Origin of the sequence: Chryseobacterium sp. FH1 (genome assembly GCF_000735135.1) — a bacterium.
Classification (GTDB): domain Bacteria; phylum Bacteroidota; class Bacteroidia; order Flavobacteriales; family Weeksellaceae; genus Epilithonimonas.
In genome coordinates this window covers 1-230,686 of sequence record NZ_JPLZ01000007.1, presented here as the reverse complement: position 1 = coordinate 230,686, position 230,686 = coordinate 1, and the positions used below count along the sequence as shown (strand labels likewise).

Below are 230,686 nucleotides of genomic sequence, written 5' to 3'. Positions count from 1 at the left end.
GTTCTCGAAGATAAATAAATACTATTCCTTAAATTCGAATTCTACCATTACAGGACAATGATCGGAATGTTTGACTTCTGGGAGGATCACCGCTCTGGTCATTTTATCTTTCAAAGGTTCGGAGACGAAGTTGTAATCCAAACGCCAGCCTTTGTTTCTAGCGCGCGAACCAGCTCTGTAACTCCACCAGGAATATTGGTCTGGCTGGTCATTGAAATGTCGGAAACTGTCTGTCAAATTATTTTCGTTCATAAACTTCGTCATCCATTCTCGTTCCATCGGAAGAAATCCGGAAGTGTTTGCCAACCCAATTGGATTGTGAATATCAATTGCCTGATGGCAGATGTTGAAATCGCCACTAATGATGAGATTCGGGATGGTTTTTCTAAGTTCCTTAATATATTGTAAAAAGTCAAAGCAGAATTGCATTTTGAATTCCAATCTTTCGATGTTTGAAGCTGACGGAACGTAAACGGAAATCACGGAAAAACCGTCAAAATCTGCGCGGATGATCCTGCCTTCGTTATCATAACTTTCAATGCCACAACCGGATTCTACGTGGTTTGGTTTTACCTTAGAAGCGATTCCTACGCCACTGTAACCTTTCTTCACTGCGGAATGCCAATAACTGTGATAACCTGCTTTTTCGAGACTTTCGATATCAATCTGGTCATTTCCTGCCTTGCTTTCCTGAACGCAGATGACATCCGGACTTGCGACATTAAGCCAACCGAGGAAATCTTTTGTAAAAGCGGCGCGGATTCCGTTGACGTTGTAGGAAATGATTTTCATTTTATTTTTAATTTGAGTAAATGAAGTAGATAATAGCGAGTGCTAAAACCGACGCCAAAAGTACAAATTTCCATTTGTTTGAATTGTCTTCCTCTATAAAAAGTGTGCTTTTTTGCTTTTGAAATGGAATAGGATTTTCCAGATATTCTTTTTCGTAAGCAATAAGCTCAGGTTTGTCTCCCATCACTCTTTTGACCTCAACCCAATCTGGGTCGGAAGGGAAAACCACTTTTTCCGGTTGATTGTTCAACTTCAATTTGACGGTGAGTTGTCCATTTTTGTTGAACGTCTTCACAGAGACATTGCTGTTGCTGGAGGAATTATCTTCCGTGAAGTGTGTTTCTTTCCGCTGGACAGCTTCTACGAGGTCTTTAGAATTTTTCAGTCCTATTCCTGTTTTATCAAATACGAGTTTGATGGCTTGCATCTTTTCATTTTGTTGGAGCAACTCTTCTATTTCATGCCTGTCAAGATGGTGTTCTTGGAGTAATGCGTCAATGTCTTTCATAATTTCAATTTTGTTTTTAAGATTGGGTGATTCAGAATAAACTTTGTTGATTACTGGGAAATGAGTTTCGCTGAAAATCAAAGTTCGGAATTCTGAATGGAATCGTCAAAAGAAATACCAAGCTCGAATAGTTTCGTTATAATGAAACTTTTTACTAACTTTGGACAAAACATAGATGAATGAAAAAACTTTTTGAAATTATATTTCTTGAAGAAGCTTTTGAATTTCTAAGCGGTCTTGATAAAAAGCATTACGAAAAGATTCTTTATAATATTCGTAAATCTCAAATACAACACGACCCAGAACTTTTTAAAAAACTGAATGATGAAATTTGGGAATTCCGAACGCTGTATCAAGGGTTTCAGTACGGGTTTCTGGCTTTTTGGGATAAAACCTCATCTTCAGAAACTTTGGTAATTTCCACACACGGATTTGTAAAAAAGCGAAGCAAAGTTCCCGATAATGAAATTCAAAAAGCTGTAAAATCTAGAACAGAATATTTTGCAAACCAACAATCAAAAAATAAGAAAAAATGAAAACATTCACATTGGACGAAATCCAAGATAAACTCATCGGAAAAGTTGGAACGCCAGAGCGTGATATTTTCGAATATGAACTTCAAATGGATTTAATTGGCAAAGCGATAAAGGAAACGAGAAAAGAAAGAAATCTGACTCAGGAACAATTGGGAAAACTGATTGGCGTACAAAAAGCTCAAATCTCAAGACTTGAAAGCAATGCAAGTAATGCCACAATGGATACTTTGATGAAAGTTTTTTCTGCTTTGAAAGCTAATGTTAAACTACAAGTAGAATTGCCGAATTTGAATATTAGCATTGGAAAATAAGTTCGGAATTCTGAATGGAATCGTCAAAAGAAATACCAAACCTCAACATAGCCCCGATAGGAACGGCATCCTTTTTTGCTTTTTGGGGAAATTTTGTTTGGATGACAAAACGTTCTGAAAGCAAAAAAGATATAGTGGATAGCGGGTTGGAAGCGTTATAAGAAGTACCAATCGTCTTGCTCCTAAAAAGAAAAAGGCGGAAAAAGCATTCGCTTCTTCCGCCCCGGTAAACCCAAATCAAATAAACTATGAAAAAACTATTTGGGTTCTAATATGCTTATCGGGATGATGACCTCCTCGAGGGAAATCCCACCGTGCTGATAAGTTTCTTTGTAATAATTCACAAAGTGATTATAATTTTTTGGGTATGCTAGGAATATATTATTCTTCGCAAAAATATATTTTGAACTTAGATTTCCCTTTGGTAGAAAGAGTTTACCTGGGTCGTTCACCGCCCAAACATCTTTGTCCTCGTAGGTTAAACTTCGTCCGGTTTTGTATCTGATGTTGGTGGAGGTTTCTCTGTCGCCAACTACCTTACTAGGTTTTTTAACATAAATTGTGCCGTGATCAGTCGTGATCACCAATTTGAATCCACTTTCTGCGGCCAACTTGATGATTTTCAGTAATGATGAGTTCTCGAACCAGTTGTAGGTGAGCGATCTGAAGGTTTTATCGTCTCTAATTAATTGATTTACAATATTGTTATCGGTTTTTGCGTGGGACAAAATATCGATGAAGTTGTAAACAATCACTAACAGATCATTGTTCTTGTGCTGGTTGAAATCCTCTAAAATCTTTCTTTCGAAGTCTGAGTTTAGGATTTTCAGGTATTTCATCGATTTGCTGGATAGTCCCAAACGTTTCATTTGGTCTTCCAGGAAGTCTCTTTCGAATTCGTTTTTGTTGCCTTCCTCGTTGTCATTGAACCAATTGTTTGGGAATCTTTTCTCGATTTCTGATGGCATCAATCCTGCGAAGAATGAGTTACGAGCGTATTGCGTTGCTGTTGGCAATATGCTGAAATAATAATCTTCGGAAGTTTTGTTGTAGAACTTGGTGAATAATGGTTCTATCACTTTCCACTGGTCATATCTCAAGTTATCGACCATCAAGAGAAGGACTTTGTCGTTCTCTACTTCTGGTTTCACTTTGTCTTTGAAAAGTGTGTGGCTCATCATCGGTTTATCGTTGCCGTGAAGCCAATCTTCGTAGTTATTTTCTATGAATTTTGAGAACTGGATGTTGGCTTCTTCTTTTTGATTTTGAAGCAAATCACCGAACTCGTTATCGGAAACTCTATCGAATTTTACTTCCCAATTCAAAATCTTTTTATAATATTCTGCCCAATCTTGATAGGTTCTCAAGTAAGACAATTCCATACTCAAGTTTCGGAATTCCTGCTGATAATCAACGATTGTTTTTTGCTCAACCAATGATTCACTTTGAAGGATTTTTTTGAGTGACAAAAGCACTTGATTAGGATTCACCGGTTTCAAGATATAATCCTCTATCTGTGACCCGATCGCTTGCTCCATTATATGCTCTTCCTCACTTTTGGTGACCATTACGATCTTGATCGCATTATCTTTTTCCTTGATCATCGGGATTGCTTCCAATCCGGAAATTCCTGGCATATTTTCATCAAGAAGTGTCAAAACGAATCTTTCTTTTTCTATCAAATCCAAAGCCTCATTCACGTTATTCACGGGTGTTACGTTGTAACCTTTGTTTTCCAAAAAGACGATATGAGGTTTGAGAAGATCTACTTCATCATCGATCCATAAAATTTTTCCTGACATATATTTTTATTTAAGTTTAAAGCATCAAAATTATGACCAAAATATCACAATTATATTTAAATAACAGAGGACTGGCGTTAAATATTAGTTAAAGGGAATTTTAATTTTAAAAAGTATAAATTTTTCACTTGGGTTTGTTCGTCCTTTCTATATCCTATGTTCGTTCTTCGTTCGTCCAAAGATTATCAGATATATTAAAACTAAAGTAGTTTATTTCAAGAAAAATGTTCATTAAAAATCACAATAAACTTTAAAACATCTTAATTAAATATTATATTATCAACATGGTGGAATGATTAAAAAAAATATATTATTTTAGGAACATAAAAACAAAAATTCAAATGACAGCACAATCTCCAATCATTAATTATTTCCGAAAACGAAAAACACTTTGTGAGGATGAAATTATTTTCCTTAATCAAGTCTTTGAAGAGAAAACATATAATGAAAATGATATAGTTCTTAAAAAAGGTGAAATATGCAATCACATTTTTTTCATTGAAAAAGGAATTCTGAAAACGTATTTCATAAATGAGCTGGGAAAAGAAGCCATCAATGGAATTGCAATAGAAAACAACTTCTGCTCTTCCATCTCAAGCTTTATTAATCAAACACCATCTTCCGAAAACATCAAAGCTCTGGAAGAAACCAAATTGATTTACATCAATTTTCGGAACTTTAAATTGCTAATAGAAAAGTTTCCTGTCTATAAAGAAATTTACATCAAGATTCTAGAAGACTATCTAACTTTCACAACATGGCGACTGGAATCTGTAATGCTGATGGACTCCAGAGAACGCTATAATACACTGACGAAAGTTTTCCCAAAGCTATTTTTCAAAATTTCCAACAAAGATATGGCAGAGTATATGGGAATGAGTCCCGAAACGCTCAGCCGAATCAAGTCTAAAAAATAATGTCGGGCGCAAAAATCTATTGGTTTTTGCGCTTTTTGATTTGTATCAATTTTTATTTCAGATGGTGTCGTTAGTTTTATCCAAAAATAATTAAGATGCAACGATACTTTTTATTAGTCGTGTTAATAGGATTGACAAACATTAGTTGTTATTCCTACACAAACACCAGAAACACTACTTCTTTTGAAGGAGGAAAGAAATACAAGATCACCAATAGAAATGGCATAAAAACTAAAATGAATGCTATTGAAGTGAAGAATGACACATTAATTGGCTTATATAAAAATCAAAAAATAGCATTTCCAATAAATGAAATAACCAAGTCTGAAAAAAGAAGATTCTCGTGAGGCAAAACCATTGGATTATCGGTTGGAGGTTCACTCGCTGGATTGACTATAGCGGTTATTGTTGCAATTTCTGATATGCGAATGGGAGGTTTTGGCGTAATGCAGTCACCCCCTTAAATCTCATAACAATAAATCCTTTTTTGATTCATATCAATGCATAGCTCATTCATACAATATACCTTTAACAAAAATCAAACATTATGAAAAAAATAATTCTTTTACTTTTTTCTCTGCTTATTATGATAAGTTGCAACAGAGATAATGAAACAGAAGACAATACACCTAAACTGCCTCCCGAAACACAAAACGGAGCCAATACTTTAGGTTGTATGGTAAATGGAAAATTGTTTTATCCGAGAGACGGCATAGGTGACGTGATGGGTAATGCTAAAGCTTTGAGTTGGTGGGGAAGTTCATCAAGCACATATGAATATCGAGAAATGCGAGTTGCAAATCTACGTGATGGTAAACCATTAAATTATATGTATTTCCATTTGCAAGACCTGCCTACAAAAGGTGTAGGAGAGTATTTCTGGAAAGAGTCTAATTTTAATAATGATATTGATGGACTGATGCAGAATTATCTTTATGTAAGAGCTTTTGATTATAATACCAATACTTGGAAATGGTACACATCTTATGAAAACTCTGGGAACACAACTATTACAAAATACGGAGGACAAGCAATTGTCTCCGGAACATTTTCGGGAAAACTTCGAACAGCTGATGGAAAAGAGGAAATTGAAATAACAAATGGTAGATTTGACATCAATACATCTACAATTAGTAGCCATAATTTCCCTTAAGAAAAAGAGGAGAACTGCAATTCTCCTCTCAAAATAAACAATTAACGTAAAACATTTTCATTAACCATTTAAACACCTCAAAATTATGAAAAAAATCATGATTTTCTGTATGAGTTTACTTTTTGTATGCTCATATACACAAACACTGCCAACAAGTGAAACATCCACGCTCGATGATAAGCTTGTCAATATTGATAAATCCTCCGTAACAAGTGGTATATTATATCAGCGATCAAGTATTTTTACGAGGCTTTATGATTTTAATAAATCTTCAGATTTTAATACTGCAGATGCCCCTTTCTTTGAACAGTCTTTGACCGATCTGAATTACGGTAGTAATCAAACAAAATTCATTGATTATCTTGGTTTAAGACAATTAACAATTGCCAATAAATACAAAGATAATGTTGTTGACATAGGAATTATAAACACGCCTTTCCATATGCTATACTATGACGAAGAGAGTCAGAGCAATGGCGGACTTTCCTTTAATACATCAACAAATCTTTTTGTTAAAAACAACAATGGAAAGCCTGCTTTTTTAGAACTGTTTACAACCATAATTTCTCCACTCAAAAAAGAAGCAAAAGGAACATCAGTTACTTTTAAGTTTAAAAGTAATTTGAATTTTTTCAATGGATCAAAGACAATCAAATCATTGCATGCAGATTTTGGAGATGGTATCTCGAGAATGATTACTGGAGACGGATTGTTTAAACCGGCAAGTTTTATTATTAATTATTCTGAATCTGGCACAAAAAGAATAAAATTCGATATTGTCTATTGGGATGAAACAACACTTACAACATATGGAAGTTTTTATTTTACGTATTCCCCACCTAATTTCCAAATCAGTGATGTTTTGGCACTAAAATCAAGCGCAAAAACAAATTTATGCAATGGAGAATCACTAGCCAATGATTTCTCCATCGTTTCCGATACAGAATTCAAAGGTTATGATGAACCTTTTTCTTTCAAAGGAAAGTTTGATTATCGTATATTATACAGAACCGGCGGTACAGATAGAAAGATCAGAAAACCTATTATCATACTGGATGGTTTCGACCCCGGGGATAAACGCAAAATTTTTGGTTGTGAAATGCCCGGATATAAACCTGGAGAAACTTTTTCAATCCAAGATATGATGACTTATATCAAAAACATTAATGGTGAAACTATTAGGCAAGATCTTATTAAAGAGCTTAGAGATAAAGGCTACGATGTAACAATTGTCAACCATCCAACATATTGCGTGAGTAATATAGCTCCTTATAATATCGTTCCCTGTGGCACTGCAAACTCCCGCGAGGTGGATGGTGGAGCAGATTACATAGAAAGAAATGCACTGACATTAGCAACGCTTATCAAAAATTTCAATTCAGAACTACGAAGTAATGGTAGCACAGAAAAATTGGCTATTGTAGGACCAAGTATGGGTGGACAAACATCAAGATATGCTTTATCTTATTTAGAAAAGCAAGGTATTGATCATAATACACGTCTTTGGATTAGTGTAGATAGCCCTCATCTAGGAGCCAACATACCATTAGGCGACCAAGCATTAATTAATTTGCTAGCAACAACAGGGAAAAGTGTGGAAGCTGCTGATTTTTATGATAAACAGCTTGGATCCCCTGCAGCAAGACAACAATTAATAGAATTTCATAGAGATAATCCTAATCATCATCAAGTTAACAATGATAATTTAAATGGGAGAACAATATACCAAGGTTTTAACAGCAATTCTGGAAATTCTTTTTACCAACAGTTTTATGATAATCAATTTGCAAACGGATTACCTAACTCCAAAGGCTATCCTATTAATCTGAGGAAAATAGCATTGGCGAATGGTTCATTGACAGGAAAAACAATTGGAACTGATAGTGAAAAAGTTCTTAACATAAGAGGCTTTCAGAGAGTTAATATAAATTTACCGATTGGATCAATTACATTCACCATCCATATTGCGAGTTTAGAGAGCCACTTTATGCCCTCATATAACGTTGGTTCTCAAAGAGTATCAAGATTTAAAAAAGGATTTGATGACAGAACAACCATAGCACCTAACATAAATTCGAGAGGAAATATGGATACAGTTCCTGGCGGTTGGTTTCCAGCACAAAAGGATATAGCAAATTCAGTATTAGGAACATCACCAATACCAACAGGAGGGAGCTTCTGGGGTAATCCATTAGGCAATATTTCTGATTTTATAGGAGGTAGCTATTTTGAATTACGAGATTTTAGATTTAATCATTCTTTTATTTCTACTTTTTCGGCACTTGGACATTTACAACCAAACCAAAATTGGGGAAATCCCCTTAACTTTAATCTAGCATGTTCAAGTAATAAATTAACTCCCTTTGATAGCTATTATGGTTCATCCGAAAACACACAACACACCTCTTTCACAGAAGAAAGTGTAAAATGGCTTATGAAAGAATTAGACGCGCAACCTCAATCTCCTTGGTTCCCTATAAAAACCGATGCTTTCCAAGGTGCAGATAAACTATGTCTTAACCAAACTGCAACCTATAGCTTACCTAATGATTGTACAATGCCAAGCAAAGCAACTTGGACAGTTTCTTCTAATCTTCAAATTATAAGTTTTACAGATTATACCGTCAATGTAAAAGCAATATATAATGGCTCTGCAACAATAACTGCTACTTTTCAAAATGGACAAACAATTACCAAAACAATTTATCTTGGAACTCCATTTGTAAAAATTCCAAATGCCGCTTGTGGTAATCCTTATGATACCGTTTGTTTCAATTATGGTTATTATCCTTATAATCAAACTTTTCAACAAGTAGTAGAAGGTATCGGTATGGAAGCGAATCAAAATATTTACACAGATTATGAATGGGAAATGGTAACAGGTAATTCTACTTTTGTAAACAGTACACCAGGTAGCAACGGAAGAAAATTCACAGGAAACTTGGTAACTATTTTTGCACAAGACACATCAATACAAGTACGTGCACGCGGAAAAAATAATTGTGGCTGGGGTGCTTGGAAATATATTTTCTTTAATAATTATGGAGGAAAAACGGATATTGTAAACACCGAATTTTTCACAGTTTCTCCAAATCCTGCCAATGATTTTATTAATATCGCTTTGGTTAATCAATACAATACGCCTGCAAGTAAAAACGATATTCAGGTAGAATTGTATAACAGTTTGGGTAGTAAACAGAAAACGGTAAAATTAAATAACAACAAAGCAACAATGTCTGTTAACGGTCTGTTACAAGGTGTTTATACCTTAAAAATAATCTATGATGATAAAGTAGAAAGCCATCAGGTTATTATAAAATAAAAATCAATCTCATAATCCATAAAAAATGTCGCTGTTTTTACAGCGACATTTGTTTTTTAATTGGAAAAGCTGATCAATTCCTTTTTCTGAGCGTTGTAGAGATGGAACTCCAACATTTTGAAAGAATCTCTAGGAATGATAGTTACCCATTTTTTGTATTTGATGAACCATTTGTTTTGGATGCTCGCCAGACCTTTGGTCAGATAAGCTTCCACAAACGGATGCACGTGCAGATAAAGCTTGCCTTTCTCTGTCGCCATTATGGTTCTGATGGAATCTTCCATCTTTTCGATGATCACGATCGGGGCGATGATTTCGCCGTCCTTGTTCGGATTTTCTTCGTTAGTCTCGATGCTTTTTTCTGCGCGGACACGCTGTCTTGTCATCTGGATCAGACCAAACTTGGAAGGTGGTAAAATCTTGTGTCTTGCCTTGTCACGCTTCATTTCGTCTCGGAAATGTTCGTACAATTCTTTCCTGTGTTCCGCATCCACCATATCAATAAAATCCACTACAATGATCCCGCCCATATCACGAAGACGAAGTTGTCTTGCGATCTCTGTGGCCGCCATTTTATTGACTGTCAAAGCATGCATTTTGTTGGTTGATGAGGATGAAATATTGTTTCCAGAATTCACATCCACCACGTGAAGTGCCTCTGTGTGCTCGATTACGAGATAAGCACCTTTGGAAGCAGGAATATTCACGTGTTTTCCGAAACTCTGTTTCAACTGTTTTTCAACATTGTAATATTCCAAAAGCGGAATATGAGAATCATAGAACTGAACAATATTCTTACGTTCGGGAGCAATGACCTCGATGTAAGCTTTCATATCTTCCACCATTTTTTCGTCATCACAAATAATGCTTACGAAATCCTGGTTGAAGTTGTCTCTTAGAATCGAAGATGCTTTGTCCTCTTCACTCAAGATCTTACTAGGAACTTTATTTTTCTGAATATTCTTAAAAGTCGTTTCCCACTTTTTCACCAGCTGATTCATATCGTTATGAAGTTCAGCCACTTTCTTTCCTTCAGCCACAGTTCTGATGATGACACCAAAACCTTCTGGACGAATACTTTCAATCAAAGTTTTAAGACGTTCTTTTTCAGCGCCGTCGCTTACTTTTTTGGAGATGGAAATTTTATTATCAAAAGGAATCAAGACCAAAAATCTTCCCGTAAGCGAGATTTGTGTAGAGATACGCGGTCCTTTGGTAGAAATTGGTTCTTTGGTGATTTGAAGGAGTACAACATCGCCTGCGGCCAACACTTTGTCCACCGTTCCCATCTTGTCGATGTCTTTGGCGTGCTCGGCATTTTTGAGACTTGGCGTTTGTTGTTTTTTGGAAATCGTGTTTTTCAGGAATTTCTGATAGGATAGAAATTGAGGTCCCAGATCTTGGTAATGCAGAAACGCATCTTTGTCTGTCCCAATGCTCACGAAGGCGGCATTCAGGTTTGGGGCAAGTTTTTTTATTTTCCCTAAAAATAGGTCACCAACCACAAAATCGGATTTGGTTTTCTGCTCGTGAAGTTCAAAAAGGCGTCCATCTTCCAACAATGCGATCTTTGAAGCGTCTTCCTCATTGGAAATTATCAGTTCTTTCTTCATAACTCCATAAACGGGTTTTTTACTAAATTAGGTTGTAAATATAAAACAAAAATATAGTTGGCAAAAGACCAACTATATTTATATGTATAAGACGTTGAAAAATTACTATTTTTTCTTCTTGTGTCTGTTTGCTCTTCTTCTTTTCTTTCTTTTGTGAGTTGCAACCTTATGTCTCTTTCTTTTTTTTCCGCTTGGCATAATTTATATTTTTATACGTTAGTTATATTATTCTATTCTTATTTAACTGCAACTTTAGTTTTTACTTTTTCCACAAAAGTTTTTGAAGGTTTGAAAGCCGGAATGTTGTGGGCAGGAATTTCAATTGCTGTGTTCTTAGAAATGTTTCTTCCTGTCTTAGCCGCTCTTGTTTTGATGATAAAAGAACCAAAGCCTCTTAAGTAAACATTATCTCCATTATACATAGAGGTTCTGATTTCTTGCATGAATGCTTCTATAACTTTCTGTGTATCATTCTTTTCTACTCCCAGCTTGTTCGAGATGGTATTTACCAATTCTGCCTTTGTCATTTTATAATTTTCTTTATATTTTTGGTGTGCAAATATAAGATATATTTTTGAAAACAAACAAACAAAATGCTGATTTTCTTCACATTGGGAAAAAGCTAATAAAGTGGTATGATACTAATGCCAGACAACTTCCTTGGAGAGAAAATCAGCATCCTTATAATATATGGATATGCGAAATTCTTTTGCAGCAAACTCAGGTAAAACAAGGTCTCGGACATTACCTCAGATTCATAGAAAGATTCCCGAATGTTGAGGAACTTCACAAGGCTCCGGAAGATGAAGTTTTGTTGTATTGGAAAGGCCTGGGCTATTATTCCCGCGCCATCAATCTCCACAAAGCAGCACATCAAATCATCGAGGAATTTGATGGTAAATTCCCGACGCATTATCACGACATTCTGAAACTGAAAGGTGTTGGAAAATATACGGCTGCAGCAGTTGCAAGTATTTGTTTTGATGAAAAGATTCCGGCAATCGATGGGAATTTCTACCGGGTTTTGTCACGGATTTTTGCGGATGATTTTGATATGTCGAGTTCCAAAGCGTTTCAATATTTCACGGATTTGGCTTTATTAATAATGCCGGAAGACAAACCTGGAGATTTTAACCAAGCAATTATGGACATTGGTTCGGAAATCTGTAAACCAAAAAATCCACTTTGTGGTCAATGTCCTGTGAATGATGATTGCATCGCGTATCAAACGGGAAGAATCTCAGAATTTCCTGTGAAAACCAAGAAAGCAAAAGTCACAGATTTGAGTCTGAAATATTACTTCATCAAATTTCAAAACCAGTTTCTCATCAAACAAAGAGGAAATGACTTCATCTGGAAGAAATTGTATGAATTTCCGACCTCAGTTCCTAAAGAATGGGAAGAATTAATTATCAACTCCAAGATTATCAATCATAAACTGACGCATAAAAATATGACAATCGAGATCAATACGATTGAATTGGAATCGAAAAAAGAATTGGAGAAATTCGCTTCGGATAATGATTTCATAATCGTGGATGAAAAATTGGCGGATGAAAAATCTTTCCCGAAACCACTGGAAACTTTTTACAAAAAACGAGATATTGCAGAAATTGGAAAATTGCCGTTTTAAGGAATATTGATATTATTGCTTGAACTTCATTATATTTGCCGAGAATTTGGTTCCCTAAGATTTGGGATTAAATGGGAATGAAGCGTAAATCTTCAACTGTCCCCGCAACTGTAAATCGCAAAAAGAGATTTTGTAATCTATGCCATTGTCTGTGATTAAGGATGAGAAGGCGCAAAATCAGCGAAAGTCAGGAGACCTGCCAGAGAAAATTAAAAAAATAATGCTTTCGGAGGAAAGGCAGATTGTAATGAAACGGCTATTTACACTTTTTTCTCTGTTAATCTTGCATCAAATTTCCGCTCAGGAATCTTTGATCGACACGGTATTTATTGATAATCAATTCAATAAAATTGGGAAAACGGCGAAAATATCTCGAATCAATTCTGAACAGATTTTAGAAAACTCGACATCGCTTTCGGATCTTCTGAGATTTCAATCTAATATCTACATCAAAGAAAATGGCCGAGGCGCAACTTCATCACCTTCATTTCGTGGAACTGGCGCGCAGAGAACAGCTTTTGTGTGGAATGGAATCAATGTAAATTCTATATTTTTAGGGCAAGGCGACATCAATAATTTGAATCTTCTGAGCTATGAAAATGTCGGAATTAAATTTGGTGGCGGAAGTGTGATTTACGGCAGTGGCGCGATTGGAGGTTCTGTTCATCTTAATAACACTTTGGATTTCAACAAAGGTTTTCACGGAAGCTTGTTTTCGGAATATGGTTCTTTTGGAACGTTTAATTCTGTCATCAAAACCAAATTCAGCAACGAGAAATTGAGTTTGAGCTTTTCAGCAAATCATTCGGAAAGTGACAATGATTATGAAGTTCCCGAGAAGAAATTCATCAGTAGAAACGGGCAATATCAAAACACGGGATTCAATCTTGGTTTGGCTTATAAGACCAATGAAAACAATGAATTCTATTGGCAAACTCAGCATTACGACAGCGATCAGCACTACCCTATTTTTGATGAAAATCAAACCAAAACCAAATATTTAGTTCAGACTTTCCGAAGTTTGGCTGGCTGGAAATTACATTCAACCAAATTAAAAAATGATTTGAAATTGGTTTATTTGGAAGACAATTTCCAATATTTTGGTGACATCAACAAAGCAAAATCCAGCAGTGGAACAGGGAAACAATATATCGTTCGAAATGACCTCGATTATTTTGTTTCAAACAAATCTTCACTCAATTTAATTTCAGAATATCAACACAACCAAGGCGAAGGTTATCAATCTGGCATCATCAATCCGAAGAGAAATCAAGTCAATCTTTCTTTGCTTTACAGAAATGAAAAACTGGCAAAATTCTACTGGGAATTGGGCGCAAAATATGATTTTGTAGAAGGTTACGAAAGTCCGTTTTTGTTCTCGGCAAGCGGGAAATATAAGATGACTGATTGGTATCAAACCTCAATCAATATTTCCAGAAATTTCAAAGCGCCAACTTTCAACGATTTGTTTTGGACGCCTGGTGGAAATCCAGATTTGAGAGCGGAAACGTCGTATCAGGCGGAGATGTCGCATTATTTCATTTATCAAAATTTCAAATTGGGAATCACGCCTTATTATATCAAAATGAAAGATATGATCCAATGGGTGCCGATGACTTCCGCGATCTGGTCGCCCATCAATGTGGACAAAGTCGATTTTTATGGCTTGGAAACGGAATTGGCTTTCAATAAAAACTGGAAAAATCAGAAATTAAATTCTCAAATTAGCTATTCTTACACGAAAGCAATCGACCAAGAAACTAAGAATCAGCTGAGCTATGTTCCGATTCATCAGATTAATTTTAACACCAATTATCAATACAAAATCGTTGGATTGCTTTTCCAAGCTTTGTACAACAGCAAGCGATTTACTAACAATACGGAAAGTAATTTCCTCGAAGATTTCTTAGTTTTGAATGCTGGAATTAATATTAACCTAATCAAAAATATTCAAGTTGGTTTTAAAGTAAATAATGTTGCCAATCAAATCTACGAAACTGTGAATTATTACTTTATGCCGAAGAGGAACTATGCCGTCAACCTAACTTTAAAAGTTTAAAATAAATATATATGAAATTCAACAAATTTTTAACCGCAGTTTTTGCCTCGACACTTTTGGTTGTAGCATCTTGTAACGACGATGACTTTGATTTGGATAATCAGGAAGTTTCTTACAGCGGAATTCTAATTTCGAACGAAGGATCTTTTAACAAACCAGACGCCACTGTAGATTTTGTAACAGCAGATCTGTCTGCCGGAAAACAAGACATCTACACTCCTGCAAACAATGAAAATCTTGGAGACGTTCTCCAAACTATTGGTTTCAAAGGTACAAATGCGTATTTGGTTCTTAACAACAGTAACAAAATTGTGATTGCAAACCGTTTCAATTTTCAGAAAAACGCAACTGTTACTTCCAATATCGTCAATCCAAGATATATTGCGTTTACAGAAAGCCAATATTACGTAACTAACAATAACTTTTTTGATGTAAAAAAACTAAACATCTATAACAATGCTGACAACGCCTTCATCAAAAGCATCGACTTTGACCGTTACGCAGAAAAAGTAGTTGAAGCCAGCGGAAACATCATTGTACAAACGGATGGTTCTACTTATGATTCCAACTGGAACGAGTTGCCAACAGGTCACACAATCACAATCGTAAAACCAACGACGAATGCTGTTGACAAAGTAGTTACGTTGCCTGATTCAGGAATTATCAAAGATCTCGTTGCTTACGAAGGTTTTGCCTACGCACTTGTCTCAGGAACTGCAGATTCTTACATTTATAAGATTAATGCTACAGATGGAACGTTTACTACTACCACACTTACCGGCCTTCCAAGCGTTCAAAAATTAAGAATAGCATCTGGTAATTTCTACTTCTTGGATATGGGAAACAAAGTTTATTCTAAAAATATGGCTATCGCCACATCGACTCCTACAACACTTTTCACAGCTACAGGAACACCTTATGGTTTTGATGTGATCGAAGGTAAAATCTTCCTTTCCAATGCAAGTTTCACAGAATCAAGTACTGTGAATGTTTATAATTTGTCAGGCTCACAAATTAAGACTTTCCGTTCTGGAATTGGAACAAACGGTTTCTATAAAAATTAATTTCATTATTTGAAATTCCAAGCCTTGTCAAGATTTTTGACAAGGCTTTTTTATTTTGATCAAATTATACTTTTCATAAATTTTAAGCACAATTTTTGCATTTCTTCAATCTCAAAAAAAATTAAATCTTAAATTTGTAAAAAATCAGCAATGAGGGAAAAAATTGTGATAATCGGCGGTGGATTTGCAGGTTTACAACTTGCCAGACATCTTAACAACCAAGGAAAATATAAAGTAATGGTCATTGACAAGATGAACCATCACATGTTCCAACCTTTGTTCTATCAAGTAGCAACTGGCCGAATCGAGCCTTCAAATATCTCTTTTCCTTTCAGAAAGATTTTTCAAAGGTCAAAAAATATTCAGTTCCGAATGACGGAGGTGAAGAAAATCATTCCCTCCGAAAATAAAGTGATCGGCGACGATGGCGTTTTTACTTATGACAAACTCGTGATTGCGACAGGTTGCAAAACCAATTTCTTCGGCAATCAGAAGATGCAGGATTTGGCGCTAGGAATGAAAAACACGCAGGAAGCTATCACAATCCGAAATCACATTTTGATGACGTTCGAAAAGATGATCATCGAAAGAAAATCCAGTGACGATGGGAATTGGAATCTCGTGATCGTAGGAAGCGGACCAACAGGCGTAGAACTCGCAGGTGCATTTTCTGAGATGAAATCGCACATTCTTCCAAGAGATTATCCGAGAATGAATTTTGATGATCTTAATATTATTCTCATCAGTGCAGGCGACAAACCGTTGGAAGCTATGAGTCAGGAATCACAGGATTCTGCAGAAGTTTACCTGAATCAACTCGGCGTGAAATTCCTAAAAAACGAACGTGTAACAGATTACGACGGCGAAATCATTCATATGGCAAGTGGAAATGCCATCCCGACCAACAATGTGATTTGGGCCGCCGGAGTTACAGGAAATATCATCGATGATTTCAACAAAGAAAATCTTATAAGAAACCGATATATTGTCGACCGATACAACAAAGTCAAAGGTTTTGACAATATTTTCGCAATTGGCGACATCGCTTATATGGAAACGCCAAAATATCCGCTTGGACATCCACAAGTGGCGAATGTTGCTATTAACCAAGGAAAAAATTTAGCTAATAATCTAAAGAAAGACTCAGAGAAAAACTGGCAGGAATATGAATACATCGACCGCGGATCTATGGCGACGATTGGAAAACACAGAGCCGTTGTGGATCTTCCAAACTTCAAATTTCAAGGTTTTCTTGCGTGGTATCTGTGGATGTTCTTACATTTGATGCTGATTCTGAGCGTCAGAAACAAGCTGGCAATTTTCTTCAACTGGATGTGGAGTTACATCAACAAAGATTCTTCATTAAGGTTGATCATCGCGCCATCAAGAAAAAATCCGACAGAACAGTAATATAATCGATAGTTGATAAATGATAATTGATTGCAATTCATCACTTATCATTCATCATTCATCATTTATAATTATGCGAATAGACATCATAAGTGTACTTCCAGAACTGATGGAAAGCCCGTTCCAAACCTCGATTTTGAAAAGAGCGATGGAAAAAGGATTGGCAGAAGTGCATTTTCACAACGTTAGAGATTGGAGCACCAACAAACACCGCAAAGTGGATGACGAACCTTATGGCGGTGGCGCAGGAATGATAATGACAGTCGAACCTTTGGACAACTGCATCTCCGACCTAAAATCGCAAAGAGAGTACGACGAAATCATCTATCTAACACCCGAAGGCGAAACTTTGAACCAAAGAATTGCGAATACACTTTCAATTAAAAAAAATCTGATTTTCCTTTGTGGACATTACAAAGGCGTTGACCAACGTGTTCGTGACCTTCACATCACGAAAGAAATTTCCATCGGCGATTACGTTTTGACAGGTGGAGAATTGGCAGCGTGCGTTTTGGCAGATTCCGTCATCCGACTTTTGCCTGGCGTTTTGAATGACGAGCAAAGTGCATTGACAGACAGTTTCCAGGACAATCTTCTTTCGCCACCAATCTACACAAGACCGGAAACTTACAAAGGATTATCTGTCCCAAAAATTTTGTTAAGCGGTAATACTTCAGCCATTGAAGATTGGTTGCACGATGAAGCAGTGAGAGTAACGAAGGAAAGGCGACCGGATTTATTGGAGTAATTTCAAGAATAAAAACAAAAACTTTTAACCAATTTCAAAAACACAAATGAGACACTTTTTCAAACTGGCTGGCTTTGTTGTCGCTATTTTATTGATTCCTATTAATTTTTCTGCGCAACAAAAAGACGAGTCAGTTATCTCTCAAAATAGAGTAGAAATATATTCTAAAGCCTATGGAAACAGGAAAAACCTACCAATTATTTTTATCCACGGCGGACCGAGAGGAAACTCCACACTTTTTGAGGAAACGACTGCGCAAAAATTAGCCGATAACGGTTTTTACGTTATTATTTATGACAGACGTGGCGAAGGACGTTCCATTGACACAACTGCAACTTTCACCTATCAGGAAGCAAATAATGATTTGAAAGAACTGTATAAAACCTACAATATCAGCAAAGCAAATATTCTTGCTCACAGTTTTGGAGGCTTGGTTGCAACGCTTTTTGCGGAAGAGAATCCTGAAAAAGTATCATCATTAATTTTAGCCGGTGCATTGTTTTCTCAGCAAGAAACGTACAACCATATTTTAAATTCAACTAAAAAAAATTATCTGGATAAGAATGATATTTTGATGCTTTCTAAAATTTCGGAAATAGAAAAGCTTTCTAAAAACTCAGCTGAATATAGAAAACTATGTTATGAAATTGCAAGCCAAAATAATTATTTTAAAATGCCGTTTCCCACTACAGAAGCCAATCAACTACGGAAAGAATATGAATCCAGCGAATTTGGGAAAAACAATATCCGAAATGATAATGCGCCTATTGTATTTTATCAAAATGAAAGCAAAAATAATATCGATACAAAACCAATCCTGAAAAAACTAAAAAAGAAGGTAAATCTATTTGCAATCTATGGTCAACAGGACAATGTATTTTCCCCAAGACAACTTGATGATATGGAGAAGATTGTAACAAAAAATAATTTCAGAATCATCGAAAATTGTTCCCATTATTTATTTGTAGACCAACAACAAATATTCCTTGAAACAATTGAAAAATGGTTAAATTAAAACCTTCGAAATACATTAATATTAATTCAAAAACACCAATGAAACACCTTTTCAAACTGGCTTCCTGTGCCTTAGCTATTTTACTGATTTCCTGTAATGCTGAAGCACAGCAACAAGACGATTATTCAGCAAAAATTGACAGCTTAATCAAAAGCACAACGCCACGTACTTTCAACGGTGTGGTTTTCATTAAACAAAACGGGAAGGAAAAATACGCGAAAGCTTTTGGCTATGTTGACTTCAACAAGAAAACGCCTTTGAAAATCAATGATAGATTTTCGACTATGTCTATCGCCAAGCAGATTACAGCAACCTTGATTTTGCAGGAAGTTGAAAAAGGAACGATTGATTTGCACGTCCCAATCAGGAAATATTTGCCCGATTTCAAATATTCTTGGGCAGATAGCATTACTGTTCATCATTTGCTGAATCACACTTCGGGACTTTACAGCGATGATTTGAAACCAACTTTGAAATTGAAAACGGGAACGGAATTCAGTTATTCCAATGTCGGATATTCTGTCGCGGGATTGGTCTTGGAAAAGCAAAGTGGGAAAAGTTACGAGGAATTGGTGACGGCATTATTCAAAAAATGCAAAATGAATGATAGCGCTTATCCTAGCGAAAACAATAGTAAACTTTTGACAAAAGGCCACACCATTAGAAAAGACGGAAGTTTTAAATTGAATGAAAAATCAGGTTTTGATGATTCCTATTATTTTGGAAGTCATCTGATGGTGACCGCACCGGATTTGGCCAAATGGAATGAGTGTTTGCACAACGGAAAACTTTTGAAACCGAAAACTTATCAATTGATGACCAATTATTCCACCACCGCAACGCATCAACTTTTCAGTGAAAATCCGATTGGTTATGGCTACGGTTTGAGAATCAATGACAAGGCTGATATCTACGAAATCGGGCACACAGGATTTCATCCGAGCGAAGGTTTTACGGCGGTCAATTTATATTATCCTAAGACCAAAACCAGCGTTATCGTAATGGAAAATGTGGCGAACGAAAACTTTGACATTGCCTATTATTTTGAGCAGGAAATCAGAAAGATTGTGATGGATTCTAAACTTTTGAAATAATATTATCCAATGAAAAAACTAATATTAATTTTCAGCCTGTTTCTTTTCTCTATTCAGACATTTGCTCAAAACTTGGTTGAACTTCGGAAAAAACTCAATCAAATTATCTCAACAAAAAATGCAACAGTCGGGATTTCATTAAAAGGAATGGAAAACAAAGACACTTTGAGCATCAATGGAAATATAAATATGCCGATGATGAGCGTCTTCAAATTCCACATTGCGCTGGCGGTTCTGAATGAAGTGGACAAAGGAAAACTGGCTTTGAATCAGAAAGTTTTCATTAAAAAAGAAGATTTGAAGGAAGATACTTGGAGTCCAATCCGTGAAGAATTTCCCAATGGCAATATGGATTTGACCATTGACCAATTGTTGCGCTACACGGTTTCTCACAGCGATAATAACGGTTGCGATATCCTTTTGAAATTGATTGGCGGAACGAAAACAGTTCAGAAATTCATTAATAAAATTGGTATCAAAGATTTTACCATCAAAATGAATGAAGACCAAATGCGGACTTGGGAAAATCTCTACATCAACACCACAACACCGATTGCTACGACCAAATTATTAGACAAATTCTACAACGGAAAAGTCTTGAAAAAAGCCACAACAAAATACCTTTACCAAATAATGGTTGAATGTTCGAGAGGAACAACTTGGATGAAAGCTGGACTCCCCGACGGAACAGAATTGGCGCACAGAACTGGAATTTCCGGAACGAATGATAAAAATTTGCGTGTCGCAATGAACGATATTGGAATAGTGAAACTTCCGAATGGTAAACATTTTTTCATTTCCATTTATCTGAAAAACATCACCGAACCGAGAGAAGACACTGAGAAAATCATTGCAGATATTACAAAAGCCACTTGGAATTATTTTATCAAGAAATAAACAGTTTTGGTTTTGGAATAATTTATGATTTTCATAGTTGAAATATACCTTTCTAAATATTTTAGAGAGGTTTTTTATTTATTTTATTAATTATTATCTTTATTCAAAATTGGATTTATGCAGAAGACGGTTTACGATAAAAGTGAGTTGCGCAATTTTGTGAATGATAGCATTTCGGGGAAAGTGAAGACGCTTGAGTTTTACCTCAATTTCTCTCTGGAAGCCAGCCGGGACATCAAGAAAACTTCAAAATACGATTCGATAAGAGAAGAAATCCAGGAGGAAATTTATCTTTTGGACAAACAAATGGTTTCGCTGAAAAATATGCAACGCGAAATGCGAAGAGTCCTGAACTCCGTTTCCGACAAGGTGAAACTAGGTTCGCTGGTCATCACAAACAAAGCTCGTTTTTACATTTCGGTTTCTTTGGGGGAATTTTTCTTCCAAGGTGACCGCTTCTACGCCATCTCGCCAGAAAGTCCAATGGCGCAAACGATGATGGGAATGCAAGCCGGCGATTCTTTTGTCCTCAATAAAATCGGGCAGGAAATTGTGGAGGTGTTTTAGAGTGAGGGAAGTTGGAAGATGGATGATGGAAGCTTTTTAGCGTGAGTCTTATCACTTTGTCCCTTTGCCTCGATTCTTGTATCTTTGAATATGGAAAACGCTAAAATTTTAAAAAACATCATAGAAGAGCGCAGAAGCATCTTCCCAAAAGATTACACCGACAAAGAAATCCCTCAACATATTCTTGACGAAATCCTAAGCAACGCCGTTCTGGCGCCCAATCACAAGCGCACAAAACCTTGGCGCTTCAAGACCTTCAAAGGTGAGGAAAAACAAAAATTGGGATTGGAACTTCAAAACATATATAAAAATTCCACAGCGGAAGCTCAGTTTCTTCAGAAGAAATATGATGATATTGGATTCAAGATTTCAAAAGCGAATGTTGTGGTTTCAATCGTGGTCAATTTCAGTGGATTGGTTCCGGATTGGGAGGAGATTTCGGCTGTTTCTATGGCGGTTCAGAATATGTATTTGACTTGCACGGCAAACAATATCGGTTGCTACTGGAGTTCTCCAAAAATCGTTGAGCAATTGAAAGATGCTTTGACCATCGAAGAAAACCAGCAATGTTTGGGATTGTTTTATATGGGAAGTTTGGAATAATTTTTATTTGATAAATTTTTGACTCTCGCAGATTTAGCAAATCCAGCAAATCTTCATTATCAGTTAATCTGCAAAATCTGCCCGATCAGCGAGAAATATTTATGATATTTAAATTCTTAATTCATTTTAAACTTCATCAATGCAAAAAGTTTCAATATTCTGGTTTCGACGCGACCTTCGTTTGGAAGACAACAACGGTTTGTCCGAAGCTTTGAAGTCCGGCGAGAAAGTGATTCCGATTTTTATTTTCGATAAGGAAATTCTGGGTCAGCTTGAAGATAAATATGACCGACGCGTTGATTACATTCATCAGGCTTTAGAAAAAATCAATCTTGAACTGACAGAATCCGGAAGCAATCTTCTGACTTTTCACGGCAAACCATTGGAGATTTTCAAACAATTGCAGAAGGACTATGATTTGCAATCGGTCTATTGCAATCGGGATTATGAACCGTCAGCTATTAAAAGAGATGAGGAAATAAGGAAATTTCTCAATTCAAAAAATATTGATTTTCTTGATTTTAAAGACCAAGTTATTTTTGAAAAGAATGAAGTGGCAAAAGACAACGGCGAACCTTACACGGTTTACACGCCTTTCTCAAACAAATGGAAAAAACTTCTGACCGAAGACGATTACAAATCGGTTAAGATTGATAAAACCCAATTTCTGAATTTACCTTCGAAGAAAATATTGAGCTTAAAAGAAATCGGATTTGAGAAAACAGATTTTGATTTTGAAGAACCAACCCTGGAATCGAAAATCATTGATGACTACGATAAAAAACGGGATTTCCCAGCTTTGGATGCGACAACGCATTTGGGAATTGCACTCAGGTTTGGAACCATCTCCGTCCGGAAATGTGTGAAATTCGCCCTAAGTCACAACGAAACTTGGCTGAATGAATTGATTTGGCGGGAATTCTTTATGCAAATCTTATTTCACTTTCCGAAGGTTGTCAATTATTGTTTCAAAGAGAAATACGAAAATATCCCGTGGCGAAACAAGGAATCCGAATTTGAAAAATGGTGCAACGGCGAAACGGGTTATCCAATTGTAGATGCAGGAATGCGCCAACTGAACCAAACCGGCAGAATGCACAACAGAATCCGAATGGTCACTGCAAGTTTTCTCACAAAACATCTTTTGATTGACTGGCGTTGGGGCGAAGCATATTTTGCGAAGAAATTGCTGGATTACGACCTTTCAGCCAACAACGGAAACTGGCAATGGGCGGCAGGTTGTGGTTGCGATGCGGCGCCGTATTTCCGGGTTTTCAATCCGGATGAGCAGATGAAGAAGTTTGACAAGGATTTGAAATACATCCGAAAATGGAATCCTGATTTTGAAAAAGACATTGTGGAGAACCGAATCGTGGAGCATAAATTTGCGAGAGAACGAGCTTTGGAGACTTATAAGAAAGCTTTAAACTAATCTTTTTAACCACAAAAGTCACAAAAGTTTAACACTTAAGTTGATGACAAGATTTGTGATAGTACAATTGAGAACACATAAGTTTTGGAAATCTCGATTTTTTGACTTAATTATTTGATTAGAAATTTTGATAACTATCTAAGAGCCTTTTTTAAAATGATTCAAAAATAAAATTTTCAAAACGTTTTCTTTCCCATAAAGGGTGGAAAAACGTCTTGAAAATTTCATCAAAATTACACCCTTTAGGGTTGGGGAAATAATTTTGATGAAATTTAAATAGGCTCTACGCTTTGACAAAACATTGATTGGAGAACAAATCCCATAGCCCTGATTGAAGAGAAAATCCCACAGCAAGCCCTTCGACAGGCTCAGGACAGGCTGGCTTGCGAGGAATTGCAACGGAAAGCAGGTTCCCGGCTCCGAAGATTCAAAGTTTTTTTATTCAATATTCCAGGTTTGAAAAAACTTCTGACATCTGACTACCAACTTCTAACTAAAATTTTTCGTAATCGAAAATTTTGTATATCTTTGCACACTTAATATTTAACCGGGACGTGTTCCCACAATTTTAAAATTATATGTCAGTAAAAATCAGATTACAAAGACACGGTTCGAAAGGAAAACCTTTCTTCCACATCGTAGTTGCGGATGCAAGAGCTAGAAGAGATGGTAGATTCATCGAAAAATTAGGTACTTACAACCCAATTACAAACCCAGCAACTATCGATTTGAATGTTGATTCTGCTGTTAAATGGTTGAACAACGGTGCACAGCCAACTGACACTGCAAGAGCGATCCTTTCTTACAAAGGTGCTTTGTACAAAAAACACCTTCAAGGTGGTGTGGCTAAAGGTGCTTTTGACGAGGCTGAAGCTGAGAAGAGATTCGCTGCTTGGGTTGACGCTAAAGATGCTAAAGTACAAGGTAAAGTAGAAGGTTTATCTACAGCAAAATCTGACGCTAAGAAAGCGGCTTTGGAAGCTGAAGCTAAAGTAAACCAAGCAAGAATTGACGCTGCTGCGAAAGCTGAAGCTGATGCAAAAGCTGCTGAAGAGGCCGCAAACGCACCTGCTGAAGAAGTTGCAACTGAAGAAACTGCGACTGAAGAACCAACTGCTGAGGCAGAAGGAACTGAAGAAACTCAGGCTTAATTCTTTACAAAAAGATACAATCTCAAAGACACGATAATCTCGTGTCTTTGTTGTTTAATAAAAATCAATTTGTTTCCACAACCCTTCCTTCGACTCCGCTCAGGATGACAGGCGCAAATTGATTTTCATTCCACCCTTTAGGGCAGGGGAAAGAAGAAAATTAATTTTTGAAATAATGAGAAAAGAAGACTGCTATTTTTTAGGAACCATTACCAGAACGCACGGACTGCAAGGCAACGTCATCCTAAAACTGGATACAGACCAACCAGAAATGTACGATAAACTGACATCGATTTTTTTGGAAATCAATGGATTGCTGGTTCCGTTTTTTGTTGAGAAACAGCAGTGGCAGAGAGGTGACACGAAAATCCTTTCTTTCAAAAATTCTTCCGAAGCTTTGGTAAATCAGACCATTGGGAAAGGTGTTTACCTTCCGCTTTCTACCCTTCCGCCTTTGACGGGGAAAAAATTCTACTACCACGAGGTTGTCGGTTTCGAAATCCGTGAAGAGGATGGAAAATCTTGTGGAACGATTGTTTCCATCAACGATATGACGGCTCAGAATTATTTCATTCTTAATCTTGCCGGAAAAGAAATCATCATTCCACTTATCAGAGATTGGATTCTGGAAGTGAATCGGGAAGAGAAATTCATCAAAATGTTTTTGCCAGAAGGTTTGATGGATGTTTTCCTGGTGCCTTCGAAAAAGGATGAGTAATTCTTAAATCGAGTTCTTCAAAGTTTCTATTCTCTCCAACATACTATTGAAAAATTTTTTGCGGTCGCGTTGTCCGGAGAAACTCAGCGATGTCGAGTTTTTGATTTGATGCTGAAAGAAATTGAGCGCATCATCACACGTACTTTGGTCATCCGTCATCATATAACCGAACATATTGTATGGCACGAAAAGCGAAGATTTTTCTTCGTTTTTAAATAAAATACTGTTGTTCAAAATCAGAATATCGTGGGCATAAATATGGAAATTCTTGTTTTCATTTTCTGCTTTCTTCTCGATGCTTTTGATTAATATTTTCAGTTCTTCGAGAATTAATTTCGCAGTTTCCTTAGATAGAATTTCGATTTCTGAATAAAATAAGACCTGATTCAGAATGCTAGAAATGGTCGTGTTATTCCATATTTCTGTGACATTCAGATTCTCATAAAGGCTTTTCAAATCCTCACTTTTGTCGGAATATCGTTCTAATTTGAAATCGTCGAACGGTTGCATAAAGTCTTTTTCATTCAAAAGATTCATCCAGACAAACAACTTAAATCTCGACAAAACCGAATCCGAAATCGTATAAAAAAACGGAATATCCTTTGCGGAATAATAAACCTCAGTTTCTTTATTGATTTTGAAATCATTCAGAAGATGCAACGCGTCATCAAAATAATTGAGCAAATCCGTAACGGTTCTGATGGGTTTGGTTTTCTTCGCAATGATTTGGTTGTCACTTTCCATAAAACTGTCTAGCGAAATATTGTAAAATTTCGCCAAAACCAGACTTTCTTCCAGAGAAAATTTAGATTTCATCGAGGTTCTTCGGTGCGATGCGTCGTAGCTGATGTTGAGGACATTGGCAATCTCATCGTTCAGAGATTTGTCTCCAATCTTGCTTCGAATCTGTTTCAATAAAAGTTCCTGATACATCTTTTGCGATTTTCACAAATTTAGAAAAAATATTAATTCTTTTCCGCATTGAGAAAGTTGAGTTTCGAATATAATTTTACATCATCATTAAAAGATAAAATTATGAAAACGAAAATATTAGGACTCGCCATTCTTCTGACCACGCTAACTTCTTGCGTCAGTTTTGACAGAAAATTAATCAAAGATGATTTGACAAAGATTTCTGAAAACAACGGGAAATCAATCGAAGGAAAGTATGAATTCAAAGGTTATGACAACTCGAGTTCATTAATTTCAAAACCAAGCGAATCCATAGGAATTGCCAGAATGTTGGATTTGAAAAATCAAGGTTTGGAAGATTGCGACTTTTTGGAAATCAAATCTAAAAAATTGGATAATAAACTCTACGAACTGGAATTGACATTATTCAAAAATGATTCGGTCAAACATTCTTACAAGTTGAACGCCACTTTAAAAAACGGAATCTTGACCTTGAAAAACAGAACGACAAAATGCACCGGAATTCCCTACTTCCTTGGCGGATGCGAAGTTTCCCAATCCAGAATCGGTTTGACGGCAGACAACAATCTTGTGATTCATAGCTACAACGACAACAACGGTTCTTTCCTTTTTCTAATGTGGGCAGGCCGAACGATTAATTACGCAGAAAAATTCAAACGTATCCCATAATTTTTAAAAACCTTAATTATGAAAAAGTTACCATATATTCTCATCGCAACAAGATTTCTTATTGCGCCAATTATCTTCCTGCTTGCTTATTTTGAAATTGAAAATTCCCGAAATTTGATTTTAATATTAATGTATTTCGGATTGTTCACCGATATTTTTGATGGAATCATCGCCCGAAAAGTTGGCGTTTCATCAGAAAAATTGCGACGACTGGACAGCCAAACTGATTTGGTTTTTTGGTTATCGATTGGTTTCGCCACTTATTTTCTGAATCCCGAAATCATCCAAGAACATTGGAAAAGCATCGCCTTGATTTTCATAATGGAAGCCTTGTGCTATATCATCAGCCTTTGGAAATTCGGGAAAGAAACTTGCACACACGCTTGGCTGGCCAAACTTTGGGGACTGAGTTTGCTCATCGCTTTCACTTCTCTCATTGGATTTTCGGAGGCTGGCTGGGCATTTTATCTTTGTGTGATTTTGGGTTTCATATCGCATTTGGATGTTATTTTGATTATTTTAATCTTACCAAAATGGCAGTTTGATGTTCCAAGTTCCTATCACGCCTGGAAAATCAGAAATGGAAAAATGTTGAAAAAATCTGTTTTGTTGAATTAAAATATTTGCTCTCGCTGATTTGGCAGATTGAGCAGATAAAAGCCTCGAAAAAAAATCTGCTTGATTGGCAAAATCTGCGAGAAAAATCGATTCAAATTAAAATGGAATAGTTCTGTTGATAATCTCACAATAAATTACAACGTTTTTTCGTAAATTTGCGCACATTAATTTTGTACAATGAAACGACAGACAATTAAAGACCTATTAGCAGATTACAAAAAAGTATTACATCACGACATTACCGTTCAGGGTTGGGTTCGGGCTTTCCGTTCCAATCGTTTTATCGCGCTAAATGATGGTTCTACGATTAGTAATTTGCAAATCGTGGTTGATTTTGAAAGTTTTGATGAGGAAACCATCAAGAAAATCAACACAGCTTCGTCTTTGAAAATTGTAGGTGAAGTGGTGGAAAGCCAAGGCGCTGGACAAACCGTGGAAATCATTGCGAAAAAAATCACGATTCTGGGCGACAATTTCTTTGAGGAATTGCAATCGACAATTCTTCAGCCGAAGAAACACAGTTTGGAAAAATTGCGTGAGCAGGCACATTTGAGATTCAGAACCAATGTTTTTGGAGCAGTTTTCAGAATCCGTCACTCAGTGAGTTTTGCGATTCACTCGTTCTTTAATCAGAATCAATTTTTCTACATCAACACGCCAATCATCACTGGCGCTGATGCAGAAGGCGCTGGCGAAATGTTCGGTGTTACGAATTTCGACCTTGACAACATGCCGAAAACTGAAGAAGGAGACATCGATTTTTCTCAAGACTTTTTCGGAAAGAAAACCAACTTGACCGTTTCAGGTCAGCTTGAAGGCGAAACTGCAGCGATGGGATTGGGAAGAATTTACACGTTCGGACCTACTTTCCGTGCAGAAAATTCTAATACAACGCGTCACCTTGCTGAGTTTTGGATGATTGAGCCGGAAGTTGCTTTCAACAATCTTGAGAATAACATTGACCTTGCCGAAGATTTCTTGAAATATGTGATTCAATATGTTTTGGACAACTGCAAAGATGATTTGGAGTTCCTTGACAAACGTTTCGAAGAAGAGCAGAAATCAAAACCGGAGAAAGACAGAGCAAAAGAAGGCTTGATTGAAAAACTTCAAAACGTGGTTGCCAAGCGTTTCAAAAGAGTTTCTTACACGGAAGCAATTGAGATTTTATTAAACTCAAAAGAGAATAAAAAAGGTAAATTCCAATATCCGATTGAGAAATGGGGAACCGATTTGCAGTCTGAGCACGAAAGATATTTGGTGGAGAAACATTTCGAAACGCCGGTTGTTCTTTTCGATTATCCGAAAGAAATAAAAGCGTTCTATATGAAACTGAATGATGACGGAAAAACGGTTGCTGCGATGGACGTTCTTTTCCCAGGAATCGGTGAAATCATCGGCGGTTCTGAGAGAGAAGCCAGACACGATGTTCTTCTTGAAAAAATGAAAGACTTTGGTGTTGATGAGCACGAACTTTGGTGGTATCTTGATACTAGAAAATTCGGTTCTGTGCCGCACGCTGGATTTGGTTTAGGTCTTGAAAGATTGGTACTTTTCGTAACTGGAATGACAAATATTAGAGACGTGATTCCTTTCCCGAGAACGCCTAAAAATGCAGAGTTTTAAGCATTAATCAAATATTAAAAAGCAAATTCCTTCAGTTTTAATTGAAGGAATTTGCTTTTTAACTTTACTTAAATTTTTAAAATGAGTACAATTACTTTACATAACGAATCTGAAAATCAATTAAAATTAATTGAAGCACTTTTGAAGGAATTGAATATAAAATTTGAGGTTTCAAAAAAAAAGAAAAGATTGTCAAACTAACTGATTTTGAAAAGAAATTAATTCAGGAAGGTTTGGATGATGTGAAAAACGGAAATGTTATCTCTAGCGATGAAGCCCGAAAAAGAGCGGAAGAATGTTTCAAGTAGAATGGACAAAAAAGGCTTCAAAGCAACGAGTTGACATTTTGAAATTTTGGATTAAAAATAATCAATCTGAAACCGATTCTAAAAAAGTATTTGCAGAAACGTTAGTTGCGTAACAATTATTAAAAGAAAATCCTTTACTAGGAACCGTCACAGATTTAGATGAAGTTAGAAGAATATTGATTTTAAGAAATTTTTCAATGTTCTATAATATTGAAAATAGAATTATAAAGATTTTAGCTATTTATGACAATAGAAAAAATCCCGACGAATTAGAATTATAACATAAGCTTATTTTAATTTAAAAAAAATATCAAAATCCCATTCATATCGATTGGGATTTTTCATTTCAGATTACCTCTAAAAAATTAAAATTCCATACTTTTGAAAGTATTAAAATAAATCTAAATGAAAAAGATCAGTATTTACATGATGACAATCGGTGCCACGTTTTATTTTGGCAGCACCGTCAATGCCCAGAGCAAAACCGCGGTCCAAAAATCTGTACAAACTAACACTTCAAAAGATGAAGGCCTTAATCTTTCTTATATGGACAAATCCGTAAGACCTCAGGATGATTTCTATAATTATGTCAATGGTGGCTGGATGAAAACGGCAGTTATTCCATCGGACAAACCAAGTTGGGGCTCATTCAATGCTTTGAGGGAAGATGTAGATGTTGCATCGCTGGATATTTTGAAAAAAGTACTTTCAGAAAAATTTGCATCTAATTCCGAAGGCGAAAAAATCCAAGCGCTATATGGAACTTTCATCGATTGGAACAAGAGAAATGCAGAAGGAATCAATCCTATAAAATCTCAATTGACAAAAATCGATGCGATTAAAAATGTCAAAGATTTACAGAAATATCTGATCGAAGTTACACCTTCCGGCGACAATCCTTTCTACGGATGGAGAGTTGGTGCTGATATGAAAAACTCTGTAATGAACGCGGTTTATCTTGGTGGACCAAGTTTAGGTTTGGGTAAAGATTATTATCAAAAAGCCAACGAGGCCAATACCAAAACACTAGCCGAATATAAAAATTATGTTGCTAAACTGGAGACCGTTCTTGGAAGCAAAAATCCAGATGTCACCGCTCAGCAAATTGTTGATTTTGAAAAGAAACTGGCTCAGGATCTTTTGACTTTGGAACAAGGCCGTGATGCGAATTTGCGTTACAATCCTAAAACTGTTGCTGAATTAAAACCATTGGTGAAAAATATCAATCTTCCTGATTACCTGAAAACCGTTGGCGTTAATACAGACAAAGTCATCCTTGGTGAATTAAAATATTATCAAAATATGGATTCGTGGATGACTGATAAAAATATCGGACTCATCAAAGAATATATAAAATATGATCTATTAAATAAGAACGCAAGCAATCTTGATCAAAATCTGGACAACATCCGTTTTGATTTCTACTCCAAATATCTGCAAGGTCAGCAGGAGCAACGTTCTATGGAAAAACGTGGACTTGGCTTGGTGAATGGTGTTCTAGGTGAAGCTTTCGGAAAACTTTATGTTGAAAAACACTTCCCTGCAGAAGCCAAACAAAAGATGGAAACTTATGTCGATTACATCAAAAAATCCTTCAAACTACATATAGAAAATTTGGAATGGATGTCGCCTGTGACGAGAGAAAAAGCTTTGGAAAAACTATCAAAATTCAAAGTGAAGATTGCTTATCCAGACCAATGGAAAGATTATTCTAAATTAAATCTGCAATTAGCTTCGAATGGTGGCACTTACTACAAGAACTTGGAGAAAATCTCAGAATGGAGTTATGCCAAAAACCTAGACAAAGTAGGAAAACCAGTTGATAAAACAGAATGGGGAATGTCACCACAAACTGTAAACGCCTACTACAGCTCTTCGAATAATGAGATTGTTTTTCCAGCTGCGATTTTACAACCTCCATTTTTCCACTTCAATGCAGATCCTGCGGTTAACTTTGGAGGAATCGGTGGCGTAATCGGTCACGAAATCTCACACGGATTCGATGACAGCGGGTCAAGATTTGACGGAGACGGAAACTTAAATAACTGGTGGTCGGAAAGTGACAGAAAAAACTTTGACGAAAAAGTGGGACAATTGGCAGCGCAATATGATAAATATGAACCTGTGACAGGAAGTTTTGTGAATGGAAAATTCACGAGCGGCGAAAATATTGGAGATTTGGGCGGAATTAATGTCGCTTACACCGCTCTACAAATGTATTTGAAAGACCACGGAAATCCCGGAAAAATTAGCGATTTGACTCAAGATCAAAGATTCTTTATGAGTTGGGCAACCGTTTGGAGAACCAAATCTACAGATAAATATATGACCAATCAGGTGAAAACAGATCCACACTCGCCTGGCTACTACAGAAGTTTTGGACCATTGGTCAATATGGATTCTTTCCAAAAAGCCTTCGATATCAAACCTGGAGACAAATTGTATGTTGCTCCGGAGAATAGAATCAAAATTTGGTAAATACAAAAAAACCTTCAGATTATTCTGAAGGTTTTTTTGTTAACTTTTATTAACTCATCAAATATCGTGCTAAACTTGTTGTTTTTTGAAAATTATTTTTTAACTTCGTAAAAGTTAATCATAACTGATAAACGTTACCAATATGCTAAAGCAAAATCTACAAATGCGACTCGGGCAAAAGCTCGCTCCTCAACAGATTCAATTGATGAAATTGATACAACTTCATACCTTGGAATTTGAAGAAGAACTTGAAAGAGAACTTGAGGAAAATCCTGCTTTGGAAAAAGTAAACGAAGAAGAAAGCAAAGAAGACGACTACACAGCCGCCGAAGAAGCTTATGAAAACGAAGGCACGGAAAGCATAGAAACGGATTTCGATGTCAATGATTATCTGTATGATGACGAGCCGGCTTACAAAACAGCATCCAGCAATTATTCTGCGGACGACGAGGAATTTGATAATCAATCACTTTTAACGGAAGGACAAACACTTTACGATTACCTTTTGGAGCAAATTCGTCTCTCCACTGTGGAAGAAGAAGATTTGAAAATCTGTGAGTACGTGATCGGAAATCTTGATACAGACGGCTATTTGAGAAGAGACATCAAATCGATTGTTGATGATTTGGCTTTTTCCCAAGGCATCTATACAACAATTGAAAAAGTGACCGATATTCTTGAAAATTATGTTCAGAAATTGGATCCGCCTGGCGTTGGCGCAAGAGATTTGAGAGAATGTCTTTTACTTCAAATTGAGAAAAAAGTAAGTTCTGATCAAACTGTTATTTTGGCTGGAAATATTTTGAGAAATCAATTTGATGCGCTTGCCAACAAACATTACAACAAAATTCTTCAGAAATATGACATCGAAGAAGAAGATTTGAAAGAAGCTTTGGACGAGATCGCTCGACTTTCACCGAAAGTTGGCGGTAACTTTGACACGCAAACGATTACAATTAACCAAGAGATTATTCCAGATTTTGTACTTCAAGTAAAAGACAATCAGGTAATTCCGACATTAAATAATAAAAATGCGCCTTCATTAAGAGTTTCTGACGAGTACAAAGAAATCTTAACCACTTATTCTCACGACAAAAAGTCCGCAGAACATAAGCAAGCCGCGCTTTTCATCAAACAAAAACTGGATGCCGCAAAATGGTACATCGATGCAATCAATCAAAGACAGAACACTTTGCTGCAAACGATTACAGCGATTGTAAAACTTCAGAAAGATTATTTCATCTCTGGCGACGAGAAAAACATCAGACCAATGATTCTGAAAGATGTTGCCGATATCACAGGATTTGACATTTCTACAATCTCGAGAGTTGTGAAAAGTAAATATGCTGACACACCAAATGGAATTGTTTATTTGAAAAACTTATTCTCAGACTCATTGACCAATGATGACGGCGAGGAAGTTTCTACAAAAGAAATCAAGCAACATTTGCAAGAAGCCATTGACAAAGAAAACAAAAGAAAACCTTGCACAGACGATGCTCTTGTAGGAATCCTGAAAGAAAAAGGCTACAACATTGCCAGAAGGACAATTGCTAAGTACCGTGAGCAACTGAACATTCCAGTAGCAAGACTTAGAAAAGAATTATAAATGATAATCCCGAACTATTTCGGGATTATTTTTTTGCACTTAACAATAATTTTGACAATTTACCTAAAATGCTATTTAGAAAGATTACAAACTGTATTTTTCTGACATTTCTCAATGTTAGTTGAGTCAACATTTTTCTAAATTTGTGGAAATTCAAATAACAAACAGAATTATGGCAGGGACTACGTCTTCTATAGGCAGAAAATATGCTATGGCAATCTCAGCAATGTTTTTGCTGATTTTCTTGGTGATGCATTTATCCACCAATATGATCTCAATCTTCAGTGAAGATGCGTTCAACACGGCTTCACATTTTATGGGATACAATCCGGCAGTTCAGTTTCTGATGCAACCGATTTTGATTTTCGCAGTCGTCTTCCATTTTGTTATGGGATTTGTGTTGGAAATTAGAAACAACAGCGCAAGACCAGTGAAATATGCGATGAACCAAGGTTCTGCAAATTCTACTTGGATGTCTAGAAATATGATCATTTCCGGAGCTGTGATTTTAGCATTCATCGCATTGCACTTTTACGATTTTTGGTTTCCAGAGATCAGCTACAAGTATATTCAGGGAAACAATCCTGATGATGCTAGATATTGGGAAGAGTTGCACCACAAATTCCACGATGCTTGGAGAGTTGTTCTTTACATTGTTGCATTTGTATTGCTAGGTCTGCACTTGGCACACGGCTTCCAGTCTTCTTTCCAGTCCATCGGAGCAAGACATCCGAAGTACACGCCTGCGATCAAAGCATTTGGAAATTGGTATTCTATCATTATTCCATTAGGGTTTATCATCATTGCATTGTTTCATTTTTTGCGTGATGCTCCAATTTTTTAATCAATCAAATCTATCCTCAAAGAAATAATTTATGAGCACATTAGATTCTAAAATTCCTCATGGTCCACTAAAGGACAAATGGAAAAATCATAAAGATCACATGAACTTGGTTGCACCAAACAACCGAGACAAAATAGATATCATCATCATCGGAACAGGATTAGCGGGTGGTTCTGCTGCTGCGACTCTTGCCGAGCAAGGTTATAATGTAAAGGCATTCTGCTATCAGGATTCTCCAAGAAGAGCGCACTCTATTGCGGCGCAAGGTGGTATCAATGCTGCTAAGAATTACCAAGGTGACGGAGATTCAACTTACAGATTGTTCTACGATACGATCAAAGGTGGAGATTACCGCGCGCGAGAAGGTAATGTTTACAGATTGGCGGAAGTTTCTGCTAATATCATCGACCAATGTGTTGCACAAGGTGTTCCATTCGGAAGAGAATATGGCGGACAATTGGACAACCGTTCGTTTGGAGGTGTTCAGGTAAAAAGAACGTTCTACGCAAAAGGACAAACTGGACAACAGTTATTATTAGGAGCATATTCTGCAATGAGCCGTCAAATCGGTAAAGGTAGAATCAAAATGCACAATCGTCATGAGATGCTAGATCTTGTAATTATTGATGGAAAAGCGAGAGGAATCATCGCAAGAAACCTTGTAACAGGAGAGATTGAAAAGCATTCTGCCCACGCAGTTGTAATTGCTTCTGGAGGTTATGGAAATGTTTATTTCCTTTCTACCAACGCAATGGGATCTAACGTTTCTGCCGCTTGGAAGATTCACAAAAAAGGAGCTTATTTCGCAAATCCTTGTTATGTTCAGATCCACCCAACTTGTATTCCTGTTCACGGAACGCAACAGTCTAAATTGACCTTGATGTCAGAATCCCTTAGAAACTCCGGAAGAATCTGGGTTCCTAAAAACATTGAAGATTCTGTTGCCATCAGAGAAGGAAAATTGAGACCAGAAAATATCGCAGAAGAAAACAGAGATTATTATCTAGAAAGAAGATATCCTGCATTTGGGAACTTGGTTCCTAGAGACGTTGCTTCCAGAGCTGGAAAAGAGCGTTGCGATGCTGGATACGGAATCGAGAATAATGATACTCAAGAAGGCGTTTACCTGGATTTCTCTACAGAAATCATGAAAAAAGGTAAAGAGGCCGCTATAGAAAAACATATTCATAATCCTACAGATCAACAGATCTATGATCTTGGGAAAGCTTGGATCGAGGAAAAATACGGTAACTTGTTCGTAATGTATGAGAAAATCACTGCGGATGATCCTTACAAAACACCAATGAAGATTTATCCAGCGGTTCACTACACAATGGGGGGTGTTTGGGTTGATTACAATCTTCAATCTACAATTCCTGGATGTTTCGTAATTGGTGAAGCCAACTTCTCCGATCACGGTGCCAACAGACTTGGAGCTTCTGCTTTGATGCAAGGTTTGGCAGACGGATATTTCGTTTTACCTTACACGATTGCAGATTATCTTTCTGCAGACATCAGAACTGGAGCGATTTCTACAGATACACCGGAATTCAACGAAGCTGAAAAAGAGATCAAGGAAAAAATCAATTTCTTCTTGACCAATAAAGGAACGCACACGGTAGATCACTTCCACAAACAATTGGGGCACATTATGTGGAACAAAGTTGGGATGGGAAGAACGCCTGAAGGCTTGAGAGAAGCGATCAAAGAAATCGAGGAAGTGAGAAACAACTTCTGGAAAGATGTAAGAGTTCCTGGTGATTCTGACAATATGAATCCAGAATTAGAGAAAGCTTTCAGAGTTGCAGATTTCTTGGAATTAGGACAATTGATGGCTATCGATGCGCTAAACAGAAATGAATCTTGTGGAGGGCATTTCCGTGAAGACCACGCAACGCCAGAAGGTGAAGCAGAACGTGACGACGTAAACTATAAATACGTTGCCGCTTGGGAATATAAAGGTATGGACATCAATCAATCTGTTGTACACAAAGAAGATTTGGTGTACGAGAATATTGAAGTTAAAGCTAGAAGTTACAAATAATCTCCATTCAAAATATATATAAAAATGAGTGCAAAAAAAGGCTTAAATCTTACGCTGAAAATTTGGAGACAAAAAAATAATAAAACGAAAGGTCAATTCGAAAGTTACAAATTGTCTGACGTTTCCACGGATTCTTCATTCTTGGAAATGCTGGATATCCTAAACGAACAGTTGATCAACAACGGACAAGATCCAGTAGCATTTGACCACGATTGTCGCGAGGGAATCTGCGGGATGTGTTCACTTTACATCAACGGTAGAGCGCACGGACCAGACACCGGGATCACAACTTGTCAGTTGCACATGCGTCATTTCAAAGATGGCGAAACCATCCACATCGAACCTTGGAGAAGTGCTGCTTTTCCGGTGATCAAGGATTTGGTGGTTGACAGAAGTGCTTTCGACAGAGTAATGGCTGCCGGCGGATTCGTATCCGTGAACACTTCCGGAAACACTTTGGATGCCAACGCAATCCTGGTTCCGAAAGAAGACGCTGACAAAGCGATGGATGCTGCGGCGTGTATCGGTTGCGGTGCTTGTGTGGCTTCTTGTAAAAACGGTTCTGCAATGTTGTTCGTTGGTGCAAAAGTATCTCAGTTCGCATTGTTACCACAAGGTCGCGTAGAAGCTAAGAGAAGAGTTCTGAACATGGTGAAAGCGATGGACGAAGAAGGCTTCGGAAACTGTTCCAACACTGGCGCTTGTGAAGTAGAATGTCCGAAAGGAATCTCTCTAGAAAACATCGCAAGAATGAACAGAGAATATGCATCTGCAAACCTTAAAACTGCAAATCCATAATCTAGATTTTAGAAGTTAGATATTAGAATTTAGACTAATATTTCAAAATACAAATCCGGTTGAGTTTTTCAATCGGATTTTTTTGTGGATTTTTATTTGGGCAGCTTTTCCGTCTGTAGTTTATCCTGAGCAGAGTCGAAGGGTTTCCAATCTTTTTTGCGGATGAATTTCCATCTAAATTAAAGCAGATAAAGATTTCTACACAGTATGGGCTACGGGATTCTGCACAAAACAGCATTAGTCAATAAATATTAATGTTTGTCATTCCATAGAAATCTAGCTGTCAATTTAAAACCCCTTCAGCATTTAAAACGCTGAAGGGGCTAATATCTAGAAATTAATCTGCAAAATTTGCCAAATCTGCGAGAAATAAAATATCTACAAATCAAAAACACTCGGTCTCTTCGTCACAATACAATCCTTAATCCAGAGCATAAAAGCCAATCCAAGATAAAACAAAAAGAAAATCCCAGCCGTCGCAAACGTGGAATAAATAAAGAAAACACGCAGTTTCGAAACAGGAATTCCGAGTTTGGTTCCGTATCTTGTGAGTACGCCAAACCATTCTCGTTCCATTTTGTGGCGCATTCCGTTGATTACAATTGGCTCTTTCATTTTGGATTTATTACTTTAATCGTGGCTCTTCAACAACTGAAAACCGATACTGCAATTTAAGCATTTTTTCTGAGTACAAAATGTTTTGAAATGGTAAAGAAAAGCCTGTGTCTGCAAAGCATTTTCAAATTTCACACCCAAGTTTTTCCATTCATCAAGAACAGAATTCTTCTCCGACTTCAGCTGTTTGTAGAATTCAAAAATATCATCTACAATTTCCGGATTGTGATTCTTCTGATAAAAATATTTGATGGGAAGAATCGCATTAATGATAATCAAATCAATGAAATCTTTGCTCAACAATTTTGGACTTTCAACCGGTGAAATCTTTCCAAAATTAAAATGATTGTCCCAATATTCCGAAGCCGAAACATTTTCGAAAATCAAATATAAATCATCAATCGTTTTAGCCTCAATAATCTTCGAAAAAAGATTGGGCTGAGAATGATAAAGATTCGCCAATTGTGAAAGCCGAATCGTCGGGAAATTTGGTGGACGGAGTTTTGAGAATTTTGGATTGATTCTAACTTCCGATAAATTAAATTTCACTTTCAGAAAATCAAATTCCCGTTTCCAGACTTTCATCATTTCATCTTTTGGCTCGTCCAGAAAATTACAAATCCCTAATAGCAAAGCTTCCAACTGAACTTTATTCTGTTTGATTTTTTGAAAAATGGAAAAGTCAAGACTTTCAGCTAACTGTAGGAAAATCTCCGCGTTGACTTTCAATCCAAAAGTATAAGCTAATTGTTGGAAAAGAACGGCTTCATAATTATTTTGACTTTTCTTTAATGATAATTCCAACGAGTCAGATTTGAAATCCAATTTTTTGAGCAAAACCTCTTCTTCAAAAAACAACGGAATTTTATCTTTATCAAACAAATTTTCGCACGGAATAAAAGAATGTTCTTCCCTCAAATTCTGATGTTTCTGAATCAAAGTTTCATCAATATAATCCTTGAGTTCTAAAGTCGGAATCTGTTGGTTTTCCAATTCAGGAATTTCGCAATCATTGATATAAACGGCGTGAAGAATCAGATTCCCAAACTCGGGATTTCCGGAATGGTTGTGGAAAAACCAATCGGAAGCTTTGGTGTGAATTTCGATGTTTCCGGCAAAAATGATGTTGTCAATTTTAATCTTTGCAAACAAAAAATCCGGTCCCGAATTCTTATTCCATTCGCCGAATTCTAAGATTTCGATATTCTTTCCATCTACGGAAACAAAATCGAAACGCCGGAATTTCTTAAAATTCCAGAGATATTGTAATATTTCTTCATTCATTTGTGTGCTTGATTTTCGTTAAACAAAAACCCTTTCAAAGTGCGTGACTTCGAAAGGGTTAAGTTATAAAAATATTTTTAATTTTGAATTAATATTGGACACTTCGACTCCGCTCAGTGTGACATTTCAATAATAATCATTTGAGCATTGTCAGTCTGAGCGGAGTCGAAGACCTTCTATCTAACATCAATCAACTTTGCTTCTTCAAACTTCGCAATCGTCGTTTCGTACATCTCGATGTAGATTGGAAGGATATTTTTGAGGTCAAATTTCAGTGCTTGTGCTTTCGCATTCTTTTTCATTTCGGCAAGAAGCTCTTCGTTGCTCAAAAGTTTGATGCAGTAATTGGACATCGCTTCCACATTTCCGATTTCAGCCAAAAATCCGGTTTCGCCTTGAATATTAACTTCGGGAATTCCACCAGCATTACTGCTGATTACCGGCGTTTTTGCTGCCATCGCTTCCAAAGCCGCCAATCCGAAACTTTCCTGCTCGGAAGGTAAAAGAAAGACGTCTGAAAGTTGTAGAATCCTATAAAGGTCGTTGACTTTTCCAAGTAATTTTATTTTACCAATCAATTCTGGATTTTCTTCCAAAAACTGGTTGATTTTCTCCATTTCAGGACCTTCGCCGATGATGATGAGCTTTGATTGCACCTTTCTGTTCACATTCCTGAAAATCTCCAAAACATCCTGAATTCTCTTTACTGGACGGAGATTGGAAACGTGAATCAGGATTTTTTCGTCGTCGCTGGCAAACTGTTCTCTTTGGCAAGTTTTGCAATCATCGAAAACAGAATTATCGATAAAATTGGTAATCACCTGAATATCTTTGTGAATATTGAAAAACTGAAGGGTGTCTTTTTTCAGACTTTCGGAAACCGAAGTTATTGTATCACTTTGATTGATAGAGAATTCGACAGCGTGTTTGTAGCTTGGATGTTGGCCAACCAAGGTAATATCTGTCCCGTGAAGCGTCGTCACCAAAGGCACATCCTTGTGTTCTGCCTTCAACATTTGCTTTGCCGTGAACGCGGCGTAAGCGTAAGGAATCGCATAATGCGCGTGCAAAATATCCAATTTGTAAAGGTTGACAACGCGGTAAATCATCGATGACAAGGCGATATCGTAAGGTTGATATTGGAACAGCGGATAAGTCTGAACATTCACTTTGTGGAAGAAAATGTTCGGATTGGTAACGTCCAAACGCGCTGGCAATGCAGAACTTATGAAATGAACCTCATAGCCTTTGTCGGCCAGACTCATTCCTAATTCTGTCGCCACAATTCCGCTTCCGCCGTAAGTTGGATAGCAAAGTATTCCTATTTTCATTAATTACTTATTTTATTTTCTGTGATTGTTTCCTTTTATTTCATCAATGAATAATAATTTCCCATCAACGATATTGTACAGTCTAACAGGATAAATAATGTCTATTATTGGTGAATTTTTTAAAACATATGTTTCAATATTTTCCTTCTTTTTTACAGTGACAAATTTCTCAATGAAATTTGCTTCATCATAAATTACTGTTTTTTGTAAAAATTCATTTTGATAGACACCATAGCAAAGTTTTTTTAAATCGTCTCTTATTCCGAATACAGACATTGTAATAAATACAGAATAATTTTTATCTTCTGGATTGGAATATTTTGGAGGTAAGATTACTACTTCATAAATAAAATGTTCATCACTTAAAAATTGAGAGTCAGATTTATCAATAGGATTTTCCTTCTGATATTTAATTATTTCTTTATATAAATCATTGTTAATGCCTGATGTATTTTCTTGTTTTGCACAAGATAATAGAAAAAACAGAAAAATAATGCTTACTGAAAATTTCATTTTTCGTCTTCCAAATTTACTCAATTACCACCTTAGAATTCTTTGTTTCCAAACTATTTTTTCTATCGGTTTGATTGGCTGGCATTTTAGCGTCAATATCCATTCCCATTCCGAATTTTAAATTGTCATTAACCAAAACAGGAAGTCTTCCCCATATTCTTGTTTGACCTAAAAGTCCGTTGGCTGTGGCTTTCATCGCATCGTCATTATTTTCGTAAGAAACTAAGACTGTGGAAACTTTGGAAATATCAATATCTTTCAAAGCGTAAGGACTTCCGAAAACGTCCAGAATCACAGTTTGGTTTTTGCTTAAATCTGAAAGAATCTTTTTGCTGGAATCCGAAATTTTATAAGGTTTGTAAGCTGTCGAATTATCTTTATGAAAACCGACAATCACTTTGGAGTTTGCTGGAATTGAATTGATTTCCGAAGCTTTTTTTAGAATTACTGTTGTTTCTGTATTCAATTGATTGAGGAAAGTTTCGTAAGGCGCTTCTTCCAATGGAACATAATAATAAGTTTCTTTGCAATCGAGAGGCAACAATTTCTTATCATCTTTGATTAAAGTCAAAGCGTTGGAATACATTTTCTGGACGATTTCGGAATGTGAAGCGTTGTTCAAATCTTCGTTGATGTTTTCAGGATTTACGTTGGAATATTTATCCAAGCCTAAAAAATATTTGGTCAAGAGAATTTTTTTCACGCTCTCCTCTACTCTACTCTGAGAAATTTCTTTATTATCAATCGCTTTTTGAATCAATCTTTTTCCGGTCGCAACATCTTGCGAAAACAACATAATATCATTCCCCGCCTTGAAAGCCAACGCATCCAATTCTCCCGCTTTGAATTTGTTTGCAACCGCGCCCATATTGAGCGCATCGGTGATAATCAAACCTTTGTAGCCGTATTTTTCTTTCAACAATCCAGTGATGATTTTTTTGGAAATCGAAGCTGGAATTCCTTTCTCGCTTTCAAGACTTGGAACGTAAAGATGCGCAACCATTACGCCACCAATTCCTTTGTCCATCAATGTTTTGAAAGGTGCAAGTTCAGTTTTTTCCAATCGTTCCATATTGTGGGAAACGACTGGCAAATCCAAGTGGGAATCTTTGTCCGTGTCGCCGTGACCAGGAAAATGCTTGATTGCTCCAAGAACTTTGTTGTCCTGCAAACCGTTGGAATAAGCAAAAGCGGAATTCACCACATTACTGACATCAGAACCGAAACTTCTGTTGCCGATGATTGGATTGTTTGGATTCGTATTCACATCTACAACGGGCGCGAAATCCCAATTGATGCCCATTCGCTTGCAATCTTCGGCAATTTTGGATGCCATATCGTGAATCAGATTTTTATCCTGAATCGCTCCCAACGTAATCGCCCACGGATATTTGTGTGCTTTTGCAATCCTCTGGAAAACGCCCCATTCTGCATCCATCCCAATCATCAAAGGGACTTTTGACTTGGACTGGAATTCATTGACCAAATTAATTTCTCTCGTCGCATCGTCTTGCATCAGAATCAATCCACCGATTTTATCATTCAAAACGATATTTCGGATTTGATTGATGTGCGCTTCGTCCTTATTCGTATAAAGTGCAACGATGAAAAGCTGACCAAGTTTTTCCTCCTGTGAAAGCGCATTGTAGGTTTTATCAACCCAATCGTTTGCTTTTTTGATATCGGATTTGGAGAGATTTTTCGGTTGATATTGTGTAAAATAAAACTGCGAAAAAAAAGTTATTATAAGTAGGCTTAACCTTTTCATTTTTTTGATATCTAAATTTTAGAAAACTTTCCATAAAGATATTAAATCCGATGAAAATAGCTATTTTTATGGTCTGTAATTTGTAATTAAAATCTTAACGTAAATAATTAAACTTATGAAAAAATTCATTCCCCTCGTATTGCTACTGATTTCCAGTATATTTATCTTCAGTTGCAAAGATGACGACACGATTGTTGAAGTAGATTACCCTACTGTCTATGATTTAAATGTAAATTTTGTCTATAATGCTGATGACGGCTGGAATTTTTATCAAAGATTCAACCGTTCTTTATTAGACCAAGACTATGTTGTAATTTTCCGACAAGCTGGAACTGAAAATGGCGCTGCAGTGTGGCAACAAATTCCTAGAACATTATATTTAACTCAAGGAGAGTTAGATTATGACTTTGATTTTACAAAAAATGATTTTTTGATTTATGCAGGCGGAACATATGACATCAGCACAACTCCACAATACTTAAACAATCAAAGATTTAGAGTCGTTCTTGTGCCAGCAGTTTTTGGTGGTAAAAATACTAATAGTCAAGACATTTCCAAGATGTCCTACGATGAAATTATTGCCAGGTATAATATCGACGATAGCAAAATTGGAACATTTTAATTTCAAAATCTCAAAAATAAATTTAAAACCACATTCACTTGTGGTTTTTTTGTTTCGAAAATTAAATTATACTAATTAAGTATGAATTGGTTTTTTATTATTAAATTTGTTATTCATTAATCAAAAAATATAAATAATATGTCTATAAAACTTGGTGACACAGCTCCAAACTTTGATGCAGAAAGTAGTCTAGGGAATATTAATTTCTACGATTACCTTGGAGATTCTTGGGCAATTTTATTTTCTCATCCTGCTGATTACACGCCGGTTTGCACCACCGAATTGGGAAGAACTTCACAGCTAAAACCTGAATTTGATAAAAGAAATACGAAAGTTTTCGCTCTAAGTGTTGATGGAATCGACAATCACAAAGGTTGGATCTCGGACATCAACGAAACTCAAAACACAGAAGTAGAATTCCCGATTATTGCCGACCAAGATAAAAAAGTGTCGGAATTGTATGATTTCATCCATCCAAATGCGAGCGCAACATTGACTGTAAGGTCTTTACTGATTATTGATCCGAATAAAAAAGTAAGATTAATTATCACTTATCCTGCTTCGACTGGAAGAAATTTTACTGAGATTTTGAGAGTTTTGGATTCTTTGCAGCTGGTTGACGGCTATGGCGTTGCAACTCCGGTGGATTGGAAAGATGGTGAAGATGTGATAATTCCTCCAGCTGTTTCGCAGGAAGATGCTGAGAAAAAATTTACGAAAGGTGTAACGATTGTGAAACCTTATTTACGATATACACCTCAGCCGAATAAGTAGCGATTGGCTGATAGCAATTGGCTTTTTGCTTTTTACAGAAATAGAAAATGGTCGGAATTGCTTCTGACCATTTTTGTTTTTATAAAACTGGACTAATTTTAAAATTAATTGGCTTTGTAGATTTCTTTGGAATATTCTCCGTTGGTTTTTGGAAGTTCGATGACGATATTTCCATTTTCGTAATAACCGATGGTAGATTCGCCGGAACTTAACTTAACTCTGAATACATCGGCTTTTGTCGTTGATTTGAAAGTCGCAAACGGCACAGAACTATTTCCATCTACCAAAATAAACTGCGAATTGTCAATCTGGATTTTTTGAAAATTCATTTTTCCGTTGCTGAATTTTTGTGCAGATGTCGTTCCAGTTTTCGACTCAACGGTTTTGATTTCTTCTTGAGGTTTTGTTTCCACAGGTTTAGTTTCCGCGAGTTTTTGCAGATTGGGATTTGAAGCTGAAACAAAAACAAGCGCATTTTTCACCGCTTCCTGATATCCTGGTTCGAAATCTTTGATTGAGCTATTTGCTTTTTGTGACAGGACAACCTTATTATCGCAATCTTTGAATTGAAGAATCACTCTATTTTTGAACATATTGCTGTCATCAGAAAGGTCTGTATTCAAAATACCGCAAGGATTCTGAAGCGCTTCCGAAGGCCAATCGCTTTTCGATTCTGAGAGAACTACATATTTCTTATTTTTCAAAGACTTTTCTATTATCGCAGTCAATCCAAAAGATTTTGAACCTTTGAAATCTGCAAACTCCGATGGAATCACAATGTATTTATAATCTGAAACCGATTGAGATTTTATTAATACAATTAAAAATATCGAAAACAGGATTGATAATTTTTTCATAAAAAATGATTTTAGTTTCTGAAACCTTGCATATCCAACTTCAAAGAAAAGAAATTGGAGTAAAAATTAGAACCGCCAATCCCGGAATTAGTAATAGCGTAATCCAAAGTCAGACCTTTATATTTGATTCCGATTCCCGCGCTTGGCTGGAAAGACACTTTTCTTTTTAAATCTTCAATATCAGAAATGGTTTGGAATCTGTTGAGACCCAATCGTACGAAGATCATATCCTGAAAAATCAATTCACCACCAGCATAAGGCGTGATACTCGCGAAATCGGTAGAAACCAAAGCGGCGGTTTTTGCAAAATCGACATTAAGACCAACTTCTGGCAACAATTTCAAATCTCTGTTGAACTCGTAAGTTCGGCTGACCCCAAAATTAAGTTTTGGCATCGTGATCTCCATCTTGTCTGCTGGCGCTGGATTGAACTCTTCACCATTCACAACGGTTGATAATTCCTTTTGATTGATGGTCCAAAAGTTAACAGTCGTTGTCGCATCTCTCAGCATAAATCCGTAATTCCAATCAGTATCTGTGCGATAAACGGCGCCAATATCAAACCCAAAACCGTAACCGCTGGCAAATTTTCCGATGTTTCTATAAACAACTTTTGCAGTTGCACCAACGTCTAATTTTTGATTTCCGTTTGGATGAAAAGCGTAAGAAAACAAAGCGGCGTAATCTGACGTGGAGAAAGAACTTATTTTATCATAATCGATATTTCCTTCAGAATCAATTAATTGTGTTGTATTAAGGATATTATCAACGCCTAATCTTACGAGAGAAATGGCGAAAACACCATTGCCATAATCCAAAGGTTTTGCATAAGATATATAATCGTACTTGGCGATGGATTCAAAATATTCTGCGTGCATCGCGGCAACCTGCCAATCATTTTCAATTTTCATCAAACCTGCTGGATTCCACATCGGTGAATACACATCGTCTTGATTGGAAACGACTGCGCCACCCATTGCGAGACCTCTTGCGCCTGCACCAATATTCAAAAATTCATTGGAGTATTTTCTGATGATTTGCGCATCAGAAAATTGAGTGAAAATAATCAGTAAAAAAAATAAAAATCTTTTCATTAATAAGTATTTACAGAGATTTCGAATCTGTAATTGCGTCTTCTTTTTTCCTTCTGGATTTTATGACTCCGTTTACCACAATCGAAGCTATCATCACGAATGATGCACCATAAAAAACAGGGCTCATATGCTCTGATGCTCCAAAGATAAAAAAAGCTAAGATAATCCCATAAACAGGCTCGAGATTTACAGTTAGGATCAACGTAAAAGGCGAAATGAACTTCATCAGTTTCACACTTTCAAACATTGGGTAAGCCGTAAAGACAGAAGCCAGCAATAGTATTAACGCAATATCGATGTAACTTATTTCGCTGAAGGAAGAAAATTGTCCTGTAAAAAGAAAAAATAAACTGATAACCAACCATCCGCCAGCAATTTCGTAAAAAATAATATTTCCCGAACTGGTTTTTCCAAAAATCTTACCATTGAAAACCGAAAATATGGTTCCGAAAAGCGCACATAGAATTCCGTAAATAATTCCTTCCTTATACTTAAGCTCTGCGTTGAATATCAATGAAATACAAATCACAATAATGATCCCAATGATCACTTCTGCCCAATCTGGTTTTCGGCGGAAGACCAAAGGTTCTATCAAGGCCGCGAATAATGTGGATAACGAAAGACAAGATAAAGCGATTGAAACATTGGAAACCTTGATGGATTGAAAGAAAAACAACCAATGAAACGCCATCACACTTCCGATTCCTATGAGTTTGAATAATAGTTTCTTTGAAACTTTGATGCTTTCCTTTTTGACAAATCTCAAATAAACATATAGAAAAACCGCTGCAAACAACATTCTGTAAAAAACCAAGATGTTGGCTTCTGCTAAAATCAACTTTCCAAGAATTGCTGTAAATCCCCATAAAAAGACGATAAAATGCAACCTCAGCAAATAAGAATTCTTCATTGGAAATAATTGATTTTCAGTTGGCGAAATTATGATAAAAATTGTAGAATAAATTCAAAATAGTGAACAATTTTGATCACTAGACATAAAAATCCGTTCCGAGATTTCGGAACGGATCTTTTAATAAGAACTTATTAAAATAACATAAACTAACTAAAAATTTATATCCATTTGTATCTAAAAAACGCAGAATAGAAAGGATTATTGTATACGTTCTAAAATTAAGAGCTTGATAAATACTTTGTAACACCAAAGATCAAATTAACTGCACTAATTTTCTAAAAAAGTTTATCTTTAGCACCAAAGAAAAAAGCAATGGATTTAGAATTCAATAAGAGAGAGGACCTCAACAAACTGAAACTTTCTGAAATAAAAAAAACCTTATCAAAAATCAAGTTGGGAGGTGGCGAAAAATCACTTCAAAAACAACGCGACCAAGGTAAAATGACAGTGAGAGAAAGATTGGAATATCTCTTTGATAAAAATTCTGATTCTATAGAAATTGGTGCTTTTGCTGGCTACGAGATGTACGAAGAGCAAGGCGGCTGCCCTGCAGGAGGTGTTGTTGTTATGATGGGATATGTTTCCGGAAGACAGTGTATCGTGGTAGCAAATGACGCTACAGTGAAAGCTGGCGCTTGGTTTCCAATCACAGGAAAGAAGAATCTTCGTGCGCAGGAAATCGCGATGGAAAACCGTTTGCCAATAATTTATTTGGTAGATTCTGCAGGCGTATTTTTGCCAATGCAAGATGAGATTTTCCCAGATAAAGAAATGTTTGGAAGAATTTTCCGAAACAATGCCAAGATGAGTTCAGCAGGGATTGTTCAGATTTCCGCCATCATGGGAAGTTGTGTTGCTGGTGGTGCTTATTTACCAATTATGAGTGACGAAGCTATGATTGTGGACAAAACGGGAAGTATTTTTCTCGCAGGAAGTTATCTCGTAAAAGCGGCAATCGGCGAATCAATTGACAATGAGGCTTTGGGTGGCGCAACAATGCACAGCTCAATCTCCGGCGTTGTAGATTACAAAGCCAAGGATGACAAAGATGCTTTGGACAGAATCAAAAACATCATGAAATCTCTAGGCGACTTTGACAAAGCGGGCTTTGATAGAATTGAAAGTGCTCCACCAAAAGAAAGTCCAGACAATATTTTCGGAATAATGCCTGCCATCAGGTCTGAACAATATGACACATTAGAAATCATCAAATGCCTTGTCGACAATTCCGAATTGGAAGAATACAAACCCGATTACGGAAAAACCATCATCTGTTGTACTGCAAGAGTCGATGGCTGGAGCGTTGGAATTGTTGCCAATCAAAGAAAATTGGTAAAAAGCGGAAAAGGCGAAATGCAATTTGGAGGCGTAATCTATTCCGACTCTGCAGACAAAGCAACCAGATTTATCGCGAATTGCAACCAAAGAAAAATTCCGTTGGTTTTCCTTCAGGATGTGACAGGCTTTATGGTAGGTTCCAAATCCGAACAAGGTGGCATCATAAAAGATGGTGCAAAAATGGTAAATGCAGTTTCCAACTCAGTGGTTCCGAAGTTCACGATCGTAACAGGAAACTCTTACGGAGCAGGAAATTACGCGATGTGTGGAAAGGCTTACGACCCAAGATTGATTGTAGCTTGGCCGTGGGCAGAACTTGCCGTGATGGGCGGTTCACAAGCTGGGAAAGTACTCCTTCAAATCCAAGAATCTGCGCTTAAAAAGCAAGGAAAAGAAATTAGTGAAGAAGACAGAAAAGAACTTCTCGACAAAATTCTAAAAGATTACACGCGCCAAACGCAACCGACTTATGCTGCTGCAAGACTTTGGACGGATGCAATCATCAATCCAGTGGATACAAGAAAATGGATAAGTATGGGAATTGAGGCCGCAAATCATTCGCCGATCACAGAAAAATTCAACCTTGGTGTGATTCAGGTATAGAGTTTGCAAATGATGTAAAATAGAAAATAAAAAACACAAATAGAATGAAAAACTTGATGATATTGGTTGTCAGTTTTGTGGCTTCCAATGCTTACGGGCAATGTACTATTGCTGGAACAAACACCTTAAATCCAAATGAAATTGCATCTTTCACAGTAGATACCAAAGCGCAATGCGATGAATGTTACTCGTGGAAATCTTCGCCTGAAACTAATTTGACAATTGAAGGCAACAATAAAACCAACAAAATCGATGTGAAAAGCGCACAAATCGGAAAAGGAAAAATTTCCGTTTCGGTTTTAACGACACAAGGTTTGGTTCAATGTGACAAAATCGTGGAAGTGGTTGCTCCGGTAACAGTTGCAACTTCTAATTCAAACGAAAAGAAACAATCAACTTTAGAAAACAGTTGCGGCATTCTTATCGATGATTTCAAAGATGTGAAAGTGAGTGATGCTGTGATATCTTTCTTTCCAAATGGTGATAATCCTAGTGATTATCTTTACAGATGGTCCATAACTTATGCGAATGGTGAAGTGAAGGAATCTACTGAGAAGATTCCACAGTTTTTCTATTCTGATATTAATTTTATAACCTTGGTAAAATTGAGAATTACAAGAAATAATCCCTTGTGCGCCATCACGATTTCTAAGAAATTTGATGAGAATTTTTGGAAAGCTAAAAAGATGAGCAAAATTGAACAAAAAGTTTATTCACCAGTAAGCTATAGTGAATATGCAAAACCTATTGAGAAAATCAATCCTAACCACAATAATACAGGTGGCAAACAATCTTCAGAATATAAATAAATTCGTCGCATTGAAATCATAACTCCCAATTTTTGGGAGTTTTTTTTACCTTATCTTTAAATAAATTTTAATAAAATTAAAATATTTTTTAACTTTATTAAAATAATTATTACATTTGTAAAATAATATTAAAAGAAATGAAACTTCCAATCGTTTGTCCAAGCTGTGACCACACGTTGAATGTAAGCCAGATGAAATGTCCGTCTTGCGAAACGAACGTGAATGGAAATTATGAACTTCCTGTTCTTTTGAAACTGAGCAGAGATGACCAAGATTTCATTCTCAACTTTTTTCTCTCCAGCGGAAGCATCAAAGAAATGGCGAAGCAGGCAGAACTTTCTTATCCAACAATGAGAAACAAAATGGACGACCTCATCGAGAAAGTAAAAAAACTTCAAAACGAAAAACATTGATCATGAAAAGTATTCCTGTAAAAATTGGTTGGAAAATATTGCTATTTGTTTTAGCAGTTTTGATCCTTACAAACTATCAAGAATTAATCAACAAAAATTGGAAAGCTATTGCAATTGTAACTAGCATTTTTGGGCTAATCTTAGGTCTTTGCTTTTCTATAAAATATTATTTGGATGAAGAATTTCTTTACATCAAAAATTCAGTGTTTGGGACAACTAAAATTGATGTAAGAGACATTTACAAAATTGAAAAAACATGGAATCTACTTTCATCTCCTGCCCCAAGCATCATTGGAAGAGTTGAAATTTATTATCAAAACGAAAGCGTAGTCATCTCTCCAAAAAGCTTTGAAAACTTCAAAAATGAAGTTCTTAAAATAAATCCAAATATTACTGTAAAAGCATAAACTATGAAGTGGAAAACTATCTTTAATCCGTTTGAGAAATTTGATGACAAACATATTCTGGCTGTTGGAATTCTCTTTTTCGTGCTTAATATTTTTGGTTGTTTTTATGCAGGAATGATCAATGATGCTATCTTCCATTTATCAATACTTGAGGAAGGTCAAACGATTTGGGACATTATGAAAATCAATTCATTGAGTTATATTTTCGCCATTGTTGTTTTACTAATCCTTGCAAAATTCATTAATAAAAGAACCAGAATTATTGACATCATCAACACTGCCTTGATTTCTCAGATTCCGCTCATCATTACAATGCCAATGATGGCACTTCCCTTTATCAAAGAAGCTAATGTCAATATTGCGAAAAGTGCGGGAAACATAGCTAAAATAGAAATGACAGATTTAATTATCGTTACGGTTGCAGGATGTATTACTTTGCCTTTTCTTGTTTACAGTTTTGTACTCTTTTTCAATGGTTTCAAGACAGCGACCAATATCAAAAAATGGCAACACATCGTTGCATTCGTAGTGGTTTCACTCATCGTTACAATCATTAGTCAGACAATACTTTAATCCAAAAATAATATGAAAACCAAACTATTACTGGTGCTGATTTTATTAGCACAGACTTTTTACGCCCAAGATCTAACAGGCTCTTGGAAAGGCGAACTAGATTTTGGCGGAATGCAACTTCCTCTAATCCTTGACATTAAAAAAGAAAACGGTACTTACACTTCAACCGCAAGAAGTCCTAAACAAGGTGACAAAATCATCTCTGTTGACAAAACTGAATTCAACAACAACGAATTGATTTTCGAGATGAAGGAAATTGACGCTTCTTACAAAGGTCAATATATAGAAGATCATTTCGAAGGAACATTTACACAAAAAGGCCGTTCACTTCCTTTAAATTTTTTCAAAAATAATGGTGATGAAAAACCGAATCCTAAGGATGAAAGAGTGAAAGATATTGGCAATCGAGAAATTGACAATGCGAAACTTGATGATTTTCTGGATTATATTAGCAAAAACAAACAAGGCATTGGTAGTATTTCCATTTTCCGAAAAGGCAAAGAGGTTTACAAAAAAGACTTCGGGCAAGATCAATTACCGAATGTCAAATGGAACTCAGAAACTGGCTATCAAATTGGTTCCGTAAGCAAACTCATCACCGCAACAATGCTGATGCAACTGGCGGAAAAAGGAAAACTGAACATCAATGACAAACTATCCAGATATTATCCAGAAGTTCCAAATGCTGACAAGATAACAATAGAATCTTTACTGAATCACACCAGCGGATTGGGTGATTATGTGGGCGAGAATTACCAATGGATCTTCAAAAAACCGGTTAGCGACAAAGCAATTTTGGATACCATCAAAGCACAAGGCGTGGAATTTCAGCCGGGTGAAAAAAGTAGATACTCCAATTCTGGCTACTACTTGCTGAGCAGAATTTTGGAAAGGATTTACAAGAAACCCTACAATGTCATTCTAAAGGAAAACATCTTGGGCAAAGCCAATCTGAAAAACACTTTCTCCGTATTGGACAATCCGAAAAATGTCTTCAAATCCTACAAAAACGAAGATGGAAAATGGATAGAAGTGGAAGATTTTGATTTCCATAACTGCATTGGATTGGGCGATATCGTTTCAACACCGAGTGATATGAATCTTTTCATCAATGCTTTGTTCAATGGAAAATTTGTGAAGAAAGAAACCTTGGAAAAGATGATGCCTAAGTCGGGAAGCAAATCGGATTTCGGATTGGGAATTATGCCAGTTCCTTTTTACAACCAAGTTTCATTTGGTCACGGTGGCGATACGGCTGGAACTCATTCCGTAACTTCATACAGCAGAAAGGAAGATTATTCGATCTCAATCGTCATCAATGGAGAGGAATATCCACATAACGCCTTGTACGTAGGAATTTTGAACATTTTCTTCAATGAGGATTTTGATTATCCGAAATTTGAAAAGAAAAGTGAAACAGCATCTTATGATGGCAAGTTCAAAAAATACCTTGGCGACTATACATCTCCGGACATTCCATTGGATCTAAAGGTTTTTGTGAATGATGACCAACTTTTCGGACAAGGAAAAGGTCAGCCAGAATTTCCTTTGGAACTTGTAGAGAAAGACCAATTCAGATTTGAACAAGCTGGAATCACGTTAAAATTCTTTCCGGAAACGAACAAGATGCAACTTCTGCAAAACGGGAAAACTTATAACTTCACGAAGAAATAAAAATAAAAAAACGAGGCTTTTCAATTAAGATCAGCCTCGTTCCGATTAAAAACACAATTATGATAAAATTTACTTCTTGATAATTTTTGTAGTTTCTGTTTCACCTTCGATCGTCGTTTTCACAAAGTAAACACCTGAGGGAAGCTTAGCAAGGTCAATAATGTTTGAATTCTTTGTTTCCTGCAATAATTGCCCGGTTGTGCTGTAAACCGAGATTTGATTGACTTTTTTGTCAGAAGAAACTGTCAGGATGTCTTTGACCGGATTTGGATAATATTTAATTGAAATCTTATCAACATCCGTAACACCCAAAGTTCCAACATTCAACGTGTAATCTTCCACTTGACCGTAATATGAATTTCCGCAAGGCGTTTCGTTCGGATTTGAAATGGCGCCGTAAAGCCTCACTCTCATTTTTGTTCTTCCTGCGAGAATTGACGTTGGAATCGTAATCGTTCCCCGCCAAGGTGACGTCCCATAACTCGTTGTCAAAACCTTTTCTCCAGCATCATTGAAATCTCCGTCTTGGTTAAGATCCATCCAAACAATAACTTGATCATAATCTGCAGAACCTGTAGTAGATGAAGCTGTAAAATTGTAAATCTGACCAGGCGCTACATTGCCGATCACATTAGAAAAATCTTCGTAACCTGCATTGGAAGTAGAGTTATTATTAATATTGGAAAAAGTCACATTGGCAATTTTCTCTGACATCAAATAAGTAGCTCCAGCGTTGCAATAGTTGTGAGCTCCGGTAAAAAATGTTGTATTTGCATAAGTTCCAATTGTACTGTTGCAAACCGCCGAAACACCCACGTCATACGATTTATTGATCTCCAATTGTGATAACGTGTAACTATTGGTTGTGATATTATTAATTTCCGTCCAATTGCTATCGGTGGATTTCTTGTATCTTAAAGTGTAAGTCGCATTCGCCACCAGATCCCAATCGATTTTCGCTGAGTTTTGCGTAATGTTACTAATCATCAAACTCGTTGGAGCCGTTCCGTCACAAGCCAAAATACTGGAAACGGCAACATTTGCAACGGCATAGAAAACGTTATCAATGGCTGAAACTCTCACGACGATATCTTGATTGGCAGAAACAGATGAGAAGTCTAAAGATTCTGAACCGTCATTCGGTGTTGAAGGAATTATAACATTCCAAGTTGCACCTTGATCTGTGGTGTAATCTATCTTGACGTTCGCAACATTGTAAGGAGCAAGATTCGTCTTTGCAATATCCCAAGCAACCTCGCTCAAAGCATTATTATAAACCTTGTCGGTCAAGACTTTAAATGGTCCATCACTTCCAACAATAATTGTTTGTGAGCCTGCTGCAGTCTGTTGTTGCGTAATATCTGGCTTGTTATCTCTTACCAAAACTTTAAAAGTCAACATTCTTTCCACATTAGAAACGGCTTCCCAATCTGTAGCGCTGTAAAGATTTCCATTGATCACATTACTCAATTTTGGAAAATATCTGGATGGCGAGGTGGATGCCACAAGTGATCTGAATTTTGGACCTGATGTATTATCGCCAGTAACAGTTGTAATTTCTGACTTTGCCAAATCGTATTGTTCCCAGCTGTACGTGAGCACATCATTTTCAGAGTCGGTTGCATTGGCTGTTAGAACAAATGCAGTTCCTTTCGGGATGGTTTTGTCTGGTAAAGACGCAACAACCGGTGGATTATTATCAATACTAATGATAGTCCCACAAGTTTGAGAATTGACGTAAACTTGAGCCTGTTCTACGCTTCTTGTATGAAAATAGGAATCTGAAAAATTTTGTACGTTCGAGTTCGTTATTCCTGCATAACCCATAATCGTAGAACCAGAGCCCGGTTCCATCTGCGCAGATTCGTTAGGTGTTGCTTGCAATGCAAAAGAATAAGTATGATCCGCGCCAAACTGATGTCCCATCTCGTGAGCCACAAGATCGATATCAAAACGTTCACCTTCTGGTCCGCCTGACCTTGGCGTGCTAAAAGCTGAACCTTTAGAAGTTGCATCATTATTGTTGGCTGGATTCTTACATACGTTCCCAACACCGCCAGCATTCCCAGAACCGCCAGCTCTTCCGAAGAGATGCCCAATATCATAAGCACCATTTCCAATAACTGAGGTCAAAGTCCGTTGCAGTTCTAAATTCCAAGCACCACCAATTCCAACATTTGCATTGGAATAAGGATCTGTAGCTGGATTTGTGTAAATCAATTGGGGGAAATCCTGTACATCGAGGTGGATTGCAAAATCCTTTTCGAAAACGCCATTCACCCGAGTGATCGTTGCATTGATTGCAGAAAATGCCTGAGGCAGACCTCCAAAATATTGTGTGTATTCGCCAATCACAGAAATAGCCAATCTGTAAGTTCTGTATTTTTTGTCACTGGCTTTGCCGAAGTCTGTTGCAACATTTGAAAAGTTGGAACCTTCTCCCAATTTCTCGATCTGTTTTTTACTAATGTCAGATTCCAATGTAGAACAAGAGAAAGCGTGATCTCCTTGTTGTTTCTCAGTTTTTGGGAAGACGCCGTAAACTGTTTTTTCTTTGTTTAACGGCTCGATGAACTCGTACCGACCATCTTTAAACATCATCGACTGCAGATCATACGGCGAAACGCTGAATCTCACATAAGTTGTCGGATCTCCAATTTTCAATCCAACGTAAGACCCTAATTGATAACGATCTGCCAAAGATTTCTCTACAACAGGCAAACTAAAAACTTCGAATCTTTCAATTTTTCCGTCCAAAGTTGGAAGTTCGATAATGATTGGCTTGCTATTTTTACCTGTTTTTTCCGCTGTAGAAAGTTGAGACCTGATAGCTTTCAAATCAAGAGAATAGAAATTGGAAGCTTTTGTTTCTTTGGATTGCGTTGCCTTCATCGATCTCGGGCTCCATTGAGCAAAACCTAATATCAGACCGGAACAAACAGAAAGAACAGTGAATATTTTCTTCATATTAAATTTAAAAAATATTAATGATAATCATTTCAAACCCTAAAAAAACGAGGCCTTTCAAAGATCAGCCTCGTCTCGTTTAAATAATTATGATGAATTAAATTTATTTCTTAATAACCTTGGTCATTTCTACTTTTCCTTCAATCGTTGTTTTTACAAAATAAACACCTGAGGAAAGTTTTGTAAGATTGATGACGTTAGAATTTTTTGCTTCTTGAATCAATTGCCCGCCGACATTATAAACCGAAATCTGATTTACTTTTTTGTCAGAAGAAACAGTCAAAACATCATTCACAGGATTTGGATAAACTTGAACTTTTGCTTTGTTTGCCACATCATTCACGGCCATTGTTTCAATCGTAAATTCGTCCGCACCAATATCCGGCGTCGTTGCATTTCTGGCTTCATCATCAATATCAACTGTAACATCTGTTAACGTAACTCCTTTGTTATCAATCGCTAAATTCTCAATATCTTGAGTCAAATGAAGATCTGTATTGGAAACAAATCGTGGAAGCACTTCTATGGAATTGTTGTTTCCACCTAAGATACTTTTCATTCCCGCAATATCCGTGTAAGCAGGCGGACCTCCAGGCGTTTGTCCCAAAGCAGGTCCAGAACTGTAATAGATGTTATTTTCTATGTTTGAATATATTGTACTAACTGGCGTCGTGGACATTGCGAAAGCTGGGACTGCAGCATCTGCAAGGTTTGTCACAAAAATGTTATTTCTAAGATCGATAGCACCTGCAGTAGTAACACCAGAAGTCACGCTGAAAGCGATAGGAAGACCTCTATTGGTTCCATCATTCTGAGTTTCTGTCAAATAAACCGAATTGTTGTAAATCTTATATCCAGATCCTGCATTGACCATAATTCCACCAGTGTAAGTTCCAGAACCTGTATTAGCCGCAAAACTTGATATTTTTGAAATGAAATTATTGCTAACTAATGTATTAGATGCTGTTCCACTACCCAATATGATTGCTTGCGCACCGTAGCCAACTGTAGTTGCTGTCCTGTTTCCTACCAGATTACTGATCTCATTTTGGCTTATCACAGTACCCGCAGTATTTGAGCTAGTCCCGACAGTGATACCAGTAACAGAACTATTGAATCCATTACTGTACAAGTTTGAAATTTTGTTTCGTAGAATTTTGTTTGAAGATGGAACACCACCAAATCCAGCATTCGTGAAAATTTGAATCCCTGTTGCACTTCCACCTCCAGCATTATTGACACCGATGTTATCTATGATATTATCAGAAATCGTTGAGTTCATAGTTCCAATAGCCAGCCACATTCCTCTTTTTGATTCGTTGGTTGTATTTTCAAAATTCCCGATCTTGTTCTCCGAAACAGTCACACCATCTGTTCCGCCTAGGTAAATCCCTAAAAATCTGTTGCAATTTTCTCCGCTTGTTGACAGATCATTTTTTGAGATGATGGAATTCGCACCATTTCCAGTGGCAGAAACAGCAAGGAAATAAATCCCCTGATAAGACCTCTGAACAGAATTATTTTCTATTTTAATGTTATTGAAATATCCAGCTGTTGCAGTTGCAGAACCAGTTCCGTTTGCTACGACGATTCCGTAACCAGCAGATTTGATGCTATTGATGACGTTGGTATTTTTCAAAGTTACATTGGACAACGGATTTGCAACATCGCCAGATCCTAACACCACAACTTGTGCGCCCGTGGTAAAACTATTGACGATACTAAGGTTTTTAGAATCCGAACCATCGTTGCTTCCATCTATCGTAACATTACTTCCAAGAATTCTTAGAACAGCACCAGGCGCAGAAGCATTCGTGATAGAAGCTGTTACGCCCGCAGCTGGTTTCAAAACAACGGATGAGAAATTAGAAGTTCCAGTGCTTCTGTTCAAAATCGCCGTGGCAGTTTCTGAAGTATTTGCAGTGATCGTAATATTAATTGCACCTTGATGCGTCCCAGCATTGATGGCATCGAAAGCACCTTTGACAGTAGTGTAAGTAGCAGTTCCCGTTCCGGAGGTAGCCGCCACATCTACTTGTGCAAAAATTGATGTTCCCACAAAAAGTGGCAAAAACAGTATAGATTTTTTCATATAAGTTAGTTATATTAATAGTTAAAGTTGGGCAATAAAAATCCGGCTACTGATAAAGTAGAACTTGACATTAGCCGGAAAAGTTTTTTAATTTTTTTTGAAGAATTTTGTGTTTAGTATTATTTCTTGATCACTTTGGAAGTCTCGGTTTTTCCATCCACATCCGTTGTAATAACATAAACACCAGCAGAAAGATTACTCATATTGACAGTATTTGCATTCTGTGCAGTTTTTACCAATTGTCCGTTTGCATTGTAGACAGAGATGGAGTTCACTTTTTTATTAGAAGAAACAGTCAAGACATCTTTTACAGGATTTGGATAAAGCTGTACTTTGCTGAATGAAGTTTCATTGGTTGCCAACGCTTCTTTTACATTCAATGTATAATCTTCGACTTGTCCATTATTATAATTTCCGCAAGCGCCAGTCGGCCAGAACATTGCGAAAGTAGAAGGCGAATTAACTTTCAAAAGTCTGAGTCTTGTATTTCCAACCACTGCATTTTCAGGAACTTTGATTGTCAATTCTGCTGAAATGTCATCCATTCCCGTACTTCCTTTTACAAATCCAATTCTGTGGATCTCATTCTCGTTATCCAGGATTCCGTTTTGATTCCAATCGATGAAAGCCGTGAATGTGCTCACTTTCCAAGAACCGGTCGTATTACCTTTCACAGTCATTTTGTACTCTTTACCTCTTTCGATATTTCCAACTTTTGAAAGGAAGTTTTCGTAAGAACTGCTTGCGTTAGGGTCAGAAACATTAGTCAAATCAGCAAATGTAACAGATGTGATCGGCTCAGAAACAGTTGCGCTAACGCCACAATATGATGACGTGCTTGGGTTATTTGGAAGAACTCTGATTTTCGTACTTCCTTTAAGACCTTCTCCAGACCAATCGTTATAACTTATGCTCCAGTTACCTTCCACAGCTTGAAGAGGAACCATCCCAGCGGGAGCAAAAAGTTTAGAATTACTATTGAAGGCTATATCCAGTTCTCCGTTTTCATCAGCAAACATCTCCTCATCTTTGTTGAGTTCCCAAGCACCAGACGCAGGATCACCAACATTAATTTTCACTTGTCCATAAGGAACCAAATTTTTAACTTTTACGGTAGAACCAGATGCAAAATTCATCATTTTGAATTCTACCGGTGTTGCAGTCCCCGTAATAACGTTTTTAGGATCTTTGACAACAATATAATTTCCGGTTACCGTTTTTCCAGAAGCATCTTCAACATTTAGCGTGTAATTTCCCAACGGAGAAGTATTGGTCCAACCATTGAATTGGAAAGTGATATTTCCTGTAGCATCTGTTGTAGAAGTTAAAGACCTCAAACCACCTTGAGGATCTACTGACGTAAATTTGATTGTCGCGTTAGAAGCAAAACCACTTCCAGTAACCTTGATACCGTAAGCCCAATACCAATATTCCAAAATACTGTTTTCAGGTGCAGGATTATTAGGTACGGTTGTATCTATAGCAATAGTTTGTGCAGACAGCATTCCCGATAAAAGCAACGATGCAAGAAAAGCGTTTTTCAATTTCATATTTTCTGATTTTAATTATAAACCAAATGTACCTATGAAATTTCTAAAAATAAAACTATTGATGTTAGGAATTATAGAATTTACACGATTATTGACACCGTTTTTACATTTTTAAAACACTAACAATCAAACAATTAAATCGAAAAAAGATTATTTAATGATAATTTGAGGATTTCAGCTGATTTATCTTTTTTCTGATGTAAAATAAGCTACCGATCGTAAATAAAATTATTAAAATGACAAACAAATAGAATTTATTTTGATTATTATCAAACTCATCATTTTGCGATTCTATATTTTTTTTAAGCAGATCCGAGAAAGATCTTGTCTCGATTTCATCATTTTCTAAGATGTTTTTTTCGAGCTTTCTGTTGTAATTGAAATATTGTTCGGCGTTGTTTTGATCCAAATAATTTTGACTTAAAGCATCATAAACTTCTGTCAGAATTCCAATATTTGGACTTTGTCCAATTTGCTTTTCTGTTTCTAAAAGAATTGCATTTGCGCTTTTGTAATCTTTCTTTTTCTCATATGTAAATGCCAAACCGACTTTTGCGTACGACGTAACTTCCGTCATTTTACTAAGTTCTGAAACACCGATAACTTCTTGAAATATAGCTTCTGCCTCATCCAATTTTCCAATATCAAGCAAAGAATATCCCTTTTGAATCTTGGTAATATTTCGATTTAGAACACTGCTTCTGTCATCAATTTTATTATAGGCATCAATTGCTTTATCAAAATAAGTAATTGCAAATGCCGGATCTAAATTATCTTTGTAAATCAATGCTTTAACAAAATAAATATTAGCAGTCATCTGATTCAGAGATGCATCATTCAGAAAATCAATGATAGTCTCAGCCCTGTTCAGATGATTGATCGCTTTTTTATTAAGTTTCAAGATATAATACTGATTACCAATGAATCCCAACGTATTCACCATCATTACGGAATCTTTGGCTTTTTGAGAAATGTCCAACGCTTCAAAACCGGATTTCAACGCTGTAGAAGATAAATGTTTTACAGAATATGCGCTTCCTTTTGCTAGAAGAAGTTTGCTTTTCAATCGGTCGTCATTGAGTTTCGGTTCTATCTTTTTCGCCACTATCAAAGCAGAATCCGGATCCAAAAAAGCCAATCTATCAACTTCTATGATCTGTTTTTCCAATTTGGATTCAGATTGCGAGAAACCAAGAATGGAAATTAATAAAAACAAGACGTACAAACTTTTCTTCATATCATCTGTTTTTAAGTTCATCGATAAACTGCGACGGGCTTTTCCCAGTCACATTCTTAAAAATAGTCGTGAAAGTTGTACGCGAGGCAAAACCAGCTTCTTCCGCAAGATAACTTGTCTTATATTGCAGATATTCAGGATTTTGAATTAATTTTTCAACGATATAGTTGACTCTCAATTCATTCAAATAATTATTGAAATTCTTTCCTTTATGCTTATTGATGACTTCTGACAAATACTTGGAATTCGTGTTCATCCGCTTGGCCAACACTGATAAAGAAAGATTTGGATCTCTCACATCTTTGCTTTTTTCAAACGATTCTAGATTGGAAAGAATCAGATTCTCAGTCTTTTCTGGAATTGTAAACACGTGACTTGCTTGGAAATCTTTCAGCTGATCGCTCAGTTTTTGCTCATATTCTTTGGAAATATTTTCCTTTTCGAATTCTACCGTTGCAACATTCGCCTTACTCTTAATCACAAAATAATATATCAAACTGACAATCAAAGACAAAGCACCAATTATAATTAAGAATAACAACCATAAACTCTGAACTCTCTTTTGCTCATTAATCTTGGAGTTTTCTTTTTGATCGATGAGATTGATGACATTCACACGCGCTTCTTGCTTATCCGATACAGAAGCTTTTAAAAGTTTTATATACTCTTTTCTGGTCTCGAAACAATCTGCAGAACCGCTTTCACAAACCACATTCGACAATTCTTTGTAAAGGTCGAGATAGAAAATATCGGATTTATAATTGGGAAATTGTGCTTTCAATTTTGAAAAATCAGCAACTCCAAATTCACCTTTTTTTATTTTAGATTTCGAGTCTATCAAAGCTGATAAAAATTGAAAATAAATTTCTGAATTACCAAAATTAAGCTTTGGACTGTTTTCCATACTTGATTTAACAACCTGAATGCGAGATTGGTACGAAGAATCAAGATTACTTTCGGCACTGACATTGGTTTTGATTTTCGCCAGACTTTCCTTATATTTTCCTTGATGATAGAGTTTTAGAATCTCCAATTCTTTTTTCCAAAGTTCAACTGTCTTTTTCTCCTCCTCATTCAGAGATTTCGAAAGTTGATCAAGATCTTTGATAACGTATTGGTATTCATCAAAAAAACCAAGAACTAAATACACCTTTCCGATCAGAGTTTCATTCTTCGCTTTCAGGAAATCATTGTCAACGCTTTGTGAAATTCTATCCGCCGAAATCAATTTTACAACCGCATCGTTGTATCTTCGAAGATCAAAATAAATTTCGGCTTGTAGAAGCCAGGCATTATAAACATCTTCCGTGGTTCCAAAACTTTGATTGGAAACAATATATTGTGATGCTTTGATTGCTTTTTCCGGGTCAGAATACATCAATGATTTCACATCTTTTGTCAGATTCTGAGCATCAGTTATTTGGGCATTCGCACTTACTGCAAACCCCAAGAACAATATCAAAGAAAACAATCTGACCAGCATTTTAAGAAAAAATCAAAGACAAGCATTAAAGATAAAAAATTCTGAGATCAATCCAATTTTAAAAATTAATTTAGATCAAAATTAGATTAATTTTCCAACGCTTTTCCGAGAATCGTCTTCCGATGCTGGACGCCCCAATCCGCAAGATTTTCGATGACTTTTTTCAACGTGTAGCCGTATTCTGTCAGTTCATATTCCACACTTATTGGTTGCGTATTGAGAACTGTTCTTTTCACTAATTGATTCTCTTCCAGATCTTTCAATTCACTGCTCAGCATTTTTGCAGAGACACCCTCAATTTCTTTTTGAATGTCCGAAAACCTCAACTTGCTGTAACACAGCGCGGCAATGATATGGATTTTCCATCTCCCTTTCAAAACATCCATTGTATCCTGAACGGCCAACATATTGGTTTTACAGCATTTTATTTTCATAAATTTTTAATTTCTCAAATTTAGATTTAATATCATATGATAAGAAATCGTATTTTAAAATTACACAATTATCTAATTATCAATCCCGTAACTTTTTATTGATAGTAACTTTTCGTAACCTCATTACAAAAATAAACTTTTCTTGCTTAACTTTGTACTCTCAATTTAAAAAATCATTGAAAATGAGTTTATTAGAAGATTTGAACTGGCGCTACGCAACAAAGAAAATGAACGGCGAACCCGTTCCTCAAGATAAAGTAGATTACATCGTGGAGGCGGCTAGATTGGCGCCTTCATCATCTGGTTTGCAACCTTACAGATTATTCGTCATCACCAACAGAGAATTATTGGAGAAAATTCAGCCAATCGCTTATGGTCAAGCTCAGATTACAGATGGTTCTCACCTTTTGTTCTGGGCAGCTTGGGACGGCTATTCTCACAACAGCATTTCTGAAGTTTTCGAAAAAACGACTGCAGAAAGAGGAATTCCAACAGAAGCGATGGACGATTACAAAGCGAGACTTTGGGGAATGTACGAGCCTCTTGGAAGCGAATGGCACGCAACGCACGCTGCAAAACAAGCATACATCTCTTTCGGATTGGCAATCGCTGCCGCCGCTGAACAAAAAGTGGACGCAACACCAATGGAAGGTTTTGATATGAATGCGCTTGACGAACTTTTAGGTTTAAGAGAAAAAGGTCTTAAAAGCGTTGTGATTCTACCTTTAGGCTACAGAGACACAAGCGGAGACTGGCTGGTAAATCTGAAAAAATACAGAACACCAAACGAAGAATTCATCACAGAAATCAAATAAAAAAAAGCGGAAATTAATTCCGCTTTTTTTGTCTATTATCTCTTATCTAAAAGTCTATTCTCTAGAATTAATAGCCTAATAATTTAAGAACATCTTCGGGCCTTTGCTCCTCACGGAAAAGCTCGTAAGTCAGATTCCCATCCTCATCTTTATCAATCAAAATATGTTTTGGCTGAGGCATCAAACAATGGTGAACACCGCCATAACCGCCAATCGTTTCCTGATAAGCACCTGTATGGAAAAATCCGATGTACAAAGATTTTGTCTCATTGAAAACCGGAAGGTAAATTGCATTCGTATGTTGCTCAGAATTGTAGTAATCATCTGAATCACAAGTCAATCCACCAAGAAAAACCCTTTCGTAGGAATCCTCCCAACGATTCAATGGCAACATTATGAAGTGACGTGAAATCGCCCAAGTGTCCGGCAAAGTTGTCATAAAAGAGGAATCAATCATATTCCATTTTTCTCTGTCATTCTGACGTTTCTGAGAAATAATTTTATATAAATGTCCACCACTTTCTCCAACGGTAAAACTTCCAAATTCTGTATAGATGTTTGGTTCCTCAACACCTTCTTCCTCACAGAATTTCTTGATTTGAGACACAATCTCATTGACCATATATTGATAGTCGTAATCGAAATTAAGTGACGTTTTGATTGGAAAACCACCACCAATATTAAGTGAATCCACTTCTGGCGCAATTTTTTTCAATCTTGCATAAACGCGGAGACATTTGTACAATTCATTCCAATAATAAGCCGTGTCTTTGATTCCAGTGTTGATGAAAAAGTGAAGCATTTTCAGCCTTGCATTCGGATGTTCAGCGATTTTTTGGCTGTAATATGGGATGATATCTTTGTATCCGATTCCTAATCTTGAGGTATAAAATTCGAACTTCGGCTCTTCCTCAGAAGCAATTCTGATTCCGATGTCAAAAGTTCTGTCGATGCTTTCTGTCAGCTTATCGAGCTCTCTGTAATTATCCAGAATTGGTGTGATATTTTCGAAACCGCTGTTGATTAAATCTGAGATTTTAGTCAAATAATCATCAGTTTTGAAACCGTTGCAAATCACTTCGATACTTTTATCTACTTTTCCTTTGTCATAAAGGGATTTCACGATGTCCATATCGTAAGCCGAAGACGTTTCCAAGCTGATATCATTCTTCAATGCTTCTTCTACAACGAATGCAAAATGACTGGACTTCGTGCAGTAGCAATATCTGTAGGTTTTTTGGTAATCGTTCTTTTCAAAAGCTTCTTTGAACCAGAATTTTGCCCTTTCAATATTCTGAGAAATTTTTGGTAAATAATTGAACTTCAAAGGAGTTCCGAATTTTTCCACAACTTCCATCAGGTTGATATCGTGGAATTTCAGATTATTCTCTTCTACATTGAATTCTTCTGTAGGAAAATAAAGCGTTTGGTCAATTAGTTCAGAATATTTTATTTTCATTTCCGGCTAAAAAAAGTTAATTGTTTTACGGTACAAAAATGATTAAAAAAACTGAATTTCTACGTTAATAATTCTATAAAAAAATGATGATGATATTTTAACGCAAAGGCGCAGGAAAATTTAAAATCACAAATCGTAATAAGTCGCAAATCAAGCATCACCAAATATTCCAATTGGCGACTTGTAATTGATGAATGAAAGATGTTAGTCCGCCTTTGCGTTAGATTTTTCCCCAACAAAAATCAGCAAATCACCTTCTTTATATTTAATGGAAACCTCCTGATTCTCTGCAATATTCCTTGTTCCAATTCTTTCACCAAGAATCAAATCTTCTTTGTACAAAGGCCATTTCAAACCTTTAGTTTCAATATTCTTAGCAATTGGAAACGGCATCAACGAAATCATTTTGTCCTTCACATCAGAAATTGAGAATTCTTTTGGAATAAAATAATAGGATGAATAATTATCAAAAAATCTAAGATTCACTTTATTTTTAAAGAAAAAAGCGACGCTCAAGTTCCCAAGAAAATGGTCTTGCTCACCTCCACTTGCACCATAAACATCGATATCTTCAAAACCTTTTTCAAGAATAATTTCTATTGCTTTGTGAAAATCCGTTTTATTTTGGTCAGGCGTTTCGATGATTTCAAAACCGTGAACTTCGGATTGAAGAATTTCCTCGTCATTTGAATGAGAATCAAAATCGCCCGAAATAAAATCCAACTTATCCAAAGGAAAATTCAATTCCTTCAAATAATGAAAAGCGCCGTCTGTACAAGCTATCAACTCATAATCTGACAGATTTGGAAATTCCTTTGGCGGTTCGCCGTTGATGAAAAGTAGGGCTTTTTTCATTTTATAAATCATTGGACTTTTTAGGAAAAACCAAATTATACAAAAGTAATAAACCTCCTGCAATTTCTAAAATTGTTCCTATTAGTAATAATTGACTTGCTGAAATTCCGAAGAAACTCCAATGTGTAATTTTGAAAAATACACCAACCGAACTGATTACAATCCCAATAATTATAATAAAAACATTAATTAAATTTTTATTTCTCATTATTCTTTTTATGTTTCCATTTGAAGAAAAAGCCTTTTGGAGTTTCATTAGTTGGTTTAGAAACCTTACAAGAAGTTAGAAGACTTGCTCCAATTAGTATTAGAATCAGTTTTTTCATCGCGTTTTTTAAAAAAAATTTAATTAAAATTCAATAAGCTTTTGTGGTTAAAATCATTTTCTATCATTAGGATTCCAATATTCCTCCGGCTCATTATTCAACTTCGAAACATATCTCGCCAAAACAAAAAGATAATCCGACAAACGATTCAAATATTTGATTAATTCTGCTCGCACTTCTTCGGATTGATTAAGGAAAACCAAACTACGTTCTGCTCTTCTACAAACCGTTCGCGCCACGTGAAGAAACGTCGATGCTTTTCCACCGCCAGGCAAAATGAAATATTGCAAAGGTTCCACTTTCTCTTCCATCGCATCCATCCAAGTTTCCAATTCTTCGATTTCGTTGTCTGAAATCACCAATGGCAATCTGGCTTTTCCATTCGCCAAAAACAATTTATCAATCGGTGTTGAAGCTTCGGAACCGACCGTGAACAAATCAAATTGAATTTTTTTAAGTTGAGAAATGACAGCTTCGTCATCAATGTGTGATTTTGCAACGCCAATGTTCGCATTCAGCTCATCGATGTTGCCGTAAGATTCCACTCTCGCGCTGGCTTTGGAGATTCTGCTTCCGCCGTAAAGTCCGGTTTCGCCTTTGTCGCCGGTTTTTGTATATATTTTCATTCTGAAATATTATCTGATAAAATTAAACTTTTTATTTTTGAACCACATAGGCACAATAGAATTTTAAAACAATTTTTTCTAAAAGTTCAAATAGCTATTTAAACTTAATTCTGCTAAGCATTTTCTATGTGTCTATGTGGTTTTTAAATTAATTCTTAAATTGCTGTAATGAAAAAGCCATTTCAAAAAACCACCAATCTTATTCATATTTATCAGCAGTTGCGACGCTTCATCAAGCCTTACCGAATGATGATTTTCGTGACTTTGGCTTTGACTTTTATCGGCGCATTATTCGCTCAGGTCAATCCCTTGGTTTTGAAATACACGGTGGATGAAGTGACCAAACTGACGCAACTTCCCAATCCGATGGAACAAGGAATTCACGTTCTGACTTTGATTTCAATTATCCTTTTGGGGAAAGAATTGGCGAATATTTTCATCCAATTTGGACAGAAATTTTATGGTGAAAAGATTAGAATTAATGTCAGTTCAGAACTCGCACAAGAAGCTATCAACAAAATCCTGACTTACCGAATCGCCTATTACAACGACGAAAATCACGAATCCGGAAAACTTCAAATCCGAATCGACAGGGGAATTGAGAGCTTAACAAAACTCGTTCAGAATTTTTTCATCGATATTCTTCCGCTTTTTTCGACGGCGATTATTGCGCTGATTGTGATGTATATGCAGAATGTTTACGTCGGTTTGGTCTCAACTTTTGTGATTCCAATTTATTTTTATGTCACATCAAGACAGGCGAAAAAATTAGGAAACGTCAGACGAACACTCAGAAATCAGCGTGAGCAAAAAACGTCCGGACTTTTGAATCTGATTAATTCCATAATGGTCATAAAAAGTTTTGTCCGAGAAAAATTTGAAGGAAGCAAGCAATACAATCTTCAGATGAAGCTGATGGAAAGCCAGCTTTACACGAGGCGAACCAGTTTTATTTATGACGGTTTGAAGACATTCATCGAGCAATTCGGTGTTGTTTTGATTATCCTTTTGACGGTTTATCTCGTGCTCGACCAGCAGATGACGATTGGTGCGATTATGCTTCACATTATGCTGTTCAACAACGTTTCTGCGCCTATTCGCCAGCTTCACAGGATTTATGATGATATGAATGACGCCTTCATTTACGCCGAAGGTTATTTTGAAATCCTGAACGCCGACGAAGAAACCGAACCAAACGGAACCATAAACAATATCCCCATCAAAGGAAACTTCGAAATCAAGAATGTGGATTTCACTTATCCAAACGGGATGAAAGCACTCCACAATGTTTCCCTCAAAATCGAAAACGGAAAAACGACCGCTTTGGTTGGACTCAGTGGCGCAGGAAAATCGACAATCATCAATTTGCTTTGTAAATTTTACGAACCAGATTCGGGCGAAATCCTTTTAGATGGGAATAATCTGAATGATTTTGACAATGATTATCTGCGAGATGACCTTGGTTTGGTTCTTCAAAAAAATCACATTTTCAAAGGAAGCATTGAGGATAATATCCGTTACGGAAATCTTCACGCCACATTTGACGAAATAAAAGAAGCTTCGACAAAAGCTTATCTCCACGAGCAGATTATGGATTTGCCGGAAGCTTACAACCACGACGCCACGCAACTTTCCGGAGGTCAACAACAGAGAATTGCCATCGCCAGATTATTTTTGAAAAATCCACCAATTATTTTTCTTGATGAACCAACCGCGAGTCTAGACGCCATCGCCACGGAACAAATTAAAAATTCTCTTGATGCAATAAAACAAGGACGAACAGTTGTGATAATTTCGCATTCGTTGTCGCAGATTTTGGATTCAGATATGATTTATGTGATGAAAAAAGGTGCAGTTGTGGAAAACGGAACGCACGAAGAATTGTATGAAAAAGACGGAACTTACCGGGAAATCTTCGACGCATCTGCGAGAAGTTTAAATCTTGATAGATTGGTAAAAACTTATAAAGATGAATGATATTTTAACATTAAGTTTATCAATTGCGTCGGGCTTCAGCCCGATGATAAGATAGACAATCAACTATGGCTTTAGACAAAACTTATTTTTAAATTTCGGCTAAAGCCTTTTTAAACCTATTGTTCAAAATGGGCTGAAGCCCATTTCTATTGATATTTTTAAACAACAAAGATGAATGACATTTGTAGCGAACACACTTCGACTCCGCTCAGTGTGACATCGTTAATAATTACTTTTGTCAGTCTAAGGTTCTTGAAGACTCTCAATCTGTCAGTCTGAGCGGAGTCGAAGACCTTTCAAATTAAAAATAATGAATGAAGACCATTACATAAAAAAAATAGACCGCATCACCTCGATTCTGGTGCAATTGCAAAGCAAACCGATTGTTCGCGCACAGGATTTGGCGGATAAATTTGAGGTGAGTGTCAGAACGATTTACAGAGACATTAAGACTTTGGAAAATGCAGGCATTCCGATTTTTGGGGAAGCTGGTTCGGGTTATTCTTTGGTCGATGGTTACAAACTTCCGCCTGTGATGTTTACGAAAGAGGAAGTTCTCAGTTTCATAACGGCAGAAAAACTGATGCAGAATTTTTCGCACGAAAGTCTCGGTTCTCATTATAATTCGGCGATGGAAAAAGTGAAATCTGTGCTTCGGAATTCAGAGAAAAATCTGGTGACCGATATTGAAAATCAAATCAACATCTATTCTTATCAGCCGGAAAAAACGGATTCGATTAAAAATATTATTCCGACCATTCTGGAAAGTATTTCTGAAAAAACGCAACTGAAAATCAATTATGAAAGTGCAAAAACCGAAGCTTCGGAAAGGATAATTGAAGCGGTTGGGATTTTTTATGAATTCAATTATTGGTATGTGATGGCGTTTTGTACGATGCGAAAAGATTACAGACAATTCCGTGTTGACAGAATTTTAAAAATCATTAAAACAGAAAATCCATTCCATCAAGAATATGGAAAAGTTGCAGATTACAAGCAAAAATCAAATACGGAAAAAGTCCAGGTCAAGCTTTTGGTCGAGAAGAAAATAATGCCTCACATTATGAATTCGATGAAATATTACGGCTGGATTTCCGATGAAGAAACGGAAAACGGAATGCTCATAACCTTCGAAACGAGTTGGATTGATGAGGGTTTTCCGCGCTGGTTGATTACATTTGCAGATTATGCGACGATTATTGAACCAGAATATCTCAAGGATACGATGGCTGATTTAATCCAAAATATTTCTGATAGACTAAAATAAAACCCAGCAATTGCTGGGTTCACGTTTAAACTTGGGTCAAACATTTATTTATTCAATCCCTATTCCTCCTAATATTTCAATTTCTTTGCCCTTTTCTGGTTGCTTCTCCAGAATTGGCATAGCCTTTTTTATTAGATTTCTAACTTCTTCAATATTTAATGAGTCATCGTGGTCACTTTTGCTATCCCAGATTTCTGTGATGTATATTGAATTCAAATCATTTTCTTCCTTGCCCAAAACATAAAGTTGACATCCTTTTGCAGATGAAACCATTTTTGATGCTTCCAACAAAATGGATAAAAGTTCTTCTCTATATCCTAATTTCGCAGTTAATTTACCATAATATAAATATTTACTTTTCATATCTAAGTCTATGTGTTTGATTTAAAATCTTTCCCAGAAAAACGGAGGCTCGATTCCCAAAGCTCTTAGGTAAACGTAACCTTGTCCACGATGATGAATCTCATTATCAACGAAATAAAGTACATTTTCATAAATCGGAAATTTATATTCTCCAAATAAGTTAAAAGTTTCCTGAAAACGTTCTTCTGAAATCTGACTGAAATATTCATTGATGATTTCTGTCTGCTCATCCCATTTTGCAAGGATTTCAGCTTTTGTAGTTGGCTGGAAAGCTTTCTCATCAAATTCATTGATTGTTCCATCTACAATAGATTTCAAAGCTGGTCCGCCGATGGCAATCATTTCCAAAACCAATTTCGAAAATGGTCTCATTCCACCGATTGAAAATTCGAATAAATCTTTTTCAGGAAAAGCTTCTATCACTCTTCTTGTCAGATTTCTGTGGCCTTGCCAATGGATTAAAAGTTGTTGTGAGTTGAGGACTGTAGCTGTTGCATTCATAATAGTTTGTTTTTATTAATACAAATGTAAAGCGAGGTTGTGACAGGAGTTTGTCAGGAGAGAATTGATATTTGAATAAAATTCTAAAGTATCAAAATTGAATTACTCCTCAAAATAATTTCTTTAATGAAAAAGTACAAATCATATTTGAAATCGGATTCTAAATATCCCTCATAAATATTGCTATTTAAAACGTTTATGAAAATATCTATTCCTGATAAATTATAATTTTTAGAATAAATTTCCTTTCTAATCTCCTCCAAAACATCTCTAACAATAAGAAAAGCCATAAAGTTTTCATTTGAACTACCTGAAAGTATTGTGATATATTGAATCCTCCTAAATTCTTCTTTTGCTTGTTGATAATGAGATATCAAAGAAATTTCAATTTGAGCGTTATCTTCAACATCAAAAAAATATTTTTTAATCAACTTTGTTTTTAGGAAAAATAAATTTTGTTTATAATTAATTGGTAAATCAATTCGATTTCTTAATGGAAAATTATTAGTATTATAATAAAATTTAGGAATCTCTTCTTGAACTTCAACATCTACGTTAATAGAATCAATATAATTATTAATAGGTTTTTGAATTGTTTTAGTAGCTAATCTAAAAAATATATGATACAAACGCTTAAATGTAAAAACAATAAACATTTTTGCTTTAAAATCAACAGGATGATTTTTGGTATTTGAAATTGTAAAATCGAGCCCGTTTGCTATACTAATATTCTTTGCTTGGAGAAATGCTAAAAATTTTTCAATTCCTTCCGATATGAACTCAATGGAAACTTTAGAATCTGGACCGTCATCATATAAAATGTTTATTTCAGAATTTTGATTTTGAGTTATATTTAAATCAAAGTTTATATAATAATCAGAACCGCTGATTTTATAGTCTGCAACTTTTTCAAAATAAGTCTCATCAAAACTTAAAGTTTTATGAAATTTATTTTTAAGTTCTATTTTTTTATAGAGATTCATATTTTCCAAATAAACTCTTCCAGTTAAATTTATATCTTCTCAAACCTAAAATTCTCCCCAAGATAAGCCTGTCTCACTTCCGGGTCATTCGCCAAATCCTCAGGAATTCCCTCTTTCAGGATTTTCCCTTCGAACATAATATACGTTTTGTTGGTAATCGCCAAAGTCTGCTGAACGTTGTGGTCGGTAATCAAAATCCCGATATTCTTCTCCACCAGAGACCTCACAATCTTCTGAATATCCTCCACCGCAATCGGGTCAACACCTGCAAAAGGCTCATCCAAAAGAATAAAATTTGGACTGGTCGCCAAGCAACGCGCAATTTCCGTACGGCGTCTTTCACCTCCGGAGAGCAAGTCGCCACGGTTTTTACGCACGTGTTCCAGGTGGAATTCCTCAATCAATTCATCGCATTTTTTCTGCTGTTCCTTTTTGGAAAGCTTCGTCAATTGCAACACGCCCAGAATATTGTCCTCCACAGACAACTTCCGGAAAACCGATGCTTCCTGCGCCAAATAGCCGATTCCCTTTTGCGCACGTTTGTACATCGCGTCCTGCGTAATATTTTGATTATCAAGGAAAACGTTTCCTAAAGTCGGCTTTACCAATCCAACAATCATATAAAACGACGTCGTTTTCCCCGCACCATTTGGTCCCAAAAGTCCGACGATTTCGCCTTGCTGAACTTCCAATGACACGCCTTTCACCACCTTTTTCGGTCCGTATTCCTTGATTAAATTTTCTCCTCGTAAAATCATAAAACAAAGATATATATTTTTTGCTGGAAGTAGGAAGCCGGAAGTTCATCTCAATCTATTTTAATGTGGGTTTAAAATTTACAACCACATAGACACATAGACACATAGAAAAAGTATAATTTTTAATGTTAAAAAAGATAAAATAGAACTAATCTTAAAGCAATACAAAAACTATGTGCCTATGTGGTTTATAAAATTTTACATTATTAACTTAAACAGTCTTTTAATATCTTTGTGAAAAATTTCCAAAAATGCTCATCGAAAGCCTTCAAAACGAAAAGATAAAAAGACTGACCAGACTTCTAACCAAAAATCAGGAAAGAAGAAAAGCCGGCGTTTTCATCGTAGAAGGTCAGCAGGAAAACGAACGCGCCTTGGAATTCGGGAATCTTCCGGAGGAATATTACATCTGCGAAAATATCTTCAAAGGGAAATTACCAACGACAAAAATTCATTACGTCTCAGAAAAACTGTACGAGAAAATCGCTTATCGTGGAACGACAGAAGGAATCATCGGAATCTATAAATTAGAACAAAGAAACTTAGACGAGTTTAATCCGAAAAAAGATTCAGCCATCATTATTTTAGAAAGTGTAGAAAAACCAGGAAATCTTGGCGCCATCCTCAGAAGTTGCGAAGCTTTCGGAATCAATGCCTTAATCGTCACCGACCCAAAAACAGATTTTTACAACCCAAATGTCATCCGTTCCAGTGTTGGCTGTCTTTTTGGTATGAATATTTTCCAAGCGTCAAATGATGAAACTTTAGAATTCCTAAAAGTCAATGACTATCAAATTTTCACTACCTTTATGAGTGACAACGCTAGGAACATTCAGGAAAAGAATTTGAAAACAAAATCGGCAGTTTTATTCGGAACAGAACATTCCGGCTTGAGTGACTTCTGGAAACAGAAGGGAGAAAACGTCCTCATCCCAATGGCAGGCACCATCGACTCTCTGAATCTAAGCAACGCCGCAGCAATCACTTGTTACGAAATCCTAAGACAGAAATTAGAGAAATAAAAAAACCGCTTCTCGAAAGAAACGGTTTATAGATCTTAAAAAGATTTAAGATTATTTTGCAACTTTTGCAGAATCAACTTTAGCAGTTGCAGAGTCAGCAGCAACTTTTACTGAATCAACACCAGCAGTTGTAGCAGAATCAACAACAGCAACAGCAGAATCAGAGTTAAGAGAATCAGCAGAAGTAGTTTCTACGTTTTCAGTTTTTTTACAAGCTACAAGAGCAAAAGCAGCGATAGCAGCTACGAATAATGACTTTTTCATAATAATTAAATTTAAAATTGTTAGTTAATAGATTTGTTCTCATTTGAACGGGACAAAAGTACAGCGATAAATAAATTTTGTATTTGAATATTAATTGTAATATATTTGTAAAATACGGTTTACAAATAAATACATCTGAAAATCAACAAATTAAGCATTTAAAGAATTTTGACAGATATAGAATTTTTATATTTTCAATCCTTGAAAAAAGCAGTTCAAGACAAATATCTTGAAACGCATTCCCCTTCATTTGATGATATTTCGAAATGGAGAGGGATTGATATTATTTATTTTCAAGAAGACCTACGACAAAAGGCGAAAGGAAATATCAGCGAAAAAACATTTTACACGTATTTCAAGAACAATGCTCAGGAAAAGATCCCAAGAATCGATATGCTCAATATCCTTTCTATGTATGTTGGATTCAATTCTTGGTCAGAATTTCGAAAGAAAAACCCAATTGCAGAAGACAAAAAAGTTTTAGAGCCGCCTTCAAACATAGTTGTTGAAAGTGAAACCACAATTCCAGAAGCAAAAACAGCAGAAAATACAAAACCTGAAATATCTATTGACAATCAGGCTTTCGATGAAATCAATCAAAATATTAATTTCAGTAGCGAGAAACAGAATTTCCTAAAGCGATATTTGTGGTTGGGGATTTCGATTTTTCTTTTTGCAACGGTTCTAATTCTTGTATTTTATGATAATCTTTTCTATAAGAAATATACTTACGCCTTTACAGATGCAGATAGAAATTCTTCTATCAGAGGAGAACTAGACGTGAAAATCATTCGGGAAAACGAATCACCTATTCTTATAAAAGTAAAACCTAACTCTCCATTTGTCTACGAAACCAAGAGTAAGAATCTTAAAATGATTATTTCCTCACCATTTTACAGGACAGATACTGTAAAACGGGATTTGACAAGCGCTCCAGATTCAGAAAATATAGAGTTGAAACCGAATGATTATGCCATTCAACTGTATTATTATTCGAAATCAATTATTGATTTTAAGAAAAAAACAAGTGAATTAAATCGACTCATCAGCGACAACGCACTTATCTACCAAGTGGTTGACAGTGACATCTATGGCATTGAGACATTAGACAAACAAAAATACATCTCGCTGGTTACGCTTCCTACAACTTCTTTGGAAAAGCTAGAAGTGATTGATTCTCAGATGAAAAACGGAAAAATAGTAATGATTAGATTCAAAATCACAGACGATGAAAAATCAAAATAAATTTTATTGGTGGACTTTATCACTATCAATGATCATCTTGGGATTTATTTCCTGCAACAAAAAGTACGAGGGCGAAGACAACTCCCTTGAAACCATAAGAAATGCAAATAACAGAGTAACTTACACAAAATCGAGCTTGGACAGTTTACAGGCTATTAATCTGATTACTTCGCAAAAAGTTCAGGATTTGTTGGACCTGTCAACGCTTTACACATCCGGAAACAAGGATACTGAAATTGACTCCGTGATCTATACCCAAATGCAAGCACACTTTTTGAGCAAAGATTCCAACAATCTGAAACCACTTCTGAAAGAAATGGACAGCCTAAAAGTGAGATATGCTACAATCAGCAATTTGAAAACCTCCAAATCTGTGATCGAAAAAGATACTTTGGACTTCGCAGACTTCGACGTAGAATATTACGACAAGAAAAGAACTTACATCACGACGGTCAATCGGAAAGCGCAATATCTCTTGAAGGCTTCACCAGTCAAGTTTCAGAAAGAATTCAAATTTTATTTCACGAGTTTCTACAAAAAAGAAACTGATAGTATAAAAACAACAAAACCCGCTAATTAGCGGGTTTTGTTTTAATTAAATCTGGGATTTAATTATTTTTTGATAGCATCTTTAGTTGCTTTCTCGTCAGCTTTAACTTCAGCTTTAGCAGAATCAGCAGTAGCTTTTACAGAATCAACAGTAGCTGTTTCAGTAGAATCGATGGCAGCAACAGCAGAATCAGCAGTAGCGTCAACAGAGTCAACAGCAGCAGCTTCTACGTTATCAGTTTTTTTACAAGCTACAAGAGCGATAGCAGCAATAGCAGCTACAAATAATGACTTTTTCATGTTCTAAAATTTTAATTAATTATTATTATTATTGAATTGTTTCTTAATTATCGCGTTATAATTACAAGACAAAAGTAGCACCGTCTGACAAAAATCATTAAAAAATAACTTGTAATAGCTCTGTAAAACGAATTTACAATTTAACCACATTGACAATCAGATAATTAATTAAAATATTAAAATTTTATCAGGCGTAATTAAAGTATCTAATTGAACATCTTTTTCATAAACATCGCTGATAATTTCACTAGGAGGAAAGAAATTCAATCCGATTTTTTTTTCAACTTTGGAATATTCGAAAAAGAATTGGTCGTAGAAACCTTTTCCGTATCCTACTCTATTTCCTAATGCATCACAATAAAGCAAAGGTGTTAAAACATAGTCCAGCTCTACGTTTGAAGCGACATTTGAAACAGGTTCCTTGATTCCCCAACTATTAATTTCAAATTCAGAATCAGGGAAAATCTCAACCGAAACGATTTTCTCATCTTGAATTTTCGGAACAAAAACTCTGATTTTATTCTTAAAAAAATAATCGATGAAAATCTGAGTATTGACTTCATTAAACTTTTCAATAGCTAAAAAAATATTAACCTTTTGATTTTCAATAGGATTAAATTGTAAAATAAAATTTTCAAGCAGTTTTTGAGACAAAAAATTGACCTCATCTTTCGACAAGGCCATTCTTTTTGCTTTATAAAGTGCTCTAAGTTCGTTTTTTGTGAGACTTAAATTCATCTTTATTTTTATAAAATTTTATACAATTTGTCAGACAATCTTACTCTGAATGGAAGCTCAAAAGTAATTTGGTCCTCTGCTTTTGCAGTCTCAACAGAATTTCCGTTCACAACCATTTCATTAATGACAATCTCTTGTTCACCAGTTGTGGGTCCGGAAATCAAGACTGTGTCACCAACAGAAAGTTCATTCGACAGTAAAAACTGAGCAATTTGAGACTTGGTATAATAATGTTCTGCCTTTCCAATCAAGTTTTTTTTCACTTTTATCTTCTGGCGAATATCTTTTGCCTTAGCCAAAGGTTTATCGGTCAATTCCCCAGAATTTTTAAACTTCAAAGCTTCAGATTTCCCTTTTCGGAAAACTTTATTGCCAACCTGAAGTTCTTTCCTCAACGCCAATTGCTCTTCCACAGGCAAATGAATGATTTCCAAACATTCCGAAGAACAGGTATTTTCCATCACCGCTTTACAGTCATCACATTGAATAAACAACAAATGACAAGCATCATTAGCACAATTCGTGTGATTATCACAAGGTTTTCCGCACTGGTGACATTGTGCTATAACATCGTCCGTAATCCTTTCGCCTAATCTGTGGTCGAACACGAAATTCTTCCCGACAAACTTACTTTCAACACCTTCTTCCTTTACCTGACGCGCATATTCAATGATTCCGCCTTCCAATTGGTAAACATTTTTGAAACCTTGATGTTTAAAGTACGCACTCGCCTTCTCACAACGGATTCCGCCAGTACAATACATCAAAAGGTTTTTATCTTCTTTGAAATCCTGCAATTGCTCATTGATAATCGGCAAACTTTCTCGGAAATTTTCAACATCAGGCGTAATTGCGCCTTCAAAATGCCCAACTTCACTTTCATAATGATTCCTGAAATCCACCACAATCGTATCCGGATTCGCCAGCAATTCATTAAACTCCTGCGCCTTAAGATGAATTCCTTTATTCGTAACATCAAAAGTCTCGTCATTCAAACCATCCGCAACAATTTTGTTGCGAACTTTAATCGTCAACTTCAAAAACGAGTGATTATCCTGTTCCACAGCCACATTCAGACGAATGCCTTTCATAAAATCGTAAGCTTCCAACGTCTCACGAAAAGCCTCAAATTGGTCAGCAGGAACACTCATCTGAGCATTGATTCCTTCGTGCGCCACATAGATTCGGCCGAGCGCATCGAGGGCATTCCAGGCTATAAATAAATCGTCGCGAAACTTCTTTGGATTTTCAATTTTGGCATACGCATAGAAAGACAATGTAAGGCGTTCCTTACCAGCTTCATCAATAAGTCTGGCTCTTTCTTCTGCGCTTAAGGTGTTATACAGTTGCATGCTATAAACGTTTTAAGTGAGAAAAATAATGGCGCAAAGATAAGAAATTTGGACGATAGTTTTCGATTGACAGTTATCAGTATTTGGGCGTGCCCCTCGCCAATCCTAATGCCACCGCTCGGGTCGGGCTATCCGTTGCAATCTTTTCCCCTCACCAATTCCCCCGCAAAAAAGGATTTCCACTACTATCCCTCACGCATTAGCAATTCTCCGTTTCAAGATTACATTCAAAACGATATATCTTTATTATATTTACGTCATTAAAATCTTAAAAATGAAGAAAGTCCTTTTTGCTGTCGTTACGATGACAGCAGTTTTCTCACAAAACACTTATGCTCAAGAAATTACGCTCGATAAAATCTATTCCGGCTATTACCGCGGAAAAGGAATCGCTGGAATTGCATCCTTGAATGACGGCGAAAACTACGCTACCATCGAGAAAGACGGCATCGCAAAATACAATTACAAAACGTCTCAGAAATCCGGAAACATCGTGGATGGGAAATTCGAATCGTATATTTTCTCTGCCGACGAATCCAAAATCTTGTTGCAAAAAGAAAGTGAGTCGATTTACAGACATTCATTTTTGGGAAAATTTGATGTCAAAGATTTGAAATCAAATAAAGTGATGCCTCTTAACAACGGCAATTACATTCAGGAACCGAAATTCTCTCCAGACGGAAGCAAAGTCGCTTTCGTCGTTGACAATAATTTGTTTTATCAGGATTTAACTTCAGGAAAAATCACTCAAATTACAAATGATGGAAAGAAAAATTCTATCATCAACGGCCTTGGCGATTGGGTTTATGAGGAGGAATTCGGTCACGCAGATTATTATCAGTGGAACAAAGCCGGCGACGCAATTGTTTTCGTGAAATTTGATGAGTCAAAAGTTCCGGAAATCTACATTCCAATCTACGGAAAATCGCTTTATCCAACAGAAATGCGATACAAATATCCAAAAGCAGGAGAAACCAACTCAACGGTTTCCGCTCAATTATATCAGTTAAATTCAGGGAAAACAACATCTTTGAATATCACAGGTTTCGAGAATCATTATATTCCTCAAATCTGGCAAACCAATGATGCCAACGAAATCGTCATCGCAACCAGCAACAGACATCACAGCCAAGTTGATTTGATAAAAGTGGATACAAAATCCGGAAACTTAACCAAACTGTTCTCAGAAACCGACAACGCTTGGATAGAAACCGACAATCTGACTTTGGAATTTTTGGATGACAATTCTTTCCTTTGGGCTTCGGAACGTGATGGATACAGACAATTGTATTGGTACGATAAAGCCGGAAAACTGAAAAAACAAGTCGCAAAAGGCAACTGGGAAATCACGGATTATTACGGCTACAACCCAAAAACGAAAGAAGCTTACATCCAAACCACAGAAAAAGGAAGTTTGAACAAAGTCGTTTCCAAACTGAACATCAATTCTGGTAAAACGACTTTGATTTCTTATCCTGAAGGAAACAACTCGGCAAGTTTCAGCAAGACTTTTAATTATTTCATTAATACAAATTCTACGGCTGGAACACCTTATAGATATGTCTTGAAAGATGCGTCTGGTAAAGAAATCAAAGAACTTCAAAATAACAACGAATTGCTTTCTAAGCTTCAGAAAGACAGCTTTGTAACGAAGGAATTTATCACCATTCCAAATTCTGCAGGCGACCAACTGAACGCTTGGATTATCAAACCAAAAAACTTTGACCCGAACAAAAAATACCCATTATTTATGTTCCAATATTCTGGTCCTGGTTCTCAGCAAGTCTCAAATTCTTGGGATGGTGGAAACGGAATCTGGTTCGAAATGCTGGCTCAGAAAGGTTACGTCGTTGCTTGTGTGGACGGGCGTGGAACTGGTTTCAAAGGTTCGAAATTCAAAAAAGTGATTTACAAGCAATTGGGGAAATATGAAATCGAAGACCAAATTTCGTCCGCACAATGGTTTGGAAATCAATCCTATATAGACAAATCTAGAATCGGAATCTTTGGTTGGAGTTATGGAGGTTATATGAGTTCGTTGGCAATGACAAAAGGTGCAGACGTTTTCAAATTGGGAATCGCGGTTGCGCCAGTGACAAACTGGAGATATTACGACAGCGTTTACACAGAAAAATTCCTGCAAACGCCACAAGAAAATTCGGAAGGCTACGACCAAAACTCACCAACGACTTTTGCGCAATTATTAAAAGGAAAATTCCTATTAATCCACGGAACAGCGGATGACAACGTGCATTTCCAAAACTCAATGGAGTTTTCGGAAGCATTGATTCAAAACAAAAAACAGTTTGAATTTATGGCTTATCCGGACAAGAATCACGGCATCTACGGTGGACAAACCAGACCTCAGCTTTATGAGAAAATGACGAATTTTATTTTGGAGCATTTGTAAAAGGCTGGAAGTCGGAAGACCGAAGCTGGAAGATAAAAAAATCCGCAGAAGATGTTTCTTTTGCGGATTTTTATTTAATATTGATGAGAGCTTCTATTATCAATCAGAGAAATTAAAAATATTTTCCCATTAATTTCTTGATAAACTAAAGAGTTATATTTATCATCAAACATTTTCTAAAGTTCAGAATTTTTGACCTTGGACATATTTCCGAATTGTTCGTTATTCTAACTCGTCAAAACTATTTTCGAAATTTTCAATTTCATTGACTGACCAATTACCAAAAAGATAATCCAGAACCTTGAAATAATTTCTCAAAGCCTCATCCGACCAAACAATTTCCATCATTTTGATTTTTCCAAAAGGTAATTTTTGATTCTTTGTTTTGCTTCTTCATGAGAATAAGTTCTTCCATTTTCTATGTCGGAAATACCTTTTTCAATTGAACTTTTTTGAAACGTTGTCAAATTATCTGACCAATCTTTTGAATCTTTGCTTTCATATTTGAATTTCAAAAAATCCACAAAATCATTAACCTCATCGTACAAATCCTCAGGAAGTGTTTTGATATTATCCTCTAAATGTTTTATTGTGATTGCCATTTGGACTACTTTTTATCCAAGTTATTAAAATTTTTTTATTCACTTTAAAATTCTATTTTTACGACGCAAGAAAATAAACTATATGAAAACTAAACATCCTAAAGGCCTACCCTATCTATTTTTCACAGAAATGTGGGAACGTTTTGGTTATTATTTGATTTTGGGGATTTTTGTCCTCTATCTTATTGAACCACAAGGAATGACTGGAGGATTGGGTTTTCCTGATAAAGATGCAGACGATATTTTCGGAACTTTCATCGCGTTGACGTATCTTACACCATTTCTTGGTGGATTTTTGGCCGACCGTGTTTTTGGTTACATCAAATCGATTTATCTTGGTGGCGTTTTGATGGCTGCAGGGTACATTGGCGTTGGTGTTTTTAAAGAATTGCCTTTATTTTATGGCTCGCTTGCATTAATTATCATCGGAAATGGCTTCTTCAAACCGACGATTTCCACACTTCTGGGAAATCTCTATTCCGAAGAACCGTACAAGGCGAATAAAGATTCTGGCTACAATATTTTCTATATGGGAATCAATATTGGAGCATTTATCTGTAACATCATCGCCGCATTTATGCGCAACAAATTTGGTTGGGGCGAAGCTTTTATCACAGCCGGAGTTGGGATGTTGCTTGGATTGGTGATTTTCACAATTGGTTTGAAACATTACAGGCACGCTGCGATTATGAAACCAAGTCAGGAAGGTGACACCAAACTTTCCGAAATCCTGATGAAGGTATTTGTTCCGGCTATTGGTGCTGGTGTTATCGGTTGGTTTGTTCCAACTATGATTTTGGGAACTAATATTTTTGGAAGTACGAATACTGATGCATTTATTTTCGCTTGCGTTCCTGTGATTTACTTTTATGTATCGCTCTATTTCAAATCCAATCCAATTGAAAAACCTGCGATTGGCGCTTTGCTTTCGATATTTTTGATCAGTATGTTTTTCTGGGCGGTTTTCAAACAAAACGGAACGGCATTGACACGTTGGGCAAATTATTACACAGATAGAAGTGTTTCTGAAAAAGTGGAAAAACCGCTTGCATCGCTATATCTTGTAGAAGAAAAAAGTTTCGCTGATAAGCAAACGCCTGTTTTTGACGAGCAATTTCGCTCTCAGAAAGATGCGGACGGAAAAACCTTGAAGCAAACAGGAAAAGATATCTATTTTAGAAATGTGTCAGCAGAGAAAAAAGCAGAATTAGAAGCCACAGCGGGTAAACCGGTTTTCCTTTACAACACTGAACTCTTCCAATCTATCAATCCATTTTGGGTGATTGCACTCACGCCGGTTGTTGTAGGTTTTTGGGCACTGTTAAGAAGAAAAGGCAAAGAACCTTTGACGCCTACAAAAATTGTTTTGGGATTATTCATTTCCGGATTGTCTTGTTTGGTGATGGTTGGCGCAGTTTACGCTGGGAACAATGGCGCAGAAAAAGTCTCTGCACTTTGGCTGGCCGCATCTTATGGCGTAATTACAATTGGTGAACTTTGTCTCTCGCCAATGGGATTGTCTTTCGTTTCCAAATTATCGCCAGCAAGATTGACCGCCTTGATGATGGGTGGATTTTTCTTAGCCAATTCGGTTGGGAACAAATTGTCCGGAATCCTTGCCAGCACGTGGTACAATTATGAAAACAAAGCCAACTACTTCTTGGTCAATTTTGGTTTGCTGATTTTCGCGACTTTGCTAGGATTATCGATGTTGAAGAGACTTAATAAAATAATGAAAGAAAGCGGAAACTAATTTATAATTGATAGATGATGAATGATAACAGATTGTTAATTAATCGATTACCATTTACCCCTTATCATCTATTTTGTGAAAAGCTAACCTTGGCGTTCCATCAGCAACATAGATGATTCCGCATTTTTCGTAACCGAGTTTTTCCAAGACTTTTTGCATTGCAATGTTGGTTTCGTGCGTATCGATTCTGATGTTTGGGAATTGGGAAAAACACCATTCGAAGCAGAATCTCGCGACGCCTTTTGCTTTTCCGTTGGATGCTAATCTGTGGATGACGCCGTATTTTTCGTCATTAAGCCAAGCGCCGTTTTCGATTATTGCATAATTTGGGTCATCATCAATAATTAAATCGAAAGTCGCAACGATGTCATCATTTTCGATAATCAAAAAATTAAATCCATTCTTAATACTATCCAACATCAATTCTCTGGAAGGATAACCATTGGTCCACTGGATTAGGTTTCCACTTTCGCGCATCAGCTGTCTGGCTGTGTCGATACAACCCATTATTTGGTTAATATTTTCTGGATTTGATTTTCGGATTTCCATAATTTTAGGATTATCAAATTTAATTGTGTTAATCGTCCGCAATTTAAGTTTCCCGTTTATGAAAAAAAACTATATTTGTTACCTTTAAGAAAATTTAACAAATTATATATGGAGACAGCACAGACTAATTCAAAACATCCTAAAGGCTTATGGGTACTTTTCAGTACAGAGATGTGGGAGCGTTTTAATTTTTATGGGATGAGAGCGATTCTCAGTCTATTTATGGTTCACGCTTTGATGCTAGGAGAATCAGATGCTTCTATTATTTATGGAGGATTTTTAGCATTATGCTACCTTACTCCGCTCTTAGGTGGATTTATTTCTGACAGATTTTTGGGTAACAGATATTGTATTATGCTTGGCGGAAGTTTGATGGCCATCGGTCAACTACTTTTATTTTACAGTGCAACTACTTTTGACAGCAATCTGGATTTTTCAAAAAGTTTATTCTGGCTTGGACTTTTAGTCATAATTTTTGGAAACGGATTTTTCAAACCTAATATTTCTTCGATGGTTGGAAGTCTCTATCCACCGAGCGAAAAGACGAAACTGGATTCTGCTTTTACCATTTTCTATATGGGTATTAATATTGGAGCACTTTTGAGTCAATATATCGTTCCAATCGTTGCCGATGTTGTTGTAGATGGAAAACAAGACCCTTTTGTTTTCAAATGGGGCTATCTGCTGGCTGGCGGGGCAATGATTCTGGGAACATTAATTTTCTTTATCCTAAAGGATAAATATGTAGTAAATCCTGAAGGATTACCAATTGGTGGATTACCGAAAAACAATAGCAAAGAAGGTTTTGCAGATGGAGAATCTCAGACTGCAAAATTCGCTGGAAAGAACATTGGGATTGCAGTAGTCTTATTCATTCTACTTTTCTTTGTTTTCAGATATCTATTGGTTAGCGAATTTGGGTTCAGTTCAGTAGGAATGGGTCAATTGGTCAAAGGAATAATTTATCCATTTATCTATTCTGCAGGTGTTGCACTGGCATTCCTGATAATGAGTTCTGCTGAAAATAAAATTGAAAGACAAAGAATCTGGGTAATATACATCGTTTCTTTCTTTATTATCTTCTTTTGGGCAGCATTCGAACAAGCTGGTTCATCTTTAACATTCATTGCATCCAATCAAACCGACAGAACATTCTTGTTTGGATGGCAAATGCCAGCATCAATGGTTCAGATATTCAATGGATTATTTGTTGTAATCCTTGCTGTTCCATTCAGTATTCTTTGGGATAAACTGAGAGCAAAAGGAAAAGAACCGATTTCTCCTTTCAAACAAGCGATTGGTCTTGCTTTAATTGCATTGAGTTATTTCATCATTGCGTATAATGTAAAAGATTTAGGCAACAATGGTCTTTTGGCTATCAAATGGTTGGTGCTTCTATATTTTATTCAAACTTGTGGGGAACTTTGTTTATCTCCAATTGGATTATCATTGGTTGGTAAATTAGCGCCAAGAAGATTTGCATCTTTATTATATGGTGTCTTTTTCATCGCCAATGCAGCGGGCTATGCTTTAGCAGGAACTTTGGGAGCTATCATCCCAGCAACCGGCGACAAGTTTACCAAAGCAAAAGAAATAGGCGTTAATCTTCAGGATGTATTAGACAAAAAAACAACCCTAAACCCTGAACAGGCCAAAGCTTTTTCAACAGCTCAATTACCAACAGAATACACGTCATTTGCTGGAGTTACCATCCACAATTTGTTTGAGTTCTTTATGGTATTCGTAGTATTATGTGGAATTGCTGCTATTTTACTGGCTGTAATCTCTCCAGTACTTAAGAAAATGATGCACGGAATAAGATAAAATAAGAAAACATATCTTTTAAAAACCACCGAATATTCGGTGGTTTTTTGTTAAATTCGTACGATGGAAATCTCCGAAGATTCTTTGTTTTTTTCTGTAAAAGAAATTATAAACCAATCGCGCGAACGTGTTTTTCGACTTGCGAATTCTACGCTATTGCTATCATATTGGCAGATTGGACAACTTATCGTTGAAGATGAACAGCAAGGAAAGGACCGTGCTACTTATGGAAAATTTGTCTTGAAAAATCTTTCGGAAAAGCTGACTTTAGAGTTTGGGAAAGGTTTTGATTATACGAATCTTTCTAATATGAGAAAGTTTTATCAAGCCTTTCCAATTGTTGACACATTGTCTCAACAATTGAGTTGGTCACATTACAGATTGCTGTCAACTCAAGAAAATAAAGAAAAAAGGGAATACTATCTTGAAGAAGCTGTCCAAAATAATTGGAATGTTCGAGACCTAAAGAGACAAATCAATTCCCTTGCATACGAAAGAGTTCTTCAACATAAAAAATCTCCCGTTGAAAATATTCACAGCGTTTTAAAAGACCCGTATATTTTTGAATTTTTGGGTTTGAAAACTGATGAAAAAATATCAGAACAAGAAATCGAAACTGCAATCATCGACCACATTCAGAAATTCTTGTTGGAGTTTGGGAAAGGTTTTGCTTTCGTAGCAAGACAACTACATATTGCCACAGACACATCAGATTTCTACATCGATTTGGTTTTCTACAACTACATTCTAAAGTGCTTCGTCATTATTGATTTAAAAACTGGCGAGCTTTCTCATCAGGATATTGGTCAAATCGATATGTACGTCAGAATGTACGATGATTTGAAACGAAACGAAGGCGATAATCCTACAATCGGAATTTTACTTTGCTCAGAAAAGGACGAAACCATAGTAAAATATTCTGTCCTTAATGATAAAAACAATCTGTTCGCAAGCAAATATCTGCTCTATCTCCCGAAGGAGGAAGAGCTTAAACGAATCATAGACCAAGACAGAATTCGTTTTGAGCTCGAACAAGAAGACAAAAAATCAAAATAACAAATTCGTGACGCACTGAGTCACAAATTAATCTATTACCATTCATTATCTATGAACTTAACTCTCGAACAAATACAAGATTTCAAAGGAAAATATCCAAAACAAATCTGGTCTCTTTTTTTCTCCGAAATGTGGGAACGTTTCTGCTTCTACGGAATGCGTGGAATGTTAGTTTTCTTTATGATTTCACAACTCAAGTTCGATGATGAGCAAGCGAATTTACAATATGGCGCAACACAGGCTTTCGTTTATGCATTCACATTTGTGGGTGGACTTTTTGCGGATAAGATTTTGGGATTTAGGAAGTCTCTATTTTGGGGAGGATTGTTGATGATTGTCGGAAGTTTAATTTTGGCGACTAATCCACACGATTATTTCTTCCTCGGAATTTCATTTACTGTTGTAGGAACAGGTTTCTTCAAACCGAATATTTCCACAATGGTTGGAAAACTTTACAAATCTGGAGACTCCAGAACCGATGCAGGTTTTTCACTTTTCTATGCGGGAATCAATCTGGGCGCACTTTTAGGTGGTTATCTTTGTATTGCGATTGGAAAAGGTGAAATGTTATCTCACTTAATCCCAGAACACAAAAGATGGAATGTGGCTTTCGGTTTGGCAGCCATCGTGATGGTGATTAGTTTGGTTAATTTTATTTTCACTCAAAGACAATTGGGTCCCATCGGACTTCAACCTCAAAGATTAAATGCGGACGGCACTTTCTCAGCCTTAGCAAAATGGAATGAGTACAGCGTTTATATCTTATCCTTAGTTTTCGTTCCATTAATTATGATAATGGTCTCTGTTCCTGAATACACAGATTATTTTATGTGGACAGTCGGCCCTTTGACGCTGATTTATCTATTTTATGAAATGACAAAAGTAAGCTCTTCCGAAAGAAACAAACTTTGGGCAGCCTTGGTTTTCATCATTTTCTCAATCGTTTTTTGGGGAATTTATGAGCAATCTGGAGGTTCATTAAGTATTTTCGCGGCGAACAATCTGAACAAAGATTTACTGGGATTAGACCCGAATGGTGTGAACAATTCCGGAGGTGCATTCTTCATAATTTTTCTGGCGCCAATCGTTGGTTTGCTGTGGATTTGGTTGAGCAAAAGAAAATTGGAACCGAATACATTAATCAAATTTGGGTTAGGATTCATCTTTCTTGGATTGGGATATTACGTGCTTTTTGCAACCAAATTCTTTGCAACTTTACAAGGAATTACTTCACTAAATATTTTTACAATCGCACTGTTGGTCATCACTTTCGGGGAATTGTGCCTCTCTCCAATCGGATTATCGATTATGACAAAACTTTCCACCGAAAAACTGCAGGGAATGATGATGGGAATGTGGTTTTTGGCTTCTGCTTACGGGCAATATGTCGCAGGACAAATCGGAGCGGGAATGGCAAAAGTGAAAACCGGAGCCAACAATTACGACGCCCTCATCACTTACACCGATGGATACAAACAATTGGGTTTATACGCCTTAATTGCGGGCGTTGTGCTAATTTTGATATCTCCACTCGTGAAAAAACTAATGCAAGAAGTGAGATAATGATTTAACTAAAGTCCTTTTCAACAATCCAAACACAGATGAAAAAAATATTAATTTTAATGATTCTCTTCGTGATTCCAACTGCTGGAATGGCGCAAGTCCAATGGATGACGATTTCCCAAGCGTTGGAAGCTCAGAAAAAGGCACCGAAAAAAATCCTTATCGATTTCTACGCAGATTGGTGCGAGCCGTGCAAAGAGATGGACAAAAAAACCTACAATCATCCCGAGATTGCAAAAATCATCAATGAAAATTTCTATGCCGTGAAGTTTGAAAGTGATGGAAATTCCACCGTCACTTTTCTTGGACACAAGTTTACAAATCCTGAATACAAAAGCAAAAAAGGCAAATCCACACTTCATCAGTTTTCCAAATATATGAACATCAATATGATTCCGACAATGGTATTTTTGGATGAAAAAACTGACCCAATCACAAGCCTTTCTGGTTTTTTAAAAGCGAAAGAAGTTGAACCATATTTCTCAATGATTGCCTCTAACGAATATAAAACCATCAAGTCCAGAAGAGAATGGGAAGGTTATCAGAAAAAGTTTAAGTCGAAGATTAAGGATTAATAATCAATGACAGCAAAAAAGCAAAAACTATTCGATTATTTTATCCTTTGTGCAAGAATTCTACTCGCGTGGACATTGTTGAGCTATGGATGGAGCAAGTTAGACGATGGACAATTTGGAATTTCTCTTGAAGAAATGGCAACTCCCGTAAAAGACTTAGGTCTTTTTAAGCTTAGTTGGTATTTGTTTGACCACGAACCTTTCAAATCTTTCATCGGCATTTCTCAAATCATTGCTGGCTTGCTTTTGCTCTACAATCGAACTCTTATATTAGGTGTTTTAATTTCAATTCCAATATTTCTAAACATTCTGATAGTCGATATCACTTATGTGAAAATGTCCGGTTTTTACTGGCGACTTTCCTATTATTTAATTTTAGATGTCTTAATTTTGTGGCATTACAGAGACAGAATGACAATGGCGTTTAAGGCTATTTTTAATGGCTTGACAACTAAATTTAAGTTTCCAATCTGGGCTTATTTAATATTACCAATTATGGCAATTGGTGTTGAAATGTTAGCTTTCATTCCAAAATTGTTATTAGAATTGATTTTGAATCCAGCAGAAACCCTAGAAAGTCTAAGTAAAACCTTAGATTTATTTCTGTCACTGTGGAATTAAAAAATAAATCTAGCTCAAATTCTTCCAGAATGACAAATATTGCGTTTTTCTTTTGTGACTTTTGTGGTTAGATTTTAATTCCCGAAATTCGTCGGAACAAATTTTCCTTTCTTGACATTAGAAACTTCCATAGAATTTCTCAAAGGCATCGGCACCGAACGCGCAAAACTCATCAAAAACGTGTTGGGGATTTCGACTGTGGAAGATTTGCTCACCTTTTACCCAATCCGATACATCGATAAAAGTAAAATCCACAAAATTGGAAATATCGCCAAAGATACAGAGGCAGACATTCAACTGAAAGGAAAAATCACGGACATCCAGGAAGTGGTTTATGAGAAGGGAAAGAGACTGTCTGCGAAATTCCGCGATGAGACCGGAACGATGGATTTGGTTTGGTTTCGATATACGAATTGGATGAAAGATGCGATTCCATTGAATCAAGAGATTTTCATTTTTGGGAAGGTCAATTTCTTTAATGGAAATTTTTCAATGCCACATCCAGAAATCGAGGTTGATGAGAAAAAAGCTTTGCAAGGAACGCTTCTCCCGGTTTATCCAGGAAGCGAAAAACTGACTAAACGAGGCATTACGAATAAATTATTTCAAACCGTCATTTTCAATCTTCTGAAAGATTTACCCAATTTGATTCAGGAAAATCTGCCGGATTATTTGATGAAATCGATGAAGTTGATTGGACGATTGAATTCCTATTATTTCATTCATTTTCCGAAAGATTTAAAACAATTTGATGAAGCCAACAGGCGATTGAAGTTCGAGGAAGCTTTCTTTTTCCAACTTGGTTACGGCTTGAAAAAACTTCATCAAAAAACAAAATCTTTCGGAAATCCGTTTCCAATTGTCGGCGAATATTTCACCAGTTTTTATGAAAATAATCTTCCGTTCGAACTCACGAATGCTCAAAAACGGGTTCTGAAAGAAATCAGAATCGATATGAAACGGTCGACCCAAATGAACCGATTGCTTCAAGGCGACGTTGGTTCCGGGAAAACTATGGTGGCATTATTAACAATGCTGATTGCGATGGACAACGGTTTTCAATCTTGTCTGATGGTGCCGACGGAAATCTTGGCGCAACAACATTTTAATTCCATCAAAGAATTACTTCAAAATACGAATATCAACGTCCGACTTTTGACGGGTTCTTCCAAAACGGCGGAACGAAAAATCATCCACGAAGAATTGGAAAACGGGCAACTTTCTATCCTGATTGGAACGCACGCACTTTTGGAAGACATAGTGAAATTCCAGAATCTCGGTTTGGCAATCATCGATGAACAACACAGATTTGGAGTCGCTCAACGGGCGAAACTTTGGGCGAAGAACAATATTCCGCCCCATATTTTGGTAATGACCGCAACGCCGATTCCACGGACTTTGGCGATGAGTTTTTATTCCGATTTGGATGTTTCTGTGATTGATGAAATGCCAGTTGGAAGAAAACCAATTATCACAGCTCATCGTCGAGAAAAAGATAGACTTTCGGTTTATAATTTCTGCCGAGAAGAGATTGAGAAAGGAAGACAAATCTATTTTGTTTATCCACTTATCGAAGAATCTGAAACGTTGGATTACAAAAACTTGATGGAAGGTTTGGAAAGCGTAATGAACTTCTTTAAAAGCTACAATGTGACGATGGTTCACGGCCGAATGAAACCTGCGGAAAAAGATGCGAATATGCAATATTTCGCTTCCGGACAAGCGCAAATTATGGTGGCGACAACCGTGATAGAAGTTGGCGTAAACGTTCCGAACGCATCTGTGATGGTCATAGAAAGTTCGGAAAGATTCGGATTGTCACAGCTTCATCAGTTGCGCGGACGGGTTGGTAGAGGTGCAGAACAGAGTTATTGCATCCTGATGACCGGCGACAAACTAAGCAAGGAAAGCCGAACCAGAATCAAAACGATGGTGGCGACGACGGACGGTTTCAAAATCTCGGAGGTTGATATGGAATTGCGTGGACCAGGCGATATTCTCGGGACTCAGCAAAGTGGTGTTGTGGATTTCAAAAAGTTGAGTTTGATAGAAGATTCTGCCATCATCAAAGCTTCGAAACTGGCGGTCGAAAAGATATTGGAGCAAGATGCACTTCTCACGCGTCCCGATAATCAGATGATGAAGCAATATTACATCAAGCAGTATAAAGGGAAGAATAAGTGGTCGCAGATTAGTTAGAGTTGGAGGGTTTTAGAGTTGGAGAGTGCGAGCGTTTGAGGATTGGAGTGTATGCCAATAAAAAAAGTCTGCTACGAATAACAGACTTCTTAAATTTAAAAAAATAGTATATGAAGAAAAATTACTCTCAGGCGTTTGCTTGATTTCGTTCTGCGACAAATCTAAAATTATACTTGACATCAAACTTTAATGAATCGTTATCCCTTTGTTAATAATACTTAAGAATCAGTTCAGGTAAGTTTCAACGAGAATTAATACCGCGATAATATTACTTTGATTATCTGATTTCGGAAATTGTTTTTATTTAATTAATGAACTTAAAATCAGGATTTAAACAAAATCAAAATATTCTTAAGTTGACAAATGGAAATTTGAAGTTTCAAACTTGTTCATCATCCATTCATTTTTCAACATTAAATCTAGGCGAAAATCAATCACAAAAAAAAGCATCTGCGAAGGTTGCAAATGCTTTGAATGTTATTTAGCGACAATGAATTCCATTAGATAATCATCCATTATGTAACCATTCCCGATGTCAAAAATCGCTTCGTCATACACTTTGAAACCTTGTGATTCGTAGAAACTTTTGGCGTTGTTGTTTTTATTGACGGTTAATGTCAATCTTTTGTCACCAGATTTTCGAGTTTCAGTTTTAACGAATTCCAAAGCTTTTTTCCCAAGACCTTTTCCCTGCGCTTCTTTCAGGAAATAAATGCGGTGAAGCTTTGTGGTATCTGGCTCTTTATGAAATTCGAAGCCGATAAATCCTAAGAAAACCTCATCTTCTTCAATCAAATAATATTGATAATTTGGATTTTCGAAATGTGTTTGCAAGGTCGATTCAGAATACATTAAACCTAACATATAATCGATTTGCTCTTGCTCCAAAATGTTGGCATAAGCTGAATTCCAGGATTTTTTTGCGAGATTCTGAATTGTAGGAATATCTGTTTCTGTTGCTTTGGAAATTGCCATTTTAAAGTTTTAATATTAATGAAACCAACATATCGGTGCTTCGCACCTTGAATTACTGTATTTTACTTTTTCTACCAGGATGTCGCAACTTCGTTGCTTTATGTCATTAATTTACAAAGATTTAGAAAATCTCTTTGATGATTTCCAAAGACCTTGGTTCGCGGAAATCTGTAAAATGATAATGGAAATAGACCAATATCGAATCCAGGAAATTTTGTTTTTCGGTTCGGCTGAGCTTGATGCTGTATGGGTCTTGCGACGTGATAAGGTCTTTCCAAATGTCGGAAATCGTCTTGTCGAAAAAGTGATGCATCTCTATATCCTCGAAGTTTCCGGTTTCGGGATTGAGGTAAGTTTTATCTGAAAATAAAGGCTGTAAACCTTGCTGTTTCAAAAGTCTGAAAATAAAAATCAAATGCGACTGAAAATTATCAATCTGCAATTGGCTCAGGAAAATCGAAATCTCGGAATAGATTCCAACGTTCTGATTTTCATTCCTCAAAACCTGATTCAACAAATCAGAAACAAAAAACAAGATTGAATTCTTTCTAATATCTGAACTGAAAAAATCCACATTTTTCTGCTCTATCTTCTGAACGTTTTGAATGCTTTTCTTCTTGTCGGACGTGTACAGCAATAATTCGTTCAATGGGAAAAGAAAAGCTTTCTTTTTGTTCTTCGGCGCGTAGATGCCTTTGGCAAAGAAACTTTCGAATCCATTTTCCCTACAAAAACAATGGAGAACAGCATCGTGATCTCCATATTTTGTATAAGACAGTAAAAAAACTTCTTGTGTCATCTATTAATTCACGACCGCAATTTTAGCCGTTGCTGTATCGGTTCCGTCCTCGTTGGTCATCAAGACATAATAGATTCCGGAAGCTACTCTCACGCCTCTTTGGTTGGCAAGATTCCATTCGAAATAACCGCCATTTGCCACTGCAGAATGTACGAGATTCCCCGCAGCATCTGTGATTCTGATATTGGTTTTAGAGGCCAAGCCACGGATTCTCACATTGCCTTTGTATTGGGCATAGACTACAGGATTTGGATAGACAAGAACATTTCCAAAATTAGAAGTAACATCCGTTACATCACCTTGATAAACCATAATCCCGTCAAATGTCGCAAAATAAACTTTTCCAGATTTACTATCTATCTTAATATCCGTTACACTGTCGTTTGGTAAAGGTGAATTTGCTTTTGTAAAATGATAGATTGTTCTGTCTCCATTTGAACTAAGGTAAAAAACACCACCGCCATCTACAGAAATCCATTTCTGATTACCAGTATCATTTGCTATTTGTAAAATTTTCGCATCTCTGAACAATTCTTCAGCCAAACCATTTTCTTCAATTATAATTTCATTAGTCTGTGGATTATCTTCAAGGATTGCAGATTTGGGGTTGGAAAGGGTTCTTAAGCCAAGATTATTCCCTATCCAAACGTCATCATTATTATCAACAATTACAGATGATGTACCATTAATGGGTAAATTGTTCGTTGTTTTTAATACTTTGAATTTATCATCCGATGTCTGGCTAGGCGTATTATTGTAATCGTACATCAGAACTCCCCCATCTCCTGTAAAAGGTGCTGCAAAATATAATATTCCATTTTTCACCACGGGTTTTTGAGCTCCACCAATAGTAAATGTTGTAAAAGGTGTTGATCCGAAGTTGTCATTACTTTTATTAAATAAATAGAAGCTGGAGATCGTACAAAATCCACTTAAACTAGGAATTGTACACTGAACGCTGCAGAAAAGATTGTTGTTCTCATCAAAAGCAAGCCCCATTGGTTGATAATAGTATGCGTTGCCATCATTGAAAGAATATCTTTTTACAAACTCGTTATTCCTCATTTTAAACACTCCTTTATCTGTAAGCGAAAATTCATTTGTAATGATATTTGTAAAATATACCTCTGTAGGATTAGCGGGGTCTGGGACAACATCTAAAATATTGAAGAGAATTGGTGTGTTCAAAAAGTATTGTGGATAGTTCCATTTTGAGCCATCATAGTGATAGAATCCAATTTTCTTATCAGCTGGATCTCCATCTCTACTGCCTGACGCAACCCAAATTTGATTGTTAAGTAGAGATAATTTATAAGATCTGTTATTATATGGTCCATCGGGCTTCAAAGAATTCTTTTGTTCATTGTAAATTCCAGAAGTTTGGGTACCAACAAAAATCGCATTATTATAAAGCAACGTCGTATTTATATTTTCTCCAACATTGAAATTTTTCTGTAGCAAACCACGAGTATTGTAAACATACACTTGAGTTTGATCTGTTACAATAATCTGACTATCTGTAACTTTGAGATCCTGAATATTTGAAAACACGCCTGGTAAATCGGAAAAATTGGCTCCATTCCCATATTTCACTTGTGTACCGTTTGCAAAAGCGACTACACTATTTGCATCTATTTTCTTAAAAGCACCAGCTACAATCGTTGCCCACGTAGTAAAAACTGGAAAAGTCGCATTGATCTCATGTGACTTGATACCAGAATTGGTAGCAACATATATCGTATTATCCTTCAGAACTGCAGAATTAGCAGCCGTATAAACTCCGCCAGTTGCGAAAAAAGCCGTATCACCAAACTCTCTACGAGCAATATTAAAAATAGAAACCCCATATCCGACCGAGATAATCGCCCTATCTCCATTAATAGAAATATGATTGATTTTCTTACTACCGTTGTATCCAGTAGCCAAAGGAATATCCACTATCAAAAAAATACCATTTGGTGTTATAACATCCATAGACCCATTTTGATAGCCTACAATTCCCGTTTTTGTTGCAGGATTGTAATCGAATGCAGAAATCTTAACTTCGTGTAAGCCGTTTGCCTTAGATAGTTTTGTAATTTCTCCGCTGGAAGGATTGTAATAGAAAATACCGTTTTCTGTTGCAGCTATCAATCTGCCATTATCTTCACGGATCGCAAGGACATTGTTGTAAGAGAACAAATCGCTCCATTTGCTCGTCTGAGCTTGGGAAACCAACGCTGTAAAAATTGTTATAATTAATAAAATTTTCTTCATTCTAAACTATTATGTTTTCATCTATTAACTGATTATTCCAAGAAATATTTTTCACACTTTTATTTTTATCAAAATAAAAATCCAATCTGCCCAATAAAATCCCCGCCCAACCTACTTGATTAACAATCACATTCTTGCCGTCCTTGTTTTTAAAACTCAACGGTTCTTTCAAAAATGTGTGGGTGTGACCTCCTAAAATCAAATCGATTCCAGAAGTTTTTGTGGCCAAATGTTTATCCGATATTTTGTTCGGCTCGTCTCTGTAATCGAAACCTATGTGAGAAAGACAAATTACCAAATCACATTTTTTTTCTTTTCTAAGGAAATCTGCGTATTGTTGCGCAATTTCTATCGGATCGTGATAAATGGTTTCGCCGTAGTTTTTCTTTCCTACCAAACCATTCAGCTCTATTCCAACGCCAAAAATCCCTACTTTGATTCCGTCCTTTTTGAAAATCTTGTAGGGTTCCGTTTTCCCGTCTAAAATAGTATTTTTAAAATCATAATTGGAACAGAGAAAGGGAAATTTCGCATTTGGTAAAACTTTTGAAAAGCCTTCCAATCCATTGTCGAAATCGTGGTTTCCCATGGTTGATGCATCGTAACGCATCATGCTCATTAATTTGAATTCCAATTCGCCTCCAAAAAAATTAAAATAAGGCGTTCCCTGAAAAATATCGCCTGAGTCCAAAAGCAAAACATTCTTCTCTTCGTTTCGTATTTTTTGGATTAATGACGCTCTTCTCGCAAATCCGCCTTGGTTCGGGTTTTTGGTGTAAGAAGCATCAAAAGGTTCTATCCTGCTGTGTTGATCGTTGGTGTGGAGAATTGTCAATTTGTTTGTAGATTCTTTGATCAAATCCAATTGTTCCGCCAACAAAAGATTGGGAGCAAGCGTAAGGGCAAGACTTCCGCCACCGACATATTTTAGAAATTCTTTTCTTTTCATCACTCTTCCAATTTTTTGTCTTTGAAGATCAGTCGCACGTCATCCGGTGCAGAAATCTCAGGATTTTGTTTGAATTTCTCCAAGAAAAGATCTCTCATTTTGATTCCGGTGGAGATTGTCTCTCCCTTTCCGAAGAAAAACATATTATCACCACCCAAAGCCAAATAGTCTGACGTAGCAATATAATAAACTTTATCGTAATCTATTGTTTTTCCGTTGATTAACTTTTTAGAAAGACTTCCATTTTCAGTTTCGATCAAGAGATGAGAAACTGGATTATTTTTTTTGGTATTAAGATAATAATCAAACAAACCTTCTACATCCTTTCCATTCATTTTGATAATGACAATCTCATTTTCGAATGGCATCACCTCATAGATCTGTTTTGTGAAGATATCACCTTTTGGGATAATTGTTCTGATTCCGCCAATATTGATGACCGCCGCATCTATTCCTGGAAGATTATTTTTCTTAGCCCAATCATCGGCACCTTGGAATGTGTAATCTGCGAGCAAATTTCCAAGATTGCTGTTGTCTCCGGACTTGTTGAGTTCCACATTGCTGTGAGAGATTTTGGCATTCATTTTACCTTCCAATTCTTGCTTGTAGGGCATGATCAAAGCCTCCATTGCCTTGTCAGCTTGTAACTCATCGGTAATGTAAATGTTCTTTTCGGTATGGATGTTTGCGATGCTGAGAGGCGCTTTGCAACCCATCAATAGCAATCCAATGATTCCGAATCCAAAAAGCTTACTTTTCATTCATAAAAATATGAGTACAAATCTAAGGATTTTTAGCTTTTTAAAACTAACTAATTCACAATTAGACCTATCAAATATGGTGTGATTTCAATTTTATTCAAAATAATTTCGTCGTTAAAACAAAGACCAACATATCCATTGCCTATTTATCAAAATGAATTAAATTTGGGAAAATTAAATTTCATATAAAAATGGGTCAATTAAAAGGCGTGGGTGTAGCTTTGGTAACACCTTTCAATGAGGATCTTTCTGTAGATTTTGAATCACTTACCAAATTAATCGATTACAATATAGACAACGGAACCAATTTCTTGGTTGTCTTGGGAACAACGGCTGAGGCTGCAACGCTTTCCAAGGACGAAAAGGAAAAAGTAATTGCACATATCACGAAAATCAACAACAATAGATTACCATTGGTTTTAGGAATCGGTGGCAACAATACTGTTGAAGTGAAACAACAAATCCTGGACGCTGATCTTTCGGATTTTGATGCCGTGCTGTCCGTTTCTCCATATTACAACAAACCGAATCAAGAAGGACTTTATCAGCATTATAAGGCTTTGGCAGAAACTGGCGCAAAGATTATTATCTACAATGTGCCGGGAAGAACTGGTCAAAACGTGGAAGCTTCTACAACTTTACGATTGGCAAATGAGTTTCCAAATCTTTTTATGGTAAAAGAAGCCACTCCGAATATTCTTCAATATTTTGATATTCTGAGACAAAAACCAGAAAACTTCTCGCTAATGTCCGGCGATGACGAATTCACTTTGCCAGTAACTTTGGCTGGTGGCGACGGCGTAATCTCTGTGATAGGACAAGCTTATCCGAAAGAATTCTCGACAATGGTGAAGTTTGCCCAAAAGAGAGAAGTTGACGAGGCTTACAAGATTCACAATTCTTTGGTAGAAATCACGAGGTTGATTTTTGCAGAGGGAAATCCTTGTGGTGTAAAAACGATTTTGGCAGAAAAAGGCATTATCAAAAATTATCTGAGATTGCCTTTGGTTCCAGCTTCCGAAGGTTTGCAAGAAAAAATCAAAGAAGAGATGCAAAAGCTCAATTCATAAAACAAAAATGGTTCAGAAATTTCTGAACCGTTTTTTTTATATATCTAATTTGATCTTATAGACATCCGAGGAATTCCTCACAATGCCTTCCTCGAAAAAACCGCCATTCTGCGGAATCAATTCTATAAAATCAAAAACTTTGCAACCTTTTGGCAAACCTGCAAAAACCAAAGTGAACCAATATTCTTTCGCAACGGGAACATCTGTCCAAGTGGGGAAAAGACTGATATTTTCAAAATGGATGAGTTTTGAAATATGGTCAGAATTCCTATCAATCAAATAAGTGGAAGACCAAATCCTGATCTTCTCCTCCATTATGAAATCCGATTGGTAACAACAATGCAAGATGACCTGCTTCTCTTCTTCAATTTTTGTTTGAAGTTCCGCAAGAAGTTCCTCTGCAATCTTTGGTTTTGTGATTGTTTCGCTCATTAATAATTCAGTTCCAATTTCTCTTTAGAATAATCGCGGATTTCTTTGATCAATTCCGGATTCTCTGCCAATTTTTGACCGTAGCTCGGAATCATTTCCAGTAGTTTTTCTCTCCAATCTGTTTTTAGTTTTTCATCAAAGCATTTTTCCAAAACCATTATCATTGCAAAGGCTGACGTACTTGCTCCAGGCGATGCGCCCAAAAGTGATGCGATGTTTTTATCCTTGTTTACGACAACCTCTGTCCCAAATTCCAATCGTCCACCTTCGAAGCGGTCTCTTTTGATGATCTGAACTCTTTGGCCTGCATTTTCCAATTGCCAATCTTTCTCCTGGGCATCTTGCACAAAGTCACGAAGATGTTGCATTCTTTGCGATTTGTTCATCGTCACTTGTTGGATGAGATATCTCGTCAAAGGCATATTGTGCCACCAAACGCCAAACAGCGAACGTATATTTTTGAAATTCACACTTTCTGGTAGATCCAAATAACTTCCTTCTCTCAGAAACTTTGTTGAGAATCCTGCGAATGGTCCAAAAAGAAGTGCCTTTTCACCATCGATGATTCTGAGGTCAAGATGTGGAACCGACATTGGAGGTGCGCCAACCGTCGCTTGCGTGTAAACTTTAGCCTGATGTTTTTCCACCAATTCCGGATTTCTGCTGACCAGCCATTGTCCGCTGATCGGGAATCCACCATAACCTTTGCTTTCCTCGATGCCAGAACTATCCAAAAGTGGTAAGGCGTATCCACCAGCACCGATAAATACGAAATCCGCATTCACAGTTTGTTTATGATGGTTTTTTCTGTCATTCACTTTTAAGTTCCAGCTTCCCTTTCCGTCGGCGTCTATTTCTTTGACTTCGTGGTAGGTGAAGACTTCTACGCTTTCGGTTTTATCGAGATGTTCGATTAATTTTACGGTGAGCTTTCCAAAATCCACATCGGTTCCTAAGTCCATTTTGGTGGCACCAAGTTTGTCAGTCACCATTCTTTTCTGCATCATCAGTGGAATCCATTCTTCCAATTGTTGATGATCGTCAGAAAATTCCATTTCTTGGAACAATGGTGAGTTTTGAAGTGCTTCGTGTCTTCTTTTAAGATAATCAACATCTTTTTCACCGAAAACAAAACTCATATGCGGACAAGAATTGATAAACTCTTTTGGATTATCAATGATACCTTTGTTGACGAGATACGACCAGAATTGCTTAGAAACTTCAAATTGCTCCGCGATGTATTCTGCTTTCTTAATGTCGATTTTTCCGTCTTTTTCCGGTGTGTAGTTTAATTCGCAGAAAGCAGAATGTCCTGTTCCAGCGTTGTTCCACGCAGATGAACTTTCTTTGGCCACTTCACCAAGTCTTTCGAAGATGGCGATTTCCAGATTCGGGTCGAACTCGTGAAGCATTGTCGCCAGTGTTGCGCTCATAATTCCACCGCCAATCAGTGCTATATCGTATTTAGGTTTTGGATTCATTTAAAATAGATTTGTAAGAATGATTTAGAAATTCTATTAATATTTGATTTTATGAAATAATTTAATAATTCTAATTATTTTTTTGCAGTCACAAAATTAGTGATAAAAGTAATTTCAGTTTTGTTTTGTCATAGAAAAAGACTTACCATTTGTTAAGAATTTTCAATTATGGCTTTAAAATCTTTTCTGAAATTTTAAATCATTATTTTTGCATCGACTTTGGGAAAATCAAAGCAAAAGAATGAAAGCTTTAAAAACACTTAATCCATATTTCTGGAAACATCGCGTCCTATTATTTTGGGGATTTTTATTCATTATTCTAAGTAACTTTTTTGCGATCTACAAGATTCAATATATTGGACAGACCATTAATATCATTGATAAAAATTATTCCACACTCAATCTTTCCGAGAAAGCTGGATTGATAGAAAACGTGCGAAATAATTGGGCATACTTCAGAATCATCTTTATCAATTCGGGAATCTTGATCGGATGTTCTCTCCTCTCCGGACTTTTCACTTTTATGATGCGCCAGACTATCATCGTCGCGTCCCGAAGAATCGAATATGAACTTAAAAATAAAATCTACACGCACTATCAAGAATTATCGGTTACTGATTACAAGAAGACGACGATTGGAGATTTGATGAACCGATTGAGTGAGGATGTCGTTGCTATCAGAATGTACCTTGGACCAGGCGTGATGTATGTTGTGAATCTCATTATTTTGTTGATTATCACGAGCATCTATATGTTTATGACCGATTTGCAAATGACGCTTTGGACTTTGATCCCGCTTCCGATTTTGTCGTTCGGAATCTATAAAGTCAGCGACATCATCAATAAAAAATCGAAGGTGATGCAGAAGAGTCAATCGGGCATTTCGACGTTTGTACAGGATAGTTTTTCGGGAATTCGCGTTGTGAAATTCTTTAGTAAGGAAAAATATATTGAGAAAAACTACGGTATCAAAGTTAAAGATTATCAAGACAAAGCCTTGGATTTAGCTAAAACTGAAGCTTACTTTTTCACAATTATCCTTTTCGTAGTTGGACTTTTGAATGTTGCGATTCTATACATCGGAGGGCAAAAATATATTGCCGGAGAAATGAGCGTTGGAACGATTGCAGATTTCTTTATGTACATCAATATGTTGATTTTTCCTTTCTCGATGCTCGGGTGGGTAACATCTGTGAATCAACGCGCGGACGCCAGTATGCAACGTGTGAATGAGTTTTTGGACGTAAAATCCGACATCATCAACAACAATTCGGAAACATATCCTATAACAGGCGAAATTGAATTCCGAAATGTGAGTTACACTTACCTGAATACGGGAATCAAAGCGGTTGATAATCTCAGTTTCAAAGTTGATGCTGGGAAATCTCTTGCGATAATGGGAAAAACGGGAAGCGGAAAATCGACGATTGCGCAACTCATTTGCCGATTAATCGATCCTGATGAAGGCGAAATCTTGATCGATGGAAAAAACCTGAAAACCCATAATTTGAAACTTTATCGAGATCAATTGGGCTACACACCGCAGGAAAGTTATCTTTTTTCTGATACGATTGAGAATAATATCGGTTTTGCAATTGACAAACCAAACCGGAGCTTGGTGGTAGAAATGGCGAAAAAAGCGGACGTTCACAAAAACATCGAAGAGTTCAAAGAGCAGTACGAAACGATGGTCGGCGAACGTGGCGTAATGCTGTCTGGTGGGCAGAAACAGAGGATTTGCATCGCCCGAGCAATGATAAAACAACCCAACATTCTCATCTTCGATGATTGCCTTTCTGCATTGGATACAGAGACTGAGGAAAATATTCTGCAAAACATCGATAAAGATTTGAAAACCACCACTTCTATTATCATAACTCACAGAGAATCAAGCGCAAAAAGAGCAGATAAGATTTTATATTTGAATTGATTTCAGTAACGAATTGACTATAATTTTATCAAAAATTTAAGAAAATAACTCATTTTGAAGGTTTTTTTAACAAAACATTTTGAATTTCCGAGAATTCTGTTATATTTGTTAATACACATTTCTAAAAAAAATAATTAACGATGAGTGAATTTAAAGAACGACATGAGAATGAGATTTTCACTAAAGTGTTGAAAGCAGGCAGAAGAACGTATTTCTTTGATGTGCGAGAGACTAAAGCAGGTGACTATTATTTAACCATTACAGAAAGCAAAAAGAACTTCGGGGAAAATGGAGAAGCGACATTTGAGAAACACAAAATCTACCTTTACAAAGAGGATTTCAAAAGTTTCCAGGAACTCTTCGAAGAATCTACAGATTTTATCATCTCACAAAAAGGTGAAGACGTGATCTCTGAAAGACACGACAAAGACTTCAAATCAAAATCGTTTACAATAGAATCTGACGATGAGGTTTAAATTAAAAAGAAAAATCAAGCGTTCCGAAATCTCGGAACGTTTTTTTGTTGGTACCAATTGTATAATTCCACGAAAAGGAAAGCGATCAAAATCAACTGGAACCATTCAAAATCCAGTTTGAATCTGATATTGTTTGCGTGCCCGATCATATAAGGAAAACAAAAATTAGCAAAAAACAAAAGTGAAAACCAAAATATCATTTTTGATTTTCGATAAACAAAGACCAGTGAGATCAAGGTCAAAATATTGAGGACCACAACATAGATCTTTCGCCCAACTAATACGGATAAGCTATTATCATCAAAATATTTAGGCGGAACAAACCAGAGACAAAAGAAGTTACTCATTGCTTTTTTTATAAAAAATTGAGGCTCATTGCGAGTCACTTTTGCGACTTCATCTTTGTATATTTTTTCCATTACCAATTCGCTTTTTTCATCACGTGTTTGGTATAACTCATGATCTCTTTCCTTTGAAATCAGCTTCAAATCATCCATCAATTGCCCATTTTCCGTGAAACCATAATAGATGTTTTGCCAAGTTGGTGTTTTGGATGGCACAAACTTATCGAAGACATAATAATTCCTGATAATCCAAGGCGAATAGAGTAAAATAATGGTGAAAATTAAATAAGAAAAATTCTTAAAATTAGTTTTCTTAACTATTAAAAGTGCCAAAATAATTAAGCCAGACAATGGAACGATCACAACTTGAGTAAGAAATAAAAAAGCGCTCACAATGCCCAAAACGATGAAATCCAAAGTCTTAGTTTCTGACGCAATCCAAATTCTGAAATACAGGTAAAACCAAAGTAAAAGGATAGGTACAAAAACATTGGTAGCCTCCATATTTCCGGAATACAGAAAATATGCCGGCGACAAAAGAAATAGAAATCCTGCAATAATTCCGACTTTATCCAACCCAAACAATTGTAATATTTTGTAGATTAATATTGGAATCGAAAAGCTTAAAACGGCTTGGAAAATTGCCAATCCAAAAAGAGCATTGTCACCAAATAACCATATAAAAATAGCCATGCAAAAAGGATAAACCGGAAGTTTGAAAGCCGTTCCTCCTTGATCTATAAACTCGGAATATTGATGATATTGTACAATATTTTTAGCAATCGTAAAATCCTCCAAACCTCCAAATTCTTTCTGAACAAATACAAGATAAATCACTTTAAAAGCGACGACAGCAAGATTAGCTAAGATGAGATTTCTGTAAGTTAAACAGGATTTGAGTTTTGCAAGCATCGAAAAAATTTGGAATGTAATTTAGAAAATAATTTCTGAATAAAAAAAACGCATTCTAAAAAGAATGCGCTTTTAATCTGTGGGTGAATGAGGGGTCTCGAACCCCCGACCTCCGGAACCACAATCCGGCGCTCTAACCAACTGAGCTACAATCACCGTTTTTGCGTGTGCAAATATAACATTTTATCGTTTAATTACAAACAATTCCTTCGAAATTTTTGATTGCGATTAATTTTTCTGTCGTGAAACCTTCTGCAAACTCTACACCTGAAAGCCTTCCCAAATCCTGAGCTCTGTAAGTCAGGCTTTCCAAAAAGTCTTTTGTTGCAATTGGCGTCACTGGTTCATTTGATTCTGGATTGTAGAATTGTGTCTTGTAAGCCAAGCAAGCTTCAATCTTTTGATTCATAAATCCCGTAATATCCATTACAAAATCCGGCTCAACATTTTTCCACTGAATGTAATGGAAGATATGTTTCGGTCTCCAAACATCTTGTAGTACTCCGTTTTCAAACGTTTCAATTTTTCTTAAACCCGATATAAAACACGCATCCGAAATCAACTTCGCTGCCTTTGCATGATCTGGATGACGATCATCTATTGCATTTGCCAACACAATTTCTGGTTTGTATTTTCTTATTTTTTCAACAATTTTAAGCTGATATTCTTCTGAATTATTGAGGAAACCGTCTTTCAATTTTAGATTTTCCCTTGCGCTGATTCCCATTAGTTTTGCAGCTTCGTTGGCTTCTTGTTCTCGGGTTTCAATGGTTCCTCTGGTTCCTAATTCGCCTTGTGTCAAATCGATGATCCCAATTTTTTTACCTTCAGAAATTAATTTGATAATAGTACCGCCACAGCCTAATTCGACATCATCCGGGTGGGCACCAATAGCAAGAATGTCACATTTCATATAGTAGCTTTTAATTGTTTTTTATGTTAGAAGGTTATCGCAATTATACGATTCTATCGTAAAATAATTTTGTACAAAATTACTAAAAACAAAACTTCCCAATCTTACGAATTGGGAAGTTTTATAGTTATTAATCTGAATTTTTATTTATTCAAAGTATTTTGAAGATTGATTGCATCTTGGTAAGTTGGCTCATACTCAAGAGATTTAGCAACGTCTTGTTTTGCTTTCTCTGGATTAGCCTCTTTCTCCATAAATGCGATAAAGAAATATGCATAACCTAAACTTGGTTTGCTAGCTTCAATCTCTTCAGGTTTTACAAGAGAAATAAATTTCTCATAAGAAGCTTTCGCCATATCATTGTTCTGTGCTTGCTGATAAGCGTAACCTTGGCTGTAATAAGCTGGTGCCCAATCTGGTAATGCTGTTGACATTTTACCCCAAGTCAGGATAGCACCGTTCCAGTTCTGAACATTTTGATATTCTGTAGCCAATTTGTACAGTGAATCTGTGTCAGCAGGATTTTCTGCAACTTTTTTCTTAAGCGCTTCAATAGCTGGAGACGTTGCACCTTGCTCTACAGAAGCAGTGTTAATCCCACCTTTTACTTTTGCCAATTCTTCATCCCACTTCAACGTTTCGTCTTTGGCAGCTTTTGCAATACCAATTTTTTGAGTAGCAAGTGCATCTAATTGTGCTTTTTTAGCGGCATCTTTCTCGTCTTTTGCTAATCCTGCAGCAATTAGACCTTGTAAACCGTCATCAGATGGTTGGATTCTGCTTTTCTCAGCTGTCGACAAGAATGTCTCGATACTTTTTTGAGCTCCTGCAAAATCGCCATCACCGTATTGGATGTATGCTCTCAATCTATACTTGATCGGATCATTTACTTTGTCAAAAACTGAATCTAATGTTGTTTTCGCATTAGCAAAATCTTCATTGGTAAAATATAGTTTTGCGATTTCCAACTGAGTGTATGCATCCTCATCTGCATATTTGGCATAATTGATCAAATTCTGAGTAGCTTCTGCATTTCTCTGATATTTGATATTGTAGCCTGCCAAAGCTTTGTATGCAGGCGCATAAGTAGGATCTACAGCGATAGCTTTGTCAATGTTTGTTTTAGCTTGTTGCCACTGCTGAGCCGCAATCCAAAGTGTTCCTTTTCTAGTAAAAACGGACGCTTTGTTTTTCGCGACAGCCTCTGCTTTGTCATAAGCGGACATTGCGTTACCCGGATCTTTTTTGATTCTATACGCATCACCTAATGAGTAATAATAGTTCGCCGGAACGCCTCCTCTTTGAGCTCTCTCGATCGCTTTGTTCAAGAAAGTAATTGCCAAATCTGGTGAATTGAATTTTTCAAACAATGTCAATGCTTCTCCTGCTCTGAAAAGAACTTCAGCATCTTTCTCTCTCGAATCTTTTACGATTTGTTGAATCTCTGCAATTGCAGATTTGTCACCTTTACCAAGTTTCACAGAAGCTAAACCTAACTTGTTTAAGTAACTTTTAGAATCTGCCGCTAAACCTTTGTTGAAACTTTCTTGAGCCAAATCAAAGTTTGGATCAAACTGTGTTAAATATGTATTTCCCAAATAGAAGTAATTACTTGCTTCTTTGGGATTTTGAGTGATTAAGTCTGTATAATTTTGTTTTGCTTTCGCATATTTTTGGCTATCTACATAATTAATCCCGTCTTGTACAGATTGTGCGAAACTAAAACTTGTAAAAAAACCGACTGCTGCTGTAATAACAACCTTTTTTGATAAATTCATTATATTTTCTGTTTTCATTTATTTATTAAAAAAATATTAATCAATGGTTTGACTGACAATATTCAGACCATTATTTTAATTAAAAAAGTTTTTTCTGTTAAAATAATATTAAAATTTATGTCACTTCATTTGAACTTCTCTATTGAAGATATGGTACGGTTGAAGACCTTCTTTTTCAACTACAATCTGACCAATCTGCTGACAGGAAAATCTAATAAATCCATTTCCTAATCCATAATAAGATTCATTGGTAAGGAAGTACAAAACTCTTGTAAACGGATAAGACATATTCTTCAAATTCTCATTGGTCACCTCATAACTTTTGTTGCCCTTGGTAATCTTTAGGACCTTTAATTCACTTCTCAGCTTTTCAGCTTCTTTTCCATACGGACGGCTGATGGTGTTATAACTTATAACGCCAATTTTACCAGAATAGTTTTTCAACTGCTCTGCAACATTCTCATTTCCGTTGATGATTGAGAATTTCAATTCGGATGGATTTTTCTTAAACTTCTGAGCCACAAAATTCAGATTGCTGGAATTGGTTCCGTCAAATATGATTTTCTTATCATCAGATTGCAGTTCTTTATAAATCTCTTCCATCGATATCGACTCTAATGGTGAATCTTTGGGGACAACAAACAAAACAGCATCAGCCGCAAATTTGGCAGGCAACCAGGGTAAATTAACTTTTTGATCAAATGCTTGTTTCTCTTTTTCGGACAATTCTCTCGACATTACTACGACCCTTGCTTTCTTATCCAACAAGTCCATAAAACCAAGATCTTCTTTCTTTACCACAAGATTGATTTTTGTATTTGGATACAGCGCCATATATCTTTCAACTAAGGCTTCTGTAACACTTTGGAATGACTCATCCGTTGCGATAGTAATTTCACCTTTATTAGGCATATCAACCTCTTGTTTTTGCTTCTTCTCTTTGGAACAAGAGAATGCGATAGCAGAAATTGCTATGAGAAGGAAAAAGAGTTTTTTCATACTAGTCATTATTTTTGATTGACATCACAGCTCTTGCTATTCGGAACACACCGTAAGCTATTAACAATGCTCCCAAGGCATAAGCTACAGTAGGTTCAAGAACTATCACAAAAAACTTATAGATGATAACAACGATTCCTAAAACGATATAGATGAATCCTGCTAATAAAGAAAGCCATTTAAACATAACACAAATCTAATAAAAAAAGAGAAGTTATAAAAACTTCTCTTTTGTATAATAATTTATAACTGCGTTCTTATTGGAACTGCATTGTAATTGGAATAGAGTAATAAGATCTTACATTTTCTCCATTCTTCTTAGCTGGAGTCCATTTCTTAAGTTTCTTTACAACTCTGATCGCCTCTGAATCAAAATCACTGTTTCCAGATTTTGAAGTTGCCTTCACATCAGAAACGGTTCCATCTCTCTCGACAATAAATCTTAGTTTAACTGTCAATTGACCTTCACCTTCCATTCCAGAACTGTCAACATTGTCAGCAATATACTTTCTAACGCCGTTCAAACCTCCAGGATATTCCGCACTTTGATCCACTGAGTCATACACCTCATTGGTATTCACTTTCACCTCAGCGACAACACCTTTACCAGTTGATGGTGGTGGCGGTGGTGGTGTGTAAGTTGGTGTTTTCACACCTTCTTGGTTTTGAAGTCCAGTTTGAGTATCCAATGTTTTTGAGATTGGCGGTGGTGGAGTTTCAATCTTTGGAGCCTTTTTTGGTTCCGGCACTACGTTTTGAATCACTTCCTGCTTCTCCTCCTCTTTTGGTGGTGGAGGTGGTGGAGGTGGTTCTTCTTCCTTCGGTTGTTCAATAATTGGTTGATCTTCTAAAATTTCAACCAAGTTTGCATCAACTTCCACAGTCTCTTCCGCAGTCATCTGTTGAATCTTAAGATAGATCAGCGGTGAAAGCGCTAAAAGTAGGAAGAAAGCTGTACCTAACAAAAAAGACCTAGTAAGAATCTTTGGATACGCAGTCCTAAGATCATACGCCCCATATTCTTTATTTCTGTGTTCAAATACAATCTCGTCAAGACTGGGACTGTAATTTACATTATCTTCTGCCATTTTTATATTATTAAATATGATATTTGTAGCGAGATCTTACTCTCCAACTTTTCTTTTATAAATAGCCAACTCCCAAGGTTTCACATCGGTCACACCGTATCTTTCATTCTTGGTAATAGCCATCTCATCTAGCATATCTACAAAATTCTTATATATAGCATCATCCGTCGGCTTAATAATGACTGTAAACAGATCCTTATTTGCAGCTCTCGCTTTTGCTTGCTCTACTACTTGTCTAATTCCCTCTCTGTCAAAATTGGTCTCAAGAAGTGTCTGATCGTTAAGACCTGCTTGGTCTTGCTGATGATAAAAAATCTTGTTATCCTTTCCTATGATAAGAGAGATAGAATTGCTAAGTTTAATTTCCGTATCAGGTTGTTGTTTAGGGTCTTTTGGTTTAGCTGGTAAACCAAGATCCATAACATTCGGTTTGTTAAAAGTGGTCACTAACATAAAGAATGTGATCAAGAGAAACGCCAAATCCACCATCGGAGTCAAATCTACGTGAGGCACCTGCTTCTTGGAGCGCACCTTCCCGCCTTTCCCGCTACTGTCTTTTACTTGTACTTCTGCCATTTCTTTATTATTGCGCCGTTTCCTGACTTGTTATTAACCAGAATTTAAGATAATCAATATCTCTTAATCCTTCAAACAAAGATTTAACTCTAGGATACTTAGTTTCCACATCACCTTTGATTGCCAATTTGTAATCAGGGTTTACGGCCAAACTTTGTTGTACCCAATCAATTAATTCTTTTTTTGTGCTGTCCATTGGGATTCCCGTTGGACTTTTATACGCTTTACGTTCTGCATCTGGCAAATCTAAAAAGCCTTTCAATTGACTCATAGGAACACCTATTGACTGAGCATTGGAAAAATTAACTTTTTCCTTATCAGTAAATGTCATACCATACTTCTGTCCCATTTTATCCAACAGAGCAATTCTTTCCGTTCCATTTTCAACTGGAGTGAAATAGAATTTCCCGTCAGTTGTGCTCAAAATAGTCATTAAACTTGCATCTGGAAGAAGCTTTTGAGAGATAGAAGATGGCGTAGTTATCGTCTCGACATCAGGTTTTGCAAACTGAGCCGTGAGGATAAAGAACGTAAGGAGTAGAAATGATACATCGGTCATCGCCGTCATATCTACCCTTATATTATGTCTTTTTGGTTTGACTCTCGCCATTATAAATTATTTATTTATTAAACTTCTTGTTTTTCGAAATGATTCCCATCTGAGAAAAATTTCCAGTGATTGCCAAATTCTTAGTGGAATTCTGCAAAAGACTGCTGGATTGACATTGCGATCTCATCGATCTTGAACGTTAATCCGTCAATCTTAGAAGTAAAATAGTTGTAAAGTATAATCGCTACAGCAGATGTACCAATACCTAATGCCGTGTTGATCAATGCTTCAGAGATACCAATTGATAATGCTGCAGAATCTGGAGTTCCTCCTCCTGAACCTAATGCGCTAAATGCCTTGATCATCCCGATTACAGTTCCCAATAGTGCTACCAAAGTTGCAACAGTACCAAGAGTGGAAAGAATCATCATATTTTTCTCTAGCATTGGCATTTCCAATGTAGTAGCTTCTTCGATTGATTTGTTAAGAGCAACCATTTTTTGTTCTTTGTTCAATGTAGTATCGTGAGCCAAAACTTTGTAAGTTGTAAGACCTTCTCTCACTACATTTCCAACAGAACCTTGTTGTCTGTCGCACTCTTCGATTGCTTCATCAATTTTGTTTTGGTTTAGCAAGCTTCTTACTTTCAATACGAAAGAATCAACGTTTCCTTTACCAGCCGCTTTTGATAATGCCAAAGCTCTTTCAATAGAGAATACGATTACAATAATCATAAATGAGATAAGGATTGGTACAATTGGCCCTCCCATGTAGATAATACCCATAAAACCATCACCAGGATGTAATTCTTTGGCTTCTAAATCAGAAAAAGCTACAGATGCAAGACCATTAAGTCTCGGATCAGCTTTAAAGTTACCAGGATTTCCTAATACAAATAAATAAATTGCAACACCCACCAAAATAAGGATAGGAATTATTAGCGCAGGGTTTAATCCACCTACTTTTTTAGCAACTACTTGCTCCTCGTTGTTTGAAACATTCATTTCCATATTAAAACTAAATTATAATTGTTAAATTTATTCTGTAAAATAAAGTCATTTTATTTTAAAATGCAAACTAAATAAATATGACTTTTTATTTTTTTTATCAATGCAATATAGTGCCTATTGATTTATTATTAAAATTAAACTTATATTTTATGAATTTATTATGTGATTGAGTGAAGCAATCAAAATAAATACAAAAAACGCCCGTTATTTTTATTTTAATCGATTCAATAATATCGTTTATAAATAGATAATAAATTTTGTTAAAATTCAAAATCGATGTTTTTAATGCCTATTTATGAGACAATATTAATGATTTTCTTTGGAACGAAGATGAAATTTTTCACCGTTTTCCCATCCAAGTGCCTCCTTGCATCTTCATTTTCCAAAATAATTTTCTCCACTTCTTCTTTGCCAAGATCAGCAGATAATTTGATTTTGAATTTCATCTTTCCGTTAAAACTTACTGGGTAATCTATCTCATCTTCTACAAGATAAGCTTCATCAAGAATTGGAAACTTCTCGAACTCTATAGACGAATTATTTCCTAGCAAATTCCATACCTCTTCGCAGATGTGTGGTGCATATGGTGAGATTATTACGGCCAATGGCTCCAGAATCGCTCTCTTATTGCATTTCAATTTTTGTAACTCGTTGACTGCTATCATAAATGACGACACTGAGGTATTGAAAGAAAAATTCTCAATATCAAAAAGCACTTTCTTAATTAAGGTATGAAGAATCTTAAATTCCGCTTTTGTAGGCTCTTCATCAGAAACTTCAAACGTATCGCCGTTGAAATACAAGTTCCAGAATTTCTTCAAGAAACCATAAACGCCACTTAGACCTTGCGTGTTCCAAGGTTTGGATTGCTCTAATGGACCAAGGAACATTTCGTACAATCTTAAGCCGTCTGCTCCATATTCATTACAAATATCATCTGGATTGACGACATTGTATTTTGACTTGGACATTTTTTCGACTTCACGACCTGTAATGTATTTTCCATCTTCCAGAATAAATTCTGCATCCGCGTAATCTGGTCTCCAAGTTTTGAAAGCTTCAGTATCCAATTCGTCCGTTGTTCCTTTTAATAAAGAAACATCGACGTGAATAGGAGTAAAATGAGTATGAATGAAAATTTCGTTTTGTTTAAATTGATTAAAATATTCATCACTACCAAATTCTTCAATCTCAGTATTAAATAATTTATTCTCTTTAATAAATCTATTCAATTCATTAATGTCAAATTCTTTATTTAAACTTTTTGAAATATAACTTTTATAGTCAGAATGGTCGTACTCAAAATCTTTATCTTTTAAATTTTTTGATATAAAAACTTGGTCTTTTGTTTTATAAATAAATTCATTTAATACATTCGAGACATAAGGATGTTCTGGAATCCCAACTAAGAAATGTTGTACTCTATAAACAAACGCACTCATCCCCAAAATCATCCCTTGATTAATCAACTTTTGGAAAGGTTCATTTTGTTCGATGTAACCTCTGTCCTTCAAAAACATATTCCAAAAACGGGAATATAATAAATGTCCAGTTGCGTGCTCGCTTCCGCCGATGTACAAATCGACTTGTCCCCAATAATCGGTCAGTTCTTTTTTAGCAAAAACTTCGTCATCATTCGGGTCCATATATCTAAGGAAATACCAAGAACTTCCTGCCCAACCCGGCATTGTAGATAATTCTAATGGGAAAACGGTTTTGTCATCAATCAAATCTGTGTCAACCACTTTTTGATTCGCCTCGTCCCACGCAAAAGTTTTCGCATTTCCTAATGGCGGGTCGCCGTCTTCTGTCGGCAGATATTTTTCAACCTCAGGAAGTTCCAAAGGCAAAGCGGAATTTGGTAAAGTGTACGGCATTCCATCCTTATAATAGATAGGAACAGGCTCGCCCCAATATCTTTGTCTGGAGAAAATCGCATCACGTTGTCTGTAATTCGTCGTTCCGTGACCAATTCCATTGTTTTCGATTTCGGCTATTATTTTGGATTTCGCATCCTTATAATTAAGGCCGTTCAAGAAATCAGAATTCACGCAAACGGAATCCTTAGAATCGTACGCTTCTTCCTGAACATCCACATCAGATTCTACAACCTTGATGATTTCCAAATTAAATTTCTTCGCAAATCTGTGGTCGCGCTCGTCGTGTGCAGGAACCGCCATCACAGCTCCGGTTCCGTAACCCATCAACACATAATCCGAAATATAAACCGGAATGTTTTTCCCAGTAAACGGATTGATAGCATAACTTCCCGTGAAAGCACCACTCACGTTTTTCACGTCAGCCATTCTATCACGTTCCGTTTTTTTGGAAGTTTCTTCTATATAATTATCAACCTCAGTTTTCTGTTCCTGAGTTGTTAAATTTTGAACCAAAGGATTTTCCGGTGCTAAAACCATAAAGGTTGCTCCGAAAATGGTGTCAGGCCTTGTGGTAAAAACTTCTATATAGTTGTTGGTTGTTGGTTGTTGGTTGTTGGCTTCTTTCCCATCAACTATCAACTGAGAACCATTAACCAAAAATCTTACCTGAGCTCCCTGAGATTTTCCAATCCAATATTCCTGAGCATCTTTCAAAGGTTGAGGCCAATCAAGCGTTTTCAAACCTTGCAACAATCTTTCCGAGTATGCAGAAATCCTCATACTCCACTGCATCATTTTCTTTTGGAAAACAGGATAACCACCTCTTTCGGATTTTCCGTCTTTGATTTCGTCGTTCGCTAAAACAGTTCCGAGAGCCGGACACCAGTTTACAGTCGTTTCTGCACGGAAAGCCAGACGATAATTCAATAACATTTCTTCTTTCTCAATTTCAGATTTATTTTTCCATTCATTCGAAGTGAAATTTAATTCCTCATTTTGATTGGCATTCAATCCTCCCGTTCCTTTTTCCTCAAAATGTTGGATTAAAGTGTCAATAGATTCTGCCTTGTCCGTATCTTTATTATACCAAGAATGAAACAACTGAATGAAAATCCACTGCGTCCATTTATAATAAGAAGCGTCCGAAGTTCTCACTTCCCTGCTCCAGTCAAATGAAAACCCGATTTTTCTTAATTGCTCCTCGTATCTCGTGATATTTTGCTCCGTCGTAATTGCAGGATGCGTTCCAGTCTGGATTGCATATTGCTCAGCAGGAAGTCCAAAACTGTCATAACCAACCGGATGCAAAACGTTGAAACCCTGATGTCTTTTGAATCTCGCATAGATATCCGACGCGATATATCCCAGCGGATGACCTACGTGAAGTCCCGCTCCGGATGGGTACGGAAACATATCGAGGACGTAGAATTTCGGTTTATCGGTTGAGTCGGAAGTCTTGTAAGTTTGGTTGTCTTCCCAGTATTTCTGCCACTTTTTTTCTATCTGCTGATGGTCGTAAAACATTCTATAAAGTAAGAATTAGTAATGAATAATTTTTTTAAGATTCACAAAGTTAAGATTTTGAAATAAATAGACAATTTTAAATTTTCCGGTTCATTTTGTCTACAGTGACAATTATTTGGGCGCCTTTATCCGTCTGTAGTTTATCCTGAGCGGAGTCGAAGGGTTCCCGCTTTTTAATTTTTCCCTAAGCTTTTCCCAACGCAAAAAAAATAAAAAGAGCTCCACTCAGGCCTGGGCGCGGATTCCAGCTTCGATTCAGCATTTGTCATCCAAAAAGAAGTGAAGCATATAAAAGATAAAGTCTTCGACTCCGCTCAGACTGACACTGTTAGAATTACAAGTTCAGTATTAGAGTTGTCACACTGAGCGGAGTCGAAGTGTCCTACCATCAAAAAGTCTTTCATCTTTCATCTATTATCTTAAAGTCTATATCTTTATCTTTGCAAAAAATCGCAAGTGCCGGAAATCTCAATCATCACACCGAGTTACAATTCTTCAAAATATTTGAATGAAACCATCAGTTCTGTCCTCAATCAAACTTTTCAGGATTGGGAATGGCTGATTACCGATGATTGTTCCACAGATAATTCTGTCGAAATTCTGGAAAAACAAAACGACCCACGAATCAAAGTTTTCAAAGCGAAGAAAAATGGCGGTGCGGGACACGCAAGGAATATTTCTTTGGAAAATGCGACTGGAAGATTTATCACATTTCTGGATGCCGATGATTTCTGGGAACCCAATTTCCTCGAAGAAATGGTCAACTTTATGAAATCCGAAAATACAGAATTGGCCTACTCCACTTATTCCCGTTGTGACGAAAATCTGAATCCTGTTTTAGGCGATTTTGAAGCAGATACGATTGTCAATTTTAATAATCTTTTGAAAACTTGTAGATTGTCTTTGCTTGCATCAATGTACGATTCTAAAAGAGTTGGGAAATTCTATTTTCCAGAAGGCACAAAACGCGAAGACCACGTGATGTGGCTGGAACTTTTGAAGAAAATTCCGCAAGGAAAACCCTTGAAAAAAACTTTATCAAAATACCGAATGCTCGCCAACAGCGTTTCTAGAAACAAATCAAACATTATGAAGGACCAATATTTGGTTTACAAAGATTATATGAAATTCTCCACTGTGAAATCGTTGTATTACACGGCGAATTGGGCGTTTAACGGTTTTATCAAATATTCAAAAATCTTCAATTAATGGAATATTCAAAAGAATTCAAACAGGCTTTGAGCGAGTTTTCTCCAGCCGAAAAAGACAAATTGATTTTCCGATTGTTGAAGAAAGACAAATTGCTTTCCAAGAAACTCTATTTCGAATTGATTGACCTGGAAACGGTTGATGACAAGCGAGATACGATGGAAGAAATCATTCGTGAGAAAGTTTCGTTGGCTTCAAAATATATTGCGAATCAAAAATATTTCCTTGTCCTCATCAGGAAAATAAGTGCGGAAATCACAGAGCACGTGAAAATCACGACGGACAAATTCGGTGATGTTTCGTTGAATTTATTTTTAATCAATGAAATCTTAGAATACAACGAGAAACTTGGAACGCAAAGATTTGACAACGTTTACAAACTTTATATTTATCTCATCAACAAAATCTTCAAAGCATTAACCTTGACAAAAAAACTGGACGAAGATTACTGGATGGAAATCGATGAATTCCTTGAAAATCTGAATGAGAAAATCGATGGCAATATCTATTTCCAAAAACTTTGCACAAACAACGGATTAGATTTCAATTGGCTGAAATGTGAGAATATTCCCGAGCATTTTGAACTGATTGTGAAAGGAATTAAGAGTGATGGATTTTTGAGGTAAGTTTAATCTAAATTAATTTAACATCTATAAGTAGCTCCAGAGGAGCTAAACGTTTGTAGAAATCCGTTAACTGAAACTGGCGAAGCTCCGTAGGTGCGACATATTAATTACTGCTACAAGATTGAACTCCGCTGGAGCTCTAATTACGCTTACTTCATCTTTCCTACAAACATTTTACTCCTTCGGAGCAGTTGAAAATATTTTAAATAATTTAAAAACAAGTTCAATTTTCATTTTGCAGTAAGATTTTCCTCAAAATAATTCCCGTAGAATTTGGCTGAGACTTCACAAAATCACCAGCATTTTTTGACATTTCTTTGAGGTAGGAAATTTCGCCTTCTTCGGCTGACAAATCTTTTTTCATCACTTCCTCGATGAATGCGGCCGCAGTCACAAAATCGTCAAAATGCTTCCCACCTTTTGCTGTAACCAAATCATCTGCCTCCGGATTTTTCTGATACTGATTTCCGAAAATTACGGGAACTGAATAGACCGCCGCTTCCAAAATATTATGCAATCCCGCCGAATGAAATCCGCCGCCAACAACTGCCAAATCTGCATAAGAATACAATTTGGAGAGTTTTCCAATGCTATCGATGATTAGAATTTGATAATTCGAAGTTTGAAACGTTGGAGAATTGGAAAGCGAGCTGTATAGAATTGCATTTGGAAATAATTTCAGCAAATGTGAAACGCGATGCAAATCGTGAGGTGCAATGGCGAACTTGGTTTCGGGCAGTTTTTTCACCAAAAGCTGGGCGATATCTTCCTCAGTTTGCCAACTGCTTCCAAAAACAATCAATTTTTGACTGCCTTTGAAATCGTCTATGAAATCCAAATGATTTTCTCTGTCCAGGAATTGCTTCACGCGGTCAAATCTCGTGTCGCCAGAAACGGAGGAATTGACCAAGCCGATATTTTTTGCCAAAGCGGAAGATTTGATGGTCTGATGAAAAAACCAATCGATGTTGTTTTTCAGTTGTTTTGCAAACCATTTTCCGTAGTTCTCGAAGAAGATTTGGTGCTCGTAAAACAATGCGGAAATGACGTAAAGTTTTGTTCCTCGATTTTTCAAGGCGTTTAGGAGATTGTACCAATAATCGTATTTTACGGTGAAAAAAATCTGACAATCGAAGCTGGAGACAAAGTCCTGAACGTCCTTCTTTTTATCAAATGGTAAATAACAAATCGCGTCCGCCATATGTTTTTTCTTCTTCACATTTTCGTAACCAGATGGCGAAAAGAATGTGATTAAAACTTTATGATCCGTGAATTGTTCTTTTAATTTTTCAAGAACTGGCAGGCCTTGCTCGTACTCGCCTAGGCTGGACGCGTGCATCCAAAGCACTTTATCTTCGGGAGCAAAAGCATTTTTCACGATTTCCACAGATTGTTTCCTGCCTCGGATTCCTTTTTTGGTTTTGGAATTGACGAGCGCAAAGACCTTCATCCCGAAAATCATCAAGCGGACGAAAAGATTGTATAGAGATTTCATCTTTTATTTTTCTACTGCAAATCTATCATTATTTGTGGAAGGATTGGATATCACCAAGAATTCCAAATCATTTTCTGTGTCATTTTCTATCAGATGAATTTGATTTGGCAGAATGTGAAAACCAGAATTTTCCGATACTTCGAAAATATTTTCGTCTCGGTGAAACTTTGCTTTTCCTTTGAGAATAAAGAAAAACTGTTGTGCATTTCTGTGAAAATGAAGTTGTTCTTTTGTTTTTGGAGGCATCATTTCCTGTTTGATAGAAAGGTTTTCTGAGTTTAATAAAACCCAGCTGTCACAATTGTTTCCCCAAATGTAATGTTCGGAATTTTCTTTTGATATCATCATTTTAATTTTTTCTAAAGGCAAATTTAATTATTAAGTAAGGATAACATTAAAATCTAAACGCAAAGCTCGCCAAGATTTTTTGAAATTATTGAAAATACTTAAGATTCGCAAAGACGTAAAACTCACCAAAGAAATACAAATTATTAAAACGTAATTTTGTCATTCCGTAGGAATCTCAACAGGCTAGATTCCTACGGAATGACAAAACAGTGTTTTATGTTGACTGTTGTTTTATACTGAAAGCCGCAGCCCGACTTGAGTGGAAATCCTTTTTTGCTTATACTCAAGTTCTATTTAAACTGAAATCGTCTGGCAAAAAAGATTGGGAACGGAAGGCGGAAATAGCTGCCCAAATCATTATTCCTACTATTTGAAATCTAACAAATTCTAAGTTGTTGAAAATTATTGTAAAAAAGTTTTCAAATACTTGTGGAGCAAAATAAAAGCTGTATATTTGCAATCTGAAAATTTAATAGTAATTACGAACTAAATATATTAGTGATGAGTAAAAGAACATTCCAACCATCTGAGAGAAAAAGAAGAAACAAACACGGTTTCCGTGAAAGAATGTCTACACCAAACGGAAGACGAGTGTTGGCAGCTAGAAGAGCGAAAGGCAGAAAGAGCTTAACTGTTAGTGCATCTCGCGCTAAGAGATAATTTCTTCAAAAATTATCATATACAAAAAGTGTCTGGACATTGTTTCAGACATTTTTTGTTGTTAAAATTTCCCAAAAATAGATTCATTCCGATATGTTTTTGTTATTTTTGAATTGATAATTTGTTTAATCATTTATCAGTTATAACTTATCAATTATTGCAATTATGCCGCACAGAAACGACCCGGGAGTAGATATTATAGATTTGAGCAACGCAAAGATTGTTCAGAAAAACTTCACAGTCCTGAATGATGTTGACCTTCATATCAAGAAAGGGAAATTCTGCTACCTTATCGGAAAAACTGGTTCTGGAAAGAGTTCTCTTTTGAAAGTGCTTTACGGACAATTGCCTTTACAAGGCGGAAGCGGACAGGTTGCCGGATTCGATTTGAAGAAACTAAAGCAATCCGAAGTTCCAAACTTGAGAAGGAAATTGGGAATCGTTTTCCAGGATTTTCAGCTTTTGCCGGACAGAAATATCGAGAAAAATCTTCTATTTGTTTTACAAGCAACTGGCTGGAAAGACAAATTGAAAATGGAAGCGAGAATTGACGAGGTTCTATCCAGCGTGGGAATGAAAACCAAAAAGCACAAAATGCCTCACCAGCTTTCTGGTGGTGAACAACAGCGTGCTGCGATTGCGAGAGCTTTGCTAAACCATCCAGAATTAATCCTCGCGGATGAGCCGACCGGGAATCTTGACCCGGAGACTTCAAACGATATTATGACGCTTCTAAAGAACCTTGCTGAAGAAAACCATTGCGCAGTGGTGATGGCGACGCACGATTATCATATGATTCAGAATTATCCTGGCGAAGCAATCCGTTGCGAAAATGGACAGGTTTCTGTTTTGGATACGGCGGAACTTTTTGAGTAGAAAACAAAATTCGTTTTCCAACCCTAAAGGGAGCCGAATTTCATTCATAAAAACATAACCCTTTCAGAGTTTGAAACTCTGAAAGGGTTTTTTATAACAGTTTTTTGTTGAATTGATGAAAGTCTTTTGTCAGCTCAAGATACTCATCGGAATACACTCGTGGAGATTTTTCTATGACAAAGTTTTCGATTACAGTTTCTGATTTCGTGAACGAATATTCTAAAACTAAACGTTTCGGTTCTGAGGTTTTGATACCTTTTATGCTGACTTTTCTTTGAAGGAATAAGTTGTTATTAAAACAAATCTGATTGAATTCCTTTTCAGAACCAATGGGAATGATAACTGTGAAAAGTCCATTTTCAGAAAGCAACTGACTTGATTTTTTTACTAAATCCGAGAAATTCAATTCTAATCTTTGTCTTGCCAGAATATCTTTTTCGGAAGAATTGATTTCAAAGTAAGGCGGATTTGAAATAATTAAATCAAACTTTTCTTCGGTATCAAAGTTTTTCAAATCCTGAAGTTGGCTTTTGATTCTATCAAAAAAAGGAGAATTTATGAAATTGGTTTGAGAAATATTGACCGCTTCTGAATTAATATCGATTGCTAAAATCTGCGCTTCCGGATTTCTCTGAGCTATCATCAATGAAATAATTCCAGTTCCGGTTCCAACTTCTAAAACTTTCTTCGCTTCAAAAACATTTGCTAAAGAACCAAGCAAAACCGCATCTGTCCCAACTCGGAAAACGTCAGCGTTTTGTTGAATATCAAATTGTTGAAATCGAAAAGGTTTCATTCATTACATATTTGAAGGCATAGAAATCGTGAAGGTTGCGCCTTTGTCAACTTCCGAAACGACGGTGATTGTGCCGTTGTAGTCTTCCACCATTCGTTTTACCATTGTGAGTCCGATTCCCATCCCGCTGTTTTTGGAAGTGAAATTCGGGTCAAAAATCCTATCGAGCTTATCGGTTGGAATTCCTACGCCATTGTCTTGAACGGTGATTCGGATTCGTTTTTCAATCTTTTCCAAATCTACGTTGATGACCGATTTTCTATCATCAGCCTTTGCCTGACTGGCGTTGGTCACAAGATTGGTGATGATTCTCGTGAGATAATCTTTATCGATTCTCATCAAGATATCGTCATGATTGGCGTGGACAAACACATTCTCATCACTGAAAATCAAAAGCGCATTTCTTACTTCTTTATTCAATGACACTTCCTCATCCTTCTTCTCCGGCAACTGTGCAAATTGAGAAAACGCACTCGCTACCCTACTGATAACATCGATTTGACCAATGACAATTTCGCTTAAGTTTTTAACTTTATTAGTAATATTTGGATCATTGGGATCAAATTTTCGCTCGAAGTTTTGCATCATCAGCTTCATTGGCGTCAACGGATTTTTGACTTCGTGCGCCACTTGCTTTGCCATTTCCTGCCAAGCGGATTGTTTTTCGATGTAGCTCAATCGTTCTCGCTGGTCGGCAATCTCGGCAATCATTTTATTGTATGCCTTCACGAGAGCATTCAACTCATCGTTCTTATAATATTTGATCGGATGCAGATTCTTATCAAACAAATTGATCTTGCTGATCATCGACGTAAATCGGATAATCGCCTCCGTAAGATTGTTAGAAATAATCCAACTCAACCAAACGCCAAATAAGATAATAAGAACATTCACCCCGATGATATACACAAAGTAATCCTTGAAAACCTGCATATACGCACTCTCGTTGTGATAATATGGGAAATAAATATAGGCAATATCTTCCAGCATATTATTTTTCAAAACCATATAGGAAGAAACAATGCTCGCGCCCAATTTCTCGTCGTACGACTTATCGTCAAACTGTTTTCCGTTTTTCCGGATCTGTTTCAGAACGTTGGTTGGCATCTTCTTTTCCTCCACAAGATTTGGTTCTTTGTTGGATAGGAGGTAATTGCCTTTTAGATCATAGATAATAAGGTCGTGTTTGTTGATATCCGCGATTTCGTAGATTTTATTTCCCAGAACCTTGGGAATATCGTAGGTCTGAACCTGAGAATGGCTCAGCGCATAATCCAAAGACGACATCAGCGCCTGCGATTTGTTTTGCATATCGGTCTTGCTCTGCATCTTCGCATTGTCCCTTAGAATCACGAACGACAAAACCGCCGAAGTCATTACACTCAAGATACAAATTGTTAGAAAGCCGATAAAAACCCTGTTCCTTAATCGGTAACCTTTATAATCACTTAATGGCATTTTGTTTTTTCAATAGTTTGGCAACGTATTTCCCGATAATATCGAATTCCAGATTTACCACATCGCCTTTCTGCAAGTTTTTCATATTCGTGAACTCCCAAGTATATGGGATTATCGCCACAGAAAACTTTCCGTCTCCGCTCTCAGCAACCGTCAAGCTGATTCCATTCACCGTTATCGAACCTTGCGGAACAGTTGTATACTCTGTAGTTTCGTCGTAATTGATGGTGATGAAATAACTTCCGTCCTGATTTTCGATGCTTTCCACCGTTCCCGTTTTATCCACGTGACCTTGCACGATGTGTCCGTCCAGTCTTCCTTCGAATCGCAAACAACGTTCCAAATTGACTTCCGTGCCTACATTCCAAAAATTAAGATTCGTTTTCTCCAGCGTTTCGTTGATAGCCGTAACCTTATAAGTATTCTCGGTAATCTCCACCACCGTAAGACAACAGCCATTGTGCGCCAGACTTTGGTCGATTTTCAGTTCCTGAGTGAAAGGTCCGCTCAGCGTAAAATCTATATTACTTTCGTTTCTGTCAATTTTCTCTACTTTTCCCGTAGCTTCAATGATTCCTGTAAACATTTTTTCTTAATATTTTAAATTTTTTAGGAGCTAAATCCCGCTTTCCACTATATCTTTTTCGCCCTCGCTTTTTTCAAGCCACCGCAGAAAAAGGATGCCGTTGCAATCGGGGCTATGGGCTTTTGTCTTCCGTAGAAACTTTGCATATTAAAACAATTTTCCTCCCTTTAGGGTTGGGGCAAAGAAAATTGTTTAAAAAATATTAGCATCCGTTTCATAAGAAAAACTACCTAAAAAATTGTAATTTTGTAAATTCTTTATAAATGTCAAAGATAAACAAATGAGCTCCAAACACCATAAAATCAGAGTAGGAATTTCAATCGGCGATTTCAACGGAATCGGTCCGGAAATCATCCTCAAATCTCTGAAAGATAAATCCATCACAGACTTTTTTACGCCCGTCATCTTTGGTTCAGGAAAACTTTTCACTTATCAGAAAAATGTTTTTAAACTTCAGACCAATTTCAATTACATCAACGAAGCGAAAGAAGCGCAGTCCGGCAAAATCAATATGGTGAATCTGACCAAGGAGAACAGCAATATAGAATTTGGTGTCCCAACGGAAGAATCCACAAAAATGGCCATCGACTCTTTGAACTCAGCAACAGAAGCGCTACTTAATAAAGACATCGACGTTCTCGTAACTGCGCCAATCAACAAAGACGAAATGATGAAATATGGTTTCGCCCACGCTGGTCACACCGGTTATTTCGAGGAAAAAGCAGGCAAAAAAGCCGTGATGTTTATGGTAAGCGAAGGCTTGAAAGTCGCTGTTTCCACGCACCACATTCCGGTTTCGGAGATTGTAAATCACATTACTAAAGACAATATTAAAAAACAAGTGAAACAGTTGGTTGCTACATTGAAAGAAGATTTCTGCGTAGAAAAACCAAAGATTGCTGTTCTCGGACTCAATCCTCACGCTGGCGACGGTGGCGTTATAGGAAAAGAAGAAATCGAAATTATTCAGCCAGCGATTCAGGATTTATTTAATGAAGGCATTATGGCTTTTGGTCCTTATCCTGCTGACAGTTTCTTCCAACCAGAGAAATATAAAGCGTTCGACGCCGTTTTGGCAATGTACCACGACCAAGGTTTGGCGCCGTTCAAAACGATTGCTTATGAAGAAGGCGTGAACTACACAGCTGGCTTACCTTTTATCAGAACTTCGCCAGACCACGGCGTTGCCTACGATATTGCGGGGAAAAATATTGCGGACGAGACATCATTCTCCGAAGCTATTTTCACAGCCATCAATATTTTTAAAAGCAGAGACGAATATCAGGAATTGAGAGCGCACCGCCTCCGTCCGAAAGCGACACACGCAAACCACGGAGTAGACGAAGATTTACCAAAAGAAAGCTAGTAATTAGCTGATGGCATTTAGCTTTTTGCTATTGGCTATCAATTCAGTATATTAAGATAAGAGACAATCAGTAATTAACTGTAATTTTTTAACTTTGCTGAGTTTAGAGTTTATACTGAACGTGCCGACGTGCCTTTGCGAACTTTAATATGCGCATTACCTGATAAAAATCTTAGCGGACTTTGCGTTAATTTTTTTTTGGTTAGAACAAGAATAGGGAACATTAAAATAAGTTTTTGGAGGACTAATTTTTTGCAATTCAAGTATTTCCAAAAAATATTTTGTTATTTGAAAAAATTAAATTATTTTTGCAAACCATTTTTATGGACAGATTTAGAAACTACGACATTGCTTTTGTAGGCTTAAAACCAGAAAAGCACGATTTCAATTACGAAATCAATCAGGAGTTCTTTGATTTATTTGAGACTGAACAGGAGTTTTTCAACCCAGAAATCAATGTGAATGTTCTTTTGGACAAGCACACGACATTTTTGGAATTCATATTCGAAGTTTCAGGAACCGTTCAATTGATTTGCGACATTAGCAATGATGAATTTTCCGAAAACATAGAAAATGACTTGAAAGTTCTTGTAAAATTTGGAGAAGAATACGATGACAGCAACGAGGATGTGATTACCATCAACAGAAAAGACAGCGATTTCAACATTGCCAATCTTATCTACGAAACGGTGGTTCTATCAATCCCGATGAAAAAAGTATCACCTTCTGTAAAAGACAATGAGGAATATCAGAATCTTTTAGATAAATACAGTCCAAAAATAATCGAGGAAGAAGAGGAACAAGTGGACCCGCGATGGGAAGCTTTGAAGAGATTAAAAGATAACAATTAAGAAATAACAACAATATAATTCGAAAGAATTTTTTAAAAAGTACTAACAATGGCACATCCTAAAAGAAGACAGTCGTCTACAAGAAGAGATAAAAGAAGAACACACTACAAAGCTGTAGTTCCTCAATTGGCTAAAGACGCAACGTCTGGCGAAATGCACTTATACCACAGAGCGCACTGGCACGAAGGAAAACTATACTACAGAGGAAAAGTTGTAGTAGAGAAAACTGTAGAAACTATAGAAGAAAACTAAGAATTATCTTTGATAATCTTATACTTAGCATAAAAAACCACTCGGATTTTATTAATTTGGGTGGTTTTTTATTATATTTGGCGTTCAAAACATTTAAAATTTTATGGATATAAAAGACATTCAGAATCTTGTAAGATTTGTAGCAAAAGCAGGAGTTTCCGAAGTGAAATATAAAAATAAAGATTTCGAAATCTACATCAAAACACCACTAGGAGGCGAGCCTGTAAGCTATGTAACACCACAAGTTTCTTATCAGACTCCTTTTTCCGCACCGGCTGTAAGTCCAGTTTCTGCTTCTAACGATAATTCTGAAGCAACAAACGTTGCCGATGACAGCAAATATATTACGATCAAATCCCCAATGATTGGGACTTTCTACAGAAAACCATCTCCAGACAAAGAGGTTTTCGCAAACGTAGGCGATTCTGTAACAGAAGGGAAAGTAGTTTGCGTAATCGAAGCGATGAAGCTTTTCAACCAGATAGAATCAGAAGTTAGCGGAAAAATCGTAAAGATCTTGGTAGAAGACGCTTCTCCAGTAGAATACGATCAACCATTATTTTTAGTAGATCCTTCTTAATATAATTGATAGATGATGATTGATAAGTGATCGTTTTCACTTTATCTCAATTTTTAATTCTTAATTTTTAATTATAAAAAGATGTTCAAAAAAATATTGATCGCAAACCGTGGCGAGATCGCAATGCGAATTTTGCGTACGGCCAAGGAAATGGGAATCAAAACAGTAGCGGTCTATTCCACTGCTGACAAAGACAGTCTTCACGTGCGCTTTGCAGACGAAGCTGTTTGTATTGGCCCACCGATGAGTAAAGATTCTTATCTTAAAATTCCAAATATCATAGCGGCCGCAGAAATTACCAATGCAGACGCAATCCATCCAGGTTATGGTTTCCTTTCTGAGAATGCAAACTTCTCTAGAATCTGTGCTAAAAACGGCATCAAATTCATTGGAGCAACTCCGGAACAGATCGAAAAAATGGGAGACAAAGCTACGGCCAAAGCTACCATGAAAGCAGCCGGAATCCCTTGTGTTCCAGGTTCTGAAGGTTTGATCGATTCTTACGAAGATGCTAAAAAAATCGCCAAAGAAACGGGTTATCCTGTGATGATCAAGGCGACTGCTGGTGGCGGTGGAAAAGGAATGAGAGCCGTTTGGAAAGAAGAAGACCTGAAAGAACATTGGGATTCTGCAATCCAGGAAGCTGTTGCAGCTTTTGGAAATGGCGGCATGTACATGGAAAAACTGATTGAAGAGCCAAGACACATTGAGATTCAGGTTGCTGGAGATCAATTTGGTAAAGCTTGTCACCTTTCCGAAAGAGACTGTTCTATCCAAAGAAGAAATCAGAAATTGATCGAAGAAACGCCTTCTCCTTTTATGACAGATGATCTTCGTGAAAGAATGGGTGAAGCAGCTGTAAAAGCGGCAGAATATATTTCTTACGAAGGTGTTGGAACCATCGAATTTTTGGTGGACAAACACAGGAATTTCTATTTCATGGAAATGAATACGAGAATCCAGGTGGAGCATCCAATTACAGAACAAGTTGTAGATTTTGACTTGATCCGTGAGCAAATTCTTTTGGCTGCTGGAACGCCAATCAGCGGAAAAAACTATTATCCGAAAAGACATTCTATCGAGTGTAGAATCAATGCGGAAGATCCTTACGCTGATTTCCGACCATCTCCAGGGAAAATCACGGAACTTAATATTCCTGGTGGAAACGGTGTAAGAGTTGATACTCACGTTTATTCTGGATACACAATTCCATCCAACTATGATTCTATGATTGCAAAACTGATCGTTACAGCTCAGACAAGAGAAGAATCAATTGCGAAAATGAAACGTGCATTGGAAGAATTCTATATCGAAGGTGTGAAAACTACGATTCCTTTCCACAGACAACTATTGGAAAATGAAGATTTCCTTGCCGGAAACTACACGACCAAGTTCATGGAAGACTTCGTGATGGATAGAAGTTTTGATAATCATATCTAAAAAATATCATTAATAAAGATATAAATGCCTGACTTTAAAAGTTGGGCATTTTTCGTAGCTATTATTGGATCCAAATTTATTATTTTTACAAAAAATAAAAGCATATGTCAACAGCAGTTCAGGAAAAGAATTCCCAATATTTCATCGACCTCGAAAATCAATATGGTGCTCATAATTACCATCCGCTTCCGGTAGTTTTGGATCGTGGTGAAGGCGTTTTTGTTTGGGATGTCGAGGGTAAAAAATATTATGATTTTCTTTCTGCTTATTCTGCTGTTAATCAAGGACATTCACATCCAAAAATTGTAGAGGCTATAGTAAATCAAGCTAAGAAATTGGCTTTGACTTCGAGAGCTTTTTATAATTCAAATCTTGGGGAATACGAAAAAAAAATCACGACACTTTTCGGTTTTGACAAAGTTCTCCCTATGAATTCTGGTGCAGAAGCTGTAGAAACGGCTGTGAAATTAGCCAGAAAATGGAGTTATGAAGTCAAAGGAATTTCTGAAAATGGAGCGAAAATAGTAGTTTGCGAAAATAACTTCCACGGAAGAACTACGACTATCGTTTCTTTCTCAAATGATCCGGATGCGAATCAAAATTACGGACCTTTCACGCCAGGATTTGTAAAAATTCCTTATAACGATTTAGTTGCTTTGGAAGAAACGTTTAAAAATGATGCTCAAAATATTGCCGCATTTTTAGTGGAACCGATCCAGGGTGAAGCTGGTGTTTATGTTCCCGATGAAAATTATTTAAAAAATGCTTTAGAGCTTTGTAAAAAATATAATGTTCTTTTCATTGCCGATGAAGTTCAAACCGGAATCGCAAGAACTGGAAAATTGATTGCTTGTCATCACGAAGATGTTCAACCAGATATTTTGATTCTAGGGAAAGCACTTTCTGGTGGGATGTATCCTGTCTCTGCAGTTCTGGCGAATGATGAAATCATGAACGTGATCAAACCTGGACAACACGGTTCAACATTTGGTGGAAATCCGATTGCTTGCGCAGTTGCAGTGGCCGCTTTGGATGTTGTAGAAGAAGAAAAACTTTCTGGGAGAGCTGAAGAATTAGGACAACTATTCCGTTCTGAAATTGAAAAAATAATTGAAAAAACTGATCTCATCACAAAAGTTCGCGGAAAAGGTTTGTTAAATGCTATTTTAATCAATGACACGCCAGACAGCAAGACAGCTTGGAATCTTTGTTTAAAACTGAAAGAGAACGGATTGCTTGCAAAACCAACGCACGGAAACATCATCAGATTGGCACCACCTTTGGTGATTACCGAGGAGCAAATGTTGGATTGTATTAGAATTGTTGAAAAGACGATTTTGGAGTTTGTAGAGTAGTATGAAAATATTAATTATACAAAAAAAACATTTGGGTGACATATTGGTGTCAACAGTAATTTTTCCGTTACTGCAAAAACAATATCCTGATGCCGAAATAACTTTTCTGTTAAATGAAAAACACCATCAAATTTTAATTGGAAATCCATTTGTGAATCATGTCATATTTTGGGATAAAGACAAATTATTATCGTTATTCCTTAATGTGCGAAAACAAAAATATGACATTGTAATCGATTTATATGCCAAAGTAGATTCAGGATTTTTAATGTTTTTTTCTTGTGCAGGAAAAAGAATCACTTATTTCAAAAAATACACTCAGCTTTTTTGCAATTTCCCTATTGAGCGCTCGAAAATCGTGAGATGCAAAAACACGACTTTGAGCATAGAACATCGTTTACAGACACTAGAGCCACTTAAAATCACTTTTGAAGAGACTTTTCCAAAACTGTATGTTTTACCAGAAGAATTACAAAATTCACATCAAATTCTTTCTAACCTGGGATTATCTACAGATAACAAACTCATTATGATAAGTACCTTCGGAAGCAAGGAAGTGAAAACTTATCCTTTGAAGTATATGGCTAAAATACTTGATTACATTTCTGATTTACAAGAAAACATAAAACTTTTATGTAATTATCTCCCTTTCCAAAAAGAACTTTTTTTACAACTCTACGAAATGGTTTCTGTGAAAACTAAAGAAGCAATTGTTAAAAATTTTGACACCCAAAATCTACGAGAATTTATAGCAATAACGAGTGTTTGCGATTGTTTAATTGGAAACGAAGGAGGGGCAACGAATATCAGCAAATCCTTAGACATTCCTACTTTCACAATTTTTGCGCCGGGAGTTAATTTAACTGATTGGGCGTGGACGGATAAACCTAAACTAGATAAATTTCTTCACGTAAATGATTTTGTTGAAAATTCAACAGATTATTTGGATTTTAAACCGGATTTTATGAAAAAATCTTTAGAAGGATTTTTAAATAATGTTTTTGAATTAACAAAATTTAAAACAAATGTCTGAACTTTTGGAAAAAATAAGTGGATTGATAATCACTTTTAATGAAGAAAAAAATATTCGGGAAGTCCTTGAATGTTTCGATTTTTGTGATGAGATTATTATCGTAGATTCTTTCAGCACGGACAAAACTTTGGAGATCGCAAATGAGTTTCCCAATGTAAAAATTCTTCAGAATAAATTTGAGGACTTCACAAAGCAAAGAAATCTGGCTTTGGATATGGCTAAAAATGATTGGGTATTATTTTTGGATGGCGATGAGAGAATAACACCTCAGTTACGAGAAGAAATCATAGCGGAGCTTTATAAAACTGACAAAAAAGATGCGTACTATTTTTATAGAAAATTCTTTTTTGAGGGTAATCCGATTAATTATTCCGGAACTCAGACTGATAAAAACTTTAGGCTTTTCCGAAAGTCTAAAGCAAGCTATATTGCAGAAAAAAAAGTTCACGAAACATTGGAGGTCAATGGCGAAATTGGGGAATTAAAAAATAAGCTTCTCCATTATTCAGTTGCCAATAAGGATTCTTATAGAAAAAAAATGATTCATTACGGAACATTAAAAGGTATGGAACTTGCTCAGAAAGGGAAGAAGTATAGTATTATGGCCCAATATTCAAAAACAGGCTTTAGATTTTTTAAAGGATATATTTTGAGATTAGGGTTTCTGGATGGTAAATTTGGTTATATTTTAAATAAATTGCAGGCTATAAGTGTTTGGGAAACCTACGAAAGCTTAAAGAGAGAAAATAGTAGATGAAAATTTGTTTAATTAGTTTTGATCATTGGCAGTATGATGCGCATATTGTGGATGCCTTATTAAAAAAGGGCATTGATGCTCGACATATAAATATTGGAAAGTATCAGCACTCCAGCAAATTATCACGCTTAAAAAACACGCTGTCTAAAATTTTCTTAGGTAAAAATCCAAAATTAGAACTCCGTCAAAGATTCATCATTAATGAATTAAAAAAAATAGGTTTTCAGGATCAGATTTTGGTTATCAATCCGGAACTAATTGACAGAGAATACCATTTAAAAATCAAAGAATACACAAAAAGATATATTGCATATCTTTATGACAGCCTTGCAAGACATCCTATAAATTGTCTGGTAGAAGGTGTTTTTGATGATATTTATTCCTTTGACAAAGATGATATTAAAACTCAAAACTTTAAAGAAGTCAATAATTATATTTATCTGGATCATATAACACAGCAAAATCAAAGTCCAAAATATGATGTATGTTATCTAGCGTCATTTGATAATAGAATTGCAACAATTCCCAGAATTGCGGATCAATTGGATAAGTTGAAAAAAAAGTATCAATTCGTCATTGTCGGAAAAAAAACTTGGCTAAAGAAACTTATCAAATTCAGTGAAAATAATTCCTCTATCCAGTATCAGATAAAAAGGATAGATCATAAAGATGTCCCTCAGTATTATAATGATTCAAAAGCCATCTTAGATTTGGTGAGAGACAATCAAACAGGACTAAGTTTTCGAATCTTCGAAGCCATGGCACTGGAAAAAAAACTCATTACAGATAACGCAAAGATAAAGGATTATGATTTTTATAATCCCAATAATATTTTGGTGCTGAATAACGATTATGATAATCTTCAGTCGGATTTTTTCCAAAAGCCTTACCATAAAATACCTGAGCACATCTATAACAAATACACTTTGGAGAATTGGATAGTTAATGTGTTCGAACTCCACTGAAAGTCATATGAAAAAGAAATTATTATTTATAGCTCCGGATTACTATGGTTTTCAGCAGGTAATCTATGAAGCGTTAAAGAAATATAGTAATCATGAAGTATCACTGATTATATCTAATCCTATTTACGAATACAAAAACTTCAGTGAAAAGATAGTTAACCTTTTCATGAAACTGTTTTTAAAGAAAAATTTAAAGATTGTTAATAATCAGAAAAATCTTCTTAACCAACTTAATTCCGTCTCTGAGACTGATCTTTTGATAATTAACAGACCTGATGTTTTAACGGAAGAGCAACTGCAAACGGCAATCAATAATTCCGAAAAGTCAGCGGTTATCTATTGGGACAGTTTTGCAAAAATACCGGCACAGGAAATAACACTTGATTTTTTTGATAAGGCATTCAGTTTTGATGAAGCGGACTGCGACAAATTTGGGATGATAAGGAATAATAATTTCTACTTTATTTCAGAAAAAAAAGACTCTACGAAATATGACATTTTCTTCATCGGGACTTACGACAGTAGGTTTCCGGATCTTATGAAATTTTTTACTTTTACAAAAAAAAACTATAATGGTCTGAAAATCAAAGCTCACATCTATTCTTATCATACCAGAGAAATTCCGCATCATTTAAAAGAAAATATTACTTTAACTAATAAAATAATTCCCTTTAATGAAGCCTACATTTATAATCAGGAAGCAAAAATCATTCTGGATCTGGCACATCATCATCAGGATGGTTTATCATTTCGCCCATTTGAAGCGATAGGTTTAGGAAAAAAATTAATAACAAATAATCCAAATATTGTAAATTACGATTTCTACAATCCTAATAACATTTTGGTTATTGACATAAACAATATTATAATACCTGACGAATTTCTGAAAAAACCTTACGAAGATCTTCCTGTCGGAATTTATGAAAAATACAGTGTGAAAAACTGGGTAAATTATATTATTGAAAACGTTTATGAATAATAAATATAAAAAAATTTACGTAGTCTGTCCGGACAACAGAAAACCAAGCGGTGGGGTAAAACAACTTTATCGCATGGTTGATATATTGAATGATAACGGATATAACGCAGTTATTCTTCATAATAAAAAACAATACAAGGCAAATTGGTTTAAAAATAATACGAAAGTAGAATTCAGTAATTATTTTTTCAAGACACTTAAAAACTTATTGAATAATAAAAATCCTAACTTTTTTTCGAAAATCAAACTTTTATGCTACCAAAAAACATCCATCAAGCTTGATCCGCAATCGGTAATCATACTACCAGAAATATATGGTCCTGCAGTAAATAATATCGAAACTGACATAGATAAGATTATTTTTAATCAAAATTGTTATTATACATTTCGCAACAATCCTACAGATCATAATTATAATAACCCTTACGAGGGTGAAAAAACTGTTGCTACTATTGTTGCTTCAGAAGATGCATTTGATTACATAAATTATGTATTTCCTAAGGTTGCCGTTTACAAGATTAGATTAGGCATTGATTCCAGTATTTTCCATTTTTCAGAAAATAAGAAAAAGCAGATTGCCTATATGCCAAGAAAATTGGGAGAAGATGTTGAACAGGTCATAAACATATTAAAAATTAGGAATAATATAAACGGCTGGACATTCGTAGAAATTGACAATCTCGAAGAAACACAAGTTGCTCAAATACTGAAAGAAAGCTTTATCTTTTTAAGTTTCAATCACAGAGAAGGTTTCGGTTTGCCTCCTGTAGAAGCTATGGCTTCCGGTTGTGTTGTAATAGGCTACGAAGGAGGTGCGGGAAAAGAGTATTTTAAAGACGAATTTTCTTTCCCAATCGCTGAAGGAGACATTATTAATTATGTGAAAAAAATCGAAAATATAATTAATAATCTTTCCGAAAAACAACTTTTACAAAAAGGTAAACTAGCTTCTGAATTTGTTTTGAATAATTATAATGTTGAGAATGAGAGGGCTGATATCCTTTCTATTTGGAAATTATTTCTCAATAACTAATAACCTCATGATAGCTGTAGCTGACAATACAACAATCTACTTACTATGTCCTGCAAATCTCTCCACAGGCGGTCCTGAAGAATTGCATCAACTAGGCGCACAGCTTAATTCCATTGGCAGAAAGGTATTTATGTGTTATGATAATTATGATAAAGAAAAAAATACATCCCCAGTACATGACAGTTACAAAAAATACAACGTCCCTTTTTGTTTCGAAGTCGAAAATAACAAAAATAATATCGTAATTTTCCCCGAGACTTATTCCCACAAAGTTTGGGATAAAGAATTTTCTAAAACTCAGAAAGTAATTTGGTGGATGAGTGTTGTTTTTTATTTAAAGACTTTAGAAAACACAAAAAAACGTTTTGAGAAAAAGAAGTTTTATTCTATAAAAAAATATTTTAAAAATTATCCTGTTCCGACGGTTAAGAAACTCCGGGATTCTGCGATAAACCATATTGCTCATTCTTATTTTTCTTTGGATTTTTTGCGAAAGAATAATATTAAAGTTATCGGACAGATTTCTGGATATATGGACGAGATATTTCATGATGATAAAGATTTGAAATCGAGAAAAGAAAATCTCATTATCTACAATGCACTGAAAAATGGTGAATTTTTAAATAAAATAATTAAATTGACGCCTCATTTAAATTGGCTCGGCTTACAAGGCATGACTTTGCAGGAAATTGCAGACTGGATGGCAAGGGCGAAGGTTTATATAGATTTTGGGTTTCATCCCGGTCGCGAAAAAATGCCTAGAGAAGCCTGTCTTTTGGATTGTTGCCTAATTTCAGGTAAACAGGGATCGGCACAGTTTAAAGAGGATATGCCTATTCCGGATGAATATCATTTTGTTGATTCAGAGCAAAACATACCTGCTATTATATCAAAAATTGAAGATTGTCTGGAGCACTTTGAAGATAAAATAAAAGATTTTGAACATTATAAAAATTTAATTTCAAACGAAAAAAAATTGTTTGAAGAATCTGTAAATTCAATTTTTAAAACTAATATTAACTTATGAATTAGGATTACTTAATTGTTGGCTCTGGACTTTTCGGAAGTGTTTTTGCCCATGAAGCTGAGAAAAAAGGAAAAAAATGTCTGGTTATTGACAAAAGAGATCATATTGGAGGCAATGTCTATTGTGAGAACATTTAAGGTATTAATGTTCACAAATATGGCTCGCACATATTTCACACAAACGACAAAGGAATATGGGATTACGTAAATTAGTTTGTGAGTTTTCACCCATTATACTATCTCCAATAGCAAATTATAAAGATGAACTGCACAATCTTCCTTTCAACATGAATACTTTTTATCAAATGTGGAAAGTAAAAACTCCTGAGGAAGCAAAATTGAAAATCCAAGAGCAAATTAAAGACCTGGATATTAAAAACCCAAAAAACCTCGAAGAAGCGGCATTATCCACGGTAGGGGTTGACATCTATGAAAAACTGATAAAACAGTATGTCCAAAAACAATGGGACAGACATCCGAAAGATTTACCAAATTTTATTATCAAAGACTTCCGGTTCGTTTCACTTATGACAACAATTATTTCAACGATAACTACCAAGGGATACCAGTAGGAGGTTATAATAAATTAATTTGAAGGACTTCTTGAAGGAATTGATATTATAACTAAATACGGACTTTTTTGAATTCATCAAGAAAAACAACAATTTCAAAAAGATTACAAATTTGGCAAATTGGAGTACAGAAGTTTATATTTTGAACATGAGACTTTGCCGGTTGAAAATTATCAAGGTGTCTGTGTAATGAGTTTTACGTCAAAAGAAGTTCCATATACAAGAATCATTGAACACAAGCATTTTGAATTTGGAACGCAACCCAAAACAGTAATTACAAAAGAATATTCTCAGGAATGGGACATTAATAAAGAGCCTTATTATCCCATAAATGATGAGAAAAACATGGAGAATCTATCGCAATACAAGAAGTTAGTTTCCGATGAGAAGAATGTTATTTTTGGAGGAAGATTAGCAGAGTACAGATATTATGATATGCATCAGGTAATAGCCTCTGCGCTGACTATGTCAAAAAAAGAGTTTCAAAACGAAGCATAATAATTAGATTTATTTTCAGAAAAACGAGCCATAAGTTTCCTTATGGCTCGTTTTATTATCACATATACTAATTTCGAAAAATGAGTATGACTATAAATCATTCCTATTATACTCATCCTCCAACCTTATAATATCATCTTCACCAAAGTACGTTCCCGTCTGTACTTCTATCAAGACGACTGGTTTGTCGGTAAGATTCATAATTCTATGTTTTGCACCAAGTGGAATAAAAATGCTTTGCCCGTAAGTCAAAGGAATCTCTTCGCCGTCCAAAACAATAGTTGCATTACCTTCGATGATTGTCCTTGTTCCTGTCTTTTGTAATGGAACTGATAAGATAATTTCTGTCCCGGATTTACCTCAATTCCTTTTAATTAATAATGAGCTTCATCTGCCAACACAAAATATGTTCCCCGAAGGTCTTTCGCCAATTTCTAACATAACTCCTATTTTAATGAACAAATGTACTATTTCGGAAAAGATTAACCAAATTCAAAAGGCAAAACGCTCAGAATTTCTTAATTTTGCAACACATTTTAAAAAAAACTAAAAACCGATAAATTCAATTTAAAAACTAATATCTATTATGAAATATGATTATTTAATTGTTGGCTCTGGATTATTCGGAAGTGTATTCGCACATGAGGCCAAGAAAAAAGGAAAAAAATGCTTGGTCATAGACAAAAGAGACCATGTTGGCGGCAATGTTTACTGCGAAAATATCGAAGGCATAAATGTTCATAAATACGGCTCACATATTTTCCATACCAACGACAAAGGCATTTGGGACTATGTCAATCAATTCGTAAGTTTTCACCCTTTTATTCTGTCGCCAATAGCAAACTACAAAGGAGACTTGTACAATCTTCCTTTTAATATGAATACTTTCTACCAAATGTGGAAAGTAAAAACACCAGAAGAAGCAAAGGCTAAAATCCAAGAACAAATCAAAGATCTGGATATTAAAAATCCAAAAAATCTTGAGGAGACAGCATTATCTCTTGTTGGTGTAGATATTTATGAGAAACTCATCAAAGAGTATGTACAAAAACAATGGGACAGACATCCGAGAGATTTGCCGAATTTCATCATCAAAAGACTTCCTGTTCGTTTTACCTATGATAACAATTATTTCAACGACAACTATCAGGGGATTCCTGTCGGAGGCTACAACAAGTTAATCGACGGACTTCTAGAAGGGATTGACGTACAACTAAACACAGATTTTTTTGAATTTATAAAAGAAAATGACAATTTTGAAAAGATAGTTTACACAGGTCCGATAGATGCCTATTTTGATTATCAATATGGTAAATTGGAATACAGAAGTTTATATTTCGAACACGAAACTTTACCCGTTGAAAACTATCAAGGAGTCTGCGTGATGAGCTTCACATCAAAGGAAGTTCCCTATACAAGAATCATCGAGCACAAGCATTTTGAATTTGGAACACAACCAAAAACTGTTATCACGAAAGAATATTCTCAGGAATGGGATGTGGATAAAGAAGCATATTATCCTATCAATGACGATAAAAACATGGAGAAACTTTCCCAATATAAAAAATTGGTAGCTGGCGAAAAGAATGTCATTTTCGGAGGAAGATTAGCAGAGTACAGATATTATGATATGCATCAGGTAATAGCCTCTGCGCTGACTATGTCAAAAAAAGAGTTTCAAAACGAAGCATAATAATTAGATTTATTTTCAGAAAAACGAGCCATAAGTTTCCTTATGGCTCGTTTTATTATCACATATACTAATTTCGAAAAATGAGTATGACTATAAATTATTCCTATTATACTCATCCTCCAACCTTATAATATCATCTTCACCAAAGTACGTTCCCGTCTGTACTTCTATCAAGACGACTGGTTTGTCGGTAAGATTCATAATTCTATGCTTGGCTCCTAGTGGGATAAAAATACTGTTCCCATAAGAAAGATGGATTTCTTTTTCATCCAAAATCACAACCGCATTACCTTCAATGATTGTCCAGAATTCCTGACGGTGGTGATGAAACTGATATGATAATTTTGCTCCTGGATTCACAACGATTCGTTTCAGCTTGTAATGTGGTTCATCTGCCAAAACAAAATAAGTTCCCCAAGGTCTTTCACCAATTTCTAACATAACTTCTATTTTAATGAACAAATGTACTATTTCGGAAAAGATTAACCAAATACAAAAGGCAAAACGCTCAGAATTTCTTAATTTTGCACCACCATTTTTTAGTCATTCCAATGACTTTTAAAAATCAATAATAATTATGGAAAAAGTAAGAGTGCGATTTGCACCCAGCCCGACAGGCGCTTTACATCTCGGAGGCGTAAGAACCGCTTTGTATGATTATCTTTTCGCTAAGAATCAAGGCGGAGAATTTGTTCTCAGAATCGAAGATACAGATACCGCAAGATATGTGGAAGGTGCAGAGGATTACATCATGAATTCTTTGGAATGGTGCGGAATCATCCCTGACGAAAGCCCAAGAGTTGGCGGACCGTATGCACCTTACAGGCAATCTGAAAGAAGAGACATCTACGACAGATATAAAGCGCAAATCCTGAAAACAGATTACGCATACTTGGCTTTTGACACGCCGGAAGAATTGGATGCAATAAGAAAAGACTTCGAAGCTAAAGGTGATGTTTTCGCTTATAATCATCAGACGAGACAGCAATTGAGAAACAGCATTTCTCTTTCTCAGGACGAAGTTCAGAAATTATTGGATGCGAACGTTCCGTATGTGGTTCGTTTCAAAATGCCGGTTGACAGAACTTTGAATCTTCAAGACATCATCAGAGGGAATTTTTCTGTGAACACCAATACTTTGGACGACAAGGTTTTGATCAAAAATGACGGAATGCCAACTTACCATTTCGCTAATGTGGTTGATGATTTCGAGATGAAAATCTCTCACGTGATCCGTGGTGAAGAATGGTTGCCATCTATGCCTTTGCATGTTTTGTTGTATGAAGCGATGAATTGGGAAGCGCCTGAGTTCGCCCACTTATCATTGATTCTAAAACCAGAAGGCAAAGGAAAATTGAGCAAAAGAGACGGTGCAAAATTCGGTTTTCCGGTTTTCCCAATGAATTTCAAAGATCCTGAAAGTGATGAGATTTGGAAAGGCTACAAAGAATCTGGTTATTTCCCGGAAGCTTTCATTAATATGACTGCGCTACTTGGTTGGACACCAGCAAATGACATAGAAATTGTTTCTATGGACGAAATGATCGCGGAATTTGACCTTCATAAAGTTCATAAAGCGGGCGCAAGATTCGATCCGCAGAAAGCAAAATGGTTCAATCAGGAATATTTGAAGACCAAATCAAATGAAGAGGTTTTAGAATTATTAAAAGAGGTTGAAGAAGTAAAAGCTTTTGATCTTTCTGATGACAAATTATTGAAAATCGTTTCATTGATGAAAGAAAGATCGACTTTCGTAGTTGATATTTACAACGATGGAAAATTCTTTTTCGAGGCGCCAACTTCTTACGACGAAAAAGCATTGAAGAAAGCTTGGAATGATACGACTTCTGCCATTCTAAAAGACTTTTCTGCAAAACTCGAGACTGAAAACTTTGAATCCGAAACTCTCAAGGAAGCCATCCATCATTTTGCAGAAGAGCATTCTTTGGGAATGGGAAAAGTGATGATGCCACTTCGATTGGCTCTAGTCGGAGAACTGAAAGGTCCTGATGTTCCAGACATTATGAACATTATTGGCAAAGAAGAAACTTTAAAAAGAATAGAAAAAGCAATTAGCTCAAATTAATTATCAGAATATGTGGCAACTTTAGAAGGACAATTATGATTTTCACTTTGTCAGTCTGAGGTTCTCGAAGACTTTTACTAATATTAAAAACCAATTCAAAAAAAAACATTATTTTTGAGGGTTTAATCCAAACAAAACATGGAATATTTAGAATTTGAACAACCTGTAAAGGAATTGATAGATCAGTACGAAAAATGTGTGCAATTGGGTACAGAAAGCGGCATTGATGTGGATGAATCCTGCAAAAAGATCAAAACCAAAATAGAAGAAACGAAGAAAAAAATATACGAAAATCTGACGCCTTGGCAGAGAGTTCAGCTATCGAGACATCCGGACAGACCTTATACGCTTGATTACATCAACGGTTTGGCAGACGAAGGAAGTTTTGTGGAACTGCACGGTGACAGAAACTTCGGTGATGATCCTGCGATGATCGGCGGAATTGCCAGTATCAGCGGAAATACGGTAATGTTGATCGGAACTCAGAAAGGTAGAACGACCAAAGAACGCCAGCACAGACGTTTCGGAATGTCGAATCCTGAAGGTTACAGAAAGGCTTTACGTTTGATGAAGTTGGCAGAGAAATTCAACATTCCTGTAGTGACTTTGATCGATACGCCGGGCGCTTATCCTGGATTGGAAGCAGAAGAACGCGGACAAGGTGAAGCGATTGCCAGAAACATCTTCGAAATGTGTTCTCTAAAAGTGCCAATCATCACCATCATCATCGGTGAAGGTGCTAGTGGTGGCGCATTGGGAATTGGCGTTGGAAACAAGGTCTACATGATGGAAAACACTTGGTACTCTGTGATCTCTCCGGAAAACTGTTCTGCGATCCTTTGGAGAAGCTGGGAATATAAAGAAACGGCAGCAACGACAATGAAACTGACAGCAGAAGATATGCTGAAACAGGAATTGATCGACGGCATTATTCCAGAGCCTTTAGGAGGCGCACATTATGATTCTGCGACTACGTTTGAGAATGTGAAGAAAGTTCTTTTAAAAGACATTAAAACGTTGTCTAAGCAAGCTTCTGAGAAATTAGTGAACGACCGTCAGGAGAAATTCATTGCGATGGGAGAATTCAAAGGGTAATCTGGCTGTTGGCAATTTGCTTTTAGCTTTTGGCTTAAGACTTTTAAACCTAATAAGTATAAACCTTTCAGAGTTTGAAACTTTGAAAGGTTTTTTTTATTTGTATTGATTGACAAATGTTGATATTACATTGCATCTGCGCCCCGACTTGAGCGGAAATCCTTTTTTGCGTGTACTCAAGTTCTATTGAAACTAAAATCGTCTGCAAAAAAGATTGGGAGCGGAAGGCGGATAAAGGCGCCCAAATAATTAGAATACAACAACAAAAAAAAGCGGTCTCAAATGTTTGAAACCGCTTTTCTATTTTTAGATAAATCCTTCGATTATTCAGCATCGAAATCAGCATCTGCGTCTGCAGAAACTTTTTCGCCTTCTTCTTTAGATTTTTCTTTGTCTGCTTTTCTTTGAGATAAACCTTCTTTGATAGATTCTGAAACTACGCTCAACAACATATCAATAGATTTTGAAGCATCATCATTTCCTGGGATCACGAAATCCACTTTTCTTGGATCTGAGTTAGTATCTACGATACCGAAAACCGGGATACCCAATTTTTTAGCTTCAGTCACTGCGATGTGCTCTCTCATAATGTCAACTACGAAAATAGCTGAAGGAAGACGAACCATGTCTGAGATAGAACCTAAGTTTTTCTCAAGATTTGCTCTTTGACGATCAACTTGAAGTCTTTCTTTTTTGGATAAAGTTTCGAAAGTACCGTCTTTCTTCATTTTATCGATAGAGTTCATTTTCTTCACAGCTTTTCTGATAGTTACAAAGTTTGTAAGCATACCACCTGGCCATCTTTCTGTAATATAAGGCATGTTAAGTTCAGCAGCGTGTTTTGCTACTACTTCTTTCGCTTGCTTTTTAGTTGCTACGAAAAGAACTTTTTTACCTGCAGAAGTTAATTTTTCCAAAGCTACGCAAGCCTCGTCCAATTTAACAGCTGTTTTATGTAAATCTACGATGTGAATACCGTTTTTCTCCATGAAAATGTATGGAGCCATATTTGGATTCCACTTTCTAGTCATGTGACCGAAGTGTACGCCAGCCTCTAAAAGGTCTTTTACATTTGCTTTTGCCATGTTTTCTTGTTTTTTGTTAGTTTACTTTCCGCTTTTCCGCAATCAACTTTACTTTAGATGGGAGTAAAGTTTGGATGCTAAACGTAACGGGCAATAGGCGTTTGGCTTTTTGCTTATAGCAATTGGCTTTTCGCCGAGATTAACTGAAATTTAATTTTAAAAAAATTCTGCAGCCAATAGCTAATAGCCATTCGCCAACAGCAAATCTTAACGTTTTGAGAACTGGAATCTCTTTCTTGCTTTTTTCTGACCGAATTTCTTTCTCTCAACCATTCTTGCATCTCTTGTAAGCAATCCGTGTGGCTTAAGAACCAAACGATATTCCTCATTGATCGCGCATAATGCTCTAGAAACTCCTAGTCTGATAGCTTCAGCTTGTCCAGTAATCCCTCCTCCGAAAACATTCACTTTAAGATCATATTGATCAACAGTTTCTGTCAACAAAAATGGCTGATTCACTTTATAAACCAAAACATCCGTACAGAAATAAGTTTTAGCATCTTTACCGTTTATGCTAATAACGCCAGTTCCTGGCTTAACAAAAACTCTTGCAACAGAAGTTTTTCTTCTTCCGATTTTGTGTACTGTAGACATATTAATTATTTGAATTCGTTAACATTGATTACTTTAGGCTGCTGAGCTTCATGTTTGTGTTCTGTTCCTTCATATAAATAAAGGTTTTTGAACAAAGCAGAACCTAGTCTGTTTTTAGGAAGCATCCCTTTGATAGATCTTTCCAAAACTTTCAGTTCGTCTTTTTTCTTAAGCTCGTCTGCAGTCATAAACTTCTGACCACCAGGATATCCTGTATGCCAGATGTAAGTTTTATCTGCCCACTTGTTTCCGGAAAGTGTAACTTTCCCAGCGTTCAAAACGATCACATTGTCTCCGCAATCTGCGTGAGGTGTGAAGTTCGTTTTGTGCTTACCTCTCAAAATCTTTGCAACGGTAGAAGCTAATCTTCCCAACGGTTGCCCAGCAGCGTCTACAACAACCCATTCTTTATTTGCTGTAGCCTTGTTTGCCGATACTGTTTTGTAACTTAATGTATTCACAATTTATCGTTTACGATTAAACATAATTTTCCCTTACGGGTGTGCAAAGGTAGCAAAATTTTTTCGCCTGAAAAATTAATCCGCAAAAAAGATTTTAAATTTCTAATAATTAATGAGTTATTGATTCAGATTTATTCTGAAGTCTTTAAAATTAATTAATATGAAGGCTATTATATAAGAGTGCTTTTTTATATTTTTGGTGAAAATTCTAAAAATGAGCCACGGAAAACTGAGAGAAGAAAAAGACTGCCTGAATTGCGGACATCTGGTTGAAGAAAAATACTGCCCTAATTGTGGACAGCAAAATATCCAGACCAGACAGCCTTTTCATTATCTATTCACTCATTTTGTAGAAGACTTCACACATTACGACGGACAATTCTGGGGAACTTTGAAAAATCTGTTCTTCAAACCAGGGAAACTTACGAGCACTTATCTTGAAGGAAAGCGACAAACTTTTGTCCCTCCTGTGAAGCTTTATATTTTTGTAAGTTTCGTTACATTTTTCCTGTTCGCTATATTTCCGCCTTTCAATATCAATTTTGAAGGAAAGGGGAAATCAAAATTATTTTCTCAAAAGGACAAAATCTCCGAAATACAAAAAGCGCTTAACGATGCTAAGGCCAAAGAAAAGTGGACGAAAGAAGACAGCATAATTATTGCCAAGTACACTCCTATTCTTGCAGACTCTTCAAAAATCGACGAAATTGAACAGACGTTCGATATGGACAAAAAACTAGAAGAGGATGAAATCACCATTTCTGATCAAAATTTTATTAATAGGCCAATACACGACAAACTAACTGAATTACAGAAAAAAGGCTACAAAAAGAGTGAAATCTTAACAGGATTTATAGAGACAACAGTCCATAATCTTCCAAAAGCACTTTTCATTTACCTCCCGATTTTCGCCTTTATATTATGGCTGTTTCATAACAAAAAGAGATGGTGGTATTTTGACCATGGTATTTTCACATTACATTACTTTTCATTTCTTTTGCTGTCTTTATTATTTTCATTACTATTATATAAAGTTGCAGACCACTCCAGCGTCCCAATTATTAATAAGCTATTATACATAGGTATTTTCTGTATTTTTACTTATGACGTTATCTACTTTTTCATTGCCCACAAACGGGTTTATAAAACTCAAAAAAGAATAAGCTTACTCATTGGTTTCTTAACGCTATGGTTTAACTTTTTTGCTTTTAACTTTTTAATAATAGGATTAGCAATCATAAGTTTCCTGATGATACATTAAAAATGTTAAAGCCAGATTTTCCAAAAATCTAGCTTTAACATTTCAAAACAATTTTCTTTTCCCCAACCATAAAGGGAGGAAAATCATTTTAAAATTTCATCAAAATTGCTCCCTTTAGGGTTGGGGAAATAATTTTGATGGAATTTTAATATCGTAAAGATTTACTTTCTCTAAAACTCGCAATCATATAATACGCTACGAATACAGTCGAAAATTTGAGGATGGAAGAAACGGCAATTTCAAAATCAAAACGAATCAATCCTAAAACCACGAGGAAAATTATCCCTATAAAAGAAATTCCCATTTTCTTTGGCAAAGGCCACTCAGGATGGTCAACGAAATAAGCCAATCCCCAACCAATTCCAAAAGCTGAAGCCACATAAAGTTCCACCCAAAAATCTACCGGACTTCCCGTGAGACGTCTCAGGAAAAAACTAATCAACGTTCCGACCACAAAATACATCAGCGCTTTTACCATTTTAAATCATTTTTGCAAAAGTAAGGAATGTAATATTATAATGTGATAAAGAGAAAACACAAAGACACAAGAGGTGTTTTTTCTTCTTACTGCTTTAAGGCACAAGAAAATCTTTGATTTTTTTTGTTTTAATGACATTAAACTTTGTGCCTTACAACACAGCATTTTAATAAGAAATCCTTTTGCGCCTTTGTGTTATTTTTTTCTTCATCAAAATCTCCTCAACAAAATTCCTTAGATTTGTGTAAACGATATTTTTATGCGCGAGGTTCGGCTGAATTCTATTCTGGATAATGACTTTTATAAAATCACAATGCAAAATGCAGTCGTGAAATTATTTACCAACGAAATTGTAAAATACGAATTCATCAACCGTGGAAAACACGAGTTTCCCGAAGGTTTTGCAGACGAACTCAGAAAATCTGTCAACGCAATGGCAGAACTGAAACTCACCAAAGACGAAAAAAAATATCTGAAAGTCACTTGTCCATATCTTGCCCTTCCCTACCTCGATTTTCTGGAAGGTTTTCATTACGACCCTTCCGAAGTGAAAATTGAGCAACACGGAAATGAGCTTAAAGTTTCCGTCGAAGGACTTTGGTACAGAACGATTCTTTGGGAAGTTCCTTTGCTGGCGCTCATCAGCGAACTTCATTACGAAATGAATCATCTGGAAAGACAAACCAACGAGGAAGTCATTGATAAAACTGTGGAAAAAGCCGTTCATCTAACAGAACTCGGTGTTCCATTTGCAGAGTTTGGGACGAGAAGAAGACATTCTTACAAAGTTCACAGATTGGTGATGGACGCTTTGATTCAGGATAAAAAATCTACTTTTACGGGAACTTCGAATGTTCATTTGGCGATGCTTTACAATGTAAAACCAATTGGGACGCACGCGCACGAATGGTTTATGTTTCACGCGGCAGAATTTGGTTTCAAGATGGCAAATTCTATCGCACTGGAAAATTGGGTCGATGTTTACCGTGGTGATTTGGGCGTGGCACTTTCCGACACTTACACGACGGAAGTTTTCTTCCAGCAGTTTGACAAGAAATTTGCAAAGTTGTTCGATGGCGTTCGTCACGACAGTGGCGACCCGTTGGAATTTGCGGACAAAACGATTGCACATTATCAGAAACAAGGCATCAATCCATTGTTCAAATACATTATTTTCTCAGACGGACTGAATCTTGAAAAAGTGGAGGAAATCACCAATTACTGCAAAGGAAGAATCGGGATTTCTTTTGGAATCGGAACCAATCTTACGAATGATGTTGGCCTCAAACCTATGAATATCGTAATGAAACTCATCAGCGTAAAAGGCATTAATAACGAATGGATTCCAACTGTGAAACTATCTGACGAAAAAGGAAAATACACCGGCGACCCGAAAATGATTGAGTTGGCGAAGGAGTTTTTGAGGATAAAGTAAATTGATAAATATTAGTCAACAATGAAAATTAAATTCTTAAAATATTTAATCTTACTTTTTTGTTTTTACAGTTGTGGATTTGAGAAATTGGGAGAATGGAAAATTTCAACTTTATATGCCCAAAAAATTCAAGGAACTTCAAAAGTTTTATACAAATATGATGCTTGGGGAGGGCGAGATTCTAACGCAAATGGTTTTGTTATTCTAGATTCATCTGATACTTTTAAAATTGACTTACAAAATGAATTACCTTTTTATAATCTTTCAGACATTCCTAACAAAACAAAAATTGTAGGAATTACACACGATTGCTATAATTCTTGCGGGAGCGATTATTATAAATCAAAACCAATTTTCTACCCGATGAAAATTGAGAAATCTCTATCTAACGATATTCACATCGAAACGATAATTTATCAATATCGCGGTTACTCGGAGAAAGCTGGAGGATTAGAAAGATATGTTTTCGAAAAATTTGCCGAGACAAAAGACAGTTTATTCTTCTATGATTTAAACGATGTAGAAAGTATGAATGGAATTCATTTAGATGAACTTAGAATCAAAAAAGGAGAAATTTATCTCTTGCAGAATGAAAATAAAGAAGTAGAGAAAATTATTGCTAAACAAAAGACATTGAATCCAAAAACAAAAGAATTTATTGACGGGCGCACTTGTTCCCTAACTCCAAAAAATAAGATATTATCTAATAAATTTTCAGAGAGAGGAATTTTTAGAGAAGTAAAAATAAAAGAAAATAACAATTGATTCTATACAATTATAATTAATACAATTATCAACTTAGTTTTTCCATAATTGAATACCGAGAAGACAAACTCTTAAACTTAAAAAAATTGCGGGTCTGCGCAAAATTGCTAATAGCGTCATTACAATTTTTAAGAATTAAATAAAAATAATCTCAAATCTCCCTATCAAACCTAATCATAAAAGATTATTATTTGGACTAAAAACTAAATCTAAAAATTTAACTTAAAGAAATGTTTTTACAACTTCAACATTCTCATCTTCAATTCTGTTAATTTTAATTAAAATTAATTTTGGTGTCGAAAAAAAAATTAATTTTACCTAAATCAAAGTTTGAAATTTCACCTTAAGAATTTGGAAAAAGCATTTCTTTTGGCATCAATTTTACTACTTAAAAGAACACAATATAAAATTATTTATACTATGAGAAAAACAATTAAAATCGCTGCTCTTGCCTTGATGGTTTCTATGACAGCCGTTTCTTGTAAAAAGAAAGTCTCAGATGCGGAATTGACATCGCAGGCAACAACAGTACTTACATCGTTCCCTGGAACTTCTGTGGAAGTGAAAGAAGGACAAGCGCACTTGAGTGGCGTTTTCGCAACGGAAGCTGACAAAAAATCAGCTATCGACGCGCTTAAAAAAGTAGAAGGTGTGAAAGATGTTCACGATATGGCAACTGTAGCTCCAGTAGCGGCACCGGTAGAAGTGAACATTGTTGACGCAGCAGTTTTACAAAAAGTAAACACAGCATTGAAAGACATCCCAGGCGTGAAAGCTGAAGATGTTGCAGGAACTTTGACATTGACAGGTTCTACAACTTCTGCAAACGCGAGAAAAGTGAAAGAGTCTGTAGATGCTCTTAAAATTGGTAAATACGACAACAAAATCACAGTTAAATAATTATGAGTTTACAAGATAAATACGCAAGCGTAGTTTCAGCAGCTCAGTCTGCTGGACTTTCTGGACTTTCTGTTCAAGAGCAGGATGGGATTTTGTACATCACAGGCAAAGCGGCAAACAGCGCTGCCAAAGATTCAGTTTGGAATGCGTTAGGCGCAATAGATTCTTCTTACACGGCAACTGATATTAATATTGATGTTCAAGTTTCTGGTTTGCAAGCTGGCGCATCTTTGACTGTTGCAACAGACGAGTCTAACCTAAATATCCGTCAAGAACCTTCAACTGATGCTTCTATCGTAGGAAAAGTAGCAAAAGGTGAAACGGTAACTTTGGTAGAGCAATCTTCTGACGATTGGTGGAAAATCAAAACAGCTGATGGCGAAGAAGGTTATGCCTATGCAAGATATTTGAAAGCTTAATTTCAAAACAACTTAATAATAATGAAACCTCTGATTTTTCAGGGGTTTTTTCTATTTTTGAAAGCTAAAAAACCAAAAATACCTGATGAAAAAATTCTGGCTTGTTTTCATTTTTGCCTTTCTAAAACTGAATGCTCAGACGTACAGCGTAGATGGAAAAGTCTTTGATGAAAACAACACTCCTTTGGAAAACATTTCTGTTTCATTGATGAAGCAAAAAGATTCCTCCATCATCAATTTCATCGGGACGAGTAAAAGTGGAAATTTCAGTTTAAAAATTCCTGAGCAGAAAGAAGCTTCCTTTCTTCAGATTTCGGGAGATAAATTGAAAACTTTCACACGAAAATTCGAATCGATTCATCAAAATGAAAATCTTGGCGTAATTAAACTTAATAAAGAGCTGATTACCAATATTGAGGAAGTTCAAATAACTGTGGCTCCCGTAAAAATCAAGAAAGATACGATTGAATACAATGCTTCTTTTCTAAAGGTGAGACCAGATTCCAAAATTGATGAATTAATAAAAGAAATTCCGGGTGCAGAAGTAGATGGCGATGGGAAAATCACCGTCAACGGAAAGTCTGTGAGCAAAATCCACATCAACGGAAAACCACTGTTCGACAAAAACGGAAAAACCGAACTGGAAACGATTCCCGCCGATATCATCAAAAAAATCCAAATCACCACATCAAAAACCAAGCAAGAAGAACTGACTGGCAGAGCACCAATCACAGACAGTTTGACCGTCAATTTTGAAATGGACAAAAAGCACCGTCAGGGAACTTTGACCAATTTCAGGTTGGGCTATGGTTCCAATAATCGATACGATGGCGCACTATTTTTCACCAAAACTAAACAAGACTCACGACTAGCAATTTCTGCAGGTTCCAACAATATCAATTCAGGATTATCTGGCAAAACTGGCTCTGGAACAGGAATCTTCCGAACTTCTGTGATAAACGTTAGTTATTCTGACAAATTTGACAATCTGGATTTGGAACGGTTAAATGCAAACTATTACGAAAGAAGTACAGAAACGTATTCCAAAACCGCCCGAACGACTTTCTTGCCCGATTACAAATTGGACAGAAACACAGAACGTTTTGACAACCGAAATTATCAAAGATTAGGATTTAATTCCAATGCGGTTCTTAAGTTGGACCAGCTTACCAACTTGATTTTCTCTGCCGGTTTCAACAACAACATCACGGAAAGCGACGCCAACAATCAATCTTCTACTTTGCGAGACGATGTTTTGCTGAACTCCAGTTCGGGTTCTGTGAAACAAAAATCCATCAACAATGGTTTTTCACAATCGTTGGGAATTACAAAGAAATTCCGGAAAGAAAGACGAACTTTTTCAGCGTCTGTGGATGGTAATTTTACAGAAAACAGCGGAACAGATTACAATTTGACGACAACGATTTTCCATCAATCTCCGGAAGACAATGATTACCGAAATCAGCGTTCGATTTCCAAAAAGCAAAACACAGATTTTTCATTTAATGTGAGATACGACGAGCCAATTTCTGACTCGGCAATCGTTTCAACAGAATTGACTTACAAATCTTTGTCTTTGAGAAATGATAGAAAAGTTAACGATTTTGACACAGAATCGGAAGAATTTTCCATCTACAATTCCTTGCTTTCCAATTCGATTAATCAAGATATCAATTCCTTGAACGCTATTATTGGATATGATTTGAATAAGACTAAATTCCGTTTTTTCTTCAATGCTCATTTGGATTTCAATGCGAATGATTTTCAAAGTATTTTCAATAGTGAGAATATCAATTTCAAAAGAAATTTTGTGTTCCCAAATTATGAAACAAGGTTAACTTACAGATTTTCCAACAGCAAATCTCTGGAACTTTACAACCAAAGCAATTTTACAGCACCGCCGATGACGGCTCTCAATCCTTTCACAGACATTTCCAATCCGTTGGTTACCACACAAGGAAATCCCGATTTGAAAAGCACTTGGAAAAACACGAGTTCGATATATTTTATGAATAGAAATTCAGCAAAAAACATCACCTATTCGGCAAGATTCAAATTCGATTATACGGATAATAACATTTCCGATTTTTCCTTCTATGATGAAACCGGGAGACAGTTCAGGACCTACGCCAACATCAGTGGAAACAAAAGTTTGACTTGGGACAGCCGATTTTCTAAAAGTTATAAATGGAATAAAAACGAGTTTCGGATTTCTCCATCATTTTTCTCAAGTTACTCACACAGAAAAGGTTTTGTAGATGGTTTGCAATTCACGAACACGATTTACAACATTTCGCCTAGAATCAATTTAAGATTGAATTTGAGAGAGATTGTGGATGTGACAAGTTCCGCAAGTCTGAATTACAATTTCTCAAATTACACCAATTATCGGGTTGACAAAGCGCGTTCTGCTCAGCAAAATTACGCTTTCGGAATCGTCAATTACTTTTTGAAATCAAATCTTTTTTTCAGCAATGACCTCAACGTAACCAAGAATAACAACATTTCCGCCGGCTTCAACAGAACGTCTTATTTCTGGAATGCAAGCGTGAATTACAAATTTTATAAAAAGCAGATGACTTTGAGATTTAATATCAACGATGTTCTTAATCAGCGTCAAAATGCCATCCGTAACATTGGCGACAATTATATTGAAGACAGAGAAGACCTTGTGCTGAGACGTTACTTTATGCTCTCACTGATGTTGAATCTGAGTCAATTTGGAGAAAAAAAAAGCTGATTTACTCTAATTTTACCACATAGGCACATAGAAAATCTAAAAAAAGAAAGACCCAAAAGTTCAAATAGCTATTTTAACTTGTTACAAAAATAAAACCTATGTGACTATGTGGTTAATCAATACAAAACCTCTTTCGTCAAAATACTCTCAATATTATCAGGATAATCCACATCAATCAAATTATCAGAATTAATCCATTCACGGATTTTTATCGGGTCCAATTTGTCAGAGTTTGCGACACCCATTTTATTAAGCGCAAAGGCATTACATTCTTGCTCATATTGATTCTCGATGGGAATCACGAATAGTTTTTTGTTCATAAACAAAGCCTCAGCTGGCGTTTCGAAACCCGCGTTACAAAGAATTCCTTCGCAAGATTCGAACAATTCCAGATATTTTTTTTCATCAATCGGAAAAATTTCCACATTGTTGAACTTCTGATTTTGCTTGGCATATTTTGAGAAAACTTTCCATTGCACATCAATTCTGGTTAGAAAATTGGTGATGACCTCATCCGAAAAACTCGGCAAATAAACCAAATAATGACCTTGGTTGTTCGGGTTTAATTTTCTGATTTTCTGACGAATAACCGGCTTCTTAATCTGAGAATTATAATTATCAAAATGAAATCCGATTTTCTTGTCGCAAGGCACATAATTATTCAGAATCAAATTTCCCAACCAATCTTTCTTATCAGGTTTAGGTGTTTCTTTGAAACTTAATGAAGCCTGATGACTCAACTCCACAATCGGCAAACCTCGAAGCTTGGAAGCCCAACCTGTCAATGGCTCAAAATCATTGATAATCAAATCATAAGAACTCAAATCCAAATCTTTTATAACCTTCATTGCTCGGCAAAAATTATTCTGAAACAAGGTTTTTTTATAAGATAAACCGCCGGTTTTGTTGTAAAGCAAAGAGATGCCTTTGAAACGGAAATCAATATCAAAATCTGACTTCAACTGCGTTTGATGTCCGCTAATCAAAGTGTCTACTAGCGCGTGTTTTTTGAGAATCGGGATGATTTCCTGAGCTCGTGCGAGATGTCCGTTTCCTGTGCCTTGGAAGGCATATAATACTTTCATATTCCTTTGATTATTAAATATTTGTGTTTTATTGATGTTGATTTTGATGAACACTTTGAGAGCCTCAGTGTGACAACTCTGAAATTGCAACATTAACTTGTCCGTCTGAGGTTCTCGAAGACTTATAAAATAGCTGTCACGATTTTCATCAGTTCCTCACTATTTATTTCTTTTAATTCTTCAGGTTCTTCATCATTCAAAGTGTGCTTTTCATCTTCATAGACGAATAATTTCCATTCGCCATTTTCGTATTCCAAAGCGGAAAGATTTTCCACCCAATCGCCGGAATTCAGATAAGTACATTTTCCTTTTTTGCCAATCACTTCACGAATTTGAGGTTGGTGAATATGTCCGCAAATCACGTAATCGAAGCCATTTTCAATCGCCAATTCCGAAGCTGTCAGTTCAAAATCACCGATATATTTCACGGCTTTTTTGACATTATTCTTAATCTTCTTTGAGAATGAATATTTCTCCCTTCCGATTTTCTCAAGAAACCAATTCACGAGATTGTTGAACGCAATCAGCAAATCATAACCTTGTCCACCCAATTTTGCAATCCATTTGGAATGTTGAACCGACGCATCAAAAACATCCCCGTGAAAAATCCACGCCTTTTTGTCGCCAAGTTTCAAAACGTGTTTGTTGCACAACTTCAATTTTCCCAATTCAAAATCTGTAAAGTTTCTGAATGCCTCGTCGTGATTACCTGTGATATAGAAAACTTCCGATTCCTTGGTCGCAAATGAGATTAATTTCTTGACCACTTTCAAATGAGATTTCGGAAAATATGATTTTTTGAACTGCCAAATATCGATGATGTCGCCATTCAGAATCAACGTTTTTGGTCGAATGGAATTGAGATAACGCAACAATTCCTTCGCCTTGCAACCGTAAGTTCCAAGATGTACATCAGAAATAATGACAATTTCGACATCTCTTTTCATATTTGGATTAGGGGCGATTTCATTCACAATCAGATTTATACAAAGAACGATTTCTAATTTGAACTGTGCGTGAATCGTATTTTATATTTGATGATGCGAAACGGATGAATTTCCTGATTGTCTTAATATTAATTTAAAAAATAAGTGGATATTCTCTCAAAAATATTAGTTTTGTTCAGTTACAATTTACATTGAGTCTTGCGGTGCTGAGATTTGAACACAAAGCACACAAGGATTTTTTGAAATTGAAACTGCTTTAAGGTCACAAAGTCGCTTCGCTTAAGATTGTTTGGTTGAAATCTTGGTGATTTTAAACGCAAAGGTTTTCGATTGCTGAAAACATTTTTAGGAAGCAAAGATTTTGCTAAAGCAAATGATGAAGCGAGCGCTTAGAAAACGGATTTATTCGGTTCTTTGCTCTCTAAATCTTTAACTTGAAAAAATATTCTTTGCGTTTAAGAAATTAAAATTTATAATAAAAGTTATGAAAGGTCAGAATAAACTGTTTATCGCAATTATCATCGGATTGGTTTTGGGCGTTATTTTAGGAGGAATTGTCCATACCAGTTACCCCGAATCGAAAGAGGAATTCGCTAAGAATATCAAATTGCTGGGAACGGTTTTTATCCGATTGATTCAGATGATTATTGCGCCGTTGGTTTTCTCGACCTTGGTTGTGGGAATTGCGAAAATGGGCGACATCAAAATGGTGGGACGCGTTGGGACGAAGGCGATGCTTTGGTTTATCACGGCTTCTTTGGTTTCTTTGACAATCGGATTGGTTTTGGTGAATTGGCTGGAACCTGGCCACGTGACGCAACTACCTATTCAGGATGTTTCGTCCGCCTCTGACATTGTGAGCAACAGCAAAGGATTTTCTATGGAAGACTTTGTAACGCACATCATTCCGAAAAGTTTGTTCGAAGCATTTGCGACCAATGAAGTGCTTCAAATCGTAGTTTTCTCCGTAATGTTCGGAATTGCACTTTCTGCGATGGGTGAAGAATATACGAAACCCGTCATCAAAGGTCTGGACGTGATTGCCCACGCGATTTTGAAAATGGTAGGCTACATTATGTGGGTGGCGCCGTTGGGTGTTTTCGGAGCGATTTCTGCCGTTGTGGCGACCAATGGTTTTGAGATTTTCAAAGTTTACGCCATCTATTTGAGAGACTTCTTTTTTGCGCTCGGAATACTTTGGTTGGTGCTTTTATTGGTTGGATATATGATTCTCGGCAACAGACTTTTCGAATTATTGAGAAGAATCAAAGAGCCTTTGTTGATTGCATTTTCCACCACGAGTTCCGAAGCTGTTTTCCCGAAATTGGTAGAAGAGTTAGAGAGATTTGGTTGCAACAGTAGGATTGTTTCTTTCATTTTGCCATTGGGATATTCCTTCAATCTGGACGGAAGTATGATGTATATGACCTTTGCCTCGATTTTCATTGCTCAGATTTACGGCATCGATATGCCACTTGGACAACAAATCATAATGCTTTTAGTCTTGATGTTGACGAGTAAAGGAATTGCCGGCGTTCCAAGAGCGAGTCTCGTAATCATCGTGGCCGCGTGTGGAATGTTTGATATTCCGGTGGAAGGAATCGCGTTGATTTTACCAATCGACCACTTCTGCGATATGGGAAGAAGTATGACGAATGTTTTGGGTAATGCTTTGGCGACGTCTGCGGTGAGTAAGTGGGAAGGGCAGTTGGAGAGTTAGAATAGTATTTGAAATGGTATAAGAAAATGAAATTTGGAATAATTAATATTAATACTCTTTTCGTTGTATTGATTATTTTAATTTGTTCAAGCATTTTAAGCTACATTTCTATTTTTAAAGGACTGATATATGGTGATTTAATATTGATTGCAAAATTTTTTCTTGCGTTAATTATATTGATAAACCTCTTTATAATAGCATTTATCATTTTTAGGTTTAGATTGATTATAATTACTAACAGAGATATTTTTATTCTGCATCCATTTAGATTTTTAATAATCAAGACGAAAGTGGATAGAATTAAAAAGCTAAATTGGAGTAGTTATGTTGATTCAAAAGCAATCTATTATAGACAGTTTACATTCAAAACAGAAAGTAACCAATCGATTATTCTTTGTGATAAAGAATTTGAAAACCTTGATTACATTGTTCAATCACTTAGTCAAAATACACTTGCAAATAAAAAAAATTATCAATTGAATTTTGAAAGAGCAAAATCTAACAAAACAACACAATTTTATAATTTAGTTTTTACAATATTCCTCATTTGTTCCTTAGTTTTTGTTACAATTAAAATGGAAAATTGGAATAACAACAATTTATTTTCGATAGGGTTATTTTTAATGTTCACAATCATTATGTTTTATTTTAATTTAAAAAAATATCTCACTTATAAAAAGACACTTCGACTCCGCTCAGTGTGACATCTTTAATATTAATTGGTTTATTCAGCATTGTCAGTCTGAGCGGAGTCGAAGACTTTCTATAAATAACAGTTTAGATTCTTTCTGAATGACAAAATTGTGTTTAAACGATGTAACAAATCAAAGCTCAGAATTGTCTTATGTCGTAAACCGATAACTAATGAAACAAGCCTTCTTAAATCCTATTCTTTTTAAATCTTTCATTTTTAGGATTTTGTCAAAATACGAGACAAGCAAAATCAATAGACAATTACCTGACCGAGGTGATGAAAACTTATGAGATTCCAGGTTTGGCGGTTGGTGTTGTGAAGAATGATAAAATTATTTTTCAAAAATATTATGGCAGAGAAAACTTGGAGTCTGATAAAAAAGTGGATTCGAATTCGCTTTTCAGGGTTTATTCTACAACGAAACTGATTACCAATGTTGCTATTTTCGATTTGATTGAAAAAGGGCAACTTTCGCTTGAAGACAAAATTTCGAAGTATGTTGACCATCTTCCAAAAGAATGGCAGGATGTGAAAATCAAGAATCTTTTGTCGCATTCATCTGGCATTCCGGATTTTGCTCGATATGAGGATATTTCTCCTGAGGCTTCCAACGCTGAAGTTTTTGCAAGATTGGCAAAGGAAAAAATGGAATTCGAGACTGGAAATCAATTCAGTTACAACCAGACAAATTTTATGCTTTTGGCAATGATTATCGAAAAGATAAGTGGACAAAAGTTTGAAGATTATGTTCTTAAAAATCAATTTTCTGATGCTACAAACAAAGTGCTATTCTCCTCCAATTCTTTTGAGGAAATCCCGAATCGCGTTCAAAAATATGTTTTTGATGATTCTCTCAAACAGTACAAAAAATCTACTCACGTTGGCGGTCTGAGGTCACATCCTGGCAATGGATTGGCGATTTCGCTTCCTGATTTTCTGCAATGGAGCATTCATCTGGATAAAAACAAATTCCTGAAAGACGAGACGAAAAAGGTAATGTGGCAACCGTTTGATTACACCAACAAGCAAGATGTTTTTGCGCACGGCTGGGAAATCACCAAAACTGGCGACGTTACTTCTTACGGTTTTTCAGGTGGAAATGTGAGCGCTTACGGTCTATTTCCGGAGAATAATTTGGCTATCATTTTTATGTCAAATGGTTACAGATACAATGCTTTTCCTCCGTTATATTTTATCGTCAACCATATTGCGGGATTGATTGATAAACAATTAGCTAATCCTTATTTATCCAGAGAAGAATCTGTTTCTTCAGATATTATAAAAAAGCCTGATGTCAAAAAAGAAATCTATGGTTATCGGATGGAGAATGACAAAGTGATTTTCACTTACAAAATTCCTAAGGATTTAAACGCCAAAGCGATAACGAAGATGGCTGTTGCTGGTTCATTCAATGATTGGAATCCTGGAAATACGGCTTATCAAATGGTTTTAAAGGACAACAATACATTTGAGTTGGCGTTGCCGAAATCTCAATTCGAGAAAGGAAAAACGTATGAGTTCCGATTTGTGATGAACAAAAACGGCTGGCTCTCCACGCCTTACAGCGCACTCAACACCAATGGGAATGCGAATGATAATAATTTGACTTTGACGTTTGATTAAACATTTCGCACCTTCAGGGCTTTTTAATCGTGGCGTCTAATTGAACATCGGGTTTCACCCGACGCTACTAACATTGAGCCACTCCGTGGCTGTCTAAATAAATTTTTTTTGAGAACGACAGAAAACAGAAGATGTTTTTTAATTGACAAAACGTGATTCGAAGACAGTTGCCGAAATCTCAATTCGGGAAAGGAAAAACGTATGAGTTCCGATTTGATGAACAAAAATGGCTGGCTCTCTACGCCTTACAGGGCACTCAATACGAATGGAAATCCGAATGATAATAATTTGACTTTGAAGGTTGATTAAACATTTCGCCCCTGCAGGTCTCTTTTATAATGGTGTCTAATTGACATCGCGTTTCACCCGACGCTATTAATATTGAGCCACTTCGTGGCTGTCTAAATGAAATCTCAAAAGATAGAATATTGTTTTATAGACAAAAGTTTAATCGAAATGGAAATCCCTAGCCCTGATTGGAGTGGAAATCCCACAGCAAGCCCTTCAACAGGCTCAGGACAGGCTGGCTTGCGAGGAATTGCAACGGAAAGCAGGTTCCCGGCTCATAAAAATGAAAAAGCCCAGACGAATCTGAGCTTTTGTTTTATTTCTTTTTGGCCTTAATTTTTTTGACCTGTTCTTTTATCGATGGATATTTCTGTTGCATATCTTTGCTGAGAGATGGGTCCAAATCCAAAGCTTTTTTAAGCTGTGCTACGCCTTCTGTCTCATGTTTCAAATGGAAGTAACAATTGCTCAATTGATAATACAATTCTGCACGGGGATGCGCCAGCAAACCCTTTTCCAATATGGTGATGGCGTCTTCGTACTCACCAATCAACATCAAAACTTCTGAGTAGGCGTACCAATTGTAAAATCTGGTTGGCTCAGTTTCAATCAATTTTTTGAGGCAAGTCAAGCTTTCCTCGTAATCGCCACAAGTAATATAGAGAAACGCCAAACGCTTTTGATAATCGGCATTTCCCTCATTGAGCGTAGCGGCTTCCTGAGCGAAATAAAGCGCCTCTTTTGTATTTCCTAATTCTTCGTAGATCAAAGACTGCTCCGTCATCGCCAGATAGAATTGTGGGTCTTCTCTCAATGCTTTTTGGAACGACGTCAAAGCTGGAACCAATTTCTTGGCTTCTTTGTAGCACAATCCGATTTTGTAGAAAGTGAAGGCCTTGGTGTACTCCAAATCCAACATTTCCTCGTAAACTGCAATAGCCTTGTCCCACTCTCCCATTGCTTCAAAACACGCGGCCTTGTTGGCATAAACGCCGACAGCTAAAGAGTTGATTGCCAAAAGATAATCGAATCCTTTGATAGCCTCCTCGTAATTTTTCTTGTTGAAGTGGAATTGACCATACTCGTACCAAGCGGTTTCTGAAAAAGAAAACTTGTCCAGATATTGATTGAGGAAATCCAAAGCTTCCTGCGAGCGGTTGAGCTTGCTGTAACAAACCATCACGTTTTCCAAAGAATAGTCGTCGTAGGGATCAAACTCCAAAGCTGATGTGTAATGTTTCAGCGCATTGAATGGGTCGTCCAGATTGACATATTCGTCGGCGATGAAATTGTGGAGGAAATTTTCTTCCTCTTCCAATTGCAAAGCACGTTGGCAATATTCGATGGATTTTTTCGGGTTTCCGAGATTTGAGTAATATTTGGCGCAACACACGAGAAAATCTGTGTCTTCCAAAGAGGATTGATGCAACTCGTCTATCAATTCTTTGGCTTTCACATAACGCTCCAACTCCAGGAAAACTTCCAATTGCTTGGTTTTGATCTCCAGAGAATTTGGGTGAATGCCGAGAGCGTGGTTTACGGCCATTTCCGCATAGCTGTAGTCTCCAAGCTCCAGATAGTAGATGATGATTTCTATGTATTCTTCTGTATCGAAATAGAATTCTTCATTGTTTTCTATCATCTCTTCGAACTTTTTAGCAAGCTCGTTTTCAAAAAATTCTTCCAATAGTATATAGATTTAGACTAGAGATTGAGTGTTGAGAATTACAAATGCCCGGTTCTGAAATCTGCTTGTATAAAGTTAATTAAATTTATTCTGAAAATAAGTCATTCGTATATGATAACTTATCAACATTAATCTTTTTTCTGTTCTGTGTAGATTGTAGTCAAAAACATACCAAACGATTTTTCCAAGCCCGTAATATCGCCCGATTTGAGGTTGACACCGCCGTAGAGACTATCATTGCTACGAATTTTGAAATCCGTCAACGAAAGGTACAAAGATGGCTGTCCGGCTTTTGCTGACAATTTTACCGTTGATCCTAACAATTTTCTGGTCGAGACTGACATAACTTCACTTTCGTTCAAATTGAGTTTGATGAAACTTCTGGCTGGCAACTCGGTGCTTTTGTTGTTGATATTGATTTTCTGTTTTTTGTCTGAGGACGAAACCAAGTAAGCGACATTTTCTTCGTTGGGAATATTATCAAGATTCGTGTAGTACAAATTCAAAATGTAATAAGCCGGATTGAAGTTTTGAAAAGTGCCGTCAATGTTTTCAATCGGTTTTAATGAAAAACTGTTAGCACCAACCTGTTTCGCTTTTTTATAAATCTCGCCGAAGATCTCTACGTCGTCATTTGAGAAAGCATTCACTAAAATTTCACCCAAATATTCTGACTTCGAAGCATCGTTGATTAGATAAAAAAACTTGTCCTTATTATCACTCGTCTTTTCAACCTTATTCAGCGTAACTGTCTGAAGGTGAAAGAATTGAAAACAAAAAAAACCAATTAAAAATAGGAGTTTACGCATTCGTTAATTTTAGGATTTCTACACAATCCTGAAGGCTGTTTTCCCAATGTCTTGGTTCGATGTTGTAATCTTTCTCAATCTTGTCCAAAGACATTGTGCTTCTTTTTGGGCGCTTTGCCGGCGTCGGAAATTCCTCAGTCGTGATTGATTTTAATGAAACGGAAGAACCTGAGAATTCTTTTATTTTATTTGCAAAATCAAACCATGTGGTTTCTGGATAATTCGAAAAATGGTAGATTCCGAAAGTTTTATTTTCAGCCTCGATGATTTCCATAATCGCTTCTGCCAAATCGTTTGCGTTGGTTGGCTGTCCGTGTTGATCGCCTACAATTCCCAATTCGTCTTTTACATTAAACAAATGCAACATTGTCTTCACAAAGTTCTTGTTAAATTCTGAATACAACCAAGATGTTCTCAGAATCACGGTCTCTGGATTGCTTTCCAAAGCCAATTCCTCGCCTTTTCTTTTGGATGCACCATAAACGCCGATTGGATCTGTGAAATCATCTTCTGAATAGCTCAAATTGGTTTCGCCATCAAAAACATAATCAGTCGAAACGTGAATTAAGATAGCATTGTGATCTTTTGACACTTCTGCCAAATTACCAACACCAATTGCATTTACTGCAAAAGCCTTTTCCTCTTCTTTCTCCGCCAAATCTACAGCTGTGTAAGCCGAAGCATTGATGACAAAATCTGGTTTGTACTCTTCAAATTCCTTTTCAATCTGAGCTCTATCTGTAATGTCCAAAGCTTGAGATCCTGTGAAATTGAAGTCGAAAACATCGTGGTATTTTGGTGCTAATTTTTGAAGGCAATGACCCAATTGGCCATTTCCGCCAACAACTAAAATTCTTTTCATAATTACTTTGTTCTATTTTGATTTCTGAAAAAAGTGACTCTTTCTTTAAATGTTTTATGATCAATCTGGACTAGAAAGTGAGCGAATTTCTCCAAAGTTGCATCTGGCATTTTTTCAGCTCTTCTCGTTTTCATATTGAAGTAGATCACCGTCAACCAAAATACTGCATTTACCTTTCCATTTTCATCCTTCATTAGCAATTCTACAACCGCAGTGATGTCATCAACCATAATCGTTTTGCTGGTGATGTTGACTGTGGAATTGTACCTTACTTCCTTTAGATAAGCAATTTCATTTTGAATCGTAACCCAAGTGCAACCAGTTTCTCTGGTATATTGCTCATAAGTAAATCCGTAGTTTTGTTCCACATGGTCTTCTCTTGCATTGAGCATATACTCCAAATATTTCACGTTGTTGAGATGCCCAATCGGGTCGCAATCTGCAAAACGGATTTTTACGGTAGATGAAAATTCTTTGTCCATATTAATTTTTCCTAAAAAACCGTCCCGTTAATAAAACGAGACGGTTTTCATTATTTTAATTGTATTCGGATTAAAGACCTAATTCTTTTCTTACAGCTGGAGTAGCGTCGATACTATCTTTGTACAACAAAGCTGGCGTAGAAGAATCAAATACATACTCGTATTTTGCTGCTTTAGAAACTTTAGAAATAGCATCATTGATTTTTTTCTCAATTGGCGCTAAACCTGCATCTCTTTTTTCAGCGATATCTTTTTGTGCAGCAGCGTAAAGTTGCTGAAGATTATCTTGAAGTTTTTGAACCTCTTGGCTTCTTTGTTCGTTGATAGCTGGCGTTTGTTTTGCAGCTTCAGTTTGATATTTCGCCATCAAATCTTGAAGAGACTTCCCTTGTTTTTCCAACTCACCTTGCTTTGAAGTCTGTAAGTTTTGCAATTGCTGATCCAAAGCTTTCATTTCTGGCATTGATGTAAAAATTGCGTTTACGTCTACAAAAGCTAATTTTTGTGCTTGTGCAAATCCAGTTGCGAAAACCATTACAACGGCTACCAATACTACATTTAATTTGTTCATTTTAAAAAGTTATGTTTATAATTTATATTTAATTTACTATTTTCTTCTCTCAATTCCAGATTCTGCGGGTGTAGATTGTTTTGTAGAATTGAAGTTTCTTTGTTTTCCAGATTTATTGTTATTTGAAGGGCGACCACCTTTCACTGGCTCATTTTTAACCTCCTCACCTTTTGGAAGGCTTTTCCCCAAAAGATTGAGCACGGCTTCTGTGTAATCGTATTTCTTGTCTAAGAAGATTACACTAATGTTGTTACTTTTATCAAGAACTATGCCCAAGTTATTCTTGGTAGAAACCGTTTTGATCGCATTCCAGATCTGATCTTGATATGGTTTTGTAAGGTTTGACCTCAATTGATTGACCTCTCCATTTGATCCGAATCTTGCCCCAATTGTGTTACGGATATTGGTTTCCATATCTACAATTTCCTTCTCTCTTAGTTTAAGCTGATCTCCTACGAGCAATACTTTTTCGTTCTCAAAAGCTTCTCTTTTTCTCTCATATTCCGCCTGCAATTTTTGCAAATCTGCTTGCCATTGTGTCACCTGAGTATTAAGCCTGTTTTCAGCTTCTTTGTACTGAGGTAGTTTGCTCAAGACATAGTTGGTATCTACAACGCCAATCTTCTGTGCATAGATTTGTGTTGCGGTAAAGATAATTGTTACAATTAAAGCTATTTTTTTCATCGTGTAAAAATAAAAAATTATTTTATAATGGTTGATTCATCAAGAAATGCTGTTGCCATCCAGATGGTTCAGAACTTCCAAGAGTTCTATCAAATCCGTAAGCGAAGTCAAATCCTATCAATCCAAATGCTGACATTGATACCCTGATACCAAGCCCAGCGGATCTTTTCAACTTAAATGGATTGTAGGTTCCGAAACTATTCCAGGCATTACCAGCTTCTACAAATGTAAGAACGAAAATTTTCGCTGTTTGGTTCATAGAAATTGGATATCTCAATTCTGCTGCAAATCTATTATAAATCGTTGCACCTCCATAAGGCGTGATATCATAAGTTGAAGATGGACTAAAACCTGTGGAAGAAGCATTTTCATATCCTCTCAATGGCACCAATTCTCTACCATCAAATCTACCGTTGAACAATCCAACACCTCCAACATAATATCTTTCAAACGGCGGTGGACCTAGTTCTTTTGTATATCCATTCAAATATCCCATTTCTCCAGTCGTTCTTAGAACCAATTTCCCAATTACCTCGTTGTAGAAATCAGCTTTCAACTTCACTTTGTAGAATTCCATCCATTTGTACTTGTCCAAAGTCGTCATGGTAGAATAATCTTTGTTGCTGAACCAGGAATATGGTGGCGTAAATTTCAAAGAAGCTTCCACATTGGAACCATAAGTTGGAAAAACTGGATCTAATCCGGCAGAACTTCTGCTCAAACCGATATTGAAACTAAATGATTTCGTACTACCATTATTTTCTACAACATCACCAAAGTTAAATGGATAGTTGCTAAAGTTATAACTCTGATATTGAATTCCCGTGTAAAGTGCAAAATAATCATCCGGCCACTTCAATAGTCTTGTAAGACCTGCTGTTGCAGAGAAAATGTCCATTTTCTGATCTCCAGTTGATAGATTGTAATTTACGTTGGAATAGTTGAAACCTACACTAAGCGCAGTTGGTCTCGTTCCAAAAACCCAAGGCTCTGTAAATGAAACACTATAATTGGTAAAAAATTGTCCTGCTTGCGCCTGAAGTGACAAAGTTTGTCCGTCACCTTGAGGGACTGGCTTGAAATCTTTGAATTTCAGGAAGTTTCTCAAAGAGAAATTATTGAAGGTCAAACCAAGCGTTCCGATGAAAGATCCACCACCGTAACCCGCTTGCAATTGAACCTGGGAAGATCCTTTTTCTACAAGCGTCCAGTGCATATTCACAGTGTTGTCTTGTGGATTTGGTTTCACATCCGTTCCAATTTGCTGTGGATCAAAGAATTGCATCCCAGCCAATTCGAAATAAGTCCTTTTGATTTCTGTTTTTGCAAACAAAGCACCTGGTTTTGTTCTAAGTGCTCTCAAGATCACGTGATCATGTGTCGTGGTATTTCCAGACCAAGTGACACGGTTCCAAGTTGCCTTTTCACCTTCGTTGATTCTGATCTCAAGGTTGATAGAATCTCCTTTGATGGATTTTTCAATTGGTGTAACGTTTGAAAACAGGAATCCATTGTTCATATAAGTGGATTTGATATCAGAATCATCTTCCTTTCCACCGTCATCTCCAACTTTTTTGTTGAATCCAACTGCATCGTAGATATCTCCCGTTTTATATCCTAAGATCCTTTGTAAAAATTCGGTCGTGAAAGTTGTATTACCAATGAAATTGATATCACCTATATAATATTTTTTACCCTCATTCAATTTCACATTGATGTTGTAGCCTTTTTCATTTCTAGTAATAGAGTCTGAAACAATGGTCGCATCTCGGAATCCTAATGAGTTGTAGTAACTGATCAAGTTTCTTTTATCCTCATCATATTTATCCTGAACAAACTTGGAAGGCTTCAAAATCCCCAAAAGGAATCTCTTCTGCTTGGTATCTTTGAAACCGTTTTTTCTAAGTTTTCTATCTGTAACAGCGGTATTTCCTTCAAATTCAATTTTATCGATTTTGACTTTTTTACCTTTCGAAACTTCGATTGTCCAGTCTACCAGATTGGCATCTCCGCCATTGGCTTTTTCTACGATATTAATTTTGGCATCAGCAAATCCTTTCGCAATATACTCTTGAGGGATTTTGTTTTGTAAACTGGAAACCAAGTTGTTATTGATCTTGGTTCCAGGTTTCAGGTTGTTATCCTTGATGAGTTTTTCATTCTTAGATTTCCCAACTCCTTTACCCGTAAATTTTACTTCTCCAAGTTCTTTAAGGTCTTGCAAAGAGAACTGCAGGACAACATTCTGCCCTTCAACATCCTGAATGTAAACCTCGACTTTAGAAAAAGATTGCGTCTCCCAAAGTTTCTTGATAGCGTTGCTAACTCTCTGCCCCGGAATTTCTAACTTCTCTCCTTTCACAAGTCCTGTGAAACGCAAAATCTGAGCTGGCGTGTATCTTTTGACCCCGTCTACCACGATGTCTTTCAAAACATATTCTTGATTTTGGTCTGCTGCAAGTTCTGTGTTTTCTGCATTGGTACCCTGTGGAACAACTTGTGCGTGGAAATACGCGGAAGCTGTCAACATAATGATGGGTATGATTCTTAATTTCATTCTAATTGAAGTCTCTTTTCTAAAATATATTATGAAAGTAGCTGTTCGCTGGTCTTTCCGTATCTTCTTTCCTTATTTTGATAATCCAAAATGCATTGGAAAAACGTATCTTTTGTAAAATCTGGCCAAAGTACATCCAAAAACTGAAGTTCAGCATAAGCGATTTGCCAAAGCAAAAAGTTGCTGATTCGCACTTCTCCGCTTGTTCTTATCATTAGATCCACTTGTGGAAAATCCTTTGTATAAAGATGATTTTCGAAGCATTTCTCATCGATTTCATCCAAGTTAAGTTTTCCGTCTTTTACGTCTTCACTGATTTCTTTTACAGCTTTCAGAATCTCCTTCTGAGAACCGTAGCTCAACGCTAAAATCAAGTTTCCGCCGGTGTTGTTTTTGGTAAGCTCTACAACATTCATCAATTGCTCCTTTACCAAATCTGGCAATGTGGAAATATCACCGATCACGTGCATCCTCAATCCTTTGGAAAAAATCTCTTCTGCTTCCAAAAGCAGTGTCTCTGAGAGAAGATTCATCAATGTATCTACTTCTTCCTTCGGTCTGTTCCAGTTTTCAGAGGAAAAGGTATAAAGTGTAAGATATGGAATATGAACCTCGTTGCAAGCGTTGATCACATTACGAACTGCCTTGATTGCATTTTTGTGCCCAAAGGTTCTTTCTTCCCCTCTGGATTTTGCCCATCTTCCGTTGCCATCCATTATCACGGCAACGTGTTGAGGCAACTTGTCTTTATCTATAAGTTTCTTTAAGTCGTCCATAGTTCCTATTTACAATAACAAGGTGGTCTTCCAAAAGAATAAGACAAAATAAGTGTTACAGAATTAACCCAGTCTTTTGAGTTTGGATTACCAATATTTCTCTGCTGAATAAAACCTTGCACAACGGCAGCGGTTTGATCGTCATTGAGCGCTGTTGTTCTAACCGTTACATCGCCTTCTTCCAGACTGCTGTAATCTACCTGATCTGAGAAAGTTGGTCGGAAAAGGAATTCTCCAGACAATGCCCAGTTATAATTAAATTTATACTTGAGACCAACTCCAAAAGGAAGTCCCATTGTAAATGTTCTTTTTTGTAAATAATTCACTTGTACATCGGAAGCAGAATTGATTGTAAGTTCTGGCTTGGAAGCATTCATATACAATCCAGAAACACCCCCAAAGATGTAAGGACTTATCATACTCTTCTGCTCGTCATTGACTGGCAGGAAATTATATTCGAAAAGTAAATCGCCTGAAAATATGGAGTTTGTCCCCCACAATTTTCTCATTCGCCTGTAATCCTCTTTGGCATATCTGTCATCAAACTGGATATTACTAAAACCTAAATTAAGTCTTACAGTTTGATAAGGATTAAAATTCATACGATACATTATGCCTCCGTAGAAGGGCAATCCGTAATCCGCGATGCTACCCATAGGTTTCTGAAGAACGTAATTGGTTCTTCCAATATCTCCAACAAGGTTACTTATACCCATTTGCACCCCAATCTCATGTCTTTGCGCACTGGCAAAACTGAAAAAGCAAAATAAGGCGATAATGGAATAAGTTAATTCTTTCTTCATTTTCAATATACTGAAACGTCTATTAGTCAAAATTTTGGTGCAAATATAAAACATTTTTAGCTTAAGCAAATTCTTAAAGTTTAGTTAAATAAGGACAACTAATTATAATTTATTGTTATAAAAACGAACATATCTTGAAAATAGTCTTTAAAAAAAATAAAAGCCTTAATAAAGGCTCTTACTTTCTGTTGAAAAACATTTTCAGTTTGTTCCTGATTTTTATAATCGTTGGTTCTTTGTAATTTTTATCTTCATCAAAGTAACCATAGCCATACCCGTAACCATATCCGTAGCCATAACCGTAACCGTAGCCATAACCTTGTTTCACACTGAAATCGTTATACACCAAACCAAGGCTTGTTACTTCTTTGTTGAAATATTTTTCGCTGATCATACGAAGCATGTGTTTCTCGGTATATTCGTGACGAACGACATAAATCGTGGTATCTGCTTTTTTAATCAGTTCGAAAGAATCTGCTACCAATCCTACTGGTGGCGAATCTATAATGATGTATTCGTATAGATCTTTTAGTTCATCAATGAACTTCATATTATTATCACTCATCAAAAGCTCTGATGGATTTGGAGGAATTGGCCCTGAAGTAATTACATCCAATCCTGCTATGCTGGTATGATTGATAATATCCTCCAATGCGACTTGCCCAGTGAGATAATTAGAAATACCATTTTTATTATTAATCTTAAAATCACCGAAGATTTTCGGCTTTCTAAGATCCATTCCTAACAGAACAGCTTTTTTACCACTAAGCCCCAATACTGAAGCGACATTGATGGAAATATAAGTTTTCCCCTCACCACTAATGGAAGATGTAACTAATATTACCTTGCTCTTCTGCTCCTCATCAAACAAGAATCTCAAATTTGATCGAATCGCTCTAAAAGCTTCTGAAATTGAAGATTTTGGCTCTTCTAAAACCGTTAAGTTATTATCGTAATTGTTATGCCCTACAACGCCTAGAAGTGGAATTTTGGTCGCAGAAAGTAATTCCTTAAGATTTCTAATTTTATTATCCAAAAATTCTCCAAGTAATAAAAATAATAGCGGAATCAAAAGTAAGCCACCTATAATTTGCACTTTTGTAGCATTAATATTTGGAGCAATTGGTCCTTGTCCTAGATTTTTTGCTTTATCAATGACTTTCAAATTGCTTTGATTGGTTGCGACACGCATTTGAGATTTTGCCTGCTCAGACAACAACGTGTTGTAAGTACTCTCAATAATGTCATAGCCTCTTTGTGCATCCAGGAAAATACGTTGTTTCTCTGGAAGTGTCACCAATTCTTGATCTATCTTTCCAATATCAGCATTGAGGTTAGACAATTTATCATAATAAGTTTGGAAATATTTTTTCAATCCATCTTGCGAAGTAAACTTTGCTTCGTTGATCAATCGATTGATCTCCCGCATCGGTTCGGAATTGGGCGTGTAAATCTGCGACATTTCTCTTCTTTTCGCATACAGCATCTTGAGCTCAGAAACAGAGGCATTGAAGTTTCCATCTTCTATTCCTGCGATATTAAGACTAATGATCTTCTCAATACTATTTGTACCAACGGAAGCTCTGATATCATTAAGAGAATTGATTTTTGTCATCAACTCTGCTCTTTGAGTCTCAAGATCAGTGAGTTTTCCAATTGTTTTGGAGTCTATATTCGCCATATCAAAAAGGCGATTATTGATCTTAAGATTATTAAGAACAGTGGCACTGGAGTCAAGTTTTTTGCGAATACTCAAGAGATTATCACTCAAATACTTTACGGTATTCTGATCTACCATATTTTGATCGGAGAGTCTTTTGATCACCAATTCATCAACAGAATTATTAAGAAAATTAACGGTACCATTCAAGTTGTAGCCTGATTTGCTAATAATCATAATAGAAGGCAATTCCTTGTCAAATTCTACTCCAAGAGTTCCGATAATGCCATTTACGGCTTGATTTATAGGAATCAGAGTCACCATGATATTGTCCAAACTAATATTACTGGCAATCGGATTTTTAACCAATTTGAATTTCAGATTTGGAGTTTCATACCAGTCGTTGACAGATAGTATTCTGTTTTGAGGTCGGGGATATGAAGGAACCTTCTCTACAGATTCTGTATTATAGTTGTACAGATTTGTAGAAAGTCCTTCCTCCGGCAAAATAACTTCGTATTTATCTTTTCCTTTTGGAAGAAGGGTAATGGTATAATTAACCTGTTGCAAATGATCTTTATCAATTTCCAAAAATACTGGACTATCTTCCTGATCCAAATACGTAGTTTTGATAAGACCCTTTGTCGTATAATTGGTATTGAGATCCAGCTTCTTAACCAGATATTCATTATGGCTTCTAGAAAGTAATATTTTTTTCAGATAAACCCCATCCTGATTTCCACCTTGTCCCCAGATGAAATTAATGGATTGATTGGGCGTGAAATAGCTTGAAGTGTTATTTGAAATACTCAATGATAAGCTGGATGCATAAACTCTCTGTGCATAATACTTACTATAAACATAAGAAATGCAATATCCCAGAAACCCTAAAATAACAAACCAATACCAATTCCGTAAAACTCGCTGCACAAAATGAACTGGATCAAACAAATTGAATGATCCCATTTTCTCAGCAACTTGCGCTGTTTCTTGCGGACTATTTCCGTTTTTACCAGGAATCATATTACAATCTCGTTATGATTAAATAAATAGACATTACTGTTGTAATGAGAGATACACCTGTAGTCAAAGTCTGAACTGGCTCTTTTCCAAATCCATTGATGCTTTTCCCATTGGTATTCAAATAAATAATATCTCCGTTTTGCAACCAGTAGTATGGTGAGTTCATCGCATCTTCTCTGGTAAGATCTAGTTTTGCCGTTTTAATGCCTTCTGGATATTTTCTATGAATGGTGATGCTTTTTCTGTCCACTGTACGGTTGAGTCCACCATTGATTGCAAGTGCTTGCATAATATTAAGCTGAGTCACATATGCTGTTTTTTCACCTGTCATTTCCACGGATTCCATATCGCCTAATATGTAATAACGTATTCCGTCTAAGTTAAGTCTTGCTTCAGCTTTTCCCTGGAGGAAGTTTTCATTTACCCGTTCTTGGATCTCTTTCGTCATATCTTCCAGCGTTCTACCTTCGGCCTTCACATAGCCTATTCCAAAAACATTCACGTCGCCGTTGGAATCTACTTTCAAACCATTGAAGTAAAATGTTGGATTTCCTCCTCTGCCTCCGGCTCCACCTGATTGTCCACTACCAACTACATTGCCTGTACCAGTAGATGATGCATTAAGGGAAGAATAAAATTGAGCCGCATCGCCTTTGGGAGTTGTAACTACATTCAAAGTAAGAATATCGCCCTTTGTAATCCTATATTCCGGAACGTTGTAAGGAACCAAACCTTCTTCATTGATGGTAAGACTTTCGCTTGGCTGCAAATATCTAATGTCTTTTTGCGATATGCAAGAAGATAAGCCTACTAGGATAAACAGTAATAATATGTTAAATGAATAACGTTTTTTCATCAATTTGTTTTTTGCAAAAATATAACAATTTTAATCTTTTTTGAACCTCAATAGAAATATTGGTAAATAAGCTCCCACAAAACCCAGTACCATTATCAATGAGAGTAACAGATTTACATTCAAATGTCGAGAAAAATATGCTACTATAATTATGAAAAGATAATAGGCGATAATGTAAGATGTCGAGCGTTTATGTGTCAAATCAAGGTTCAGTAATTTGTGATGGATGTGGTTCTTATCTGGAGACAAGACAGATTTCCCGTGATATAACCTAGTGATAATCACTGTAATTGTATCAACAATTGGAAGAATTAAAATGGCTACTGCGATCACAGGGGCGGATTCTAAATGATAGAAGACGTCATCCTTTTTTGCAATGAAAATATCTATAAAAGAAATCGCAGTAAAGGACAGTAGAAAACCTAAAATCATAGATCCTGTGTCTCCCATGAAAATTTTGGAACTTCTCTTATTTGAAAGATTATAAAACAGGAAGCCCAGAGATGCGGCAATGAGAATGACGCAAAGGATAACCAGTGGATAATTGAGACTCCCCAATCGATAAAAACTAATCCCGAACAGTGCACTGGTAACGATTGTATAACTGCCTGCCAAACCGTCGATCCCATCAATCAAATTAAAAGCATTAATTAAAATGATAAATGTAGCAATACTAAAAATGACACTTACAAAATAATTGATCTCATAAACACCGAAAAGCCCGAATAGACTTGTGATTCGAACATCGGAACAGATAACCATCAGCGAGGAAACCAAAATCTGAGCAAGCAACTTTTTGTAAGCTCGCAAAACCATAATATCATCCATTATCCCAACAAAAAAGAGGATAATCAATGATGCAAAAAGAAATTTGTAACGGTCAAAAAGTTCGTAAGCGAAAATCGGAGCACAAACCCCAAGTGAGAAAAAAACCGCAATACCACCAAGATTGGGGATTTTGCGAAGGTGAGAACTTCTGGCTCCTGGCTCATCCATCAGATTTTTACGTCGTGATATTTTGATAATTGTAGGAATTGCCAAATAGGTAATCAAAAATGAGAATGTAAATCCAAAAATCATCTTGAAATAAAAGAAAGATATTCCGTGATTTTCTAGAAATATTTCGAAATTACTCATTGGCGCTTTTAATTTTTCTGGATTTTAATTTCATTTTATTAATCTCCGGATAAGTCCCTTAAACCCGAAAAAGTATAAGAGGTAATATAATTTTTTTTTCAGTGGCAAAGATAACAGATAATTCTTACCAAAGCGATTAAATTGTAACATTTCTTTAGTTTTCAAGCCTTTGTTTGCGATAAAATCGTCTAATTTTTGAGACATTTTATAAAAATCCTCATCTTTTTTTACGAAGGCCAAATAAGCCAGAAAAGTGTAAATACCTTCCAGAATTTGAAAATTCTTAAGAGCTTCTTTTTGATTTGAAAATCTGCTTTTATGAAATGATTTCTCCACGGTCTCTACAGCATTTAAAATATCAAGACCTTTCATCGTATGACTTTTGCTGATGGAATCTTGCCTTTCCAAATATTGATAATGAAAATCCGGTGTAAAAGCTAAAACATTGCACTCGAGCAAAAGTTGTGGAATCAACTCAATATCTTCAAAATGAATTCCTTTTTTGAATCTTTTTTCATTAAACAAATCTCTCCTAAATAACTTGTTGCAGGCAAAATAGGAAATATCTGAAAAAACAGAAAGATGATTTTCAAGAACAATTTTCTCGGGAAAACCTGGAAGTTGGGTCAACTTTTGAGTGACGTTTCCGACCTCATCGACTTTTTGAAGATTACAAATCGTCATTTCCGCTTGATGTTTTTCAGCAAGACTGTACATCTCTTTAAACATCGTTTCCGAAATGTAATCGTCGCTATCTACAAAACCGAGATATTTTCCTTTCGCCCTGTCAATTCCGAAATTTCGCGCATCGCTGAGACCGCCATTTTCTTTGATGAAACCAAAAACTCGATTCGGATATTTTATTTGAAAATCCTCGATGATTTGTTGAGAATTATCCTTACTTCCGTCATTGATGACCAAAATTTCAATTTCCTTCAAAGTTTGATTGACCAAGGACAACAGACATTTTTCCAGATATAATTCGACATTATAAACGGGAACGATGATTGAAACTTTGATAGGAAATTGAGGATTCATATTTTAATTTCTTGTAAATCTCGGACTTAGAAAACCTCTTTTCGCCTCGTCAAAATCCGAACGCGAGCACGGAATGCAATTGTCAATCTTCTCATCCTCGCCAAAATACCAAAGATTGCTGAAAACATCACGTTTGAAAGCATATTGCTCATCTTTGATCAAAACAAAAAATGTTTCAAAAGACTTCTCTTTCGGATGTGATCTTTGAATATTGATTCCCTCTATCAGATACCAAAGCATTTGTGCTAGAAGTTGGTGATTGAGCTGAGAATCAGAGTAAATATTATAATTGAAAATCCCGACCGACTTCAGTTTTTCGCCAAGTCCTATTTCCTTCATATAGGCACAAACTTCTCTTTTATTAAGGCCATTCACTTGCGGATTGATGGAAAAAGCCTCGTTGAAACTTTCGACAGCATCACAGTTGATGGTTACAAGATCTGCTTTTCGGAAGTAAGGTTCAGTTTTCTCTGTGGAATTCATCATCTCTGCCAATCGGATAATATCGAACTGAACTTCCTTGATGAGTTTCACAGAATCAGATTCATTCAGATGTTTCTGATAGCCAAGGTGATGGTAATTTTTTATCGAGAAATTTTTGGAACCCAAAATCTTACTTAGGAAATTTGACTCGTGGATTTCTTCATCCTGTTTCAGAGAAACCACATTGCTGATTTGAGTATAATTGATGTCTTTCTGATGAAAACTGAGCGCGGAAAAAAGCGAAAAAGCAAAGTCATTGCTTCCGCCAATCACGACAGGAATCGCGTGTTTGAAGTGACAAGCCGACAAAACCTCCTGCAAAATGTAATGCGAATCCTGAGGCGTCTTCCCAGAAACCAAATCACCCAGATCCACGATTGGAATATCAAAATCGAGTTGAGACAATTTGTAGAATTCTCTTCTGATTTGCGTAAATTCCTGACTGTCGGCATCGCCGTTTGCACCGCGGTAATCGGACAAAAACAACAACACAATGCTGTCTTCCTTGATTTCGTTGGTAATCTTGTCTCCGATCTGCCAATTCTCGGTTCGGACTTTTCTTGGTGGAATAATAAAATCTTCGAAGTTCATTGATTCTATTTTATAATATTAATGATGACATCTTTTGGCGTCTTTTTAGAAAACTCAACCAATTGATTTCTTACTTTATCTGTATTTTCTTTTTTAATGGAATAGAAAGAAACCGTAGTTCCTCCCGCCATATAATTGTTCTGAATCGTCAATGTTCCCACTTTCGAAAAATAATCAGGCATTTTCACCCATTCATCAAAAACCAAAGCGACCTCAAAATCCTGCAACTTCGCAGTATTGTAAATGTATGCCTGAAGTTTTTTGTTATCGGTAAATTTCCCGTGGTCTTCTTTTCGAAGTTTCGCCACTTCTATGCTTCCGAGTCCGTAGGTATCAAGCAAATGAATATTGTTGAAATAAGTAATAGCACCAATGTCATTCGCTACCACTTTGGAATTTCTATAATATTTATGAAGAAAATCTGCGAGCTGAATTTGTTGATCGAAAATATTTTTTGAAGCTAATGATTGAAGTTTCAGCATCGGAACAAATCGCATTGAGAATGTAATTAATAACAAAATTACCGTTGTAAATTTCAAAACTTGATTTCCGACTTTCTTTTGAAAAACATCATCTGCAAAAGGCGCAATTGCAAATAGAATCACAACGACCAAATACGCTTCATACCGAATCAGCCAGCCGAAATTGGCAAATAACAAATGAATTGCAAATCCACAAAAGACAACAATTGGAATCGCATTATTTTTAATTTTGTCAATGAAAATAATTTGATTTTTTGATTTGATGAAAATCTGTACTAATAAAATTAGTATTAATATTAAAATCGAAATTCCACGGTAACCATTTCCCGCGACTCTGGTCAGAAAACCGACAACACCGTCATTGGTATTTCCTTTTAGAATCAAAGAATTTGGAAGAAAGAACGAACCGTGATCGACAGAAATCCAACCGTAAATCAAAACCGGCGTCATCGCAAACAATCCCAATGCAATGCTTTGAAAATATTCTTTCTTGATAAAGAAAAGATAGACGCACATAAAAAAGATAAAGAATAAACTTTCGTAACGGAAACCTGTTGCTAAAATCGCCAGCAAAGCCAGATTAGAGAAATTTCTCGGCGCTTCATTTTCCAAATATTTTTTGAATGCGAGCAACACTAAAACCATTGTCAAGGTGTGGAAAACGTGCTCCATCCCTGTCATTATCATCAGATGCAATGGCATTAATAAAACGATTGAAGCCAGAAAAACAGTGTAAGTCAATTTTGAAAACTGCTTCAGATAATTATGAGAAATCCAAATCAAAAACAGTCCAGCAATCGTATTTGCAACCAACGGAATATATTCCCAATTTCCAAAAACCTTAATCAAAATCGCTAACAAAAATGTGAAAAGCGGAGAGGAAGTCGTAGAAGAAAACTCATATTGCGTAATTCCCCAAACACTGAATTCTGCAAAGTTCTTAGCCATAGACAAGTGAATGTAAGCATCATCCAGCGGATAAATATATCGCCCTGCAAAACCAGTCACCGCCTGGATATTGAAAAAAATCAATAAGGCAAGAATTAGAAATATGAATAAAAGTATTTTGTTTTTTTTCATCTTTAAAATAAATATCTTCAAACGCGCATAAGCATCAATCTTAATAACTCCACAGGAAGTTCATATATGTATCAGGTGTAAATCTTCCCGCTCTACCTTGATATTGAGCAAAAACGAAATAATAAAATATCATAAAGGCCACAAAAAAGAAATGCCAGAATCTTCTGGTGTTCACTTTCTCCATACCAAAAATAACATTGGGAATCAACAATGACCCAAATCCTATATAAACACCTACCAATCTGGTAGAAAATACGGGATTATCTCTGAATATAAAGTACAGACAAACCCCGACAACCATAATATTCCTTATATATTCGTAATACCAGACTCTTTTACAGGCATCTTTATCATACATGATCAGTAAAAAAGCATTGAGAATCATAGTGCCATCCATAAAAGTTGATGCCTTGTCCTCATAGCCGATGTAACCATTATAACCATTGGAAACTTCTTGAAGGTTTAGACTGCTTAGAAACCCTGAAAATAAGTTATAAACCTGAAATGGTGAAAGGATAACGCAAGTGATAATCGCATAGAAAATCCGGTTGGCATTCAGTGGAATCAACACAAGCCAATAGGCGGGAAGAAAAATAACCGCTGACTTGTGAAAACCATAAGCAATGTAAAGACAGAGAAGAAACCAAACTAACTTTCTTTCCTTGATGAATTGATAAGAAAGAATACAAACGGACATCCCCAAAGCCTGTCTCATGTGTCCGCTGTCTGCAATGAAATATCCTGGAATAAGTAATAATAATGCGGAAAACACTGGATAAGCTGAGTCTTTCCTAAAGGTCCAAAGTTTTATACCAACCGTGATACAGGCACTTACAAATGTAAAAGACTGAAATGGACCTCCAAATGAAAAGACAAATTTATTAAGCAGAACATACATCCACTCGATATCCAAACTTGTTTTCCGCATCAGCATCTTATCTACCAATTCGGAATAATCTATTGTGGGAAAATATAAATTGTAAAAAGATCTGTAAACAGGATAATCTGCACCAACATTCCCCCGCATTCCTGCAAGTAAAATCATAATAATGGCCACCAGCCAAATTGTAAAAGATGATTTTTTTTCTCCTTTGCCATACACTTCCTGAAAACTGAACATGATCAGTATTACAAAAAGAATTGTAAAAGCTGGATGTAGTACTATCATTAAATTCTTTTAAATAGAAATTAGATTTGACAAAGATAATTTTATTTTCAGCATTTATTATAATGATCTTAATTCTTCATTATTATTTAAGGATTAATTTTGATTTGAAATATATGAGAATCAAGAGTTTTTAAAAACACACGGCTGGCAAAAATTCTGAGATATTTATCATAGCCTTTTATGGTAATAATACACGATACATAATCTTTTTTGAATTGGGGCAAATCATCAATATGTTTGAAAACAATCTTATTAAAATCATCTATTTCAATTGTTTTGACATTTTGGAACGTTTGTTTTTTGTTGATAAAATCCCCTGCAATCCAAAATAAATCTGGCTTTTGTTTGAAAAATACTTTTTTCCGAAAAGCCGCATGATTTTTCATCACTCTTGCGTCGTACTCTTGTGGCGAGTGTGCCATTTTCAAATTATTAAGAGCCAGCATATCGATTGTTTCTCCATTATAAACGTAACCACAACTACCTGCCGCCATAACGCCCTGCGAAGGAAAATCATTTATTACTGAGAACAACTTATTGAGTTCTCTCGAATGGAATCTCTCATCTTTTGCCACAATAAACTCGTGGGCAAGTTTGGACTCATGCTTTTTAATAATATTATAATTATGAAATGAAGAAAAAAAGACGAATAAAACTAAAACTGGTATCGCAAAAAGGACATTAATTCTCTTCGATTCTAGTTTTTGAAATAATGATGTTGTGCAAACCGAGATTAGAATCAAAGGAATCGTAGGTTGCATAAATCTATAATTGGCAAAATAATCGCCACCTGTATAAAACGGAATAAAAAGACTTAATAAAAAAATACTAAAGAGAAATAGAAAATCAAAGTTCTTTCTATTAATAAGCATTTTCAACTTTTCATTTTTGCATAGATAGATAAAGCCGAGTAAGTCTACCATCAAAACAACAGTAATTACTGGATTGTAAATTAAAAAGCTTCCCACATATTTAAGTCCAAGATACAAATTATGGGAAATATTTGTGGAAACTTTTGCATAGTAGGTATTAGGAAGTGGGTATCCAAAATAATTAATCCTCCATTGGACTAATAAGAATAAAGAAAATGCAAATACCAGTAAAAGACCGATATTATTAAAAATAAACTTGCTATTTCTGGATATCAGGAATTCTTTATAAGTGTTGAATATTATAAAAAATGGGATCCATAACATAGCTTCTGGACGACAAATTGTCATCAATATAACATAAATACTCAATTTTGAATAATGTATGCTCCTGTCTTCTGCATTAAACTCTAAAATGTCAATTGCCGGCATAACTAGCAAAAAACACCATAATCCTGTCTCTAGCAATGATAAGATCGTCCATTCTATAAATCCTGGTATTACTAATAATACAGCGAGAAGAAATAGAAAAATGCTAAACCCATTGGTTGGAAATCTCTGGTAAAAAAAAATTCTTAGCCTAAACAATATAATACTAATGAGAATGATATTGAATACTATTAGTAAGATGTTATAATATTCAGACAACTTAAACAAGAGAGCTCCAATCAATGTCCACAATAATGATGTGAAACCTTCTACTTTCTCTCCACCCTGGTTGAATACAAATCCGTAGCCTTTCGCAAGGTTTCTCATATAGACAAAATAAATATTTGCATCATCTATACCAATGAGAGATTTAGTATTAAGTACATAATAGATAAGCGTGGCTAGTAATAGATAAGCAATAATGGGCCAAAAGCCCTTTGTTTTTTTTTGCATCAATTGTTGTGTTTTTGTGTTTTATTTACTTCCGCTTATTAAAAATTTTCTTACAATGAATTTCCTACTAGGTTCTTCATAATATTTATAAAATGCTCCTGCCAAAATTAAATTGAAACCTATTAAGCTGAGAGTTTTGAATATTGCCAATGGATAAAGCGGTAAATCTTTGGCATCTAACCAGCGAAAAGGCATCTTGAGTATAAAGAACGGAATCAACTGAATGATGTAAAAGCTAAATGATATATTTCCTAGATAAATCAATAATTTATGATTAAATAAAAAGTCAACATAAGTTGGGTAGGACAAAGAGAAAATCAACCCGCACAGTGGAATAACACAATAAGCATCAACATTGAGACCTACATTCCCATACAGTAGCAATAGAAATGAAATGATGCTAAACGAAAATATAAATAATGAAATGTTCCTAGAAATATCAAAATTCAATCTACAGTAACCTAAAAGCATTCCCAGAATAAACTCTAGAAATAACCTTTCTAATCCAAAGTTAGTTAGCTTTTCAGTATTATCGAGACTGAAATCTCGGGTATTGGCCCATTTAAAAATAAAGAACATAACTATAAATAGAATTGCCATTATAAATACTTTTCTGTTTTTTTTGTAAATGAATGCAAATGGCACAAATAAAAATAAATAGGCAAACCATTCCGATGAGATACTCCAAGAGGGAACATTCCAACTATAATCATCATTAATACCCCAAGAATGAATCATCAACAAAATTGATGGGATAAGTTCTGGAAATAATTTCAGTTCTTTCTGATGAAAAAAATATTTACCAACATACAGCATTATTGCAACAATTATAAAACTGATTACATGCATTGGATATATTTTTGCAAATCTCTTTACAATAAAATTCCAGTACTTCTTGCCCGTGATATCTTCTTCAAAGAAACTTTTGAAGTAAACATAAGTGAGTATAAAACCACTCAGAATAAAAAACAGATCTACCCCGATGTAACCTCTTTGTAAAAAAAGACAATCCAATTCTTGAATATAAATAATAGCGTGATATAAGTATACCCATAGAGCGGCATAAAATCGCAAACCCGTAAGATTATTTAGCATTATTATATCCTTTATTCAAAAAAATCTTGGAGAAGCGCTAGATGCTATTTTAATAGTTCTAGTAGAAGTTGAACTTCCATTAGCATTACCAACAATCAATTTTGCGACATATGTTCTTGAGGAAGGATAAGTGACGACCGGATTCTCAATTGTAGAAGTAGCTGACAATCCACCCACAAATTCCCAAAAATAATTTGTGGGATCATTTGTACTTTCATTCACAAAGCCAAAAACATTAGAACTTTCTGAAGAACAATAATTACCTGTAAATTTGGAAATTGGTTTTTGCCCATAAAGAAATAGGACAAGAAACGGCAATACTGCCGTGTAAGTTTTCATCATTAGTTGTTTTTTGCAAAATTAAGTAAAAAAACAACCCGACCAAGAAATTACCAGTAAAAATTACCAATCATCTGCATTCCAAACGTCTGAAATAGACAGAGATAAAACAAAATTCTGAATTGGTCTGAATCAATATTTTTCAGCAAAATCAAAAAATAGGGTACTAAAAACAAGCAAGCCCTCGCCGTTTCGCCCGTCCCGTAAGCGCCTGTCAAAAGCATTGCCGATAAAGCGGAAATGGCTGAGAAAAACAAAATATTGATTTTAGGATTTTCAAAAACTTCCGTTCCAGATCTCTTCGAGAAGAAAACAGCCAAAAATCCAAAAGACAAAAACAAAAATATCTCGCCAATATCTTCCAACCTGGTCACAAAATAAATAAAAGGCTGATGAAAAAGTCTGAAACCATCGGGGTTTTCGGAATGTGAAGCTTGTAAGAATGTGTCAAGATGATTGTAAGTTGTTGTGGAATAAATCAAAAGGAAACTCAATACAAACAAAACCGTTGCCATCAAGCTCAACCAAGCGAAATTCCATTTTCCTTTGAGTAAAAAGTAAAAACTAAAACAGCCTAAAAATGCAAACAGAAATAATCCGGAAAACGTAATCAAATTCGTTAACAGCAATCCTGAAAAGATGAATAGAAATGACCAAACGTCGATTTTATTTTGATCAAATATCCTCGCAAATCCTAAAAGGAAAATCAAAGTTGATGTCAAAACTAAAGAATCGATGGAGACTAATAAATAAATATTGACCGCTGGAATCACCGCAAACAAAAGCAACATCCACTTTCTTCTCGATTCTTCAAAACCGAGATGATATAGAATTTTATATAAAATAAAGAAAGACAAACAGCCGATCGCAAAAAACGAAATGGCTAAAGTTTCAAGATTTGAAACATTTAAGATCCAATAATGCAAAAGCGTGACAAATGGTGGATGGGTTCTGGTGTGAAGCTGAAAATGCTCTAAATTTTTCGTGAAATCACGCAACCAAACTGTTCCATCTGTAATATTAATCGCGTCAGCATAATATTGTCGTCCTTTCAAGTAAAATGGCTGTAGAAAGGCAATATCAAAGTTCCCTTGGCTCAGATTCCCCAAAACAACAAGAATGATGGCAACCAAAAAAAGAAGATAAACATTCAGTTTTCCTGAATAGTTGAAAGCGTAAACTCCGGTTAGCAAAAAGAGAAAGGCGAACACAAATCCGCTCCAAAGAAATTGATTAGGATAGATGACAGAAATCGGGAAAAGCGGACCAGTTCCTGTAAAACCGCCCTGCATCTGATAATAAAAATTGGCACCGGCAATGGCAATCCAGATAAAAATCGCAACAAAAAAAACCATCCAAGGAAAGTTCTTCAGCGTTGCCCATTGTAATTTTTCTCCCATCCTGAGTTGTGTTTCGGGGTTTTAAGTGTCAAAAATATTAATAATACTTTAGAAAGTCTTTAGTTTTTTATGATTGTCCTGATTTTTTGCGATTATCCTGATTTTCGCAAGAGGCTTCGATGCCGTTCAGCCTGACATTTAATAAAACCATTGTTTATTATTAAAGTTGTCACTGTTCATCTCAAAATCACTAAAACACTCCAACCCTCCCACCCAACACACCTGCCAAAAATCATTAACATAGACAAAATCACAAATCGTATTGATTCTAAATTAATTTTAAAATCCGTAAATTTGCAGTATTAAGAATCAAATTTTTATGCTGACGAAATCAAAGGTTCAGGATTTCCTGAAAGAGATAGAAGTGGAAGACCTGGTAAGTAATTTTCAGGTGATGGGAGACGATATTTATATTGATATGACGGCGCATTCTCCGGCAATGCACGAGAAAAAGAAACTGGAAGTGGCTATGAAGCAGGCTTTTGCTTCGGAATTTGGAGAGCACGTGAATCTTAAATTGAAAATCACGTCTCCGGAATTGCCTGCAACGCCGGTGACCAACGAAATCAAAGGAAAGCAAATCGCTGGAATTCAAAATATCATTGCCATCGCTTCCGGAAAAGGTGGCGTTGGGAAATCTACTGTTGCGGCAAACCTTGCGGTGACGTTGGCAAAAATGGGTTTCAAAGTTGGATTGCTGGATGCGGATATCTACGGACCATCTGTCCCGACAATGCTTGATACAGAAGGTCAAAAACCAATCTCTGTGGAAGTAAACGGCAGAAATCTGATGAAACCAATTGAAAATTACGGTGTGAAAATGCTGTCCATCGGATATTTCTCAGGTGCAAACCAAGCGGTTGTCTGGAGAGGACCAATGGCTTCGAAAGCGTTGAATCAGATGATTCGTGATGCGGATTGGGGCGAATTGGATTTCTTGTTGATTGACCTTCCTCCTGGAACTGGTGACATTCATCTATCTATCATTCAGGAAGTTCCGGTGACTGGCGCGGTGATTGTGAGTACGCCTCAACACGTTGCTTTGGCGGATGTGAGAAAGGGAATCGCGATGTTCAATATGGAAAGTATCAACATTCCGGTTTTGGGATTGATAGAAAATATGGCTTATTTCACGCCGGAAGAGCTACCTGAGAATAAATATTATATCTTTGGCAAACAAGGTGCTCAGTTTATGGCAGAGGATTTGGGAATTCCGGTTTTGGGAGAGATTCCATTGATTCAGAGCATCAGAGAAGCTGGTGACGTTGGAAGACCGGCGGCGCTTCAAGAAAACTCAACGATTTCTGAGATTTACGTGAAGACTGCTCAGAATATGGTAGAAAGTCTTGTTGAGAGAAACAAAAATCTACCTGCAACCGAAGCCGTGAAAATTACAACGATGGCGGGTTGTTCTCCGAAAAAGTAATTAGCTTTTGGTGATTGGCTTTTTGCTAATGGCTTAAAATCGGGGTAATTTAAAAAGGAAAATATATAAAATGGATAATAATACAAATCAAATTCAGGAAGAACTGGTAACCAAGGTGATGGATGCTTTGGAAAGCATTCGTCCGTTTTTGCAGAAAGACGGTGGCGATATTGAATTGGTTGACGTTCAGGAGAAGAAAGTGTTCGTAAAACTATTGGGAAGCTGTTCCAGCTGTGGTATCAGCAGTTCTACGATGAAGCTGGGTGTGGAAAGCACCATCAAGCAACACGCTCCGGAGATTGAAGAAGTCATCAGCGTTTAGAAATAAAAATCCCGATTCAGTTTTGAATCGGGATTTTTTTTATTCTACTATTTCAGCATCCTGAATTTCGCGGTTGCCTTTTCTGAGTTGGCTTTCCCAAAGCAGGAATTTGTCCACTTCTTTCATCAGCATTGGAATGGCCAAAGCCAAAATTGCCAAATCATCCAAAGCCCCTACAACCGGTACAAAATCCGGAATGATATCGATTGGCGAGATGACATAGATTAATGCCAACGCGGGAATCAGGACATCGGTGAATTTCATTTTGTATTCGCCTCTGTACCACAATTTGAACATCCGAATCACAGAAGGAATCTTTTGGAGAAATCCTTTGTGTTTGATGGCTTCTTGAGCTAATTTTAACTTTGAATATTTCATTATTGTTTTTTGTGTTTGTTACTTTAACGGAGCAATATTTACAAATTCTATTCCAATCAATCCATAGAAAATTGTAATGTTTTGTTAATTAAATCATTAATGCTAAGTCAGTTTTTCCGTGAGTTTTGCAAATTGTTTCTCGGCATTTTTCCCTTCGTAAAGAATATCATAAACAGCATTGATAATCGGCAATTTCAGCTTTTTCTCTTCACAAATAGAATAAATCCCTTGCGTTGCATAATAACCTTCCGCAACCATACTCATCGATTGGATGGCAGATTTCACGGTGTATCCTTTTCCAATCAAGTTTCCAAGGTTTCTGTTTCTTGAGAACAAGGAATAAGCGGTCACAATCAAATCGCCCAAATACGCGCTCTCATTCACATCTCTTTTCTCAGGATAAATGGACTCCAGGAAAATTTCCATTTCGCGAATGGCATTGGAAACATAAACGGCGATGAAGTTGTCTCCATAGCCCAAACCGCTTGCAATCCCAGCTCCAATTGCATAAATATTTTTTAGAATCGCAGAATATTCGTTTCCGAGAATATCGCAACTTGTATTGACCTTTATATAATAAGACGACAAAATACTTTGCAAAACATCAGCGTCTTCTTTCCCTGCCACAGCAACTGTCAAATAAGACAATCGTTCCATCGCCACTTCCTCCGCATGACAAGGTCCAGCAATCACCGCTTGATTTTTAAATCCAATTTTGAATTGGTCTTTCAAATAATGCGCAACGATGTCATTATGCTTAGGAACAATCCCTTTGATGGCAGAACAGAATAGTTTGTCCTGATAATCGCAAGTCAGTTTCTCCATTGATTCTGCTAAATAGATGGACGGAACCGCCAAAATTATCACGTCACAATTGGAAACCAACTCGTTGATGTCCGTGGTAATTTGAAGTTTTTTTAAGTTGAAGGAAACCGTTGTCAGGTAAGTTGGATTGTGTCCACGCTGTTCTATGGCACCTTTCACGAATTCATTTCGGACGCACCAATGCACGGTTTTACAATTCTCCACCAACATTTTGACGATAGCCGTTGCAAAACTTCCGCTACCTAAAACGCCAACACGTATATTTTTAGATGATTTTGTCGATTTCTTAGTCATTCTTGTCTTTCAATTTCATTATTACAAATCTAATGTAATTTGTGAGTTTACCTAAATCTAAATTCCATTTTACAATATTTTAAGAATAATTAACTTTTATTAAACCAATAATCATTGATAATGAGGATTGACATTGAGAAAAATAAAATTTCCTTATTTTTGCAATCCATTTTAAAAACATCATTAATGGTCAATTTTCTGAAATCGAAAAAGAAAACGAACATAGTGCTTCTTTTACTTTTGTTAATCTGTTTTGTTCAGGCTTTCGTCATCGCAAAACTTTATGAAGGAACCGATGACAAAGTGTATGAAGTCAATCTTGTAAAAATCAATAATGAAAAAGACAGCGTTGATCACCTTCAACTTAAAACCGACCTTGCAGTCGTTGATCAAAGCATCAGAAGCATCGATGGATTCTTGAAATCAAAAAACGTCTCAGACCTTAGAATTGAAAAACTCGCCAAAGACAGCCTTCAAAATGAAGTTTACCTTGCAAAAGTGAGCAACCGATACAGCCAATACTTGGTTGATCTGGAGGAAAGACTGCAAAAAGTTCCATTGGGAATACCGACCGATGGTTACATTTCTTCGAATTTTGGAATCAGAAAAAATCCAATTCCTCCGAAATTAGATCCAAAAGCTGTAGCACAATCAAATGTTGCCGAAGAAAAAGACAGCCTTGGAAACGTGATCAAAAGACAAGCGATCGTAAAAGAAGATAAAAATGCATCCAGCAACGCCCCGGCAGAAAAAGACCAAATGCAGTTTCACAAAGGTCTGGACGTTGCGGTAGCTTACGGAACGCCGGTGAAAGGTGCTGCGTCTGGAAAAGTTATATTTGCAGGCTTGAAAGGTGGTTACGGCAATTGTGTCATCATCGAACACGGAAATGGCTTGGCAACGCTTTACGGCCATCTTTCGGAGATACTTGTAGAAACCAATGACAGGATAAAGGCTAACCAGATCATCGCAAAATCTGGAAACAGTGGCCGTTCTACGGGACCTCATCTGCACTATGAAGTTCACAAAAACAATCAGCCGATCAATCCGAGGTTGTTTTTGAATTTTTAATTTAATATGTCTTCGAGAGCCTCAGACTGACAAATGAAAATCTATTCTCAACATTGTTAATCACAAAAAAAGCGACCCAGATATGGATCGCTTTATATTTATAATTGAGGAAAATTATTTCTTCAATACTTCAAGAAACTCGTCGTGAGAGATTGTAGTTTCTACTTTTTTAGATTTCTCCAAGATCACATCTTTCAATTTTGCCATAGCAACTTCAGAAGAGATTTGTCTTACTTGGTTTTCGTCTTTCAACATTTCTGCTGCATATTTCTGAACCTCATCGTCACCCAAGTGGTGGATTCCGTAGATTGCCAATTGGTTTCTTACCAATTGCTCAGCTTGTCCTAGAACCTCAGTATAATCCAATTGGATGTCATTATCGTTCATCAATTTTCCTTCTAGGATCTGACCTTTGATAATATTTTTCTCGTTTTCAAGGATTTCTTTTGCTTGCTCTTCAGAAGTGATGTTTTGATTAGAGAACAACAACCATTTGATCAAGAATGCTTCAGGTAATTTGATTTCTTCTTTCTCGTTTACTTGCTCTAGAATTTTGTTTACGAAATGAACATCAGCATTTTGTTGGAAATATTCGTCCAATTCAGTTTTCACTCTTGCTTTCAATTCTTCTTCAGTTGTGATCACGTCTTTACCGTACACTTTGTCGAACAATTCTTGATCAAGTTCTGCCAAATTCAATCCGTAGATATCTTTTACAGTTACTTCTACCTCGTTGTGGTGAAGGTGTTCTGCTTCTTCTTTAGAAAAACCTAGTTGTTTTGCCAATTCTTCTTTAGAAGCAAGATCTTCTTTAGAAACTTTTACAGAATCGTCTTTTTTCAATTTTTTCACCAAATCGTAAGCTTCTTTCTGATCTTTAGAAATCGTTACGTTTTTTGGGGCGTGGTTGTGCTCACCTTCTGCACCTTCTTCCACAACTTGAGCAATTTCCAAAGCTACGTAAGAATCTTTACCGATTTTATCTTCCGGTAATCTCTCTGCGAAACGCTTTTGCATGTTCTCAACACTTGTATTGATTTCTTTGTCAGAAGCTTCTACTTTGTAATGAGGCGCTTCATATTTAGCAAGATCAACAGAGAATTCTGGCTCGTATCCTACTTCGAAAGCTACAGAAAGAGATTCTGCATTGTGATCGAAATCGTTTACTGGCTGAGGAACTGGCTGACCTACCAATCTAAGTTTGTTCTCACTTACATAACCATTCAACGCTTCAGAAACCTGTTTATTGATCTCTTCGAAAGCGATGCCAGCTTCATATTGTTTTTTAACCATACTCAATGGCACTTTCCCTTTTCTGAATCCAGGAACCTGTGCATTCTTTGCATAGTTTAGTAGTTGCTTTTCAACTTTTTCTTTATAATCAGATTTTTCCAATGTTACCGTAAGCAATGCACTTACATCGTCATGGTTTGTAGCTGTAACGTTCATTAATTGAAATTTTTAGGTTGCAAAAGTAGTCAAATTATAAGGAAGTTCAAAATTAATTGCACCTGCTATTTTTATAAAAAATCATAAAGTTTGAGCAAAAAAAATAAAGATGCCTTATAAAAGACATCTTTATTTCAGAATATTGAGGAAATATCAGATTAATGAGCATCAACCGTAATATCAACATCAGTTTCTCCACCGGTTGTTTGACCTAGCTGATTAGTTGCCGATGGATAATTTTGATTGACAGTCACGGGACCATGAATTAATTTGATATTCATTTTTCCAGTAGATTGTGCAGAATTAACCGTCCACTCTGTTCTTAGACCCAATCTTTGCCCGTCTGTTCTAACAATGTCGTTCGCAGATCTCAAAACAACAATATCTGCATTGGCTGGTGCAAAAGTGATGAAATGATGATCTTTCTCTTCCTCGATTTCTTCAGAAGAATGATAATGATCGTCGTGCTTGATCTGGAAATCCAAAACCGCGGAATAAGTATCGCCAGCATGCAAATGCAAATGTCCGTCTGCCACGCCAGAAATCACGTTCACAGTTTGAACATCCGAAGCATTATTTTTGTTGGTCAAAGTCAAAACCACTTTCCCGATCTCGTCGTGCTCGTGTACATCTTCGGGAACTGCGTCGTCGTCATTTCTACAAGAGAAGATGAAAAGTGAAACTAAAAGGACTAATGTAATATTGATGAATTTTTTCATTTTGATTTAAATTTTAAGTTGTTGTAATTAAAAATTGTATTTGAGAGTCACCACGAAATTTCTTCCTGGTTCGAACATATAATATCTGAGTCTGTTCAAATATTCTCTGTACTCTGTGTTAAAAATGTTGTTGATCCTGAAATTAAAATTCAGATTTTTGAATAAGTCTGCTCCAACAGAAGCGTGAAATAATGTAAACGAAGCCGGCGTAGAACTGAAATCGACAATCTCATTTCTTTCAACACCGTCTTTGATGAAAGTCACCGGAAGATTTCTGATCGGAAAACGATTTTGTTTGAAGGTATTTTCATTTTCTAAAGTGACATAGAAATTCTTAGGTTTACTAAGACTGATTTCGATTGAATTTCGAAGTTTTGCTGGCATCATCAAAATCAAAGGTTCATTATTCGAAAGATCGTCACCTCTCAAAACACTGAATCCCGATCTCCATTTCAAATTATGCAAAATCGAAAGTTCCGCATCTGCATCCACACCATAAATTCTCGCTTTAATCTGCTGATAGGTCCAAACCGGAAAAACACCTCGATTCGTGTTCAGAACACTTGTCGGAATCTGATTCACGAAATTATCAGACATCATAATATAAGGATTTGCCTCGATGTGAAGACCTTTCAACACATTGAAATGACCTGCCAAAGATAGATTCACATTGTAAACCGTTTCTTTTTTAATGTTCAGATTTCCCTCCTCCATGATCGCAGCAGAATGGTGCAATCCGTCTGAAAACAATTCCGCCGCATTTGGCGTTCTGTCTGCTCTGGAAAGATTTAGTTTGAATTCCAAATTCTGAGTTGGTTTGTAATCCAAGCCGACATTCGCTGAGAAATTATGATAATCCAGAATTGGTCTTGTCAAAATCCTGCTTCCAGATTCATTCACAAAAAACTCTGGGAAAATGTCTGCGTAATTGGCATTCCATTTATCCGAATCATAATATTTATAAGCGTCATATCTGCTGAAGTCATATCGAACCGCCGCTTCTGCATTCAACTTCGAATTGAATCGATATTTGAAAACCGAAAACGCGCCCGCATCATATCGATAATAATCAGGAATCAAACGTCTCGCTTTGGTTGCTGGATTTGGAAAATTGTCTTGGAAACTTCCTGAGATTCCGCTTTCTAAACTCCAATCCGAACGCTCGATCAAATGTACCAAACTGGCAGAATGTGTGATCAACCTTAAATCCATTGATGGAATATTGCTCAACTCGCCTCGTCTGATATCGTACTCTTTTCTGCGGTTCAATTGAAAACTATATTGAAAAGTCAGTTTTCCAAAATCCGCAAAACGTCTGTACGCCGAAAGTTTTGCAATGTGATGCGCCACTTCCTGTTTTGGATTATCAATATCATACGTGAAATTGTCAAGATAAAAAGGTTGTCCAAAGTTGACCGCATTGTAAAAATCCTCCGGACTCGCCAAATGCGCACCTCTATAAATCCCAAATTCCTGATTGATGCCACTGTACGACACATCAAAACCTTGCAAAAAACCATGTTTCCCAAAAGAGAAATTGAAGGAATTGAATTCCATTCCCGTATTCTGCAACGTTTGATGAGGGATGTACTGATCGCCGGTTTTCTTATAACTTCCGCCAGCTTTTACAAACCATTGGTTTTCCCAAACTTTCGCGACGTTCGCACCAAGCTCACCTCCTCTGCCATTGGAAATTCCGGAAAGTTTCACACTTCCCATAATCGTATCTTTCTTTGGTAAAATGGCGGGTTCCAAAACCACAACGCCACCAACGCCTTCATTCCCATACTTCAAAGCGGAAGCGCCTTTCACGACATCGATGTGTTCGAAATCGTTGACATCCACATTTGGTGCGTGTTCTACACCCCATTCCTGCTCGGCCATTTTCACGCCGTTATTCAGGATAGAAATTCGGCTACCATACAAACCACGGATGACGGGTTTTGAAATGTTATTCCCTGTTTTCAAAGCAGTGACGCCAGCAATTCGAGAAAGAAGATTTCCAAGATTTTCTGTGGAGTTTCTCTCGAGTTCCGTTTTGTCGAGCGTTCTCATAATCACAGAACCTTTGGTCTTGTGGTCGACGTGGATGGTTACGGTTTCAATCTCATCGATGTGATGTTCCAGCGTGATTGCCAAATGCACATCTCTGTCGACTTTTACATTTTCAGTATAATCATCGCAGAGAGGATGCTTTGCAATGAGTTGATATGAACCTGCGGGAATGTCTCGGAAAGAAAACTTCCCTTTTTTATCTGTTTTCGCCGTGAATTCTCCGATTTTGACAACGGCATTTTCCAGCATTGTCTTATCGTGAAAATCCTGAACCGTTCCTTCTACCGTGTAGGTTTTCTGTGCGTTCGTCATTGCAAATCCACAAAAGATAAGCAGTAAACTATATATCAATTTCATTATAATAGATAGATTTTGCACTTCAAAGCATTGATATTCAATCATAATTAATTGACTAATCAAATTTTAAAAAAGTACGCTTCGTTAAAAAAATTGGATTTTACAATGTAGAATTACATCGCTAAGTTTTGAATAAATTAGAATATCAAACGTCATTATAATGGAATTAATTTCCATCAAGAATCATTTAAATCTCAAAAAATTCAAAGTAAAAATCCGAAAAGAATCTAAAAATTATGAAATGGCGGGTGGACCGCGAAGTTGAAAAGTGAATTTGGTCGCTGACCATATTTTTTCCTGTACAGAAAAAGTTTGTTGTGTGTCGTGTGTGTGATTTTCAAAATGGAAAGAAAACTGCTCCGGAACCAAAGAATTACCCGTTGCCAGGAAATGACAAGCCAAACAATCGCCGGATTGACCTTTTGAAATGTCGGATGAAAAAGTTTTTTCCGTCTTTTTGAAGCCAGAATCTCTGAAGAAAGATTCGCCTTCGTGGCTATGCAACTGGGAAGAAAACAAAGCCACAAAAAGATACATCGCGGCAAAAAATACCGAAATGAAATTCTTGAAAGTTTTACTTCTCCCGTTCAACATAGCCACAAAGGTAGAACTTTTTGGTATTTTAATTATTATGTTAAATCAAAATTATTTTTCCTCTTCGAAATACAATCTGTAATATTTCCCCTTGTCGTCTTGTCCGGTTTCCAGTTTATCGCGGTCGCCGTGGATGTAGATATGGAAATTTTTATCGAGCTTGATGATGGATTTAAAATGTCTTTGCTGCTTCTTAACAGCCTGATTGTTAATTGGGAAATCTTCCGAAATCGCAATTTGCATATCCTGCTCATAGTCGGATTTGAAGTTGGAAAAACTTTCTATGACGCTATCGTCCACCAAAACTTCTTTCACAAAATCATCATATTTGAACTCTTCTTTTTCTTTGAAGAAATTGATGGATTTGTTCAAAAAATCCGCTTGGTCTGCTTTTGAAACCTCAAATTCCTCAGGCAATTTCTGCGTGATGAAATCTTTGTAGACGGACAAAGTTTCCTGTGTGTGGAAATACTCGTTGTCGCGTTGTTTCACTTTCAAGAAATCCTCGAACCAATAGTAGATGTCACCGTTTTTGTTGTTGTCTATGACGGACAGAACGTAGCCGCTTTCTTTTTCGCTGTTGTAGATCAAAGCCGCTTTATCAATTTTTGACAGGCTGATTCCGAAATCTCTTTCAATTTCAAAAGATTCGTCCTGAGGATTGATTTTTAGGAAACCTTCTCTTTTTTCAGTCTTGAAAATCCCGATAGAATCTGTCTTTTCACTTTTGCCGTCTGCGGATTCGAAAACTTCGCCTTCAAAATAAACAACGAACAGTTCGCCTGCCTGAACTCTCGGATTTTCCGCTGCTTCGTAAAGGTGTTTGGCGATATTTTCAGACTCCCATTGGAACTTGGCTTTGTCTTCAAAAATCTCGGAAACAGAACTGTAAACCGGATTATTGACCAAATAAGAATCGCTGTAAAACTGAAATTGCTCCTCAGATTTGAAAGCATTGATGAAGTAATTTCCCAGCAATTCTGTCATATCCTCATCCAGCTGAAGCTCCTGCTGAGAAAGCGTTAAAGATTCTCCATTGATTTTATTCCCGACTCTGTGAACTGTGATTTTTGAAAACATTATTTATCTTTTGAGTTTGCAAAGATAAGTTTTGAATTATTTTATTTAGAAAAAAATTAAGGTAAAAAAGAAATAATTATCTTTGTTAGGAAAAGTTTGCACAATGAATATGTCTGCCGAAAAAAACGAAATCATCAAATGGGTTCAGTCTTTGGAAAATCCAGTTTTAATAGGAGAAATTAATAAAATCAGAAAAAGAACATCTTTTGATTTCGAAAAGGAATGGATCGAAGGAATTTCAATTTCTGAAGCAAGAAAGAAAACTTCCGACTTTATAAAATCTTTGGATTGGAAGAAATAACAATTATTCTCCAGAAAAATGTCACAAATTATCTCGAAGAACTCATTTTGATTTTATATAAAAATGAATATTTTGGATTCGAAAGTGATGCTCAAATTTATGTTCAAAAAATTTATGATTTTATAGAACACAATCTTCCAATTTTCCCTCACAAAAGCACACCTGAAAATTTAACTGATTTAGGCTCAAAATATATCTTCTAAAAAGCCAATCCCAGCACTACTTGGTACATTTTCTTTGAAAGTTCCGACAATCGTTTTCTCGTCACTTACATTACCAATAATTGTTCTGAGATTATTAAGTTCTTATAAATGAAATAATTACTTCACTTTATACTCTTCCTCGCTCACAGGCTCAAACCACTGCGAAGGATTTTTCTCGTGGTCTATGCTTACCGCAATGTGCGTCATCGCTTGGTCTGCAGTTCCGCCGTGCCAGTGTTTTACGTTCTTCCCAATTTTGATGACATCGCCTTTTTTGATGATTTGGACAGGTTTCCCTTCTTCCTGATGGTAGCCAACACCATCGGTCACCAAAAGCGTTTGTCCGCCAGGATGATTGTGCCAATTCGTACGACCTTTCGGCTCGAAAGTGACGTTGCTGACACGAGTTCCCTCATCACTTAAAATCGCTTGGTAAACATTGCCTACAAATTTGTCATTCGGAACTTTGTCACCTTTTTCGAATATCATTGTTGCCTTTTCAGAATTTGCAATCTCAGAACCTTCGACTTTGCTTTCCTGACAAGAACATATTAAAACTCCTATTAATCCTAAAATTACTGGGTTTGCTTTCTTCATTTTTAATTTTATTTTGAATATTTGAATTAGTGTCACTGCAATTTATGGATTTTGATTTTAAAAACTTAGACAGAAAAAATCCCAAACCTAAGTTCGGGATCTATTTTATTTTTTAGCTGGATTATTATTCGCTGCTCTCGTATCAACCACTGTATTTTGTCCGGAAGCAATGAGCCATTTCCCGTTCTGTTTGACAAATACCAACGTTAAAATATCGTCGCTCGCGGGCATCTTGTTGTTTCCGTGGTCGATGCCGTCTGGTGGGAAAAATTCGCCCACGCTGGAAATCAAAGTTGCAACAGCCACATCTTTGGTCAGAAATCTAGTTTTCAAACTTTTCTGCTTGAACGGAACACCTTTGAAAAACGCTCCAAAATTTCCCTGATGTGCGGCCTTCACTTCCGCTCTGCCTTTCCACCACATGCCTACGATATTCACCCACTCCACATCGTCTGTCATATAGGAATCCATATTTTTGAACTCGTGCGTGTTCCAGTCGGAAACCATTTGGGTCACTTGCGCTTGAATTACTTTTTCATCATTTTGAGAAAAACCGAGAACGCCTGTCATTAACAATATAAAACTGAATATTACTTTGAAATTTTTCATTTTAATTCTGTTTGATTGATTATTAAAACAAAGCTAATCAATTTATTAGGATATTTTTAAATAAAAATTCCCACGTCAGCACTCGGGAATTTCATTAATTTTTCTTGACAAAAACCTTTTGTATGGTTTGGAGTTCTGCTTTATTCAATTTGGAAGTTTGCTCCAATTTCACGAGAAACGAAGCGACTTCTTCCGGACTTGCAGGCGAACCGATATTTTCTCCTTTTGCATCAAAGGAATCGGCTAAGACTTCGCCTTTTGGACTTAGCATCAACCAAAATGGAAGACCTGCTGTTTCGCCTTTGTATTTGTTCATCAATTCTTGACCGCCGGGATTTTCAAGGCTTTTCTTTTCGCCACGTTCCTGGACATCGAGATAAGCGGTCACATAACTTTTATCGAAAAGCGGTTTTGTAGTCGGCAATTCCATATTCTTCTCCATCAGTTTGCACCAGCCACACCACGACGCGTGAAATACTAAAAGGACATTTTTATTTTCTGCTTTTGCCTGAGTCAAAGCTTTGTTCAAAACAACATCTGCCTTTTCCTGAGCGAATCCAAATTGCAGTAACAATAATGCTGCGACTAAAATTATTTTTGAAAATTTCATTGATGATTGATTTAAATTGTTTAATCTTCATACGAATTTAGGAATTTTTCGATTACCAATTTATTATATTATTAATCACTTAATTCTGAAGCTTTGATTAATCATTAGTTAAAAAAATATCCCCACAATCACTTGTAGGGACATTACTTTCATTTTTATTTCAAGAAATTCATTAATATTAAATTGATTATCCTGCAACAACTTCTTCAGCGTAAACCAAACCTTCAAAGCAAGCGTTGTAAATCGCCTTCAACTCATCTAAAGAAGGAACTCTTGGGTTAAAACCTGTGCAAGGATCCATCAATGCATTGTTGGCGATGTAATCCAGATTCTTATCCCAATCTTCTCTCGAAATTCCAAAATCTTTGATGGCTGATTGATTGTTGACTTCAGACCGAAGTGTTTCAATTGCCTGAGCCAATTCTTCCGTCGTTTCTTTACCAATCACTCTTGCCAAATCCGGATAACGCTCTGTTGCCAAAGAATTATAACGGATGACGTTCGGAAGGAAAATCGCATTGGAAGCACCGTGCGGAATTCCGTACAACGCACCAACCTGATGAGACAACGAGTGAACTATTCCCAACCAAGCATTGTTGAAAGCCAAACCTGCCATAAAAGAAGCATCGTGCATATTCTGACGAGCCTGGATGTTATCCGGGTTTTCTACCACTTCTTTCAAATTGTCAAAAACGATTCCCAAACCACCTTTGGAAAGTGCATCTGCGATATTATTATCGATATTCGAAACATAAGCTTCCACACAATGCGTCAATACATCAAGTCCTGTATTAGACGTTACGTGAGCCGGCATCGAAGCACAGATTTCACCGTCAACGATAGCAATATCCGGAGTCAATTCGTAAGAAACGATTGGATATTTCACACCTTTTTGTCTATCTGTAATCACCGCAAGACCAGTTGTTTCGGTTCCTGTCCCACTTGTAGAAGGAATAGCAATGAACTTCGCTTTATTTCTTAAAACCGGAACAGTGAAAGGTTTGATCATCGCCTCAAAATCTGCATCTGGATATTCATAAAACACCCACATAATCTTAGCCGCATCAATCGCTGAACAACCTCCCAAACCGATGATCCAGTCTGGTTCAAAATTCTGCATTACTTCTGCTCCTTTTGCACAAGTTGCAGAGGATGGATCTTCTTCTACGCCTTCGAAAATTTTCGTTTCGATTCCAGCTTCATTTAGGTAAGCAACGGCTTTGTCAAGTGTTCCGTTCTTTCTCATAGAGCTTCCGCCTGTTACGATCACCGCTTTTTTTCCTTTGATATTTTTTAATTCTTCAAGAGTTCCCGCTCCGTGGAAAACCTCTCCTGCAATAAACAATTTGCTCATTTTTTTATTTAATTTTTGATGGGACAAAATTAGATAAGCTTAGACGGGCCATGTTATACAAACAGGATTACGCGTTATACATTTGCGCCAATTCCTGCTGGAGTTCGGTTGGCGTTTCCTGGAGTTTTGCTCTCACAAATTTGTTGAGTGCCGATGGAGAATTGAAACCGAGGTCAAAAGCAATCTCTTTGTGAGAAAGGTCAGAAAACATCAATTGCCTTTTTATCTCAATCAAAATTCTATTATGAATGGACTGAATGGCTGTTTCGCCACAATGTTTTTTTGTGATCGAGTTTAATTTCTTTGGTGTGATTACCAATTCGTCTGCATAATATTGAACGGTTCTATGTTCTTTGTAATGTTCGTTCAGCAGTTTTTTAAATCGAACATAAATTGGTTTATCAGCGGTTTCCTGATTCAAAATAGGGTGCAAACCGTGAACAGACTCAATCAAGCCTAAAAGAAAAATTTTGATCAGAAATCTTGCTTGTTCTTTTTTTATAAGACTTGGTTTCTGATATATTTCCTTGATAATTTTAATCGAATCTAAGCTTCGTTCAAAATCTTCATTGGAAAGAATTGTACAATTGAGTTGCGTAGAAAGGTTGACATTATAGGTACTAAGCTCATTTTTCAAAATATCAGAACAGAACAAAATCTCTTCGAAGAGGATAATTTTCCCTCTCAAATCTTCGCTCAAATCTGAGACAAAATGGACCTGATCTGGAAATATCACAGAAATCTTTCCAGCTTTCAGAAAATGGATTTTGTCCTCGATATGAATATTAATCTTTCCATTCTCAATAACTACTATGCAGAAATGATCTTTTTTATGCGGTTTAAAGTATTGATTGAGATTCTCTTCATTCAACTCAAAAATTCGGAAAGACAGGTTTTTATCCTCTTGTTTCTGAATGTTTTTTTTAATTTCCAGTTTCTTCATTATTCCCAAAGCGATAATTTATAATAAACCTTTACAATTTAAGACAAAAAAATCCCCAAGCTTTCACTTGGGAATTTTGATATTTAATCAGTTTTAACTGCTTACTTGACTTCTTCAAAATCTGCATCCTGAACATCTTCTGCTCCGTTTGCCTGACCTTGTTGAGTTCCTGCTTCAGCACCTTGACCTTGTGCATACATTTCTTCTGAAGCGGCCATCCAAGCAGCATCTAAAGCTTCGGTTTTAGCTTTTACATCGTCTCCGTTTTTAGCTTCGAAAGCGGTTTTCAATTCCGCGTGAGCAGTTTCGATTGCTGCTTTTTTGTCAGCAGACAATTTATCACCGAATTCTTTCAATTGCTTTTCAGTTTGGAATATCAATCCGTCAGCTTTGTTGAAAACCTCAACTTCTTCTTTTCTCTTCGCATCCGCTGCAGAGTTTTCCTGAGCTTCTTTTTTCATTCTTTCGATTTCTTCGTCAGAAAGTCCAGAAGATGCCTGGATTTTGATAGATTGCTCTTTTCCAGTTCCTTTATCTTTTGCAGAAACGCTCAAGATACCATTCGCATCGATATCGAAAGTCACTTCGATCTGAGGAACACCTCTTTGTGCTGGTGGAATATCTGTCAAATCAAATCTACCAATCTCTTTATTATCGTTGAACATTGGTCTTTCACCTTGTCCTACTCTAATGCTTACAGCTGGCTGGTTGTCGGAAGCTGTAGAGAATACTTCAGATTTTTTAGTTGGGATGGTTGTGTTCGCTTCAATTAATTTAGTGAAAACAGAACCCATAGTTTCGATACCTAAAGAAAGTGGCGTTACGTCTAATAAAAGAACGTCTGTCACATCTCCAGTCAAAACGCCACCTTGGATTGCTGCACCAATTGCTACAACCTCATCCGGGTTAACCCCTTTTGAAGGTTTTTTACCGAAGAATTTCTCAACTTCTTCCTGAATGATCGGGATTCTTGTAGAACCACCTACCAAGATCACTTCGTCGATATCTGAGATAGAAAGACCTGCATCAGAAAGCGCTTTTTTACAAGGCTCCATAGAACGTCTTACCAAGTCAGCAGATAATTGCTCGAATTTAGCTTTAGTCAGAGTCTTCACCAAGTGTTTAGGACCTGTAGCTGTAGCTGTGATGTATGGAAGGTTGATTTCAGTTTGAGGAGAAGAAGACAATTCGATTTTTGCTTTTTCAGCAGCTTCTTTCAATCTTTGTAATGCAATCGCATCACCTTTAAGATCTACACCTTCGTCAGATTTGAATTCGTCTGCCATCCAGTTGATAATCACATCATCAAAGTCATCACCACCTAAATGTGTATCGCCATTTGTAGACAATACTTCGAAAACGCCATCTCCTAGATCTAGGATAGAAACGTCAAAAGTACCACCACCTAAATCGTAAACTGCGATTTTCTGGTCTTTGTGAGATTTGTCCATTCCGTAAGCCAAAGCTGCTGCTGTAGGCTCGTTGATGATTCTTTCTACTTTAAGTCCAGCGATTTCACCTGCTTCTTTAGTAGCTTGTCTTTGAGCATCGTTAAAGTAAGCTGGAACCGTGATTACCGCTCTTGTTACTTCTTGTCCAAGATAATCCTCAGCAGTTTTCTTCATTTTTTGAAGGATCATTGCAGAAATCTCTTGTGGCGTATATTCTCTGTCGTCGATTTTTACTTTTACTGTATCGTTTGGTCCACTTACCACTGCGTAAGGCACTCTTGAAACTTCAGAAGCGTCATCTTTGAAATGTGTTCCGATAAATCTTTTGATAGAATATACAGTTTTTGTAGGGTTTGTCACCGCCTGTCTTTTTGCAGGATCTCCTACTTTTCTTTCACCATCTTCTATGAACGCTACGATAGAAGGCGTCGTTCTTTTTCCTTCTGCATTAGGGATAACTACAGCATCTTTACCTTCCATTACTGCAACGCAAGAGTTGGTTGTACCTAAGTCAATTCCGATTATTTTACTCATTTTTTTATATGTTATTTTTTGTTATTATTAATATTTACAATGAGCAATTCTCAATATTTGTACCACGTCAAAAAAAGTGACAAATTGTCATTAACAAAAAAAAACTCCGCCTTTAAGCAGAGTTTAGATTTAATATTTTAATTAAATTATTTCTTAATAAACTTCAAAGATTTAACAAAACCACTTTCATTATAAGTTCTCACGTAGTAAGTTCCCAAAGGAAGTTGTTTTACATCAATTTTGTCAGTTTCGTTTTTCACGTTTGCTTTTTTGACCAGTTTTCCATCACTCGCAAAAATCTCAACTTCATTTATTCTAACCAACGGTGAAGCAATTGAAATATAATTAATCGCTGGATTTGGGAAAACATTGATTGAATTTCCTTTCTCAAAATCATCAATACTTAAAATTGACGAACAAGCATTTGAGTTCAACAAACTTGCTCTAGGGCCAACCATTGTATTCTGGGTAATGGTTTTTTGATCGTTTGTAAACATTGCCATTTGTGCATCATAAACATAATCCATATAATTCATAAACATAGCACCATTTGCACTACTAGAACAAGTAAATTGATTGTCTGGGAAAACAGGATTATCCTCACCAAAATATGGATTTTTAGTTGCTGGTGTATCTGCACAGCCATCACTTCCTGCAGAAGTTCCACAAGCGTTTTCATCATCTCCCCAGATATGGTTTAGTCCAAAATAATGTCCAATCTCATGAGTTGCTGTTCTTCCTTTATTAAATGGACTAACCGCAGTTCCTGTAGTTCCGAAATATCTGTAACCAATTGCCAATCCATCATCTGAAGCTCCAGCATTATCTGGAAGGTAAGCCCAACCAAGATATTGCGTCATATTTCCAACCCAGATATTCAAATATTTTGTAGTATCCCAAGATGGTGAACCTGAAGTTCTGTAATAATTACTGTTAAAATTAAAATTACTTGCAACAGATTTTCTTACAATACCATCGGTAGATGTTCCATCTGGCTTTTTGGTAGCCAAGCAGAAAGTCAATTCCATATCTGCCGCAACACCTTTGAAAGCTGCAGGAACCACGGTATTGAAATCTGCATTCAGTTTTCGAAAATCATCATTCAGTACTTTGATCTGGGAAAGAATCTGAGCATCAGAAATATTCATCGCAGTTGTAGAATACAAAACGTGCACAACAATAGGAATTGTCACAACGGTTTTCGCACCTTTCTTCGTCATGTAATCGTTATTTACCAAGAAATCTCTTAAAGCTTCTTTGTTAGCTTTAGCTTCTGGATTTATGGCATAAAAATCTGCCATTTTTTGATCTGTACCACAACTTCTTTGTCCGTAAGCACTAATAAAAAAAGCACTTGACAGTAATAGTAAAATTTTCTTCATTTTTTTATAATTAATTAAAAAGGAATGCAAATCTATATTATTTTTTAATATAATTTATAAATTGCATTAATTATTTTAAAATTAATTATCAAATCCTCAAAAAAAACCTTATACCTTACTTATTTAAAAATTAGTTTACAGTTCCGAAACATAGCAATGCGAAAGAACATTGTAGTTTTCGAATCCAAATTAATACGATGAATTTTATTACTTTTGAGATAATCAAAAACCCAATAATGCCACAAGAATTTAATCCACGCGACATCACTTGGCTCGGTTTCAACGCCAGAGTTCTGCAGGAAGCTATGGACAAAAGTGTTCCCATCCATCTGAGAATTCGTTTTTTAGGAATATTTTCCAACAATCTGGATGAGTTTTTCCGCGTACGAGTTGCCGGTTTGAAACGCGCAATGGACTTTAAGCAAAAAATATTTGCAGAGTCTTTTTACGATGCGCCTTCGAAGATCCTTCAGAAGATCAACAAGCTTGTCATCCATCAGCAGGAGGATTTTGAAAAAACATGGAAGGATGTTCAGCGCGAAATGGCAAAGGAAAAGGTTTTTATTAAGGACCATAAACACCTTACGGAGGCTCAAAAAGAATTTGTTGTCAAATATTTTGATGAGGAAGTGGAAAGCAATGTAATCCCGGTTTTGATTCACGAGAACAAACCGATGCCTTACCTTAGAGAAAAAAGCCTTTTCATCGGTATTGCAATGCGGAGAAAAGAGTGGCAATACGAAAGTCAATACGCCATCATCGAACTTCCCGTTACTGCAAACGGAAGATTTGTTTTGCTACCAACAGAAGATCCAACGCAAAAAGATGTGATGCTTTTGGAAGATGTCATCATTCACAATCTGCCACATATTTTTTCTTATTTTGGATATGATGATTTTACAGCGCATTGTTTCAAAGTGACAAAAGACGCCGAGTTTGATCTTGACAACGACATCAAAACCACCTTGGCAGACAAGATAGAAAAAGGCATCAAAAGCAGACGAAAAGGCAAACCGACCAGATTTGTCTTCGACAAGGAAATGGACAAAGCATTGCTTGAGTTTCTGATTAAAAAACTCAACCTTAGCAAGCGGGACAGCATCATTCCAGGTCAGAAAATTCATAATTTCAGGCATTTTATGGATTTTCCCGATGTTTTCAAAGCTTACCACAAACCGGTGGAAAGAACAGCTTTTATCCATCCAGAATTTGCCAACAAACAAAGAGTAACAGATGTCATCATCAAAAAAGATGTTTTGCTCACGTTTCCGTATCATTCTTATGATTCTGTCATCGATTTGTTGAGAGAAGCGGCAATGGATCCAGATGTGAAATCCATTCAAATTACAGCTTACAGATTGGCATCGAGTTCGAAAATTGCGAATGCTTTGATCAATGCTGTGCGAAATGGAAAAGAAGTGACTGTAATGCTGGAACTTAGAGCAAGATTTGATGAAGAATCCAATCTCTATTGGAAAGACAAGCTGGAATTGGAAGGCGTAAAAGTCCTTCTCGGAATTCCCAATAGAAAAGTGCACGCGAAGCTTTGCGTCATCAAAAAAAGAGTTCATAACAAGACGATTCAATATGGTTTTGTCAGCACAGGGAACTTCAACGAAAAAACTGCCAAAATCTATGGTGACCATCTCGTAATGACATCCAATAGAGCAATAATGGCAGACATCAACAAAATCTTCTCTGCCCTCAACAAACCAAAAGTAGATCCTACAATTACATTAAAAAGTTGCAAGACATTAATGGTTTGTCCACAGTTTATGAGAGAAAAAATCATCGCTCACATTGATAAGGAAATTGATGAAGCCAAAGCTGGACGAAAAGCTGAAATGATCATCAAAGTTAATTCTTTGAGTGACAAAAGTTTGATTCAAAAACTTTATGACGCTGCACAAGCAGGTGTGACGGTGAAAATGATTGTCCGAGGAATCTATTGCGCCATCAATCAAAAAGAATTCAAAAAGAAAATCTACGCGATCAGTATTGTGGACGAATATTTGGAACACGCCAGAGTGATGTACTTCTACAACAAAGGTGCAGAAAATATGTACATTTCTTCTGCCGATTGGATGACCAGAAACTTAGATTACAGAATAGAAGCCGCAACGCCAATCTTGCAGAAAAACCTGAAGAAAGAATTGAAAAACCTTCTCGATATTCAATTGGAAGATAATGTGAAAGCAAGAATCCTAGATAAAAACATGAGAAATGAATATGTTGAAAGTGATAATGCAAATCAAAAAAGATCACAGATCGAGACTTATAATTATCTGAAAAATCAGAAATACTAAAAATTTAGTTTAAATTTAATTTTTAATTCTATCCAAATAATGATAATCGCCGCTATAGACATCGGTAGTAATGCCGCAAGACTGCTCATCAATGAAGTAAAAGAAACTGATGGAAAACCAGAATTCACAAAGCTGAATCTTCTGAGAATCCCACTCAGATTAGGTTTTGACGTTTTCAGCAAAGGCGAGATCGGCGCAGAAAGAAAACAAATGGTCATCAAAACGATGACGATTTTCCGTGAATTGATGGAAATCTATAAAGTTGAACATTATCGTGCTTGTGCTACAAGTGCAATGCGAGATGCGAAAAACGGACAGGAAATCATCGACATTGTAAAAGAGCAATCTGACATTAACATCGAAATCATCACCGGCGACGAAGAAGCAACTCTAATTTACGAAAATCACGTTGCAGAAGGACTTGACAAAGATTTTGCTTATTTGTATGTAGATGTTGGCGGTGGTTCTACAGAATTGACTTTCTACGAAAATAATGAGATGCAATATGAGCATTCTTTCAATATTGGAACTATTCGTCTATTAAATGGATTAGTAACACAAACGATTTGGGACGAGATGAAAGATGAGATCAAAGACAAGATCAAAAGTAAAAAAACAGTTGTTGCCATTGGTTCTGGAGGAAACATCAATAAGATCTTCTCGATGAGCAAAACCAAAGATGGCAAACCAATGCCGGTGACTGTCATCAAAAAATATCTGAAAGAAATGGAAAAATTGTCCGTGGTAGAAAGAATGCACGAATACCAGATCCGCGAAGACCGTGCAGATGTAATCGTTCCAGCTCTTACGATTTTTAACAATGTGATGACTTGGGCAGACATCAAACACATCTATGTTCCGAAAATTTCTGTAGCGGATGGATTGGTTCATAGCATTTATTCAAAAGTCACTGAACAAAAATAAGGACTTGCAAGATGCGGAACTTTTGACACGAAGTCAATGATATTAATGATAACTGTTGATTAACTTTCACTTAAAAAACACCTTAAAACCACCATTATTACAAGCTTTATTAAACATTAATTAAGATTCATTTAAAGTACCGGACAGGAATTTATTTCATCTTTACGCCAATCTAAATAAAAGTAAAAATGAAAAACAAATACCTTTTCAGAGGTCTTTTGCCGATTGCTGTGTTATTTCACGGTCTTGCTTCGGGACAAACTTTGATCCACTACTGGAATTTCAACAACAATGCAAGCGTAGCCACAATTACGACTCCAACATCCACGCTTTTGAGCGGATCGATGACTGCAGTTTCTACAGGAACAAATGAGGACACTGACACTTTCATTAATTTCGCCGGAGGAACTGGGCAAAACTTCAATGTCAGTAACTTGAACGCTAGAAATGGTGATGCTTCCGGAACGCATTTGAGATACAATCTGCCAATCAACGGTAATATTCAGTTCAATTTGCCAACGACAGGCTACCAGGATGTTGTAGTGAAATTCACAACCAGAAGATCCGGACAAGGGGCGGGAACACAAACTTGGTCATATTCTACGGATGGCACCAATTTCACAAGTTATCAAACCGTAAATCCGCAAGATGCTAATCCACAACTGATCACATTAGATTTCTCAGCAGTAAACGGTGTTGCAAATAATCCCAACTTCAAATTGAAAGTTGAATTTGTGGCGACAGGCGGCGGTGTTGGCGGAAATAACCGTTTTGATAATTTTACCGTTGATGCAAATCCGACTGGAGGCACAGATACAACGGCACCGACAGTGACTTACACTCCTGCAAACAATGTCAATAATGCATCTACGACTGTAAACCCAACTATTACATTTAACGAAAATGTAAGACTCATTGACAATTCTGATATAACAGATGCAAATGCGCAGAATTTGGTCGAATTAAGACTAACTAATGCCACAGGAAATACAGTTCCTTTCACAACGACTTTCAGCGATAATAAGATTACAGTAATTCCAACTGGCGGTTTGGTTCCGAATCAAGCTTACTATTTGGCTTTAAAACCGAATGTAGTTGAAGATACAAGTGATAATGCAGTGACTTCATCCACCTCTTCCACTTTCACAACAGCTGGAACGAGTATTTCATTTGACAAGACTTTTATTAAGGTTAATGAAAACGCAGGAACATTAGCTTTCAAAATTAATGTAGCAAATCCTTCAAATGCAACTGTAAATTTAGTTGTGAAACCTGCACCTTTCAGTACAGCGGACAGCAACGATTTCACTTTATCAAATCAAACAATTAATATTACACCTTCTACCACGAGCGTTAATATAGACATTCCAATCATTGATGACACTTTGGAAGAGCAACAAGCTGAATACTTTGTTCTAGGTCTTGAAAATCCGGTTGGCGCAACTATTTCCGGCGACGCTTTTTCTACCATTTATATCGTTGACAATGACAAACAAGCTCCGGTTGCATCAAAACAAATTGAACTCAATTATCTGGGCTTCTTTGATCCTTCAGGAAATAACAACAGTTCTACAGAAATTGTGGTTCACGATCCTGCAACGCAAAGATTGTTCACGATCAGTTCTTTGACAGATGTTTTTGACATTATCGATTTCAGCAATCCTACCACTCCGAATGTCATCAAAACTGTGAATATGTTGCCTTATGGCGGAATCACAAGTGTAGCTGTGAAAAACGGAATCATCGCTGTGGCTTCTCCAAATGGAACCAATGCACAGGAAAATGGCTCCGTTGTTTTCTTCGATATCGATGGCAATTTCATTAAACAAGTTACTGTTGGTGTTTTACCAGATATGATCACATTCACACCAGACGGGACAAAAGTAATGACAGCCAACGAAGGTGAACCAAATGACAGTTACACAGTAGATCCGGAAGGTTCTATCAGCATTATCGACATCACGGGAGGCATCACCAATCTACTGCAATCGAACGTGACAACACTTTCTTTGGCAGGTTTCAACGGTCAAGAAGCGTCCTTATTAGCATCTGGAGTAAGAAAAGTAAAATCCACAAGCACTTTAGCACAAGACTTGGAACCAGAATATATTGCAATAAGTGAAGACAGCCAAAAAGCCTGGGTGTCTTGTCAGGAAAACAATGCTGTGATTGAGGTTAATCTAGCAACGAAATCTATCATTGGAATCTGGGGATTAGGCCAAAAAGATATGAGTTTTCCAGGAAATGGCTTCGACGCATCTGACAACAATGGTGAAATTCTAATCGCAAACTGGCCAGTGAAAGCCTATTACAATCCAGATGCAATGGCTTATTACAAAGCTGGAAACACCAATTATATTGTGACTGCGAACGAAGGAGACGAGAAAGATCTTGGTGGCTTCAGTGAGAGAACTACGGTTGGCGCGAACGGATATGCATTAGACCCAACTGTTTTCCCAAATGCTTCTGTACTGAAAGCATCTCATAATTTAGGAAGATTCCGAGTGACGAATGTTAATGGAAATACAGATGGAGATTCACAATTTGAAGAGATCCACGAATTGGGTGCAAGATCGTTCTCGATTTTCAATGCAGATTCTAAACAGATCGTTTTTGACAGTGGTGACCAGTTCGAAAGACACGTTGCAGAAAACCATCCTCTGATCTTCAATGCAGATAATGAAGCAAACGGTATCAAAGTGAGAAGCCGTGCAAAAGGTCCTGAACCAGAAGGTGTAACTCTTGGAAAAATCAATGGACAGATTTTCGCCTTCATTACTTTAGAAAGAACTGGCGGTGTGATGGTTTACAATGTGACAGATCCTAACAATGTGACATTCACAGATTACAAACATTCCAGAATGACAACTGCTTATGGTGGTGACAACGGTCCGGAAGGCATCACTTACATTGCCCCTGAAAACTCAACGACAGGAAAAGGCTATGTAATTGTTGCTAACGAAATCAGCGGAACTTTGTCTATGTACGAAGTCGTTGTTTCACCCGAACTTTCAACTGGCGATGTGAAATCCGAAAAAGTAAGTTTCAACATTTTCCCAAATCCTATTAACAAGGGAAATACATTATACTTCAATAAAGCTAAGAGTTACAAATTGTACGATATGTCAGGAAAATTACTCGACAAAGGTGTTAATGTCTTAACTATTAAGACATCAAAACTCTCTACTGGCGTTTATGTGGTGAAAACTTCAGATGGCGATGTGAAGAGAGTCATTGTAAAATAAATCTTTTTTCTTCTTTTAAATGTTTTTGATTTAGCCTCAGATTTTTCTGGGGCTTTTTGATTAACTGCAATGCATAGAATTTAGATTATTTAACTACAGACGCGCAATTTTATGACAAAAATGACATTAAAATAGTAATTTCGCAAAAGACAAATTTCTAAGCAAGGATAAAATAAAATGAGCATTGTAAAAATAGAAAGAATACATTTCCACACCTTCGATTCACTGAGATTTTTATCTTTTTTGCTGGTTTTCTTATCTCATTGCATAATTCCTGAGAGTAATTTTTTACATTCTTTTTCCAAAGCTGGCAAGATTGGTGTTTCTTTCTTTTTTGTTTTAAGTGGATTTCTTATTACCTACATATTATTGCTAGAAAAGCTAAATAATCAAAACAGAGTACGATTGAAGAATTTCTTTCTAAGAAGGACCCTGAGAATTTGGCCACTCTATTACGCGATGGTTTTATTTGCGATGTGTACACCATTTATCCTTTCTGCTTTAAAGCTTCCTTATTCAAATGAAGGTTATCAACCAAGGTGGATTTTTACGATGACTTTTCTAGAAAATTATGTAGCGATGTATAAAGATATGGTGCCTAATGTCTCGCCAATCAATGTAATGTGGTCACTCTGTGTAGAAGAACACTTTTATATAATTTGGGGATTGATTTTTTATTTTATCTCTATCAAGAACATCCCGAAACTCATTGTCATCTGTATTTTAATTTCATTTATTTCTAGAATAATTTATGAACAGCGTGGCATCCCATCATTAGATATTCTTAGTAATATTCAATATTTCGCTTTTGGAGCTGTGCCCGCATATATTTTTGTTTTTCATAAAGAAATAATTGAGAAAACTGAGAAAATATCAGTATTGTATAAATATACTTTTGCCGTTTTTACTTTGTTATTTATTTTTATGATTACTAATTTCGCGATCATCACAGATAAAAAAATAAGCTCTATCATTCTTGCGATATTGTTTTCGGTAATGATTTTGTCAACATTAGGAAAAAAAAATGCTTTCAAAATTTCAGACAATGGAATCATGGCTCAATTGGGAAAATACACTTACGGACTTTATCTAATTCATGCAATATGCGTCCAGCTTTTTAATAAAATCGGAGCAATGTACGAACTGCATTGGTTTGTGGTAATTTTATCATCATTCTCGTCCACCGTTTTATTATCATATCTTTCTTACCATCTTTTCGAAAAACAATTTCTTAAATTAAAGAAAGCGTAAAGACTAATTTTTTCATTCTATAAATCATTATCAATTTTAACCTCTATTCCATAGTTAACTTACATCAATGCCAGCCAAATCTTGAAGCTGTAAATTTGTACTATCAAAAAATGAGATTATTATGGAATTAGGAATAGGAATGTTCGGAGATGTTTCTTTCGATACCAAAACCGGAAAATATAGAGACGCAAGCGTAAAACTAAACGAAATCCTTGAGCAGGTAAAACTGATGGATGAGGTTGGACTTGATGTTTTCGCAATGGGCGAACATCACAGAGAAGATTATGCGGTATCGTCTCCAGAAATCTTGTTGGCGTCTGCGGCAAGTATCACGAAAAACATCAAATTGGCAAGCGGTGTAACGGTTTTGAGTTCATCGGAACCTGTGAAAGTTTATCAAAACTTTTCCACCATCGATTTGATTTCCAAAGGGCGCGCAGAGATTTTTGTTGGAAGAGGAAGTTTTATAGAATCTTTCCCGCTTTTCGGTTATGACCTCTCAGATTACAATCAACTTTTTGAAGAGAAATTGGACCTATTATTGAAAATCAATAACGAGGAAAATGTGAGTTGGAGTGGAATATTGAGAAGACCAATGGAGAATCAAACCGTTTATCCAAGAGCTTACAACGAAGGGAAATTGCCAATCTGGATTGCAGTTGGCGGAACGCCGGAATCTGTTTTGAGAGCAGCGAAACTAGGTTTACCTCTAATAGTTGCCATCATCGGCGGAATGCCAAGACAGTTCAAAAACTTGATAGATTTTTACAAACAAGAATATCTAAGAGCGGGATACGACGAAAGCAAAATGCAGATCGCCATCCATTCTCACTCTTTTGTGAGTGACGACCAAAAGGATATCGACCAATATTTTTTCAATTACAAATCTCAGATGGACAGAATCGGCAGAAGCCGTGGATGGGCGCCATACACCAAAGACCAATACGAAGGCGGACGAAGCAAAGATGGCGCACTCTTCATCGGAAGTCCAAATGAAGTAGCCGATAAGATAGCGGAAATGAAAGAATTATTTGGCTTGACGAGATTCATCGGACATATGGATGTGGGCGATCCGGCGCACGATGTGATGATGAAATCCATAGAATTATTTGGAGATAAAGTAGCGCCAGTAGTGAGATAAGAAATTAATGATATTTCAATTTAACCCTTTCAGAGTTTGAAATTCTGAAAGGGTTCTTGTTTCATTAGTCAAAATACATAAGCTTAATCATAAGCCCATTGTTTAACTATATTTTTAACATATCCCTCAGAGTCAAAATATACTATAGACACATACCAAGCAAAATCCCCACTTTTTTTGTTAAAGTGTAATTTACTGTCCATCGTGTACCAATATTGAGTTTCCTGCACTGTAGAATCTATAGTTTTTCGCAATGGTTTTCCAACGATGGCTTCAACATCTTTTATGGATTGACCCACTTTTATCAATTCAAACTTTTCCGGAGAATATTGTGGTGCAAACTGCGTATCAATGTAAGGTGAAAATACATTTATACCTTCACTTGTAAGAATAGCTCCCATCATAAATGTCATAAAAATTGATGAAAACAGCAAGACCGATGCTAGTATTTTATAGAAGATTTTCATCAATCAAAAAATTATTGGGTAAAGAGAAAAAACAAGATATCCAATAATCAAAACTAATGAACTTAACCCAAAAGAATATTTTAAGCTTTCTGAAAAGGCAGATTTAGAATTCTCTTTCGACAATGCAAAGACCATAAAGGAGATGCTTAATCCACAAATAAAAATTAATAATAAAATAAAAAGTAAAAGTTTGGACGAGTCACCTGGATGAAAACCTATCACCATCGCGATAGTAAACAATAAAACTGACGATATTAATAAAATTTTGTCTTTCATTAAATATAAGAATTGGTTAAAGTCTTTATAATATTAAAACTATTTTAACTCAAATTTATTACCTTCAAACACAAAAGCTTCAGAATCTTCAGGATAGTATTTGATTTCAAAATCAGAAATTCGCCTAGAAATCAAATATGGAGTTATCACAAAATCTTTAATTTTCTCTTCATTTTTATTTTCCTTAAGCCAGAAAACAATTTGACTTTTCTTTTTAATGCTGATGATTTTTTCTTTATAAAAATGATGAACAAGAACTTCCTCTTTCTCAAAATTATAATAATTAAAACCGATTCTCAATCCGAAAAACAACAGAAGACAAAAACTGAATCGAAGCAGATATTTCAAATTAAACAAATCTTTGATTAAAAATTTCAAGAAATAAATTCCCAAAAGTAAAGCACCGACTTCCAAAATATTTAACGGAATATTTTTATTCATCAACGATTCGAAGCTGGAAAACCAATGAATAGCTTTCAAGACATAAAGGATAAACGCATCGAAAATCTGAAATATCAAGAGATATTTCATTCCAAAAGCGATTGCAATTACCATTAACAAGGATGAGATAATGATAATTTCGGAAAGTGGAATGATGAGCAAATTCGCAAAAATGGACACTAACGAAAATTGATGGAAATAATAAATCGCCAATGGCAAAGTCGCAATCTGTGCAGAAAAAGTCATCGCCGTGATGCTGTAAATGAAATCTTCCAGCCAATATCTTGGTTTTCGAAAAAGCTTTTTAATCGGTCCAGACAACCACCAAATTCCCAAAACCGCGACATAACTCAATTGAAATCCTACATCGAAAAACTGATTGGAATCGACAATTAAAAGAATGAAGGCCGACAACGCCAGAGAATGCAACAAATCCGACTTCCGTTGCAACAAAACCATCACGTAATAACACGAAATCATCAGACAACTCCGCATCACAGAGCTTCCGTAATCTATAAAAATAGCAAAAGCCCAAATCAAAGCTAGACTGAGAATAATTGAAAGCTTCCGAAACTTGACAGGGATGATTTGATTCAAAACAAACAAAGTCATCCAGAAAATAATCACCATATGCGAGCCAGAAATCGCCAGCAAATGCACCAAACCAGTTTGATTGAAATCGTTGACCGTTTCTTTGTCCATCTCAGTTCTATCTGACAAAATAATGCCTTTCAGAAATTCCTGAATCTTTGGAGAAAGTGGCGTTTGATTAATTTTGTTGAGAATATCAAGACATTTTTGTCGAATTTTATCCGGAAAGAAAACTTCAGTTTTCGCAGTTTTCAGAATTTCATTTGGTAAATAAGCTTGCAGAAAGACATCTTGTCTTGCGAGATATTTTCTATAATCAAACTGAAAATCATTGTTAATTTTTTCTGGCTGATGAATGTAAATTTCGGAATTATAAAAATGGTCAAAATCCAATTGCTCCTGTTCTTTCGGAATGCTGAGAACTGTTTTGATTGGAGAGAAATCTTTAATTTCGTTTGAAGGAATTGCTAAGATTTCAACGAAATATCTTCTGTTCTTTTCATTGGAATTCAGTTTTTTGCTGAGTTGAAAAACAATATTTTCTTTTTCTTTTAAAGTTGGAATTGCTGGTTTGTGAGAATTTTGAAAATGGATGAAAATTCCAATCGAGAAAAAGAAAAAACCTAAAAAATAATATTTTGTCTTCTGGAAAAATGGAGCTTTGATGAGGATTGAAATTAAAGAAATTCCGGCGAAAATCAACAAACTAAAAACAGTTAATTTGCTCAAAATCAAATACTCTTGGAGAAGAATTCCAAGTATGAGACAGATTACTAAAATGAGCAAAGGTTGTTTGTTCACGTCTTTCTGTGGTATTTTATTCTCGCTGATTTTGCAGATAGGGCAGATTTTTCATCATATTAATCTGCCAAAATGCAGAATCAGCGAGAGAATTATTCTAACTTATTTACTATTCTTTTTATAGAATCTAAAATATTATCTGTATTAAAATTAACCAAAATCCCCAGTCTTTTATCTGACAATTTTAAATAAGTTGAGACTTGTTTGAAATGAACATTCTCCAATTCTTTCACAGATTTCAATTCCACAATCACGCTATCTTCAACTAAAATATCTATTCTAAATTCACAATCGAAAACAACATTATTATAAATCACAGAAACTGGCAACTCAGATTTGACCTCTAATCCTAAATCCTCAAGTTCATACACCAACACTTTATGATAAACCGACTCCAATAGACCTGGACCTAACCCATTATAAACATTGAAAATCGCTTTTCGAACCAAATATGAAATCTCATTCTCAGTCATTATGTTATGTTTTTATAAATTTAAAAATAAATTCATAAAAATCTGCCTTATCTGCAAAATCTGCGAGAAAAACTATAAATATCTTTAAAGCTTTTCTAAATTAATTTAAAAAATCCAGATTATTTACTACTAAAATTAAGTCAAAAAAAATCAATTTCTCAAAATATCATCCACAATTTTCAAATGGTGATTGCTATGAAGCCACAAAAACCTAAGCGTTGTTTTCTTATCAAAATCGCCTAAAAAAGGATGTGTGATAAATGATTTTTCAGGAAGGTTCTCCACAGCTTTCAATCTTTCTTTTGCCAGATTAATCAGTTTCAAAATACTTTCCTGAGTTGGGACTTCTAATGGAATGAATTGTTTTGGCGCGCGTATCTTTCCTCTTGGAATCATTCCAAAATTGAGGAAAACAAATTTCTTCAAACTAAATTTCGGATGGTAATCTTTCGGATTCGTCATCGTTAAACCTTTCAAACTGCTGTTCAGAATCAACAACAAATGTTCGAGATGCCAACCAACCGAAGCTTTGGAAACCTTCTCATTTGTAACGACAATTTGGGATAAAAGTGATTCTATCTTTTGAAGTTGTAATTCGATTTTATCCATTATTTCAAGTTTACGATGATTTCCGATGCGTTATTGCTCGCGCCACTTCCGCCTAATTTTGAACGTAAAATCTCGTAGTCATTCAACACTTGTTCGCGTTTTTCTGTTTTGAGTATTTTATTAAGTTCTTTAACTAAATTAGTTGTATTCAGTTCATTTTGAATCAATTCCGTCACCACTTCCTTGTCCATAATCAGATTGACGAGCGAAATATATTTGATATTTTTAATGAGCCGTTTTCCAATTTCGTAGGAAATTCGGCTTCCTCGGTAGCAAACGACTTCTGGAACATTGAGCAAAGCCGTTTCCAAAGTTGCGGTTCCGGACGTTACCAGAGCACCTTTGGAACATCTCAACAAATCATAAGTTTTGTTGGAAACGAAATGAACATCAGCATCTACAAATTGCTCATAGAAATCTTTTTCCAAGCTCGGCGCACCAGCTATTACGAATTGATAATCAGTGAAATGACTTCTTACAGACAACATCAATTCCAGCATCTTTGTGACTTCCTGCTTCCTCGAACCAGGCAAAAGTGCGATGATTTCTTTTTCGTTGAGATTGTTTTCCGCTTTAAATTTTTGAATATCAACAGGTTGCAAGCCTTCAATCGCATCAAGCAACGGATGACCTACGAAATGTGTTTCTATGTCGTGTTTCTTGTAAAAATCCTTTTCGAATGGGAGAATGACAAGCATTTCGTCCACATATTTCCGGATGGTTTCCACTCGACCTTCCTTCCAAGCCCAAAGTTGTGGCGAAATATAATAAACCACTTTGATTCCCAAATCTTTCGCAAACTTCGCAATTCTCAAATTGAATCCTGGATAATCTACCAAAATCAACATATCTGGTTTATATTCCTGAATGTCTTTTTTGCAAATTTTGATATTATTGAGAATGGTCCCTAGATTTTGAACCACTTCCAGAAAACCCATAAACGCCAAGTCGCGGTAATGTTTGACCATAGTTCCGCCTTGCTTCTGCATCAAATCGCCACCCCAAAAACGGAAATCTGCTTTTGGGTCTTTCAGTTTGATGGCCTTCATCAGGTTGGAAGCGTGCAAATCGCCGGAAGCCTCGCCTGCAATAATGTAATATTTCAAGGGTTAGATTTTAGATTAATAGAGATTGGATGATAGATTTTTAAAATTAAGTTTTTTCTGTGAAATTCCTAACTTTGAACAAAAATAAATCATTTTGGTTTATTAGAATTGGGAAAGTGGAATTGTTGACAAAATTTGATTGGATGACAAAACCCATAGCCCCGATAGTAGCGACATCCTTTTTTTGCTTGGGGGAAAGCTTCGGCAAAAAAAGATATAGCCCTTCGACTTTGCTCAGGATAAACTACTAGCGGGATTAAGCTCCTAACAATTACTAAAATTTGAAAAATGTCAGAAGAATTTGAAATTAAGAATAAGGTTGCAAATAGCGGATTGGTGAATTTTGATATAACCGACCTGTATCCGAAGGGAAAAAGGTTGGGAATCGACATCAAGGATTTCCTTTGGGAAGGGATGATTTTGAAGGAAAAAGATTTCCGTGAAAAAATTGCTAACGTCGATGCGGAGGTTTATAGAGACGCTTATGTTTACATCTATTGCTCTGAGGATGTGATTATTCCGTTGTGGGCCTACTTCCTAATAACGTCCAAAGTTACAGACCCTGCGAAAAAAGTGGTTTTTGGAAACCGTGAGGATTTGGAAGTTTTGCTAATGCACAATGCGATTCAAACCTACGATTTCTCTGAACTGAGAGACAAACGTGTTCTGGTAAAGGGTTGTAGCGACGAATCGATTCCGAACAATGCGTACGTGGAATTGGTGGAACAATTGAAACCGCTGGTGAAATCTTTGATGTTTGGGGAAGCGTGTAGCAATGTTCCGATTTTCAAAAATTAATTTCGGATGAAGCATCTTTACCGAGTCCTATTTTTTGGTTTTCTGTTTGTCTTCTACTGGTTTTTTAGTTTTACAAAAGTGCCTTTTGGTGATGCCTTAGGCTTTGTGAACATAGCAGAACTCAATGAATTCACAGATAATACTACAGTTTTCGGTAAGTTTCTTTACACTAATTTATTGATTGGATTCAAAAACGTTTTTGGATTGGATTCTATTCCTGCCACGCGGTTTTTCAATCTGATTTTTTCGGTTTTGACTTTGGTGGTTTTGTTTTTTGGATTGAAACTGAAGTTCAGAAAAGAGATTTGGGCTTATCTTGGAACTTTGATTTTTGCTTTTAGTTTTACGTTTTGGAAACAGACGGAGATTATTGAGGTTTATACGTTCAATAGCTTTTGGATTGCGCTTTACATATATTTTAGTATTAAGTTTTTGGAAGTTAAAAATTCTAAATTTCTATTTCTTGCAAGCTTGATTCTAGGATTGTCTTTGTGGGCTCACGTCCAAAATATGATGCTGATTCCGGCTTGGCTTATTCTCTGTTTTAGTTCATTTAAAAATCTCAAAATCAATATATTACCAAGCATTTCAATCTTTTTTGTATTTGCTTTTGGTCTGTATTTTCTGGCTTATCTCAATGGCTATGAAACAGCTTCCGTTTATGGTTCCAGCAATTCAAATTGGGTTGAAGGAAGTTTGCAAAAATCTATTTCTGGCTTTGCAAAAGACATTGCAGTAGCAATTGGCTATTTGATTTATAACTTTTGGATTTTTATTATACCAGCAATTGTCATCATTTTCAAAAAAGCAAAGACTTTCAGAGATTCACAAAATCTGTTTTATCTTTTAAGTTTTATAGTTCCATTCGGATTTGCGACTATATATAATGTCTCCGACAATTACGTTTTCTTCCTGAACGCTTATTTGTTTTTTGTATTTTTCATTATCGAAGGATTGATTGACATCAAAATCTCTCAGCCTAAAATTTACAAAGCAATGTCACTTTCTGTTTTCTGTGTACCGGTATTTTATTTATTAAGTTTTTTCATCGTTTCAAAAACACCTCAAGGTCAGAACTTTGACAAAGAAAAATCCCACAAAGGCGGACTATCTTACTATCTTTTCCCTTGGATGAATGATAATGTAGGCGTTTTGGAATATTATCTTGACGAGAAAACACCTGCCGATACCTCAGATTTTATGTACAACAACTGTCAAGAATTCCTAAAACTCAGAAAAGAAAAAAATTCTTTGGAAGAAATTAAAAAGATGTAATCAAAATTTTTATCTTTGATTATCAACAAAAAACATAAATTATGGGTTTACTAGACCTTATTACAGGAAGTACAGGCAACCAGGTTGCAGAACAGGCTGAGAATAAATTCGGAATCAGCAAAAATCAAATCATCGCACTTTTGATAGTTGCAGCACCTTTGGTCATCAGCTATTTGAAGAAAAAATCAGAAAACACTGACGAAGCAGACAAACTAAATACAACCCTCGACAAACACCACGACGGAAGTATCTTAAACAATCCTGCTCAAGCATTAGAAAGAGAGCAAGAAGGCGACTCGATCCTAAGTCACATCTTCGGAGGCGAAAAGGCAAATGTAGAAAACCAACTTTCACAAAATACTGGAATTTCCATGGACAAGATTGGACCAATCTTGGCAATGTTGGCACCAGTCATTATGGGCTATATCGGTCAGCAGAAGCAAGCCAACAACGTCACTTCTGGCGGTGGATTGGGTGATTTGCTTGGCGGAATTCTTGGTGGTTCAGCTCAGGAAGCGCAGGCATCCAACAATCCTTTGAGTGATATTTTAGGAAGCGTACTTGGTGGCGCAACGCAATCTTCCGGAGGTGGATTAGGCGACATTCTTGGAAGCGTTCTTGGCGGAGGTCAGCAAAAACAATCTCAACAAGGCGGACTTGGTGGATTGCTAGGCGGACTTTTCGGAAAATAAAAGATTACACTACAAATACAAATCGGGCCCGTAAAATTTACGAGCCCGATTTTTTATTTTTCTTCCGTTTCCTTTGGTTTTTCAGCCTTCGCTTTCGTTGCTTTCGGCTTTGGTTCTGCTTTTTCTTTTGCTGGCTTTTCCGCCACTACTACAGGTTTCGAGGTTTTTCTAAGTCTGGATTTTCCATAACTTCCTCGCGCGATTTTTCCTTTGGTAGATTTTTGGTCTCCTCTTCCCATAATAATTAAATATTTGATTTCCACTAAATTACAACAATTTTCCGAGACTACCAACAATTAGGGCGTGTCCCTCGCCAACGCTTCTCCCACCGCTCGGGCCGGGCTATCCGTTACTATCTTTTTTCCCATTCGCTAATTCCCTCCGCTAAAAAAAGGATATCCACTACTATCCCTCACGCGCTTCGCCTCGATTCAAATTAATTACATCAAATATGGACAATTATGTACATATTTGTCGTATTCTCTATTCATATTATTATCTTTGCACTCGGAAATTGGACGACTAAATGTCTAATCTCTAAAGTCTAACATCTAACATCTAAAAAAATGTTCCGTACACACACAAACGGCGAACTGACGCTGAAAAATCTGAATGAAAAAGTAACACTTTCCGGCTGGGTACAAACCATCCGCGACAAAGGTTTTATGATTTGGATAGATTTGCGAGACCGTTACGGCATCACACAATTGGTTTTGGACGAGGACAGAACTTCCAAAGAACTTTTGGAAACCGCCAAAAAATTAGGCCGTGAGTTCGTCATCAAAATAGAAGGAACCGTTATCGAACGTACTTCCAAAAACCCAAAGATTGCAACTGGGGACGTAGAAATCTTAGTTGAGAATCTAATCATTTTAAATGAATCTCAACTTCCACCTTTCACAATAGAAGACGAAACCGACGGTGGCGAAGAATTGAGAATGAAATACAGATATTTGGATATCAGAAGAAATCCGGTAAAAGACAAACTGATTTTCCGTCACAAAATGGCGCAGAAAGTTAGAAATTATCTTTCAGAAGAAGGCTTCATCGAGGTTGAAACGCCGGTTTTAATCAAATCTACTCCGGAAGGAGCGAGAGATTTCGTAGTTCCAAGCAGAATGAATCCAGGACAGTTTTATGCATTGCCACAATCACCACAAACTTTCAAACAGTTGTTAATGGTCGGCGGAATGGACAGATATTTTCAGATCGTGAAATGTTTCCGTGATGAGGATTTGAGAGCTGACAGACAGCCGGAATTCACCCAAATCGATTGCGAAATGGCATTTGTAGAGCAGGAAGATATTATGAATGTTTTCGAAGGAATGACAAAAGTTCTTTTGAAAGACATTACCGGAAACGAATTCGGAGATTTCCCAAGAATGACCTTCGCCGATGCGATGCAGAAATATGGAAACGACAAACCGGACATCCGTTTCGGAATGGAATTTCACGAACTGAATGACTTAACAAAAGGGAAAGATTTCAAAATATTCGACGATGCAGAATTGGTTGTCGGAATCAATGTTGAAGGCATTGCAGATTACACCAGAAAACAAATCGACGAATTGGTGGATTGGGTAAAACGCCCACAAATTGGCGCAACAGGATTGGTTTGGATTAAATTCCAAAACGATGGCGTTATAACTTCGTCTGTCAATAAATTCTATTCTGAAGAAGACTTAAAGAAAATCACTGAAGAATTCGGCGCAAAAGCTGGCGATTTAATTTTCGTAATGTCCGGAAACGCAGACAAAGTGAGAACGCAACTTTCCGCTTTGAGAATGGAACTTGGAAACCGTCTTGGGCTGAGAAAAGGAAACGAATTTGCACCACTTTGGGTTGTAGATTTCCCACTGTTGGAATTTGATGAGGAAAACGGACGTTACCACGCAATGCACCACCCTTTCACCTCTCCGAAAACCGAAGATTTCCACCTTTTGGAAACTGACCCAGGAAAAGCGAGAGCCAACGCATACGATTTGGTTTTAAACGGAAACGAAATTGGTGGCGGTTCTATCAGGATTTTTGATAAAGATTTACAGTCTAGAATGTTTGACCTTTTAGGATTCTCAAAAGAAGAAGCAGAAGCCCAATTCGGATTTTTGATGAACGCCTTTAAATATGGCGCTCCGCCTCACGGTGGTTTGGCGTTCGGATTTGACCGATTGGTAGCGATTTTGGATGGAAATGAAGTGATTAGAGATTACATCGCATTCCCGAAAAATAATTCTGGGCGAGATGTGATGATTGATGCGCCGGCACCGATTCATCAGGAACAGCTGACGGAGTTAGAATTGAAATTAGATTTAAAATCATAAATTAGAAGCGAGATTATTTCTCGCTTTTTTTATTTAAAAAATTCACATTCCCAAAAATTTGCAAAGTTCCTCCTTTTTATTCACGGAAACAGAAATAGATTTTCCGTTCAGCAATTCCACCATATTTCCGTGGATACTTCTTACAAAATCAAGATTCAAAATAAAGGAACGCTGAACTCTAAAGAATTTTTTATTTCGTAAACTCTCTTCCATTGAGGTAAGTGTCATTTGGGTCGAATAGATTTCCGATGTTGTCATCACATTCAAATAATCGCCTTGGGCTTCGATATATAAAATTTCGGTCAACAAAATCTTAATAATTTTTCCTTCTGATTTAATAAAGATTTTGTCGTTGTGCTCTTGTGAGCTGTTGGAATTTATCTTTAAATCTATCTGATTTTTAGCTTTTTGCACGGCTTTCAAAAATCTATCAAATCTAACCGGTTTCACCAAATAATCTGTCGCGCCTGTATCAAAACCGTCTAAAGCAAACTCGCGATAAGCGGTAATAAAAATAAAAATGGGCGGGTTTTCTAATGTTCGGAGGAAATCTAAACCATTGATTTTGGGCATTTCAATATCACTGAAAACTAAGTCGACGGAATTTTCTTCAAGAAAAGATAAAGCTGTCACAGGGTTTTCAAAAATCCCCAGAATGTTTAGATAAGAAACTTCTTTGGCGAAGGATTCTACGACGTCTCTTCCAAGTGGTTCGTCATCGATAATGATGCAATTTATTTTTTCCATTATTTGATTAGATTGATTGTTAACTGCACGCTGAAAATATTTTGTGAATCGAGAATTTCTAATTGAAAATCGTTTGGATATATTAACTGGAGACGTTTACGTACATTTTCTATTCCGATTCCGCCGTGAATATTTTTGGTTTTGTTTTCCTCGAAATCATTTTCTATCACAAAAATAAACTTCCCATTTTCAATCTTTATTTTAAGATTCAAAAAAGCTAATTCTTTTGATTTCAGACCATATTTAAAAGCATTTTCTATGAAGGTGAAAGTCAAAAGCGGAGCAATCATTAAACCTTTACAATCTGTCTCAGTAGGAAATTCGCAATGAATTTTCTTATCCGCAGAGTAGCGCATTTTTTCGAGCTCGAAATAGTTTTTAACGAATTCTACTTCTTTCCACAATTCTACTTTTTCACTGTTCGATTCGTACAACGTATAACTCATTGTGTCGGAAAGGTTGAGAATCACTTCGGGAACCGCATTGTCTTTCTTAAGGCTCAAACTGTATAAATTATTCAAAGTATTAAATAGAAAATGTGGATTGAGCTGAGATTTTAGAAAGTCTTTTTCAATATTGATATTCTGGATTTCCAGCAGATTTTTCTGGTTTTGAATTTTAATGGTTCGGCTGTAAAGTTTGGAAATTTCAAATAAGATTTTAACAAAAAAGAAAGGCGACAAAAGTGAAATGAAGATAATTGACTGAGAAATTATTCTGTTAATAGAAATGGTTTCCAAAAAAGTCTGGTTTGCACTCGCCGTAATCGCACCTTTCAATTCTCCTTCTAAAATTTCGAATCCAAAATAGTGATAAATTATAGAAAACAAGTAAGTTGATAGCAACCAAACAATTACAAACACAGGAAAACTTATAATCAAATTAAAAATCGCCAATCCGAATGATAGTTTTAAAATTCTCGGCAGAAGTAGATAAAAGAAAATATAGAACACAATCATATTCACAACGCACATCCGAAGTGTAAGGATGAAACTATTGAAATACGTGAGATGATAAGCTAATCGATAACTCAAAAACAATAAAAAAGCAAAACTCAACCACATCAAAGAATGGAAAATCAATCGTTTCTGTTGGGTGTAAAATTGTTCAAAATCAAATTCACCAATGCGTTTGGTAACATAATTTGAAGATATTTTTTGCATAATTTTTAATTGAAAAAACAGCTCCAAAGATAGTTTTTTGAAGCTGTTTGATTAGTGCTTTTTACAAAATTCTAATGATGGCGTTTATCGTGTTGATGGCGTTATGTCCCAGAATTGGAAAAATAAGATTCCCTGAAAGTTTACGCAAAATCCCGACACTGAGAGAGGAAATAACCGTTAAGTAAAGAATGGTGATGATGTCAAACTTGAAGTCATAATTTTCTGTAAGCATCACACCGTGCGCTTCCGCAAAAAGTATCGTGATAATGACAAATCCCCAACCGAATTTAACGCCTTTGAAATTCCATTTCGGTTCGAAAGCTTTGTCCAAAAGCCAAAATAAAATTCCTCTGAAAACCAATTCCTCCGTCAAACCAGGCATTGTCATTTGGAATGCAAACGTTTCCAAATCGAAATCACCGCCTTTTGGAAACAAAATCATTTTGAATATAAAATCGAAAACCAAAAATCCGAGAAAAATTAAAACTCCAGATTTCACTTGACTTTTTGAGTTTGTTTTCGTCGTAAATCCAATTTCTTGTCTATCTTTTTTTGAAACAGAAAAAATAACAATCAAACCAAAACACAAACTCAAAATTTTACCAATCCAGGCGAATTTCAATCCTATAAACTCCAAATCAAAATAAAGTTTCGACAAATGCTGAATGTAGGAATCCGTTAAAAAATAAAGGACGAACAATCCTAAATATTTTAGATTGACCTTTTCTGACTTAAAAATGGCTAAAGCAATAAATGGAACGATGATGAGAATCCAAATAAGTGGCGTAAATAATGACATATCTATTAATTTTTTGTCAAATTTATCGTACGTTGCCACGATTTGAAAACTTTACCGATAGAAACACTTCTTTTGCCGACGAAAATGTTACAGGAATTATCATTTTTGATTCCAAGCCAAATTTATTATTTTTACTAAAACACAAATTCTATGAAATCTCCATCACAAATATTACAACAATATTTCGGCTACGACAATTTCCGCCTCGAGCAAGCCAACGCAGTTGAAAATGTAATTGCAAAAAAAGATACATTTGTTTTGATGCCAACTGGCGGTGGAAAATCGCTTTGTTACCAAGTTCCGGCGTTGGTTTTGGACGGAACTGCCATCGTTATTTCACCGTTGATTGCCTTGATGAAAGACCAGGTTGATGCTTTGCGAGTGAACGGAATTTCTGCTTCGTACATCAATTCTTCGATGTCTTCTTTTGAGCAAAATGAAACTTTAAATCAATTAAAAAACGGTCAGCTCAAACTTTTATATGTTGCGCCGGAAAAATTGAGTGCAGATAATGGTGCGTTTTTAAAATTGCTGAATGAAGTCAACATTTCCCTGTTTGCGGTAGATGAAGCGCATTGTGTCTCGCATTGGGGTCACGATTTTCGTCCGGATTATTTGTTTTTAAATGGAATTAAAAAGCAATTTCCAGAAGTCCCAATCATCGCACTGACGGCAAGTGCAGACGAAATCACGAGGAAAGACATCATCAAACAATTGAATCTTCAAAATCCGCTGGTTTTAATTTCTTCTTTTGATAGAGCCAATATCAAATATTTTGTTCAGCCGAAACAATCTGTTCTTCAGAATATCATTCAATATCTCAATGAACATCCAAACGATTCGGGAATTATCTACTGTTTATCGAGAAAAGGAACAGAAGAAATGTCAAATAATTTGAGAGAAAATGGCATCAATTCCGCATTTTACCACGCCGGAATTTCTTCCGTGGAAAGAGCGAAAGTTCAGGAAGATTTTTTAAAGGATAAAACTCGAGTAATGGTCGCTACGATTGCCTTCGGGATGGGAATCGACAAGAGCAATGTCCGTTTTGTGATGCACGCAGATTTGCCCAAAAATATCGAAAGTTACTACCAAGAAACGGGAAGAGCCGGACGAGACGGTTTGCCGAGTGAAGCGATTTTGTTTTATTCATTTGCTGATGTGATAAAATTGAGGAGATTTGCAATGATAGAAGGCAACGAGGAGCAATCTGAACTGATGTTGCAAAAGCTGAAACAAATGTCCGACTTTGCCGAAATGCAAAAATGTCGACGACAATATTTAATGGAGTATTTCGGAGAATCGCACAACGGAAACTGCAATTCCTGCGATTTTTGCTTGAGCGAATTTGAAACTTGGGACGTAACAACCGATTCTCAAAAATTATTGAGTGCTATTTTTAGGTTGAAAGAACGATACGGAAAAAACTTGATTATTGATTTTCTTCGAGGTTCCAAAAGTGTGAAAATTACAGATTCGATGCGCAGTTTGCCGACTTACGGCATTGGAAATAATCACGATAAAAATTATTGGCAAAACTTGATAAGACAATTATTGATTAATGGTTTTTTGAGTGAATCGAATGAGGAATTTTCGGTTTTAAAACTGAATGAAGAGAGCAAATTGGTTTTATTTAAAGATAAAAAAGTCACCTTCCGAAAAGTAAAAGAACAAGCCAAAGCCGTGATTGTTGCTGAAGTTGAAACCGATTATTCAGCTCCAGACTTTGATGCAAATGAAGATTTATTTGCAGAACTAAGAACCTTGAGAAGAGAAATCGCCGAACGAGAAAATGTTCCACCTTACGTGATTTTTTCTGATGCAACTTTGTTGGAATTATCAACTTATCTTCCAAACTCCAAAGAGGAATTAAGTCAAATTAGCGGTTTCGGGGCTTTTAAAATTGAAAAATATGGCGAGATATTTTTGACTCCCATTACAGATTATTGTAATATTCATAGTTTAACTAGTAAAATCATCGAGAAAAAACCGAAGAAGAAAAGAGAACCAAAAAAAACCAATCCCAAGACATCTGGAACTTTTGCGACGACTTTTGAATTGTACAAAGAAGGAAACAATGTAGAAGAAATCGCTAAAATCAGAAATCTGTCTATCAACACCATTCAAAATCATTTAGCCAATTTTGTAGCAACTGGGAAAATAGAAGCTGACGAATTGATGGATATGAGCAAAATAGAACCGATTATCGAAATTGCAAAATCCCAGACAATTCCATCACTGAAAGCTATCAAAGATGAATTAGGCGAAGGTTTTTCTTATTTTGAAATTCGTATTGCGATGGCTTATCACCAATCTCAGCAATAAAGAGGAGCGAAATATTTTTATCTCCTTTTATATTTTGAATATGAAATTTTGCTAATTTTATAAAAAAGACAAACTATGAAAAAGCAACGATTTTTTTGATACCAATTCTTCTTTTGGTAGGTTGTAAAAAGGGCGACGAATTTGCACTCAATGAAAAAGTAGCAAATGAATTTGTAAAGGAAATGAATGCGCTCGACGAATTTGAAGCGAAATATTTTTCGGATTCCAGCGAATTAGCCAAGGCTCCTTCTGCAGAAACTGCCATCGAGGTCAAAGATGCTATCAAGCTATCCGAAGACGCTAGTGCAGGTTTGAAGAATATTGCAGGCACTTCGGTAAGTCCCGAAGCGATGCCATTTTACTTGGCTGCCACCGATTACATAGATGATGTCAACGCTCAAGGTCAGGCTGCCAAAGACTTTTTCACCGAATCTGACCCTCGAATGAGAGAGGGTTATTATGAACTCGTAGAAGAGAATTTCAAAAAATTAAAGTCGAAACCTGACAGTATTCTTGCGATCCAAAAAGTTTATCTTGATAAAGTGGGGATTAAATAATTCTAATAAATATAAAAAGCCAAAGATTCGGAAATCTTTGGCTTTTTATATTTGGTTGTTATTACTGATTCAAAAATGAATTGGAATATCCGGAATATCATCCAAAATGTGTTTACCTTCAATTCTATCAATTGCATTTTGAGCACGTTTTTTAGCAACGGAAACTTTGTAATCAAACCATTTTTCTTTGAAAAGTTTTCGCATCAGATTATCAAAATGTTGTGTGATGACGAGATTTTTAAAACCTCTCCATTTTTCGATTAGCTGAAAAGGCAAAGCTCGAACGGAAATAGAATAACCTTCTGTTTCATATTGAATAAAATGCCACCATCCAGAAGGCATATAAAGTGTTTGTCCAGGTTTCAAAACGGCTTCATAACCATCTAGATATTTGAGTCCCGGAAATTCCTCCTGAGATGAAGTTTTCAAATTGGCGATGCTATGAAAATTATAAGGCAATTTATAAATCAAATCTGACTGACTTAGCGGAAACAACCAAACCCGTTTAATGCCTTGATATTGAGTCAGAAAAACGTGTGACATATCAATATCGACGTGGTTTCTAGTATTGGAACCCTCACCTCCAAAAAACATAAATGGCAACCAAGACAAGACTTTGCCTTTCGTAATATCTTTGTAAATCACATCTTTTTTGAGTTCCGGTTTGATGGTCAAAAGATTGAATAAAAACAGTCTGTATTTTGTTTTTTCTCGGCTAATCAAATCCAAATATTCAGAAAATTTCATTTTGGACAAAGGTTTACTTGCCGCTCTGTCAAGAGAATGGATCTCCTCTCCATACACATCCACTTCATTAGTTCCGGCGATTTCTTTGAAGTAATCATAACTCCATTTTCTGAGAGCAGGACTTTCTGCATCAATAAAATCCTCTATGATCACTGGAATATTGGGCTTCATAAACTTCGAAGTAAACTCTTTCGAATTATAATTTCTAATTCTGCCAATTTCTTTTAACTTCATAATAGATGATTGAAGAAACAAAAGTAGAGATAAATTAATTTCATACCAAACAAGTATGAGTTAAAATTTCAATTCTAGGGCAACTTCGCGACTAAAAACTCTGGCGACAATTTCAAAATCCAATAGATAATTTTCCATTTCCAATTGGGAACGATGGTGAAAGAATTTCCAGCATTCACGATATGTTTGGCCACATAATCAGGCTCCATTAATAACGATTTGTTCAAATCCAATCCAGCATTGATTTTAGTATTGATATAACCGCTCACCAGAACATTCACTGTGATTTTTCTCGAATTCAATTCCTGTCGAAGTCCGGCTAAATATTGTGTGAAGGCAGATTTCGTACTTCCATAAACGAAGTTACTTTTCCGTCCACGAACTCCGGAAAGCGAGGAAAGTCCGATGATTCTTTCCAAATTTTTATTACTAATATCCGTTGAAATAATATTCAGAATAGAAACTGCGCCGATGTAATTGGTTTTCATCATTTCAAAAGTTCCAAAAAAATCCCTCAAAGCTTTTTGATTCTCCACTAAAAAACCTGCTGAGTAAACCACGATATTTGGTTTGATGGATAATTCATCATAAAATTTTTGATGAGAAGAAAAATCTGTAGCATCAAAATACTTGATTTCAATTTTTGATTCGTCTAATTGATTTTCATTGGTGAAATTTTCCAAAGACTGGAAGTTTCTGGAAGATGCAATGATGGAAAAGCCTTTTGCCAAGTATTGCAAAATACATTGTTTCGCCACATCAGAATTGGCACCGAGAATCAAGACTGTTTTATTAGAATTCATTTTGTAAAGATAGATTTTCAGATAATAGACAGATGGATAATAGACTAGCAATTTATTCAAAAATAAGTTTTTAATCAGTAAATTTGTAACGGTAGTTGTTAGTCTAAAAAATAATCTATCATCTATCAGTCTATTATCTAATTTTTCATTTATGTTTAATGTTTTAGGAAACTTTTTGACGCTTTCTTCGTTCGGCGAAAGTCACGGAGAAGCTTACGGCGGAATTATCACCAATTTTCCAGCTGGTCTGGAAATCGATATCGAGAAAGTTCAACTTGAGCTTGACCGCAGAAAACCAGGACAATCTGCTATTGTAACACAAAGAAAAGAAGGCGATAAAGTTCGATTTTTATCCGGAATTTTTGATGGAAAATCGACTGGAACGCCCATCGGTTTCATCGTAGAAAATGAAAACCAACGTTCCAAAGATTACGACCATATCGCTCAAGCTTATCGCCCGAGTCACGCCGATTATACTTATGACCAAAAATATGGCATCCGAGATTATCGTGGTGGCGGAAAATCTTCCGCTCGTGAAACTTTGAATTGGGTGGTTGCGGGCGCATTAGCCAAACAACTTCTTCCAGAGATTGAAATCAATGCTTACGTTTCTTCTGTAGGCGAAATATTCTGTGAGAAACCTTATCAGGATTTGGATTTTTCTAAAACCGAAAACAACATCGTTCGTTGTCCCGATGAGGAAACAGCGGAGAAAATGATTGAGAGAATCAAGGAAATTAAGAAAGAAGGCAATACGATTGGCGGAACGGTAACTTGTGTCATCAAAAATGCTCCGGTTGGATTGGGCGAGCCGATTTTCAATAAACTACACGCGGAACTTGGAAAAGCAATGCTGAACATCAACGCTTGCAAAGGCTTTGAATATGGCAGTGGATTTTGTGGTACGAAGATGACGGGAAGCGAACACAACGACCTTTTCAATGAAGATGGAACAACGCAATCCAATCTTTCTGGCGGAATCCAAGGTGGAATTTCGAATGGAATGGATATCTACTTCAGAGTGGCTTTCAAACCTGTGGCTACGATTCTTCGTCCGCAGGAAAGCATCAACAAAGATGGCGAATCTGTGACCGTAGAAGGCAAAGGAAGACACGACCCTTGCGTGGTCCCGAGAGCTGTCCCGATCGTGGAAAGTCTTGCCTCGTTTGTGTTGGCAGATATGTATTTAATTAATAAAACCAGAAAAATATAATGGACATCAAATCATTTTGGGACAACGCCGTTTCCTACACCGAATATCTTACCAATGCAGGAGAAAGACTGGGAAATCCAAAGAATTCTCAAGAAGCAGAATATGCGGAATATTACAGATTGGGAATCCAAAGAATGAACAGAATGTGGGAAAAATATCTTCCAAACTCTGAGCAGGTGGCTACTTTGGCAAACAAGAATTTCAATGGGAAAATATTGATTATCTCTGAGGCTTGGTGTGGCGATGCGAGTCAGGTTTTGCCTGTGGTTGTGAAGTTTTTTGAACAATTTGAAATCAGAATTTCTTATCGTGATCAGGAACCAAGTTTGATTGATGATTATTTGGTAAACGGCGGAAAGTCGATTCCGATCGTGATTTTCCTTGATGAGAACTTCAACGAGATTGCGCATTGGGGACCGAGACCACAACACGGCACCGAACTTTTGGAAAAGCACAAAGCGAATCCGGAGGAATTTACGAGAGACCAATTCTATGTTGAACTTCAAACTTACTATGCAAAAAACAGAGGTTTCGATACGATAGAGGAACTTCTCAACTTGTTGTAAATGTTCTATTGAAGACGAATCCTGCGTAAGGGATAGAAACGGATATCCTTTTGCTTGCCTTGCCAGGCAAGCAGAAGATAGTAGTGGATAGCCCGACCCGGGGTGTTGGCCTTTGTGCTGGCGAGGGATACGCCCAAATTTTTAAAATTGCTGTTATGAATTTTCTTAAAAAAAATATTGTCTACTTCGTTTTGCTGATTGTTTTGTTGGCTGTGATGTTGATAAAACCGGTCCGGGATTTTGTGACGGAACAAATGGCGATGAGCCCGACTGTGGAGAAAGTCAACAATGAGACGATGCTTTCTGACGATGTTTTGAATATCGATTTGAAAGGTATCAACACGACGAGCACGAATCTGAAAAGCCTGCGCGGGAAAGTTTTGTTGCTCAATTTTTGGGGAACTTGGTGTCCGCCTTGCAGAACGGAATGGCCGACAATCCAAAAACTTTACGATTTGAAAAAAGACAAAGTGGAATTTGCGCTGATCGCGATGCAGGACAAAGAGGAAGATGTGAAAAAATTCTTGAAGGAAAATAATTACACGGTTCCGGTTTATATTGCGGAAAGTCCTTTGGATCCGAAAATTTTGCCTTCTGCATTTCCTACCACTTATTTGATTGGGAAAGATGGGAGGATCTTGAAAAAGGAAGATAGCTCGATGGATTGGAGCAAGGATTCGATCTTGGAGTTTATCGACAACGTTACAAAGTAATTGGCTTTTTGCTTAGAAAATATAGACCATAAAAAAGGCGCAGAATATTGAATTCTGCGCCTTTTTGTATTTAATAAACTTAATTATTTCTTTTTAACCTCTCCGAAAGTTTCCGGGAATCTTGCTGCGGTAAAGTCTTTTGAAATCGCTGCTTTCTCGAACTTCAATTTTCCGCTAAGCGTTTCCAGAACTACGCCATCATCACTAATAGAAAAAATAGTTCCGTGCATCCCAGAAGTGGTGATCACTTTTGCACCTGGCTTTAGCGATTCTTGGAAATTCTTTTCCTGCTTCTGCTTCTTCATCTGTGGACGGATCATTAGGAAATAAAATCCCACGACCATCAAACCGATCATAATCATTGTCGGCATCATAGATTGTTGAGGCGCTGCGGCTTGTAAAAATATTGTTAGCATAATTTTATATTATTGAGTAATATTTGCTGCGAAAGTTAATCTAACTGGCGCTTTTTCCACGTTAACGAAAACATCAGCAGCTTTGCTTACTGCTCCGTCAAAGTTCGTAGAATCGAAGTGAAGGGTGATCTTTCCTTTTTTACCAGGTAAGATTGGCTCTTTGGTGTAATCTGGTACTGTACATCCACATCCAGGTTTTACGTTGGAAATGATCAAAGGATTGGTTCCTGTGTTCGTCACTTCATAGATGTGCTCCACTTTTTCACCTTTTTTGATCTCTCCAAAGTTATGGTCTGTTTCGCTGAATGCTATAGTTGTCAAAGGTTTGCTTTGCGCTTCTTTTACCAATGCTGCATCATCTGGATTTACAGCTTCTTGAGAAAGTGCACCTACAACAGTTGTCGCAGAATCATAATCAACGCCCGGAACGTGATTTGATGAAGTTTCCTCTTTTTTGTTACAAGACAAAGCGAATGTGCAAAGTGCCGCAACTGCTAATATTTTGATTGATTTCATATGTAAATATTATTTATTTGAAATTATACTCGGTTTGTATCTTTTGTATACTTGTCCAGAACGCCGTTGATAAAGATATTGGATTTTTCGGTTCCGTAAACTTTAGAAATATCGATGTATTCATTGATGATAATTCTGGAAGCTGTCAACGGGAAATTGTCAAGTTCCGTAATGGCTGCGATGAGGACGATTCTGTCTAAAAGAGAAATCCTGTCCAATTCCCAATTCACCAAACGTTCCTGCAATTTTTTCTCCGATTCTTCCCAATTGTTCAGAGAAGCTCTTAGAAGTCTTCTTGCAAATTCCTCGTCTTCGTCATCCTTCAGCATTTTGATAAGTGTGTGAGAAGGCTCGTCTTGCTTCATAAAACCAATGGTCTTCTGAATCATAGAGTTGGAGATGTGCAGATCATCTGCCCAAGACATTTCTTTTTCTTCGAATCTGTCGTGCAGATCACTATTCTCTGCAACATATCTCAAGAAAAGCTTTCCGATGAATTTTTGATCGTCTTCGAAAGAGATCTCACTATCTTCCATATAGTCTTGGTATCGTTTCCCTGCTTTGATGCGTTGAAATGTCTTTACCAAAATAGGATCATTGGAATCCCATATAAGATCCTTGTGCCTGCTAGAGAAACTTCTTCTCTCTTCGTTATCCTCTAATTGAATCAGAATTTGATTTCTAACTAATTTTTGATTTGGATTTTCGTTCTCCGTGGTTTTGATGTATTTGTTTTTCCCAATTTCTATCTGATCCTCTGTCAAACTCTTCAAACCCACCATAAAGTTGAGCGTGTAGATGTACAGATTGTAGATTTTGTTGATTTCTGAGAACATATTTTTCTCAACAACTTCAAACCTAATCGGGTTTTGATAGTAAGCATATAGCGATTCTACAACTTTTTCACGGATTTGTCTTCTTCCCAGCATTTCAAAGATCTTTTATGGGTGCAAAGATAAGGAAAATGTTATAAATCTCAGTCTAATGATAATCAATATTGTATGACATTTATTCAGCTTTCTCAGAATCGATTTGTTCAAGTTGGGTGAGATTTTTGGAAAGTCGTCTCAGTAATATTCCGTAGGCCAATTTGTAATACAGCAAGATCAAAATAATGCAGATCAATAAACTGAAAACAACACCAGTGATCAATCCCCAAAATGTTGGATTGTCTATATGAATATTCTGCTTTTTAATCGTAATGGCTAGGAAACTCGCAAAACTGCCAATGAACAAGACCAGCAGAAAGATATTACTGAAAATAAACAAATTCACCGTCTTCTTGAAACTAATGATGTGCGTTATAAATTTCTTAAGGTTCGATTCCACATTGATTTTTCTATAATTTCGATAGAAAATCCAAACAAAAACGCCAGTGATGATCAAGCTGAAAATCTTCATCCAATAGTAAATTCTGTCTAATGAAATTTCAACATCACTTTGATCTCGGATATGAAGCTTGTCCAAGATGCTTGTAAAATCAGTATGGAAATCTGCTGAGAACAAAGCCAAAAAATTAATAAAACCAAAAATCACAAATTCGGCAATACTGATCCAAAGGATATATTTTACATAATTCCTCGATTTTCTATTAAGCATAGATTCGATTTCACTTTGATCATAGCCATCAGCAATCTCTTGATCTTGCCAAGTTTTCTTCAGAGAATCGATATCAAAATCTTCTTCGTTAGGCATGCTTTATCATTAATTCTTTTAATACTTTCTTAAGTCTGTTCATTTTCACGCGAGCATTCACTTCTGTGATACCGAGCGTTTCAGCAATTTCTTTGTAAGGCTCATCATCCAGATACATCATTACGATGGCTCTTTCCACGTCAGGCAAAAGTTTGATTACTTTGTACAGCAATGAGATCTGCTGTTGCTTTTCATCATTATCTTCAAGGAAATCTTTGCTGTGGAAATCCTGAAGTTCATCCGTCTGAGGTTGTCTGGTTTTCTTTCGGAACAATGTGATCGCTGTATTCAAAGCAACACGGTACATCCACGTCGAAATTTTAGAATTACCTTGGAATGAGTCGTACGATTTCCAAAGTTGTAACACGATCTCCTGAAAAAGATCTTCCTGATCCTCCAGAGAATGGGTATAAAGGCGCGAGACTTTGATGATAAGTCCTTGGTTGTCCTTCATTAATTTAGAAAAAGCTCTCTGTTTGTTCTCCATTCCGCGAACGAAGATAGGGATTTTACTAAAAATAATAGAAGATAATATTGATTTGATAAAGATTTGGGCATCTTAACCGGCTCTCACTACTCGCTATCCTGAAAAGCCAAAGCTAATTCCGAAGCTATTTTCAGGATGAGCTCAAACAGGCCGTTCCATCCGGGATGCGCTTCGCAAGGAAGAACATTCACATTCCATTAGAAACTCAAACAATATTTTGTACATTTGCACCTCAGAGAAGCGTGACTTGTTGATCCAGATTCATTTTGGGTAGGAAAGTCCGGACACCATAGGGCAACATAGCGGATAACATCCGTCATTCGTGAGAGTAGGACAAGTGCAACAGAAAGCAAGTACAGTTCGGCTGTAGTGAAACCAGGTAAACTCTATGCGGTGCAATGCTAAGTATATCATCAGTTAAGTTCGGCTCGGGCATTGATGAGGGGTAAGCAGCTAAAGTTTTATAGTAATATAGAGCGCAGATAAATAACAAGTCTCGACAGAATCCGGCTTACAGCGCTTCTCTTTTTTATTTCTATTAGCTATCTTTCTTCAACTAAACATTTCGTTTAAGAAAATATCTACATACTCTAGGTAATATTCTAAATCAGCATTCTTTAATTACACTCGAATAAAGCAAGACAACCTAATCAAGAACTATGGATTTTGACTTTGGAAAATAAACTATTCCATGATATTTTTGATTTAAGAAGCACTTAAAATTTGAAACGTTCTGATACAAATCTACCTTATTTTTGAGCAGATCGTAAATCTCGGTAATAAGTTCTGAAAAATAATTAGATCCAAGGAACCAAAAGAATTTCATAAAAGTAGCGATTTCAGTTTCCTCAAACTGATCAAGGTTTCCTTTACATTTTTCAAATCTTATCAAGATTCGATTTGATCACTTTTGACTATGCACAAAAAAAACGCCCATCAAGTGAATGATGAGCGTTTGAAAAAAACTGGCGGCGACCTACTCTCCCGCTTTCGCAGTACCATCGGCGCTAGAGGGCTTAACTTCTGTGTTCGGAATGGGAACAGGTGAGCCCCTCTGCTAGAACCACCCTAAAGGCTGTTCGTACAAAAGGA

Annotated in this window: 217 protein-coding genes, 1 tRNA gene, 1 rRNA gene, 1 other RNA gene and 1 riboswitch; of the genes, 103 read left to right on the top strand and 117 right to left on the bottom strand. The window is 36.3% G+C overall.

The annotated features are described in order from the left end of the window. Positions 1-21 precede the first annotated feature (21 nt). The gene (locus IO90_RS16935; RefSeq protein ID WP_034970080.1) at positions 22-792 is read right to left on the bottom strand and encodes an exodeoxyribonuclease III; all 771 of its coding nucleotides are present in this window, start codon (positions 790-792) and stop codon (positions 22-24) included. A 7-nt stretch (positions 793-799) separates the two neighbouring features. Further along, a complete protein-coding gene (locus IO90_RS16930) occupies positions 800-1,300 on the bottom strand; it encodes a hypothetical protein (RefSeq protein ID WP_131450910.1) in 501 nt (166 codons plus the stop codon). Positions 1,301-1,479: 179 nt separating this feature from the next. Here IO90_RS16930 and IO90_RS16925 point away from each other — a divergent pair, with 179 nt between their 5' ends. Both IO90_RS16925 and IO90_RS16920 read left to right on the top strand, forming a co-directional pair. Further along, a complete protein-coding gene (locus IO90_RS16925; protein ID WP_034970074.1) occupies positions 1,480-1,836 on the top strand; it encodes a type II toxin-antitoxin system RelE/ParE family toxin in 357 nt (118 codons plus the stop codon). After that, the gene (locus IO90_RS16920; protein WP_034970070.1) at positions 1,833-2,147 is read left to right on the top strand and encodes a helix-turn-helix domain-containing protein; all 315 of its coding nucleotides are present in this window, start codon (positions 1,833-1,835) and stop codon (positions 2,145-2,147) included. The genes IO90_RS16925 and IO90_RS16920 overlap by 4 nt, the downstream gene beginning before the upstream one ends. A gap of 257 nt (positions 2,148-2,404) precedes the next feature. Here the strand turns inward: IO90_RS16920 and IO90_RS16915 are convergent, their stop codons facing one another. After that, complete coding sequence (locus IO90_RS16915; RefSeq protein WP_034970066.1) at positions 2,405-3,949, bottom strand: PglZ domain-containing protein; 1,545 nt, start codon at positions 3,947-3,949, stop codon at positions 2,405-2,407. A 341-nt stretch (positions 3,950-4,290) separates the two neighbouring features. Here IO90_RS16915 and IO90_RS16910 point away from each other — a divergent pair, with 341 nt between their 5' ends. From IO90_RS16910 to IO90_RS16895, 3 genes are all read left to right on the top strand, one after another. Beyond that, entirely contained in the window at positions 4,291-4,866 is a 576-nt protein-coding gene (locus tag IO90_RS16910; protein ID WP_051878887.1) for a Crp/Fnr family transcriptional regulator, read from the top strand. A 547-nt stretch (positions 4,867-5,413) separates the two neighbouring features. Continuing rightward, positions 5,414-6,019 (top strand): hypothetical protein, encoded by a 606-nt coding sequence (locus tag IO90_RS16900; protein ID WP_034970059.1) that lies wholly within the window; start codon positions 5,414-5,416, stop codon positions 6,017-6,019. A gap of 85 nt (positions 6,020-6,104) precedes the next feature. After that, positions 6,105-9,341 carry a T9SS type A sorting domain-containing protein gene (locus IO90_RS16895; RefSeq protein WP_034970055.1) on the top strand — a complete coding sequence of 1,079 codons (3,237 nt, stop codon included), beginning with the start codon at positions 6,105-6,107 and terminating at the stop codon, positions 9,339-9,341. Positions 9,342-9,397: 56 nt separating this feature from the next. On the opposite strand, the gene IO90_RS16890 is transcribed toward IO90_RS16895, so the two are convergent. After that, positions 9,398-10,954, bottom strand: a complete 1,557-nt coding sequence (locus IO90_RS16890) for a ribonuclease E/G (RefSeq protein WP_034970051.1) — start codon at positions 10,952-10,954, stop codon at positions 9,398-9,400. A 236-nt stretch (positions 10,955-11,190) separates the two neighbouring features. Next, positions 11,191-11,481 (bottom strand): HU family DNA-binding protein, encoded by a 291-nt coding sequence (locus IO90_RS16885; protein ID WP_027383593.1) that lies wholly within the window; start codon positions 11,479-11,481, stop codon positions 11,191-11,193. Between the two features lie 47 nt (positions 11,482-11,528). Here IO90_RS16885 and mutY point away from each other — a divergent pair, with 47 nt between their 5' ends. The 13 genes from mutY (at position 11,529) to rimM (ending at position 25,345) form a co-directional block, all read left to right on the top strand. Beyond that, on the top strand, positions 11,529-12,587 hold the full coding sequence (gene mutY, locus IO90_RS16880) for an A/G-specific adenine glycosylase (protein ID WP_051878883.1): 1,059 nt from the start codon (positions 11,529-11,531) through the stop codon (positions 12,585-12,587). A gap of 30 nt (positions 12,588-12,617) precedes the next feature. Further along, a riboswitch (cobalamin riboswitch) is annotated at positions 12,618-12,806 on the top strand. A 28-nt stretch (positions 12,807-12,834) separates the two neighbouring features. Next, positions 12,835-14,646, top strand: a complete 1,812-nt coding sequence (locus IO90_RS16875; RefSeq protein WP_034970350.1) for a TonB-dependent receptor plug domain-containing protein — start codon at positions 12,835-12,837, stop codon at positions 14,644-14,646. Positions 14,647-14,657: 11 nt separating this feature from the next. Next, complete coding sequence (locus IO90_RS16870) at positions 14,658-15,710, top strand: hypothetical protein (RefSeq protein WP_034970047.1); 1,053 nt, start codon at positions 14,658-14,660, stop codon at positions 15,708-15,710. A 150-nt stretch (positions 15,711-15,860) separates the two neighbouring features. After that, positions 15,861-17,120 (top strand): NAD(P)/FAD-dependent oxidoreductase, encoded by a 1,260-nt coding sequence (locus tag IO90_RS16865; RefSeq protein WP_034970043.1) that lies wholly within the window; start codon positions 15,861-15,863, stop codon positions 17,118-17,120. A gap of 73 nt (positions 17,121-17,193) precedes the next feature. Continuing rightward, entirely contained in the window at positions 17,194-17,868 is a 675-nt protein-coding gene (gene trmD / locus IO90_RS16860) for a tRNA (guanosine(37)-N1)-methyltransferase TrmD (RefSeq protein ID WP_034970040.1), read from the top strand. Between the two features lie 46 nt (positions 17,869-17,914). Then, the gene (locus IO90_RS16855; RefSeq protein ID WP_081871844.1) at positions 17,915-18,883 is read left to right on the top strand and encodes an alpha/beta hydrolase; all 969 of its coding nucleotides are present in this window, start codon (positions 17,915-17,917) and stop codon (positions 18,881-18,883) included. Further along, positions 18,871-19,977 (top strand): serine hydrolase domain-containing protein, encoded by a 1,107-nt coding sequence (locus IO90_RS16850; RefSeq protein ID WP_051878880.1) that lies wholly within the window; start codon positions 18,871-18,873, stop codon positions 19,975-19,977. Before IO90_RS16855 ends, IO90_RS16850 begins: the two co-directional genes overlap by 13 nt. Positions 19,978-19,986: 9 nt before the next feature. Then, on the top strand, positions 19,987-20,874 hold the full coding sequence (gene bla, locus IO90_RS16845) for a class A beta-lactamase, subclass A2 (RefSeq protein WP_034970037.1): 888 nt from the start codon (positions 19,987-19,989) through the stop codon (positions 20,872-20,874). 117 nt (positions 20,875-20,991) lie between these two features. Continuing rightward, positions 20,992-21,441, top strand: a complete 450-nt coding sequence (locus IO90_RS16840; protein WP_034970033.1) for a hypothetical protein — start codon at positions 20,992-20,994, stop codon at positions 21,439-21,441. A gap of 90 nt (positions 21,442-21,531) precedes the next feature. Beyond that, positions 21,532-22,044 (top strand): nitroreductase, encoded by a 513-nt coding sequence (locus tag IO90_RS16835; protein WP_034970030.1) that lies wholly within the window; start codon positions 21,532-21,534, stop codon positions 22,042-22,044. Positions 22,045-22,183: 139 nt separating this feature from the next. Beyond that, on the top strand, positions 22,184-23,476 hold the full coding sequence (locus IO90_RS16830; protein ID WP_034970025.1) for a cryptochrome/photolyase family protein: 1,293 nt from the start codon (positions 22,184-22,186) through the stop codon (positions 23,474-23,476). A gap of 578 nt (positions 23,477-24,054) precedes the next feature. Continuing rightward, positions 24,055-24,627, top strand: coding sequence for a 30S ribosomal protein S16 (locus IO90_RS16820; RefSeq protein ID WP_034970017.1), 573 nt, complete (start codon positions 24,055-24,057; stop codon positions 24,625-24,627). Between the two features lie 175 nt (positions 24,628-24,802). Then, on the top strand, positions 24,803-25,345 hold the full coding sequence (gene rimM, locus IO90_RS16815) for a ribosome maturation factor RimM (protein WP_034970013.1): 543 nt from the start codon (positions 24,803-24,805) through the stop codon (positions 25,343-25,345). A 3-nt stretch (positions 25,346-25,348) separates the two neighbouring features. On the opposite strand, the gene IO90_RS16810 is transcribed toward rimM, so the two are convergent. Beyond that, positions 25,349-26,278, bottom strand: coding sequence for a hypothetical protein (locus IO90_RS16810; protein ID WP_034970010.1), 930 nt, complete (start codon positions 26,276-26,278; stop codon positions 25,349-25,351). 102 nt (positions 26,279-26,380) lie between these two features. Here IO90_RS16810 and IO90_RS16805 point away from each other — a divergent pair, with 102 nt between their 5' ends. The 10 genes from IO90_RS16805 (at position 26,381) to IO90_RS16770 (ending at position 37,272) form a co-directional block, all read left to right on the top strand. Further along, positions 26,381-26,947: a hypothetical protein gene (locus tag IO90_RS16805; protein WP_034970009.1), complete on the top strand. Its 567-nt coding sequence runs from the start codon at positions 26,381-26,383 to the stop codon at positions 26,945-26,947. 18 nt (positions 26,948-26,965) lie between these two features. Beyond that, complete coding sequence (locus IO90_RS16800; RefSeq protein ID WP_034970006.1) at positions 26,966-27,565, top strand: CDP-alcohol phosphatidyltransferase family protein; 600 nt, start codon at positions 26,966-26,968, stop codon at positions 27,563-27,565. Positions 27,566-27,742: 177 nt separating this feature from the next. Further along, a complete protein-coding gene (asnS, locus tag IO90_RS16795) occupies positions 27,743-29,191 on the top strand; it encodes an asparagine--tRNA ligase (RefSeq protein ID WP_034970003.1) in 1,449 nt (482 codons plus the stop codon). 81 nt (positions 29,192-29,272) lie between these two features. Then, positions 29,273-29,392 (top strand): DUF2683 family protein, encoded by a 120-nt coding sequence (locus IO90_RS19285; RefSeq protein ID WP_410492598.1) that lies wholly within the window; start codon positions 29,273-29,275, stop codon positions 29,390-29,392. Positions 29,393-29,486: 94 nt separating this feature from the next. Beyond that, positions 29,487-29,612, top strand: coding sequence for a hypothetical protein (locus tag IO90_RS19155; protein WP_262483382.1), 126 nt, complete (start codon positions 29,487-29,489; stop codon positions 29,610-29,612). A gap of 292 nt (positions 29,613-29,904) precedes the next feature. Further along, positions 29,905-31,977 (top strand): M13 family metallopeptidase, encoded by a 2,073-nt coding sequence (locus IO90_RS16790; RefSeq protein WP_034970000.1) that lies wholly within the window; start codon positions 29,905-29,907, stop codon positions 31,975-31,977. Positions 31,978-32,119: 142 nt separating this feature from the next. Beyond that, on the top strand, positions 32,120-33,586 hold the full coding sequence (rpoN, locus tag IO90_RS16785) for an RNA polymerase factor sigma-54 (protein ID WP_034969997.1): 1,467 nt from the start codon (positions 32,120-32,122) through the stop codon (positions 33,584-33,586). Positions 33,587-33,758: 172 nt separating this feature from the next. Next, on the top strand, positions 33,759-34,430 hold the full coding sequence (locus IO90_RS16780) for a succinate dehydrogenase cytochrome b subunit (protein ID WP_034969995.1): 672 nt from the start codon (positions 33,759-33,761) through the stop codon (positions 34,428-34,430). A 31-nt stretch (positions 34,431-34,461) separates the two neighbouring features. Beyond that, complete coding sequence (locus IO90_RS16775; RefSeq protein ID WP_034969993.1) at positions 34,462-36,474, top strand: fumarate reductase/succinate dehydrogenase flavoprotein subunit; 2,013 nt, start codon at positions 34,462-34,464, stop codon at positions 36,472-36,474. A 24-nt stretch (positions 36,475-36,498) separates the two neighbouring features. Next, positions 36,499-37,272, top strand: a complete 774-nt coding sequence (locus IO90_RS16770; RefSeq protein ID WP_034969990.1) for a succinate dehydrogenase/fumarate reductase iron-sulfur subunit — start codon at positions 36,499-36,501, stop codon at positions 37,270-37,272. 378 nt (positions 37,273-37,650) lie between these two features. Here IO90_RS16770 and IO90_RS16765 read toward each other — a convergent pair whose 3' ends face one another. From IO90_RS16765 to IO90_RS16745, 5 genes are all read right to left on the bottom strand, one after another. Beyond that, positions 37,651-37,887, bottom strand: a complete 237-nt coding sequence (locus IO90_RS16765) for a hypothetical protein (protein WP_034969986.1) — start codon at positions 37,885-37,887, stop codon at positions 37,651-37,653. Between the two features lie 15 nt (positions 37,888-37,902). Then, positions 37,903-39,171 (bottom strand): DUF2851 family protein, encoded by a 1,269-nt coding sequence (locus IO90_RS16760; RefSeq protein ID WP_034969983.1) that lies wholly within the window; start codon positions 39,169-39,171, stop codon positions 37,903-37,905. 176 nt (positions 39,172-39,347) lie between these two features. Then, on the bottom strand, positions 39,348-40,502 hold the full coding sequence (bshA, locus tag IO90_RS16755; protein WP_034969980.1) for an N-acetyl-alpha-D-glucosaminyl L-malate synthase BshA: 1,155 nt from the start codon (positions 40,500-40,502) through the stop codon (positions 39,348-39,350). A gap of 12 nt (positions 40,503-40,514) precedes the next feature. Next, positions 40,515-41,015, bottom strand: a complete 501-nt coding sequence (locus IO90_RS16750) for a hypothetical protein (RefSeq protein ID WP_131450909.1) — start codon at positions 41,013-41,015, stop codon at positions 40,515-40,517. Positions 41,016-41,031: 16 nt separating this feature from the next. Continuing rightward, entirely contained in the window at positions 41,032-42,783 is a 1,752-nt protein-coding gene (locus tag IO90_RS16745) for a glycoside hydrolase family 3 protein (protein WP_051878878.1), read from the bottom strand. A gap of 115 nt (positions 42,784-42,898) precedes the next feature. On the opposite strand from IO90_RS16745, the gene IO90_RS16740 reads away from it, so the two are divergent. Together IO90_RS16740 and IO90_RS16735 are read left to right on the top strand one after the other, a co-directional pair. Continuing rightward, entirely contained in the window at positions 42,899-43,405 is a 507-nt protein-coding gene (locus IO90_RS16740; protein WP_034969974.1) for a hypothetical protein, read from the top strand. 138 nt (positions 43,406-43,543) lie between these two features. Then, positions 43,544-44,179 (top strand): peroxiredoxin, encoded by a 636-nt coding sequence (locus tag IO90_RS16735; protein WP_034969972.1) that lies wholly within the window; start codon positions 43,544-43,546, stop codon positions 44,177-44,179. Positions 44,180-44,283: 104 nt separating this feature from the next. Here IO90_RS16735 and IO90_RS16730 read toward each other — a convergent pair whose 3' ends face one another. Genes IO90_RS16730 through IO90_RS16720 form a run of 3 tightly spaced genes read right to left on the bottom strand, consistent with a single transcriptional unit; the run spans position 44,284 to position 47,040 of the window. After that, a complete protein-coding gene (locus IO90_RS16730; protein ID WP_034969969.1) occupies positions 44,284-45,036 on the bottom strand; it encodes a hypothetical protein in 753 nt (250 codons plus the stop codon). An 11-nt stretch (positions 45,037-45,047) separates the two neighbouring features. Continuing rightward, the gene (locus IO90_RS16725) at positions 45,048-46,130 is read right to left on the bottom strand and encodes a PorV/PorQ family protein (protein WP_034969966.1); all 1,083 of its coding nucleotides are present in this window, start codon (positions 46,128-46,130) and stop codon (positions 45,048-45,050) included. Between the two features lie 10 nt (positions 46,131-46,140). Next, on the bottom strand, positions 46,141-47,040 hold the full coding sequence (locus IO90_RS16720; protein WP_034969962.1) for a DMT family transporter: 900 nt from the start codon (positions 47,038-47,040) through the stop codon (positions 46,141-46,143). Between the two features lie 315 nt (positions 47,041-47,355). On the opposite strand from IO90_RS16720, the gene IO90_RS16715 reads away from it, so the two are divergent. From IO90_RS16715 to IO90_RS16690, 6 genes are all read left to right on the top strand, one after another. Beyond that, positions 47,356-48,984, top strand: coding sequence for an acyl-CoA carboxylase subunit beta (locus IO90_RS16715; RefSeq protein ID WP_034969958.1), 1,629 nt, complete (start codon positions 47,356-47,358; stop codon positions 48,982-48,984). 44 nt (positions 48,985-49,028) lie between these two features. Further along, positions 49,029-49,793: a hypothetical protein gene (locus tag IO90_RS16710; protein ID WP_034969955.1), complete on the top strand. Its 765-nt coding sequence runs from the start codon at positions 49,029-49,031 to the stop codon at positions 49,791-49,793. A gap of 137 nt (positions 49,794-49,930) precedes the next feature. After that, complete coding sequence (locus tag IO90_RS16705; protein ID WP_034969951.1) at positions 49,931-50,206, top strand: DUF2089 family protein; 276 nt, start codon at positions 49,931-49,933, stop codon at positions 50,204-50,206. A 2-nt stretch (positions 50,207-50,208) separates the two neighbouring features. Next, positions 50,209-50,613 (top strand): PH domain-containing protein, encoded by a 405-nt coding sequence (locus IO90_RS16700; protein ID WP_034969948.1) that lies wholly within the window; start codon positions 50,209-50,211, stop codon positions 50,611-50,613. 3 nt (positions 50,614-50,616) lie between these two features. Continuing rightward, entirely contained in the window at positions 50,617-51,186 is a 570-nt protein-coding gene (locus IO90_RS16695; protein ID WP_034969944.1) for a YIP1 family protein, read from the top strand. 12 nt (positions 51,187-51,198) lie between these two features. Continuing rightward, entirely contained in the window at positions 51,199-52,860 is a 1,662-nt protein-coding gene (locus tag IO90_RS16690) for a serine hydrolase domain-containing protein (protein ID WP_051878875.1), read from the top strand. Positions 52,861-52,929: 69 nt separating this feature from the next. On the opposite strand, the gene IO90_RS16685 is transcribed toward IO90_RS16690, so the two are convergent. From IO90_RS16685 to IO90_RS16660, 6 genes are all read right to left on the bottom strand, one after another. After that, positions 52,930-55,827, bottom strand: coding sequence for a reprolysin-like metallopeptidase (locus IO90_RS16685; protein WP_034969940.1), 2,898 nt, complete (start codon positions 55,825-55,827; stop codon positions 52,930-52,932). A 103-nt stretch (positions 55,828-55,930) separates the two neighbouring features. Further along, positions 55,931-57,919, bottom strand: coding sequence for a beta strand repeat-containing protein (locus IO90_RS16680; protein ID WP_034969937.1), 1,989 nt, complete (start codon positions 57,917-57,919; stop codon positions 55,931-55,933). 119 nt (positions 57,920-58,038) lie between these two features. Beyond that, entirely contained in the window at positions 58,039-59,469 is a 1,431-nt protein-coding gene (locus tag IO90_RS16675; RefSeq protein ID WP_034969933.1) for a GEVED domain-containing protein, read from the bottom strand. 154 nt (positions 59,470-59,623) lie between these two features. Beyond that, a complete protein-coding gene (locus IO90_RS16670) occupies positions 59,624-60,706 on the bottom strand; it encodes a hypothetical protein (RefSeq protein ID WP_131450908.1) in 1,083 nt (360 codons plus the stop codon). A 1-nt stretch (position 60,707) separates the two neighbouring features. Continuing rightward, positions 60,708-62,189, bottom strand: coding sequence for a helix-turn-helix domain-containing protein (locus tag IO90_RS18525; protein ID WP_051878872.1), 1,482 nt, complete (start codon positions 62,187-62,189; stop codon positions 60,708-60,710). Between the two features lie 86 nt (positions 62,190-62,275). Further along, positions 62,276-62,623: a winged helix-turn-helix transcriptional regulator gene (locus tag IO90_RS16660; RefSeq protein WP_034969925.1), complete on the bottom strand. Its 348-nt coding sequence runs from the start codon at positions 62,621-62,623 to the stop codon at positions 62,276-62,278. A 182-nt stretch (positions 62,624-62,805) separates the two neighbouring features. On the opposite strand from IO90_RS16660, the gene IO90_RS16655 reads away from it, so the two are divergent. After that, entirely contained in the window at positions 62,806-63,438 is a 633-nt protein-coding gene (locus IO90_RS16655; protein WP_034969921.1) for a nitroreductase family protein, read from the top strand. Positions 63,439-63,505: 67 nt separating this feature from the next. Here the strand turns inward: IO90_RS16655 and IO90_RS16650 are convergent, their stop codons facing one another. From IO90_RS16650 to IO90_RS16635, 4 genes are all read right to left on the bottom strand, one after another. Next, positions 63,506-64,897, bottom strand: coding sequence for a decarboxylase (locus tag IO90_RS16650; protein WP_034969917.1), 1,392 nt, complete (start codon positions 64,895-64,897; stop codon positions 63,506-63,508). Between the two features lie 204 nt (positions 64,898-65,101). Beyond that, complete coding sequence (locus tag IO90_RS16645) at positions 65,102-65,752, bottom strand: thiamine diphosphokinase (RefSeq protein ID WP_185094391.1); 651 nt, start codon at positions 65,750-65,752, stop codon at positions 65,102-65,104. A gap of 1 nt (position 65,753) precedes the next feature. Continuing rightward, positions 65,754-66,008, bottom strand: coding sequence for a hypothetical protein (locus IO90_RS16640; protein WP_131450907.1), 255 nt, complete (start codon positions 66,006-66,008; stop codon positions 65,754-65,756). A gap of 123 nt (positions 66,009-66,131) precedes the next feature. Then, positions 66,132-66,704, bottom strand: coding sequence for a cob(I)yrinic acid a,c-diamide adenosyltransferase (locus IO90_RS16635; RefSeq protein WP_034969908.1), 573 nt, complete (start codon positions 66,702-66,704; stop codon positions 66,132-66,134). Between the two features lie 249 nt (positions 66,705-66,953). On the opposite strand from IO90_RS16635, the gene IO90_RS16630 reads away from it, so the two are divergent. Both IO90_RS16630 and IO90_RS16625 read left to right on the top strand, forming a co-directional pair. Then, entirely contained in the window at positions 66,954-68,681 is a 1,728-nt protein-coding gene (locus IO90_RS16630) for an ABC transporter ATP-binding protein (RefSeq protein WP_051878909.1), read from the top strand. Positions 68,682-68,991: 310 nt separating this feature from the next. Continuing rightward, positions 68,992-69,948: a helix-turn-helix transcriptional regulator gene (locus IO90_RS16625; RefSeq protein WP_034969901.1), complete on the top strand. Its 957-nt coding sequence runs from the start codon at positions 68,992-68,994 to the stop codon at positions 69,946-69,948. 48 nt (positions 69,949-69,996) lie between these two features. Here the strand turns inward: IO90_RS16625 and IO90_RS16620 are convergent, their stop codons facing one another. The 4 genes from IO90_RS16620 to lptB all read right to left on the bottom strand — a co-directional run bounded on the left by IO90_RS16620 (position 69,997) and on the right by lptB (position 72,553). Continuing rightward, a complete protein-coding gene (locus IO90_RS16620) occupies positions 69,997-70,311 on the bottom strand; it encodes a putative quinol monooxygenase (RefSeq protein ID WP_034969897.1) in 315 nt (104 codons plus the stop codon). Positions 70,312-70,332: 21 nt separating this feature from the next. After that, positions 70,333-70,812, bottom strand: coding sequence for a DinB family protein (locus IO90_RS16615; protein WP_034969893.1), 480 nt, complete (start codon positions 70,810-70,812; stop codon positions 70,333-70,335). A gap of 83 nt (positions 70,813-70,895) precedes the next feature. Next, the gene (locus IO90_RS16610) at positions 70,896-71,795 is read right to left on the bottom strand and encodes a hypothetical protein (protein ID WP_034969889.1); all 900 of its coding nucleotides are present in this window, start codon (positions 71,793-71,795) and stop codon (positions 70,896-70,898) included. 29 nt (positions 71,796-71,824) lie between these two features. Beyond that, complete coding sequence (gene lptB, locus IO90_RS16605; RefSeq protein ID WP_034969887.1) at positions 71,825-72,553, bottom strand: LPS export ABC transporter ATP-binding protein; 729 nt, start codon at positions 72,551-72,553, stop codon at positions 71,825-71,827. 251 nt (positions 72,554-72,804) lie between these two features. On the opposite strand from lptB, the gene IO90_RS16600 reads away from it, so the two are divergent. After that, a complete protein-coding gene (locus IO90_RS16600; RefSeq protein WP_034969886.1) occupies positions 72,805-73,575 on the top strand; it encodes a TrmH family RNA methyltransferase in 771 nt (256 codons plus the stop codon). Positions 73,576-73,626: 51 nt separating this feature from the next. Here IO90_RS16600 and IO90_RS16595 read toward each other — a convergent pair whose 3' ends face one another. Continuing rightward, entirely contained in the window at positions 73,627-73,839 is a 213-nt protein-coding gene (locus IO90_RS16595; protein ID WP_034969884.1) for a hypothetical protein, read from the bottom strand. Between the two features lie 201 nt (positions 73,840-74,040). On the opposite strand from IO90_RS16595, the gene IO90_RS16590 reads away from it, so the two are divergent. Continuing rightward, positions 74,041-75,084 carry a hypothetical protein gene (locus tag IO90_RS16590; RefSeq protein WP_316931192.1) on the top strand — a complete coding sequence of 348 codons (1,044 nt, stop codon included), beginning with the start codon at positions 74,041-74,043 and terminating at the stop codon, positions 75,082-75,084. After that, the gene (locus tag IO90_RS16585) at positions 75,068-75,664 is read left to right on the top strand and encodes a hypothetical protein (RefSeq protein ID WP_051878867.1); all 597 of its coding nucleotides are present in this window, start codon (positions 75,068-75,070) and stop codon (positions 75,662-75,664) included. Before IO90_RS16590 ends, IO90_RS16585 begins: the two co-directional genes overlap by 17 nt. Before the next feature lie 32 nt (positions 75,665-75,696). Here IO90_RS16585 and IO90_RS16580 read toward each other — a convergent pair whose 3' ends face one another. From IO90_RS16580 to IO90_RS16570, 3 genes are all read right to left on the bottom strand, one after another. Continuing rightward, positions 75,697-75,933, bottom strand: coding sequence for a hypothetical protein (locus tag IO90_RS16580; protein WP_034969877.1), 237 nt, complete (start codon positions 75,931-75,933; stop codon positions 75,697-75,699). Positions 75,934-76,101: 168 nt separating this feature from the next. Next, positions 76,102-76,671, bottom strand: coding sequence for a 5-formyltetrahydrofolate cyclo-ligase (locus IO90_RS16575; protein WP_034969873.1), 570 nt, complete (start codon positions 76,669-76,671; stop codon positions 76,102-76,104). An 8-nt stretch (positions 76,672-76,679) separates the two neighbouring features. Further along, entirely contained in the window at positions 76,680-78,023 is a 1,344-nt protein-coding gene (locus IO90_RS16570; RefSeq protein ID WP_034969870.1) for a rhodanese-related sulfurtransferase, read from the bottom strand. Positions 78,024-78,297: 274 nt separating this feature from the next. On the opposite strand from IO90_RS16570, the gene IO90_RS16565 reads away from it, so the two are divergent. Further along, entirely contained in the window at positions 78,298-80,433 is a 2,136-nt protein-coding gene (locus tag IO90_RS16565; protein WP_034969867.1) for a S9 family peptidase, read from the top strand. A 222-nt stretch (positions 80,434-80,655) separates the two neighbouring features. On the opposite strand, the gene IO90_RS18885 is transcribed toward IO90_RS16565, so the two are convergent. Beyond that, positions 80,656-80,781, bottom strand: a complete 126-nt coding sequence (locus IO90_RS18885) for a type II toxin-antitoxin system RelE/ParE family toxin (RefSeq protein ID WP_117596606.1) — start codon at positions 80,779-80,781, stop codon at positions 80,656-80,658. Continuing rightward, a complete protein-coding gene (locus tag IO90_RS16560; protein WP_034969863.1) occupies positions 80,778-81,035 on the bottom strand; it encodes a DUF2281 domain-containing protein in 258 nt (85 codons plus the stop codon). Before IO90_RS16560 ends, IO90_RS18885 begins: the two co-directional genes overlap by 4 nt. A gap of 82 nt (positions 81,036-81,117) precedes the next feature. Here IO90_RS16560 and IO90_RS16555 point away from each other — a divergent pair, with 82 nt between their 5' ends. Next, positions 81,118-82,788, top strand: coding sequence for a peptide MFS transporter (locus IO90_RS16555; protein ID WP_034969858.1), 1,671 nt, complete (start codon positions 81,118-81,120; stop codon positions 82,786-82,788). A gap of 54 nt (positions 82,789-82,842) precedes the next feature. Here the strand turns inward: IO90_RS16555 and IO90_RS16550 are convergent, their stop codons facing one another. Next, positions 82,843-83,337 (bottom strand): GNAT family N-acetyltransferase, encoded by a 495-nt coding sequence (locus IO90_RS16550; protein WP_034969855.1) that lies wholly within the window; start codon positions 83,335-83,337, stop codon positions 82,843-82,845. A 108-nt stretch (positions 83,338-83,445) separates the two neighbouring features. Here IO90_RS16550 and IO90_RS16545 point away from each other — a divergent pair, with 108 nt between their 5' ends. The 6 genes from IO90_RS16545 to recG all read left to right on the top strand — a co-directional run bounded on the left by IO90_RS16545 (position 83,446) and on the right by recG (position 91,175). After that, a complete protein-coding gene (locus IO90_RS16545) occupies positions 83,446-85,161 on the top strand; it encodes a peptide MFS transporter (RefSeq protein WP_034969853.1) in 1,716 nt (571 codons plus the stop codon). A 63-nt stretch (positions 85,162-85,224) separates the two neighbouring features. Then, positions 85,225-86,217, top strand: a complete 993-nt coding sequence (locus IO90_RS16540; RefSeq protein ID WP_034969850.1) for a YhcG family protein — start codon at positions 85,225-85,227, stop codon at positions 86,215-86,217. A gap of 51 nt (positions 86,218-86,268) precedes the next feature. After that, positions 86,269-87,780: a peptide MFS transporter gene (locus tag IO90_RS16535; RefSeq protein ID WP_034969847.1), complete on the top strand. Its 1,512-nt coding sequence runs from the start codon at positions 86,269-86,271 to the stop codon at positions 87,778-87,780. A gap of 38 nt (positions 87,781-87,818) precedes the next feature. Further along, the gene (locus IO90_RS16530) at positions 87,819-88,355 is read left to right on the top strand and encodes a thioredoxin family protein (protein ID WP_034969845.1); all 537 of its coding nucleotides are present in this window, start codon (positions 87,819-87,821) and stop codon (positions 88,353-88,355) included. Positions 88,356-88,361: 6 nt separating this feature from the next. Beyond that, complete coding sequence (locus IO90_RS16525; RefSeq protein WP_034969842.1) at positions 88,362-88,976, top strand: DoxX family membrane protein; 615 nt, start codon at positions 88,362-88,364, stop codon at positions 88,974-88,976. A gap of 111 nt (positions 88,977-89,087) precedes the next feature. Next, on the top strand, positions 89,088-91,175 hold the full coding sequence (gene recG, locus IO90_RS16520; RefSeq protein WP_034969839.1) for an ATP-dependent DNA helicase RecG: 2,088 nt from the start codon (positions 89,088-89,090) through the stop codon (positions 91,173-91,175). Between the two features lie 477 nt (positions 91,176-91,652). On the opposite strand, the gene IO90_RS16515 is transcribed toward recG, so the two are convergent. The 5 genes from IO90_RS16515 to IO90_RS16495 all read right to left on the bottom strand — a co-directional run bounded on the left by IO90_RS16515 (position 91,653) and on the right by IO90_RS16495 (position 96,915). Then, a complete protein-coding gene (locus IO90_RS16515) occupies positions 91,653-92,150 on the bottom strand; it encodes a GNAT family N-acetyltransferase (RefSeq protein ID WP_034969836.1) in 498 nt (165 codons plus the stop codon). A 121-nt stretch (positions 92,151-92,271) separates the two neighbouring features. After that, positions 92,272-92,949: a DNA repair protein RecO gene (gene recO / locus IO90_RS16510; protein WP_034969834.1), complete on the bottom strand. Its 678-nt coding sequence runs from the start codon at positions 92,947-92,949 to the stop codon at positions 92,272-92,274. A gap of 3 nt (positions 92,950-92,952) precedes the next feature. Next, complete coding sequence (locus IO90_RS16505; protein ID WP_034969832.1) at positions 92,953-95,205, bottom strand: isoleucyl-tRNA synthetase; 2,253 nt, start codon at positions 95,203-95,205, stop codon at positions 92,953-92,955. A gap of 1 nt (position 95,206) precedes the next feature. Next, complete coding sequence (locus tag IO90_RS16500; RefSeq protein WP_034969829.1) at positions 95,207-96,154, bottom strand: bifunctional metallophosphatase/5'-nucleotidase; 948 nt, start codon at positions 96,152-96,154, stop codon at positions 95,207-95,209. Then, positions 96,154-96,915: a 5'-nucleotidase C-terminal domain-containing protein gene (locus IO90_RS16495; RefSeq protein ID WP_034969826.1), complete on the bottom strand. Its 762-nt coding sequence runs from the start codon at positions 96,913-96,915 to the stop codon at positions 96,154-96,156. The genes IO90_RS16500 and IO90_RS16495 overlap by 1 nt, the downstream gene beginning before the upstream one ends. A gap of 191 nt (positions 96,916-97,106) precedes the next feature. On the opposite strand from IO90_RS16495, the gene dapA reads away from it, so the two are divergent. After that, positions 97,107-97,985: a 4-hydroxy-tetrahydrodipicolinate synthase gene (gene dapA / locus IO90_RS16490; RefSeq protein ID WP_034969823.1), complete on the top strand. Its 879-nt coding sequence runs from the start codon at positions 97,107-97,109 to the stop codon at positions 97,983-97,985. 36 nt (positions 97,986-98,021) lie between these two features. Here dapA and IO90_RS16485 read toward each other — a convergent pair whose 3' ends face one another. Together IO90_RS16485 and mqo are read right to left on the bottom strand one after the other, a co-directional pair. Beyond that, positions 98,022-98,417: a hypothetical protein gene (locus IO90_RS16485; protein ID WP_034969821.1), complete on the bottom strand. Its 396-nt coding sequence runs from the start codon at positions 98,415-98,417 to the stop codon at positions 98,022-98,024. Continuing rightward, positions 98,417-99,898, bottom strand: a complete 1,482-nt coding sequence (gene mqo, locus IO90_RS16480) for a malate dehydrogenase (quinone) (protein ID WP_034969819.1) — start codon at positions 99,896-99,898, stop codon at positions 98,417-98,419. Before mqo ends, IO90_RS16485 begins: the two co-directional genes overlap by 1 nt. 241 nt (positions 99,899-100,139) lie before the next feature. Here mqo and IO90_RS16475 point away from each other — a divergent pair, with 241 nt between their 5' ends. Then, positions 100,140-101,828: an ABC transporter ATP-binding protein gene (locus tag IO90_RS16475; protein ID WP_034969816.1), complete on the top strand. Its 1,689-nt coding sequence runs from the start codon at positions 100,140-100,142 to the stop codon at positions 101,826-101,828. Positions 101,829-101,968: 140 nt separating this feature from the next. Further along, positions 101,969-102,304 (top strand): DUF3276 family protein, encoded by a 336-nt coding sequence (locus IO90_RS16470; protein WP_034969813.1) that lies wholly within the window; start codon positions 101,969-101,971, stop codon positions 102,302-102,304. Between the two features lie 14 nt (positions 102,305-102,318). On the opposite strand, the gene IO90_RS16465 is transcribed toward IO90_RS16470, so the two are convergent. From IO90_RS16465 to IO90_RS16415, 11 genes are all read right to left on the bottom strand, one after another. Then, a complete protein-coding gene (locus IO90_RS16465) occupies positions 102,319-103,560 on the bottom strand; it encodes an ArnT family glycosyltransferase (RefSeq protein ID WP_034969810.1) in 1,242 nt (413 codons plus the stop codon). A gap of 81 nt (positions 103,561-103,641) precedes the next feature. Beyond that, positions 103,642-103,717: transfer RNA gene (locus tag IO90_RS16460), tRNA-His, on the bottom strand. Positions 103,718-103,750: 33 nt separating this feature from the next. Then, positions 103,751-104,473: a bacillithiol biosynthesis deacetylase BshB1 gene (gene bshB1, locus IO90_RS16455; protein ID WP_034969807.1), complete on the bottom strand. Its 723-nt coding sequence runs from the start codon at positions 104,471-104,473 to the stop codon at positions 103,751-103,753. 143 nt (positions 104,474-104,616) lie between these two features. Then, positions 104,617-106,251, bottom strand: a complete 1,635-nt coding sequence (locus IO90_RS16450) for a tetratricopeptide repeat protein (RefSeq protein ID WP_034970330.1) — start codon at positions 106,249-106,251, stop codon at positions 104,617-104,619. Between the two features lie 120 nt (positions 106,252-106,371). After that, complete coding sequence (locus IO90_RS16445) at positions 106,372-107,250, bottom strand: PstS family phosphate ABC transporter substrate-binding protein (protein WP_034969804.1); 879 nt, start codon at positions 107,248-107,250, stop codon at positions 106,372-106,374. Position 107,251: 1 nt separating this feature from the next. Then, complete coding sequence (locus IO90_RS16440) at positions 107,252-107,437, bottom strand: hypothetical protein (protein WP_034969802.1); 186 nt, start codon at positions 107,435-107,437, stop codon at positions 107,252-107,254. A 70-nt stretch (positions 107,438-107,507) separates the two neighbouring features. Next, positions 107,508-108,338 carry an energy transducer TonB gene (locus IO90_RS16435; RefSeq protein ID WP_034969799.1) on the bottom strand — a complete coding sequence of 277 codons (831 nt, stop codon included), beginning with the start codon at positions 108,336-108,338 and terminating at the stop codon, positions 107,508-107,510. Between the two features lie 36 nt (positions 108,339-108,374). Beyond that, entirely contained in the window at positions 108,375-108,914 is a 540-nt protein-coding gene (locus IO90_RS16430) for an ExbD/TolR family protein (protein ID WP_034969796.1), read from the bottom strand. 7 nt (positions 108,915-108,921) lie between these two features. After that, the gene (locus IO90_RS16425) at positions 108,922-109,524 is read right to left on the bottom strand and encodes an ExbD/TolR family protein (RefSeq protein WP_034969793.1); all 603 of its coding nucleotides are present in this window, start codon (positions 109,522-109,524) and stop codon (positions 108,922-108,924) included. Between the two features lie 80 nt (positions 109,525-109,604). After that, positions 109,605-110,474 (bottom strand): MotA/TolQ/ExbB proton channel family protein, encoded by an 870-nt coding sequence (locus IO90_RS16420; RefSeq protein WP_034969791.1) that lies wholly within the window; start codon positions 110,472-110,474, stop codon positions 109,605-109,607. A gap of 293 nt (positions 110,475-110,767) precedes the next feature. Then, positions 110,768-113,878 carry a leucine--tRNA ligase gene (locus IO90_RS16415; protein ID WP_034969788.1) on the bottom strand — a complete coding sequence of 1,037 codons (3,111 nt, stop codon included), beginning with the start codon at positions 113,876-113,878 and terminating at the stop codon, positions 110,768-110,770. A gap of 456 nt (positions 113,879-114,334) precedes the next feature. Between IO90_RS16415 and IO90_RS16410 the strand changes: the two genes are divergently transcribed. Both IO90_RS16410 and IO90_RS16405 read left to right on the top strand, forming a co-directional pair. Then, positions 114,335-115,087, top strand: a complete 753-nt coding sequence (locus IO90_RS16410) for a glycosyltransferase family 2 protein (RefSeq protein ID WP_034969784.1) — start codon at positions 114,335-114,337, stop codon at positions 115,085-115,087. Next, on the top strand, positions 115,087-115,713 hold the full coding sequence (locus IO90_RS16405; protein WP_034969781.1) for a hypothetical protein: 627 nt from the start codon (positions 115,087-115,089) through the stop codon (positions 115,711-115,713). The genes IO90_RS16410 and IO90_RS16405 overlap by 1 nt, the downstream gene beginning before the upstream one ends. A 223-nt stretch (positions 115,714-115,936) precedes the next feature. On the opposite strand, the gene IO90_RS16400 is transcribed toward IO90_RS16405, so the two are convergent. Beyond that, a complete protein-coding gene (locus IO90_RS16400; protein WP_034969778.1) occupies positions 115,937-117,208 on the bottom strand; it encodes a 3-deoxy-D-manno-octulosonic acid transferase in 1,272 nt (423 codons plus the stop codon). Between the two features lie 3 nt (positions 117,209-117,211). After that, positions 117,212-117,556, bottom strand: coding sequence for a cupin domain-containing protein (locus IO90_RS16395; protein ID WP_034969775.1), 345 nt, complete (start codon positions 117,554-117,556; stop codon positions 117,212-117,214). 501 nt (positions 117,557-118,057) lie between these two features. Between IO90_RS16395 and rpmH the strand changes: the two genes are divergently transcribed. Together rpmH and IO90_RS16390 are read left to right on the top strand one after the other, a co-directional pair. Further along, positions 118,058-118,216, top strand: coding sequence for a 50S ribosomal protein L34 (gene rpmH, locus IO90_RS18725; RefSeq protein ID WP_007843334.1), 159 nt, complete (start codon positions 118,058-118,060; stop codon positions 118,214-118,216). 165 nt (positions 118,217-118,381) lie between these two features. Further along, a complete protein-coding gene (locus IO90_RS16390) occupies positions 118,382-119,092 on the top strand; it encodes a cell division ATP-binding protein FtsE (RefSeq protein ID WP_034969772.1) in 711 nt (236 codons plus the stop codon). Positions 119,093-119,183: 91 nt separating this feature from the next. On the opposite strand, the gene IO90_RS16385 is transcribed toward IO90_RS16390, so the two are convergent. From IO90_RS16385 to IO90_RS16375, 3 genes are read right to left on the bottom strand one after another with little or no spacing between them, the layout of a single operon-like run. Continuing rightward, the gene (locus IO90_RS16385) at positions 119,184-119,888 is read right to left on the bottom strand and encodes a tRNA1(Val) (adenine(37)-N6)-methyltransferase (protein ID WP_034969770.1); all 705 of its coding nucleotides are present in this window, start codon (positions 119,886-119,888) and stop codon (positions 119,184-119,186) included. A 3-nt stretch (positions 119,889-119,891) separates the two neighbouring features. Beyond that, complete coding sequence (locus tag IO90_RS16380; protein ID WP_034969768.1) at positions 119,892-121,346, bottom strand: sensor histidine kinase; 1,455 nt, start codon at positions 121,344-121,346, stop codon at positions 119,892-119,894. Beyond that, positions 121,333-121,932, bottom strand: coding sequence for a riboflavin synthase (locus tag IO90_RS16375; RefSeq protein WP_034970327.1), 600 nt, complete (start codon positions 121,930-121,932; stop codon positions 121,333-121,335). The genes IO90_RS16380 and IO90_RS16375 overlap by 14 nt, the downstream gene beginning before the upstream one ends. Positions 121,933-122,212: 280 nt before the next feature. Between IO90_RS16375 and pdxA the strand changes: the two genes are divergently transcribed. The 15 genes from pdxA to IO90_RS19270 all read left to right on the top strand — a co-directional run bounded on the left by pdxA (position 122,213) and on the right by IO90_RS19270 (position 134,639). Continuing rightward, positions 122,213-123,298, top strand: a complete 1,086-nt coding sequence (gene pdxA / locus IO90_RS16370) for a 4-hydroxythreonine-4-phosphate dehydrogenase PdxA (protein ID WP_034969766.1) — start codon at positions 122,213-122,215, stop codon at positions 123,296-123,298. A 323-nt stretch (positions 123,299-123,621) separates the two neighbouring features. Continuing rightward, positions 123,622-124,149, top strand: a complete 528-nt coding sequence (locus IO90_RS16365; RefSeq protein ID WP_034970324.1) for a YceD family protein — start codon at positions 123,622-123,624, stop codon at positions 124,147-124,149. 48 nt (positions 124,150-124,197) lie between these two features. Further along, complete coding sequence (gene rpmF, locus IO90_RS16360) at positions 124,198-124,401, top strand: 50S ribosomal protein L32 (RefSeq protein ID WP_028121219.1); 204 nt, start codon at positions 124,198-124,200, stop codon at positions 124,399-124,401. Between the two features lie 103 nt (positions 124,402-124,504). Next, positions 124,505-124,981: an acetyl-CoA carboxylase biotin carboxyl carrier protein gene (accB, locus tag IO90_RS16355; RefSeq protein ID WP_034969761.1), complete on the top strand. Its 477-nt coding sequence runs from the start codon at positions 124,505-124,507 to the stop codon at positions 124,979-124,981. 81 nt (positions 124,982-125,062) lie between these two features. Beyond that, on the top strand, positions 125,063-126,421 hold the full coding sequence (accC, locus tag IO90_RS16350) for an acetyl-CoA carboxylase biotin carboxylase subunit (protein ID WP_034969758.1): 1,359 nt from the start codon (positions 125,063-125,065) through the stop codon (positions 126,419-126,421). 104 nt (positions 126,422-126,525) lie between these two features. Further along, positions 126,526-127,776 carry an ornithine--oxo-acid transaminase gene (rocD, locus tag IO90_RS16345; protein WP_034969754.1) on the top strand — a complete coding sequence of 417 codons (1,251 nt, stop codon included), beginning with the start codon at positions 126,526-126,528 and terminating at the stop codon, positions 127,774-127,776. A gap of 1 nt (position 127,777) precedes the next feature. Beyond that, entirely contained in the window at positions 127,778-128,809 is a 1,032-nt protein-coding gene (locus tag IO90_RS16340; RefSeq protein WP_051878862.1) for a glycosyltransferase family 9 protein, read from the top strand. Continuing rightward, positions 128,802-129,566 (top strand): glycosyltransferase family 2 protein, encoded by a 765-nt coding sequence (locus IO90_RS16335; RefSeq protein WP_034969747.1) that lies wholly within the window; start codon positions 128,802-128,804, stop codon positions 129,564-129,566. The genes IO90_RS16340 and IO90_RS16335 overlap by 8 nt, the downstream gene beginning before the upstream one ends. Continuing rightward, positions 129,563-130,531 carry a glycosyltransferase gene (locus IO90_RS16330; protein ID WP_034969743.1) on the top strand — a complete coding sequence of 323 codons (969 nt, stop codon included), beginning with the start codon at positions 129,563-129,565 and terminating at the stop codon, positions 130,529-130,531. The genes IO90_RS16335 and IO90_RS16330 overlap by 4 nt, the downstream gene beginning before the upstream one ends. A 7-nt stretch (positions 130,532-130,538) precedes the next feature. Continuing rightward, positions 130,539-131,510, top strand: a complete 972-nt coding sequence (locus IO90_RS16325) for a hypothetical protein (protein ID WP_034969740.1) — start codon at positions 130,539-130,541, stop codon at positions 131,508-131,510. Then, entirely contained in the window at positions 131,503-132,543 is a 1,041-nt protein-coding gene (locus IO90_RS16320; RefSeq protein WP_034969737.1) for a glycosyltransferase, read from the top strand. The genes IO90_RS16325 and IO90_RS16320 overlap by 8 nt, the downstream gene beginning before the upstream one ends. A 7-nt stretch (positions 132,544-132,550) precedes the next feature. Beyond that, on the top strand, positions 132,551-133,570 hold the full coding sequence (locus IO90_RS16315) for a hypothetical protein (RefSeq protein WP_034970320.1): 1,020 nt from the start codon (positions 132,551-132,553) through the stop codon (positions 133,568-133,570). A 14-nt stretch (positions 133,571-133,584) separates the two neighbouring features. Beyond that, a complete protein-coding gene (locus tag IO90_RS19280) occupies positions 133,585-133,707 on the top strand; it encodes an NAD(P)-binding protein (protein WP_410492599.1) in 123 nt (40 codons plus the stop codon). A gap of 325 nt (positions 133,708-134,032) precedes the next feature. Further along, positions 134,033-134,164, top strand: coding sequence for a UDP-galactopyranose mutase (locus IO90_RS19275; protein ID WP_410492597.1), 132 nt, complete (start codon positions 134,033-134,035; stop codon positions 134,162-134,164). A 97-nt stretch (positions 134,165-134,261) separates the two neighbouring features. Continuing rightward, entirely contained in the window at positions 134,262-134,639 is a 378-nt protein-coding gene (locus IO90_RS19270; protein ID WP_410492596.1) for a UDP-galactopyranose mutase, read from the top strand. Positions 134,640-134,729: 90 nt separating this feature from the next. Here the strand turns inward: IO90_RS19270 and IO90_RS19125 are convergent, their stop codons facing one another. Continuing rightward, the gene (locus tag IO90_RS19125) at positions 134,730-134,912 is read right to left on the bottom strand and encodes a cupin domain-containing protein (RefSeq protein ID WP_262483381.1); all 183 of its coding nucleotides are present in this window, start codon (positions 134,910-134,912) and stop codon (positions 134,730-134,732) included. A gap of 313 nt (positions 134,913-135,225) precedes the next feature. Here IO90_RS19125 and glf point away from each other — a divergent pair, with 313 nt between their 5' ends. Beyond that, the gene (gene glf / locus IO90_RS16300) at positions 135,226-136,332 is read left to right on the top strand and encodes a UDP-galactopyranose mutase (RefSeq protein WP_185094390.1); all 1,107 of its coding nucleotides are present in this window, start codon (positions 135,226-135,228) and stop codon (positions 136,330-136,332) included. A gap of 90 nt (positions 136,333-136,422) precedes the next feature. On the opposite strand, the gene IO90_RS16295 is transcribed toward glf, so the two are convergent. Beyond that, positions 136,423-136,773 (bottom strand): phosphomannose isomerase type II C-terminal cupin domain, encoded by a 351-nt coding sequence (locus tag IO90_RS16295; protein WP_034969734.1) that lies wholly within the window; start codon positions 136,771-136,773, stop codon positions 136,423-136,425. A 136-nt stretch (positions 136,774-136,909) separates the two neighbouring features. Here IO90_RS16295 and gltX point away from each other — a divergent pair, with 136 nt between their 5' ends. Both gltX and IO90_RS16285 read left to right on the top strand, forming a co-directional pair. Continuing rightward, on the top strand, positions 136,910-138,418 hold the full coding sequence (gene gltX / locus IO90_RS16290; protein ID WP_034969731.1) for a glutamate--tRNA ligase: 1,509 nt from the start codon (positions 136,910-136,912) through the stop codon (positions 138,416-138,418). A 138-nt stretch (positions 138,419-138,556) separates the two neighbouring features. Continuing rightward, positions 138,557-139,513, top strand: coding sequence for an acetyl-CoA carboxylase carboxyltransferase subunit alpha (locus IO90_RS16285; RefSeq protein WP_034969728.1), 957 nt, complete (start codon positions 138,557-138,559; stop codon positions 139,511-139,513). A 323-nt stretch (positions 139,514-139,836) separates the two neighbouring features. On the opposite strand, the gene rpsB is transcribed toward IO90_RS16285, so the two are convergent. The 3 genes from rpsB to rplM form a co-directional block, all read right to left on the bottom strand. Then, positions 139,837-140,598: a 30S ribosomal protein S2 gene (gene rpsB, locus IO90_RS16275; protein ID WP_028121230.1), complete on the bottom strand. Its 762-nt coding sequence runs from the start codon at positions 140,596-140,598 to the stop codon at positions 139,837-139,839. Positions 140,599-140,805: 207 nt separating this feature from the next. Then, positions 140,806-141,192: a 30S ribosomal protein S9 gene (gene rpsI / locus IO90_RS16270; protein WP_034969720.1), complete on the bottom strand. Its 387-nt coding sequence runs from the start codon at positions 141,190-141,192 to the stop codon at positions 140,806-140,808. Between the two features lie 5 nt (positions 141,193-141,197). Continuing rightward, a complete protein-coding gene (rplM, locus tag IO90_RS16265; RefSeq protein WP_034969716.1) occupies positions 141,198-141,653 on the bottom strand; it encodes a 50S ribosomal protein L13 in 456 nt (151 codons plus the stop codon). A gap of 214 nt (positions 141,654-141,867) precedes the next feature. Here rplM and IO90_RS16260 point away from each other — a divergent pair, with 214 nt between their 5' ends. Next, on the top strand, positions 141,868-142,914 hold the full coding sequence (locus IO90_RS16260) for a DUF3667 domain-containing protein (protein ID WP_034969713.1): 1,047 nt from the start codon (positions 141,868-141,870) through the stop codon (positions 142,912-142,914). A gap of 145 nt (positions 142,915-143,059) precedes the next feature. Here the strand turns inward: IO90_RS16260 and IO90_RS16255 are convergent, their stop codons facing one another. Further along, the gene (locus IO90_RS16255; RefSeq protein ID WP_034969710.1) at positions 143,060-143,392 is read right to left on the bottom strand and encodes a hypothetical protein; all 333 of its coding nucleotides are present in this window, start codon (positions 143,390-143,392) and stop codon (positions 143,060-143,062) included. A gap of 259 nt (positions 143,393-143,651) precedes the next feature. On the opposite strand from IO90_RS16255, the gene pncB reads away from it, so the two are divergent. From pncB to IO90_RS16230, 5 genes are all read left to right on the top strand, one after another. After that, positions 143,652-144,827: a nicotinate phosphoribosyltransferase gene (gene pncB / locus IO90_RS16250; RefSeq protein WP_034969707.1), complete on the top strand. Its 1,176-nt coding sequence runs from the start codon at positions 143,652-143,654 to the stop codon at positions 144,825-144,827. 21 nt (positions 144,828-144,848) lie between these two features. Further along, positions 144,849-145,592: a hypothetical protein gene (locus IO90_RS16245; protein WP_034969704.1), complete on the top strand. Its 744-nt coding sequence runs from the start codon at positions 144,849-144,851 to the stop codon at positions 145,590-145,592. Positions 145,593-146,012: 420 nt separating this feature from the next. Next, entirely contained in the window at positions 146,013-146,492 is a 480-nt protein-coding gene (locus tag IO90_RS16240) for a BON domain-containing protein (RefSeq protein WP_034970315.1), read from the top strand. 2 nt (positions 146,493-146,494) lie between these two features. After that, complete coding sequence (locus tag IO90_RS16235) at positions 146,495-146,911, top strand: SH3 domain-containing protein (protein ID WP_034969701.1); 417 nt, start codon at positions 146,495-146,497, stop codon at positions 146,909-146,911. Positions 146,912-146,996: 85 nt separating this feature from the next. Next, a complete protein-coding gene (locus IO90_RS16230) occupies positions 146,997-149,651 on the top strand; it encodes an outer membrane beta-barrel protein (RefSeq protein WP_034969698.1) in 2,655 nt (884 codons plus the stop codon). A gap of 116 nt (positions 149,652-149,767) precedes the next feature. Here IO90_RS16230 and IO90_RS16225 read toward each other — a convergent pair whose 3' ends face one another. Beyond that, positions 149,768-150,736 carry a glycosyltransferase family protein gene (locus tag IO90_RS16225; RefSeq protein ID WP_034970313.1) on the bottom strand — a complete coding sequence of 323 codons (969 nt, stop codon included), beginning with the start codon at positions 150,734-150,736 and terminating at the stop codon, positions 149,768-149,770. Positions 150,737-150,858: 122 nt separating this feature from the next. Continuing rightward, complete coding sequence (locus tag IO90_RS16220; protein ID WP_034970310.1) at positions 150,859-151,683, bottom strand: UDP-2,3-diacylglucosamine diphosphatase; 825 nt, start codon at positions 151,681-151,683, stop codon at positions 150,859-150,861. A gap of 484 nt (positions 151,684-152,167) precedes the next feature. Here IO90_RS16220 and IO90_RS16215 point away from each other — a divergent pair, with 484 nt between their 5' ends. Together IO90_RS16215 and IO90_RS16205 are read left to right on the top strand one after the other, a co-directional pair. After that, the gene (locus IO90_RS16215; RefSeq protein WP_034969696.1) at positions 152,168-153,403 is read left to right on the top strand and encodes a dicarboxylate/amino acid:cation symporter; all 1,236 of its coding nucleotides are present in this window, start codon (positions 152,168-152,170) and stop codon (positions 153,401-153,403) included. Between the two features lie 883 nt (positions 153,404-154,286). Next, positions 154,287-155,720 (top strand): serine hydrolase, encoded by a 1,434-nt coding sequence (locus IO90_RS16205; protein WP_316931194.1) that lies wholly within the window; start codon positions 154,287-154,289, stop codon positions 155,718-155,720. A gap of 604 nt (positions 155,721-156,324) precedes the next feature. On the opposite strand, the gene IO90_RS16195 is transcribed toward IO90_RS16205, so the two are convergent. From IO90_RS16195 to IO90_RS16100, 20 genes are all read right to left on the bottom strand, one after another. Further along, positions 156,325-157,695: a tetratricopeptide repeat protein gene (locus tag IO90_RS16195; protein ID WP_034969683.1), complete on the bottom strand. Its 1,371-nt coding sequence runs from the start codon at positions 157,693-157,695 to the stop codon at positions 156,325-156,327. Positions 157,696-157,823: 128 nt separating this feature from the next. After that, positions 157,824-158,504, bottom strand: a complete 681-nt coding sequence (locus IO90_RS16190) for a hypothetical protein (protein ID WP_034969680.1) — start codon at positions 158,502-158,504, stop codon at positions 157,824-157,826. Further along, the gene (gene rfbD, locus IO90_RS16185; RefSeq protein ID WP_034969676.1) at positions 158,497-159,366 is read right to left on the bottom strand and encodes a dTDP-4-dehydrorhamnose reductase; all 870 of its coding nucleotides are present in this window, start codon (positions 159,364-159,366) and stop codon (positions 158,497-158,499) included. The genes IO90_RS16190 and rfbD overlap by 8 nt, the downstream gene beginning before the upstream one ends. A 2-nt stretch (positions 159,367-159,368) precedes the next feature. After that, positions 159,369-159,848 (bottom strand): acyl-CoA thioesterase, encoded by a 480-nt coding sequence (locus IO90_RS16180; RefSeq protein WP_034969672.1) that lies wholly within the window; start codon positions 159,846-159,848, stop codon positions 159,369-159,371. A 70-nt stretch (positions 159,849-159,918) separates the two neighbouring features. After that, positions 159,919-160,419: an OmpH family outer membrane protein gene (locus tag IO90_RS16175; RefSeq protein WP_034969668.1), complete on the bottom strand. Its 501-nt coding sequence runs from the start codon at positions 160,417-160,419 to the stop codon at positions 159,919-159,921. Positions 160,420-160,455: 36 nt separating this feature from the next. Continuing rightward, positions 160,456-161,103: an OmpH family outer membrane protein gene (locus IO90_RS16170; protein ID WP_076768795.1), complete on the bottom strand. Its 648-nt coding sequence runs from the start codon at positions 161,101-161,103 to the stop codon at positions 160,456-160,458. 22 nt (positions 161,104-161,125) lie between these two features. Beyond that, positions 161,126-163,660 carry an outer membrane protein assembly factor BamA gene (gene bamA, locus IO90_RS16165; protein WP_034969664.1) on the bottom strand — a complete coding sequence of 845 codons (2,535 nt, stop codon included), beginning with the start codon at positions 163,658-163,660 and terminating at the stop codon, positions 161,126-161,128. A gap of 29 nt (positions 163,661-163,689) precedes the next feature. Next, entirely contained in the window at positions 163,690-164,436 is a 747-nt protein-coding gene (locus tag IO90_RS16160; RefSeq protein ID WP_034969659.1) for an isoprenyl transferase, read from the bottom strand. A gap of 5 nt (positions 164,437-164,441) precedes the next feature. After that, a complete protein-coding gene (locus IO90_RS16155; protein WP_081871846.1) occupies positions 164,442-165,239 on the bottom strand; it encodes a DUF6089 family protein in 798 nt (265 codons plus the stop codon). 178 nt (positions 165,240-165,417) lie between these two features. Further along, entirely contained in the window at positions 165,418-167,922 is a 2,505-nt protein-coding gene (locus IO90_RS16150) for a polysaccharide biosynthesis tyrosine autokinase (RefSeq protein WP_034969654.1), read from the bottom strand. A gap of 1 nt (position 167,923) precedes the next feature. After that, positions 167,924-168,778: a polysaccharide biosynthesis/export family protein gene (locus IO90_RS16145; protein WP_034969650.1), complete on the bottom strand. Its 855-nt coding sequence runs from the start codon at positions 168,776-168,778 to the stop codon at positions 167,924-167,926. A 30-nt stretch (positions 168,779-168,808) separates the two neighbouring features. Continuing rightward, positions 168,809-169,915 carry a glycosyltransferase family 4 protein gene (locus tag IO90_RS16140; protein ID WP_034969646.1) on the bottom strand — a complete coding sequence of 369 codons (1,107 nt, stop codon included), beginning with the start codon at positions 169,913-169,915 and terminating at the stop codon, positions 168,809-168,811. 30 nt (positions 169,916-169,945) lie between these two features. Then, complete coding sequence (locus tag IO90_RS16135) at positions 169,946-170,953, bottom strand: glycosyltransferase family 2 protein (protein WP_034969642.1); 1,008 nt, start codon at positions 170,951-170,953, stop codon at positions 169,946-169,948. Between the two features lie 3 nt (positions 170,954-170,956). Beyond that, positions 170,957-172,027 (bottom strand): formimidoylglutamase, encoded by a 1,071-nt coding sequence (locus tag IO90_RS16130; protein WP_034969638.1) that lies wholly within the window; start codon positions 172,025-172,027, stop codon positions 170,957-170,959. Positions 172,028-172,032: 5 nt separating this feature from the next. Further along, positions 172,033-173,589: a hypothetical protein gene (locus tag IO90_RS16125; RefSeq protein WP_034969635.1), complete on the bottom strand. Its 1,557-nt coding sequence runs from the start codon at positions 173,587-173,589 to the stop codon at positions 172,033-172,035. Positions 173,590-173,629: 40 nt separating this feature from the next. Next, a complete protein-coding gene (locus tag IO90_RS16120) occupies positions 173,630-174,757 on the bottom strand; it encodes an EpsG family protein (RefSeq protein ID WP_034969631.1) in 1,128 nt (375 codons plus the stop codon). A gap of 86 nt (positions 174,758-174,843) precedes the next feature. Then, a complete protein-coding gene (locus IO90_RS16115) occupies positions 174,844-176,508 on the bottom strand; it encodes a hypothetical protein (RefSeq protein WP_131450905.1) in 1,665 nt (554 codons plus the stop codon). Positions 176,509-176,529: 21 nt separating this feature from the next. Beyond that, positions 176,530-177,603, bottom strand: coding sequence for an acyltransferase family protein (locus IO90_RS18520; protein ID WP_051878851.1), 1,074 nt, complete (start codon positions 177,601-177,603; stop codon positions 176,530-176,532). Between the two features lie 15 nt (positions 177,604-177,618). Next, on the bottom strand, positions 177,619-177,945 hold the full coding sequence (locus IO90_RS16105) for a PKD domain-containing protein (RefSeq protein WP_131450904.1): 327 nt from the start codon (positions 177,943-177,945) through the stop codon (positions 177,619-177,621). Positions 177,946-177,992: 47 nt separating this feature from the next. Continuing rightward, the gene (locus IO90_RS16100; RefSeq protein ID WP_034969620.1) at positions 177,993-179,342 is read right to left on the bottom strand and encodes a hypothetical protein; all 1,350 of its coding nucleotides are present in this window, start codon (positions 179,340-179,342) and stop codon (positions 177,993-177,995) included. Between the two features lie 319 nt (positions 179,343-179,661). On the opposite strand from IO90_RS16100, the gene IO90_RS16095 reads away from it, so the two are divergent. Together IO90_RS16095 and IO90_RS16090 are read left to right on the top strand one after the other, a co-directional pair. Further along, on the top strand, positions 179,662-180,768 hold the full coding sequence (locus IO90_RS16095) for an Mrp/NBP35 family ATP-binding protein (RefSeq protein ID WP_034969616.1): 1,107 nt from the start codon (positions 179,662-179,664) through the stop codon (positions 180,766-180,768). A gap of 70 nt (positions 180,769-180,838) precedes the next feature. Further along, a complete protein-coding gene (locus IO90_RS16090) occupies positions 180,839-181,090 on the top strand; it encodes a NifU family protein (RefSeq protein ID WP_034969612.1) in 252 nt (83 codons plus the stop codon). Between the two features lie 39 nt (positions 181,091-181,129). Here IO90_RS16090 and IO90_RS16085 read toward each other — a convergent pair whose 3' ends face one another. Together IO90_RS16085 and IO90_RS16080 are read right to left on the bottom strand one after the other, a co-directional pair. After that, positions 181,130-181,468 (bottom strand): YkvA family protein, encoded by a 339-nt coding sequence (locus tag IO90_RS16085; RefSeq protein WP_034969609.1) that lies wholly within the window; start codon positions 181,466-181,468, stop codon positions 181,130-181,132. Between the two features lie 102 nt (positions 181,469-181,570). Next, positions 181,571-182,587 carry an NAD(P)H-dependent glycerol-3-phosphate dehydrogenase gene (locus IO90_RS16080; protein ID WP_034969606.1) on the bottom strand — a complete coding sequence of 339 codons (1,017 nt, stop codon included), beginning with the start codon at positions 182,585-182,587 and terminating at the stop codon, positions 181,571-181,573. A 186-nt stretch (positions 182,588-182,773) separates the two neighbouring features. Between IO90_RS16080 and IO90_RS16075 the strand changes: the two genes are divergently transcribed. Next, entirely contained in the window at positions 182,774-183,658 is an 885-nt protein-coding gene (locus IO90_RS16075) for a M23 family metallopeptidase (protein ID WP_051878849.1), read from the top strand. Between the two features lie 114 nt (positions 183,659-183,772). Here the strand turns inward: IO90_RS16075 and IO90_RS16070 are convergent, their stop codons facing one another. From IO90_RS16070 to IO90_RS16050, 5 genes are all read right to left on the bottom strand, one after another. Next, the gene (locus IO90_RS16070) at positions 183,773-185,107 is read right to left on the bottom strand and encodes a trigger factor (RefSeq protein ID WP_034969603.1); all 1,335 of its coding nucleotides are present in this window, start codon (positions 185,105-185,107) and stop codon (positions 183,773-183,775) included. 158 nt (positions 185,108-185,265) lie between these two features. Continuing rightward, complete coding sequence (locus IO90_RS16065) at positions 185,266-185,826, bottom strand: hypothetical protein (protein WP_034969599.1); 561 nt, start codon at positions 185,824-185,826, stop codon at positions 185,266-185,268. A gap of 27 nt (positions 185,827-185,853) precedes the next feature. Further along, positions 185,854-188,238 (bottom strand): TonB-dependent receptor, encoded by a 2,385-nt coding sequence (locus tag IO90_RS16060; protein ID WP_034969596.1) that lies wholly within the window; start codon positions 188,236-188,238, stop codon positions 185,854-185,856. A 234-nt stretch (positions 188,239-188,472) separates the two neighbouring features. Further along, a complete protein-coding gene (locus tag IO90_RS16055; protein WP_034969593.1) occupies positions 188,473-188,832 on the bottom strand; it encodes a hypothetical protein in 360 nt (119 codons plus the stop codon). A gap of 51 nt (positions 188,833-188,883) precedes the next feature. Then, the gene (locus tag IO90_RS16050) at positions 188,884-189,912 is read right to left on the bottom strand and encodes a nucleoid-associated protein (protein WP_034969590.1); all 1,029 of its coding nucleotides are present in this window, start codon (positions 189,910-189,912) and stop codon (positions 188,884-188,886) included. A 103-nt stretch (positions 189,913-190,015) separates the two neighbouring features. On the opposite strand from IO90_RS16050, the gene IO90_RS16045 reads away from it, so the two are divergent. Together IO90_RS16045 and IO90_RS16040 are read left to right on the top strand one after the other, a co-directional pair. Then, the gene (locus IO90_RS16045) at positions 190,016-190,213 is read left to right on the top strand and encodes a hypothetical protein (RefSeq protein ID WP_034969587.1); all 198 of its coding nucleotides are present in this window, start codon (positions 190,016-190,018) and stop codon (positions 190,211-190,213) included. Next, positions 190,201-190,416, top strand: coding sequence for a hypothetical protein (locus IO90_RS16040; RefSeq protein WP_034969582.1), 216 nt, complete (start codon positions 190,201-190,203; stop codon positions 190,414-190,416). Before IO90_RS16045 ends, IO90_RS16040 begins: the two co-directional genes overlap by 13 nt. A gap of 117 nt (positions 190,417-190,533) precedes the next feature. Here IO90_RS16040 and IO90_RS16035 read toward each other — a convergent pair whose 3' ends face one another. From IO90_RS16035 to IO90_RS16005, 7 genes are all read right to left on the bottom strand, one after another. After that, on the bottom strand, positions 190,534-191,013 hold the full coding sequence (locus IO90_RS16035; RefSeq protein WP_081871843.1) for a cupin domain-containing protein: 480 nt from the start codon (positions 191,011-191,013) through the stop codon (positions 190,534-190,536). 105 nt (positions 191,014-191,118) lie between these two features. Then, positions 191,119-191,622 carry an SgcJ/EcaC family oxidoreductase gene (locus IO90_RS16030; RefSeq protein WP_051878842.1) on the bottom strand — a complete coding sequence of 168 codons (504 nt, stop codon included), beginning with the start codon at positions 191,620-191,622 and terminating at the stop codon, positions 191,119-191,121. 94 nt (positions 191,623-191,716) lie between these two features. Next, positions 191,717-192,232: a thioredoxin family protein gene (locus IO90_RS16025; protein WP_034969579.1), complete on the bottom strand. Its 516-nt coding sequence runs from the start codon at positions 192,230-192,232 to the stop codon at positions 191,717-191,719. 187 nt (positions 192,233-192,419) lie between these two features. Beyond that, on the bottom strand, positions 192,420-193,586 hold the full coding sequence (locus IO90_RS16020; protein ID WP_034969575.1) for an iron-containing alcohol dehydrogenase: 1,167 nt from the start codon (positions 193,584-193,586) through the stop codon (positions 192,420-192,422). A gap of 67 nt (positions 193,587-193,653) precedes the next feature. Next, a complete protein-coding gene (locus IO90_RS16015) occupies positions 193,654-194,529 on the bottom strand; it encodes an AraC family transcriptional regulator (RefSeq protein WP_034969572.1) in 876 nt (291 codons plus the stop codon). Between the two features lie 101 nt (positions 194,530-194,630). Next, the gene (gene dnaK, locus IO90_RS16010; protein ID WP_034969568.1) at positions 194,631-196,514 is read right to left on the bottom strand and encodes a molecular chaperone DnaK; all 1,884 of its coding nucleotides are present in this window, start codon (positions 196,512-196,514) and stop codon (positions 194,631-194,633) included. Between the two features lie 146 nt (positions 196,515-196,660). Continuing rightward, entirely contained in the window at positions 196,661-197,896 is a 1,236-nt protein-coding gene (locus IO90_RS16005; RefSeq protein ID WP_051878834.1) for a M43 family zinc metalloprotease, read from the bottom strand. A 236-nt stretch (positions 197,897-198,132) separates the two neighbouring features. Between IO90_RS16005 and ppk1 the strand changes: the two genes are divergently transcribed. From ppk1 to IO90_RS15980, 5 genes are all read left to right on the top strand, one after another. Continuing rightward, positions 198,133-200,202, top strand: coding sequence for a polyphosphate kinase 1 (gene ppk1, locus IO90_RS16000; RefSeq protein WP_034970274.1), 2,070 nt, complete (start codon positions 198,133-198,135; stop codon positions 200,200-200,202). Between the two features lie 39 nt (positions 200,203-200,241). Next, positions 200,242-201,126 carry an exopolyphosphatase gene (locus tag IO90_RS15995; protein WP_034969566.1) on the top strand — a complete coding sequence of 295 codons (885 nt, stop codon included), beginning with the start codon at positions 200,242-200,244 and terminating at the stop codon, positions 201,124-201,126. 188 nt (positions 201,127-201,314) lie between these two features. Beyond that, entirely contained in the window at positions 201,315-204,371 is a 3,057-nt protein-coding gene (locus tag IO90_RS15990) for a choice-of-anchor I family protein (RefSeq protein WP_034969563.1), read from the top strand. Between the two features lie 177 nt (positions 204,372-204,548). Next, entirely contained in the window at positions 204,549-205,622 is a 1,074-nt protein-coding gene (locus IO90_RS15985; protein WP_051878832.1) for an acyltransferase family protein, read from the top strand. Between the two features lie 121 nt (positions 205,623-205,743). After that, positions 205,744-206,763 carry an LLM class flavin-dependent oxidoreductase gene (locus IO90_RS15980; protein ID WP_034969560.1) on the top strand — a complete coding sequence of 340 codons (1,020 nt, stop codon included), beginning with the start codon at positions 205,744-205,746 and terminating at the stop codon, positions 206,761-206,763. 83 nt (positions 206,764-206,846) lie between these two features. Here the strand turns inward: IO90_RS15980 and IO90_RS15975 are convergent, their stop codons facing one another. From IO90_RS15975 to lpxB, 5 genes are all read right to left on the bottom strand, one after another. Continuing rightward, positions 206,847-207,230: a hypothetical protein gene (locus IO90_RS15975; protein ID WP_131450903.1), complete on the bottom strand. Its 384-nt coding sequence runs from the start codon at positions 207,228-207,230 to the stop codon at positions 206,847-206,849. A gap of 315 nt (positions 207,231-207,545) precedes the next feature. Beyond that, the gene (locus tag IO90_RS15970; RefSeq protein ID WP_131450902.1) at positions 207,546-209,267 is read right to left on the bottom strand and encodes a ComEC/Rec2 family competence protein; all 1,722 of its coding nucleotides are present in this window, start codon (positions 209,265-209,267) and stop codon (positions 207,546-207,548) included. A gap of 164 nt (positions 209,268-209,431) precedes the next feature. Beyond that, positions 209,432-209,812 (bottom strand): GxxExxY protein, encoded by a 381-nt coding sequence (locus IO90_RS15965; protein WP_034969549.1) that lies wholly within the window; start codon positions 209,810-209,812, stop codon positions 209,432-209,434. A gap of 150 nt (positions 209,813-209,962) precedes the next feature. After that, positions 209,963-210,421 carry a DUF1569 domain-containing protein gene (locus tag IO90_RS15960; RefSeq protein WP_034969545.1) on the bottom strand — a complete coding sequence of 153 codons (459 nt, stop codon included), beginning with the start codon at positions 210,419-210,421 and terminating at the stop codon, positions 209,963-209,965. Then, complete coding sequence (lpxB, locus tag IO90_RS15955) at positions 210,421-211,527, bottom strand: lipid-A-disaccharide synthase (protein ID WP_034969543.1); 1,107 nt, start codon at positions 211,525-211,527, stop codon at positions 210,421-210,423. The genes IO90_RS15960 and lpxB overlap by 1 nt, the downstream gene beginning before the upstream one ends. A gap of 288 nt (positions 211,528-211,815) precedes the next feature. Between lpxB and IO90_RS15950 the strand changes: the two genes are divergently transcribed. The 3 genes from IO90_RS15950 to IO90_RS15940 are packed head-to-tail and all read left to right on the top strand — an operon-like array spanning position 211,816 to position 214,292. Further along, positions 211,816-212,325 carry a DUF2480 family protein gene (locus tag IO90_RS15950; protein WP_034969540.1) on the top strand — a complete coding sequence of 170 codons (510 nt, stop codon included), beginning with the start codon at positions 211,816-211,818 and terminating at the stop codon, positions 212,323-212,325. 6 nt (positions 212,326-212,331) lie between these two features. After that, positions 212,332-213,600, top strand: a complete 1,269-nt coding sequence (locus IO90_RS15945; RefSeq protein ID WP_034969538.1) for a protein O-mannosyl-transferase family — start codon at positions 212,332-212,334, stop codon at positions 213,598-213,600. A gap of 41 nt (positions 213,601-213,641) precedes the next feature. Then, positions 213,642-214,292, top strand: coding sequence for a DUF937 domain-containing protein (locus IO90_RS15940; RefSeq protein ID WP_034969535.1), 651 nt, complete (start codon positions 213,642-213,644; stop codon positions 214,290-214,292). Positions 214,293-214,345: 53 nt separating this feature from the next. Here IO90_RS15940 and IO90_RS15935 read toward each other — a convergent pair whose 3' ends face one another. Beyond that, positions 214,346-214,531 carry a 30S ribosomal protein THX gene (locus IO90_RS15935; RefSeq protein WP_034969534.1) on the bottom strand — a complete coding sequence of 62 codons (186 nt, stop codon included), beginning with the start codon at positions 214,529-214,531 and terminating at the stop codon, positions 214,346-214,348. Positions 214,532-214,858: 327 nt separating this feature from the next. Between IO90_RS15935 and aspS the strand changes: the two genes are divergently transcribed. Beyond that, complete coding sequence (gene aspS, locus IO90_RS15930) at positions 214,859-216,613, top strand: aspartate--tRNA ligase (RefSeq protein ID WP_034969533.1); 1,755 nt, start codon at positions 214,859-214,861, stop codon at positions 216,611-216,613. A gap of 42 nt (positions 216,614-216,655) precedes the next feature. On the opposite strand, the gene IO90_RS15925 is transcribed toward aspS, so the two are convergent. The 3 genes from IO90_RS15925 to IO90_RS15915 form a co-directional block, all read right to left on the bottom strand. Beyond that, positions 216,656-217,360, bottom strand: coding sequence for a LytR/AlgR family response regulator transcription factor (locus tag IO90_RS15925; protein ID WP_034969532.1), 705 nt, complete (start codon positions 217,358-217,360; stop codon positions 216,656-216,658). Next, on the bottom strand, positions 217,360-218,523 hold the full coding sequence (locus tag IO90_RS15920) for a sensor histidine kinase (RefSeq protein WP_185094389.1): 1,164 nt from the start codon (positions 218,521-218,523) through the stop codon (positions 217,360-217,362). The genes IO90_RS15925 and IO90_RS15920 overlap by 1 nt, the downstream gene beginning before the upstream one ends. A gap of 61 nt (positions 218,524-218,584) precedes the next feature. Continuing rightward, positions 218,585-219,322, bottom strand: a complete 738-nt coding sequence (locus tag IO90_RS15915; protein WP_034970261.1) for a CPBP family intramembrane glutamic endopeptidase — start codon at positions 219,320-219,322, stop codon at positions 218,585-218,587. A 150-nt stretch (positions 219,323-219,472) separates the two neighbouring features. Here IO90_RS15915 and recQ point away from each other — a divergent pair, with 150 nt between their 5' ends. Together recQ and IO90_RS15905 are read left to right on the top strand one after the other, a co-directional pair. After that, positions 219,473-221,647 (top strand): DNA helicase RecQ, encoded by a 2,175-nt coding sequence (gene recQ, locus IO90_RS15910; RefSeq protein WP_034969531.1) that lies wholly within the window; start codon positions 219,473-219,475, stop codon positions 221,645-221,647. Between the two features lie 95 nt (positions 221,648-221,742). Then, the gene (locus IO90_RS15905; RefSeq protein WP_034969528.1) at positions 221,743-222,204 is read left to right on the top strand and encodes a hypothetical protein; all 462 of its coding nucleotides are present in this window, start codon (positions 221,743-221,745) and stop codon (positions 222,202-222,204) included. A 69-nt stretch (positions 222,205-222,273) separates the two neighbouring features. On the opposite strand, the gene IO90_RS15900 is transcribed toward IO90_RS15905, so the two are convergent. Both IO90_RS15900 and IO90_RS15895 read right to left on the bottom strand, forming a co-directional pair. After that, a complete protein-coding gene (locus tag IO90_RS15900; RefSeq protein WP_051878831.1) occupies positions 222,274-223,185 on the bottom strand; it encodes a cupin-like domain-containing protein in 912 nt (303 codons plus the stop codon). A 74-nt stretch (positions 223,186-223,259) separates the two neighbouring features. Then, complete coding sequence (locus IO90_RS15895; RefSeq protein ID WP_034970254.1) at positions 223,260-223,988, bottom strand: SDR family NAD(P)-dependent oxidoreductase; 729 nt, start codon at positions 223,986-223,988, stop codon at positions 223,260-223,262. Positions 223,989-224,139: 151 nt separating this feature from the next. On the opposite strand from IO90_RS15895, the gene aroC reads away from it, so the two are divergent. From aroC to IO90_RS15880, 3 genes are all read left to right on the top strand, one after another. After that, a complete protein-coding gene (gene aroC / locus IO90_RS15890; protein WP_034969524.1) occupies positions 224,140-225,201 on the top strand; it encodes a chorismate synthase in 1,062 nt (353 codons plus the stop codon). Continuing rightward, positions 225,201-225,767 (top strand): thioredoxin family protein, encoded by a 567-nt coding sequence (locus tag IO90_RS15885; RefSeq protein WP_034969521.1) that lies wholly within the window; start codon positions 225,201-225,203, stop codon positions 225,765-225,767. The genes aroC and IO90_RS15885 overlap by 1 nt, the downstream gene beginning before the upstream one ends. 155 nt (positions 225,768-225,922) lie before the next feature. Then, the gene (locus IO90_RS15880) at positions 225,923-226,480 is read left to right on the top strand and encodes a TlpA family protein disulfide reductase (RefSeq protein WP_034970249.1); all 558 of its coding nucleotides are present in this window, start codon (positions 225,923-225,925) and stop codon (positions 226,478-226,480) included. Between the two features lie 83 nt (positions 226,481-226,563). On the opposite strand, the gene yajC is transcribed toward IO90_RS15880, so the two are convergent. From yajC to IO90_RS15855, 5 genes are all read right to left on the bottom strand, one after another. Continuing rightward, positions 226,564-226,896, bottom strand: a complete 333-nt coding sequence (gene yajC, locus IO90_RS15875) for a preprotein translocase subunit YajC (RefSeq protein WP_034969518.1) — start codon at positions 226,894-226,896, stop codon at positions 226,564-226,566. 9 nt (positions 226,897-226,905) lie between these two features. Next, entirely contained in the window at positions 226,906-227,412 is a 507-nt protein-coding gene (locus tag IO90_RS15870; RefSeq protein ID WP_034969515.1) for a DUF1573 domain-containing protein, read from the bottom strand. A gap of 23 nt (positions 227,413-227,435) precedes the next feature. Continuing rightward, positions 227,436-228,341 carry a transcription antitermination protein NusB gene (locus tag IO90_RS15865; protein ID WP_034969511.1) on the bottom strand — a complete coding sequence of 302 codons (906 nt, stop codon included), beginning with the start codon at positions 228,339-228,341 and terminating at the stop codon, positions 227,436-227,438. A gap of 79 nt (positions 228,342-228,420) precedes the next feature. After that, a complete protein-coding gene (locus tag IO90_RS15860; protein WP_034969509.1) occupies positions 228,421-229,107 on the bottom strand; it encodes a hypothetical protein in 687 nt (228 codons plus the stop codon). Continuing rightward, positions 229,100-229,594, bottom strand: a complete 495-nt coding sequence (locus IO90_RS15855) for an RNA polymerase sigma factor (RefSeq protein ID WP_034969506.1) — start codon at positions 229,592-229,594, stop codon at positions 229,100-229,102. Before IO90_RS15855 ends, IO90_RS15860 begins: the two co-directional genes overlap by 8 nt. 234 nt (positions 229,595-229,828) lie before the next feature. Between IO90_RS15855 and rnpB the strand changes: the two genes are divergently transcribed. Next, positions 229,829-230,124: RNase P RNA component class A (gene rnpB / locus IO90_RS18530), an RNA gene on the top strand. Positions 230,125-230,557: 433 nt separating this feature from the next. Here the strand turns inward: rnpB and rrf are convergent. After that, positions 230,558-230,665 (bottom strand): 5S ribosomal RNA (gene rrf / locus IO90_RS15845). Between the last annotated feature and the right edge of the window lie 21 nt (positions 230,666-230,686).

What these genes read in the sequence shown, in the direction of transcription:
- IO90_RS16935 (WP_034970080.1), bottom strand. Translation starts at nt 792, where the DNA reads ATGAAAATCATTTCCTACAACGTCAACGGAATCCGCGCCGCTTTTACA.
- IO90_RS16930 (WP_131450910.1), bottom strand. Translation starts at nt 1,300, where the DNA reads ATGAAAGACATTGACGCATTACTCCAAGAACACCATCTTGACAGGCAT.
- IO90_RS16925 (WP_034970074.1), top strand. Translation starts at nt 1,480, where the DNA reads ATGAAAAAACTTTTTGAAATTATATTTCTTGAAGAAGCTTTTGAATTT.
- IO90_RS16920 (WP_034970070.1), top strand. Translation starts at nt 1,833, where the DNA reads ATGAAAACATTCACATTGGACGAAATCCAAGATAAACTCATCGGAAAA.
- IO90_RS16915 (WP_034970066.1), bottom strand. Translation starts at nt 3,949, where the DNA reads ATGTCAGGAAAAATTTTATGGATCGATGATGAAGTAGATCTTCTCAAA.
- IO90_RS16910 (WP_051878887.1), top strand. Translation starts at nt 4,291, where the DNA reads ATGACAGCACAATCTCCAATCATTAATTATTTCCGAAAACGAAAAACA.
- IO90_RS16900 (WP_034970059.1), top strand. Translation starts at nt 5,414, where the DNA reads ATGAAAAAAATAATTCTTTTACTTTTTTCTCTGCTTATTATGATAAGT.
- IO90_RS16895 (WP_034970055.1), top strand. Translation starts at nt 6,105, where the DNA reads ATGAAAAAAATCATGATTTTCTGTATGAGTTTACTTTTTGTATGCTCA.
- IO90_RS16890 (WP_034970051.1), bottom strand. Translation starts at nt 10,954, where the DNA reads ATGAAGAAAGAACTGATAATTTCCAATGAGGAAGACGCTTCAAAGATC.
- IO90_RS16885 (WP_027383593.1), bottom strand. Translation starts at nt 11,481, where the DNA reads ATGACAAAGGCAGAATTGGTAAATACCATCTCGAACAAGCTGGGAGTA.
- IO90_RS16875 (WP_034970350.1), top strand. Translation starts at nt 12,835, where the DNA reads ATGAAACGGCTATTTACACTTTTTTCTCTGTTAATCTTGCATCAAATT.
- IO90_RS16870 (WP_034970047.1), top strand. Translation starts at nt 14,658, where the DNA reads ATGAAATTCAACAAATTTTTAACCGCAGTTTTTGCCTCGACACTTTTG.
- IO90_RS16865 (WP_034970043.1), top strand. Translation starts at nt 15,861, where the DNA reads ATGAGGGAAAAAATTGTGATAATCGGCGGTGGATTTGCAGGTTTACAA.
- trmD (WP_034970040.1), top strand. Translation starts at nt 17,194, where the DNA reads ATGCGAATAGACATCATAAGTGTACTTCCAGAACTGATGGAAAGCCCG.
- IO90_RS16855 (WP_081871844.1), top strand. Translation starts at nt 17,915, where the DNA reads ATGAGACACTTTTTCAAACTGGCTGGCTTTGTTGTCGCTATTTTATTG.
- IO90_RS16850 (WP_051878880.1), top strand. Translation starts at nt 18,871, where the DNA reads ATGGTTAAATTAAAACCTTCGAAATACATTAATATTAATTCAAAAACA.
- bla (WP_034970037.1), top strand. Translation starts at nt 19,987, where the DNA reads ATGAAAAAACTAATATTAATTTTCAGCCTGTTTCTTTTCTCTATTCAG.
- IO90_RS16840 (WP_034970033.1), top strand. Translation starts at nt 20,992, where the DNA reads ATGCAGAAGACGGTTTACGATAAAAGTGAGTTGCGCAATTTTGTGAAT.
- IO90_RS16835 (WP_034970030.1), top strand. Translation starts at nt 21,532, where the DNA reads ATGGAAAACGCTAAAATTTTAAAAAACATCATAGAAGAGCGCAGAAGC.
- IO90_RS16830 (WP_034970025.1), top strand. Translation starts at nt 22,184, where the DNA reads ATGCAAAAAGTTTCAATATTCTGGTTTCGACGCGACCTTCGTTTGGAA.
- IO90_RS16820 (WP_034970017.1), top strand. Translation starts at nt 24,055, where the DNA reads ATGTCAGTAAAAATCAGATTACAAAGACACGGTTCGAAAGGAAAACCT.
- rimM (WP_034970013.1), top strand. Translation starts at nt 24,803, where the DNA reads ATGAGAAAAGAAGACTGCTATTTTTTAGGAACCATTACCAGAACGCAC.
- IO90_RS16810 (WP_034970010.1), bottom strand. Translation starts at nt 26,278, where the DNA reads ATGTATCAGGAACTTTTATTGAAACAGATTCGAAGCAAGATTGGAGAC.
- IO90_RS16805 (WP_034970009.1), top strand. Translation starts at nt 26,381, where the DNA reads ATGAAAACGAAAATATTAGGACTCGCCATTCTTCTGACCACGCTAACT.
- IO90_RS16800 (WP_034970006.1), top strand. Translation starts at nt 26,966, where the DNA reads ATGAAAAAGTTACCATATATTCTCATCGCAACAAGATTTCTTATTGCG.
- asnS (WP_034970003.1), top strand. Translation starts at nt 27,743, where the DNA reads ATGAAACGACAGACAATTAAAGACCTATTAGCAGATTACAAAAAAGTA.
- IO90_RS19285 (WP_410492598.1), top strand. Translation starts at nt 29,273, where the DNA reads ATGAGTACAATTACTTTACATAACGAATCTGAAAATCAATTAAAATTA.
- IO90_RS19155 (WP_262483382.1), top strand. Translation starts at nt 29,487, where the DNA reads ATGTTTCAAGTAGAATGGACAAAAAAGGCTTCAAAGCAACGAGTTGAC.
- IO90_RS16790 (WP_034970000.1), top strand. Translation starts at nt 29,905, where the DNA reads ATGAAAAAGATCAGTATTTACATGATGACAATCGGTGCCACGTTTTAT.
- rpoN (WP_034969997.1), top strand. Translation starts at nt 32,120, where the DNA reads ATGCTAAAGCAAAATCTACAAATGCGACTCGGGCAAAAGCTCGCTCCT.
- IO90_RS16780 (WP_034969995.1), top strand. Translation starts at nt 33,759, where the DNA reads ATGGCAGGGACTACGTCTTCTATAGGCAGAAAATATGCTATGGCAATC.
- IO90_RS16775 (WP_034969993.1), top strand. Translation starts at nt 34,462, where the DNA reads ATGAGCACATTAGATTCTAAAATTCCTCATGGTCCACTAAAGGACAAA.
- IO90_RS16770 (WP_034969990.1), top strand. Translation starts at nt 36,499, where the DNA reads ATGAGTGCAAAAAAAGGCTTAAATCTTACGCTGAAAATTTGGAGACAA.
- IO90_RS16765 (WP_034969986.1), bottom strand. Translation starts at nt 37,887, where the DNA reads ATGAAAGAGCCAATTGTAATCAACGGAATGCGCCACAAAATGGAACGA.
- IO90_RS16760 (WP_034969983.1), bottom strand. Translation starts at nt 39,171, where the DNA reads ATGAATGAAGAAATATTACAATATCTCTGGAATTTTAAGAAATTCCGG.
- bshA (WP_034969980.1), bottom strand. Translation starts at nt 40,502, where the DNA reads ATGAAAATAGGAATACTTTGCTATCCAACTTACGGCGGAAGCGGAATT.
- IO90_RS16750 (WP_131450909.1), bottom strand. Translation starts at nt 41,015, where the DNA reads ATGAAATTTTCAGTAAGCATTATTTTTCTGTTTTTTCTATTATCTTGT.
- IO90_RS16745 (WP_051878878.1), bottom strand. Translation starts at nt 42,783, where the DNA reads ATGAAAAGGTTAAGCCTACTTATAATAACTTTTTTTTCGCAGTTTTAT.
- IO90_RS16740 (WP_034969974.1), top strand. Translation starts at nt 42,899, where the DNA reads ATGAAAAAATTCATTCCCCTCGTATTGCTACTGATTTCCAGTATATTT.
- IO90_RS16735 (WP_034969972.1), top strand. Translation starts at nt 43,544, where the DNA reads ATGTCTATAAAACTTGGTGACACAGCTCCAAACTTTGATGCAGAAAGT.
- IO90_RS16730 (WP_034969969.1), bottom strand. Translation starts at nt 45,036, where the DNA reads ATGAAAAAATTATCAATCCTGTTTTCGATATTTTTAATTGTATTAATA.
- IO90_RS16725 (WP_034969966.1), bottom strand. Translation starts at nt 46,130, where the DNA reads ATGAAAAGATTTTTATTTTTTTTACTGATTATTTTCACTCAATTTTCT.
- IO90_RS16720 (WP_034969962.1), bottom strand. Translation starts at nt 47,040, where the DNA reads ATGAAGAATTCTTATTTGCTGAGGTTGCATTTTATCGTCTTTTTATGG.
- IO90_RS16715 (WP_034969958.1), top strand. Translation starts at nt 47,356, where the DNA reads ATGGATTTAGAATTCAATAAGAGAGAGGACCTCAACAAACTGAAACTT.
- IO90_RS16710 (WP_034969955.1), top strand. Translation starts at nt 49,029, where the DNA reads ATGAAAAACTTGATGATATTGGTTGTCAGTTTTGTGGCTTCCAATGCT.
- IO90_RS16705 (WP_034969951.1), top strand. Translation starts at nt 49,931, where the DNA reads ATGAAACTTCCAATCGTTTGTCCAAGCTGTGACCACACGTTGAATGTA.
- IO90_RS16700 (WP_034969948.1), top strand. Translation starts at nt 50,209, where the DNA reads ATGAAAAGTATTCCTGTAAAAATTGGTTGGAAAATATTGCTATTTGTT.
- IO90_RS16695 (WP_034969944.1), top strand. Translation starts at nt 50,617, where the DNA reads ATGAAGTGGAAAACTATCTTTAATCCGTTTGAGAAATTTGATGACAAA.
- IO90_RS16690 (WP_051878875.1), top strand. Translation starts at nt 51,199, where the DNA reads ATGAAAACCAAACTATTACTGGTGCTGATTTTATTAGCACAGACTTTT.
- IO90_RS16685 (WP_034969940.1), bottom strand. Translation starts at nt 55,827, where the DNA reads ATGAAGAAAATATTCACTGTTCTTTCTGTTTGTTCCGGTCTGATATTA.
- IO90_RS16680 (WP_034969937.1), bottom strand. Translation starts at nt 57,919, where the DNA reads ATGAAAAAATCTATACTGTTTTTGCCACTTTTTGTGGGAACATCAATT.
- IO90_RS16675 (WP_034969933.1), bottom strand. Translation starts at nt 59,469, where the DNA reads ATGAAATTGAAAAACGCTTTTCTTGCATCGTTGCTTTTATCGGGAATG.
- IO90_RS16670 (WP_131450908.1), bottom strand. Translation starts at nt 60,706, where the DNA reads ATGAAGAAAAGTTTGTACGTCTTGTTTTTATTAATTTCCATTCTTGGT.
- IO90_RS18525 (WP_051878872.1), bottom strand. Translation starts at nt 62,189, where the DNA reads ATGCTGGTCAGATTGTTTTCTTTGATATTGTTCTTGGGGTTTGCAGTA.
- IO90_RS16660 (WP_034969925.1), bottom strand. Translation starts at nt 62,623, where the DNA reads ATGAAAATAAAATGCTGTAAAACCAATATGTTGGCCGTTCAGGATACA.
- IO90_RS16655 (WP_034969921.1), top strand. Translation starts at nt 62,806, where the DNA reads ATGAGTTTATTAGAAGATTTGAACTGGCGCTACGCAACAAAGAAAATG.
- IO90_RS16650 (WP_034969917.1), bottom strand. Translation starts at nt 64,897, where the DNA reads ATGAAAATAAAATATTCTGAACTAATTGACCAAACGCTTTATTTTCCT.
- IO90_RS16645 (WP_185094391.1), bottom strand. Translation starts at nt 65,752, where the DNA reads ATGAAAAAAGCCCTACTTTTCATCAACGGCGAACCGCCAAAGGAATTT.
- IO90_RS16640 (WP_131450907.1), bottom strand. Translation starts at nt 66,008, where the DNA reads ATGAAACTCCAAAAGGCTTTTTCTTCAAATGGAAACATAAAAAGAATA.
- IO90_RS16635 (WP_034969908.1), bottom strand. Translation starts at nt 66,704, where the DNA reads ATGAAAATATATACAAAAACCGGCGACAAAGGCGAAACCGGACTTTAC.
- IO90_RS16630 (WP_051878909.1), top strand. Translation starts at nt 66,954, where the DNA reads ATGATTTTCGTGACTTTGGCTTTGACTTTTATCGGCGCATTATTCGCT.
- IO90_RS16625 (WP_034969901.1), top strand. Translation starts at nt 68,992, where the DNA reads ATGAATGAAGACCATTACATAAAAAAAATAGACCGCATCACCTCGATT.
- IO90_RS16620 (WP_034969897.1), bottom strand. Translation starts at nt 70,311, where the DNA reads ATGAAAAGTAAATATTTATATTATGGTAAATTAACTGCGAAATTAGGA.
- IO90_RS16615 (WP_034969893.1), bottom strand. Translation starts at nt 70,812, where the DNA reads ATGAATGCAACAGCTACAGTCCTCAACTCACAACAACTTTTAATCCAT.
- IO90_RS16610 (WP_034969889.1), bottom strand. Translation starts at nt 71,795, where the DNA reads ATGAATCTCTATAAAAAAATAGAACTTAAAAATAAATTTCATAAAACT.
- lptB (WP_034969887.1), bottom strand. Translation starts at nt 72,553, where the DNA reads ATGATTTTACGAGGAGAAAATTTAATCAAGGAATACGGACCGAAAAAG.
- IO90_RS16600 (WP_034969886.1), top strand. Translation starts at nt 72,805, where the DNA reads ATGCTCATCGAAAGCCTTCAAAACGAAAAGATAAAAAGACTGACCAGA.
- IO90_RS16595 (WP_034969884.1), bottom strand. Translation starts at nt 73,839, where the DNA reads ATGAAAAAGTCATTATTCGTAGCTGCTATCGCTGCTTTTGCTCTTGTA.
- IO90_RS16585 (WP_051878867.1), top strand. Translation starts at nt 75,068, where the DNA reads ATGAAAAATCAAAATAAATTTTATTGGTGGACTTTATCACTATCAATG.
- IO90_RS16580 (WP_034969877.1), bottom strand. Translation starts at nt 75,933, where the DNA reads ATGAAAAAGTCATTATTTGTAGCTGCTATTGCTGCTATCGCTCTTGTA.
- IO90_RS16575 (WP_034969873.1), bottom strand. Translation starts at nt 76,671, where the DNA reads ATGAATTTAAGTCTCACAAAAAACGAACTTAGAGCACTTTATAAAGCA.
- IO90_RS16570 (WP_034969870.1), bottom strand. Translation starts at nt 78,023, where the DNA reads ATGCAACTGTATAACACCTTAAGCGCAGAAGAAAGAGCCAGACTTATT.
- IO90_RS16565 (WP_034969867.1), top strand. Translation starts at nt 78,298, where the DNA reads ATGAAGAAAGTCCTTTTTGCTGTCGTTACGATGACAGCAGTTTTCTCA.
- IO90_RS18885 (WP_117596606.1), bottom strand. Translation starts at nt 80,781, where the DNA reads ATGATGGAAATTGTTTGGTCGGATGAGGCTTTGAGAAATTATTTCAAG.
- IO90_RS16560 (WP_034969863.1), bottom strand. Translation starts at nt 81,035, where the DNA reads ATGGCAATCACAATAAAACATTTAGAGGATAATATCAAAACACTTCCT.
- IO90_RS16555 (WP_034969858.1), top strand. Translation starts at nt 81,118, where the DNA reads ATGAAAACTAAACATCCTAAAGGCCTACCCTATCTATTTTTCACAGAA.
- IO90_RS16550 (WP_034969855.1), bottom strand. Translation starts at nt 83,337, where the DNA reads ATGGAAATCCGAAAATCAAATCCAGAAAATATTAACCAAATAATGGGT.
- IO90_RS16545 (WP_034969853.1), top strand. Translation starts at nt 83,446, where the DNA reads ATGGAGACAGCACAGACTAATTCAAAACATCCTAAAGGCTTATGGGTA.
- IO90_RS16540 (WP_034969850.1), top strand. Translation starts at nt 85,225, where the DNA reads ATGGAAATCTCCGAAGATTCTTTGTTTTTTTCTGTAAAAGAAATTATA.
- IO90_RS16535 (WP_034969847.1), top strand. Translation starts at nt 86,269, where the DNA reads ATGAACTTAACTCTCGAACAAATACAAGATTTCAAAGGAAAATATCCA.
- IO90_RS16530 (WP_034969845.1), top strand. Translation starts at nt 87,819, where the DNA reads ATGAAAAAAATATTAATTTTAATGATTCTCTTCGTGATTCCAACTGCT.
- IO90_RS16525 (WP_034969842.1), top strand. Translation starts at nt 88,362, where the DNA reads ATGACAGCAAAAAAGCAAAAACTATTCGATTATTTTATCCTTTGTGCA.
- IO90_RS16515 (WP_034969836.1), bottom strand. Translation starts at nt 92,150, where the DNA reads ATGGCAATTTCCAAAGCAACAGAAACAGATATTCCTACAATTCAGAAT.
- recO (WP_034969834.1), bottom strand. Translation starts at nt 92,949, where the DNA reads ATGACACAAGAAGTTTTTTTACTGTCTTATACAAAATATGGAGATCAC.
- IO90_RS16505 (WP_034969832.1), bottom strand. Translation starts at nt 95,205, where the DNA reads ATGAAGAAAATTTTATTAATTATAACAATTTTTACAGCGTTGGTTTCC.
- IO90_RS16500 (WP_034969829.1), bottom strand. Translation starts at nt 96,154, where the DNA reads ATGAAAAGAAAAGAATTTCTAAAATATGTCGGTGGCGGAAGTCTTGCC.
- IO90_RS16495 (WP_034969826.1), bottom strand. Translation starts at nt 96,915, where the DNA reads ATGAAAAGTAAGCTTTTTGGATTCGGAATCATTGGATTGCTATTGATG.
- dapA (WP_034969823.1), top strand. Translation starts at nt 97,107, where the DNA reads ATGGGTCAATTAAAAGGCGTGGGTGTAGCTTTGGTAACACCTTTCAAT.
- IO90_RS16485 (WP_034969821.1), bottom strand. Translation starts at nt 98,417, where the DNA reads ATGAGCGAAACAATCACAAAACCAAAGATTGCAGAGGAACTTCTTGCG.
- mqo (WP_034969819.1), bottom strand. Translation starts at nt 99,898, where the DNA reads ATGAATCCAAAACCTAAATACGATATAGCACTGATTGGCGGTGGAATT.
- IO90_RS16475 (WP_034969816.1), top strand. Translation starts at nt 100,140, where the DNA reads ATGAAAGCTTTAAAAACACTTAATCCATATTTCTGGAAACATCGCGTC.
- IO90_RS16470 (WP_034969813.1), top strand. Translation starts at nt 101,969, where the DNA reads ATGAGTGAATTTAAAGAACGACATGAGAATGAGATTTTCACTAAAGTG.
- IO90_RS16465 (WP_034969810.1), bottom strand. Translation starts at nt 103,560, where the DNA reads ATGCTTGCAAAACTCAAATCCTGTTTAACTTACAGAAATCTCATCTTA.
- bshB1 (WP_034969807.1), bottom strand. Translation starts at nt 104,473, where the DNA reads ATGAAATGTGACATTCTTGCTATTGGTGCCCACCCGGATGATGTCGAA.
- IO90_RS16450 (WP_034970330.1), bottom strand. Translation starts at nt 106,251, where the DNA reads ATGAATTTATCAAAAAAGGTTGTTATTACAGCAGCAGTCGGTTTTTTT.
- IO90_RS16445 (WP_034969804.1), bottom strand. Translation starts at nt 107,250, where the DNA reads ATGAAAAAACTCTTTTTCCTTCTCATAGCAATTTCTGCTATCGCATTC.
- IO90_RS16440 (WP_034969802.1), bottom strand. Translation starts at nt 107,437, where the DNA reads ATGTTTAAATGGCTTTCTTTATTAGCAGGATTCATCTATATCGTTTTA.
- IO90_RS16435 (WP_034969799.1), bottom strand. Translation starts at nt 108,338, where the DNA reads ATGGCAGAAGATAATGTAAATTACAGTCCCAGTCTTGACGAGATTGTA.
- IO90_RS16430 (WP_034969796.1), bottom strand. Translation starts at nt 108,914, where the DNA reads ATGGCAGAAGTACAAGTAAAAGACAGTAGCGGGAAAGGCGGGAAGGTG.
- IO90_RS16425 (WP_034969793.1), bottom strand. Translation starts at nt 109,524, where the DNA reads ATGGCGAGAGTCAAACCAAAAAGACATAATATAAGGGTAGATATGACG.
- IO90_RS16420 (WP_034969791.1), bottom strand. Translation starts at nt 110,474, where the DNA reads ATGGAAATGAATGTTTCAAACAACGAGGAGCAAGTAGTTGCTAAAAAA.
- IO90_RS16415 (WP_034969788.1), bottom strand. Translation starts at nt 113,878, where the DNA reads ATGTTTTACGACCATCAGCAGATAGAAAAAAAGTGGCAGAAATACTGG.
- IO90_RS16405 (WP_034969781.1), top strand. Translation starts at nt 115,087, where the DNA reads ATGGAATATTCAAAAGAATTCAAACAGGCTTTGAGCGAGTTTTCTCCA.
- IO90_RS16400 (WP_034969778.1), bottom strand. Translation starts at nt 117,208, where the DNA reads ATGAAATCTCTATACAATCTTTTCGTCCGCTTGATGATTTTCGGGATG.
- IO90_RS16395 (WP_034969775.1), bottom strand. Translation starts at nt 117,556, where the DNA reads ATGATGATATCAAAAGAAAATTCCGAACATTACATTTGGGGAAACAAT.
- rpmH (WP_007843334.1), top strand. Translation starts at nt 118,058, where the DNA reads ATGAGTAAAAGAACATTCCAACCATCTGAGAGAAAAAGAAGAAACAAA.
- IO90_RS16390 (WP_034969772.1), top strand. Translation starts at nt 118,382, where the DNA reads ATGCCGCACAGAAACGACCCGGGAGTAGATATTATAGATTTGAGCAAC.
- IO90_RS16385 (WP_034969770.1), bottom strand. Translation starts at nt 119,888, where the DNA reads ATGAAACCTTTTCGATTTCAACAATTTGATATTCAACAAAACGCTGAC.
- IO90_RS16380 (WP_034969768.1), bottom strand. Translation starts at nt 121,346, where the DNA reads ATGCCATTAAGTGATTATAAAGGTTACCGATTAAGGAACAGGGTTTTT.
- IO90_RS16375 (WP_034970327.1), bottom strand. Translation starts at nt 121,932, where the DNA reads ATGTTTACAGGAATCATTGAAGCTACGGGAAAAGTAGAGAAAATTGAC.
- pdxA (WP_034969766.1), top strand. Translation starts at nt 122,213, where the DNA reads ATGAGCTCCAAACACCATAAAATCAGAGTAGGAATTTCAATCGGCGAT.
- IO90_RS16365 (WP_034970324.1), top strand. Translation starts at nt 123,622, where the DNA reads ATGGACAGATTTAGAAACTACGACATTGCTTTTGTAGGCTTAAAACCA.
- rpmF (WP_028121219.1), top strand. Translation starts at nt 124,198, where the DNA reads ATGGCACATCCTAAAAGAAGACAGTCGTCTACAAGAAGAGATAAAAGA.
- accB (WP_034969761.1), top strand. Translation starts at nt 124,505, where the DNA reads ATGGATATAAAAGACATTCAGAATCTTGTAAGATTTGTAGCAAAAGCA.
- accC (WP_034969758.1), top strand. Translation starts at nt 125,063, where the DNA reads ATGTTCAAAAAAATATTGATCGCAAACCGTGGCGAGATCGCAATGCGA.
- rocD (WP_034969754.1), top strand. Translation starts at nt 126,526, where the DNA reads ATGTCAACAGCAGTTCAGGAAAAGAATTCCCAATATTTCATCGACCTC.
- IO90_RS16340 (WP_051878862.1), top strand. Translation starts at nt 127,778, where the DNA reads ATGAAAATATTAATTATACAAAAAAAACATTTGGGTGACATATTGGTG.
- IO90_RS16335 (WP_034969747.1), top strand. Translation starts at nt 128,802, where the DNA reads ATGTCTGAACTTTTGGAAAAAATAAGTGGATTGATAATCACTTTTAAT.
- IO90_RS16330 (WP_034969743.1), top strand. Translation starts at nt 129,563, where the DNA reads ATGAAAATTTGTTTAATTAGTTTTGATCATTGGCAGTATGATGCGCAT.
- IO90_RS16325 (WP_034969740.1), top strand. Translation starts at nt 130,539, where the DNA reads ATGAAAAAGAAATTATTATTTATAGCTCCGGATTACTATGGTTTTCAG.
- IO90_RS16320 (WP_034969737.1), top strand. Translation starts at nt 131,503, where the DNA reads ATGAATAATAAATATAAAAAAATTTACGTAGTCTGTCCGGACAACAGA.
- IO90_RS16315 (WP_034970320.1), top strand. Translation starts at nt 132,551, where the DNA reads ATGATAGCTGTAGCTGACAATACAACAATCTACTTACTATGTCCTGCA.
- IO90_RS19275 (WP_410492597.1), top strand. Translation starts at nt 134,033, where the DNA reads ATGGGACAGACATCCGAAAGATTTACCAAATTTTATTATCAAAGACTT.
- glf (WP_185094390.1), top strand. Translation starts at nt 135,226, where the DNA reads ATGAAATATGATTATTTAATTGTTGGCTCTGGATTATTCGGAAGTGTA.
- IO90_RS16295 (WP_034969734.1), bottom strand. Translation starts at nt 136,773, where the DNA reads ATGTTAGAAATTGGTGAAAGACCTTGGGGAACTTATTTTGTTTTGGCA.
- gltX (WP_034969731.1), top strand. Translation starts at nt 136,910, where the DNA reads ATGGAAAAAGTAAGAGTGCGATTTGCACCCAGCCCGACAGGCGCTTTA.
- IO90_RS16285 (WP_034969728.1), top strand. Translation starts at nt 138,557, where the DNA reads ATGGAATATTTAGAATTTGAACAACCTGTAAAGGAATTGATAGATCAG.
- rpsB (WP_028121230.1), bottom strand. Translation starts at nt 140,598, where the DNA reads ATGGCAAAAGCAAATGTAAAAGACCTTTTAGAGGCTGGCGTACACTTC.
- rpsI (WP_034969720.1), bottom strand. Translation starts at nt 141,192, where the DNA reads ATGTCTACAGTACACAAAATCGGAAGAAGAAAAACTTCTGTTGCAAGA.
- IO90_RS16260 (WP_034969713.1), top strand. Translation starts at nt 141,868, where the DNA reads ATGAGCCACGGAAAACTGAGAGAAGAAAAAGACTGCCTGAATTGCGGA.
- IO90_RS16255 (WP_034969710.1), bottom strand. Translation starts at nt 143,392, where the DNA reads ATGGTAAAAGCGCTGATGTATTTTGTGGTCGGAACGTTGATTAGTTTT.
- pncB (WP_034969707.1), top strand. Translation starts at nt 143,652, where the DNA reads ATGCGCGAGGTTCGGCTGAATTCTATTCTGGATAATGACTTTTATAAA.
- IO90_RS16245 (WP_034969704.1), top strand. Translation starts at nt 144,849, where the DNA reads ATGAAAATTAAATTCTTAAAATATTTAATCTTACTTTTTTGTTTTTAC.
- IO90_RS16240 (WP_034970315.1), top strand. Translation starts at nt 146,013, where the DNA reads ATGAGAAAAACAATTAAAATCGCTGCTCTTGCCTTGATGGTTTCTATG.
- IO90_RS16235 (WP_034969701.1), top strand. Translation starts at nt 146,495, where the DNA reads ATGAGTTTACAAGATAAATACGCAAGCGTAGTTTCAGCAGCTCAGTCT.
- IO90_RS16230 (WP_034969698.1), top strand. Translation starts at nt 146,997, where the DNA reads ATGAAAAAATTCTGGCTTGTTTTCATTTTTGCCTTTCTAAAACTGAAT.
- IO90_RS16225 (WP_034970313.1), bottom strand. Translation starts at nt 150,736, where the DNA reads ATGAAAGTATTATATGCCTTCCAAGGCACAGGAAACGGACATCTCGCA.
- IO90_RS16220 (WP_034970310.1), bottom strand. Translation starts at nt 151,683, where the DNA reads ATGAAAAGAGATGTCGAAATTGTCATTATTTCTGATGTACATCTTGGA.
- IO90_RS16215 (WP_034969696.1), top strand. Translation starts at nt 152,168, where the DNA reads ATGAAAGGTCAGAATAAACTGTTTATCGCAATTATCATCGGATTGGTT.
- IO90_RS16190 (WP_034969680.1), bottom strand. Translation starts at nt 158,504, where the DNA reads ATGCGTAAACTCCTATTTTTAATTGGTTTTTTTTGTTTTCAATTCTTT.
- rfbD (WP_034969676.1), bottom strand. Translation starts at nt 159,366, where the DNA reads ATGAAAAGAATTTTAGTTGTTGGCGGAAATGGCCAATTGGGTCATTGC.
- IO90_RS16180 (WP_034969672.1), bottom strand. Translation starts at nt 159,848, where the DNA reads ATGGACAAAGAATTTTCATCTACCGTAAAAATCCGTTTTGCAGATTGC.
- IO90_RS16175 (WP_034969668.1), bottom strand. Translation starts at nt 160,419, where the DNA reads ATGAACAAATTAAATGTAGTATTGGTAGCCGTTGTAATGGTTTTCGCA.
- IO90_RS16170 (WP_076768795.1), bottom strand. Translation starts at nt 161,103, where the DNA reads ATGAAAAAAATAGCTTTAATTGTAACAATTATCTTTACCGCAACACAA.
- bamA (WP_034969664.1), bottom strand. Translation starts at nt 163,660, where the DNA reads ATGAAATTAAGAATCATACCCATCATTATGTTGACAGCTTCCGCGTAT.
- IO90_RS16160 (WP_034969659.1), bottom strand. Translation starts at nt 164,436, where the DNA reads ATGGACGACTTAAAGAAACTTATAGATAAAGACAAGTTGCCTCAACAC.
- IO90_RS16155 (WP_081871846.1), bottom strand. Translation starts at nt 165,239, where the DNA reads ATGAAGAAAGAATTAACTTATTCCATTATCGCCTTATTTTGCTTTTTC.
- IO90_RS16150 (WP_034969654.1), bottom strand. Translation starts at nt 167,922, where the DNA reads ATGATTCCTGGTAAAAACGGAAATAGTCCGCAAGAAACAGCGCAAGTT.
- IO90_RS16145 (WP_034969650.1), bottom strand. Translation starts at nt 168,778, where the DNA reads ATGAAAAAACGTTATTCATTTAACATATTATTACTGTTTATCCTAGTA.
- IO90_RS16140 (WP_034969646.1), bottom strand. Translation starts at nt 169,915, where the DNA reads ATGAGTAATTTCGAAATATTTCTAGAAAATCACGGAATATCTTTCTTT.
- IO90_RS16135 (WP_034969642.1), bottom strand. Translation starts at nt 170,953, where the DNA reads ATGAATCCTCAATTTCCTATCAAAGTTTCAATCATCGTTCCCGTTTAT.
- IO90_RS16130 (WP_034969638.1), bottom strand. Translation starts at nt 172,027, where the DNA reads ATGAACTTCGAAGATTTTATTATTCCACCAAGAAAAGTCCGAACCGAG.
- IO90_RS16125 (WP_034969635.1), bottom strand. Translation starts at nt 173,589, where the DNA reads ATGAAAAAAAACAAAATACTTTTATTCATATTTCTAATTCTTGCCTTA.
- IO90_RS16120 (WP_034969631.1), bottom strand. Translation starts at nt 174,757, where the DNA reads ATGATAGTACTACATCCAGCTTTTACAATTCTTTTTGTAATACTGATC.
- IO90_RS16115 (WP_131450905.1), bottom strand. Translation starts at nt 176,508, where the DNA reads ATGCAAAAAAAAACAAAGGGCTTTTGGCCCATTATTGCTTATCTATTA.
- IO90_RS18520 (WP_051878851.1), bottom strand. Translation starts at nt 177,603, where the DNA reads ATGCTAAATAATCTTACGGGTTTGCGATTTTATGCCGCTCTATGGGTA.
- IO90_RS16105 (WP_131450904.1), bottom strand. Translation starts at nt 177,945, where the DNA reads ATGATGAAAACTTACACGGCAGTATTGCCGTTTCTTGTCCTATTTCTT.
- IO90_RS16100 (WP_034969620.1), bottom strand. Translation starts at nt 179,342, where the DNA reads ATGGGAGAAAAATTACAATGGGCAACGCTGAAGAACTTTCCTTGGATG.
- IO90_RS16095 (WP_034969616.1), top strand. Translation starts at nt 179,662, where the DNA reads ATGCTGACGAAATCAAAGGTTCAGGATTTCCTGAAAGAGATAGAAGTG.
- IO90_RS16090 (WP_034969612.1), top strand. Translation starts at nt 180,839, where the DNA reads ATGGATAATAATACAAATCAAATTCAGGAAGAACTGGTAACCAAGGTG.
- IO90_RS16085 (WP_034969609.1), bottom strand. Translation starts at nt 181,468, where the DNA reads ATGAAATATTCAAAGTTAAAATTAGCTCAAGAAGCCATCAAACACAAA.
- IO90_RS16080 (WP_034969606.1), bottom strand. Translation starts at nt 182,587, where the DNA reads ATGACTAAGAAATCGACAAAATCATCTAAAAATATACGTGTTGGCGTT.
- IO90_RS16075 (WP_051878849.1), top strand. Translation starts at nt 182,774, where the DNA reads ATGGTCAATTTTCTGAAATCGAAAAAGAAAACGAACATAGTGCTTCTT.
- IO90_RS16070 (WP_034969603.1), bottom strand. Translation starts at nt 185,107, where the DNA reads ATGAACGTTACAGCTACAAACCATGACGATGTAAGTGCATTGCTTACG.
- IO90_RS16065 (WP_034969599.1), bottom strand. Translation starts at nt 185,826, where the DNA reads ATGAAAAAATTCATCAATATTACATTAGTCCTTTTAGTTTCACTTTTC.
- IO90_RS16060 (WP_034969596.1), bottom strand. Translation starts at nt 188,238, where the DNA reads ATGAAATTGATATATAGTTTACTGCTTATCTTTTGTGGATTTGCAATG.
- IO90_RS16055 (WP_034969593.1), bottom strand. Translation starts at nt 188,832, where the DNA reads ATGTTGAACGGGAGAAGTAAAACTTTCAAGAATTTCATTTCGGTATTT.
- IO90_RS16050 (WP_034969590.1), bottom strand. Translation starts at nt 189,912, where the DNA reads ATGTTTTCAAAAATCACAGTTCACAGAGTCGGGAATAAAATCAATGGA.
- IO90_RS16045 (WP_034969587.1), top strand. Translation starts at nt 190,016, where the DNA reads ATGAATATGTCTGCCGAAAAAAACGAAATCATCAAATGGGTTCAGTCT.
- IO90_RS16035 (WP_081871843.1), bottom strand. Translation starts at nt 191,013, where the DNA reads ATGAAGAAAGCAAACCCAGTAATTTTAGGATTAATAGGAGTTTTAATA.
- IO90_RS16030 (WP_051878842.1), bottom strand. Translation starts at nt 191,622, where the DNA reads ATGAAAAATTTCAAAGTAATATTCAGTTTTATATTGTTAATGACAGGC.
- IO90_RS16025 (WP_034969579.1), bottom strand. Translation starts at nt 192,232, where the DNA reads ATGAAATTTTCAAAAATAATTTTAGTCGCAGCATTATTGTTACTGCAA.
- IO90_RS16020 (WP_034969575.1), bottom strand. Translation starts at nt 193,586, where the DNA reads ATGAGCAAATTGTTTATTGCAGGAGAGGTTTTCCACGGAGCGGGAACT.
- IO90_RS16015 (WP_034969572.1), bottom strand. Translation starts at nt 194,529, where the DNA reads ATGAAGAAACTGGAAATTAAAAAAAACATTCAGAAACAAGAGGATAAA.
- dnaK (WP_034969568.1), bottom strand. Translation starts at nt 196,514, where the DNA reads ATGAGTAAAATAATCGGAATTGACTTAGGTACAACCAACTCTTGCGTT.
- IO90_RS16005 (WP_051878834.1), bottom strand. Translation starts at nt 197,896, where the DNA reads ATGAAGAAAATTTTACTATTACTGTCAAGTGCTTTTTTTATTAGTGCT.
- ppk1 (WP_034970274.1), top strand. Translation starts at nt 198,133, where the DNA reads ATGCCACAAGAATTTAATCCACGCGACATCACTTGGCTCGGTTTCAAC.
- IO90_RS15995 (WP_034969566.1), top strand. Translation starts at nt 200,242, where the DNA reads ATGATAATCGCCGCTATAGACATCGGTAGTAATGCCGCAAGACTGCTC.
- IO90_RS15990 (WP_034969563.1), top strand. Translation starts at nt 201,315, where the DNA reads ATGAAAAACAAATACCTTTTCAGAGGTCTTTTGCCGATTGCTGTGTTA.
- IO90_RS15985 (WP_051878832.1), top strand. Translation starts at nt 204,549, where the DNA reads ATGAGCATTGTAAAAATAGAAAGAATACATTTCCACACCTTCGATTCA.
- IO90_RS15980 (WP_034969560.1), top strand. Translation starts at nt 205,744, where the DNA reads ATGGAATTAGGAATAGGAATGTTCGGAGATGTTTCTTTCGATACCAAA.
- IO90_RS15975 (WP_131450903.1), bottom strand. Translation starts at nt 207,230, where the DNA reads ATGAAAATCTTCTATAAAATACTAGCATCGGTCTTGCTGTTTTCATCA.
- IO90_RS15965 (WP_034969549.1), bottom strand. Translation starts at nt 209,812, where the DNA reads ATGACTGAGAATGAGATTTCATATTTGGTTCGAAAAGCGATTTTCAAT.
- IO90_RS15960 (WP_034969545.1), bottom strand. Translation starts at nt 210,421, where the DNA reads ATGGATAAAATCGAATTACAACTTCAAAAGATAGAATCACTTTTATCC.
- IO90_RS15950 (WP_034969540.1), top strand. Translation starts at nt 211,816, where the DNA reads ATGTCAGAAGAATTTGAAATTAAGAATAAGGTTGCAAATAGCGGATTG.
- IO90_RS15945 (WP_034969538.1), top strand. Translation starts at nt 212,332, where the DNA reads ATGAAGCATCTTTACCGAGTCCTATTTTTTGGTTTTCTGTTTGTCTTC.
- IO90_RS15940 (WP_034969535.1), top strand. Translation starts at nt 213,642, where the DNA reads ATGGGTTTACTAGACCTTATTACAGGAAGTACAGGCAACCAGGTTGCA.
- IO90_RS15935 (WP_034969534.1), bottom strand. Translation starts at nt 214,531, where the DNA reads ATGGGAAGAGGAGACCAAAAATCTACCAAAGGAAAAATCGCGCGAGGA.
- aspS (WP_034969533.1), top strand. Translation starts at nt 214,859, where the DNA reads ATGTTCCGTACACACACAAACGGCGAACTGACGCTGAAAAATCTGAAT.
- IO90_RS15925 (WP_034969532.1), bottom strand. Translation starts at nt 217,360, where the DNA reads ATGGAAAAAATAAATTGCATCATTATCGATGACGAACCACTTGGAAGA.
- IO90_RS15920 (WP_185094389.1), bottom strand. Translation starts at nt 218,523, where the DNA reads ATGCAAAAAATATCTTCAAATTATGTTACCAAACGCATTGGTGAATTT.
- IO90_RS15915 (WP_034970261.1), bottom strand. Translation starts at nt 219,322, where the DNA reads ATGTCATTATTTACGCCACTTATTTGGATTCTCATCATCGTTCCATTT.
- recQ (WP_034969531.1), top strand. Translation starts at nt 219,473, where the DNA reads ATGAAATCTCCATCACAAATATTACAACAATATTTCGGCTACGACAAT.
- IO90_RS15900 (WP_051878831.1), bottom strand. Translation starts at nt 223,185, where the DNA reads ATGAAGTTAAAAGAAATTGGCAGAATTAGAAATTATAATTCGAAAGAG.
- IO90_RS15895 (WP_034970254.1), bottom strand. Translation starts at nt 223,988, where the DNA reads ATGAATTCTAATAAAACAGTCTTGATTCTCGGTGCCAATTCTGATGTG.
- aroC (WP_034969524.1), top strand. Translation starts at nt 224,140, where the DNA reads ATGTTTAATGTTTTAGGAAACTTTTTGACGCTTTCTTCGTTCGGCGAA.
- IO90_RS15885 (WP_034969521.1), top strand. Translation starts at nt 225,201, where the DNA reads ATGGACATCAAATCATTTTGGGACAACGCCGTTTCCTACACCGAATAT.
- IO90_RS15880 (WP_034970249.1), top strand. Translation starts at nt 225,923, where the DNA reads ATGAATTTTCTTAAAAAAAATATTGTCTACTTCGTTTTGCTGATTGTT.
- yajC (WP_034969518.1), bottom strand. Translation starts at nt 226,896, where the DNA reads ATGCTAACAATATTTTTACAAGCCGCAGCGCCTCAACAATCTATGATG.
- IO90_RS15870 (WP_034969515.1), bottom strand. Translation starts at nt 227,412, where the DNA reads ATGAAATCAATCAAAATATTAGCAGTTGCGGCACTTTGCACATTCGCT.
- IO90_RS15865 (WP_034969511.1), bottom strand. Translation starts at nt 228,341, where the DNA reads ATGCTGGGAAGAAGACAAATCCGTGAAAAAGTTGTAGAATCGCTATAT.
- IO90_RS15860 (WP_034969509.1), bottom strand. Translation starts at nt 229,107, where the DNA reads ATGCCTAACGAAGAAGATTTTGATATCGATTCTCTGAAGAAAACTTGG.
- IO90_RS15855 (WP_034969506.1), bottom strand. Translation starts at nt 229,594, where the DNA reads ATGGAGAACAAACAGAGAGCTTTTTCTAAATTAATGAAGGACAACCAA.